The sequence below is a fragment of the Aeromonas sp. sif2416 genome, assembly GCF_019218665.1.
In the GTDB taxonomy this organism is placed as follows: Bacteria; Pseudomonadota; Gammaproteobacteria; order Enterobacterales; family Aeromonadaceae; genus Aeromonas; species Aeromonas encheleia.
This window is the reverse complement of record NZ_JAHUXC010000003.1, coordinates 230,687-458,623: the sequence shown is the minus strand read 5'-3', so window position 1 is coordinate 458,623 and position 227,937 is coordinate 230,687. Positions and strand designations below refer to the sequence as shown.

At 60.3% G+C, this 227,937-nt stretch carries 206 protein-coding genes, 1 tRNA gene, 10 pseudogenes and 1 riboswitch (1 of these 218 running past the window's edge); of the genes and pseudogenes, 124 read left to right on the top strand and 93 right to left on the bottom strand.

From position 1 onward, the window contains the following. The first annotated feature begins 254 nt into the window (after window positions 1-254). Window positions 255-1,553: a LapD/MoxY N-terminal periplasmic domain-containing protein gene (locus KW821_RS08390; protein ID WP_218291121.1), complete on the top strand. Its 1,299-nt coding sequence runs from the start codon at window positions 255-257 to the stop codon at window positions 1,551-1,553. Further along, entirely contained in the window at window positions 1,550-2,491 is a 942-nt protein-coding gene (locus KW821_RS08385; protein WP_218291120.1) for a TAXI family TRAP transporter solute-binding subunit, read from the top strand. The genes KW821_RS08390 and KW821_RS08385 overlap by 4 nt, the downstream gene beginning before the upstream one ends. Here KW821_RS08385 and KW821_RS08380 read toward each other — a convergent pair. After that, window positions 2,486-3,157, bottom strand: coding sequence for a transglutaminase-like cysteine peptidase (locus tag KW821_RS08380; protein WP_218291119.1), 672 nt, complete (start codon window positions 3,155-3,157; stop codon window positions 2,486-2,488). The two genes, KW821_RS08385 and KW821_RS08380, sit on opposite strands and share 6 nt — an antisense overlap. Window positions 3,158-3,231: 74 nt before the next feature. Then, on the bottom strand, window positions 3,232-4,146 hold the full coding sequence (znuA, locus tag KW821_RS08375) for a zinc ABC transporter substrate-binding protein ZnuA (protein ID WP_218291118.1): 915 nt from the start codon (window positions 4,144-4,146) through the stop codon (window positions 3,232-3,234). A 94-nt stretch (window positions 4,147-4,240) separates the two neighbouring features. On the opposite strand from znuA, the gene znuC reads away from it, so the two are divergent. Beyond that, window positions 4,241-5,005 carry a zinc ABC transporter ATP-binding protein ZnuC gene (znuC, locus tag KW821_RS08370; protein WP_042652035.1) on the top strand — a complete coding sequence of 255 codons (765 nt, stop codon included), beginning with the start codon at window positions 4,241-4,243 and terminating at the stop codon, window positions 5,003-5,005. 20 nt (window positions 5,006-5,025) lie between these two features. Beyond that, window positions 5,026-5,805 (top strand): zinc ABC transporter permease subunit ZnuB, encoded by a 780-nt coding sequence (gene znuB / locus KW821_RS08365; RefSeq protein WP_218291117.1) that lies wholly within the window; start codon window positions 5,026-5,028, stop codon window positions 5,803-5,805. 29 nt (window positions 5,806-5,834) lie between these two features. On the opposite strand, the gene KW821_RS08360 is transcribed toward znuB, so the two are convergent. Further along, window positions 5,835-6,725, bottom strand: a complete 891-nt coding sequence (locus KW821_RS08360; protein WP_218291116.1) for a LysR substrate-binding domain-containing protein — start codon at window positions 6,723-6,725, stop codon at window positions 5,835-5,837. Between the two features lie 91 nt (window positions 6,726-6,816). On the opposite strand from KW821_RS08360, the gene KW821_RS08355 reads away from it, so the two are divergent. Beyond that, a complete protein-coding gene (locus tag KW821_RS08355; RefSeq protein ID WP_042652032.1) occupies window positions 6,817-7,674 on the top strand; it encodes a DMT family transporter in 858 nt (285 codons plus the stop codon). A gap of 17 nt (window positions 7,675-7,691) precedes the next feature. Here the strand turns inward: KW821_RS08355 and KW821_RS08350 are convergent, their stop codons facing one another. After that, window positions 7,692-8,273, bottom strand: coding sequence for a uracil-DNA glycosylase family protein (locus KW821_RS08350; protein ID WP_042652031.1), 582 nt, complete (start codon window positions 8,271-8,273; stop codon window positions 7,692-7,694). Between the two features lie 101 nt (window positions 8,274-8,374). Here KW821_RS08350 and rarD point away from each other — a divergent pair, with 101 nt between their 5' ends. Both rarD and KW821_RS08340 read left to right on the top strand, forming a co-directional pair. Next, on the top strand, window positions 8,375-9,268 hold the full coding sequence (rarD, locus tag KW821_RS08345) for an EamA family transporter RarD (protein ID WP_218291115.1): 894 nt from the start codon (window positions 8,375-8,377) through the stop codon (window positions 9,266-9,268). Next, window positions 9,253-9,621, top strand: a complete 369-nt coding sequence (locus KW821_RS08340; RefSeq protein WP_218291114.1) for a GIY-YIG nuclease family protein — start codon at window positions 9,253-9,255, stop codon at window positions 9,619-9,621. Before rarD ends, KW821_RS08340 begins: the two co-directional genes overlap by 16 nt. A 44-nt stretch (window positions 9,622-9,665) precedes the next feature. Here the strand turns inward: KW821_RS08340 and pspG are convergent, their stop codons facing one another. From pspG to KW821_RS08320, 4 genes are all read right to left on the bottom strand, one after another. Further along, complete coding sequence (pspG, locus tag KW821_RS08335) at window positions 9,666-9,884, bottom strand: envelope stress response protein PspG (protein ID WP_218291113.1); 219 nt, start codon at window positions 9,882-9,884, stop codon at window positions 9,666-9,668. Between the two features lie 48 nt (window positions 9,885-9,932). Next, window positions 9,933-10,139: a PspC domain-containing protein gene (locus KW821_RS08330; protein WP_218291112.1), complete on the bottom strand. Its 207-nt coding sequence runs from the start codon at window positions 10,137-10,139 to the stop codon at window positions 9,933-9,935. Between the two features lie 2 nt (window positions 10,140-10,141). Then, a complete protein-coding gene (pspA, locus tag KW821_RS08325) occupies window positions 10,142-10,804 on the bottom strand; it encodes a phage shock protein PspA (RefSeq protein ID WP_218291111.1) in 663 nt (220 codons plus the stop codon). A gap of 207 nt (window positions 10,805-11,011) precedes the next feature. Next, complete coding sequence (locus tag KW821_RS08320; RefSeq protein ID WP_218291110.1) at window positions 11,012-11,740, bottom strand: 1-acylglycerol-3-phosphate O-acyltransferase; 729 nt, start codon at window positions 11,738-11,740, stop codon at window positions 11,012-11,014. Between the two features lie 175 nt (window positions 11,741-11,915). Between KW821_RS08320 and KW821_RS08315 the strand changes: the two genes are divergently transcribed. From KW821_RS08315 to KW821_RS08300, 4 genes are read left to right on the top strand one after another with little or no spacing between them, the layout of a single operon-like run. Then, complete coding sequence (locus KW821_RS08315) at window positions 11,916-12,293, top strand: hypothetical protein (RefSeq protein ID WP_042652024.1); 378 nt, start codon at window positions 11,916-11,918, stop codon at window positions 12,291-12,293. Window positions 12,294-12,345: 52 nt separating this feature from the next. Further along, window positions 12,346-14,409 carry a protein-disulfide reductase DsbD gene (locus tag KW821_RS08310; RefSeq protein ID WP_218291109.1) on the top strand — a complete coding sequence of 688 codons (2,064 nt, stop codon included), beginning with the start codon at window positions 12,346-12,348 and terminating at the stop codon, window positions 14,407-14,409. Next, entirely contained in the window at window positions 14,406-15,149 is a 744-nt protein-coding gene (locus KW821_RS08305; RefSeq protein ID WP_218291108.1) for a DsbA family protein, read from the top strand. Before KW821_RS08310 ends, KW821_RS08305 begins: the two co-directional genes overlap by 4 nt. 3 nt (window positions 15,150-15,152) lie before the next feature. Beyond that, a complete protein-coding gene (locus KW821_RS08300) occupies window positions 15,153-15,674 on the top strand; it encodes a protein disulfide oxidoreductase (RefSeq protein ID WP_218291107.1) in 522 nt (173 codons plus the stop codon). 79 nt (window positions 15,675-15,753) lie between these two features. Here the strand turns inward: KW821_RS08300 and KW821_RS08295 are convergent, their stop codons facing one another. Then, a complete protein-coding gene (locus tag KW821_RS08295; protein ID WP_218291106.1) occupies window positions 15,754-16,167 on the bottom strand; it encodes an EF-hand domain-containing protein in 414 nt (137 codons plus the stop codon). Between the two features lie 320 nt (window positions 16,168-16,487). Here KW821_RS08295 and KW821_RS08290 point away from each other — a divergent pair, with 320 nt between their 5' ends. The 9 genes from KW821_RS08290 (at window position 16,488) to KW821_RS08250 (ending at window position 22,577) form a co-directional block, all read left to right on the top strand. Beyond that, entirely contained in the window at window positions 16,488-16,772 is a 285-nt protein-coding gene (locus KW821_RS08290; RefSeq protein ID WP_042652019.1) for a J domain-containing protein, read from the top strand. Window positions 16,773-16,795: 23 nt separating this feature from the next. After that, complete coding sequence (locus KW821_RS08285) at window positions 16,796-17,326, top strand: hypothetical protein (protein ID WP_042652018.1); 531 nt, start codon at window positions 16,796-16,798, stop codon at window positions 17,324-17,326. Window positions 17,327-17,339: 13 nt separating this feature from the next. Next, window positions 17,340-18,101: a hypothetical protein gene (locus KW821_RS08280; RefSeq protein WP_042652017.1), complete on the top strand. Its 762-nt coding sequence runs from the start codon at window positions 17,340-17,342 to the stop codon at window positions 18,099-18,101. Between the two features lie 10 nt (window positions 18,102-18,111). Continuing rightward, window positions 18,112-19,017, top strand: a complete 906-nt coding sequence (locus KW821_RS08275; RefSeq protein ID WP_218291105.1) for a hypothetical protein — start codon at window positions 18,112-18,114, stop codon at window positions 19,015-19,017. Window positions 19,018-19,564: 547 nt separating this feature from the next. Then, window positions 19,565-19,780 carry a glycine zipper 2TM domain-containing protein gene (locus KW821_RS08270; RefSeq protein ID WP_218291104.1) on the top strand — a complete coding sequence of 72 codons (216 nt, stop codon included), beginning with the start codon at window positions 19,565-19,567 and terminating at the stop codon, window positions 19,778-19,780. Between the two features lie 174 nt (window positions 19,781-19,954). Further along, window positions 19,955-20,335: a VOC family protein gene (locus tag KW821_RS08265; RefSeq protein WP_218291103.1), complete on the top strand. Its 381-nt coding sequence runs from the start codon at window positions 19,955-19,957 to the stop codon at window positions 20,333-20,335. Between the two features lie 231 nt (window positions 20,336-20,566). Beyond that, on the top strand, window positions 20,567-20,818 hold the full coding sequence (locus KW821_RS08260) for a hypothetical protein (protein ID WP_042652013.1): 252 nt from the start codon (window positions 20,567-20,569) through the stop codon (window positions 20,816-20,818). 80 nt (window positions 20,819-20,898) lie between these two features. After that, the gene (locus KW821_RS08255) at window positions 20,899-21,273 is read left to right on the top strand and encodes a hypothetical protein (RefSeq protein WP_218291102.1); all 375 of its coding nucleotides are present in this window, start codon (window positions 20,899-20,901) and stop codon (window positions 21,271-21,273) included. Window positions 21,274-21,779: 506 nt separating this feature from the next. Beyond that, on the top strand, window positions 21,780-22,577 hold the full coding sequence (locus KW821_RS08250) for a CPBP family intramembrane glutamic endopeptidase (RefSeq protein ID WP_218291101.1): 798 nt from the start codon (window positions 21,780-21,782) through the stop codon (window positions 22,575-22,577). Window positions 22,578-22,703: 126 nt separating this feature from the next. Here the strand turns inward: KW821_RS08250 and KW821_RS08245 are convergent, their stop codons facing one another. Then, window positions 22,704-22,916: a hypothetical protein gene (locus tag KW821_RS08245; protein WP_218291100.1), complete on the bottom strand. Its 213-nt coding sequence runs from the start codon at window positions 22,914-22,916 to the stop codon at window positions 22,704-22,706. Between the two features lie 282 nt (window positions 22,917-23,198). On the opposite strand from KW821_RS08245, the gene KW821_RS08240 reads away from it, so the two are divergent. Continuing rightward, window positions 23,199-24,578 (top strand): hypothetical protein, encoded by a 1,380-nt coding sequence (locus tag KW821_RS08240; RefSeq protein ID WP_218291099.1) that lies wholly within the window; start codon window positions 23,199-23,201, stop codon window positions 24,576-24,578. 56 nt (window positions 24,579-24,634) lie between these two features. Here KW821_RS08240 and parC read toward each other — a convergent pair whose 3' ends face one another. The 10 genes from parC to nudF form a co-directional block, all read right to left on the bottom strand. Next, a complete protein-coding gene (parC, locus tag KW821_RS08235; RefSeq protein WP_218291098.1) occupies window positions 24,635-26,929 on the bottom strand; it encodes a DNA topoisomerase IV subunit A in 2,295 nt (764 codons plus the stop codon). An 84-nt stretch (window positions 26,930-27,013) separates the two neighbouring features. Further along, window positions 27,014-28,909 (bottom strand): DNA topoisomerase IV subunit B, encoded by a 1,896-nt coding sequence (gene parE / locus KW821_RS08230; RefSeq protein WP_218291097.1) that lies wholly within the window; start codon window positions 28,907-28,909, stop codon window positions 27,014-27,016. A gap of 116 nt (window positions 28,910-29,025) precedes the next feature. After that, the gene (locus KW821_RS08225) at window positions 29,026-31,041 is read right to left on the bottom strand and encodes an FUSC family protein (protein ID WP_218291096.1); all 2,016 of its coding nucleotides are present in this window, start codon (window positions 31,039-31,041) and stop codon (window positions 29,026-29,028) included. Window position 31,042: 1 nt separating this feature from the next. Next, a complete protein-coding gene (locus KW821_RS08220; RefSeq protein WP_218291095.1) occupies window positions 31,043-31,909 on the bottom strand; it encodes an HlyD family secretion protein in 867 nt (288 codons plus the stop codon). After that, complete coding sequence (locus KW821_RS08215) at window positions 31,902-32,123, bottom strand: DUF1656 domain-containing protein (RefSeq protein WP_218291094.1); 222 nt, start codon at window positions 32,121-32,123, stop codon at window positions 31,902-31,904. The genes KW821_RS08220 and KW821_RS08215 overlap by 8 nt, the downstream gene beginning before the upstream one ends. Window positions 32,124-32,253: 130 nt before the next feature. Beyond that, entirely contained in the window at window positions 32,254-32,877 is a 624-nt protein-coding gene (locus KW821_RS08210; protein WP_218291093.1) for an NUDIX hydrolase, read from the bottom strand. Between the two features lie 2 nt (window positions 32,878-32,879). Then, entirely contained in the window at window positions 32,880-33,467 is a 588-nt protein-coding gene (locus KW821_RS08205) for a YqiA/YcfP family alpha/beta fold hydrolase (protein WP_218291092.1), read from the bottom strand. 13 nt (window positions 33,468-33,480) lie between these two features. Continuing rightward, the gene (gene cpdA, locus KW821_RS08200; protein WP_218291091.1) at window positions 33,481-34,299 is read right to left on the bottom strand and encodes a 3',5'-cyclic-AMP phosphodiesterase; all 819 of its coding nucleotides are present in this window, start codon (window positions 34,297-34,299) and stop codon (window positions 33,481-33,483) included. 26 nt (window positions 34,300-34,325) lie between these two features. Further along, window positions 34,326-34,724: a DUF1249 domain-containing protein gene (locus tag KW821_RS08195; protein ID WP_256351942.1), complete on the bottom strand. Its 399-nt coding sequence runs from the start codon at window positions 34,722-34,724 to the stop codon at window positions 34,326-34,328. A 46-nt stretch (window positions 34,725-34,770) separates the two neighbouring features. Continuing rightward, window positions 34,771-35,412 (bottom strand): ADP-ribose diphosphatase, encoded by a 642-nt coding sequence (gene nudF / locus KW821_RS08190; RefSeq protein WP_218291089.1) that lies wholly within the window; start codon window positions 35,410-35,412, stop codon window positions 34,771-34,773. Window positions 35,413-35,721: 309 nt separating this feature from the next. On the opposite strand from nudF, the gene tolC reads away from it, so the two are divergent. Next, window positions 35,722-37,047, top strand: a complete 1,326-nt coding sequence (gene tolC / locus KW821_RS08185; RefSeq protein ID WP_042652000.1) for an outer membrane channel protein TolC — start codon at window positions 35,722-35,724, stop codon at window positions 37,045-37,047. A 106-nt stretch (window positions 37,048-37,153) separates the two neighbouring features. Here tolC and hldE read toward each other — a convergent pair whose 3' ends face one another. Then, window positions 37,154-38,581, bottom strand: coding sequence for a bifunctional D-glycero-beta-D-manno-heptose-7-phosphate kinase/D-glycero-beta-D-manno-heptose 1-phosphate adenylyltransferase HldE (gene hldE / locus KW821_RS08180; RefSeq protein ID WP_042651999.1), 1,428 nt, complete (start codon window positions 38,579-38,581; stop codon window positions 37,154-37,156). Between the two features lie 280 nt (window positions 38,582-38,861). Between hldE and lpxL the strand changes: the two genes are divergently transcribed. After that, complete coding sequence (gene lpxL / locus KW821_RS08175; RefSeq protein ID WP_218291088.1) at window positions 38,862-39,785, top strand: LpxL/LpxP family Kdo(2)-lipid IV(A) lauroyl/palmitoleoyl acyltransferase; 924 nt, start codon at window positions 38,862-38,864, stop codon at window positions 39,783-39,785. A gap of 75 nt (window positions 39,786-39,860) precedes the next feature. Here lpxL and KW821_RS08170 read toward each other — a convergent pair whose 3' ends face one another. The 3 genes from KW821_RS08170 to KW821_RS08160 all read right to left on the bottom strand — a co-directional run bounded on the left by KW821_RS08170 (window position 39,861) and on the right by KW821_RS08160 (window position 43,658). Next, window positions 39,861-41,840 (bottom strand): bifunctional 2',3'-cyclic-nucleotide 2'-phosphodiesterase/3'-nucleotidase, encoded by a 1,980-nt coding sequence (locus KW821_RS08170; protein WP_218291231.1) that lies wholly within the window; start codon window positions 41,838-41,840, stop codon window positions 39,861-39,863. 127 nt (window positions 41,841-41,967) lie between these two features. Continuing rightward, window positions 41,968-42,588, bottom strand: a complete 621-nt coding sequence (lysE, locus tag KW821_RS08165) for an L-lysine exporter (protein WP_218291087.1) — start codon at window positions 42,586-42,588, stop codon at window positions 41,968-41,970. Between the two features lie 287 nt (window positions 42,589-42,875). Then, on the bottom strand, window positions 42,876-43,658 hold the full coding sequence (locus tag KW821_RS08160) for a LuxR family transcriptional regulator (protein WP_042651995.1): 783 nt from the start codon (window positions 43,656-43,658) through the stop codon (window positions 42,876-42,878). Between the two features lie 63 nt (window positions 43,659-43,721). Between KW821_RS08160 and KW821_RS08155 the strand changes: the two genes are divergently transcribed. The 8 genes from KW821_RS08155 (at window position 43,722) to KW821_RS08120 (ending at window position 54,298) form a co-directional block, all read left to right on the top strand. Beyond that, entirely contained in the window at window positions 43,722-44,348 is a 627-nt protein-coding gene (locus tag KW821_RS08155) for an acyl-homoserine-lactone synthase (protein WP_218291086.1), read from the top strand. Window positions 44,349-44,616: 268 nt separating this feature from the next. Continuing rightward, window positions 44,617-45,516 (top strand): LysR family transcriptional regulator ArgP, encoded by a 900-nt coding sequence (locus KW821_RS08150; RefSeq protein WP_218291085.1) that lies wholly within the window; start codon window positions 44,617-44,619, stop codon window positions 45,514-45,516. An 86-nt stretch (window positions 45,517-45,602) separates the two neighbouring features. Next, window positions 45,603-47,630 carry an exoribonuclease II gene (locus tag KW821_RS08145; RefSeq protein ID WP_218291084.1) on the top strand — a complete coding sequence of 676 codons (2,028 nt, stop codon included), beginning with the start codon at window positions 45,603-45,605 and terminating at the stop codon, window positions 47,628-47,630. 656 nt (window positions 47,631-48,286) lie between these two features. Then, entirely contained in the window at window positions 48,287-50,215 is a 1,929-nt protein-coding gene (locus KW821_RS08140) for a PTS mannitol transporter subunit IICBA (RefSeq protein WP_218291083.1), read from the top strand. A gap of 34 nt (window positions 50,216-50,249) precedes the next feature. Then, window positions 50,250-51,392, top strand: coding sequence for a mannitol-1-phosphate 5-dehydrogenase (locus KW821_RS08135; protein ID WP_218291082.1), 1,143 nt, complete (start codon window positions 50,250-50,252; stop codon window positions 51,390-51,392). 102 nt (window positions 51,393-51,494) lie between these two features. Continuing rightward, complete coding sequence (locus tag KW821_RS08130) at window positions 51,495-52,016, top strand: MltR family transcriptional regulator (RefSeq protein WP_218291081.1); 522 nt, start codon at window positions 51,495-51,497, stop codon at window positions 52,014-52,016. Window positions 52,017-52,143: 127 nt separating this feature from the next. Next, window positions 52,144-53,931, top strand: a complete 1,788-nt coding sequence (locus tag KW821_RS08125; protein ID WP_218291080.1) for a sodium:proton antiporter — start codon at window positions 52,144-52,146, stop codon at window positions 53,929-53,931. A 118-nt stretch (window positions 53,932-54,049) separates the two neighbouring features. Beyond that, window positions 54,050-54,298, top strand: a complete 249-nt coding sequence (locus tag KW821_RS08120; RefSeq protein ID WP_042651987.1) for a hypothetical protein — start codon at window positions 54,050-54,052, stop codon at window positions 54,296-54,298. 42 nt (window positions 54,299-54,340) lie between these two features. Here KW821_RS08120 and KW821_RS08115 read toward each other — a convergent pair whose 3' ends face one another. Next, window positions 54,341-54,859 (bottom strand): mechanosensitive ion channel domain-containing protein, encoded by a 519-nt coding sequence (locus KW821_RS08115; RefSeq protein ID WP_042651986.1) that lies wholly within the window; start codon window positions 54,857-54,859, stop codon window positions 54,341-54,343. A 9-nt stretch (window positions 54,860-54,868) separates the two neighbouring features. Further along, complete coding sequence (gene zntB, locus KW821_RS08110; RefSeq protein ID WP_218291230.1) at window positions 54,869-55,834, bottom strand: zinc transporter ZntB; 966 nt, start codon at window positions 55,832-55,834, stop codon at window positions 54,869-54,871. 132 nt (window positions 55,835-55,966) lie between these two features. Between zntB and KW821_RS08105 the strand changes: the two genes are divergently transcribed. Beyond that, window positions 55,967-56,419, top strand: a complete 453-nt coding sequence (locus tag KW821_RS08105) for a YaiI/YqxD family protein (RefSeq protein WP_218291079.1) — start codon at window positions 55,967-55,969, stop codon at window positions 56,417-56,419. A gap of 594 nt (window positions 56,420-57,013) precedes the next feature. Continuing rightward, window positions 57,014-61,354 (top strand): Ig-like domain-containing protein, encoded by a 4,341-nt coding sequence (locus KW821_RS08100; RefSeq protein ID WP_218291078.1) that lies wholly within the window; start codon window positions 57,014-57,016, stop codon window positions 61,352-61,354. 158 nt (window positions 61,355-61,512) lie between these two features. Here KW821_RS08100 and KW821_RS08095 read toward each other — a convergent pair whose 3' ends face one another. Both KW821_RS08095 and KW821_RS08090 read right to left on the bottom strand, forming a co-directional pair. Beyond that, entirely contained in the window at window positions 61,513-62,103 is a 591-nt protein-coding gene (locus KW821_RS08095; protein WP_218291077.1) for a YSC84-related protein, read from the bottom strand. 128 nt (window positions 62,104-62,231) lie between these two features. Then, on the bottom strand, window positions 62,232-63,437 hold the full coding sequence (locus KW821_RS08090) for a NupC/NupG family nucleoside CNT transporter (RefSeq protein WP_218291076.1): 1,206 nt from the start codon (window positions 63,435-63,437) through the stop codon (window positions 62,232-62,234). A 537-nt stretch (window positions 63,438-63,974) separates the two neighbouring features. Here KW821_RS08090 and dbpA point away from each other — a divergent pair. The 4 genes and pseudogenes from dbpA (at window position 63,975) to KW821_RS08070 (ending at window position 67,811) form a co-directional block, all read left to right on the top strand. Beyond that, window positions 63,975-65,354 carry an ATP-dependent RNA helicase DbpA gene (dbpA, locus tag KW821_RS08085; protein WP_218291075.1) on the top strand — a complete coding sequence of 460 codons (1,380 nt, stop codon included), beginning with the start codon at window positions 63,975-63,977 and terminating at the stop codon, window positions 65,352-65,354. 83 nt (window positions 65,355-65,437) lie between these two features. Further along, window positions 65,438-65,728: a YkgJ family cysteine cluster protein gene (locus KW821_RS08080; RefSeq protein ID WP_218291074.1), complete on the top strand. Its 291-nt coding sequence runs from the start codon at window positions 65,438-65,440 to the stop codon at window positions 65,726-65,728. Window positions 65,729-65,760: 32 nt separating this feature from the next. Further along, window positions 65,761-65,868: pseudogene (locus KW821_RS08075) on the top strand (YkgJ family cysteine cluster protein); the annotation flags it as partial. A gap of 458 nt (window positions 65,869-66,326) precedes the next feature. After that, window positions 66,327-67,811 (top strand): PepSY domain-containing protein, encoded by a 1,485-nt coding sequence (locus tag KW821_RS08070; protein WP_218291073.1) that lies wholly within the window; start codon window positions 66,327-66,329, stop codon window positions 67,809-67,811. A gap of 73 nt (window positions 67,812-67,884) precedes the next feature. On the opposite strand, the gene KW821_RS08065 is transcribed toward KW821_RS08070, so the two are convergent. The 5 genes from KW821_RS08065 to KW821_RS08045 all read right to left on the bottom strand — a co-directional run bounded on the left by KW821_RS08065 (window position 67,885) and on the right by KW821_RS08045 (window position 72,852). Next, window positions 67,885-68,103 carry a DUF6500 family protein gene (locus KW821_RS08065; RefSeq protein WP_218291072.1) on the bottom strand — a complete coding sequence of 73 codons (219 nt, stop codon included), beginning with the start codon at window positions 68,101-68,103 and terminating at the stop codon, window positions 67,885-67,887. Next, window positions 68,096-69,130 carry a GTP-binding protein gene (locus tag KW821_RS08060; protein ID WP_218291071.1) on the bottom strand — a complete coding sequence of 345 codons (1,035 nt, stop codon included), beginning with the start codon at window positions 69,128-69,130 and terminating at the stop codon, window positions 68,096-68,098. The genes KW821_RS08065 and KW821_RS08060 overlap by 8 nt, the downstream gene beginning before the upstream one ends. A 158-nt stretch (window positions 69,131-69,288) precedes the next feature. Beyond that, window positions 69,289-69,486 carry a YbdD/YjiX family protein gene (locus tag KW821_RS08055; protein ID WP_042651977.1) on the bottom strand — a complete coding sequence of 66 codons (198 nt, stop codon included), beginning with the start codon at window positions 69,484-69,486 and terminating at the stop codon, window positions 69,289-69,291. Between the two features lie 57 nt (window positions 69,487-69,543). Further along, window positions 69,544-71,676, bottom strand: coding sequence for a pyruvate/proton symporter CstA (cstA, locus tag KW821_RS08050; protein WP_218291070.1), 2,133 nt, complete (start codon window positions 71,674-71,676; stop codon window positions 69,544-69,546). A gap of 270 nt (window positions 71,677-71,946) precedes the next feature. Then, entirely contained in the window at window positions 71,947-72,852 is a 906-nt protein-coding gene (locus KW821_RS08045) for a 1,4-dihydroxy-2-naphthoate polyprenyltransferase (RefSeq protein ID WP_042651975.1), read from the bottom strand. A 210-nt stretch (window positions 72,853-73,062) separates the two neighbouring features. On the opposite strand from KW821_RS08045, the gene KW821_RS08040 reads away from it, so the two are divergent. From KW821_RS08040 to KW821_RS08010, 7 genes are all read left to right on the top strand, one after another. After that, window positions 73,063-74,403, top strand: coding sequence for an isochorismate synthase MenF (locus KW821_RS08040; protein ID WP_218291069.1), 1,341 nt, complete (start codon window positions 73,063-73,065; stop codon window positions 74,401-74,403). Window positions 74,404-74,450: 47 nt separating this feature from the next. After that, window positions 74,451-76,163 (top strand): 2-succinyl-5-enolpyruvyl-6-hydroxy-3-cyclohexene-1-carboxylic-acid synthase, encoded by a 1,713-nt coding sequence (gene menD, locus KW821_RS08035; protein ID WP_218291229.1) that lies wholly within the window; start codon window positions 74,451-74,453, stop codon window positions 76,161-76,163. A gap of 195 nt (window positions 76,164-76,358) precedes the next feature. Beyond that, window positions 76,359-77,108, top strand: coding sequence for a 2-succinyl-6-hydroxy-2,4-cyclohexadiene-1-carboxylate synthase (gene menH / locus KW821_RS08030; protein ID WP_370302226.1), 750 nt, complete (start codon window positions 76,359-76,361; stop codon window positions 77,106-77,108). 67 nt (window positions 77,109-77,175) lie between these two features. Next, entirely contained in the window at window positions 77,176-78,036 is an 861-nt protein-coding gene (gene menB / locus KW821_RS08025; RefSeq protein WP_218291067.1) for a 1,4-dihydroxy-2-naphthoyl-CoA synthase, read from the top strand. Next, a complete protein-coding gene (gene menC / locus KW821_RS08020) occupies window positions 78,036-78,965 on the top strand; it encodes an o-succinylbenzoate synthase (RefSeq protein ID WP_218291066.1) in 930 nt (309 codons plus the stop codon). The genes menB and menC overlap by 1 nt, the downstream gene beginning before the upstream one ends. A 10-nt stretch (window positions 78,966-78,975) precedes the next feature. After that, window positions 78,976-80,385: an AMP-binding protein gene (locus tag KW821_RS08015; RefSeq protein WP_218291065.1), complete on the top strand. Its 1,410-nt coding sequence runs from the start codon at window positions 78,976-78,978 to the stop codon at window positions 80,383-80,385. A gap of 240 nt (window positions 80,386-80,625) precedes the next feature. Next, window positions 80,626-81,663, top strand: coding sequence for an ElyC/SanA/YdcF family protein (locus tag KW821_RS08010; RefSeq protein ID WP_218291064.1), 1,038 nt, complete (start codon window positions 80,626-80,628; stop codon window positions 81,661-81,663). Between the two features lie 68 nt (window positions 81,664-81,731). Here the strand turns inward: KW821_RS08010 and KW821_RS08005 are convergent, their stop codons facing one another. Both KW821_RS08005 and KW821_RS08000 read right to left on the bottom strand, forming a co-directional pair. Continuing rightward, window positions 81,732-82,346, bottom strand: coding sequence for a superoxide dismutase (locus tag KW821_RS08005; protein ID WP_218291063.1), 615 nt, complete (start codon window positions 82,344-82,346; stop codon window positions 81,732-81,734). Window positions 82,347-82,368: 22 nt separating this feature from the next. Continuing rightward, the gene (locus KW821_RS08000) at window positions 82,369-82,794 is read right to left on the bottom strand and encodes a DUF2753 domain-containing protein (protein WP_218291228.1); all 426 of its coding nucleotides are present in this window, start codon (window positions 82,792-82,794) and stop codon (window positions 82,369-82,371) included. A gap of 278 nt (window positions 82,795-83,072) precedes the next feature. On the opposite strand from KW821_RS08000, the gene KW821_RS07995 reads away from it, so the two are divergent. Together KW821_RS07995 and KW821_RS07990 are read left to right on the top strand one after the other, a co-directional pair. Further along, window positions 83,073-83,984 (top strand): triacylglycerol lipase, encoded by a 912-nt coding sequence (locus tag KW821_RS07995; RefSeq protein WP_218291062.1) that lies wholly within the window; start codon window positions 83,073-83,075, stop codon window positions 83,982-83,984. Then, on the top strand, window positions 83,981-84,733 hold the full coding sequence (locus KW821_RS07990; RefSeq protein WP_218291061.1) for a lipase secretion chaperone: 753 nt from the start codon (window positions 83,981-83,983) through the stop codon (window positions 84,731-84,733). Before KW821_RS07995 ends, KW821_RS07990 begins: the two co-directional genes overlap by 4 nt. A 44-nt stretch (window positions 84,734-84,777) precedes the next feature. On the opposite strand, the gene KW821_RS07985 is transcribed toward KW821_RS07990, so the two are convergent. Genes KW821_RS07985 through sgrR form a run of 3 tightly spaced genes read right to left on the bottom strand, consistent with a single transcriptional unit; the run spans window position 84,778 to window position 87,696 of the window. Then, on the bottom strand, window positions 84,778-85,479 hold the full coding sequence (locus KW821_RS07985; protein WP_218291060.1) for a hypothetical protein: 702 nt from the start codon (window positions 85,477-85,479) through the stop codon (window positions 84,778-84,780). A 31-nt stretch (window positions 85,480-85,510) separates the two neighbouring features. Continuing rightward, window positions 85,511-85,906 carry a thioesterase family protein gene (locus tag KW821_RS07980; protein ID WP_042651963.1) on the bottom strand — a complete coding sequence of 132 codons (396 nt, stop codon included), beginning with the start codon at window positions 85,904-85,906 and terminating at the stop codon, window positions 85,511-85,513. A 50-nt stretch (window positions 85,907-85,956) separates the two neighbouring features. After that, window positions 85,957-87,696, bottom strand: coding sequence for an HTH-type transcriptional regulator SgrR (gene sgrR / locus KW821_RS07975; RefSeq protein WP_218291059.1), 1,740 nt, complete (start codon window positions 87,694-87,696; stop codon window positions 85,957-85,959). 100 nt (window positions 87,697-87,796) lie between these two features. Here sgrR and KW821_RS07970 point away from each other — a divergent pair, with 100 nt between their 5' ends. The 3 genes from KW821_RS07970 (at window position 87,797) to KW821_RS07960 (ending at window position 90,142) form a co-directional block, all read left to right on the top strand. Further along, window positions 87,797-87,973: a hypothetical protein gene (locus KW821_RS07970; protein ID WP_218291058.1), complete on the top strand. Its 177-nt coding sequence runs from the start codon at window positions 87,797-87,799 to the stop codon at window positions 87,971-87,973. Window positions 87,974-88,121: 148 nt separating this feature from the next. Next, entirely contained in the window at window positions 88,122-89,390 is a 1,269-nt protein-coding gene (locus tag KW821_RS07965; RefSeq protein ID WP_218291057.1) for an O-acetylhomoserine aminocarboxypropyltransferase/cysteine synthase family protein, read from the top strand. 125 nt (window positions 89,391-89,515) lie between these two features. Next, the gene (locus tag KW821_RS07960; protein ID WP_218291056.1) at window positions 89,516-90,142 is read left to right on the top strand and encodes a glutathione S-transferase family protein; all 627 of its coding nucleotides are present in this window, start codon (window positions 89,516-89,518) and stop codon (window positions 90,140-90,142) included. Window positions 90,143-90,293: 151 nt separating this feature from the next. On the opposite strand, the gene KW821_RS07955 is transcribed toward KW821_RS07960, so the two are convergent. Then, complete coding sequence (locus tag KW821_RS07955) at window positions 90,294-91,469, bottom strand: iron-containing alcohol dehydrogenase (RefSeq protein WP_218291055.1); 1,176 nt, start codon at window positions 91,467-91,469, stop codon at window positions 90,294-90,296. Between the two features lie 254 nt (window positions 91,470-91,723). Here KW821_RS07955 and KW821_RS07950 point away from each other — a divergent pair, with 254 nt between their 5' ends. Further along, on the top strand, window positions 91,724-92,272 hold the full coding sequence (locus tag KW821_RS07950; RefSeq protein WP_232018893.1) for a hypothetical protein: 549 nt from the start codon (window positions 91,724-91,726) through the stop codon (window positions 92,270-92,272). 147 nt (window positions 92,273-92,419) lie between these two features. On the opposite strand, the gene KW821_RS07945 is transcribed toward KW821_RS07950, so the two are convergent. The 4 genes from KW821_RS07945 to KW821_RS07930 all read right to left on the bottom strand — a co-directional run bounded on the left by KW821_RS07945 (window position 92,420) and on the right by KW821_RS07930 (window position 94,743). Next, window positions 92,420-92,857, bottom strand: a complete 438-nt coding sequence (locus tag KW821_RS07945) for a hypothetical protein (protein WP_218291054.1) — start codon at window positions 92,855-92,857, stop codon at window positions 92,420-92,422. A gap of 352 nt (window positions 92,858-93,209) precedes the next feature. Continuing rightward, window positions 93,210-93,956: an SDR family oxidoreductase gene (locus tag KW821_RS07940; RefSeq protein WP_218291053.1), complete on the bottom strand. Its 747-nt coding sequence runs from the start codon at window positions 93,954-93,956 to the stop codon at window positions 93,210-93,212. Window positions 93,957-93,999: 43 nt separating this feature from the next. Beyond that, complete coding sequence (locus tag KW821_RS07935) at window positions 94,000-94,239, bottom strand: DUF3624 family protein (protein WP_042651956.1); 240 nt, start codon at window positions 94,237-94,239, stop codon at window positions 94,000-94,002. A gap of 30 nt (window positions 94,240-94,269) precedes the next feature. After that, window positions 94,270-94,743: an N-acetyltransferase gene (locus KW821_RS07930; RefSeq protein ID WP_218291052.1), complete on the bottom strand. Its 474-nt coding sequence runs from the start codon at window positions 94,741-94,743 to the stop codon at window positions 94,270-94,272. Between the two features lie 185 nt (window positions 94,744-94,928). Here KW821_RS07930 and KW821_RS07925 point away from each other — a divergent pair, with 185 nt between their 5' ends. After that, window positions 94,929-96,371 (top strand): RimK family protein, encoded by a 1,443-nt coding sequence (locus tag KW821_RS07925; protein WP_042651954.1) that lies wholly within the window; start codon window positions 94,929-94,931, stop codon window positions 96,369-96,371. Window positions 96,372-96,394: 23 nt separating this feature from the next. Next, on the top strand, window positions 96,395-96,931 hold the full coding sequence (locus KW821_RS07920; protein ID WP_218291051.1) for an MgtC/SapB family protein: 537 nt from the start codon (window positions 96,395-96,397) through the stop codon (window positions 96,929-96,931). A gap of 64 nt (window positions 96,932-96,995) precedes the next feature. Here KW821_RS07920 and KW821_RS07915 read toward each other — a convergent pair whose 3' ends face one another. Next, entirely contained in the window at window positions 96,996-98,609 is a 1,614-nt protein-coding gene (locus KW821_RS07915; RefSeq protein WP_218291050.1) for an alpha-amylase family glycosyl hydrolase, read from the bottom strand. 123 nt (window positions 98,610-98,732) lie between these two features. Beyond that, entirely contained in the window at window positions 98,733-98,987 is a 255-nt protein-coding gene (locus KW821_RS07910; RefSeq protein WP_042651951.1) for a DUF2442 domain-containing protein, read from the bottom strand. A 262-nt stretch (window positions 98,988-99,249) separates the two neighbouring features. Between KW821_RS07910 and KW821_RS07905 the strand changes: the two genes are divergently transcribed. Beyond that, window positions 99,250-101,214, top strand: coding sequence for an LTA synthase family protein (locus KW821_RS07905; RefSeq protein WP_218291049.1), 1,965 nt, complete (start codon window positions 99,250-99,252; stop codon window positions 101,212-101,214). A gap of 71 nt (window positions 101,215-101,285) precedes the next feature. Here the strand turns inward: KW821_RS07905 and KW821_RS07900 are convergent, their stop codons facing one another. Further along, on the bottom strand, window positions 101,286-101,756 hold the full coding sequence (locus KW821_RS07900) for an Lrp/AsnC family transcriptional regulator (protein WP_025325515.1): 471 nt from the start codon (window positions 101,754-101,756) through the stop codon (window positions 101,286-101,288). 160 nt (window positions 101,757-101,916) lie between these two features. Here KW821_RS07900 and KW821_RS07895 point away from each other — a divergent pair, with 160 nt between their 5' ends. Continuing rightward, entirely contained in the window at window positions 101,917-102,429 is a 513-nt protein-coding gene (locus KW821_RS07895; protein WP_218291048.1) for a cyclin-dependent kinase inhibitor 3 family protein, read from the top strand. Window positions 102,430-102,438: 9 nt separating this feature from the next. Here the strand turns inward: KW821_RS07895 and metA are convergent, their stop codons facing one another. Both metA and KW821_RS07885 read right to left on the bottom strand, forming a co-directional pair. Further along, entirely contained in the window at window positions 102,439-103,386 is a 948-nt protein-coding gene (metA, locus tag KW821_RS07890) for a homoserine O-succinyltransferase (protein ID WP_042651948.1), read from the bottom strand. Window positions 103,387-103,527: 141 nt separating this feature from the next. Beyond that, window positions 103,528-103,800: a hypothetical protein gene (locus KW821_RS07885; RefSeq protein WP_218291047.1), complete on the bottom strand. Its 273-nt coding sequence runs from the start codon at window positions 103,798-103,800 to the stop codon at window positions 103,528-103,530. A gap of 276 nt (window positions 103,801-104,076) precedes the next feature. Here KW821_RS07885 and KW821_RS07880 point away from each other — a divergent pair, with 276 nt between their 5' ends. Next, window positions 104,077-105,240 carry a molybdopterin-binding protein gene (locus tag KW821_RS07880; protein WP_218291046.1) on the top strand — a complete coding sequence of 388 codons (1,164 nt, stop codon included), beginning with the start codon at window positions 104,077-104,079 and terminating at the stop codon, window positions 105,238-105,240. Between the two features lie 83 nt (window positions 105,241-105,323). Here KW821_RS07880 and KW821_RS07875 read toward each other — a convergent pair whose 3' ends face one another. The 4 genes from KW821_RS07875 to KW821_RS07860 form a co-directional block, all read right to left on the bottom strand. After that, window positions 105,324-105,839: a metal-dependent hydrolase gene (locus KW821_RS07875; protein WP_042651946.1), complete on the bottom strand. Its 516-nt coding sequence runs from the start codon at window positions 105,837-105,839 to the stop codon at window positions 105,324-105,326. Between the two features lie 232 nt (window positions 105,840-106,071). Beyond that, a complete protein-coding gene (locus KW821_RS07870; RefSeq protein ID WP_218291045.1) occupies window positions 106,072-107,166 on the bottom strand; it encodes an ABC transporter permease in 1,095 nt (364 codons plus the stop codon). A gap of 121 nt (window positions 107,167-107,287) precedes the next feature. Continuing rightward, window positions 107,288-108,217 carry an ABC transporter ATP-binding protein gene (locus KW821_RS07865; protein WP_218291044.1) on the bottom strand — a complete coding sequence of 310 codons (930 nt, stop codon included), beginning with the start codon at window positions 108,215-108,217 and terminating at the stop codon, window positions 107,288-107,290. Between the two features lie 41 nt (window positions 108,218-108,258). Further along, window positions 108,259-109,218, bottom strand: a complete 960-nt coding sequence (locus tag KW821_RS07860) for an HlyD family secretion protein (RefSeq protein ID WP_218291043.1) — start codon at window positions 109,216-109,218, stop codon at window positions 108,259-108,261. Window positions 109,219-109,486: 268 nt separating this feature from the next. Between KW821_RS07860 and KW821_RS07855 the strand changes: the two genes are divergently transcribed. From KW821_RS07855 to KW821_RS07845, 3 genes are all read left to right on the top strand, one after another. Next, window positions 109,487-111,154: a DUF342 domain-containing protein gene (locus KW821_RS07855; RefSeq protein WP_371317599.1), complete on the top strand. Its 1,668-nt coding sequence runs from the start codon at window positions 109,487-109,489 to the stop codon at window positions 111,152-111,154. Window positions 111,155-111,276: 122 nt separating this feature from the next. Beyond that, window positions 111,277-112,086: a sugar-phosphatase gene (gene yidA / locus KW821_RS07850; RefSeq protein WP_218291042.1), complete on the top strand. Its 810-nt coding sequence runs from the start codon at window positions 111,277-111,279 to the stop codon at window positions 112,084-112,086. Window positions 112,087-112,453: 367 nt separating this feature from the next. Next, window positions 112,454-113,224, top strand: coding sequence for a gamma-glutamyl-gamma-aminobutyrate hydrolase family protein (locus tag KW821_RS07845; RefSeq protein WP_218291041.1), 771 nt, complete (start codon window positions 112,454-112,456; stop codon window positions 113,222-113,224). On the opposite strand, the gene KW821_RS07840 is transcribed toward KW821_RS07845, so the two are convergent. The 7 genes from KW821_RS07840 to KW821_RS07810 all read right to left on the bottom strand — a co-directional run bounded on the left by KW821_RS07840 (window position 113,221) and on the right by KW821_RS07810 (window position 118,670). Further along, window positions 113,221-113,601, bottom strand: coding sequence for a hypothetical protein (locus KW821_RS07840; RefSeq protein ID WP_218291226.1), 381 nt, complete (start codon window positions 113,599-113,601; stop codon window positions 113,221-113,223). The genes KW821_RS07845 and KW821_RS07840 overlap by 4 nt on opposite strands. A gap of 110 nt (window positions 113,602-113,711) precedes the next feature. Further along, window positions 113,712-114,422, bottom strand: coding sequence for an HAD-IA family hydrolase (locus KW821_RS07835; RefSeq protein WP_218291040.1), 711 nt, complete (start codon window positions 114,420-114,422; stop codon window positions 113,712-113,714). Window positions 114,423-114,547: 125 nt separating this feature from the next. Then, window positions 114,548-115,504, bottom strand: a complete 957-nt coding sequence (gene xerC / locus KW821_RS07830; protein ID WP_371317598.1) for a tyrosine recombinase XerC — start codon at window positions 115,502-115,504, stop codon at window positions 114,548-114,550. After that, complete coding sequence (locus KW821_RS07825; protein WP_042651936.1) at window positions 115,497-116,177, bottom strand: DUF484 family protein; 681 nt, start codon at window positions 116,175-116,177, stop codon at window positions 115,497-115,499. Before KW821_RS07825 ends, xerC begins: the two co-directional genes overlap by 8 nt. 82 nt (window positions 116,178-116,259) lie before the next feature. Next, window positions 116,260-117,090: a diaminopimelate epimerase gene (gene dapF / locus KW821_RS07820; RefSeq protein ID WP_218291039.1), complete on the bottom strand. Its 831-nt coding sequence runs from the start codon at window positions 117,088-117,090 to the stop codon at window positions 116,260-116,262. A gap of 97 nt (window positions 117,091-117,187) precedes the next feature. Further along, window positions 117,188-118,438, bottom strand: a complete 1,251-nt coding sequence (lysA, locus tag KW821_RS07815; RefSeq protein ID WP_218291038.1) for a diaminopimelate decarboxylase — start codon at window positions 118,436-118,438, stop codon at window positions 117,188-117,190. Between the two features lie 19 nt (window positions 118,439-118,457). Further along, window positions 118,458-118,670 carry a lipoprotein gene (locus KW821_RS07810; RefSeq protein WP_218291037.1) on the bottom strand — a complete coding sequence of 71 codons (213 nt, stop codon included), beginning with the start codon at window positions 118,668-118,670 and terminating at the stop codon, window positions 118,458-118,460. Window positions 118,671-118,743: 73 nt separating this feature from the next. Between KW821_RS07810 and cyaY the strand changes: the two genes are divergently transcribed. Both cyaY and KW821_RS07800 read left to right on the top strand, forming a co-directional pair. Continuing rightward, a complete protein-coding gene (gene cyaY, locus KW821_RS07805) occupies window positions 118,744-119,058 on the top strand; it encodes an iron donor protein CyaY (RefSeq protein WP_042651932.1) in 315 nt (104 codons plus the stop codon). A 14-nt stretch (window positions 119,059-119,072) separates the two neighbouring features. Continuing rightward, on the top strand, window positions 119,073-119,726 hold the full coding sequence (locus KW821_RS07800; RefSeq protein WP_218291036.1) for an alpha/beta hydrolase: 654 nt from the start codon (window positions 119,073-119,075) through the stop codon (window positions 119,724-119,726). Between the two features lie 82 nt (window positions 119,727-119,808). Here the strand turns inward: KW821_RS07800 and KW821_RS07795 are convergent, their stop codons facing one another. Further along, window positions 119,809-122,328, bottom strand: a complete 2,520-nt coding sequence (locus tag KW821_RS07795) for a class I adenylate cyclase (protein WP_218291035.1) — start codon at window positions 122,326-122,328, stop codon at window positions 119,809-119,811. Between the two features lie 324 nt (window positions 122,329-122,652). On the opposite strand from KW821_RS07795, the gene hemC reads away from it, so the two are divergent. Genes hemC through KW821_RS07775 form a run of 4 tightly spaced genes read left to right on the top strand, consistent with a single transcriptional unit; the run spans window position 122,653 to window position 126,589 of the window. Continuing rightward, on the top strand, window positions 122,653-123,582 hold the full coding sequence (gene hemC, locus KW821_RS07790) for a hydroxymethylbilane synthase (protein WP_218291034.1): 930 nt from the start codon (window positions 122,653-122,655) through the stop codon (window positions 123,580-123,582). A gap of 40 nt (window positions 123,583-123,622) precedes the next feature. Then, a complete protein-coding gene (locus KW821_RS07785; protein ID WP_218291033.1) occupies window positions 123,623-124,357 on the top strand; it encodes a uroporphyrinogen-III synthase in 735 nt (244 codons plus the stop codon). Beyond that, window positions 124,354-125,415, top strand: coding sequence for a uroporphyrinogen-III C-methyltransferase (locus KW821_RS07780; protein WP_218291032.1), 1,062 nt, complete (start codon window positions 124,354-124,356; stop codon window positions 125,413-125,415). The genes KW821_RS07785 and KW821_RS07780 overlap by 4 nt, the downstream gene beginning before the upstream one ends. A 10-nt stretch (window positions 125,416-125,425) precedes the next feature. After that, complete coding sequence (locus tag KW821_RS07775) at window positions 125,426-126,589, top strand: heme biosynthesis HemY N-terminal domain-containing protein (protein ID WP_218291031.1); 1,164 nt, start codon at window positions 125,426-125,428, stop codon at window positions 126,587-126,589. Between the two features lie 81 nt (window positions 126,590-126,670). On the opposite strand, the gene KW821_RS07770 is transcribed toward KW821_RS07775, so the two are convergent. Next, the gene (locus KW821_RS07770) at window positions 126,671-126,922 is read right to left on the bottom strand and encodes a YkgJ family cysteine cluster protein (RefSeq protein ID WP_218291030.1); all 252 of its coding nucleotides are present in this window, start codon (window positions 126,920-126,922) and stop codon (window positions 126,671-126,673) included. Window positions 126,923-127,090: 168 nt separating this feature from the next. Next, entirely contained in the window at window positions 127,091-128,101 is a 1,011-nt protein-coding gene (glpX, locus tag KW821_RS07765) for a class II fructose-bisphosphatase (RefSeq protein WP_042651924.1), read from the bottom strand. A gap of 217 nt (window positions 128,102-128,318) precedes the next feature. On the opposite strand from glpX, the gene KW821_RS07760 reads away from it, so the two are divergent. Next, window positions 128,319-129,377, top strand: a complete 1,059-nt coding sequence (locus tag KW821_RS07760; RefSeq protein ID WP_218291029.1) for a porin — start codon at window positions 128,319-128,321, stop codon at window positions 129,375-129,377. Window positions 129,378-129,456: 79 nt separating this feature from the next. Here the strand turns inward: KW821_RS07760 and KW821_RS07755 are convergent, their stop codons facing one another. Next, window positions 129,457-130,194 carry a bifunctional 2-polyprenyl-6-hydroxyphenol methylase/3-demethylubiquinol 3-O-methyltransferase UbiG gene (locus tag KW821_RS07755; protein WP_218291028.1) on the bottom strand — a complete coding sequence of 246 codons (738 nt, stop codon included), beginning with the start codon at window positions 130,192-130,194 and terminating at the stop codon, window positions 129,457-129,459. 473 nt (window positions 130,195-130,667) lie between these two features. Beyond that, window positions 130,668-131,147, bottom strand: a complete 480-nt coding sequence (locus KW821_RS07750) for an N-acetyltransferase (protein WP_218291027.1) — start codon at window positions 131,145-131,147, stop codon at window positions 130,668-130,670. 282 nt (window positions 131,148-131,429) lie between these two features. Here KW821_RS07750 and KW821_RS07745 point away from each other — a divergent pair, with 282 nt between their 5' ends. The 4 genes from KW821_RS07745 (at window position 131,430) to KW821_RS07730 (ending at window position 135,943) form a co-directional block, all read left to right on the top strand. Then, on the top strand, window positions 131,430-133,472 hold the full coding sequence (locus tag KW821_RS07745; RefSeq protein WP_218291026.1) for a TonB-dependent siderophore receptor: 2,043 nt from the start codon (window positions 131,430-131,432) through the stop codon (window positions 133,470-133,472). An 18-nt stretch (window positions 133,473-133,490) separates the two neighbouring features. Further along, entirely contained in the window at window positions 133,491-134,159 is a 669-nt protein-coding gene (locus tag KW821_RS07740; protein WP_371317597.1) for a PepSY-associated TM helix domain-containing protein, read from the top strand. Window positions 134,160-134,320: 161 nt separating this feature from the next. Beyond that, on the top strand, window positions 134,321-135,355 hold the full coding sequence (locus tag KW821_RS07735; RefSeq protein WP_218291024.1) for an acyltransferase: 1,035 nt from the start codon (window positions 134,321-134,323) through the stop codon (window positions 135,353-135,355). A gap of 159 nt (window positions 135,356-135,514) precedes the next feature. Continuing rightward, window positions 135,515-135,943, top strand: a complete 429-nt coding sequence (locus tag KW821_RS07730) for an N-acetyltransferase (protein WP_218291224.1) — start codon at window positions 135,515-135,517, stop codon at window positions 135,941-135,943. 30 nt (window positions 135,944-135,973) lie between these two features. On the opposite strand, the gene KW821_RS07725 is transcribed toward KW821_RS07730, so the two are convergent. Continuing rightward, entirely contained in the window at window positions 135,974-136,576 is a 603-nt protein-coding gene (locus KW821_RS07725) for an outer membrane beta-barrel protein (protein ID WP_042652180.1), read from the bottom strand. 247 nt (window positions 136,577-136,823) lie between these two features. On the opposite strand from KW821_RS07725, the gene KW821_RS07720 reads away from it, so the two are divergent. After that, the gene (locus KW821_RS07720; protein ID WP_042651915.1) at window positions 136,824-137,462 is read left to right on the top strand and encodes an exopolysaccharide biosynthesis protein; all 639 of its coding nucleotides are present in this window, start codon (window positions 136,824-136,826) and stop codon (window positions 137,460-137,462) included. A gap of 81 nt (window positions 137,463-137,543) precedes the next feature. Here KW821_RS07720 and KW821_RS07715 read toward each other — a convergent pair whose 3' ends face one another. Then, entirely contained in the window at window positions 137,544-138,434 is an 891-nt protein-coding gene (locus KW821_RS07715; RefSeq protein WP_218291023.1) for a sensor domain-containing diguanylate cyclase, read from the bottom strand. Between the two features lie 294 nt (window positions 138,435-138,728). Here KW821_RS07715 and KW821_RS07710 point away from each other — a divergent pair, with 294 nt between their 5' ends. Further along, on the top strand, window positions 138,729-139,142 hold the full coding sequence (locus KW821_RS07710) for an N-acetyltransferase (RefSeq protein ID WP_042651913.1): 414 nt from the start codon (window positions 138,729-138,731) through the stop codon (window positions 139,140-139,142). A gap of 30 nt (window positions 139,143-139,172) precedes the next feature. Here the strand turns inward: KW821_RS07710 and KW821_RS07705 are convergent, their stop codons facing one another. Continuing rightward, window positions 139,173-139,760, bottom strand: a complete 588-nt coding sequence (locus tag KW821_RS07705) for a penicillin-binding protein activator LpoB (RefSeq protein WP_218291022.1) — start codon at window positions 139,758-139,760, stop codon at window positions 139,173-139,175. Window positions 139,761-139,961: 201 nt separating this feature from the next. Between KW821_RS07705 and KW821_RS07700 the strand changes: the two genes are divergently transcribed. From KW821_RS07700 to KW821_RS07680, 5 genes and pseudogenes are all read left to right on the top strand, one after another. Next, on the top strand, window positions 139,962-140,597 hold the full coding sequence (locus tag KW821_RS07700; protein ID WP_218291021.1) for a Vat family streptogramin A O-acetyltransferase: 636 nt from the start codon (window positions 139,962-139,964) through the stop codon (window positions 140,595-140,597). A gap of 142 nt (window positions 140,598-140,739) precedes the next feature. After that, window positions 140,740-141,177 carry a GNAT family N-acetyltransferase gene (locus KW821_RS07695; protein ID WP_033131506.1) on the top strand — a complete coding sequence of 146 codons (438 nt, stop codon included), beginning with the start codon at window positions 140,740-140,742 and terminating at the stop codon, window positions 141,175-141,177. Window positions 141,178-141,209: 32 nt separating this feature from the next. Then, the gene (locus KW821_RS07690) at window positions 141,210-141,779 is read left to right on the top strand and encodes a GNAT family N-acetyltransferase (protein ID WP_218291020.1); all 570 of its coding nucleotides are present in this window, start codon (window positions 141,210-141,212) and stop codon (window positions 141,777-141,779) included. Between the two features lie 190 nt (window positions 141,780-141,969). Then, window positions 141,970-142,182, top strand: coding sequence for an AAA family ATPase (locus KW821_RS21905; protein WP_218291019.1), 213 nt, complete (start codon window positions 141,970-141,972; stop codon window positions 142,180-142,182). Window positions 142,183-142,212: 30 nt separating this feature from the next. Next, window positions 142,213-144,105 (top strand): annotated as a pseudogene (locus tag KW821_RS07680) (AAA family ATPase); the annotation flags it as partial. Window positions 144,106-144,967: 862 nt separating this feature from the next. Here KW821_RS07680 and thiH read toward each other — a convergent pair. From thiH to KW821_RS07635, 9 genes are all read right to left on the bottom strand, one after another. Next, window positions 144,968-146,182 carry a 2-iminoacetate synthase ThiH gene (thiH, locus tag KW821_RS07675; protein ID WP_218291223.1) on the bottom strand — a complete coding sequence of 405 codons (1,215 nt, stop codon included), beginning with the start codon at window positions 146,180-146,182 and terminating at the stop codon, window positions 144,968-144,970. Window positions 146,183-146,214: 32 nt separating this feature from the next. Continuing rightward, window positions 146,215-146,982 (bottom strand): thiazole synthase, encoded by a 768-nt coding sequence (locus KW821_RS07670; RefSeq protein WP_218291018.1) that lies wholly within the window; start codon window positions 146,980-146,982, stop codon window positions 146,215-146,217. Between the two features lies 1 nt (window position 146,983). Beyond that, window positions 146,984-147,184: a sulfur carrier protein ThiS gene (thiS, locus tag KW821_RS07665; protein WP_218291017.1), complete on the bottom strand. Its 201-nt coding sequence runs from the start codon at window positions 147,182-147,184 to the stop codon at window positions 146,984-146,986. A 2-nt stretch (window positions 147,185-147,186) separates the two neighbouring features. After that, entirely contained in the window at window positions 147,187-147,966 is a 780-nt protein-coding gene (locus KW821_RS07660) for a HesA/MoeB/ThiF family protein (RefSeq protein ID WP_218291016.1), read from the bottom strand. Then, window positions 147,956-149,521 carry a thiamine phosphate synthase gene (gene thiE, locus KW821_RS07655; protein WP_218291015.1) on the bottom strand — a complete coding sequence of 522 codons (1,566 nt, stop codon included), beginning with the start codon at window positions 149,519-149,521 and terminating at the stop codon, window positions 147,956-147,958. Before thiE ends, KW821_RS07660 begins: the two co-directional genes overlap by 11 nt. Continuing rightward, window positions 149,518-151,605 (bottom strand): phosphomethylpyrimidine synthase ThiC, encoded by a 2,088-nt coding sequence (thiC, locus tag KW821_RS07650; protein WP_218291014.1) that lies wholly within the window; start codon window positions 151,603-151,605, stop codon window positions 149,518-149,520. Before thiC ends, thiE begins: the two co-directional genes overlap by 4 nt. Window positions 151,606-151,884: 279 nt before the next feature. Further along, window positions 151,885-151,998: riboswitch (TPP riboswitch) on the bottom strand. 291 nt (window positions 151,999-152,289) lie between these two features. Next, window positions 152,290-153,771 (bottom strand): aerolysin family beta-barrel pore-forming toxin, encoded by a 1,482-nt coding sequence (locus KW821_RS07645; RefSeq protein ID WP_218291013.1) that lies wholly within the window; start codon window positions 153,769-153,771, stop codon window positions 152,290-152,292. 304 nt (window positions 153,772-154,075) lie between these two features. After that, window positions 154,076-154,555, bottom strand: coding sequence for a hypothetical protein (locus KW821_RS07640; RefSeq protein ID WP_218291012.1), 480 nt, complete (start codon window positions 154,553-154,555; stop codon window positions 154,076-154,078). 87 nt (window positions 154,556-154,642) lie between these two features. Next, complete coding sequence (locus KW821_RS07635; protein ID WP_218291011.1) at window positions 154,643-155,059, bottom strand: hypothetical protein; 417 nt, start codon at window positions 155,057-155,059, stop codon at window positions 154,643-154,645. Between the two features lie 90 nt (window positions 155,060-155,149). Here KW821_RS07635 and KW821_RS07630 point away from each other — a divergent pair, with 90 nt between their 5' ends. Both KW821_RS07630 and KW821_RS07625 read left to right on the top strand, forming a co-directional pair. Next, the gene (locus KW821_RS07630) at window positions 155,150-155,818 is read left to right on the top strand and encodes a response regulator transcription factor (RefSeq protein WP_218291010.1); all 669 of its coding nucleotides are present in this window, start codon (window positions 155,150-155,152) and stop codon (window positions 155,816-155,818) included. A gap of 76 nt (window positions 155,819-155,894) precedes the next feature. Beyond that, window positions 155,895-157,145, top strand: coding sequence for a HAMP domain-containing sensor histidine kinase (locus KW821_RS07625; protein WP_218291009.1), 1,251 nt, complete (start codon window positions 155,895-155,897; stop codon window positions 157,143-157,145). 63 nt (window positions 157,146-157,208) lie between these two features. Here KW821_RS07625 and rimK read toward each other — a convergent pair whose 3' ends face one another. The 3 genes from rimK to metH form a co-directional block, all read right to left on the bottom strand. Then, on the bottom strand, window positions 157,209-158,105 hold the full coding sequence (gene rimK / locus KW821_RS07620) for a 30S ribosomal protein S6--L-glutamate ligase (RefSeq protein ID WP_033131517.1): 897 nt from the start codon (window positions 158,103-158,105) through the stop codon (window positions 157,209-157,211). Between the two features lie 114 nt (window positions 158,106-158,219). Further along, window positions 158,220-159,281, bottom strand: a complete 1,062-nt coding sequence (locus KW821_RS07615; RefSeq protein WP_218291008.1) for an oxidoreductase — start codon at window positions 159,279-159,281, stop codon at window positions 158,220-158,222. A 72-nt stretch (window positions 159,282-159,353) separates the two neighbouring features. Beyond that, window positions 159,354-163,037 carry a methionine synthase gene (gene metH, locus KW821_RS07610; RefSeq protein WP_218291007.1) on the bottom strand — a complete coding sequence of 1,228 codons (3,684 nt, stop codon included), beginning with the start codon at window positions 163,035-163,037 and terminating at the stop codon, window positions 159,354-159,356. A 204-nt stretch (window positions 163,038-163,241) separates the two neighbouring features. Between metH and KW821_RS07605 the strand changes: the two genes are divergently transcribed. From KW821_RS07605 to KW821_RS07560, 10 genes and pseudogenes are all read left to right on the top strand, one after another. Then, window positions 163,242-164,519 (top strand): sodium:proton antiporter, encoded by a 1,278-nt coding sequence (locus KW821_RS07605; protein WP_218291006.1) that lies wholly within the window; start codon window positions 163,242-163,244, stop codon window positions 164,517-164,519. Window positions 164,520-165,306: 787 nt separating this feature from the next. After that, window positions 165,307-165,480 carry a hypothetical protein gene (locus KW821_RS07600; protein WP_218291234.1) on the top strand — a complete coding sequence of 58 codons (174 nt, stop codon included), beginning with the start codon at window positions 165,307-165,309 and terminating at the stop codon, window positions 165,478-165,480. 154 nt (window positions 165,481-165,634) lie between these two features. Beyond that, complete coding sequence (locus tag KW821_RS07595) at window positions 165,635-166,870, top strand: site-specific integrase (protein WP_218291005.1); 1,236 nt, start codon at window positions 165,635-165,637, stop codon at window positions 166,868-166,870. 2 nt (window positions 166,871-166,872) lie between these two features. Beyond that, the gene (locus KW821_RS07590) at window positions 166,873-167,907 is read left to right on the top strand and encodes a hypothetical protein (protein ID WP_218291004.1); all 1,035 of its coding nucleotides are present in this window, start codon (window positions 166,873-166,875) and stop codon (window positions 167,905-167,907) included. Between the two features lie 114 nt (window positions 167,908-168,021). Next, window positions 168,022-168,207 (top strand): AlpA family transcriptional regulator, encoded by a 186-nt coding sequence (locus KW821_RS07585; RefSeq protein ID WP_218291003.1) that lies wholly within the window; start codon window positions 168,022-168,024, stop codon window positions 168,205-168,207. Then, on the top strand, window positions 168,207-168,431 hold the full coding sequence (locus KW821_RS21900; RefSeq protein WP_218291002.1) for a helix-turn-helix domain-containing protein: 225 nt from the start codon (window positions 168,207-168,209) through the stop codon (window positions 168,429-168,431). Before KW821_RS07585 ends, KW821_RS21900 begins: the two co-directional genes overlap by 1 nt. 278 nt (window positions 168,432-168,709) lie before the next feature. Then, a complete protein-coding gene (locus tag KW821_RS07575) occupies window positions 168,710-169,180 on the top strand; it encodes an inovirus-type Gp2 protein (RefSeq protein ID WP_256353378.1) in 471 nt (156 codons plus the stop codon). A gap of 3 nt (window positions 169,181-169,183) precedes the next feature. Further along, complete coding sequence (locus KW821_RS07570; protein WP_218291000.1) at window positions 169,184-169,672, top strand: hypothetical protein; 489 nt, start codon at window positions 169,184-169,186, stop codon at window positions 169,670-169,672. Window positions 169,673-169,822: 150 nt separating this feature from the next. Then, window positions 169,823-171,263: pseudogene (gene istA, locus KW821_RS21700) on the top strand (IS21 family transposase); the annotation flags it as partial. Window positions 171,264-171,393: 130 nt separating this feature from the next. Further along, window positions 171,394-171,996, top strand: a pseudogene (locus KW821_RS07560) (ATP-binding protein); the annotation flags it as partial. Window positions 171,997-172,258: 262 nt separating this feature from the next. Here the strand turns inward: KW821_RS07560 and KW821_RS07555 are convergent. From KW821_RS07555 to KW821_RS07545, 3 genes and pseudogenes are all read right to left on the bottom strand, one after another. Further along, window positions 172,259-172,558 (bottom strand): annotated as a pseudogene (locus KW821_RS07555) (transposase); the annotation flags it as partial. 34 nt (window positions 172,559-172,592) lie between these two features. Next, window positions 172,593-173,477, bottom strand: a pseudogene (locus KW821_RS07550) (tetratricopeptide repeat protein); the annotation flags it as partial. A gap of 71 nt (window positions 173,478-173,548) precedes the next feature. Beyond that, window positions 173,549-175,816 carry a DUF2235 domain-containing protein gene (locus tag KW821_RS07545; RefSeq protein WP_218290997.1) on the bottom strand — a complete coding sequence of 756 codons (2,268 nt, stop codon included), beginning with the start codon at window positions 175,814-175,816 and terminating at the stop codon, window positions 173,549-173,551. Between KW821_RS07545 and KW821_RS07540 the strand changes: the two are divergent. The 7 genes and pseudogenes from KW821_RS07540 to KW821_RS07510 form a co-directional block, all read left to right on the top strand. Further along, window positions 175,805-176,125: pseudogene (locus KW821_RS07540) on the top strand (transposase); the annotation flags it as partial. The gene KW821_RS07545 and the pseudogene KW821_RS07540 overlap by 12 nt on opposite strands. A gap of 311 nt (window positions 176,126-176,436) precedes the next feature. Further along, a pseudogene (locus KW821_RS07535) lies at window positions 176,437-176,619 on the top strand (transposase); the annotation flags it as partial. After that, window positions 176,613-176,900 (top strand): annotated as a pseudogene (locus tag KW821_RS07530) (IS30 family transposase); the annotation flags it as partial. The pseudogenes KW821_RS07535 and KW821_RS07530, both read left to right, overlap by 7 nt. An 87-nt stretch (window positions 176,901-176,987) precedes the next feature. Further along, window positions 176,988-177,671, top strand: a complete 684-nt coding sequence (locus KW821_RS07525; RefSeq protein WP_218290996.1) for a response regulator transcription factor — start codon at window positions 176,988-176,990, stop codon at window positions 177,669-177,671. 547 nt (window positions 177,672-178,218) lie between these two features. Continuing rightward, window positions 178,219-179,159, top strand: a pseudogene (locus KW821_RS07520) (IS3 family transposase). Between the two features lie 27 nt (window positions 179,160-179,186). Next, window positions 179,187-183,041 carry an ATP-binding protein gene (locus tag KW821_RS07515; protein WP_218290995.1) on the top strand — a complete coding sequence of 1,285 codons (3,855 nt, stop codon included), beginning with the start codon at window positions 179,187-179,189 and terminating at the stop codon, window positions 183,039-183,041. A gap of 729 nt (window positions 183,042-183,770) precedes the next feature. Further along, window positions 183,771-184,985, top strand: coding sequence for an IS256 family transposase (locus KW821_RS07510; RefSeq protein WP_028689681.1), 1,215 nt, complete (start codon window positions 183,771-183,773; stop codon window positions 184,983-184,985). Window positions 184,986-185,196: 211 nt separating this feature from the next. Here the strand turns inward: KW821_RS07510 and KW821_RS07505 are convergent, their stop codons facing one another. Genes KW821_RS07505 through KW821_RS07495 form a run of 3 tightly spaced genes read right to left on the bottom strand, consistent with a single transcriptional unit; the run spans window position 185,197 to window position 201,215 of the window. Then, complete coding sequence (locus KW821_RS07505) at window positions 185,197-188,040, bottom strand: RHS repeat-associated core domain-containing protein (RefSeq protein WP_218290994.1); 2,844 nt, start codon at window positions 188,038-188,040, stop codon at window positions 185,197-185,199. Continuing rightward, the gene (locus KW821_RS21825) at window positions 188,037-192,452 is read right to left on the bottom strand and encodes a SpvB/TcaC N-terminal domain-containing protein (RefSeq protein ID WP_218290993.1); all 4,416 of its coding nucleotides are present in this window, start codon (window positions 192,450-192,452) and stop codon (window positions 188,037-188,039) included. The genes KW821_RS07505 and KW821_RS21825 overlap by 4 nt, the downstream gene beginning before the upstream one ends. A 21-nt stretch (window positions 192,453-192,473) precedes the next feature. Beyond that, entirely contained in the window at window positions 192,474-201,215 is an 8,742-nt protein-coding gene (locus KW821_RS07495) for a neuraminidase-like domain-containing protein (protein ID WP_218290992.1), read from the bottom strand. A gap of 1,461 nt (window positions 201,216-202,676) precedes the next feature. Here KW821_RS07495 and KW821_RS07490 point away from each other — a divergent pair. After that, window positions 202,677-203,764 (top strand): IS3 family transposase gene (locus tag KW821_RS07490; RefSeq protein WP_218290991.1). Its coding sequence is split into 2 segments (ribosomal slippage): window positions 202,677-202,929 and window positions 202,929-203,764, totalling 1,089 coding nucleotides; the frame shifts between segments, so codons are not numbered across the junction. Between the two features lie 434 nt (window positions 203,765-204,198). Further along, window positions 204,199-204,825: a heme-binding beta-barrel domain-containing protein gene (locus KW821_RS07485; RefSeq protein ID WP_218290990.1), complete on the top strand. Its 627-nt coding sequence runs from the start codon at window positions 204,199-204,201 to the stop codon at window positions 204,823-204,825. 48 nt (window positions 204,826-204,873) lie between these two features. Here the strand turns inward: KW821_RS07485 and KW821_RS07480 are convergent, their stop codons facing one another. Continuing rightward, window positions 204,874-205,332 carry a hypothetical protein gene (locus KW821_RS07480; RefSeq protein ID WP_256353377.1) on the bottom strand — a complete coding sequence of 153 codons (459 nt, stop codon included), beginning with the start codon at window positions 205,330-205,332 and terminating at the stop codon, window positions 204,874-204,876. Between the two features lie 553 nt (window positions 205,333-205,885). Here KW821_RS07480 and katG point away from each other — a divergent pair. Both katG and KW821_RS07470 read left to right on the top strand, forming a co-directional pair. Further along, window positions 205,886-208,072, top strand: a complete 2,187-nt coding sequence (gene katG / locus KW821_RS07475; RefSeq protein WP_218290989.1) for a catalase/peroxidase HPI — start codon at window positions 205,886-205,888, stop codon at window positions 208,070-208,072. A gap of 285 nt (window positions 208,073-208,357) precedes the next feature. Further along, the gene (locus KW821_RS07470; protein WP_218290988.1) at window positions 208,358-209,308 is read left to right on the top strand and encodes a DUF932 domain-containing protein; all 951 of its coding nucleotides are present in this window, start codon (window positions 208,358-208,360) and stop codon (window positions 209,306-209,308) included. A gap of 112 nt (window positions 209,309-209,420) precedes the next feature. On the opposite strand, the gene KW821_RS07465 is transcribed toward KW821_RS07470, so the two are convergent. Further along, entirely contained in the window at window positions 209,421-209,792 is a 372-nt protein-coding gene (locus KW821_RS07465) for a helix-turn-helix domain-containing protein (protein WP_218290987.1), read from the bottom strand. A gap of 124 nt (window positions 209,793-209,916) precedes the next feature. Here KW821_RS07465 and KW821_RS07460 point away from each other — a divergent pair, with 124 nt between their 5' ends. The 12 genes from KW821_RS07460 to KW821_RS07405 all read left to right on the top strand — a co-directional run bounded on the left by KW821_RS07460 (window position 209,917) and on the right by KW821_RS07405 (window position 216,179). Next, window positions 209,917-210,519, top strand: coding sequence for a tetratricopeptide repeat protein (locus KW821_RS07460; protein WP_218290986.1), 603 nt, complete (start codon window positions 209,917-209,919; stop codon window positions 210,517-210,519). 265 nt (window positions 210,520-210,784) lie between these two features. Further along, on the top strand, window positions 210,785-211,279 hold the full coding sequence (locus tag KW821_RS07455) for a hypothetical protein (RefSeq protein ID WP_218290985.1): 495 nt from the start codon (window positions 210,785-210,787) through the stop codon (window positions 211,277-211,279). Between the two features lie 175 nt (window positions 211,280-211,454). Continuing rightward, on the top strand, window positions 211,455-211,955 hold the full coding sequence (locus tag KW821_RS07450; RefSeq protein WP_218290984.1) for a hypothetical protein: 501 nt from the start codon (window positions 211,455-211,457) through the stop codon (window positions 211,953-211,955). Window positions 211,956-211,984: 29 nt separating this feature from the next. Continuing rightward, the gene (locus KW821_RS07445) at window positions 211,985-212,614 is read left to right on the top strand and encodes a hypothetical protein (RefSeq protein WP_218290983.1); all 630 of its coding nucleotides are present in this window, start codon (window positions 211,985-211,987) and stop codon (window positions 212,612-212,614) included. A gap of 7 nt (window positions 212,615-212,621) precedes the next feature. Next, window positions 212,622-212,867: a hypothetical protein gene (locus tag KW821_RS07440; RefSeq protein WP_218290982.1), complete on the top strand. Its 246-nt coding sequence runs from the start codon at window positions 212,622-212,624 to the stop codon at window positions 212,865-212,867. A gap of 307 nt (window positions 212,868-213,174) precedes the next feature. Further along, window positions 213,175-213,648: a lecithin retinol acyltransferase family protein gene (locus KW821_RS07435; RefSeq protein WP_218290981.1), complete on the top strand. Its 474-nt coding sequence runs from the start codon at window positions 213,175-213,177 to the stop codon at window positions 213,646-213,648. After that, window positions 213,641-214,177 carry a hypothetical protein gene (locus KW821_RS07430; protein ID WP_218290980.1) on the top strand — a complete coding sequence of 179 codons (537 nt, stop codon included), beginning with the start codon at window positions 213,641-213,643 and terminating at the stop codon, window positions 214,175-214,177. Before KW821_RS07435 ends, KW821_RS07430 begins: the two co-directional genes overlap by 8 nt. A 146-nt stretch (window positions 214,178-214,323) precedes the next feature. After that, complete coding sequence (locus KW821_RS07425; RefSeq protein WP_218290979.1) at window positions 214,324-214,752, top strand: hypothetical protein; 429 nt, start codon at window positions 214,324-214,326, stop codon at window positions 214,750-214,752. Beyond that, a complete protein-coding gene (locus KW821_RS07420; protein WP_218290978.1) occupies window positions 214,727-215,035 on the top strand; it encodes a hypothetical protein in 309 nt (102 codons plus the stop codon). Before KW821_RS07425 ends, KW821_RS07420 begins: the two co-directional genes overlap by 26 nt. An 81-nt stretch (window positions 215,036-215,116) precedes the next feature. Next, window positions 215,117-215,620: a DNA repair protein RadC gene (radC, locus tag KW821_RS07415; protein WP_218290977.1), complete on the top strand. Its 504-nt coding sequence runs from the start codon at window positions 215,117-215,119 to the stop codon at window positions 215,618-215,620. Next, complete coding sequence (locus tag KW821_RS07410) at window positions 215,617-215,802, top strand: hypothetical protein (protein ID WP_218290976.1); 186 nt, start codon at window positions 215,617-215,619, stop codon at window positions 215,800-215,802. Before radC ends, KW821_RS07410 begins: the two co-directional genes overlap by 4 nt. Window positions 215,803-215,816: 14 nt before the next feature. Next, the gene (locus KW821_RS07405; protein WP_218290975.1) at window positions 215,817-216,179 is read left to right on the top strand and encodes a hypothetical protein; all 363 of its coding nucleotides are present in this window, start codon (window positions 215,817-215,819) and stop codon (window positions 216,177-216,179) included. A 154-nt stretch (window positions 216,180-216,333) separates the two neighbouring features. On the opposite strand, the gene KW821_RS07400 is transcribed toward KW821_RS07405, so the two are convergent. Then, window positions 216,334-216,471, bottom strand: coding sequence for a hypothetical protein (locus KW821_RS07400; RefSeq protein ID WP_218290974.1), 138 nt, complete (start codon window positions 216,469-216,471; stop codon window positions 216,334-216,336). Between the two features lie 17 nt (window positions 216,472-216,488). Between KW821_RS07400 and KW821_RS07395 the strand changes: the two genes are divergently transcribed. The 11 genes from KW821_RS07395 (at window position 216,489) to KW821_RS07345 (ending at window position 222,765) form a co-directional block, all read left to right on the top strand. Beyond that, the gene (locus tag KW821_RS07395; RefSeq protein WP_218290973.1) at window positions 216,489-216,995 is read left to right on the top strand and encodes a hypothetical protein; all 507 of its coding nucleotides are present in this window, start codon (window positions 216,489-216,491) and stop codon (window positions 216,993-216,995) included. Window positions 216,996-217,041: 46 nt separating this feature from the next. Next, window positions 217,042-217,404, top strand: a complete 363-nt coding sequence (locus KW821_RS07390) for a hypothetical protein (protein ID WP_218290972.1) — start codon at window positions 217,042-217,044, stop codon at window positions 217,402-217,404. Between the two features lie 91 nt (window positions 217,405-217,495). After that, window positions 217,496-218,038 (top strand): hypothetical protein, encoded by a 543-nt coding sequence (locus KW821_RS07385; protein WP_218290971.1) that lies wholly within the window; start codon window positions 217,496-217,498, stop codon window positions 218,036-218,038. Between the two features lies 1 nt (window position 218,039). Continuing rightward, window positions 218,040-218,381: a hypothetical protein gene (locus tag KW821_RS07380; RefSeq protein WP_218290970.1), complete on the top strand. Its 342-nt coding sequence runs from the start codon at window positions 218,040-218,042 to the stop codon at window positions 218,379-218,381. Window positions 218,382-218,452: 71 nt separating this feature from the next. Then, entirely contained in the window at window positions 218,453-218,749 is a 297-nt protein-coding gene (locus KW821_RS07375) for a hypothetical protein (protein WP_218290969.1), read from the top strand. Window positions 218,750-218,861: 112 nt separating this feature from the next. After that, window positions 218,862-219,176 (top strand): hypothetical protein, encoded by a 315-nt coding sequence (locus KW821_RS07370; protein ID WP_218290968.1) that lies wholly within the window; start codon window positions 218,862-218,864, stop codon window positions 219,174-219,176. A 2-nt stretch (window positions 219,177-219,178) separates the two neighbouring features. After that, window positions 219,179-219,595: a type IV toxin-antitoxin system YeeU family antitoxin gene (locus tag KW821_RS07365; protein ID WP_218290967.1), complete on the top strand. Its 417-nt coding sequence runs from the start codon at window positions 219,179-219,181 to the stop codon at window positions 219,593-219,595. A gap of 71 nt (window positions 219,596-219,666) precedes the next feature. Then, entirely contained in the window at window positions 219,667-220,131 is a 465-nt protein-coding gene (locus KW821_RS07360; protein ID WP_218290966.1) for a DUF1398 family protein, read from the top strand. A gap of 16 nt (window positions 220,132-220,147) precedes the next feature. After that, on the top strand, window positions 220,148-220,327 hold the full coding sequence (locus KW821_RS07355; RefSeq protein WP_218290965.1) for a hypothetical protein: 180 nt from the start codon (window positions 220,148-220,150) through the stop codon (window positions 220,325-220,327). A gap of 107 nt (window positions 220,328-220,434) precedes the next feature. After that, a complete protein-coding gene (cysK, locus tag KW821_RS07350; RefSeq protein WP_218290964.1) occupies window positions 220,435-221,403 on the top strand; it encodes a cysteine synthase A in 969 nt (322 codons plus the stop codon). Window positions 221,404-221,874: 471 nt separating this feature from the next. Next, window positions 221,875-222,765, top strand: coding sequence for a DMT family transporter (locus KW821_RS07345; protein ID WP_218290963.1), 891 nt, complete (start codon window positions 221,875-221,877; stop codon window positions 222,763-222,765). 270 nt (window positions 222,766-223,035) lie between these two features. Here the strand turns inward: KW821_RS07345 and KW821_RS07340 are convergent, their stop codons facing one another. After that, window positions 223,036-223,956, bottom strand: a complete 921-nt coding sequence (locus KW821_RS07340) for an IS5 family transposase (protein ID WP_218290962.1) — start codon at window positions 223,954-223,956, stop codon at window positions 223,036-223,038. 73 nt (window positions 223,957-224,029) lie between these two features. Between KW821_RS07340 and KW821_RS07335 the strand changes: the two genes are divergently transcribed. Next, window positions 224,030-224,590, top strand: coding sequence for a hypothetical protein (locus KW821_RS07335; RefSeq protein ID WP_218290961.1), 561 nt, complete (start codon window positions 224,030-224,032; stop codon window positions 224,588-224,590). Between the two features lie 300 nt (window positions 224,591-224,890). Here KW821_RS07335 and KW821_RS07330 read toward each other — a convergent pair. Together KW821_RS07330 and KW821_RS07325 are read right to left on the bottom strand one after the other, a co-directional pair. Then, window positions 224,891-224,978: transfer RNA gene (locus KW821_RS07330), tRNA-Ser, on the bottom strand. A gap of 145 nt (window positions 224,979-225,123) precedes the next feature. Beyond that, window positions 225,124-225,579: a YbjN domain-containing protein gene (locus KW821_RS07325; protein ID WP_084228281.1), complete on the bottom strand. Its 456-nt coding sequence runs from the start codon at window positions 225,577-225,579 to the stop codon at window positions 225,124-225,126. A gap of 158 nt (window positions 225,580-225,737) precedes the next feature. On the opposite strand from KW821_RS07325, the gene KW821_RS07320 reads away from it, so the two are divergent. After that, complete coding sequence (locus KW821_RS07320) at window positions 225,738-227,075, top strand: flavohemoglobin expression-modulating QEGLA motif protein (protein WP_042652338.1); 1,338 nt, start codon at window positions 225,738-225,740, stop codon at window positions 227,073-227,075. Between the two features lie 58 nt (window positions 227,076-227,133). On the opposite strand, the gene KW821_RS07315 is transcribed toward KW821_RS07320, so the two are convergent. Together KW821_RS07315 and KW821_RS07310 are read right to left on the bottom strand one after the other, a co-directional pair. Next, on the bottom strand, window positions 227,134-227,715 hold the full coding sequence (locus KW821_RS07315; RefSeq protein ID WP_042652339.1) for a thymidine kinase: 582 nt from the start codon (window positions 227,713-227,715) through the stop codon (window positions 227,134-227,136). Window positions 227,716-227,802: 87 nt separating this feature from the next. Then, window positions 227,803-227,937, bottom strand: the 3' end of a protein-coding gene (locus tag KW821_RS07310; protein ID WP_042652340.1) for a Na+/H+ antiporter NhaC family protein. The gene runs 1,446 nt beyond the window's last position; only the last 135 of its 1,581 coding nucleotides appear in the window; its start codon lies beyond the right edge, outside the window; its stop codon occupies window positions 227,803-227,805.

Here is a 227,937-nt window from a genome sequence, read left to right as displayed (position 1 = left end):
AGATCTAAGGGTGGTAGTAAGGGGTCTGTTTTTATGTTTTTTTCTTATGAAAACCGAATATCTGGGTTTTAGACCTAATTACTCACAAAAAGTTCATAGCAATACGCATGAACCTCACATTTTATGCATAACTTCCTGTCATGGGCAGAAATCATCGCCGCTTTTAGTCATTTTTTTCTATTTTTAAGACCCGGGCCCGGTTGTTATTGCCCTCTAGCAACAAGATGTTGCGAAAAAATTGCCACGGAGTGGGTATGTCATTAGCAAGATTGTTAAATGTAATCATCCTGATCCTGTTCACCCTGGGTGCCATCCTGCTGCTCATGCTGGAGATCACCACGGTACGGCAATCCATCCTCGATCAGATGTCGGCCAACCTGGAGACGGCCATCACCGCCCTCGGCCTGGTGCTGCAAGGCACCCTGCTCAACGATGACAAAGTGCTGGCGGAAACCATCGTCAATGCCATGTTCGACGGGGGCTTCGTCAGCTCGGTCACGCTGCTGGATCCCGATGGCCAGCTGCTGTTCCAGAAAGTCTTCCACACGGCCCAGCAAAATATTCCCAGCTGGCTGCCGGCCGTCGTCCACATGCCGCCGGTCAAGATCGAGCAGGAGCTCACAGATGGCTGGCGCATCCTCGGCACCCTCACCCTTGAGGGCCACGAAGGCTATGCCTACCAGCACCTGTGGAATGCCATCAGCCGCACCGGGCTGGCCTTGCTGTCCGGCCTGGTGGTCCTGATCCTCATCATCCAGTGGGTATGCACCCGCCTGCTGCGCCCCCTCGAACAGGTCAGCCTGCAGCTGATGCAGGTTCGTCAGCGCCGCTTCAGTGGCAACCTGCCCACCCCCTGGCTGCAGGAACTGCAGGAGGTCGTGGTGTCGATCAACCAGCTGGTCTCCGAGCGCAAGCGGGATCTGCTCCAGCAGCGGCTCAAGATCACCCAGCTTGGCAAACAGCACGAGCCCCACATCAGCCAGAAACTGATGGCCCTGACAGAGACAGCAAGCGGCATGTATCTGCAACACTTCATCTCCACCCAGGGGGAGATCAGGCTGTACAGCCGGCTGCTTCCCCAGCGGCCACCGACCGTCGACAGCTCACCGGACGAGATCCGGGCCCTGCTCAACCATTGGCTGGCACAGAAGGCGGAGGGGCTGCAGCTCCCCCTCAGCCTGCTCAATCATCCTGACTGGGCACAGTTTTCTTCGTCCCTGGCCAGCGGCAAGGGCAAGACCCTGGACTGGCGCTGGGATCTCGCCCTCTTCCCGCCCCTTGCCGAGGAGCGCCTGACGGCCCTGCAGGCCCAGGGGGTCGAGATGGCGTTCAGCAATGTGCCCATGAACAACGACAACCTGACCAGACTCGATCCCATCAATCCGGTGTTCATCAGTTGCCAGCTGACCCAGGCCCCGCTCTACTGGAATCTGCTCTCCCAGTGCCTGCATGCGTCCGGCTATACCCTGTTGGCAGAAGCCAGCGAAATCAATGACATCAATACACTACGCAACTGGGGCATAGATGGTTATGCCAGCCAGGAGGCATCATGAGACCCATTCTGCCGTTACTCGCCCTGCTGTGGCTGCCCTCCTTGCAGGCCACCACAATGACCATAGGGACCGGGGGGGAACAGGGCATCTATTACCAGGTCATCAAGGAGTTCTGCCGCCTGGCAGGCAAGAGCGACCCGGATCTGAAATGCAGACTGCAGGCCAGCTCGGGCTCCATCGAGAATCTTCGCCTGTTGCAGGCGGGAGGGCTCCCCTACGCCATAGTGCAGTCAGACTGGCTCTATCAGGCCAGCCACGGCACCGGCCCCTTCAGCAAACTCCCCCAGCCTGAGCTGCGGGCTCTGTTTGCCACCCATGCTGAGCCTTTCACCCTGGTGGTGCGGGCCGATGGCGACATCAGCAAGCTGGACCAGCTCAAGCTGGCCCCCATCGACATGGGGCTGAAACACTCGGGCACGCGCCAGACGGCGCTGGCGCTATTTTCTGCTCTGGGTGCAAAGGAGCAGGATCTGGATCTGAAGAGCGTGGCCAATCTGGCCGAGGCGCTGTGCAGCAAGCAGATCGATGCCTATGGGCTGGTGATGGGGCACCCGAACCGGATCGTGCTGGAGACGGCCAAGCGTTGCGCCATCCACTTCCTGCCCATCGAGGGGCCGGTGCGGGATCAACTGCTGAAGGGGGTGAAGTATTACCAACGCAGCCAGGTGCCTGCCCGCATCTATCCTGGCAACCTGAAGGCCACCCCCACCTTCGCCATCGCCGCCACCCTGGTCACCAATGCCAGCACCACGGATGCCGACGTGTATCGCCTGACCAGGGCCATGCTGAGCCAGCAGACCAGCTTCAACGAGCAGACCTACGGCTACGCCAACCTGTTCCACAAGGCGCGCAACAAGATAGGCCCGGTGCTGAGCATCGAACAGCATCCGGGGGCAGCAAAGTATTTCGAGGAGTTGAAAGCGGCCGGCAAGTTATAGCTGGCGACGGGGGGTACGCAGGTGCTCGCTGGAGAACCGACTCTGCATCGAGGTCCACTGGGTCAGGCGATCGGCGCTCCCCGCCAGGGTGCCCTCACGCCGTGACTTCATGACCCAGATGCTTTTGGCATCGAAGCTGTAGACGGGTTGCAGATCGTTGCGCTGGCTACCGGGCAGGATGCGGCCATTGATGTTGTCCAGCACCAGAGGGTCGGACTTGGTGGTCGAGAAGTAGAGCGTCACCATGTGAAACTGGTTGTACCGGACCGCCTTGACATAGGCCAGCCGCAGCTTCTGCTCGTCAACCCCCAGCTCTATCAGGGTGTAGTACTTGGAGATGCTGTAATCCTCACAGTCCCCACCCCGGGCCCCGATAAACTCCAGCGGGTTGGCCCAGTAATCCTCCTCCCCCCACAGCCTGGGATCGTCACTGAAGGTCAGGTTGTTGAAGTAGTTGTTCACCAGCTCCAGCTTCTGCTGATCCGTCGTGCCGGCCCTGGGGGTAAGCAGTCGAGAAAACGCCTCCGCCCGCTGCAACACCTTGCCGCCATAGACCGCCTGCAGCTTGGTCTTGAGATCCGGGCTGGCGACGTAATTGGACAGTTGGGAGGCCTGCACGGAGGCACATGCCAGTGCCAGTGTGCAGGCGGGGACGAGCCATTTCATAGGAGACGCTCCGTGTCATGCGCTGGAGGTCAGTATAGTCAGGCCTGACTAGGGCATCGACGCGGCAGCCACCTTTAGCGGCACTGGGCGAAGGCGTTGGCCAGCTGCTGCATGAACTGCGGATAACCATCCGGGCCGAGCGGCACCTGCTCACCGACCTCATCCAGCAGCAGCACCTTGGCGCCGGTGTTGCGGGCGACCGATTCGATCACCGCCGGCGAGAATTGCGGCTCGGCATAGATGCAGCTCGCCTGCTTCTCCTCCAGCGCCTTGCGGATCTCCACCAGGGTCTTGGCGCCGGGGCGACGCTCCGGACTCACGGTGAAGTGTCCCTTGGAGCTCATGCCGTAGTGGCGCTCCCAGTAACCATAGGCTTCGTGGAACACGAAATAGCCCTTCTGGTTCACCACCTTCATCTGCCCGGCGATGACCTTGTCCTTGGCGTCGACCTTGGCCTGGAAGGCCAGCAGGTTGGCGCGATAGCGCTCCGCATTGCCCGGATCCCGGGCGCTCAGCGTCTCGCTCATCGCCCTGGCGATCACCAGCGCCTGGGTTGGTCCCAGCCAGATATGGGGATCCACCCCTTCGTGATGGTGGCCCTCGTGCCCGTCATGATCGTGGCCTTCATGCTCCTCATCGGCCGGCTCCTCATGCCCGGCCTGCTTGCTGTAGTCGAACAGCGGCATGCCCTCGACCCGGGTCAGGGTCAGCACATGGGGATGCTTGGCCAGCGGCTTGGCCATGAAGCCTTCCAGCTCGGGGCCGACCCACACCACCAGATCGGCCTCGTTGATGCTGCGAATGTCGGAAGGGCGCAGGGCGAAGTCGTGGGGGGAGGCGCCGGTCGGCAATAGCACCTTGGGCTCACTCACGCCGTCGGTGATGGCAGCGGCAATGAAACCGAGCGGTTTGATGGTGGTCAGTACCTCGAGGGCACGAACAGGCAGACTCACCGCCAGCAGGGCGGTGATCAGGGTAAGAATTCGCATAGAGATCTCGTCAGGAAGTGAGTGTGTGATAATATAACAAACCAACGTTATTGTTATATTATAACTCTCACTGGCTGTAAACCCCGGAGCTGTCATGACCCAACTGGTGGAGCTGAAAGAGGTCTGTCTCGCGTTTGACGGACGTTCCGTGCTCGACAAGGTCTCCTTTACCCTGAATAAAGGCAAAATCACCACCCTGGTCGGCCCCAATGGCGCGGGCAAGAGCACCCTGAGCAAGCTGGTGCTGGGCCTGCTCAACCCGGATTCCGGCAAGATCATCCGGCGCCGCGATCTGCGGGTCGGCTATGTGCCACAGCGCCTCTATCTGGATCCCACCCTGCCGCTGACGGTGCGCCGCTTCCTGCAGCTTGGCAAGAATGGCCGCCTCTCCATCGACGAGGCACTGAATCGGGTCGGCGCCCAGGATCTGCTGGACAACCGGATGCAGAAGCTCTCCGGTGGCGAGATGCAGCGGGTGCTGCTGGCCCGCGCCCTGCTGGTCAAGCCCGAGCTGCTGGTGCTGGACGAGCCGGTGCAGGGGGTGGACATCAGCGGCCAGATCGAGCTCTATGCCCTGATCGGTCAACTGGCGGCCGAGCTCAACTGCGCCGTGCTGATGGTCTCCCACGATCTGCATCTGGTGATGGCCAGCACCCACGAGGTGATCTGCCTCAATCGCCACATCTGCTGCCACGGCGAGCCGGAAAGCGTGGCCCGCCACCCCGAATTCGCCCGCCTGTTCGGGCGCCCGGAGCAGGAGGTGCTGGCGGTCTATACCCACCATCACCACTGTGACGGTGAACATCATCATCACGAGCCGCAGGCCCCGGTCATCCGCCTGCCCTCTCGCAATCGTTAAGCACGGCTAAGGACATTCAAGTGGACAGCTTTCTGTTATATGCCCTCGCGGCAGGTCTCGGCATCGCCCTGCTGGCCGGGCCTCTCGGCAGCTTCGTGGTGTGGCGCAAGATGGCCTACTTCGGCGACACCCTCTCCCACGCCTGCCTGTTCGGCATAGCGCTCGGCATACTGCTGCAGGTGGATCTCACCCTGGCGGTGGTGGTCTGCTGCCTCGCCATGGCCATGCTGCTGGTGGTCATGAGCCGCAACCAGCAGGTGGCCACCGACACCCTGCTCGGCATCCTGGCCCACAGCGCCCTGTCCCTTGGCCTGGTGACGCTGAGCTTCATGGATAACGTGCGGGTGGATCTGATGGCCTACCTGTTCGGCGATCTGCTCTCGGTGCAACCCATGGATCTGCTCTGGATCTACGGCGGCGGCGCCCTGGTGCTGCTCACCCTGTGGCGGCTGTGGGATCCCCTGCTCTCCATGACCATCTCGGAGGAGCTGGCGCGGGTGGAAGGGATCCGGGTCGACGTGCTGCGCTGCGTGCTGATGCTGCTGATCGGGCTGGTGATTGCGGTGGCCATGAAGTTTGTCGGCGCGCTGATCATCACCTCCCTGCTGATCATCCCCGCCGCCACCGCCCGCCGCTTCAGTCAGACCCCGGAGCAGATGGCCGGCTTTGCGGCGCTGATCGGCTGTCTGGCGGTGCTGGGGGGGCTCAGCCTCTCCTGGTTCCAGGACACCCCGGCCGGCCCCTCGGTGGTAGTCTGCGCCACCAGCCTGTTTATCCTGAGCCAGTTCAAGAAGGCCTGATCACCGGCGCGTCGGGGCTGCGCCTTGGCCTATAGCGGCATGCTCTGGCGCGTCTCCATCATCAGCCATTGGCGCAACCGGCTGATGGCGGGCTCATGGGCCCGTGAGCGCTTGCAGGTGAAGTAGAACGCATCCCCCGTCACCAGCTGGTGGACCGGCAAGGCCACCAGCTGGGGATCATCCGGCCGCAGCATATAGTCATTCACGAACGCCACCCCCTGATCCCAGGCCGCCGCCTCCATCGCCAGCAGCACATGGCTGAAGTGGTGCATGCGCGCCTGCTCCGGTATGACCAGACCGCCCGCCTGGGCCCAACGCTGCCAATCCTCCCCCCGCGCCTTGTAGATGGACTGCACCGACAACAGCGGCAACTGCCAGATGGCCTGTGGCCACTCACCCTCGACCTGCTGCAGCAGGCGGCGGCTGCAGACCGGGAACAGCCGCTCCTGATAGATGAGATCGTGACAATAGCCGCGACCGTGTGGGGAGACGGTGATGAAGCAGTCCGCCACCCGATCGGAGAGCTCGGGATCTTCCGCCACCATCTCCAGGCTGAGATCCAGCTCGGGATAGAGCTGACGCAGCCCGGCCAAGCGTGGGATCAGCCACTTCACCGCAAAGGAGCTGTAGACCGCGAGCCGCAGCCGCATCTCGCCGCCCCCGCGCAGCTGTTCGCTGCTCTGGGATATCTGGCCGAGCCCGGCCGCTATGCCCTCGAAATAGATCTCTCCCTGGGTGGTCAGTGACAACAGGCGCCCCTGACGCAGCAGCAACCGCTCCCCCAGGAAATCCTCCAGCAGGCGGATCTGGTGGCTGACCGCACTCTGGCTGACGTTCAGCTCGAGGGCCGCGCGGGAGAAACTGAGCAAGCGGGCGACCGCCTCGAAGTACTGGACGGCGCGCAGGGGGGGCAGCTTCATTATCCAAAATTCTCATAGATGGTGATTTTTTATCATTTTACTGGATAACTAGCCCCAGGCTACCCTCCCCTCATCTAACGTGGGAGGTGGTATGAATGCAGTCGGGATCGGCATCCTTTATCTGGTGCTGGGCAACATGGTGGCGGTCTTTTCCGATGCGCTGGTCAAGGTACTGGATCCGAGCCAGCCGGTGTTCCAGTTCGTGTTCTTTCGCCAACTCTCCGCCGCCCTCTTGCTGGCCCCCTGGCTGCTCTGGTCCTGGCGACGCAACCCGCCGGTGGCGCTCAAGTGGCATCTGTTGCGGGCCCACATCTGGGCGATCGGCGTCTGCCTGATGGTGGTCGCCCTCACCCGCTTGCCGCTCGCCACCGCCAATGCCCTGTTTTATGCGGCGCCGCTGCTGATGGTGCCGCTCGCGGTCTGGCTGGCGGGGGAGGCACTGTCGCGTCAGAAGGTGCTGACGGCCTTGGTGGGCTTCATCGGGGTGCTGATCGTGCTGCGCCCGACCGAGGTGAACTGGGCCGCGCTGGCGGCGCTCGGGGTGGCGCTCTCCATGGCGGTCAACAACCTGCTGATCAAGCGGATCCCGCTCAAGCAGCCCATCGCCCAGACCCTGTTCTTCACCAACGTGCTGAGCATGCCCATCATACTGGCGCTGGCCTGGTGGGAAGGGGGAACCTGGCAGTGGCAGATGTGGTGGCCCGCCTTCGGCTCGTCGGCGCTGATCATGGTCTACGCCGGGCTCTGCGTGGTGGCCTATCGCAAGGCGGAGGCGAGCAAGATCGCCTCGGCGGAGTACACCGGCCTGCTGATGGCGGTGGCCATCGGGGTGTGGCTGTTTGACGAGCAGCCGGGTCTGCCGCTGCTGCTTGGCTGCCTGTGCATCATACTGCCGCTGGTCGCCATGGCCCGCGGCAAGCCAAAACCCCTGGCCGAGCCGGTGGTCTGACGCAGCAGGCTACAGGGTCACCCCAGCAGGGGGGCGACCCTGAGTCGCAGGTGAGGAACCACCTCCTGCTCGAACCAGGGGTTCTTCTTGAGCCAGAAGGTATTGCGCGGTGAGGGATGCGGCAGTGGCAGCCAGGCGGGGCCATAGTCGGCCCAGCTGTGCACAGTCTCGGTGAGCGAGCCCTTGCCCGCCGCACCCAGATAGTAATGCTGGGCGTACTGGCCGATGAGCAGGGTCAGCTCTATATGGGGCAGCAGCATCAACACCTTGTCATGCCAGGTCGGCGCACACTCGGGTCTGGGCGGCAGATCCCCCGACTTGCCCTTGCCGGGATAGCAGAGCCCCATCGGCATGATGGCAATGCGGGACTCGTCGTAGAAGGTGGCCTTGTCCACCCCGAGCCAGTGGCGCAGCCGATCGCCGGAGGGATCATCCCAGGGGATGCCGCTGGCATGGACACGGGTGCCCGGCGCCTGACCGATGATAAGCAGGCGGGCACTCTCGGCGCCACGGATCACCGGCCGCGGCCCCAGTGGCAGATGGGCCTCGCACAGCCGGCAGGCCCGGATCTGTTCAAACAGCATGTCGAGTCGGTTCATGGCCCGATGGTAGCAGACTTTCCCCCTCTATCCTGCTTGTGAAACCGCCGGCAGCTACTTATCATGCGGCCACATTTGTTTAATTTAATAAACGGAAAGCGATGAAGAACTGGATGGGCACCGGCAGTGCGGCCCTCTCCTTCCTGCTGTGGGGCATGCTGCCGCTCTATTACCAGTTCATGCCCGAGGTCAACATGTGGGAGCTGCTCTCCCACCGGGTGCTCTGGTCGGCCGTGCTGCTGGGCGGGCTCTTCCTGCTGCTCGGCTATCGGCTGCCCTGGGCACGGCTGCGCAGCGAGCCGCGCCAGCTCGGCCTCATCCTGCTGGCGGGCCCCGTCATGTCCGTCAGCTGGTGCATGTTCACCTGGTGCCTGACCACCGGCCAGGTACTGGCCACCAGCCTCGCCTTCTTCATGACGCCACTGTTCAACATCGTATTTGCCGTCATTTTCCTGAGGGAACGGCTCAGCCCGCAGAAGCACCTGGCGGTCGCCCTGGCCCTGGCGGGGTTGGCCTACATGCTGTTCTCCTACGGCCAGTTGCCCTGGTTCTCCCTCATCATGGGCGCCAACTTCGCCTTCTACGGCCTGCTCAAGAAGAAGGTGCACTATGATGCCGGCGTCAGCCTCTATCTCGAGTCCCTGGTGCAGCTCCCCGTCGCCCTGCTGATCATCGGCTGGCTGGGCCTGCACGGCACCAGCCAGTTTATGGCCGGGGACTGGGCCGACAGGCTGCTGCTGATGGGCAGCGCCCCCGCCACCCTGCTGCCGGTGGGCCTGTTCTGCTACGCCGTGGCGCGCACCCGCATGAGCACAGTGGGGCTGCTGCAATACATAGAGCCCAGCCTCGCCTTCCTGCTCGCCATCTTCTGGTTCGGCGAGACGGCGGATCCGGTGAAGTCGGTGGGCTTCGCCTTCGTCTGGGCCGGCCTGCTGATCAGCCTGCTGCCCCTGCATCTGCTCAAGCGGAGCCGAGTCGAATGGCACAAACCCTGATCGCCCCCACCACTGTCGATCGGCCGACGGCACGCTGGTTTATCTATCTGGTGCGCACCGGCGCGGGCGCGCTCTACACCGGCATCAGCACGGATCCCGAGCGGCGCCTGCGCCAGCACCAGAGCGGCAAGGGCGCGCGCGCCCTGCGTGGCAAGGGACCGCTGGCACTGGTGTGGCAGCAAGAGCTCGCGGACAAGGGGAGCGCGCTGCGCCTCGAATACCGGCTCAAGCAGCAGAGCAAGGCATTCAAGGAGCGGCTGCTGTTCGAGCCTCAACTGTGGAGCGACTGGCATCAATCCTGGCTGGCAAGCACCGCCGCCGATCCCAAGACGACCAACCACCTGGCGCCATAAAAAAGGCCACTGCGAGCAGTGGCCAGGGTCCGACAGCAGGGAGGCTAACGGTAGGTGTTCGACTGCTTGCGCCTGTTGCTGAGCAACCAGCACACCACCAGCAGTAACAGCAGCCAGGGCGCCAGCTTGATGATGAGGGCAAACATGCCAGCCAGGGCGCCAAACAGCACGAAGACCCCGCTCACCAGCAGCATGGCCAGCACGGTAAATCCGGTCAGCGCCATGGTCACCAGCACCAGCATCAAAACGATAAATTCCAGCATGGGTTGCTCCTCACCAAGGGTGTCTTGCCGACTGGGCTGATCCTGGGATCAATCCAAACAGCGCTTCAATTCACGACGGGGCGGCATGATCAGTACCGCCAGCAGGTAGGCGGCCAGGGCCAGGGGCGGCATCAGGATCAGACTGAGCAACGCCAGGACCCGCACCGTCACCCGCGAGATCCCCAGCCCATTGGCCAGGCCGGCACAGACCCCGGTCAGCTTGCGATGGGCCAGATCCTTGGGCCAGGGGCTCATGCTCACACCCCGACCTGCTGACCCTTCAGCTTCGCCAGCTCACGCTCTATCTCGTCATTGAGCTCCAGCTCGCGGAACTGGGCCTCCAGGGAGGGGTTCTGCCCCAGGGTTGCCGCCTCCAGCTGGGCTTCCAGCTGATCCACCCGACCCTGAAAGCCGTCGAAACGCGCCATCAGCTCATGCATGCGCTGGTTGTCGACCTGGGCACGGGCCCGGATCCGGCTGTGCGCCGTCTGCTCGCGCAGGGTCAGCATCTTCTGCTTCTCCCGCGCCTCGGTCAGCTTGCTCGCCAACCGCTCGCTGTCGGCGGTCAGCTGGGCCAGCACCTCGGCCACCCGGGCCTTGTCCTGCTCCAGTTGCTCGCATTTCTTGAGCTCCGCCAGCTTCTCGGTGAGGGCGGCGCGCGCCAAGTCTTCACGGCCCTTCTGGATGGCGAGCTCGGCCTTGGCCGCCCACTCCTGGATCTGGTGGCGCAGCGCCTGCTGATGGCGCTCCAGTTGCTTCTTCTCGGCGATGACGCGGGCGGCCTGGGTTCTCATCTCGACCTGCACCTGCTCCATCTCCTCGATCATCAGCCGCAGCATCTTCTCCGGCTCCTCACTCTTGTCGAGCAGGCTGTGCAGGTTGGCGTTGATCACGTCGGTCAGGCGGCTAAATACGCTCATGGTCTGGCTCCTCGTTCATGGGATGGGTATCTCTATCCATGACATTACAAGAGCCGTGCCAATATGATTTATTGTTGTTTTACATAGAGATGGAGATTAGCCGTCGAAATCCAAGGACCCTGAGTTGGTAAAAATAGCCAACATGGTGGTGATTTTAACCAACAAAAAAGGGAGCCAGCGGCTCCCTTCCTATCTCGTCGCGCGACCTCAGGCGGCCGGACTATGGCCGAGCCGGCTGTCCAGCTCGACCAGCTTGGCCTCCATCTGGGCCCGGCAGGTATCTGACAGATCGCGGATGCCGGCGGCGCCGTGCTCCTTGCTGCACAGGGGCGGCAGCATCTCCAGCAGGACCTCGCCGTTGTCCCAGCGGTTCAGATCGACCTGACCGAAGTAGCTGGAGCAGACGATGGGCACCACGGGCACCTCGGCCTGCACGGCGGTGTGGAAGGCGCCGGCCTTGAACGGCAGCAGACCGCGGCCCTTGGAGCGGGTCCCCTCCGGGAACATCCAGATGGAGGTGCCGTGATTCTTGATGCGATCCACCACCTGGCCTATGGTGCCGATGGCACGGGAGCGGTTGGATCTGTCGATCAGCACGTTGCCGGAGAGCCAGAAGAGGAGGCCGAAGAACGGCAGCCACAGCAGGCTCTTCTTGCCCACCGCCACCACGCCGGGCATGACGGCACCGGTCACGGTGAAGATGTCGAAGTTGCTCTGATGGTTGCAGACGTACACTGCCGGGCCGACCGCCTTGACCTCGTCCGGGATGATGACCCTGACCTTGAGCCCGATCAGCGGACAGACCGCGTGGTACATGCGGGCGAAGACATAGACGTTGTTGGGGTGGCGCGGACGCACCAGGCAGAGCAACAGACCAAACACAAACCAGAAGACGAGCAGCAGGGTTAGCAGCAGCACACGGGCAATTTTGAGCATCGAACACCTCGGATGTTAACTCGGCTCAGTATACTGGTCCCCCTTTTAGCGAACAAGCGTTCGCCAAACAGAACCGACCTCCCCCTGTCCGCGGATGGGCACACGACCAGACCCCCGACTTGCCCCACCCGCCATTGGCCGCTAGGATGTGCCCATCTTGATGGACGGGGCTAGCATGATGTTGCAACAACGCGCGGCGAAACGACTCCTGCTGCTGGTCTGCCTGCTGGTGCTCAACTGTGCGGCCCAGCCGCTGGCCCGGCTGGCCCTGCTCGATCAGGCCCTCGGCTGCCAGGCGCTGCCCGAACAGAGCAGTCCCGACGATCAGGATAGCGCCCGCGCCGCCAGCCCGCAGCCGAGCAGTTGCCAGCTCAACGGCAAGTGGCTGAGTGCCGCCAGCCTGCTCTGCGTCGAACAGCTGTTCTTCGCGGTCGCCCTGGTCATCGCCCTGCTGGCCCCGCTCTGGCGCTATACGCCCCCCTTGCCTCCTCCCAGGGTCATCTCGCCGCCCGAGCGGCGTCTTCATCTCACCCTCTGTGTCTGGCGGGAATGAGTTCGGCTGTTCGTTGATTAGCCGTCATTCATTTTTTTGCGAGACAAAACCGATGTCAAACCTTCTCAAGGCAACCCTGTTACTGGGCTGCTTGCTGTGGCAATCCATTGGATTGGCCAGCGACACGGGCTGGCTCACCAGCCCCCAGAACGATCACGCCAAGGTGCGGTTGCAGGCCGACCGCAGCGATCCCCAACAGACCCGCATCCTGCTCGAGGTCGAACTCGAGTCAGGCTGGAAGACCTATTGGCACAGCCCGGGTGAAGGGGGCATAGCGCCCCAGATCCTGTGGCACAAGCCCGTCACCGAGCTCCAATGGCGCTGGCCCGTACCCCGGCACTTCGAGGTGGCCGGGCTCAGCACCCAGGGCTATCAGAAAAGCGTCAGCTTTCCCATCAGCCTGCGCTACCCCAAAGAGCAGCCACTCGAAGGGATCCTGCGCCTCTCCACCTGCAGCAACGTCTGTATCCTGACCGACTACCCCTTCCGGCTCGACGCGGACGGTGCCGTGCCTGCCGGCTTCGACTTCGCCTACGCCAAAGGGATGAGCACCCTGCCCCAGCCGCTGCCGGCGGACATCAGGGTCAGCCTTGGTTATCAGCACAACCAGTTGCAACTGCTGGCGGAGCGTGCCGAGGGCTGGCAAAACCCGGCGCTCTTCATCGACGCCCTGGAGGGGGCCGAGTTTGGCAAGCCGGCGCTGGAGGTGCAGGGTACCCGCCTGATAGCCCGCGTGCCGGTCAGCGATGGCTGGCAGGGAGATGCGCCGGACATTCGCGGCAGCCGGCTCGGCCTGCTGCTCACCAGCGACGAACAGGCCTGGCAGACCGAGGCCCCCATAGGTGAGCCGCTCAGCCTGCCCGGCCAGCGCCAATCCCTGCTCTGGCTGCTGGGGGCGGCGCTGCTCGGCGGCCTCATCCTCAACCTGATGCCCTGCGTGCTGCCGGTGCTGGCGCTCAAGCTCGGCTCGGTGCTGCAACAGCAACACCGGCAGCAGACCGAGGTGCGCAAGCAGTTCCTCGCCGCCAGCGCCGGCATCCTCGCCTCCTTCTGGCTGCTGGCGGCCATGAGCAGCCTGCTGCGGGCCACCCAGGGGGCGGTCGGCTGGGGCATCCAGTTCCAGAGCGTCGGCTTCATCGGCTTCATGGTGGTGGTGACGGCGCTGTTCTGCGCCAACCTGCTGGGGCTGTTCGAGATCCGCCTGCCGAGCACCCTCAGCACCCGGCTGGCCACCAGCGGCGGCAATGGTCTCGGGGGTCACTTCCTGCAGGGGAGCTTTGCCACCCTGCTGGCCACCCCCTGCTCGGCGCCTTTCCTCGGCACCGCCGTCGCCTTCGCCCTGGCGGCGCCGCTGGCCGAGCTGTGGCTCATCTTCACCGCGCTCGGCATCGGCATGAGCCTGCCCTGGCTGCTGGTGGCGGCCCTGCCGCGCCTCGCGCTCTGGCTGCCGAAACCGGGCCGCTGGATGAGCCGGCTGCGCCTCCTGCTCGGCCTGCTGATGCTGGGCTCCAGCCTCTGGCTGATCAGCCTGCTCGGCAACCATCTGGGTGGCGTCACCAGCGGCTGGCTGATGGCGGCGCTGTTGCTGGTGCTGCTGGCAGGCATCATCTGGCGCTATGGCATCCGTGGTTTCACCCTGGCACTGTCGCTCAGTGCCCTGGTGGGCGGGGCCTGGCTGCTGGGCGGTGCCTTCACCGCCCAGGGCTCGGGCAGCCTCGACAGGGTGGCCTGGCAGCCCCTGTCGGAGCAGGCCATCAGCCAGGCGCTGGCCGACAACAAACGGGTGTTCGTGGATGTCACCGCCGACTGGTGCGTGACCTGCAAGGCCAATAAATACAATGTGTTGCTGCGCGATGAGGTGCAAGATGCCCTCTCGGCCCCCGATGTGGTGGCCCTGCGCGGTGACTGGAGCAGACCCAACGACGCCATCGCCGCCTTCCTGCGCAAGCGCGACGCGGCCGCCGTCCCCTTCAACCAGATCTACGGCCCAGGCCTGCCAGCGGGAGAGACACTCTCCCCGCTGCTGGACAAGGCCGACCTGCTGACCCTGTTGCGCCGCGCCGCCTCATCCCAAGGCGACGGCCAGTCCCCCCATTTCGAAGGAGAGAAAAAATGAAACCGACCCTGCGCACTCTGACCCTGATTGCCTCCCTGTCCGCCGGCCTGCTGGCCCCGGCCCTGCACGCCGCCCCCTTCACCCCGGAGCAGGAGGCCCGTATCAAAGAGCTGATCCGCGAGACCCTGGTGGCCAATCCGAAGATCCTCGACGAGGCGGCCGAATCCTGGGAGAAGCAGAACACCGCGGCCCAGGAGGCCCAGCTCGGTGACTTCATCAAGGGCAACAAGGACATGCTGTTCAACAGTGCCACCAGCCCGCGGCTCGGTGCCAAGAACCCCAAGCTGACCCTGGTGCTGTTCACCGACTACAACTGCCCCTACTGCAAACAGTTCGATCCGCAGATAGCCAAGCTGCTCAAGGCCTATCCGAACGATCTGGGGCTGGTGATCAAGCTGTTGCCGTTCAAGGGGCAGACCTCCGCCAAGGCGGCCCAGTACAGCCTGACCCTGTGGCAACAGGATCCGGCCCGCTTCCTGCCGCTCCACGACAAACTGATGAGCAAGCAGGGCATGCTGACCGAGGCGGACATCAACAAGGCGCTGGCGGCCACCGGCAATGTGGCGCTCAAACCTGAAGGCAAGGCCACCGAGGAGCTGCGCAATAGCCTGCGCATCGGCACCTTGCTGGGGGTGCAAGGCACACCGGCGACCCTGATCGGCAACCAGCTGGTGCCGGGCGCCCTCCCCTATGAACAGCTCGAACAGTTGGTGAAGGCCGAACTGGTCAAGCTGGGCTAAGGAATGGCGACCATCACCCAACCTCGCTGGAAACGCTGGGGCAAGGAGGCGATCTGGCTGCTGCTGGCGGGCCTGGTCATCTCCAGCCTGCTGGACTACTGGCGCGGCCCGACCCTGCCCGCCGGGGCCATGAGCGCCCCCCTCACCCTGCAGGATGGCAGCACCACCAGCCTCGCCGCCCTGAGCCAGGACAAACCGCTGCTGGTCTACTACTGGGCCAGCTGGTGCGGGGTGTGCCGCTTCACCACCCCGGCGGTGGAGCAGCTGTGGCAGGACGGTGGGCAGGTGCTGACGGTGGCGCTGCGCTCCGGCGGCGACGCCCAGTTGCGACAGGGCATGACCAGGAAGGGGCTGAGCTTCCCCACCCATAACGATGAGCAGGGCAGCCTCGCAGCCCAGTGGAAGATCGGGGTCACCCCGACCTTCCTCATCGTCAAGGATGGCGAGCTGGTGAGCAGCACCACCGGCTGGAGCAGCCGCTGGGGACTGCAGCTGCGGCTGCTGTGGGCCGACTGGTCACGCTAGCGAGTCATTCCCGCCCGCCAAGATGACAAGAGCCCGGTATTTCTACCGGGCTCTTTTTTACCTCGAAGGGGCGCAATCCTTAGGGCATCGACTGCTCGGCCCGCTGCTTCAGGCCGGCCCTGATGTCGGCCCGCTCGGCCTCGCTGATCATGCCGTCAGCGTTCTTGTCCAGGTGGGCGAAGATCTTCTCCTGGCGCTGCATGAACTGCGCCTTGGTCGTCTCCTGCCTGGGTTTCATGTTGGCCATCTTCTCCGGCGGGCTCTTGCCGGCCAGCTTCATCGCCTCATGCATCTTCGCCATGGCGGCCTCCTTCTCGGCAATCGAGAGCACGCCGTCACCATTCTGATCCTGCCGGGCGAAGCGCTGCTCGGCTTTCTCCATAAACTGGGCCTTGCTGATATCCCCCTTGATGAGTGGCTCGCCAGGCGGCTCATCGGCGGCGACGCTGAGACCACTAAAAAGCGCGAGGGAGAGAAGGTAGGGTTTGAACATGGCAATGTATTCCTCTTGCTGGCCCCGGCCTCGCCGAGCCCTGATGAAGATCGAGCAAGGTGCCGGATCAGCCGGACACCCCATCCCCGGTTTGGGCAACGCGACGGCAAAAGAGTTCCCGGCGGCCCTCCCCAGTGTAGCCCCGATGCCAATCGCCAACGGCGCCGGGCGCCATCCGCCTGTTCGTCGCCAGTTCGCTTCCTATTCATGGCGGCGGCGGCCTGTTTCCGGTAAAATGACGGGTTTTTGCCGTGCCTGGTTTTGCGAGCCCCAGGCGCCCACGGTGTGACTCCGACGATGCCAGTGATGCAGGATCTGCCATGAACAACTACTTTCGGGTGCTGGGCGTCAAGTCCAACGCCAACGAAAATGAGATCAAGAAAGCCTATCGACGGCTGTCTAACCAGTACCACCCCGACAAGCTGCTCGGGGCGACGGATGAAGAGCGAGAGCAGGCAGCCATCAAGCTGCACCAGGTGAAACAGGCCTACGAGGTGCTCAACGACCCCAAGGCACGGGCCGCCTTCATCAAGGATTTCAACAACGTCATCGTGACCGATCCCGCTTCTGCCATGCAGGAGATGTGGGACCAGTTCTACCCCTGATGCGCTAAGCAAGAAGAGCCACTATGCAAACAAAATGGGACCAGGCGCGGATCAAGGCGCTGATGCAGGATGCAAGCGAGAACATCGAATCCTATCGGGATCTCGACCAGCCCAAGGCACTGGAGCAGTTCACCGGCAAGATGAAGGCCCTGCTGCTGGCCGACACCAGCATGCTGGAATTCATGCCTGAATATCTGCCGCTCGCCCTCTATGGCCGGGTACAGTTTCCGCCCCAGGCCAAACAGGCCTGGGCAAAGTGGCTCGGCGGCAGCGTCCAGCCCTCCTGGGACGAATTCAAGGTGTCGGTGGCGTTCAACAATGCCGACCTGCCGCTGGTCAAGGCGGTGCGCGCCCTGAGCGAAGAAAAGCTCATCGAGGCCTGCGCCGTGCTCTATCTGCTGGACAACCCGCAGCCACGCGGTGGCCGCCATGCCGATGACGACTATGAGCTGCGCGATGAGGAGGAGGATGACGGAGAAGACGCCGACGCCGACTATCACGGCGGAGAAGGCGAGGAAGACGATCAGGACATGTACGACGAAGTGCGTTTCTAACTTGGGGTAAAGCATGAATAGTCTGATTGAAATTACCGCCATCGAGATCAAAGAGCTGGCCGTGATCGAGCCGAAGCAGGCCAGCGAGAAGTTCGAGCTGATCGCCATGACGATGTCCGACGAGCAGTTGGTCGAAGTCATTGAAAATATTGATATCGTTACCCTAACCCAGATCAACGGCCAGCACGACATGTCCTTCCCGTCGATCATCTCCGAGCTGATGACCCCGGAGCGGATCCGCGACATCGTCTGCCAGCAGCCGCTCTACTGGGAAGAGGCGATCAAGCACAACGCCGATGAGCTGCAACAGCACACCTTCGACTTCCTCAACTACCTGATCCGCACCCAGGACAACGAAGCCAAGCAGGCCGAGATCCTGGAGTGCATCGCCGAGGATCCGGCCGGCCTGTTCTACCTCGCCATCCCCTTCATCGAGTTCTATCGCGGTGAGCGCTTTGACGACGAGGAGGGCTATCAGGACCAGCTGCACGCCGAAGAGGAAGATCTCGAAGAGGCGCTCGCCTACAGCGATCGCCAGCTGAGCGAGGATGCCCACGACTATGCGCTGGACGATCCCCGCAGCCTGCTGATGCTGATACGTACCCTGGCGCCCGGGGTGGAGCAAGCCATCAAGGCGCTGCTGCGCAGCGAGAACAGCAGTTGGGATGGCATCATCAACAAGTTTGCCGCCGAGCTGGTGATGCAGGCCAAAGAGAAGAACCAGGTCGAGGACGAATACAAAGACGTCGACGACATGTTCAGCTTCCTGGATTGAGGCCCGCACCATGCAACTAGTGATCCGCGAGAGCAACCAGGGCCCCTTCCTGACCCAGGTACTGCGCTTTGGCCGCGACAACGAACGGCTGAGCGAGCAGCAACTGGCCGCCATCAAGGGCAAGGCGGTGCTGATGAGCCTGAAGTTCGCCGACAAGTACTACAACAAGTACAAGATGCACCTGCTGGAGCAGGCCGCCCACGACGTGATCGGGGTGGTCAGCCTGGGGCTGCAGGAGCTGTCACAGCAGGATCGCGCCAAGGCGCTGGCCCTGCTGCAGGCGCCGGAAGGCCCGGTCAAGCCGTTCCAGAAGGGCTGGTCCATGCTGATCTCGGTCAGCCCCAAGCAGCCCGGCGGCAAGAGCCTCTACGGCGAGGTGGATGCCCGCCTGCTGGACAAGATCTCCAGCCCGCCGGATGTGGAGGAGTGGCAGGGCTGGCAGGAGTACGAGAAGGCGCTGGTGGAGCACAACAAGACCCGCCTGCTGGGCCTGCTGGAGCAGCACTTCTTCGCCTATGAGAGCGACCACCCCACCATGGAGGACAAGCTGGCCGAGGCGCTGCTCTATCGCATCCTCTGCGGCCAGGGCAGCGGCGCCGCCCAGCTCAGGGTCAAGCAGGATCTCAAGCGCCGCCTGGGGCGGGACCTAGTGCTGCAAGAAGCCTGGTACGACACCGACTATCTGGCCGCCCAGCTCGAGCTGATGCTGGCCGAGCTGCCGGGGGATCTCGTCACCGGTCTGCGCCAGGAGCTGAGCCCCGGCTTCGTGCCCAACCTGCTGCACACCCTGGGCTTCGTGCGCCAGTACCAGCTGCTGCAACAAGCCAATGCCTCGCCGGAGAAGCTCGACAACGTCGAGATGCGCGCCGGTCTCAAGCACCCCTTGCTCGGCTGGCCGCTCTACCACGACTTCTGATGGCAGGCGCTGCCTCCCTTCGTCGTACCCCAACGCCTGGCCTCGCCGGGCGTTGTCATCTCTGACGAGCGCAGGCCGCGGCGCCTTGCCCTCTTCTCCCCTCGCGAGAGCAGGGCCGGGCAAGGGGCAGGCCAGCCATCCGGCCCCATAAATGCAGGAGGTAAAATGAACCGGAACCGTCGGCGCAACGTATATCACTCCAGCAGGGTCGCCAACACCGAGGGTCTGCAGGGCTCAGTTGATGGGGTTATGTGCCGCCGCAAGCGGTCACTGCGGCAAGCGCCGATGAGCGGCAGTGGCAAAAGAAAGGTCACCCTATAGGTGCTAGCGTACAGACGCGCTGGCGGGAGGTGGGGGAAGATGGTCGCCATAACGACCAAACGCCTGGCAGAGCACCCGACCCATATCAGACATCTTGCCCCATCGCTCCATATGCCCGCCGGATCCGCCGTTGAGCAACCATCATCCGGCTTGCGCGTCGGGCTCAGGCTCGGTAACCGCCTGATCGGGACACCCTAACGTATGATCAGTATCAAGAGGTAACCCCATGAAGAAGATCCATCGTTTAGCTAAAGGCGCCGTGACCATGGTCATGCTGTTTGGCCTGGCTGCTTGTTCCGGCATGTCGCAACAGGGCAAGAGCACCGCCATAGGGGCCGGTATAGGAGCCGTCGGTGGCGCCGTGCTGACCGGCGGCAGTGCGGCCGGCACCGTTGGCGGGGCCGTGGTCGGTGGCGTGATTGGCCATGAGATCAAGAAATAGGCACCGCATCGCGGCGAGTGAGCCAGCTCAGTGCTGGCGCCGCCCGCTCCCATCCATGTGATCCAACGCCCGGCCTGACCGGGCGTTGTCCTATCCGTGGCTTGCTGCCCCATAATCTGGCTTGGGATGGGGGAAGACGGGCTTGGGCCCACAGGCTTTTCAGGAGGCGTGCAGATGGCGCAGGATGAGCAAAGACCGCCGGTTGGCGTGGCCCATGTGATGTTGCAGACCGACCGGATGAAGGAGTCCGCCCGCTTCATGCGCCAGCTCGGCATGAGACCCATCTTCGACGGGCCTGAGATCAGCGTCTACGAGATGCGCGGCGGCACCCACCTGCTCCTGATGCGACGGGATCGCGTCCTGGCGGGCGAGGCCCCGTTCGATCTGATGGTCGACGATCTGCACGAGACCCACCGCCGCCTGAGCGCCCTGGGGCTGGCGCCCTCGCCGATCGAGGCGCGCCCCGCCATCGGCCACGAGGTCTTTACCCTGCGCGAGCCAGCCGGCCACCTTCTCAGCGTCTTCTCCAGCCACGCCTCGGGCAAGCCCATATGACACGGCCTGGCACCCCACATCGCCGCTAGCAGAGCATCAGGCCGCACGAGGCGCGATCGGCCGCCATTGCCCTACGCCAATGATGTTCGCACAGGATTGATGACCCCGCGCCGATCAGGCGCCCTACCTCGTTAGCATAATTGGCCTACAACTTGTCAGGGATATAATGACTCCCCCATACCAGTAGCAGGGGAGCAAGGCATGAGCAGAAAACCCGACAGGATCACCGCGATGCAGCAGATCATCGATGCCGTGAAGCAGGAATTCCCGCTCTATCAGCCAGATACCTTCAGATGCGGGCCGGACAATACTTGCATCGGCTGCCCCAAGAAGCTGATGGAGCTGGTGGATACCGACCTCTCCTATTGGCAATATCAGATCGATCGCGGCATTCCGCCCACCTTCGACGAGCTCTATAGTTTTGGCAAGATGTGCAAGAACATCCGCCGGGCGCTGGTGCGCAATGGCCGGATCCCCGCCTGATATTGCCAGCTGTCCACGAACGGTCGATCAGACAGCCCTGCGCCGATACTGATGGCAGGGGAAGAGCCAAGGAGAAGAGCATGACCCAGGAAAGGATCCAGACCCAGTACCGGCTCGCCGGCCCCTTTGCCACCCGGGCCGAGCTGGAACAGGCGATCGCCCGGGCGATAGAGGCCCACAAGCGGGACTTCTTCCCCCTGCTGGAGCGGCTGGTGGATGAGGGAAATCCCGGGGTCAATCTGAGCCAGGAGCACCCACCGCAAGTGCTGGGCATCGAACTCGACGAGGGAAACACCCAGGGCCTGGCCCACCTCAGCTACGAATCCAACTTCTTCGAGGGCTGCCTGATCGTCGACGAATACGAGCGGCACCGGATCGGCGTGCCCTTTAGCCTGGAAGGAGATGTGCTTGTCTTCGACGTTGAGCTGCCCATCGCCTGGAATTTCAATAACTAAGACTCAACCCCCTCTGCCAAAGGGAGAGGGAATAAACCCGCTTTCCACTATCCCAACACCACGTCGAGTCATGCTCCACCGTCGCTGTCTTTGCTCCCTTCTCCCACTCTTTGCATGGAAAGGGGAGAAGGGCCGGGGATGAGGCCATCGCTGCGGGAACAACCGACACAGAGCAAGAAGTTGAATCTTGGGTGGCAACAACCCAGTTGTTACTAAGTCGGCCAGGTTGTATTAAAAAAGTGATAGAAAACATTTCATTACAAATTATAAGGGTGGACATCAATTGAGCATTTAACTCTCTTGGTGATATAAGAATGTTTTCGATGCAGAAAAATAAATGCTTTATAACTAACGGCATGCAGGAAATACACAGGCTGCTAGCTCTCACTTCCTTTGTTACAGCCTTGATTGTTAAAGTTTAAATAAAGGTGTGAGAGTGACTGACTAGCCATGCCATCGGATGTGCAGTCGCGCCCTGACAACCGAATTAAATATCGAGCATCACCATGAGCGAATATAAATCTGTGGCCATAACGACATTGAATGACGGTGATTGCTATGGCTTCGAGCGCAAAAGTGCCGGGGACTTCCCTTTTTATCGCCAAGAGCCTCATGCATTATCCACCCGTGGCTGGGTGTTGATCCTGCTTGGCGTGGCGCTGGGCTTCGCAGCGCTGACGGCCCCCATGGCGTTTTATAAGACCACAGTGGACGGCTTTGTACCCGCCATCCTGTTCCCTCTCATCCCCCTGGTCGTGCTCGCCATGGTGGCGGGTCCAGCATGGCGGGCACTGTTTAGAAGGCCTGGGCTGCGGGATCTCGTCTTGATGCTGGTGATTGCTGGCGCCAATATCCTGGTGTCCGTTATCGTTGCCTTATTGCTGCAGCATGTTTTCCAGATGAATGGCAATCCTGTGAGCAACATGCTGGCAGAAGCCTCCAATACGGCACGCATCCTCTTTTATTTAAAAACGGCCCCTCAGCTCTTCGGCGAGGAGGTGGTCTCCATATTGCCTTTTCTTGCTGTCCTCTGGTTCTGTCACGAAAGACTCAACATGACTCGCAAGCGGGCGCTGCTTGCAGCCTGGCTCTGCACTGCCCTCATCTTCGGGGCCATGCACCTGCCCACTTATGACTGGAATTTTCTGCAATGTTTTCTGGTGATCGGCACGGCCCGCATCGTGCTGTTGAGTGGCTACATCATCACCAAAAATATCTGGGTATCGACCGGCGCACACATCATCAATGATTGGCTGCTGTTTACCATCATGGTGGTCTTTCTGGGTGGCCATGCCGGCATATAAAGCAACAGGCTGGGGCATGATCACAAGAAAGGAGCCTTGCTGGCTCCTTTCGTCATTACCCAGCGCATATAAAAGGCGAGGCCCTTGCCTCGCCTTTGCCCGCTTCAGGTGAGCATCAGGTGAGCATCAGGTGAGATAGTAACGCCACGACCTGATCGGCTCTGCATAGCCGACCCGGATGCAGAAGGGGGCAAGCTCGTGATTGGCCTGCTCCAGGCTGAGGGGCTGGTGAGTATCCTCCCGACACCACTGCACGAACTCGTCGCTGTTGAAGCTGTAGTGATCCCCGTGAAAGACCCCGTGAGCCTCGATAAGCCCGATGGCTTTCTCCGTTTCCATGTTTGGCCTCCTGGCACTGTGCTGCTCCCTTCAAGGTTAGCGAGCAGGAACGATTGGCGGGGTCTGAATGTCCATGCCGGAAGCGCAGTAGCGATAGGTAGAAAAGAGGGGTGGCCAGCAGGGTAGCAACAACAGATTTTCGTGAACGTCTGATTACACCTAGCCAATCAACCCTACAGCTCTTTTTATAAACCCAACCTAGGGATACACTCATTCCAAAATGCCAGTTAGCATATTGACTGTTCTGCCACTGGCTTCATAGAAAAATATAGAGGGTTGAAGATGCATACCAAAATATCAGAGCTAATAATATCCCTTGAGAACTTGTACGACTCAATTGTAGAGAAAAAATTACCCGGTGAAAACTTTACCGCCTCTTTCGGATGGAATTATCCAAGCATATCTATCCACAATATAACCGACACAATAATAAACATAACTGAGAGGCTTAACAAATATACATCCCCTGATATACCAAAGGAATTCGAAGACAGCGTTGATAGTTTGATTGAAGATTTAAATAAGCAAACTGACATTGTTAAGCAATATCTCGTGCATGATGCTGGAAGAATAAACACAATTGTCCCATCAATTTTATTCCTCTTGCAAATAATATCCTGCGATATAGAAACACAGTTATATTCATGGGATCAAATTGATAATAAGAAACTAATCCCCAAGAATCTTAAAAATAGGATTAGAGCTCTCAACTTACAACTTGAGACCTTAGAAGGTGACTGTGAAAACATCAGTGGTAAAGTTAACACCATAAACAGTGCTTATGAAACCGCTGAATCATTGCCAGCCGTAATACAAGATTTGAATGATGCAAGAGATAAGCTAGCTTCAACAATAAAAGAAGCAAGAGATGACATCAATAAATACAGAAATGAAATTTCAGAAATAAAAGACAATATAAGCATAACAAAATCAAAGTCGAATGCCATGCATGATGAGATTAAACACTGGCTCGCGGAAACTGAAAGTCATGCAAAAAATGCATCCAGCCTAGTATCTCAATGTGACGACGCTCTGCAAATAACAACTACTCAAGGACTTGCCGCTGGCTTCGATCAAAAAGCAAAAGAACTTCAAAACTCAATCTGGGTGTGGATTATAGGCCTTTTGGTAGCGCTTGCTTTTGGCATCGGTATCGGGTCTAGTCGAGTTGCTGATTTTACAGAGGCATTAAAGGGTGATTTAACGGCTGGCCAAGCGATATTACATACTATTATTTCTATTTTCTCTATTGGTGGCCCTCTATGGCTTGCTTGGATCTCAACACAGCAAATTAACCATAGATTTAAACTTTCAGAAGATTACTCTTATAAAGCAACTGTTGCAAAGGCATTTACTGGCTTTAGGAAAATATCTGAAGGCTTCAATCAAGAAACCAGTGAGCGACTTTTCAACTCAACATTAGATCGTTTTGATGAGATGCCACTGAGATTGGTATCAGGAAAAGACTACAATAGCCCATGGCATGAATTCATAGATTCGGAAGCTTTTAAAAAAGCTATCGACATGGTTCCATCCCTTGCAAAAGAGGCTGGCCGTTTCGCCGAAAGCACCAAGCTAAACAGAAAAATCCCTACTCCAAAAAACGATGATGGAATAGTTAAGGATAAGGCTGTAGAAAAACCAGCAGCCAATAAAGAATAGCTATTTAATATTTTTAACGTATGTAGGAAAGGGCGCTTTCGCGCCCTTCTTATTTATTACGCTTCCAGATTTTCCCCGGCTGCTGGCTCGGCACCGGCAGCGGGTTCAATCTCGATTCGGTCCACCCGCTGCAAGCCGCGGGGCAGCTTGGCGCCGCGGCGGCCGCGCTCGCCGCGGTAGTAGTCGAGGTCGGATGGCTTGAGGGTCAGCTTGCGCTTGCCGGCGAACAGGGTGACATATTGCCCCTGCGGTATGATGGCGGCCATCACCATAAACTCCTCCCGCGCCTTGACGCGAGCGGAGGGGATGCTGATGAGCTTGTTGCCCTTGCCCTTGCCGAGCACCGGCAGGGTGCTGAGCGGGAACAGCAGCATGCGCCCCTCGTTGGAGATGGCCATGCAGAGATCGGTCTCCGGCGAGCCAATCTTCTGGGGCGCCATCACCAGGCCCCCTTCCGGCACGCTGAGCAGCGCCTTGCCGTTCTTGTTCTTGCCGATGAGATCGTCATAGGTGCAGACGAAGCCATAACCGGCATCGGAACAGATGAGATAGGGTTCCCCCTCGTTGCCCATCACCAGATGACGCACCTCCTCGCCGGCCCCCAGCGCGAAGCGGCCGGTGAGTGGCTCGCCCTGGCTGCGGGCCGATGGCAGAGTGTGGGCCTCCAGCGCATAGGTTCTCCCCAGGGTGGAGAGGAACACCGCCTGCTGGTTGCTGCGGCCACAGGCGTGGGCCAGATAACCATCCCCCGCCTTGTAGGAGAGGCCCTCCACGTCCACGTCGTGGCCCTTGGCGGCGCGCACCCAGCCCGCGCCCGACAGGATGACGGTGACCGGCTCGCTCGGCACCAGCTCCTTCTCGGTCAGTGCCACCGCGGTGGCACGCTCCACCAGCGGGGTGCGGCGATCGTCGCCGTACTTCTCGGCATCCGCCAGCAGCTCCTTCTTGAGCAGGGTGTTGAGGCGGCGCTCTGAACCCAGCAGCAGCTCCAGCTTGTCGCGTTCGATGGCCAGCTCATCCTGCTCGGCGCGCAGCTTGAACTCTTCGAGCTTGGCCAGATGGCGCAGTTTCAGCTCGAGGATCGCCTCGGCCTGGGTCTCGCTGATGTTGAAGCGCTCAATCATCACCTTGCCCGGCTCATCCTCGGTGCGGATGATCTCGATCACCTCGTCGATGTTGAGGTAGGCGACCAGCAAGCCTTCGAGGATGTGCAGGCGGGACAGCACCTTGTCGAGCCGATACTGCAGGCGACGGCGCACCGTCTCGCGGCGGAAGACGATCCACTCGGACAGGATCATCTTGAGGGTCTTCACCTGGGGTCTGTTGTCCAGCCCCAGGATGTTGAGGTTGACCCTATAGTTCTTCTCCAGATCCGTGGTGGCGAACAGGTGGGCCATCAGCCCCTCCATGTCCACCCGGTTGGAGCGGGGGATGATCACCAGTCGGGTCGGGTTCTCATGATCCGACTCGTCCCGCAGATCGCTGACCATGGGCAGCTTCTTGGCCACCATCTGGGCGGCGATCTGCTCCATGATCTTGGCGCCCGAGGCCTGATGAGGCAGCGCCGTGATGACGATGTCGCCATCCTCCTCGCTCCACACCGCCCGCTGCTTGATGGAGCCCTTGCCGGTCTCGTAGATTTTACGGATGTCATCGCGCGGGGTGATGATCTCGGCGCTGGTCGGGTAGTCCGGTCCCTGGATGTGCTGCATCAGCACATCCAGCCCGGCATCGGGGTTGTCCAGCAGCTCGGCACAGGCCAGAGCCACTTCCCGCGCGTTGTGGGGCGGGATGTCGGTCGCCATGCCCACGGCGATGCCGGTGATGCCGTTCAGCAGTATGTGCGGCAGGCGGGCGGGCAGCACCACCGGCTCCTTCATGGTGCCGTCGAAGTTCGGGGTCCACTCCACCGTGCCCTGGCCGAGCTCGGAGAGCAGCAGCTCGGAGAAGCGCGACAGCCGCGCCTCGGTGTAACGCATGGCGGCGAAGGACTTGGGATCGTCCGGTGCCCCCCAGTTGCCCTGACCGTCCACCAGCGGGTAGCGGTAGGAGAAGGGCTGGGCCATCAGCACCATGGCCTCGTAACAGGCGCTGTCGCCGTGGGGGTGGTACTTACCCAGCACGTCACCCACGGTACGGGCGGACTTCTTGTGCTTGGAGAGCGCCGACAGACCCAGCTCGCTCATGGCGTAGATGATGCGCCGCTGCACGGGTTTGAGGCCATCGCCGATGTGGGGCAGGGCCCGGTCCATGATGACGTACATGGAGTAGTTCAAGTAAGCCTGTTCGGTAAAGGTGCGCATTGGCTGGCGCTCTACCCCATCCAGACTGAGCTCGATAGCATCACTCATGTGATAGTTCTCTTTCGGTTCGGGGGCCGCCACAGGGCGACTCCGGCTAAATGCTTGCTGGCCCGTACAGGGCCAGCCGACGGCTTAGATGATGGCGAGGTTGCCCTTCTCTTCCAGCCACTCGCGGCGATCCGGGGCGCGCTTCTTGGCCAGCAGCATGTCCATCAGCTGCAGGGTCTCGTCCCCCTCCTCCAGCTCGCCCATGGTGAGCTGCACCAGACGGCGGGTGTTGGGATCCATGGTGGTTTCCCGCAGCTGTTTCGGGTTCATCTCGCCCAGACCCTTGAATCGGGTCACCATCACCTTGCCCTTCTTCTTCTCGGCCTCGACCCGCTGCAGCACGCCGTTCTTCTCGTCCTCGTCGAGGGCATAGAACACCTCCTTGCCGATGTCGATCCGGTAGAGCGGCGGCATGGCCACATAGACGTGGCCCTTGTTGACCAGGGTGCGGAAGTGCCTCACGAACAGGGCGCACAGCAGGGTGGCGATGTGCAGACCGTCCGAGTCCGCATCCGCCAGTATGCACACCTTGCCGTAGCGCAGGCCGCTGAGATCCTCGGAGTCCGGGTCCAGGCCGATGGCCACCGAGATGTCGTGCACTTCTTGCGAGGCGAGCACCTGGCCGGCCTCCACCTCCCAGGTGTTCAGGATCTTGCCGCGCAGGGGCATGATGGCCTGGAACTCGCGGTCCCGCGCCTGCTTGGCGCTGCCGCCCGCGGAGTCACCCTCCACCAGGAACAGCTCCCCCTGCATGGGGTCGGCGCAGTTGCAGTCGGTGAGCTTGCCGGGCAAGGCCGGACCCTGGGTAATCTTCTTGCGCACCACCGTCTTGGCGGCGCGCAGCCGGCGCTGGGCGCTGCTGATGCAGATCTCGGCGATCTGCTCCGCCAGCTCGGTGTTGCTGTTCAGGTAGAGGCTGAAGGCATCCTTCACCACCCCGGACACGAAGGCCGAGCTCTGGCGGGACGACAGCCGCTCCTTGGTCTGGCCGGCGAACTGGGGATCCTGCATCTTGACCGAGAGGATGTAGGCGCAGCGATCCCAGATGTCTTCCGGGGTCAGCTTGACCCCGCGCGGTAGCAGATTGCGGAACTCGCAGAACTCGCGCATGGCGTCGAGCAAGCCCTGGCGCAGGCCGTTGACGTGGGTGCCGCCCAGCGCCGTGGGGATCAGGTTCACATAGGATTCGGCGAGGCACTCGCCCCCCTCCGGCAGCCAGCACAGCGCCCAGTCCACCGCGGACTGCTCGGTGCTGAAGGCGCCGATGAAGGGCTGCTCCGGCAGGCAGGTGAACTGCTTGACCGCATCGATCAGGTAATCCTTGAGGCCATCTTCGTAGCACCACTCCAGCTTGATGCCGGTGTTCTTGTCGAGGAACTTGATGGTGAGGCCGGGGCAGAGCACGGCCTTGGCCTTGAGCAGGTGCTCCAGCTTGCTGACCGAGAAACGGGGCGAGTCGAAATAGCTCGCCTGGGGCCAGAAGCGCACCCGGGTGCCGGTGTTGCGGCGCCCGCAGGTGCCGCTGATGGTCAGCTCCTGCACCTTGTCGCCGCGCTCGAAGGCGATGTCATAGACCTGACCGTCGCGACGCACCGTCACCTCGACCCGGTCGGAGAGCGCGTTCACCACAGAGATGCCCACCCCGTGCAGACCGCCGGAGAACTGGTAGTTCTTGTTGGAGAACTTGCCACCCGCGTGCAGCTTGCAGAGGATCAGCTCGACCCCCGAGACCCCCTCCTCCGGGTGAATGTCGACCGGCATGCCACGGCCGTCATCGATCACCTCGAGGGACTGGTCTTCAAACAGCGTCACCTCCAGGGTGCGGGCATGGCCCGCCAGCGCCTCGTCGACGCTGTTGTCGATGACCTCCTGGCCGAGGTGATTGGGCCTGGTGGTGTCGGTGTACATGCCGGGGCGGCGACGCACCGGTTCGAGGCCATTGAGGACCTCAATGGCATCCGCATTGTATTGAGTGGACATGGAGGGCCTTGCGAATTGACGTTTGGGGAGGATCTTACTCGTTGGGACGGCGTTGGACAAACCCGGCGGTGGCAAAGGGTGATCCAGGCCGGCCGTGGCGGCCGTACTGGCCGGGATCAGGTGGCATCTGACGCCAGGGGCAGTGCCTGCAACAGCTGGGACAGGGAACAATGGAGCCGCCACACCAGGCCCACCAGCTCCTGGGCCGCCGGCTCCCGGTGCCCTGCCAACCCCCGGCTGATGCGATCCAGCTCGGCCAGGGTCAGGCCGAGGGAGTCATGCTGCACCCCACCCTCGGTGAGGATCCCCCGCAGGCAGCGCACACAGCCGTCCCGCACCAGATAGAGCGCCGGCTCCTTGCCGCGCCACTGCCTGAGTTGCCAGACGATGTGACTGCAGTTGAGCAGCACCACGCCCCAGCGCAGCACCCAGAGCCGGGCGCCCTGATCCCGGCCCTGGCTGAGCTGGCCGACCGCGTGGTAGACCCTGGACTCGAACTCGCTCTCGCTCTGCTGCGGCGTCGGGGCCAGCTGATCCATGAAGTCCCGGCGCAGGCGGCGGATCAGCCGCCGGCTCTTGCGCCGATCCGAGCTGGGCCTCAGGATCTGGAAGGCCAGCCCGGCCACCATCACCCCCAGCACCTTGCCAATGCTGTCGTTGACGAACTCCTGATAGTCGTAGCTCGGCGGGTTGGTGATGGCGAGGAAGGAGCCGAGCAGCACTATGAGCTGGCCCCAGAGCGCCGCCGATGACGGCCGCTGCAACTTGAGCAGCTGCATGGTGATCAGGGCCGGGAACAGCAGGGCGCAGAACAGCCAGAAGTCGTCGATGCGGATCATCAACCCGAACTTGACCCCGAAACAGACCAGGCTCAGCACCAGGATCGCCTGCAGCATGGTGGTCACCCCCTTCACCGGGGTGGCGCCCCCCGAGTAGAGCACGCAGCAGATGGAGAGCAGGGTCAGCGCCGAGGCCCCCGACTCCCACTGGGTGTTGATCCAGAAGGCGCAGCCCAGCAACACGCAGAGGAAGGTGCGGCCGCCGTTGTAGGCCGCCTCGAGGCTGTCGGTGTGCTGGGTGAGCGAGCTGTGGCGCGGCGGCGCCGGCCACTCCTGGCCGTCATAGGGTGCCAGCCGGCTCAGCCAGCGCTGGCACTCCAGATAACTCCAGCAGAAATGGCGCAGCCGCAGCCAGAAGGCACGCCGGCGAAAATCGCCCTCCGCCCCGGCCACGAAGGGCGCCAGCAGGCGGGCGATGCGGAGCTTGTCGCAGTCTGGCTCGGCCAGCGCGCTCAGCAGGGTTCCCAGCAGTGGCTGCAGCGCCTGGGGTTGATCCGGCCAGTGTTGCAGCATGCGGCGCAGCCCCGAGATGAGGCTGATCATCCGCAGTTGGCGGTGCAGCAGGAAGTTGAGCAGCCTGTTGTGGCGCCGCAGCCGGTGGTGGCTCCACACCGCCTGGATGCGCAGCACATTCATGGTGAGGATCTGGCCTATCATCCCCTCGTGGGCGCTGCGCACATCGGCGCCGGCCTCCCCCAGCCACAGCAGCTGGGCATGCTCCAGCAGCCGGGTCTGACTCTTGCACAGCGACGCCAGCAGGGTCTCTCCGTCCGAGGTGCTCGGCAGTATCATCATCAGCAGGCCGCCGCAGAGGATGCCGACGATCACCTCGCTCACCCTGGACTGGGCGATGTCGAAGATGTGCTGGGGATCGTCCACATCGACGCAGGAGAAGGCGATGATGGCCGCGGTGTAACCCGCCAGGGCGAAGGCGTAGGAGACGTTGTTCTGGTAGTGGTTGGAGACGTAGGTGCAGAGCCCGAGCCAGAGCGCGATGAGGAAGCTGAACAGCCAGGGATCGGCGATGCCGAGGCCGTTGATCACCACGGCCGCCATGGCGCCGATGAGGCTACCCAGCACCCGCCCCAGGCTCTTGCTGATGACACCGCCGACGGTGGGGAAGCTCACCACCGCGGCCGAGGTCATGGCCCAGTAGGGGGCATCCAGCTGCAACACGAACGCCAGCCAGAGCGACAGGCACATGGCCAGGCTGTTGCGCAGGGCATAGCGCCACTGACTCTCATTGGCCTGGGCCCAGGGCGTCCGTTGCCAGAGCGATCCTCCGCTTGCCACCCTAGTCGCCTAGGGTGATGGTACAGGTGGTGCCCGCGATCAGCGCCAGCTCGGGCGGCACCTCCAGCAGCCGGATCCGCACCGGCACCCGCTGTGCCAGCCGCACCCAGGGCACGTTCGGCTTGACGTCGAGCAGCAGGCCGTCACTCCCCTCCACGCTCTGATCGTGGATGGCGCGCCCTATGCTCTCCACCTCCCCCTTGAGCGCCTGCTCCCCGCTGTAGAGCACCATCTGCGCCGGTTGACCCGGCCGGATGTGCCTGAGCTTGGTCTCCTCGAAATAGCCCTGCACGTAGAAGGAGTGGATGTCCACCAGGGCCACCAGCGGCACCCCGGCGCTGGCATAGTTGCCGACCCGGGTCTGCAGGTTGGTGATGTAGCCGTCGCTGGAGGCGTGCAGCTCGGTCTTGGCGAGCGACCACCTGGCCTGCTCCAGATCGGCCTGGGCCACCTGATAGGCGGCCCGCATCGCCTGGGCGTTGAGGCTGGACTCGTCGACCGCCTCGGCGGAGATGACGGTGCGGGCCAGGCTCTGCCGGCGATGGGCCTCGTGCTCGGCCTTGTCGAGATCCGACTTGGCCTTGGCCAGGGCCGCATTGGCGTTGTCCAGCGCGATCCGGTAGGGCTCGGGATCCAGGCTGAACAGGGTGTCACCCATCTTGACCAGCTGGTTGTCCTGCACCCAGATCCGGGTGATCTTGCCCGACACCTCAGGCGTGATGCTGACCAGCTCGGCCCGCACCTTGCCATCCCGGGTCCAGGGACCCTGCATGTAGTAGTTCCACAGCCACCAGCCCGCCGCCAGCGCCAGGGCGCACACCAGCAGGGTGGAGAAGTATTTGAGGGTCGCGAGGGGTGATTTAGCCATGTAGCAATATCCATAAGGCGCCACTGACGGCGAGGACGAACAGGGAGAGATCCATCAACAGGGGGTGCCAGACATCTCCGCTGTAGAGCCAGTCGCGCAGCAGATGATGGACCGGCAGCCAGCCCAGCAGGCCGAGCAGCACCGCCTTGAACAGGGGCGGAAAGTAGAGCGAGGCCCCCAGGATCAGATCCGGCAGCGCTGAAGAGGTCGTCACAGGCGTGCTCCCTATTGGCGAGAGGAGGACAGAGGAAATCGGCGATGGCCCGCTCGAGGGCAGGCAGGCCAAGGTTAACACAGCCATTTCGGCGGCTACAGAAGCAGATGACGCCCTACGAGCAAACCTCTCAATCGAACAGGGAATCTTGCCGCCCCTGCCGCACATGGGCATGCAGGGTGGACAGCTGAGACGCCACCACCCGGTGGCGGGAGAGCGGGGGCAGCTGGTCGATGGGGAAATAGGCCGCGCCCTGGGTCTCGTCGGTCTCGCTGAGCAGTTGCCCTCCCGTCACCTCGCACAGGAAGAACGCCTTGTGGGCATGGGGCAGCTGTGGCGGATGGGGGTGCCTGAGCTTGTCGAACAGCGCCAGCAGCCGAACGGCCCGACACTCGAGTCCGGTCTCCTCGACCACTTCCCGCACCACGGCCCCCGCCGGCGAGTCGCCGATGTCGCACCAGCCCCCCGGCAGGGTCCAGCAGCCATCGCTGCGCTCTTGCACCAGCAGCAACCGCTCCTGCTCATCGAGGATCAGCGCCCGCACATCCAGCTTGGGGGTGGGGTAACCGCGGTCGAGGGCGATCCAGTCGGCGATGGCCGCCGGATCCAGCTCGCTCTGGCTGACCATCAGGGCGACCGTGGCCGCTCTCAATGCCTCGAAACGGCCGATATCGAAGGGATCTTGAGAATAGGTGAGCCCGGCCTGGGCCGTGGCCAGCACCTGTTCCAGAAAGGCGGCCAACGGCGGTTGCATGGCTAGAGCCCGAGGAAGCGGACTATCTGGGCCGGGTAGCGCTCGAACCCCATGAAGGCGTGATTGCCACCGCACTCCAGCGACAGGCGGGCGAAGCGATACTCGGCCAGCGTCTTGCGGTAGTCGAGCACCTCGTCTTCCTGCTGTTGCAGGACCCAGAGCCGTCCGGGGGCCGTCACCGCCACCGCCAGCCCCTGCAGCTCATCCATGTGCAACGGCAGCAGCTCATAGCGCTCATCGGTATAGGGATTGGTCTGGGGACCGAGGTAGTCGCAGAGCAGCTCGTGGGGGCGCACCGCCGGGTTGATCAGGGCGGCGCGGCAGCCATACAACTCACTGACTCTGGTCGCCATGAAGCCGCCGAGGGAGCTGCCCACGGCGCCGAGTCGCAGCCTCTGACCATGACGGGCGACGGCCTCCTCTATGGTCTGCTCGATGGCCGCCCAGGCCGCCGCCGGGGTGTTGGGCTGGGCCGGGATCAGCAGCTCGATATCGGGCCTGTGCCGGGCGACCCAGTCCGCCATCTGCTGCGCCTTGGCCGAACCGGGCGATGAATTGAAACCGTGCAGATAGAGCAGGACGGAGGTCATGGTATCGGCCTCCTCAATAACCGGTGGCATGGGGATCGGGCACGAACTGCCCCACCGGCAGGCGCCACACCTGGCTGGCGATCCGGCCATCCGGATGCAGGGTGAGATAGCGCCAGCCCGGGCCCGACTCGTCCAGCGCGAAACCATCGGACAGCGGCTTGAACTGGATGCAGGTGGAGGGGCTGGCGATGAGCCTAACCCCCTGATGTACCTCGTCAAACTCCTGATGCACATGGCCAAACAAGATGGTCTTCTGCTGCGGATGACGGGCCAGCACCGCGAACAGATCGTCGGCATTCTTGAGATTGTGCTGATCCAGCCAGGCGCAGCCGACCGGCACGGCCTGATGGTGCAGGGCGATGAGGGCGTGGCGCTCCGGGTGCTGACGCAGGGCCTGATCCAGCGTCGCCAGCTGGTGATCGCCGAGCACGCCGTGGGGTTTGCCGCGCACCTGGGTATCCAGCAGGATCACCTGCCAGTGCTCGCCCACCAGCTGCTTGGCCTCGCTGATCCCGGCCGCATGCAGGTACTCGGTCATAAGGGGGCCGTCGTCATGGTTGCCGGGCAGCCAGTAGATGGGGCGCGCCAACGGTGCCATCATGGTGGCGAAGCGCAGATAGGATTCCGGGCTGTGATCCTGAGACAGATCGCCGGTGGCCAGGATCAGATCGAACGGATGGGCGTTGTCCTGCACCCGCGCCAGCACGGCGGCCAGGCTCTCGGCGGTACGCACGGCCAGCAGTCGTCCCTCGGCGCTGGCGAAGAGATGGGTGTCGGTAATCTGTAACAGACGCACGCTTCCGTCCGGCGCCTGGGGTAGCTCTGTTTCCAAAATCACGCTTCTTTATATGAGTTCAACTAGAGGATGTTTATCAGGCTGGTGCCATGCTTGAGACAAAATTTTAGCCAGTCGGCCAGGAACAGATTTACCTGCTCTTTTTCATCCCTGTGATGCATTTTTTTATTGGGATAATCATAACGTGGTTGCAACATCGAAATCTGTTGCGCGGCACACACTTCCGCCATCCGCACATCATGATACAAACGAATCTCTATACGAGCCTGCAAGTAGCTCGCCAATTCGGGATTGTGCTGGGCCAGGATCACCTGGCTGGTGAAGCGGCTCTCCCCGCTGACGGTGAGCTGGAACTGCAAGCCGTTGCCGACCTGATAGCGGCGCTCGGCCCCCATACCGCCAGGAGGCAGCAGCTTCATCAGCGCCATGTAGTTCACCTCGCAGGTGCGCTGCAGGGACATCAGGTCCGGCACATAGCGCCGGCTCTGTTGCAGGGTCAGCGCCACCTCAGCGCCCCGCCAGCCAGCGGGCCCGCAGATCCGCGTGATTGAGCGCCAGCCACTGCAAGGCGATGACGGAGGCGGCGTTGTCGATGCGACCCTCTTTCAGCCAGGCATAGGCCTGCTCGCGGCTCACCACGTGCACTCTGATATCCTCACCCTCTTCCGCCAGACCGTGGATCCCCCCGGCCTTGCTGGCATCGACCTCGCCGACAAAGACTTCGATCCGCTCGGTACTGCCACCCGGGCTCACCATATAGCTGATGGCATGTTCGCAGCGCCCCACCTCGAGCCCCGCCTCTTCCACCGCCTCGCGGCGCACCACGACCTCGGCGGTCTCCCCTTCATCTATGATGCCGGCCACCAGCTCCAGCAACCAGGGAGTGGGGCTGGTCTCCATGGCGCCGATCCTGAACTGCTCCACCAGCACTATCTGGTCCAGCACGGGATCATAAGGCAGCAGCGCGGCCGCATGACCGCGCTCGAACAGCTCGCGCACTATGGGCTCATTCCAGCCGCCCTCAAATAACCTGTGCTGCAGACGGTAGACGTTTACTTTGAAGAAACCATTGTATCCAGATGATTTTTCGATGATTTTCACATCGCTACCGGAGTAGTGACTGGTTTGTGGCAAGGCTTGCTGTGACATACGACACTCCTGCCAGCTTGACTTGGCTAGGTTTGACCATAATATTCGGGAACATGAATGAACGTTCATTCACTCGTTCTCGCTGACGATGAGGGATGGATTTTAGCAGCCACAGGCTATTTGGCTAGGCGCGTAGCCGAGAAAAACTCGCCCTGACTCTTGACGTTCCTGTCGCTGGAAAAGAGACAGTTCGCATTAAATTCTGCTTATAGTAGAGTGGTTAAGCTGAAATCAAGCTTGCTCGATGACAATCCCCCCTCTCCATCCAGCGGACAGCTTTGGGTTGATATATAAGGTTAAAACTATCATATGAAAAGAACACTCTTGTCAGTCATGGTGATGCTGGGCGTGAGCACCGCTGCTCATGCCGAAAACCTGCTCCAGATCTACCAACAGGCTCAGATCAAAGATACCCAACTGCTGGAGTCCAAGGCGAGACGGGATCAAGCCTTCGAGAAGATCAACGAATCACGCGCCGCCTTGCTGCCGCAGATCAACCTGGGCGCCGGTCTGAACTATCTGCAGAACAAAGACGATACAATGACCAACAGTAACGCCTCAGGTACTGTGACCCTGGATCAGTCCGTCTATCGCCGCAGCAACTGGGTCAACCTGGACCTGACCGAGAAGAGCGCCACCCAATCCGACGTGGGCTACAACCTCGAGATCCAGAACCTGATGCTGCGTACCGCCCAGGCCTATTTCGACGTGCTCAAGGCGATGGATACCCTGGAATTCGTGCGTGCCAACAAGGTCGCGGTCGAGCGTCAGCTGGAACAGACCCAGCAGCGATTCGAAGTGGGCCTGACCGCCATCACCGACGTGCACGAAGCCGAGGCCGAACGTGACCAGGCGCTGGCAGACGAGATCAATGCCGAGAACACCCTGGACAACAGCTACGAGAGCCTGCGTGAGCTGACCGGCATCGATCACCGCCAGCTGGACGTGCTCAACACCGCCCGCTTCACCCCGCAGAAGACCCCGTTCAACTCCGACAAGTGGCTGGAGCTGGCACTGGACAAGAACCTGGAGCTGCACAGCGCCCGCATCGGCAAGGACATCGCCAAGGAACAGATCGACTTGGCCAAGACGGGTCATGAGCCGACCCTGGATCTCGGTGCCGGCCTCACCGCCGGTTACAACGACTACAAGGACGAGATCCGCAACCCCGAGAGCAGCAGCAACGAGGCCAACGTCGGCCTGAACTTCAAGCTGCCGCTCTACACCGGTGGAGCCACCACCTCCCTGGTCAAGCAGGCGCAGTTCAACTACGTGGCCGCCAGCGAGCAGCTGGAGCGCAGCTTCCGCTCGGTGCAGAGCACGGTCCGTTCCTCTTACAACAACGTGAACGCCAGCATCGGCTCGGTCCGCGCCTACAGCCAGTCCGTCATCTCCGCTGACAGCGCCCTGAAGGCGACCGAGGCCGGTTATGAAGTGGGTACCCGTACCATAGTCGACGTGCTGGACTCTACCCGCAAGCTGTACCAGGCCAAGCAGAAACTGTCCGAGGCCCGTTACAACTACATCCTCAGCATCCTCTCTCTCAAGCAGGCCGCCGGCACGCTGGAGCAGAAGGATCTGGAAGATGTGAACCAGGGGCTGATGCCAGCCGCCCAGGTGACGACCAAGTCCTGAGCCTGACTCCAGGCATGCAAAAGGCGACCCTAGGGTCGCCTTTTTGTTATCCGATGGTGCGCAGCGATAACCGCTGTGAACAACCCGGCCGAGGCCGGGCGCCGACTCAACCGCGCTCGCGGATGGTCTTGATGATGTCGCTGGTTGAGCAGCCATCCTCGAAGTTCAGCACTCGCACCTCGCCGCCGTTGGCGGTGACCTCGGCGTAACCGGCGATCTCTTCGGGCTTGTAGTCGCCACCCTTGACCAGCAGATCTGGCAGGATCTCGGCGATCAGCCGTTGCGGCGTGTCTTCGGCGAACGGCACCACCCAATCCACGGCGCCCAGCGCCGCCAGCACCGTCATGCGGCGCTCGGTCGGGTTGACCGGGCGGCCCGGCCCCTTCAGACGGCGCACCGAGTCATCGGTGTTGACCGCGACGATCAGGCGATCCCCCAGCTTGCCGGCGTTGGCGAGGTAGGAGACGTGACCGGCGTGCAGTATGTCGAAGCAGCCATTGGTCATCACCACCTTCTCGCCCCGCAGGCGGGCGGCCTGGACGGCAATCTTGAGCTGCGCCTCGGACATGACGCCAAAGCCGGTCTCCTGCTCGGTGTAGAGCGCATTGGCAAGCTCCACCGGGCTGACGGTGGAGGTGCCCAGCTTGCCCACTACGATGCCGGCGGCGGTGTTGGCCAGGGCGCAGGCCTCGTCCAGACTCATGCCGGCGGCCAGGGAGGTGGCCAGGGTGGAGATGACGGTATCGCCGGCACCGGTCACGTCATAGACCTCGTGGGCCTGAGCGGGCAGGTGCAGCTCGGGCTGCCCCTCGCGGATCAGGGTCATGCCATTCTCGGAACGGGTCACCAGCAGGGCGTCCAGTTCGAAGCGCTTGACCAGCTCCAGCCCCTTGGCGACCAGCTCGTCCTCGCTCTTCACCTTGCCTACCACGGCCTCGAACTCGGACATGTTGGGGGTCAACAGGGTGGCGCCACGGTACTTCTCGAACTCGGTCCCCTTGGGGTCCACCAGCACCGGGATGCCGGCGGCGCGGGCGCGCTTGATCATGCCCGGCACATCGTTCAGGGCACCCTTGCCGTAGTCGGAGAGGATCATCACATCGGCCCGGGGCAGCGCCTCTTCCACCTTGCTCATCAGCAGGCTGGCGTCGACGTCGTGGAAGGCCTCTTCGAAGTCGAGACGCAGCAGTTGCTGGTTGCGAGACAGCACCCGCAGCTTGGTGATGGTCGGATAGTCGGCCAGTCGAACGAAATCACAGGCGACCTTGACCCCCGCCATCTGGCCGGCCAGGGCATCGGCGGCCTCATCCTGTCCGGTCAGACCCAGCAGGACGGCATGGGCACCGAGCGCGGCCGAGTTCAGGGCCACGTTGGCGGCGCCACCCGGGCGCTCCTCGATGTGTTCGACCTTGACCACGGGCACGGGGGCCTCGGGGGAGATACGGCCGGTGGGGCCATGCCAGTAACGGTCCAACATGACATCGCCAACGACCAGAACGCGGGCTTTCTCAAACTCGGGCAGGGTGATCTTCATCTGTATCGACTCTCAAAACCTGAAAAATTCAGCCCCAGATTTTATCACACTCTTTTCTCCCGAGTGAAAAAAGCGCGGCCCCACCGACAACTGCCCGCCTGTCACTCCGCCTCTCTCCCCTCTGACCAGACGATGGCCATTCGCACCCGCCCCCCCTTTTCGGATAGAATCCTCGGATTGTGAGTCAAGTCAGCCGACCAGGATAGGCGCCTGCATCGAGCGCCGCCCCTGTGCGACTGGGCTCCCCGGATTATTTGCGATTGAGAACAAGAGACTCTTCATGGCCCAAGAACGCGCTCCCCGCCTCGAACCCCATCTGTTCCATCCCCGCTACTGGGGTAGCTGGGCAGGCCTTGGCCTGCTCTGGCTGCTGGTGCTGCTGCCCTGGCGTAGCCAGATGTGGCTGGGGCGCCAGCTCGGCACCCTGGCCCGCAAGCTGCTGAAGTCTCGCGTCAAGATAGCCCGCCGCAATCTGGAGCTGGCCATGCCCGAGCTCAGCCGCGATCAGCGCGAAGCCTTGCTGGTGCAGAACTTCGAGAGCGTGGGCTGCGCCATCTTCGAGGTCGGCATGGCCTGGTTCTGGCCGGATTGGCGGATGCGCCGGCTGATGAAGGTGGAAGGGGAAGAGCACGTCACCCGGGCCGTGGAGCAGGGTCAGGGCATGCTGCTGCTCTCCTGCCACTTCCTGACGCTGGAGCTCAACGCCCGCTGCTTCGGCCTGGTGCGGCCCGGGGTCGGCGTCTATCGCCCCAACACCAATCCGGTGCTGGAGTACGCCCAGTACCACGGTCGCTGCGCCTCCAACAAGTACCTGGTGGATCGCATGGACGTGAAGGGGATGATCAAGGCGCTGCGCAACGGCGATGCGCTCTGGTACGCGCCGGATCACGACTACGGCGCCCATGCCAGCGTGTTCGTGCCCTACTTCGCGGTGGAGCAGGCGGCCACCATCACCGGCACGGCGACCCTGGCCAGGGTCAAGAACACGGTCACCCTGCCCTGCTACAACATTCGCACCGCCACCGGTTATACCCTGCACATAGGGGCGCCGCTGGCCGACTACCCGAGCGGCGACGATCTGGCCGACGCCAGCCGCGCCAACCGGGAGATTGAAACCGCCGTGCGCCGTGCCCCCGAGCAGTACATGTGGCTGCACCGCCGCTTCAAGACCCGCCCCAACCCCAATGACGCGGGTTACTACTGAGACGAGCCTTTCGGCCCCGAATGAAAAAGCCCTCGCATGCGAGGGCTTTTTTACGGGTCTGCGACAGCGCCTGGGTTATTGGCGGATCAGACGATAGATGGCGTAGCCAGGGTGCTTCTCATCGCTCGTTGGCAGGGTGGACTTGTACTCAAGATCCGCGCCGGCCAGCTGCTTGGCCTCCTCGCTCGGCGAGGAGTAGAGCCGCACGTCGACACCGGCGGGCAGCGCCTTCATGTGCCAGTTGTTGTTGGCCGCCGGGCTGAAGCCTGCCGGATTGTCGGCGGACTGGGTCTTCAGGTACTGGGCGATGATCTCCCGCGTTTCGAAGGGATCTTCGTGCACTATATTGGTGCCGTCGATGCCCGGGAAGTGGCCGCCACCGCTGGCGCGGTAGTTGTTGGTCACCACGTAGAACTTCTGGGCCGGATCTATCGGCTGACCGTTGAAGGTCAGGCCGCTGATGCGCTGACCCTCGCTCACCTTGGCGCCTTCCTTGCTGTAGCGGGCCGGCTGGGTGATATCCACCTCGTAGTTCACCCCGTCGATCACATCGAAGTTGTAGGTGGGGAACTTCTCGTTCACCAGCCACTGCACCTCGGTCTTGCTGGCGTCGATCTGGTTGAACTGGCCGGCACTCATCTCCAGCCACTCCTTGACGGTGGCCCCGTTCACCTCGACCACCTGCAGGGTGTTCGGGTAGATGTAGAGATCGGAGACGTTGCGCAGGGAGATATCCCCCTTGGCCACATAGGTGAAATCATTGATGCCGTTGCGACCGCCGCGGAAGGGGGCCGCCACCGACAGGATCGGATAGGGCTGCTTGAGCAGGCCATCCTTTTGCAGCTGCTCGGCGTGCCTGCGCTGGGCATCGCTCACCAGCTGCACCGAGGGATCGTCCTGCACCAGCGCGAAGAAGCTGTGGATGGAGGAGGTGATCTTGCCGAGCGGCTCGTCCAGCCACTGGTTGGTGGCATCGTGATCGGCCTGCACCAGATCCACCACCCGCTGATCCACGGCGCTGTTCTCGCTGGAGTCGATCTTGCGCAGGCTGGCCTGGCTCTGTTTCACCCGCCACTTGCCTTCCACCTGCTCCAGCTTCAGATCGATGATGCCGAGGTGGTTGCCCCAGTAGCCGGGCATCACGGTCGGGATGCCGCTCAGGGTGCCGGCCTGGTTGTCCACCTCCGGCAGATCCGGGAAGTCGCCGGGGAAGTTTTTGTGGGCATGGCCCAGCATCAGGGCATCCACACCCTTCACCTTGGCCAGATGCCAGGCGGAGTTCTCCATCATGGCCTCATAGCTGTTGGCGTTGATGCCGGTGTGGGCGACCACCACCACTATGTCGGCCCCCTTGGCGCGCAGTTCCGGCACATAGTGGTTGGCGGTCTCGACCATGTCGGCCACCACCACCTTGCCTTCCAGGTGGCGCTTGTCCCACTGCAGCACCTGCGGTGGCGTCAGCCCCAGGATGCCGACTCTGACGGTCTGTGACTGGCCCTTGTCATCCGTCACCTGGCGCTCCAGCAGCAGATAGGGGGTGAACTTGTTGCCACTCCAGTCGATCTGTCCCTTCGCATCGCGCTTGAAGGCGCCCGCCTCGAACACGTTGGCGTTCACATAGGGGAACTTGGCACCCGCCAGCACCTTGCCGAGGTACTCCAGCCCGTAGTTGAACTCGTGGTTGCCCAGGTTGCCGGCATCATAGCCGAGCTCGTTCATGGCCTTGAACACCGGGTGGGCCTGCTTGTCGAGGTAACCGGCACCGGACTGCTCGAAGATGTAATCCGCCAGCGGCGTACCCTGGATCAGATCACCGTTGTCGAGCAGCAGGTTGTTGGGGTTTTCGGCGCGGGCCGCACGGATCAACAGGGCGGTGCGGGAGAGGCCAAACTTGCGGTCTTCCTTGTTCTGGTAGTAGTCGAACCCCAGCACATTGGAATGGATATCGGAGGTCTGGATCAGGCGCAGAGAGACGGCTCCCGGCTGCGCCTTGCTATCATTTTCATTGCTGCAGGCGGTCAACAGCACTATGGCTGCAATGGCGCCCAGCTTCATGGTTTTATTCACTGTCTTTTCCCTTTTATTATGAGTAACGCTTTACCAGCGACGGGAATTTAACAGACGAATATGTCAGCGCATGGAACCGAGATTAATTTTTATGAAGCCCGACACAAAAATAGCCTTATGAGGCCAGCAAGGCCCCGCTGGCCAGCTGAACCGCCAACCCCAGCATGATAATACCAACAACAAGATCAATGGCTTGCTGAACCCTGCCCCGGGCAAGCCAGGGGGACAGGGCCGCCGCCCCGAATGCCAGACCGTAGAACCAGACCAGGGATGCCAGCATGGCGCCCGCGGCGAAGGCCGGCCGCAGCTCCTCGGCGAACTGGCTGCCGAAGGAGCCGAGCAGCATCAGGGTATCCAGGTAGACGTGGGGGTTGAGCAGGGTGACGCCCAGCGTCATGGCCAGCACGCTCTTGACCCCCATCAACTGGGGTGAATCCGTCAATGTAGCCCCCTGCCCGCGCCAGGCGCTGCGCAGGGAACGAATGCCGAACCAGCCGAGGAACAGCACGCCGCCCCAGGTCAGCAGCGCCAGGCCAATGGGGCTGTTCGCCAGCAGGTTGGCGCCGCCAAACACCCCTATGCCGATCAGGATGAGATCGCAGAAGCAGCAGAGCGTGGCCGTCAACAGATGGTGGTTGCGGTGGATGCCCCGGCTCAGCACGAAGGCATTCTGGGCACCTATGGGGATGATCATGGCGAGGCCGAGGGTGAAGCCTTGCAGTGTGGTTGCGAGCATGGGTGAAGCGTCCGTATGGGTAACTGGACGGCACTATAAGGGGAGCGAGGGAATCAGAGAAATTCATTAATCTGCTGATACATTCAATTCACTAATAATCTGGGCGCCAACGCCCTTCTCAGCAGGCTGTCAATTGCAGGATCTGACAATTGTGAGCCCGCCGCCCCGCACCGAGAATCAACAGGGTCGACGCATCGGCTGGGGTAAGGGACGAGGATCACGGGTGACTGACCAGCTATGTCGCCCGCCCGGCCCTGGCACGAGGGGTGGGGCGGGAGGCGCTTATCTCACTGCAGGATCTTGGGGTAATTGGTGACCACGACCTGCTCCAGATTGGGGATCAGGATGCCGCTGCTCACCCCTTTGGCGATGGCCTGGTAGCGGTTCATGGAGCCGGTCTTGCGGGTCACCTGATTGAGGTGGTAGTTCACCGTGCGTTCGGTGATCCCCAGGATGCAGGCGATCTCGTTCGACGTCTTCCCTTCGCTGGCCCAGAACAGGCATTCGGTCTCCCGGTCGGTCAGGGCCTCCTGCGGATCGCCTTCCCGCAGGCCCTTGCGCACGATCCGGATCGCGGCCTCGAAGATGTAGTTGGACATCCAGGAGAGGATGGGCGAGGACTCCAGCAGCAGATCGCTCGAGGCCCGCTCGGCGGTGATGAACGACAGTATGCCATTCTCCCCTGCCGCCCCGTGCAACGGGAAGGAGATGCCGTTGCGCAGCCCGAACTCCGCCGCCAGCCCCATCACGTCCATGCTGCCTTCCTGCAGAAAGCGCGCCTTCTCGTCCAACCGGTTCCAGTAGATGGGCAGGGTCTGCCTGCGGGCGAGCTGGATGATGGGGTCGCAGGCCAGCATGTTGTTGACCGTGTAGGCCTGCACCCAGGAGTCGGGGCACTGGTTGAACAGCACCACCTTGGGCCTCTGCATCGACATGGGCAGGATGAGCGCAAACCGATAGTAGTCGTAGCCCATTCCCAGCGTGAAGCGGCCGATCAGTTCCGCCAGCCGGTTGCCATCCGTCACCACCGTGAAATGTTCGAGATACTCAAGCAGTTGGTCGTGTGTCATAGGCTAGCCCCCCTGGCCAAGGCCTTGGATTATAGCGCCTAACCATGAAATGGAGAGACATGAATGCTTGTTTTCAAAGGAAAATTGAAACAACACCCCAGATGGGAGGTCGAAAACGAACTTTATCGCTTTCGCAAGCGCGTCTTCTCCGATCGGCTCGGCTGGGATGTGGAATCCCACCGGGGGCTGGAGCGAGACAGCTTCGACAAGCCGGATACCCACTGGGTACTGATTGAAGACGAGCAGGGTCTGTGCGGCTGCATTCGGCTGCTCAGCTGTGCCCAGGACTACATGTTGCCCAGCATCTTCCCCGCGGCCCTCGCCGGCGAGCTGGCCCCGCGCTGCGCCGATGTCTGGGAGCTGACCCGGCTCGCCATCGATGCCAGTCGGGCGCCGCAACTGGACAACGGGGTGAACGAGCTGACCTGCGTCATCTTCCGCGAGGTCTATGCCTTCGCCAGAGAGCAGGGGATCCGGGAACTGGTGGCCGTGGTCAGCCTGCCGGTCGAGCGCATCTTCCGCCGCCTCGGCCTGCCCATAGAGCGACTCGGCCACCGCCAGGCGGTGGAGCTGGGCGCCGTGCGCGGGGTGGGCATCCGCTTCCAGCTGGACGAGCGCTTCGCCCTGGCCGTCAATCGCCCGCTGCGGGGCCGGTACCAGCCGTCTGAGGAGCTGGTCGGCACCTCCTGAGCGCCACCCACCCGGCTGCCTGAGCGCCATAAAAAAGTCCCGGGCTGACACCCGGGACTAAAACTCTCGCTATGGCCCGTTTCCACCCCATGCAAAAACGGACAAGGTGAGTATCTTATGAATCTCACTTTGTCTCTACTGTCACTTATCACAGTGGCCGCGCCCGCCGCCTCGCACGAAAGAGGTGGATCGAGGGCGGTTCCTCTTGTCGCCGGCTCCCCCCTTCAGTAGCCTGTTTTCTTGATTCTCAGCGGGATAAGGAAGGCTGATGAAAGCCCTGGATTACAAGCTGCTGCTGGCACTGGATGCCGTGATGCAGGAGCAGAACTTCGAGCGGGCCGCCCAGCGCCTGCACATCACCCAGTCCGCCATCTCCCAGCGCATCAAGCAGCTGGAGCAGCAGTTTGCCGAGCCGCTGATCATTCGCAGCCAGCCGCTGCAGGCCACCGCACTCGGTCAGAAGCTGCTGGCCCACTACCGGCAGGTGCGCCAGCTTGAACTCGAGCTGGCCGGGGAGCTCTCCCCCGCCGCGCCACAGGCGCCGATCCGGGTCAGCATCGCCATCAATGCCGACAGCCTGGCCACCTGGCTGCTGCCCGCCCTGGCCCCGCTGCTGGAGCAGCATCCCATCGAGCTGAACCTGCTGGTGGATGACGAGAGCCGCACCCTCGACAAGGTGCGCGAGGGGCAGGCCTTCGGCGCCGTCAGCCTGCAGCCCCAGCCGCTGGCCGGTTGCTGCGTCGACGAGCTCGGCGAGATGCGCTACCTGCTGACCGCCAGCCCCGCCTTCGTCGCCCGCCATTTTCCCAAGGGGCTCACCCCGGAAGCGCTGGCCAAGGCGCCGGCGGTGGCCTTCGATCAGCGCGACGACATGCACGTGAGCTTCATGGCCCGCCACTTCGGGCTTGAGCCCGGCGGCTACCCCTGCCACACGGTGCGCTCGTCGGAGGCCTTCGTCGCCATGGCCGAGCAGGGGCTGGCCTATTGCCTCATCCCCGAGTTGCAGATCCGCCAGCAGCTGGCGGCGGGGAGCCTGCTCGATCTCAGCCCTGGGCATCACCTCATCGAGCGCCTCTACTGGCACCGCTGGGTGCTGGAGCGGGGGCTGCACAAACAGATCTCCCTGCGCCTGATCGAACAGGGTCGCCGGGCACTGCTGCCCCGCTGACGGGGCCATTCACCTTGGCTTTGGGGGGGTAAAAACGTATAGTGCTGGGCGATTCTTCATCAGGTCTCCACTCAGGTTCCTCACTTATGTTCCAAGACAATCCGCTGCTGGCCCAGCTCAAGCAACAAATCCGCGAAAACATCCCCAAGAAAGAGGGTGTGATCCGCGCCTCCGATCGGGGCTTCGGCTTCCTGGAGGTCGATGAGAAGACCAGCTATTTCGTGCCGCCTCCCTACATGAAGAAGGTGATGCACGGTGACCGGGTGAGCGCCCTGATCCGTACCGAGAAAGAGAAGGAAGTGGCCGAGCCGGATGCCCTGCTGGAGCAGGCGGTGACCCGCTTCGTCGGTCGCGTCAAGATGTTCCGCGACCGCCTCAACGTGGTGCCTGACCATCCCCTCATCAAGGACGCCATCAAGGCCCGCGCCAAGAAGGGGCTGGATGAGAAGTCCCTCAAGGAAGGGGACTGGGTGGTTGCGACCCTCAAGCGCCACGCCCTGGTGGATGGCAACTTCTCCGCCGAGATCACCCAGCTCATCGCCGACAAGGACGATCACAACGTGCCCTGGTGGGTGGTGCTGGCACGCCACAACCTGGCCCAGATCGAGCCGGCGGACCTGCCCGAGTGGAAGGTGATCGAAGAGGAAGAGCTGCCGCGCACCGACCTGACCGCCGTCCCCTTCTTCACCATCGACGGTGCCAAGACCAAGGACATGGATGACGCCCTGTCCATTCGCAAGCTGGACAACGGCTGGGAGCTGCTGGTCGCCATCGCCGATCCGACCGCCTATGTGGCCGAAGGCAGCGAGCTGGACCAGGAAGCCGCCAAGCGCGCCTTCACCGTCTACATGCCGGGCCGCAACGTGCCCATGATCCCGCGCACCCTCTCCGACGAGCTCTGCTCCCTGAAAGAGGGCGAGGAGCGCAACACCCTGTGCGCCCGCCTGCTGATCGCCGAAGATGGCCTGCTGCTGGAGGAGACCGAGTTCTTCGCCGCCCGCATCATCTCCCACGCCCGTCTCAACTATGACGAGGTCTCCGACTGGGCCGAGCACGGCAAGGCACTGGACATCGACGCAGGCGTCATGGCCCAGCTGCCGCTGATGAAGGCCATGACAGAGGCGCGCATCAAGTGGCGCACCGAGCACGCCCTGGTGTTCCCGGATCGTCCCGACTACGACTTCGAGCTGGGTGAGAACGGCGCCGTGCTGGCCATTCACGTGGAACCGCGCCGCATCGCCAACCGGATGATCGAGGAGTCGATGATCGCCGCCAACATCTGCGCCGGTCGGGTGCTGGGCAAGAGCGTCGGCTACGGCATCTTCAACGTCCACACCGGCTTCGACGAGGAGTCCCTCGACGGTGCCATCGAGCTGCTCAAGAGCGCCGAGGCCCCGTTCGAGAAGGAAGAGATCGCCAGCCTGACCGGTTTCTGCGCCCTGCGCCGCTGGATCGACAGCCTGGACACCCGCTGGCTGGACGGCAAGATCCGCCGTTTCCAGAGCTATGCGCTGATGTCTGCCGAGCCGGGCGCCCACTACGGCCTGGGGCTGGATGCCTACGCCACCTGGACCTCCCCGATCCGCAAGTACGGCGACATGGTCAACCATCGCCTGCTCAAGGCTGTCATCGCCGGCAAGACCCCGGGTGAGCGCCCGAGCCAGGAGCTGACCGAGCACCTGACGGAGTGCCGCCGCCTGCACCGCAGGGTCGAGCGCGACATCGGCGACTGGCTCTATGTCCGTTACCTCCAGGCTGCCGCCGGCACCGATCAGCTGTTCAACGCCGAGATCATCGACGTGATGCGTGCCGGCCTCAAGCTGCGCCTGCAGGAGAACGGTGCCGTGGTGTTCATGCCCGCCCGCCACATCCTGGACAACAAGGACAGGCTGGAGTGCAACTGGGACAACGGCCGCGTCTATCTGGACAAGACCGAGGTGGTCTATGAGCTAGGCCAGATCATCGAGGTCAGGCTGAGTGAGGCGGTGGAAGAGACCCGCTCCCTCATCGCCAAGCCGGCGGTCGCGCTGGTGCCGGGCCCGGCACCGGAAGCCCCGGTCGCCGAGAGCACCGAGGCACCGACTGAGGCTGAAGCTGCTCCCAAGGCGGAGTAAGTCACAGCCACCCGCTCGATTCAAACAGCCCGCCACTCGGCGGGCTTTTTTACGCCCGGCTCACGACACCGACGGCACCCTATCGGTGAATAGCACCCGCTTGGCGAGCGGGATCTGGGCGTGGCGGACGGCAGGCAGGCAGGCAGGCAGGCAGGCAGGCAGGCAGGCAGGCAGGCAGGCATAGAGATTGTCATGGCCGTGATGCGGGGGTTGAAAACTGAAAGTGGGTTACAAAACCTAATCATTCATTAGTCAACAGAGGCAAACCAGGATCGATCCATCGTCATCTCCCCCGGGATCCACCACCGATGAGTTGCCTCGTTTGAGTACAAATAGCCAACTTGTGACAAGCATCACATTGACATCCTGTTTGCGCAAACAGCAAGGAGTGACGCTCGTCACATTAATGAGGTCGATTCGACGACGATGAACGAGATGTAACCAGAATACAGCCCATGATTGTGATCTTGATCACTGGGAAGGGAGGGGGGAGGTCGGGGTAATTGAGAGGCATATCACAAGATGCCCCGTTTTCAGCCTAATTCGATCGCGAGCTGGTAGATTGAAGTTGCTTAGACGACTGGGATGGGGGTTCGGCAAAACCCGTCATCCCGACTACCACTCTTAATCAAACAGGCTTAAAACGGGGTCCCGACATGTTATCACCGGATACCAAAGTCAAGATACAGAATTTTGGACGCTTCCTGTCCAATATGGTCATGCCCAACATAGGCGCCTTCATCGCCTGGGGCTTCATTACCGCACTCTTCATCCCCACCGGCTGGCTGCCAAGCGAAACCTTGGCCAAGCTGGTCGGCCCCATGATCACCTACCTGCTGCCGCTGCTGATTGGCTATACCGGCGGCAAGCTGATGGGCGGTGAGCGCGGCGGCGTGGTCGGTGCCATCACCACCATGGGCGTCATAGTGGGGACCGACATCCCGATGTTCATGGGTGCCATGATGGTCGGTCCGCTCGGCGGCTGGGCCATCAAGCGCTTCGACAAGGCGATGGAAGGGCGCGTCAAGAGCGGCTTCGAGATGCTGGTCAACAACTTCTCCGCCGGCATCATCGGCATGTTGCTGGCCATCCTCGCCTTCTTCGTGATCGGCCCCTTCGTCAAGGTGCTCTCCGGCGTGCTGGCCGGTGGTGTCGGCTTCCTGGTGGATAACCACATGCTGCCGCTCACCTCGATCTTCGTCGAGCCAGCCAAGATCCTGTTCCTCAACAACGCCATCAACCACGGCATCTTCTCGCCGCTGGGGATCCAGCAGGCCACCGAGCAGGGCCGCTCCATCTTCTTCCTGATCGAAGCGAACCCGGGTCCGGGTCTGGGGGTGCTGCTGGCCTACATGGTGTTCGGCCGTGGCGCTGCCAAGCAGTCCGCCGCCGGTGCCTCCATCATTCACTTCTTTGGGGGTATCCACGAGATCTACTTCCCCTACGTGCTGATGAACCCGCGCCTCATCCTGGCGGTGATCGCCGGTGGCATGACCGGGGTCTTCACCCTGACCCTATTCAACGCGGGTCTGGTCTCCCCCGCCTCACCGGGCTCCATCTTCGCCGTGCTGCTGATGACGCCCAAGGCCTCCCTGATCGGGGTTGCCCTCTCCATCATCAGCTCGACCCTGGTCTCCTTCCTGGTCGCCGCCGTGTTCGTACGTGCCCAACAGCCGGAAGCGGACGAGGCCGACGCCCTGGGTGAAGCCACTCGCAAGATGAAGGCCATGAAGGGTGCCAAACCCGAAACCGCAGCGGCCAAGAAGCCGAGCGGCGAACTGATGGCGGTGCGCAACATAGTGGTCGCCTGCGATGCGGGCATGGGCTCCAGCGCCATGGGGGCCGGCATGCTGCGCAAGCGGGTGCAGGCCGCCGGGCTCGATATCAGCGTGACCAACCGCGCCATCGATCAGCTCGACGATCAGGTGGACTGGGTCATCACCCACCGGGACTTGACCGAGCGGGCCCGTCGCCATGCGCCGCACGCCCACCACATCTCCCTGACCAACTTCCTCGACAACGCCCTCTATCAGGAGCTGGTGCAGAACCTGAGCCTGGCTGGCGCCGCCAACGACGATCTGGCCAACCCAAAACTGCTAGTTGCGGCCAACGACGACCACTACGAACCGCAGGTCGCCGAGGTGTTCAGCCTCAGCCTGCAGGACGTGCATCTGGGGCTCAAGGCCGACAACAAGGAAGCCGCCATCCTGACCGCTGGCAGACTGCTGGCGGAGCGGGGCTATGTGGCACCGGATTACGTCAACGCCATGCTGGAGCGCGAGCAGCTGGTCTCCACCTACCTCGGCGAGTCCATCGCCGTGCCCCACGGCACCATAGCCGCTAAGGAGTTTGTGAAGCGTACCGGCATCGTCATCTGCCAGTATCCGGCCGGGGTCGCCTTTGGCGAAGCCGCCGACGAGGTGGCGCGGCTAGTGATCGGCATCGCCGCCCGCAACGACGAACACATGCAGGTAATAACCCGACTGACCAATGCACTGGATGAACCCGGTCTCATCGACCGGCTGGCCAGCACCCAGAATCCCCAGGAGTTCCTGGATCTGCTGGGTGCCGAACAGGCCGCGTAACTCTTCATCATCTTTGGTTATAGAGGTTAATATCATGAAAACATTGCATTTTGGTGCCGGCAATATCGGACGTGGCTTCATCGGTAAACTGCTGGCTGACGCCAGCCACCAGGTCACCTTCGCCGACGTCAACGAGACCCTGATCGATCAGCTCAACCATCGCCAGGAGTACAGGGTGCACGTGGTGGGGACGGATCAGAAGCTGGACGTGGTGCGCAACGTGGCGGCGGTCAGCTCCGCCGGCCACGAGGTGATCGCCCGTATCATTACCGCCGATCTGGTGACCACGGCGGTGGGCCCCAACATCCTGGACAAGATCGCCAGCACCCTGGCCAAGGGGCTGCAGGCCCGCTTCGATGCCGGCAACCTGAGCCCGCTCAACGTCATCGCCTGCGAGAACATGGTGCGCGGCACCAGCCACCTCAAGCAGGAGGTACTCAAGTACCTGCCGGTCGCGTATCATGTCACGCTCGAATCCTGCGTCGGCTTCGTCGACTCCGCGGTGGATCGCATAGTGCCGCCCGCCGCGGCCAACGACGATCCGCTGGAGGTGACGGTGGAGAGCTTCAGCGAGTGGATCGTCGACCAGACCCAGTTCAAGGGGGAGCGGCCCCAGGTGGCGGGCATGGAGACCACCGACAACCTGATGGCCTTCGTCGAGCGCAAGCTGTTCACCCTCAACACCGGCCACATTGTCACCGCCTACCTTGGCAAGCTGCGCGGCTATCGCACGGTGCGCGAGGCGATCGAGGATCCGCTGATCCGCAGCAAGGTGCGCCGGGCCATGGAGGAGAGCGGTGCCGTGCTGGTGAAGCGTTACGGCTTCGATCCACGGCTGCATGCCGCCTACATCGAGAAGATCCTCGCCCGTTTCGCCAACCCCTATCTGGTGGATGAGATCGACCGGGTAGGTCGTCAGCCGCTGCGCAAGCTGGCGGCCGGGGACAGGTTGGTGAAACCCCTGCTCGGCACCCTGGAGTACGGCCTGCCCAGCGAGCATCTGCAGGAAGGTATAGCGGCGGCGCTGCACTACCACAATGCCGACGATCCCCAGGCGGTGGAGCTGCAGGCCCTGCTGGCCGAACTGGGCCCGGCCGCCACGCTGGCCCGGGTGACCGGCCTCGCGGCAGACAGCGACATCGTTGCCACCATCGTCGCCCGCTACCAGACTCTGTAATGACCTGCAGGTGGCACATCGACCCGCAAGGCCGGTGTGCCCCTTAGTTAAAAACCGGGGGAGAGCCTGGCTCTCTCCCTGTCAGCCGGACCCAAAACACCTATGACCACACACCAGGAAGATGAAGTACTGGAACGACTGAACGAGCAGGATGGCCCCCGTGGCTTCTTCCTCGAGGTCGTGACCATCCTGGAAGAGGCGGTCGACTCCCTGATGCGGCGAGCCTTTCGCCAGGAGGAGTATGCCGTCAAATACGCCATCGAGCCCCTGCTCAACCAGAGCGGCCCCCTCGGCCAGCTGGAGGTGCGCCTCAAGCTCATCTTCGCCCTCGGCCTCATCTCCCTCGAGCGTTATCAGGATCTGGAAGCCTACCTGAAGATCCGCGATTTTCTGGTGCGCGACCCCAAGGATTACCGCTTCAGCGACAAGCCGATCCGCGATCTGCTGGCTCGTCTGCACTGCCTCAACCAGGGCGGCATGATGCCGCAGGATCCGCCCGCCAACGAGGAGGACTGGCCCTTCTACCAGATGCAGCTCAACCGGCTCGATCAGGTGGTGCGCTCAGCGCTGGTGCTGGCGGTGGCCGACTGCGTCGCCGAGCTTCACAAAGAGAGCCCCATCTAGGCGAGCTCACCCAGCAAGGCCCCTCCGGTAAAGCAGGGAGGCGCCGCCCCTCCGCCGCGAGCGGGTGTCAATTTGCCCTCCTTCCCCACTACACTACTCCCAACCCCCTCACCTGCCCGAGGTTGGCATGATCGCACTCTCCCTGGCGGGGATCGCCCTGATCTCCCTGTTGGCGCAATGGCTGGCCTGGTTCCTGCGGGTGCCCGCCATTCTGTTTCTGCTGCTGAGCGGCCTGCTGCTCGGCCCGATGACGGGTCTGCTCGATCCGGATCAGTTGCTGGGGGAGTTGTTGTTCCCGCTGGTGTCCCTGTCGGTGGCCATCATCTTGTTCGAAGGGGCACTGACCCTGCATCTGGCCGAGCTCAAGGGGATCGGCAAGGTGGTGCGCAACCTCTGCTCCATCGGCATGCTGACCAGCTTCGCGATCATAGGCGCCGCCAGCTATTGGCTGCTGGGGCTGGACTGGCGGGTCGCCATGGTGCTCGGCGCCGTGCTGGTGGTAACCGGGCCGACCGTGGTCGCCCCCATGCTCAACGTGATCCGGCCGGTGCGGGAGGTGGACAAGATCCTGCGCTGGGAGGGGATCGTCATCGATCCCATCGGCGCCCTGTTTGCGGTGCTGGTGTTCGAGGCGGTGCGGCTCGGCAGCCAGGAGGATCTGATCGACCATACCCTGCTGGCGCTGGCCAAGACGGTGGGGGTCGGCACCCTGATCGGCGTCGCGGCGGGCTGGCTCACCACCCTGCTGATCCGCAAGGACTGGCTGCCGGTCAGCCTGCACAAGTTCGGGGTACTGGCGCTGGTGCTGGTCAGCTTCACCCTGTCGGACTGGCTCAGCCACGAGTCCGGCCTGTTGGCGGTGACCGTATTCGGCATCTGGCTCGCCAATCAGGAGGGGCTGGATCTGGAGGAGGTGCTGGAGTTCAAGGAGGATCTCGCCGTCATTCTCATCTCCTCCCTGTTCATCCTGCTGGCGGCGCGCCTCGATCTGGCCCAGCTCTGGCAGCTCGGCCCCATGGTGCTGGTGCTGCTGGGGGTGGTGCAATTCGTAGCGCGTCCGCTCTGCATCCTGGTCTCGACCCTGGGCTCGGATCTCCCCTGGCGGGCCCGCGCCCTGCTCAGCTGGATAGCGCCACGGGGCATAGTCGCCGCGGCGGTGAGCGCCTCCTTTGCCATCAGCCTGCACCAGGCAGGCATCCCGGATGCCGACAAGCTGGTGCCCCTGGTGTTTGCCGTCATCATCTCCACCGTGGTGCTGCAGAGTCTGACCTCGGTCCCGCTGGCCCGCCTGCTCGGCATGCGCCAGCCCAGTCCCAATACCTGGCTGCTGATCGGCGCCAACTCGGTGGCGCGCGCCATAGGCAAGGCACTGTCGGAGCAGGGCGTTCCCGTCTATCTGTCCGACCCGGCCTGGGAGCACTGCAAGCTGGCGCGCATGAGCAACCTGCCCTGCTACTTCGGCAACCCGCAGTCGGAACACGCCGAGCGCCATCTGCCCCTCACCAGCATCAGCACTGTGCTGGCCCTCTCCCCCAACCGGCACAACAACGCCCTCGGCGTGCTGCACTTCGCCCACCTCTATGGGGAGGAGAGGGTCCACTCCCTGCGCTCCAGCGAACAGCACGGCAAGGCGAACCGGGAGAGCGCCACCTTCCGCGCCCGCCAGAACCTGTTCGGGCCCGAGATGAACTTCGCCCGTCTGAGCGGTCTGCTGAGCCGGGGCGGCCAGATCAAGGCGACCCGGCTGAGCGACGCCTTTGACTGGGCCCAGTACCAGGAGGCCAATCCGGGTGCCATCCCCTTGTTCGTGCTGGATGCCAAGGCGAAACCCCATGTCGTCACCGGCCCTATCCAGCCGCAAGCAGGCGAACTGCTGATCGCCCTGCAGCCACCCAGGGAGCCGCCGGCGCCCTGAGACTCTCTGCCGACGCCTGAGCGACGATAGGCTCGGCACTCAGCCCTCCGGGTGGCATGCCGCCCTGGCTGGCGGCGACTAGACTTGAGGGTGGTGCCATGAGTCATAGGAGGATGTCATGACGGTCAGCGAATTGCGCACACTGAATCAGCAACGCCGCTTCAAGGAGGCGGAGATCCTGCACGACATCGCCTTTCCGGGCTGGCTCGTGGAGTTTCGTGGCCAGGATGGCCGCCTGTACGAGATGACGGACACCCTGGGTTGCCCGGTGAGATTCGCCTCGGAGGAGGATGCGCGCGAACACATCCATCGGGTGGCGGACTGCCCGATCCAGGTCGAGCATCTCTACCGCTTCTACGAGCGCTGAGAAGTTATTACGATAACAAAAGGCTCCGGGAGGAGCCTTTTGTTATTCCGGCTGCAACGGCTCGGCTTCCTTGCTCTCCAGTCGTCTGACCGGCTTTTGCAGGATCAAGTTGGCCGGGTAGGTCACCAGATCGCCGTTGTCATCCCGCACCCGCAGGTAGAACAGACCGATCTCGGTGATGACGCCGGTGACGGAATCATCCTTGTCGAGGATGCGGATCCTGTCGCCAATCTTGTAGGGGAAGGCGAAGAAGATGGTGATGCTGGCGGTGATGTTGGAGAGGATCGACCACTGCGCCACCATGGCGACGCCGAGCACGGCAAAGAAGGAAGAGGCCAGTACCACCAGCCGGGAGAAGTCGAGCCCCCACACCCCCGCCAGGATCAGCAGGGTGGCGCAGCCGAGCAGGAAGTGGAACACATGCTCCACGTAGAGCACCCGGTTCTCGCTCACCTGCCGGCTCTGGGCCAGCGCCATCAGACTCTTGTGAATGAGACCGCGGATGAGGGTGTGGCCCAGCAACAGCAGCAGGGTCACACCAAAAGATTCCCATGTCGTCATCTGTGCTCCTTACCACCAGCGCCGGTGTTTGAGCCAGACTGCCAGCCCAGTCGCCAGCGTCAGCAGCGAGCCACTGAAGACCCAGAAGGCGGCAGGGCTCTCCGCCCCCGGGATGCCCCCCAGGTTGATGCCAAACAGGCCGGTCAGAAAGGTGGCGGGCAGAAACAAGAGCGCCATCACCGACATCTGATAGGCGCGTCTATTGGTCGCCTCCGTCATCAGGTTGTTGATCTCGTCCGCCAGCACGGCGGTGCGGGCCACGCCGGCATCCAGATCGTCCAGCCAGCGCCGCAACCGGTCGGCGATGTCGAGCAGACGGCGGCGGTCATCCTCGTCCAGCCAGCTGATCTTCTCGTTGGCGAGCCGCGCCACCAGATCCCGCTGGGGAGAGAGGTAGCGGCGGATCATGATGAGTTGCTTGCGGATCAGTGCCAACCGGCCGTTGGCAGGCAGATCCCGCGTCAGCACCTGCTCCTCCAGATCCAGGATCTGATCGTGCAGCTCCTCAACGAACTCCCCCGCCCGATCGGTCAGAGCATCGCAGATCTCCACCAGCCAGTCGGCGGGGGAATCCGCACCGCCACCCAGTTTGAGCTGCTCGAAGACATCTTTTTCCGACAACAGCGGGCGACGGCGACTGCTGAGGATAAGATCCGGCGTGATGTAGATGCGCAGCGCCACCATCTCCTCGGGGCGGTGATCCTGGTTGTGATTGATGCCGCGCAGGATCAACAGCACAGTCTCCCCCATCCGCACCAGCTTGGGCCTGTTGCTCTGGCCGAGCAGGGATTCTCGCACGGCGTCATTGAGCAAGGGCGTCTGCAGCAGCCAGCGGGCCGACTCCGGATTGCCGTAATCCAGGTGCAGCCAGCTGGGTTGCGGCCCCGGGATCTCACTGCCTGGCGCCAGCGGCTGCATGCCCCCCTTGCCATCCAGGGTCAGGCCATAAATCACGTCACTGGGCACCCGATCCATCTGCACGTCCTTCTCGTTCATGTTCGTCGACCCAGCTTACACGAAAGCCGGGGCCGACTCAGCCCCGGGGCAGCCCCCCTGCGTCAGCCGTGCTAAGATGCGGCCCTCGCTTCAGACACAGGAAACCATGCCATGCCCATCTGGGTTGATGCCGATGCCTGCCCCCTCCCGGTCAAGGAGATCCTCTACCGCGCCGCCCACCGTGCCCAGGTTGTCACCACCCTGGTGGCCAATCAGGGGCTGCGGGTACCGCCCTCTCCCTTCATCAAGACCCAGCAGGTGGAGAAGGGGTTCGATGTGGCGGATCACGTGATCGCCCAGCAAGTCATGCCCGGCGATCTGGTCATTACCGGCGATATCCCGCTGGCCTCCTGGGTGATCGATGCCGGCGGCGAGGCACTCAATCCCCGGGGCGAGATCTACACCCGTGAGACCATACAGGCGCGGCTCGGCATGCGTAACTTCATGGAGGAGCTGCGCTCGGCCGGGGTCCAGACCGGCGGCCCAGCCCCCTTCAACGCGGCCGACAAGCAACGCTTCGCCAATGCGCTGGACAAGTGGTTGCTCAGAGGCAAGCTGACATAGCCAGATAAAGAGAGACAGCATTCAAGCCCCATGGGCTGACTGCTGGCGCTGAGCCGCCTGGCCGACATAGCTTCCGGCAAGCCGTAGCATCTCGACTTGCCTTCCAGGCTCACCGCTGTGGGCCGCTCAGGCTCACCGCTGTGGGCCGCTCAGGCTCACACAGTAATGCCCCCTTCCTCGCTGGCACAAGATACGCCTCACTCGGTTCCCTTTTCTTGCTCCCATCGTCACAGATGAGACCGATGCTCGATATAACTTTTTATATCAATTCGGCCTAGTCCTCATAATTTTAATTATATCAATGGTGGTTGAAATACCGAGCCACCTAACCTAGACATATTAACAAACTATAAATTAATAATCTTGTTAGTAGCATTTTGCGCAAACCCATAATATGTCCACAACAACACAATGGAAATAATTAAAATATATCCATGCCGAATAAAAAAAGGGACTTAACGTCATAATTTCAACAAATTACTGCACTTTAGTGCTTAGCGAGAACAGAGAACACCATCTCTGCAAGATTCGTCGCCCCTAAAAACAAGGGGAATCTCGTCTCAGATTAAGCACAGAGAGCAAAGGGGAATATCCATGAGCAAACCAATGAATGTATTTCTCTCACTGTTTCTTACCCTCTTCTTATTCAGTTGTGGTGGTGGAGGGGGAGGAGGAAGTGAGTCCCCCGATCCAGGCGCCAAGACGCTGACCAAGATCGATATCTCTGCCGACACCGCAGGCACCAAGGCCAGGGCCGAAGCCAATCCCAGCACCCCGCTTGGCATCAGCACCCAATATTCGGCTATTGCAACCTATAGCGATAACACCACGGAAGACATCACGGCTCTGGCCACCTGGAGCAGTGCCGACACCAGCATTGCCACCATCGATGAGAAAGGCCTGGCCAAACCACTCAAAATCAGCAAGACCGAGATAACGGCCAGCTATCAGGGGGTCACCAGCAATGCGTCCACGCTGACCATCACCGATGCCATTGCCACCAAGATCAGCGTCATCCCCCCCACTACCAAGGTGGCCAAGGGGTTGTCGCTGCAGTTGCAAGCCATCGCCACCCTATCCGATGACAGCACCAAAGATGTGTCGACCCAAGCAAGCTGGCAGAGCAACAAACCGGCGGTATTGAAAGTCGATGCCAAGGGAAAAATTACTGCCGTCGCCCTCGGTGACGCCATTATCAGTGCCACCCTGCAAGGTGTCACCGGTCAGACCCGCGTCTCGGCGGTGAATCTGACGATCAGCAAGATCCAGATCACCCCGGCCGACCTCCAACTGGCCATCGGCACCAAGACCAAATTGACCGCCATCGCCACCTTGAATGACAATAGTGTGCAGGATGTCTCTTCTCAGGTCGCATGGCTAAGCAGCAATAAGGCCGTTGCGACCGTAGACGGCAATGGATTGGTCGCCGGAATCGCGGCAGGCTCGACCACTCTTTCTGCCAGCCTGCTTGGCGTCACTGGCAGCGCCAGTATCAAAATCACCAATACCAGCCTCAAAACGCTGCAAGTCATTCCTGCGACAAGTTCGATTGCCCTCGGCACCAAAACCCAGCTACAGGCTGTCGCCACTTTCACAGACAACTCCAGCCAGAATGTCTCGAGCCTGGTGCAATGGAGCAGCAGCAATGCCGCTGTCGCGAGCGTCAATAGTCAAGGGGTGGTAACTGGCGCAGGCGTTGGCCAAGTAACTATCAGCGCCACTTTTGGCTCCATCAGCCGCAGTGCAACACTGACCGTCACCAATGCCATTACCACGTCTATCCAGATTACCCCCGCAGCCAAATCACTGCCCAAAGGAACCAAGCAGCAATACCAGGCCATGGCGACCTTCAGCGACAACTCATCGCAGGATCTCACCAGTCAGGTCGACTGGGATAGTTCGGACAGCAACGTAGCCACCATAGACCTGGTCGGTGAAGCGACCGCCTTTAATGAAGGGAATACCGTCATTTCGGCCAAGTTCCAGAGCGTGACCAGCAACACTGCCACGCTGGAGGTGACCGATGCCACCCTCACCGTCGGTGGGCTCACCATCACTGTACCTCCCCTGACGCTGGCAGCAGGCCAGAGTAGCCAGCTTGCAGCCAGTGGAGCCTATGGCGATGGCACGACCAAAGATGTCACCCATGATGTTCACTGGAGCAGCAGTGACCCGGCCATCGCGACCGTCAGCCTGACCGGTCTGGTCACCGCCGTAGCACCCGGTACCGCCACCATCACCGGCACCCTAGATGGCCAGATCGCAACGCTCTCCGTCACCGTCACCAACGCCACCCTCAATGCTGGCGGGCTCACCATCACGGTGCCGCCAGTGACGCTGGCCGTAGGCCTGAGTCGTCAGCTTACCGCAAGCGGTGTCTACAGCGATGGCACGAGCGCAGATGTCACCGCCAATGTCCAATGGAGCAGCAGTGATCCTGCCATCGCAACCGTTAGCCTGACCGGTCTGGTCACCGCGGTAGCACCCGGTACCGCCACCATCACCGGCACCCTGGACGGCCAGAGCGCAACGATCTCAGTCACCGTCACCAACGCCACCCTCAATGTCGGTGGGTTAACCATCACAACACCTCCGGTGACCCTTGCTGCCGGCCAAGGCAGTCAGCTTGCCGCCAGCGGCTCCTACAGCGATGGTACGACTACAGATGTCACTGCCAATGTCCAATGGAGTAGCGACAACCCCGCTGTCGCCACCGTCGATGCATCCGGTCTGGTTACTGGCGTCGCCCCCGGCACCGCCACCATCACCGGCACTCTGGATGGCCAGAGCGCAACGCTCTCTGTCACCGTCACCAACGCCACCCTCAATGTCGGTGGACTCACCATCACGGTGCCGCCACTGACTCTGGCCGTTGGCCTGACGGGTCAGCTTGCCGCCAGCGGAACCTACAGCGATGGCACGAGCGCGGATGTCACCGCCAATGTCCAGTGGAGCAGTGATCCAGCCATCGCAACCGTTAGCCTGACCGGCCTGGTCACCGCTGTCGCCCCCGGCACCGCCACCATCACCGGCATCCTGGATGGCCAGAGTGCAACGCTCTCCGTCACCGTCACCAACGCCACTATCAATGCAGGTGGGCTCACCATCACGGTGCCGCCCATGACGCTGGCAGCAGGTCAGACCGGTCAGCTTGCCGCCAACGGCAGCTACAGCGATGGCAGCAGTGTGGATGTGACCGCCTCCGTCAGCTGGGTCAGCAGTGATCCGGCTGTCGCCACCGTCGATGCATCCGGTCTGGTCACTGGCGTCGCCCCCGGCACCGCCACCATCACTGGTACCCTGGGCGGCCAGAGCGCGACCCTGTCAGTCACTGTCAGCAATGCGGTGCTCAATTCAGGTGGGTTGACCATAGCCACACCGCCTCTGACCCTGGCCGCAGGCCTGACAGGTCAACTGGTTGCCAATGGTAGTTATAGCGATGGCAGCAACGTGAATGTGACCACCTCCGTCAGCTGGACCAGCAGCAACCCTGCCGTTGCGTCCGTTGGCCTCCACACCGGTCTGGTCACTGCTGTCGCGCCGGGAATCGCCACCATCACGGGCACCCTGAATGGAGAAACTGCAACCCTGCTGGTGACTGTCACCAACGCAGCCATCAATCCCGGTGGGCTCACCATCACAGTGCCACCTTTGACCCTGGCTGCCGGCCTGACCGGCCAGCTCGTCGCCAATGGTAGCTACAGCGATGGCAGCAACCTGGATGTCACCGCCAATGTCAGTTGGACCAGCAGCGCCCCTACCGTTGCGACCGTTGGCCTCAACACCGGCCTGGTCACTGCTGTCGTACCGGGAACGGCCACCATTACAGGAACTCTTGGCGGGCAAACTGCGACCCTGCAGGTGACTGTCACCAACGCCATCCTTAACCCATTTGGACTCAGCATCACGGTGCCCCCATTGACCCTGGCCGCCGGTCTGACCGGTCAGCTTGCCGCCAATGGCAGCTACAGTGACGGCAGCAACATCAACGTCACCAACAGTGTCAGCTGGAGCAGCGGCACCCCCGCTGTTGCGACCGTCAGCTCGACCGGCCTGGTCACTGCGGTTACGCCGGGTGTTGCAGTGATCACCGGTACTCTGAACGGGCAAAATGCGACCCTGTTGATCACCGTGACCAGTGCCGCCCTCAATCCGGGTGGGCTCAACATCACGGTACCGCCCTTAACGTTGGCTGCAGGGCTGACGGGTCAACTGACCGCCCAGGGTAGCTACAGCGATGGCAGCACCGTAGATGTCACCGCCAATGTCAGCTGGACCAGCAGTGCCCCAGCCATTGCGAGTGTTGGCCTCAATTCCGGCCTGGTCACTGCGCTGCAACCGGGGACTGCCACCATCACAGGGACTCTGAATGGAGAGAGCGCCACGTTGGGAGTGACAGTGTCCAACGCAGTGGTCGTCAGCGTGGCTATCGCGCCCATTAGCCCGCTGGCGGCGGGCACATCGACACAGCTCAAGGTCACGGCGACGCTGAGCGACACAACCACTCAGGATGTCTCCGCTCAGGCCAATTGGCTGAGCAGCAACCCCGGCGTATTCAGCGTCACGTCGACGGGCCTGGCGACTGGGGTCACCGTCGGCAGTGCGAACGTCAGTGTCAACGTACAGGGTGTCACAGCCTCCCTGCCGGTCACCGTCAGCAATGCGGTGCTGAGCAGCTTGGTAATCAGCTCCACCAGCAGTATTAACTTGCTGAACACGGTAAGGACTATCACCTTCACGGCGATAGGCCACTACTCGGACGGCAGCACACAGAATGTGACCAGCAGTGCGACTTGGCGCATGAATGGCGGTCTGTTGGCCTTGGGGCTGGGCAATACATATGTGTTGGTTATTCCCCTCGGCAGTACCAACTTCCAAGCCGAGCTCAATGGGGTATCCAGCAACATATTGACTTTCCCTGGCCTGATACCTTAACCATCAACCACAACAAAAAAGGGTCCCTAGGGACCCTTTTTTACGCATATCGACCTGCATTCATGCAGAGGCAAATGCCCTGACAGCTCTCATTAACCCCCAAAATAGCCAACCAGCATGGTTCAACGATCTCGCGCATAAGATGAGCTCATGGCAGATCACTGCACCGTCTGTACCTCGGCCGGACCAGGTGCGTTGAGTTCATCATCGGTCCAGTACTTGTAACCCTGCAGGGTCGCCTGCAACACCAGACCGCTTTGGGTCAGCTGATAAACGGTCACCTTCTTGGTCCCCGTGCTGGCGGTTTTATTGAGCAATTCGCTGCCCTTGTCACCGGAGCGTGCCGCCGCATCGGCCTGCGCCCCCGCCTCCCAGCCCACCTCGATGAAGTGCTTCAGCGCCTCCGCATCGTTGAACAGGATCAGCGCCCTGAAGTCCTTGATGCCAAGACCCAGCCCCACCCCGGCATTGGCCATGCTCATGTAGACATCCTGACCGGTCCCGTTGTCCCGCACCACACCAAAGCCGCTGCCTGCGCTGACAAAGACCAGGCTGTTATTGACGCTGGAGAATACCGCATAACCCTTGGCCTGTTGCACCTCATCACGGATGCTCGCCTTCTCCTGATAAAGCTCGCTCAGCACCTGCTCACGCATCTCCTGCACATAGCCCCGCTTCTGCTCCGGTGTGTCCCCCTTGGCGGCGCAGCCAGCCAGCAGCATTGCCATTCCCCATATCAACCATCTCATCCTGTTCTCCCGGTCCTGGTTCATTTTCATTCAATCAGTTCAGAGCAGGATAAAATAGAAAAGTTCCGGGCCAGGAAAAAATAAACCCCTGACTGGGCAGGGGTTTATCAGCATAAATGGGGTGAAGGTTAGATCATCACACCGGCGATCACCGCGGAGAGCAGGCTCACCAGGGTAGAGCCGTACACCAGCTTCAGACCGAAGCGGGAGACCATGTTGCCCTTCTCTTCGTTCAGCGCCTTCACCGCACCGGCGATGATGCCGATGGAGCTGAAGTTGGCGAACGACACCATGAAGATGGAGAGGATGCCGATGGTACGCGGGGACAGATCGGCGGCAATCTTGCCCAGATCCATCATGGCCACGAACTCGTTGGTCACCAGCTTGGTCGCCATGATGGAGCCGGCTTGCAGCGCCTCACCACTGGGGATACCCAGGATCCAGGCGATCGGGTAGAAGATGTAACCCATGACGTACTGGAAGTTGACGCCAAACGCCATCTCGAACAGGTAGTTGACCAGGGCGATCAGGGCGATGAAACCGACCAGCATGGCGGCCACGATAATGGCCACGGAGAAACCGGCCATGATGTACTCGCCCAGCATCTCGAAGAAGTTCTCTTTCTTCGGGGTATGGTGCTCGTCACCCTCGGCGATGGCCTTCAGATCGGTGACCGAGTTGTCCGGCTCGTACGGGTTGATCAGCGACAGCACGATGAAGGTGCTGAACATGTTGAGCACCAGCGCGGCCACCACGTAACGCGGCTCGATCAGCTGCATGTAGGCACCGACGATGGACATGGAGACGGTGGACATGGCCGTCGCCGCCAGGGTGTACATCTGCTTCTCGTTCAGGTGCGGCAAGGTGTTCTTGAGCGCGATGAAGTTCTCGGACTGGCCGACGATCATGGAGCTGATGGCGTTGAAGGATTCCAGCTTGCCCATGCCGTTGATCTTGGCCAGCACGGTGCCGATGCCACGGATGATAATGGGCAGCAGACGGATGTACTGCAAGATACCGATCAGCACCGAGATGAAGACGATGGGCATCAACACCATCAGGAAGAAGGAGAAGGCTCCCTCGTTGACCAGACCACCGAACACGAAGTCGGTACCCTGCTTGGCAAACTCCATCAGCTTGGTGAAGCCGGCGGCGAAGCCACCCACCACGGCCAGGCCCACTTCGGAGTTCAGCATGAACCAAGCCAGCGCCAGTTCCACCACCAACAGCTGGCCGATATAGCGCAGCTTGATCTGTTTCCAGTTGTGGCGGTTAGCCAGCAACGCGAGCACGAGGACCATCACCAGTCCGAGCACAAAGTGAACGTATTCCATACCAGTAGCACCTGAGTGAATTGTAATTTTTGACCGGCGCCATCATAGAGATTTGCATATTTAAAAATCAGATAGCCATCACAATCTGCGGTAAAAATATGCACCCAGGATAATACAAACGTTTTTAAATTAATTAATCATAAAATAAGAGTCCCATCATCGCTTATGATAAAAATATCAAATAAAAAACAATGAGTTATATTTCAACTTCTTCGCATAGCGTTCTATTTCCTCATTATTTCCCCCAGACCCGTCTGGCTGTCAGCCCATTAAAAACCGGCTCGGCATCGTAATATTTAATCAAATCGAGCGGAAAACGTTTATCTCGTTTACGCATAATTAGTCAATAGCCATCGAGGTCGTTACGCCGGGGCGGATCGACTCCCAACCTCCCTATCACGGGATCCCAGCCTGGCCGACGCCTTCGGCTCTGGCGTTCAAAAATCCGCCACAATCCATCCCACGCGGCGGCACTCTCTGGTACAATGCGCGCCCTTGCGCCACGCGCAGCCCGTTTTCCCGATATAGAGTCCTCTTGTGAACAACAGCGAATTTAGCAGCCTCAACCTCTCCCCCGCCCTGCTGGAGAACCTCGCCAGCCTGGGTTATCTGCAGATGACCCCGATCCAGGCTCAGAGCCTGCCCCTGGTGCTCGACGGTAAAGACCTGATCGCCAAGGCAAAAACCGGCAGTGGCAAGACCGCCGCCTTCGCCCTCGGCCTGCTCTCCCGACTCAACGTCAACCGTGTCGACGTGCAGGCCCTGGTGCTCTGCCCGACCCGCGAGCTGGCGGATCAGGTCGCCCAGGAGATCCGTCGTCTGGCCCGCGCCCTGCCGAACGTCAAGCTGGTGACCCTGTGTGGCGGCACCCCGACCGCACCTCAGTCCGCCACCCTGGGCTTCGGTGCCCACATCGCCGTCGGCACCCCTGGCCGCATTCTCAAGCATCTGGAGCAGGGCACTCTGGAGCTCTCCAGCCTGGAGACGCTGGTGCTGGACGAAGCGGATCGCATGCTGGACATGGGCTTTGGCGAAGACATCAATAAGGTCATCAGCTATGCGCCCGAGCGCCGCCAGACCCTGCTGTTCTCCGCCACCTACCCGGAGGGGATCGCCCAGATGAGCCGTGGCGTACAGCGCAATCCGGTCGAGGTGAGCGTGGAGTCCCTGCACGAGGACAGCGCCATCGAGCAGAAGCTGTATGAAGTGCCCGCCGGTCAGCGCCTCGACGCCCTGACCTGGCTGCTGAGCCACCATCAACCGAGCTCCTGCGTGGTGTTCTGCAACACCAAGCGCGCCTGCAACGACGTGGCCGAGCATCTGGCCGCCAAGGGCTTCTCGGCGCTGGCGCTGAACGGCGATCTCGAGCAGCGCGAGCGAGACCAGGTGCTGGTACGCTTCGCCAACGGCAGCGCCACCATACTGGTCGCCACCGACGTGGCCGCCCGTGGGCTGGACATCAAGGAGCTGGGCGCGGTCATCAACTACGAGCTGACCTACGATCCCGAGGTGCACGTGCACCGCATCGGCCGTACCGGTCGTGCCGGCCAGCAGGGCCTGGCCCTGAGCCTCTATCAGCCGAACGAGGCCCAGCGCGTCAACCTGATCGAGGAGTACCAGCAGGCTCCCATCCCGCAAGGGGATCTGGCCGGGATCGGCCGCGAGATCAAACCGATCGCGCCGCAGATGGTGACCCTCTCCATCGATGCGGGCCGCAAGACCAAGGTGCGGGCCGGTGACATCCTCGGCGCCCTGACCGGCGAAGGTGGCATCGCCGGTGCCGACGTCGGCAAGATCCAGATCTCGGAGCAGCACTCCTACGTGGCGGTCAAACGTCAGGTGGCGAGCGCCGCCCTCAAGCGGCTGCAGGAAGGCAAGATCAAGGGCCGCACCTATCGCGCCCGCAAGCTGGGCTAAGTTCCACCCAGCTATCAGGAAACAGGCGCTGTTGACGGCGCCTGTTTCCCCTGCCAACCCAGTCACACACCATGAGATGAGCCATGTCCCAAGCCAACCCGCCCGAAGTCAGCTGCCAGAATTGCGAAGCCTGCTGTTGCCGCCTAGAGGTGATGCTGTTCACCGATACCGGCGTACCGGATCGCTATGTGGACGAGATAGAAGGACAGGTGCCCGTGATGCACCGGCTGGAAGATGGCTGGTGTGCGGCGCTGGATCGCAACACCATGATGTGCCGCATCTATGAGGTGCGCCCCCTCATCTGCCGGGAATTCGAGATGGGTGAGCCCGACTGCGTCGACGAACGGGACAAGTGGTTTATCAACCTTTCCTGACCACCGCACGGCAGCGCTGGATCGCCCTATCTATGATGTGCCGCATCTATGAGGTGCGCCCCCTCATCTGCCGGGAGTTCGAGATGGGTGAGCCCGACTGCATCGACGAACGGGACAAGTGGTTTATCAACCTTTCCTGACCACCGCACGGCAGCGCTGGATCTCCCTATCTATGATGTGCCGCCTCTATGAAGTGCGCCCCTCATCTGCCGGGAGTTCGAGATGGGTGAGCCCGACTGCGTCGACGAGCGGGATAACTGGTTTATCAACCTGAGCTAAGAGCTGGATCGCCCTCTCTATGATGTGCCACACCCATGACGTTCCCTCCCCTCTTTACCGCCGCAGTCATCCCGGTTTTACCCGTCAGAACCAGCATCTCCGTCGGGCGCAGATCCACAATGCTCATCTGCTCCACCGGGTGACTATCGTCTTCTTTCCGGCCTGTTTAGCCTCTGACAGGTCTCCTGCTCGCAGGCACTCTCCGGCAGAAAACGGGCCGACTTTGTTTTATTGCAGTTAACAAAACGTTGCTGCTATCATCCGCGCCACCCAAAGGTTCCACCAGCCGTAACGTTTGCCACCGCCGCAAGGATCAGAGATGAAAAACCACGACGCGAATCATTACCAGCGGATCTGGCGCTGGCACTTCTATGCCGGCCTGTTCGTCGCCCCCTTTCTGATCCTGCTCTCCCTCACCGGCATGGTGTATCTGTTCAAGCCCCAGCTCGACAACCTGCTCTATCCCGAGCTGATGAAGGTGCAGCCCGCCGCCCACGCCCAGAGTGCCGACCCACTGCAGGGCAAGGCCCTAAGCGCGGATGTGCTGTGGACCAAGGCGCGGACCGCCATGCCGGACGCCAGCCTGAGCAAGTACCTGCCCCCTGCGGCCCCGGATCTGAGCGCCCAGTTTGTCGTCAAACGACAGGGTAGCGAGCTGACCCTGTTTATGGATCCCGCCAGTGGCGCCCTGCTCGGCACCATGGACAACCAGTGGAATCTGCAGGCGGTCGCCCGCGCCCTGCATGCGGAACTGCTGCTCGGCACCACCGGGGATCGGCTGATCGAGCTGGCAGCCGGCTGGGGCATAGTGCTGCTCGTCAGCGGCTTCTACCTGTGGTGGCCGCGCAAGGGGCCCGGCGTAGGCGGCATTCTCTGGCCCAGAATGAATCAGCGTGGGCGGCTCTGGTGGCGCGATCTGCACGCCGTGGTCGGCTTCTGGGGCGCCGGCTTCCTGCTGCTGTTGTTGCTGAGCGGCATGACCTGGACCGGCTTCTGGGGCGATCAGTTTGCCAACGTCTGGAATCGCTTCCCGGCCGCCATGTGGAACGAGGTCCCCAAGTCGGCCCCCCTCGCCCGCAGCCTCAACCAGCCCCATGACCAGACGGTGCCCTGGGCGATGGAGAGCACCCCCATGCCGAGCTCGGTCGCGCCCGACCAGATGGCTGCCATGGCGATGCCAGAGACGGCCCCACCCGATGCGCAACCGGCGTCTGAGGGCCACGATCACAGCGCCATGAACCAGGGCGGCGAGCATGACGGCATGGTCATGCCGCAGGATCGCATCGGCCTGCAACAGGTGGTCGAGATCGCCCAGGCGCGGCAGGTGACCCCGGGTTACAGCATCACGCCGCCGACCGGCAAGAGTGGCGTCTACACCATAGCCCTGTTCGCCGACGATCCGCGCAACGACGCCACCCTGCATATCGATCAGTACAGCGGCAAGGTGCTGGCCGACGTGCGCTGGCAGGATTACGGCCCGGTCGCCAAGGTGGTGGAGACAGGCGTCATGCTGCACACCGGCAAGCTCTATGGCTGGCCCCATCAACTCGCCATGCTGATCATCTGCCTGCTGGTACTGCTGAGCGCGGTGAGCGGGCTCTGGATCTGGTGGAGCCGCCGTCCGCAGGGTCGCCTCGCCGCGCCACCCCTGCCAGCCGTGCTGCCGCCCATGCGCGGTGCGCTGGCCGTGCTGGTGCTGCTCGGGATCTGCTTCCCGCTGGTGGGGGCCTCCATGGTCGCCATCTGGCTGCTGGACAGCCTGATCTTCTCCCGCCGCGCGGCCGGACTGGCGCAAGCCAACTAAAGCCACTCGCGGGCTATGGCCACAAACAATCAAGGGCTCCTCATCAGGAGCCCTTGTTGTCTCATCCCCGTCCCTATTTCATCCCCTCCACCAGCGCGATGATCTTCCGGGCCTTCTCGAAGTGATCGAGCCTGTGGGTCTGGATCCACCAGCTGGCGGCCTCCATCAGCAAGGCGGGATCATCGTTCTTGTTGGCAAAAAATGCATAGAAGGAGACGCCGACCGCCTCTCCCTTCTGCGCGATTTTCTGGTGGCAGACCTGGATGATCTGCTCTCTCAGAGATTCACGCATCTGTCGCTTTTCCTCCGGCCTGCGTCCGGGCAAAGCCCTCCCGCAGCGCCTCGACGGGCAGGTAGCGACCAATGATCACCAGCCGCGACCGAGGTGGCTCCTCTCCCCAGGGGGAGCCGTAATCGAAGCCCACCACCCTGTGTACCCCTTGTACTATCAGCCGGCGCGGCTCACCGGTTATGGCCAGCACCCCCTTGTAGCGCAACATGTCGTTGCCATGTTGCTCGACGCACTGCTCCATAAAGGCGCCTATTTTCTTCAAATCCAGCTCCCCCGCCTCGAACAGCTGGGCCGAAATGGCGTCGTGCCAGGAGCGGGGCTGGGCCGAGAGCGGGCGAAACGCCTCGAAACCCTGCCGACCGGCACGCACTATGTTGAGGCCGGGGCTGAGGCTCAGCTCGTCGCTGAGGGCGAAGACATCGAGATCCAGCCAGAGCTCGGCCGGGCACTCCCCCTGCACTATGTCGATGATCTGCGCCTTGGGGTTGATCCCGTGGACTCGCGCGATGGCAGCCTCCCGCGTCGCCCCGTCCACCCGGTCGGTCTTGGTGAGCAGGATGCGATCGGCAAAGCCGAGCTGGGCCGCCGCCACCGGATGTTCGTCCAGCTGGCGGGCGATGTGCTCACAATCGGCGAGGGTGATGACCGCATCCAGGCGCAGCGCATCCCTCAATGCCTCTTCCACGAAGAAGGTCTGGATGATGGGGGCCGGATCGGCGAGCCCCGTGGTCTCGACGATCAGCCGCTCGAACCGCAACTCCCCCGCCGCCCGCCGGGCCAGCAGGCCGGTCAGCGCCGCCCGGAATTCGCCGCGCACGCTGCAGCAGACGCAGCCGTTGCTGAGCTCGATCACCTGCACCGACTCCCCCCGCTGCAACAGGGCGCCGTCTATGTTGGCGGCGCCAAACTCGTTCTCGAGGATGGCCACGGAGGCGTCGGCATGGTGGCGCAGGAAATGGTTGAGCAAGGTGGTCTTGCCGGCGCCGAGAAAACCGGTCAGCAGGGTGACCGCTACAGCCTGGGTCATGATGAAAGTCCTGTGGTGAGGGGATATATCTAGCCAGAGCCGAGAAAACCATTCAAGAAAGGGTGACCACTACCGCTTGCGTCATGATGGGCTCCGGTGATGAATGTATGAGGGGCCGTTGAGCTTTCAGCGCGACCGCGCCGCAACCTCAACGGCTCCTAGCAGCAGCGCCCGCCATTCTTGCCGCCGTAGCGGGCATCCTGGCGTTCGCGAAAGAACTCCTCATGGCTCATGGGCGTCTGCTCCGGGTGAGTCAGCCGCATGTGCTGCACATAGTTGTCGTAGTCGGGCACGCCGACCATCAGCCTGGCGGTCTGTCCCAGATACTTGCCCGCCTTGGCCAGGGTATCGAACATGCTACCTCCTTGATGCGTAGATGAGGGTCCGGCGCCCGCAGGCGCCGGACTCAGGTCTTAGTTATTGGGGCTGGCCGGGGCCAGATCGGCATCGTCATCCGGCTGGGGCCGGGCTGCACCCTGATGCTTCGGCATCGGCTGATAGGGGGTCTCCCTGGCGGTCGGCTGATCGCTCTGCAGCGACTGCAGCGCCGTCTTGAGGGAGAAGCCGGCGAGCACCACCACCACCCCCATAAAGAAGATGGTCAGCCCCGCATCGAGGCGGTTGTTGAACACCAGCTGGGCCAGCTGTGACTCGGTGTACTGGGCCGGGATGGTGCCGCTGTCGATCATCGCCTGGAACTTGTTGGCAATGGCCAGGAAGCCCAGTTTTGGATTGTCGCTGAAGGTCTTCTCCCAGCCGGCGGCCAGGGTGCAGATCAGCAGCCAACTGGTCGGCAGCAGGGCGACCCAGGCATAGGCCTGGCGCTTCATCTTGAACAGCACCACGGCACAGAGCATCAGCGCCATGCCCGCCAGCATCTGGTTGGCGATGCCGAACAGCGGCCACAGGGTGTTGATGCCACCGAGGGGATCCACTACCCCCTGGTGCAGGAAGTAACCCCAGGCCAGCACGCACAGGGCGGTGGCGAGCAGGTTGGCCGGCAGGGAGTCGGTCCGCTTCAGGGACGGCGAGATCACCCCCATCAGATCCTGCAGCATGAAGCGGGCCGCCCGGGTGCCGGCATCCACCGCGGTGAGGATGAACAGCGCCTCGAACAGGATGGCGAAGTGATACCAGAAGGCGACGTTCATCAGGCCGCCGAGGGCACCGTGCAGTATGTAGGCCATGCCGACCGCCAGGGTCGGGGCGCCACCGGCACGGGAGATGATGCTCTGCTCACCCACTTCGCTGGCGATGCGGGTCAGGGTGTCCGGGGTGATCTGGAAGCCCCAGCTGCTCACCACGGCGGCGGCGGAGGTGACCACATCGGCGGTACCCGCCGGGGCCAGCACCGCCAGTGGGCTGTTCATGGCGAAGTAGACGCCCGGATCGATGACGCAGGCGGAGACCAGCGCCATGATGGCGACGAAGGACTCCATCAACATGCCACCGTAGCCGATGAAGCAGGCCTGGTTCTCGTTGGCCAGCATCTTGGGGGTGGTGCCGGAGGCGATCAGCGCGTGGAAGCCGGACACGGCGCCACAGGCGATGGTGATGAACAGGAAGGGGAACATGCTCCCCGCCCACACCGGGCCTGTGCCGTCGATGAACTGGGTCAGGGCCGGCATCTGCAGGGTCGGCCGCATGATCAGGATGCCGATGGCCAGGCCGATGATGGTGCCGATCTTGAGGAAGGTGGAGAGGTAGTCACGGGGCGCCAGCAGCAGCCAGACCGGCAACACCGAGGCGACGAAGCCGTAGCCCACCAGCATCCAGGTCAGTTGCACGCCGTCGAAATCGAAATAGGGTGCCCAGGTCGCGCTCTCGGCCACCCAGCCACCGGAGACGATGGCGAAGATCAGGCACACCAGCCCGATGAGCGACACCTCACCGATGCGGCCAGGGCGCAGATAGCGGGTGTAGATCCCCATGAAGAGCGCCAGCGGTATGGTGAAAGCGACCGTATAGGTGCCCCAGGGGCTGTGGGTGAGCGCCTTGACCACTATCATCGCCAGCACCGCCAGGATGATCACCATGATCATGAAGGTGGCGACCAGGGCGATGACCCCGGCGACCGGACCCATCTCCGACTTGATCAGCTCGCCGAGGGAGCGACCGTCCCGGCGGGTGGAGACGAACAGCACCATGAAGTCCTGCACCGCCCCCGCCAGCACCACCCCGGCCAGCAGCCACAGCATGCCGGGCAGGTAGCCCATCTGGGCCGCCAGCACGGGGCCGACCAGGGGGCCGGCGCCGGCGATGGCGGCGAAGTGGTGGCCGAACAACACCTTCTTGTCGGTCGGCACATAGTCCAGACCGTCGTTGTGGCGCACCGCCGGGGTCATGCGACTGCCATCGACCCCCAGCACCCGTTTGGCGATGAAGAGGCCGTAGTAGCGATAGGCGATCAGATAGACGCACACCGCAGCGACCACTATCCAGAGTGCGTTGATCTGCTCGCCCCGGTTGAGGGCGATATAACCGAGTGAACTGGCGCCAACCAGCGCCATCAGCACCCATCCCAGGTGTTTCCCTAACTTGTCCATAAGTGTGTTCCCGTCATTGGTTTTTACATATACAACCCTGTACGGTTACATCTCTATAGCAATCACCCCGGTGCAACAATCGGGGCTCGTCACAACTCGGCACCCGGTCGCGAGAATTTATCAATATTGCCGGCCGGATCACGGCCATCTGCCCGCTCATCCACGGAACGAGTCTGAATTGATTGAAAAAATCCGCAGGACAGGCCAATAAAAAGGGCCCCGAAGGGCCCTCTCTGGCGTGGAGCTCTGCAGGAGAGCGCCAATCCCTATTCAGGAGAGTGCCAGCCCGATGGAGAGCAGCAGGCTGAACAGGAAGGCGCTGATGGCGGTCTTCTTGAGGGCCCCTGTCAGCACCTCGCCGTCGAAGCTCTCGCGCAGGGTGCGGGCGGCATCGGTGAGCGGCTTCATGGCGGGCAGGAAGATCCAGGCCCAGAGGCTGGTCTGCTGAGTCAGCAGGAAGGCGATGGTGGTCAACAGGGCCGCCCCCAGCAACAGCCAGTGATAGGCGATGGCGCGATTGCGGCCGAGCCGCACCGCCAGGGTGACCTTGCCGCTGGCGGCGTCGGTCTCGATGTCCCGCACGTTGTTGATGTTGAGCACGGCGGTGGCCAGCAGGCCGCAGGCGGTGGCGGGCAGCAGCAGATCCCACTGCAGGGTATGGGTGAACAGGTAGTAGGAGCCGAGCACCCCCAGCAGACCGAAGAACAGGAACACCGAGATATCGCCGAAACCCCGATAGCCGTAAGGAGTCTTGCCCACCGTGTAGGTGATGGCCGCGACGATGGCCGCCCCACCCAACCCCACGAAGGCGAGGATCTGCACCCACTCCTCACCGAAGGCACAGACCAGCAGGGCGAGCCCGCTCACCACAGCCGCCAGCGCGGTCAGCCCCATGGCCACACACATCTGTCGCCGGGTGATGAGACCCGATACCACGGCCCGCTGAGGGCCTATCCGTTCACCGTTGTCGGCACCCGACACCGCATCGCCATAGTCGTTGGCCAGGTTCGAGAGGATCTGCAACAGGATGGCGGTCAGCAGGGAGAGGCCCATGATGGCGCCATCGAAGGCACCCCGGCTGGCCGCCAGGCCGGAGCCCAGCAAGATGGAGGAGCACGCGAGCGGTAACGTTCGCAAACGCGCCGCCAGCAACCAAACAGAGAAGGTATTTGTCATATTGTGATGGCCAAACAATCAGATATTGATCGTGTTAAGGGTTATCGAACCGGATTTCGGTATACTTGGCTCCGTGGGGGCGCTGCTCCCTCGGGCAATTTACATGGAAGAATGGGCGGATAATATATAGGAAATCATCGCCCTTTGGCATCAACCTGCGCCATCCTCCCCCCAGAGCGATTGCGATTATCCGGCTCAGACAAGACATCCATGTTGGCTCAGACCCATATCAAGCAACAACTGGACGCCCTGCGTCACAGTCATGTCAGCGGCTTCGTCCGGCTGCGCGTGGCGGTCGAAGTACAATCCTTCCTCGGCTGGCTGACGGCGCAGACCCTCTATCCCCGCATCTACTGGCAGGCCCGTGGCCCCAAGAGCCCGGAGTATGTCGCCCTCGGCCGCATCCATGAGCTGAGCCGGCCGGAGGACATTCGGCGGGTCTGTGACAACACCGGCACCGACAGCGAAGACAGCCCGCGCTATTACGGCGGCCTGGCGTTCGACCCGACCCAGCCCGGCTGGCCGGGCTTTGGCCCCTGCCGCTTCGTGCTGCCGCGCATCGAGCTGGTGCGCCGCGGCGAGTGTATCAGCCTCTGCCTGAACCTCTGGTTGCCGGCCCCGGAGTGGGCGAGCGAGTTCGACGCCGAGCTGCGGGCCGCCGAGGCCGCCCTCGATGCCCTGCAGCCGGAGGCCCCCCTGCCGCCGTTGCACAGGCAGGCCTGGCAGCGGGAAGATTGCCCCTCCCCCGCCCTCTGGCAAGCGCTGGTAGAACAAGTCACAGCCCCGGCGGCCCAGGCCCACACCCCCAAGGTGGTGCTGTCACGGGAGAGCCGCCTCACGCCGCGGGATGAGTCTGATGACCGGACCGCCCTCTCTCCCTGGTCCCTGCTGGCGCAATGGGCGCAGCACGCCCAGGAGTGCTTCCACTTCGGTTTCCAGTTTTCCCCCGAGCAGAGTTTCATCTCCTGCTCCCCCGAGCGACTCTACCGGCGGGAGGGGCGCCACCTGTTCACCGAGGCGCTGGCGGGCACCATCCGCCGCTCCGGTGACGAGGCGACCGATGCCGCACTGGCGGCCGAGCTGCTGAGCGACAGCAAGAACCGGCTGGAGAACCGGCTGGTCCACGCCGACATCCTCAACCGGCTGGCACCGCTCACCAGTCGCGCCAGCCTGACCGAGCCACGGATCCTCAAGCTGCGGCTGCTGCAACACCTCAAGTGCGACATCGAGGCCGATCTCAACCCCGGCGTGGGCGACTGGCAGCTGCTGGATGCCCTGCACCCGACCCCCGCCGTGGGCGGCGCCCCGCGCGAGTCGGCGCAGGCCTTCATCCGCGCGTTCGAGCCCTATGATCGTGGCTGGTATGCGGGGGCCTGCGGCATGCTGAGCCGGGAGACCTCGGAGTTTTCCGTCGCCATCCGCAGCGCCCTGGTCAGGGAGCAGACCATCACCCTGTTCGCCGGGGCGGGCATAGTGGCGGGCTCGGAACCTGCCGCCGAGTGGGCCGAGCTCGACAACAAGATCGCCAACGTGCTCTCCCTGCTGGGATAGCGTCTTCTCATCGACCCCTAGCGAGCCTTCCCATGTTTGCGAGCCCCGTGTTTACCAGTAGACATGCCACCTTCAACCACGTCTGGTCTTCCCTCCTGCTGGAGGAGCTCTATCGCCTCGGCGTACGGGATCTGGCGCTGGCCTCCGGCTCCCGCTCGGCGCCGCTCACCATGGCCGCCGCCGCCCACCCCGGCTTTCGCCGCCACCTCCACTTCGACGAGCGGGGCCTGGGCTTCATGGCGCTGGGGCTGGCCAAGGGCAGCAACCGGCCGGTGGCGGTGATCATGACCTCGGGCACCGCGGTGGCGAACCTCTGGCCCGCCGTGGCCGAGGCGCAGCTGACCGGGGTGCCGCTCATCATCCTCTCGGCCGACCGGCCACCCGAGCTCATCGACAACGGTGCCAACCAGGCCATCCAGCAGCAGGGGATCTTCGGCCACTACCCCGTCTATCAGCTCAACCTGCCGAGCCCCACCCCCAGCATCCCGGCCGCCTTCGTGCTGAGCTCGGTGGATCAGGCGCTGGCGCAGCAGGCGCGCACCCCGGGACCTGTCCACTTCAACTGCATGTACCCCGAGCCGCTCTATCCCGGTGACGAGTATCAGGAGTTTGCCGACTACCTGGCGCCGCTCGGCGACTGGCTGCACTCAGACAAGCCCTGGAGCCCCTGGCAGCAGGCCGAGCAAGCCTGCCCCCGCCAGCCCGACTGGGCGGCGTTGCAGGGCAAGCGTGGCGTCATCGTCGCGGGCCGCATCCAGGATCCCGCCGAGGCGCTGGCGGTGGCCGGGCTGGCCGAACGACTCGGCTGGCCGCTGCTGGCGGATCTGCAGAGCCAGATCCGCTTCGATAGCCGCAACCTTATCCACATGGATTTGGCCCTCAACGACCACGACTTCACCGCCGAGCTGGCCCGCGCCGAGGTGCTGCTGCAGTTCGGTGCCCGCCTCATCTCCAAGCGACTCGGCCAGTTCATCAAGCAGCACCCCTGGCAGGATTACTGGCTGGTGGACTCGCAACCGGCGCGCCTCGACCCGGATTATCGGCTGCGCCGCCGCCTGGTCTGCGAGCCCAGCGCCTTCACCGCCGCCCATCCAGTCAACGATCAGCAGCCCTGGCACCGTCTGGCGGAGCGCCAGCAGAGCGCGACCCAGCAGATCCGGGCGGCCTGTGATCGCTTCTCCGAGCTCGGGGTCTGCCATCGCCTCGGCAGCCTCATTCAGGGTCAGCTGTTCGTCGGCAACAGCATGCCGGCCCGGCTGATGGACATGCTCGGCGAGACCGGCAAGGGCCCGAGCCGGGTGATGACCAACCGCGGCGCCTCCGGCATCGACGGCCTGATCGCCAGCGCCTATGGCTTCGCACAATCGATCGAGCAGGGTAGCGACGAGCCCACCACCTTGCTGCTCGGCGATCTCAGCGCCCTGCACGATCTCAACAGCCTGGCCCTGCTCGGCAAGTCGAGCCGGCCGCTGGTGGTGATCCTGCTCAACAACGACGGCGGCAGCATCTTCCGCATGCTGCCGGTGCCCACCGGCGATCGGCTGCTGGAGACCTACTACTGCCTACCCCACGGCCTGAGTTTCGCGCACGCCGCCGCCATGTTCGGCCTCGCCTACCACGCGCCGACCACCCTGGCCGAGTTCGAGCAGGCCTACACTACGGCCTTGGAAAAGGGCGTAACCCTGATTGAAATCAAGGTGCCGAGCGCCGAGGTGGCCGAGGATCTCAAGGCACTGGGAGCCGCCATCCGTGGCAGCTAAACCAGAGGCAGCAACAGTACGGATTGAAATCAAGGTGCTGAGTGACACCGAGGTGGCCGAGGATCTCAAGGCACTGGGGGCAGCCATCCGTGGTAGCTAAACCAGAGGCAGCAGCAGTGCGGATTGAAATCAAGGTGCTGAGTGACACCGAGGTGGCCGAGGATCTCAAGGCATTGGGAGCAGCCATCCGTGACCATTGAAGCCAGAGAACCAGTGCCGCTGGTGCTGTTGCACGGCCTGCTCGGCGATGGCCGCGACTGGCAAGCGGTGATTGAGGCCCTGCCGGGGATCCCCTGCCATGCACTGGATCTGCCGGGCCACGGCAGCAACAGCGCGCTGCGGGTGACCGGCTTCGAGCAGGCCCATCAGTGGCTCTGTGGCGAGCTGCAGGCGCGCGGCATAGCGCGCTATCGGCTGGCGGGTTATTCGCTGGGCGGGCGGCTCGCGCTCTATCACGCCAGTCAATCCCCCGCCGGTTTGCAGGCTCTGCTGCTGGAGAACTGCCACCCTGGCCTGCCCGCGGCCGAGCGGGCCGCCCGCATCAAACACGACGATGGCTGGGCCGGCCGCTTCGAGCGCGAGCCCCTGACCGCCGTGCTGGCCGACTGGTATCGGCAGGGGGTGTTCGCCGATCTCGACGCCTCCGCCCGTGCCCGTCAAGCCGCCCGCCGCCTCGGCAACGATGGCCAGGCCGTCGCCGCCATGTTGCGGGCGACGTCGCTCGGCAGGCAGCCGGATCTCGCCCCCTGGCTGGCCGACACCCGGTTGCCGGTGACCTGGCTTTCCGGCAGCCGGGATCAAAAATTCCATCGGCTGGCTTGCCAGCTGGTGAAGCTGGGCTGCAATATCAATCACTTGACGCTGGATGGCGGCCATAATCTGCACGCCGACCAGCCCGACCAGTTTGCCCGCTGCCTGCGCGAGTGGCTCGCAGCCACCCCATGAGCCGGCAGATATAATTTGCCCGATGCCCGCGCCAGCGGGCTCATCACCCACAAGAAAGAGAGTGCACATGATTGAAGCAATGACAGAAGCGGAACTTTATGCCGCCGTAGAGTGGCAGGATTGCTCCGCCGGTTACGAGGACATCCTCTATCACAAGTCCCAAGATGGCATTGCCAAGATCACCATCAACCGTCCCCAGGTGCGCAACGCCTTCCGTCCCCGCACCGTCAAGGAGATGCTGCAGGCGCTGGCCGATGCCCGTTACGACGATCATATCGGCACCATCATCCTCACCGGCTTCGGCGAGAAGGCGTTCTGCGCCGGCGGTGACCAGAAGATCCGCGGCGACTACGGTGGCTATCGCGATGACGAGGGCACTCATCACCTCAACGTGCTCGACTTCCAGCGCGACATCCGCACCTGCCCGAAACCCGTGGTCGCCATGGTGGCCGGTTACGCGGTCGGCGGTGGTCATGTGCTGCACATGATGTGCGATCTGACCATAGCCGCGGACAACGCCCAGTTCGGTCAGACCGGCCCCAAGGTCGGTTCCTTCGACGGCGGCTGGGGTGCCTCCTACATGGCCCGCATCGTCGGCCAGAAGAAGGCCCGCGAGATCTGGTTCCTGTGCCGCATGTACGACGCCCAGCAGGCCCTCGACATGGGACTGGTCAACACCGTAGTGCCGCTGGCCGAGCTGGAGCGCGAGACGGTGCGCTGGTGCCGCGAGATGCTGCAGAACAGCCCGATGGCGCTGCGCTGCCTCAAGGCGGCGCTGAACGCCGACTGCGACGGCCAGGCCGGCTTGCAGGAGCTGGCGGGCAATGCCACCATGCTGTTCTACATGACCGAAGAGGGTCAGGAAGGGCGTAACGCGTTCAACGAGAAACGCCGTCCCGACTTCTCCAAATACAAGCGGAACCCCTGATGACACTCGCCCTCTATCGCTACCATCTGCCCTTTACCCAGCCCCTGACCTTTCACGGCAAGGTGGAGGTGGCGCGAGAGGGCCTGTTGCTGCGCATCGATGACGGCTGGGGGGAGATAGCCCCCCTGCCCGGTTTCTCCAAAGAGACCCTGGCCGAGGCCCAGACCGAGGCACTCGGCTGCCTGACACAACTGGCAAGGGGGCAAGCCATAGCCCCCCTGCTGCCCTCGGTGCAATTTGGCTTCGACTGCGCCCGCCGCCACTGGCCGGCGCAGACGACGCCCCTGCCCGACCCCTATCCGCTCATTCAGGGCTCCCCCCAGGAGCTGCTCAAGAACTGGAAGATCTGGCTGCACGAGACGCCACTCAAGGCCAAGCTGAAGGTGGCCCGCTACCCCATGCGGGACGAGCTGGCGCTGATCCGCCTGCTGCTCGATCGGCGCCCCAACCTGAAGCTGGTGCTGGATGCCAACCAGGGCTGGACCCGCGAGGAGGCCTGGGCCTTCTGCGGTCACCTGGATCCGAACCGGATCGAATATCTGGAAGACCTGTGCGCCAGCTTCGACGACATCGCCTTCGTGGCGGCGCGCACCGGCATGCCGGTGGCGCTGGACGAGCTGCTGACCCGGGGCGAGCCCTGGCAGCCCATACCCCAGCTCAAGGCGCTGGTGCTCAAGCCCATGCTGCTCGGCGCCCTGGCCAACAGCGAGGCGCTGGTGGCCCGCGCCCGTGAGCTGAAACTCAAGGTGATCGTCTCCTCCTGCTTCGAGTCCGGCGTCGGTCTCGGTCAGCTCGCCCGCCTCGCCGGTGAGTGGGCCCCGGATCAGGCCCCTGGCCTGGATACCCGCCGCTGGCTGGCGGGGGATCTGCTGGACAAGCAGGGTCAACCCGATCTGAAGCTGCTCAAGCCCCTGTTCCACCGTGATTGAGGGGGCCCCCATGCCGCCCGCCTCAGGGCCCGACGCCCCAGCCGAAGCCTGCCCGGTGCGCCACTGGGCCAGCCAGGCGCCGGCGCGGATCGCCATCCACGGCGACCATCCCCTCAACTATCGGCAGCTCGACGAGCGGCTCAACGGCCTCTGCCAACAGCTGGAACGGGCGGGGTTAACAGCCGGCGACCGGCTGGCCGCCGTGGTGCGCGGCGCCCTGGCCGATGCCCTGCTGGCCTGGGCCTGCGTGCGCAGCGGCATCGTCTTCTGCCCGCTCAATCCCGCCTTCCCGCCGACCCGGCAGGCCGAGCTGGCGCATCAGCTGGCGGTGGCCGCCTTCTGGTCGGCGGACGAGATGCCGGCCGGGCCCTGGCGCCCACTGCGGCTGGATTTCGGCGCAGAGCTGAGCGCCGATGCCGGCCCCTTGCCGCTGGATCCCGCGCGGCTGTGCAACATGATCCTCACCTCAGGCTCCAGCGGCACCCCCAAGGCCGTGGTACACCGCCTCGCCAACCACCTGGCCTCGGCCCGGGGCTCCGCCGCCCTGATCCCCCTCGATGGCGACTGCGGCTGGCTGCTCTCCCTGCCGCTGTTCCACGTCGGCGGCTACGCCATCCTGTTCCGGGTCTTTCTGGCGGGGGCCAGCCTGGTGCTGGATGATCGCAGCCGGTCCCTCAAGGATCGCCTCGAATGCCAGCCCATCACCCACCTCTCGCTGGTGCCGACCCAGCTCTGGCGCCTGCTGGCGCAGGGCTTCGACCCCGCTCGCACCCGCTTGCGCGAGCTGCTGCTCGGCGGCGCCGCCATCCCGCAGCCGCTGGTGAGCCGCCTCGGCGAGCTTGGCTTCACCCCCAAGTCGAGTTATGGCCTGTCGGAGATGGGCAGCCAGGTCTGCACCGGCCTGCCGGCCGCCCCCGGGGTGGTCGGGCGGCCGCTGCCGGGGCGGGAGCTCTGCATCCGCCAGGGGGAGATCTGCGTGCGCGGCGCCACCCTGTTCGCCGGTTACTTCAAGGCCGGCGTCCTGGAGCGACCGCTGGACGAGGAGGGCTGGTTCCACACCCGCGACAAGGGCCATTTCACCCCGGCCGGGGAGCTGGTGGTGGAGGGGCGGATCGACAACCTGTTTATCTCGGGCGGCGAGAACATCCAGCCCGAGACCATAGAGCAGCGGCTGGTGGATCACGGCGCCGTGACCCAGGCGCTGGTGGTGCCCATCCCCAGTGAGGAGTGGGGCCAGCGCCCCGCCGCCTTCATCGATTGGCACGGCGAGCCGGTGCCCCATGACGAGCTGGCCGCCTGGATCCGTGCCGCCCTGCCCGGCTTTATGGTGCCGGATCTATGGCTGCCCTGGCCGGATCTCGGCGGCAGCCTGAAGCCCTCCCGCAGCAAGCTGGCCTCCAGCCTGCAACAGAGTGTCTAGCGCCTACCAGAGCTGGCTGAGCAACGACCTGCTGCCCTGGTGGGAGAGCAACCGGGACTCTGATGACTGCAAGGCCAACGACTCCTCCCACTGAGGGACGGGCGAACAGACAGGGGCAGCCAGGGCTGCCCCTTCTCTTGGGTCCAGGCTGTGCAAAGATCGCCCGGCCACGACAGTCTCTGCCCGAGTGACGCCATCGGCGGCTATCAGGCCTGACGCCGGACGCCAAGTTGTAATAGAATGGCTCCCTGTTCCCCCTTATTTCAGACCCGAACCGCACCGCGCATGAAGAAGTTTGCCAAGATCCTGCTCGCCGGCCTCTGCCTGCTGCTGGCCTCTGCCATTGCGCTGCTGGGCTACAGCGAGTGGACAGTCTCGGACGCCCGTCACTACACCTATGACGACGTCGATGCCGTGCCCTACAACCGGGTCGCCCTGGTGCTCGGCACCTCCAAGTACCTGATCGGGGGCAGCCCGAACCACTACTTCAAATACCGGATCAAGGCCGCCGCCGAGCTCTACAACAACGGCAAGGTGGACTACATCCTGGTCTCCGGCGACAACGCCACCGTGCAGTACAACGAGCCACGCCAGATGCGGCGGGCCCTGATCCAGGCCGGCATCCCGGCCAGCGCCATCTACAGCGACTACGCGGGCTTCCGCACCCTGGACTCCATAGTGCGCGCCAAGGAGGTGTTCGGTCAGGCCCACTTCACCGTGGTGTCGCAGGCCTTCCACAACGAGCGCGCCATCTTCATCGCCCGCCACTTCGGCATCGAGGCCGTCGGCTTCAACGCCCTGGATCCCAGCGCCTATCAGGGCATCAAGACCCGGGTACGCGAGGTATTCGCCCGGCTGATGGGGCTGCTCGATCTCTATGTGCTGGACAAGGGGCCCAAGTTCCTCGGCGAGCCCATCGTCATCGGTGGCCCCATCCCCTGCCAAGCCCTGAGCACCATAGGCGCCAGCCAGCCCTGCCTGCCGATCCCCCCGGTGACGCCGGTGCAGAAGCCGCTCGACAAGGCAGCCAGCGCGGCGACGGCAACCAGCGCGGCGACTGCAACCAGTGCGGCATCGGCAACCAGCGCGGCGACGGCAACCAGTGCGGCATCGGCAACCAGTGCGGCATCGGCAACCAGTGCGGCATCGGCAACCAGCGCGGCATCGGCAACCAGCGCGGCAACGGCAACCAGCGCGGCGACGGCGACCAGCGCGGCAACGGCAACCAGTGCGGCATCGGCAACCAGTGCGGCAACGGCCACCGGCACAGCCCCCTGAGCAGACAGAAACAAGAGACCCGCCATCAGGCGGGTCTCTTGCTTTATGAGGGCAGAAAAGGAGAAGGCTCAGGCCAGCGCCAACCGGTAGCGACGCGCCACCTCAGGCCAGTCGACCACCTTGTAGAAGGCGGCGATGTAGTCGGGGCGCTTGTTCTGGTACTTGAGGTAGTAGGCGTGTTCCCACACGTCCAGCCCCAGGATGGGCACCTGGCCCTGCATCAGGGGGCTGTCCTGGTTGGCGCTGCTCTCCACCCGCAGCTTGCCCTCCTTGTCCACCACCAGCCAGGCCCAGCCGCTGCCGAAGCGGCTCAGCGCCGCCTGGGTGAAGGCCTGCTTGAAGGCATCCAGCCCCCCCAGATCCCGCACTATCGCCTCGGCCAGCTCGCCACCGGGCTCGCCGCCCCCCTGCGGGCTCATCACCTGCCAGAACAGGCTGTGGTTGGCGTGGCCGCCACCATGGTTGCGCACCGCCCCCTGCACCTTGGCCGGCAGGCTGTCGAAGCTCAGCAGCAGCTCGTCCACCGGCAGGGCCGCGAATGCGGGCGCCCCTTCCAGCGCGAGGTTGAGGTTGGTGATGTAGGTCTGATGGTGACGGCTGTGATGGATCTCCATGGTCAGCGCATCGATATGAGGCTCAAGCGCATCGTAGGCATAGGGGAGGGCAGGCAGGGTATGGCTCATGTTCGTTTCTCTCTTCTTGGGATCAATGCAGTCGGGAGGCTGGCTCGGCCTGACACAGGCATTGGCCGAGGCAGCGTTGAATGCCGTCGTGGCTGCCGTGCCGGCGCACGAAGGCGAGCAGCTCGGTATGGGTGTTGCGGCTGTGACGCAGGGCGGAGGCCCGCAGCGGCGCCGGACAGGCGGGGGACTGGCTGGTGGCCAGCAGGCAGTCGTGGATGTGGCACAGCAGGTCGGCGGCCCGGTCCGGCAGCGTCATGGCCACCAGCAGATCCGCCAGGTTGTGGTGCGCCACCACCAGGGCGGCCACGGCTTCGTCCGCGTCGTGCCAGCCGGCGAACTGCTGACGGGCCAGCCACAGCGCCTGCTGGTAATGGTCGAGCGCCCTGGCATGCTCACCGGCATCGAAATGGCGATTGCCGCAGAGCGTCTGCTGCTTCCAGTGCGCCATGCTGTCGTCCCCGTCGGTGGCACCGACCCATCCCTTCACCCAACTTAGCGTCATGGCTTCAACACTCAAATGATAATAATTATTATTTAACTTATTTGACTGACGAACACAAGCGCCGGTTCGCGTGCCCGCCTCTGCCCATATGGGTAGGGTTTTTCCGCAATACCCGGTTTAGTGATCCCTTCCACAGATAGATTCGAGTGTGGCTACCATGCTCATAGGACTGGCATGAGGCCGGTGGTTGCCAGGGGCAGCCCGTTTTCACAAGGATGATGAAGATGAAGAGATGGCTATTGGTGCTGCTGTGCGCCCTGCCCATGCTGGGCCAGGCGGCAGGTTATACCCAGACCCGTTACCCCATAGTGCTGGTGCACGGGCTGTTTGGCTTCGACAAGTTGCTCGGGGTCGATTACTTCTACGGGATCCCCCAGGCGCTGACCCGGGACGGTGCCCGCGTCTACGTGGCGCAGGTCTCCGCCACCCAGAGCTCGGAGCTGCGCGGCGAACAGCTGCTCAAACAGGTGCAGCAGGTGCTCGCCATCACCGGGGCCGACAAGGTGAACCTCATAGGTCACTCCCACGGCGGCCCCACCATCCGCTATGTCGCCTCGGTCGCTCCCGAGCTGGTCGCTTCCGCCACCAGCGTGGGGGGCGTCAACCATGGCTCCGAGATAGCGGATCTGGTGCGTGCCAAGGTTCAGCCGGGCTCGGTAGCCGAGCAGCTGGCGCTGGCCGCCGCCTCGGCCCTGTCCGGCGTCATCTCCCTGCTCTCCGGTGGCAGCGATCTGCCGCAGGATCCCCTCGCCGCCCTCGATGCCCTGACCAGCGCCGGTGCCGAACGCTTCAACCAGCGCTACCCGGAGGGGCTGCCGAGCCAGCATTGTGGCGAGGGGCCGCTGCGCGCCGCCAACGGTGTCTATTACTTCTCCTGGAGCGGGCGCGGCAACATGACCAACATCCTGGATCCGGTGGATCCGGCGCTGGCGCTGACCGGCACCTTCTTCGGCGAGCCCAACGACGGCCTGGTCGGGGTCTGCAGCAGCCACCTCGGCAAGGTGATAGGCACCGGCTACCGGATGAACCACCTGGACGAGGTGAACCAGTCGTTCGGCATCCACCACCTGTTTGAGACAGATCCGCTCACCCTCTATCGCCAGCACGCCAACCGCCTGCAGAGGCTGGGACTATGAAGCGGGGGGGACTGTTGCTGGCACTGCTCTGCCCGGCCCTGCTGCTGGGGATACTGGCGCTCTGCCCGAGTGTAGAGCCGCCTCTCGAGGCGGCCCCCGAGCGGGGGGCGCTGCGCCACCAGCTGGCCCAGCGCCTGGAGCAGGGCGAGGCGGACGAGCAGGATCCGCTGCTGGCCCGCTATCGGGCCTTCCTGGCGGCGGAGGGCAGCCTGAGGGTGCCGACGGATCCTGGCCTCGCCAGCCTGCAGCTGCTGTTCGACCAACGCGAGCAGTTGCGCCAACAGCGCTTCATCCCGGCCGAGCAGGAGCAGCTGTTCGCCGAGGATCGGCTGATGGAGCAGTGGACCCTGCGCCGCAAGGCGCTGGCGGAGGCGAACGAGGCAGACAGACAGGGACTGGCCACCGAGCTGGAGCTCTGGCTGGCGGAGCAGCCCCAGTGGTTTCGGGAGGCCGAGACCAACGGCCGCCTGCTCGGCGAGCTGCAGAGCCTGGATCGGCTGGCGCCCGCCGAGCGCGACGCCGCGCTGCTGGAGCAGCTGGGGCCGGAGGCGGTGGATCGCCTGCACCAGCTGGCGCAGAACCAGCAAGGATTCGAGCAGCAGTTGACGGGCTATCTGGCCGAGCTAGAGCCCCTGCCCCCCTTCGAGCGGGCCGAGCAGCAGCAGGCGCTCCTGGCGCGCTGGTTTCAGCCTGAGCAGTGGCGACGAGTCGAGGCGCTGACCCGGCTGCGGCTCGGGGAGCAGCCATAAATGACGAGGGGGCCTGCTGGCCCCCTCGTCTATCCTCGATGCCGTTATAGCGGCTTGTTGGCCCCCGGCATGGGCTGCCAGGTGAGGCGGGTCACCTGCGTGCCCTGCACCTCGCACTTGAGGCAGAGATCCTGCCAGCCCTTGTCCTGGCGCAGGGAGACCTCCCCCTCCATGCCACGCTCGCTCAACTTGATCTTCTCCGGCTCGGCGATCACCTTGTCACCCTTGGCCAGCGTCATCAGCTTGCCGTTGCACAGCCACTGGCTCAGCTCCTTGCCCTTCAGCTTGACGGCCCCCTTGGCGGCCTGCTGCTCCGCCGGACTGGCGGCAAACAACTGGCTCAGCTCGGCGGCCCGCTTGGTGAGCCAGGCCTCGCGCTGCTGCATGCTCATCTTGCTGACGAACTCGGCCGGCTGGCCCTTGTCGTCCAGCCACTGGGTGAGGGAACCCTGGTCATCGAAGGCGAACTGGGCGGCCGGCTCCTTCACCCCGAACAGCTTGCCCCCCTTGAAGTAGTAGCGGCTCTCGCCCTCCAGCTTGCCCTGCTCGTTCATGATGGGCACGGCGATGATGACGGGGACGCCGTCGATCCAGGCCTTGATATCCACCCCGTCATGACTGAACAGGCGGGTGTCGAGGGCACTCTGTGCCCCCTTTTCCATCAGGGTAAACTGCTCGGCCAGGGTGGCGGCCAGCGAAGGTAGGGAACAGAGTCCCAGGGTCAGAGCGATCAGGGTATTGCGCATAAATGTCCTGTGATGGGCCCGCGGGCCAGGATTAACTCTCTACCAACCAGGCCCGCAGCCCCTCCCGGTGCGTCTCACTCAGGGGACGGGATTGGCGGGTCCGGTAGTCAAAATGGATCAGGGTCGTCTCGGCGGTGACGGCCAGCTCGCCGCCCTGCCAGGCCTCCTGCCAGGCCGTGAAGGAGCTGGTGCCGATGCGGCGCACTCCGGTCTTGATCGATACCTGCTGACCGTAAAACAGCTCCCGTTTGAACTGCACCGCATAGCCCGCGATGATCAGATGCCAGTCATGCACATCCAGCTCGGGGGAGAAGAGACGGAACAGGGGATCCCTGGCCGACTCGAACCAGACCGCCGGCACCGTATTGTTGATGTGGCCGAGGGCATCGGTTTCTTGAAAACGGGGTTGGATCTGCATTTCCAGCATGGATATCGACTCCTTGTCGTTGGACCGCGCACAGGCTAGCGCGGTCGCCCTCACGACTCAAGCGTCCCTGCATCCGGGTGGGAGCCCGCTCCGGTTTCCTCCTGCTCTCCCCCCTGTACGGGTTTTAGCCAGGCACTGCGAAAATCGAACCAGCCGAGCGCCGTCATGCGCACCCCGTGCACCCCGACCCGGCTCTCCAGCTCCAGCCAGTGATGGAACAGCGGCACGAACCAGCCCTGGCGCTGCACTTGTGCCAGCAGGGCGCGCGGCCCCGGCTCGGCGCCGCCGGCACGCCACTGCGTCAATCCCTGCCACAACCCCGGCTGGCGACCCCATACCCGCTGCAGCAGCGGCGTGCCCAGCAACCAGGCATAGGGGGCGAACGCCTGCTCGTGTTCCAGGTTGAGGGTGCCGAGCCAGAGATCCACGTCCTCATCCTCCCCGCTCACCCAGCGGTCGTAATCCAGGGAGCGCACCTCCAGCCGGATGCCCTGCTCTGCCAGCAAGCTGGCCATGGCGCCGGCGCACTCGTTGAACTCCAGATGCTGGTTGAAGCAGGCCAGCACCAACCGATCCGGCAACAGCACGGGGCTCGGCTGCGGGGCCGGCAGGGCCTCACGCCAGTGCGGCAGCAGGCCGAGGGCGCTGGTCCAGCCCCGTTGCAGCTCGGGGGCGACCCGCGCCATCAGGGCGATGGGGTTGAGCAGGTTGGTCAGCCACTGGCGCAGGGCCGGATCCTGCAAGGGCCGGGATCTGTCGTCCTGCAGCAGGAAGTAGCAGCCGGACTCCAGCTCCGACTCGCCGCGCATGGTGCCGAGCTCGGGGCTGTCGTGGCCGAGTTGCAGGTGGCTCTCCAGCCGCTCCGCCAGCTCCGGCAGCATCCAGATGTCGATCTCGTCGAGCAGGGCGCGCAGGCCGAAGTAGTCGTCGAAGGCGCCCAGGCACAGTTGCAGGGGATCGTTGGCGGTGACCCGGTATGGGCCGGTACCTACCGGCTGCAGGGCGAAGCCCGGCTCCCCCTTGAGCTCCCGCGGCAGTATGGCCGCCACCGGCTCGGCCAGCAGGTGGGGCAGCCAGGGATCCGGGCTGTCCAGGTGCAGATCCAGGGTGCGCGGCCAGGGGCTCTCCAGCCGGAGCAGGTGGGCGAACAACGGCCGCTCCCGCAACGCCAGCAGGCTCTCCATCACATCCTCCACCCCCAGCTCGCGACCGTGGTGGAAGCGCACCGCCGGCCGCAGGTAGAAGCGCCAGTGGCAGGGGCTTAGCCGTTCCCAGTGGTGGGCCAGATCCCCCTCGATTTCCCCATTTTCCTCATTTCGTCGGGTGAGGCCGTTGAAGATCTGCCGACTCAGGTGGATTTCGGAGCGGCGCAGCGGATCCGTGGGCAGCAGCATGGGCAGCGGACGGTAGTAGGGCACCCGCAGGATCTGGCGCCCCTCCCGGGTGGCTTGGCCGAGCTGCTCGATCAGCAGCGGGGTGAGCAGATCCAGCCGATCCTCCGCCAGCCGCACCGCCTGGGCGAGCTGGCCCTGGCTCAGCAGCGCCCGCAGCCGGCGTCGGATCAGGCTCTCCTGGCTGTCGAGCAGCAGCAGCCGGGAGCGGCGTCCCCGCCCCGCCTCGGCCGACCAGCTGAGCCAGCCCTGATCCTGCATGCGCCGCAGCAGCAAACGGGCGTTGCGCGGGGTGCAGCACAGCAGCTCGGCGACCTCGGCGAGACTGATCTCCCGCTCCTCGTTGCCGATCTGCTGGGCGAGTCGTTGAAATTGCTGATGGAGGCGACTGGTGGGCATAAAAGAGGAAATCCTTGATAGAGAAGTCGTCAGTTTTTACTTCCGCATTTTAGCTCGATACTGCTGACGAACACGAGAACCACCGCACAGGAGCACCATCATGAGCCAACAAACCGCCCCCACCCCGATCCGGATCCAGCAAAGCCTGCGCCGCTACTTCCGGCGGATCCTGCCCCGCCCGCTGCCGCTGGTGGAGGATCCCATGACCCAGCTCAACCGCTTGATGCAGTGGGACATGAACCAGATAGACGACAAGGAGTATCGCCGCCGCCTCTGAGGGAAATCCGGCGCGGGCGAGCAAGAGGCCGGCAGCGCCAGCGCAATTGCTTTGCCGGATCTGGCGGTTTACATCGCATCAGGGCCTGTTAGATTGGACATCTATCCATCCGAGACCGCGACGAGCGACATCCAACAAGGAGTGTGTGATGAAAGATGCGACCCTGGCCCTGCACCACGGCTTTTCCCACGATCCCACCACCAAGGCGGTGGCCGTGCCCATCTACCAGACCGTGGCCTACGAGTTCGACAGCGCCCAGCACGGGGCGGATCTGTTCAACCTGGCGGTGCCCGGCAACATCTACACCCGCATCATGAACCCCACCAACGACGTGCTGGAACAACGGATGGCCGCGCTGGAGGGAGGCATAGCCGGGCTGGTGGTCTCGGCGGGTTCCGCCGCCATCACCTACGCCATCCAGGCGCTGACCGCCGCCGGTGACAACATAGTCTCCACCCCCCAGCTCTATGGCGGCACCTATACCCTGTTCGCCCACATGCTGCCGAGCTTCGGGGTCGAGGTGCGCTTCGCCGCGGATGACAGCGCCGAGGCCATCGCCGCCCTCATCGACGACAGAACCAAGGCGGTCTACTGCGAGAGCATCGGCAACCCGGCGGGCAACATCGTCGATCTCGCCGCCTTCGCCAAGGTGGCCCACGCCCGCGGGGTGCCGCTCATCGTCGACAACACGGTCGCCACCCCTGTGCTGTGCAAACCCATCGAGCACGGCGCCGACATAGTGGTGCACAGCCTCACCAAGTACGTGGGCGGCCACGGCAACTCCCTCGGCGGGGTGATCGTCGACTCGGGCAAGTTCCCCTGGGCGGATCACGCCGCGCGCTTCCCCCAGCTCACCCAGCCCGAGCCCTCCTATCATGGGGTGGTCTACACGGAGGCCTTCGGCCCGGCGGCCTTCATCGGCCGGGTGCGCACCGTGCCGCTGCGCAACACAGGCGCGGCGCTGGCCCCCATGAACGCCTTCCTGCTGCTGCAGGGGCTGGAGACCCTGAGCCTGCGCATGGAGCGCCACGTGGACAACGCCCTGCGGGTCGCCCACCACCTCAAGCATCACCCCAAGGTGGCCTGGGTCAGCTACGCCGGCCTGCCGGGCCATCCCCACTATCCGCTGGCGGAGAAGTACATGGGCGGCCGCCCCTCGGCCATCCTCTCGTTCGGCCTGAAGGAGGGCTACGAGGCCGGCATCCGCTTCTACGATGCGCTGAAGATCTTCAAGCGGCTGGTCAACATCGGCGACGCCAAGTCGCTGGCCTGTCACCCGGCCTCCACCACCCATCGCCAGCTGAACGAGAAAGAGCAGGCCAAGGCGGGGGTCAAACCGGAGATGATCCGGCTGTCGGTGGGGATAGAGGCCATAGAGGACATACTGGCGGACCTGGATCAGGCGCTGGCGGCCTGAGTCGACCGAGCCCGGAGGGCGAGCCTGGCGCCCGCCCTCCGTTTTTTTGCCTTTTTGCACGGCGGAGTGAACCGACCGGCTCGCCGGCGCGTATGACTGCCTCCTGCCATCGAATCGAGGTTCTCATGATTGTCCTGCACCACCTGAACAAGTCCCGCTCCCAACGCATCATCTGGCTGCTCGAGGAGCTGGGGCTGCCTTACGAGATCAAGGCCTACCAACGCGATGCCACCACCTTCCTGGCGCCGCCCGAGCTCAGGGCCATCCACCCCCTCGGCAAGTCGCCGGTCATCGAGCTGGAGGGGCGGGTGCTGGCCGAATCCGGTGCCATCACCGAATACCTGATCGCCCGCCACGGCGCCGGGCAGCTGGCCCCGGCCCAGGAGAGCCCCGAGTACGCCGAGTACCTGCAGTGGCTGCACTTTGCCGAGAGCTCCGGCATATTGCCGCTGCTGCTCGACATGTTCGTGCGCAAGGACGGCAGCCCGATGCGCTTCCTGCCGGGCTACGCCAAGGCGGAGTGCGCCAAGGTGCTGGGCTATCTAAATGCGGTCTTGAGCACTCGCCGCTATCTGGTGGGGGATCGCCTCTCCGGCGCCGACATCATGAACTCCTTCCTGGTGGATCTGCTGGCCCAGAGCGGGCAGCTGGCCCAGTTCCCGCACCTGCAGGCCTACTGGCAGCGGCTCAACGACCACCCGGCCCGACAGAAGGCGGCGGCGCTGGAGCGCGAGCTGGATCAGGGCGCCTGAGCCCCGGCCCACACCCCCTCATCACAGGATGCAAAACGCCCCGATCAACGGGGCGTTTTTTTGGCTCGGGCTCGGGCTCGATCCGAGGATCCACAGGTCTGAGGGAGGATCCTGGCCAGCCGGCCCGGATCCTCCTCAGGCCACCGTGGGCTCAGCGGGCGTGGGAGAGGATCCGCGCCACCTTGTCCGGATCTATGTCCTGCTGCTCCCCGAGCGCAGTCAGGCCGAAGCGCTTCAGGTTGGAGCAGATGGCCGGGATGCAGCGCTCGTCCAGGCCATAGTCGGCGAGGCGGGTGCCCACCCCCATCTGCTGGAAGAACTGCTCGGTGCGGATGATCGCCTCCTCGATGCGCAGCGCCTTGTCCTCCCGGCTGGAGTGCCAGACCCGCTCGGCAAACTGGGCCAGCTTATCCTGCTTCTGGGCGGCCTGCGCGCGCAGCAGGGAGGGCAGCACCACCGCCAGGCTCTGGGCATGATCCAGCCCGTGCAGGGCGGTGAGCTGATGGCCGATGGCATGGGTGGCCCAGTCCTGGGGCACGCCGCGGCCGATGAGGCCGTTGAGCGCCAGGCTGGCGGCCCACATCAGGTTGGCCCGCACCTGATAGTCGGTGGGATCGCTCAGCGCCTTGGGGCCGTTATCCACCAGCACCTGCAACAGTCCCTCCGCCAGCCGATCCTGCACCTCGCCCCCCACCGGGAAGGTGAGGTACTGCTCTATGATATGCACGAAGGCATCCACCACCCCGTTGCCGACCTGGCGCACCGGCAGGCTGTAGGTGGTGGTGGGATCCAGCACCGCAAACTGCGGCAACACCAGCGGATTGTAGAAGGAGAGCTTGGCCTCCCCCCGGCTCACCACGGCGGCGGGGTTGCTCTCCGAGCCGGTGGCGGGCAGGGTCAGCACGCAGCCGAGCGGCAGCGCCGCCTTGATCGGTGCCTTGTGCTGCAGTATGTCCCAGGGATCCTCCCCCTCGAAGCAGGCGGCGGCGGCCACGAACTTGGTGCCATCCACCACTGAGCCACCCCCGACCGCCAGCAGGAAATCGATGCGCTCGCGTTTCACCAGCGCCACCGCCTCCATCAGCTGATCGTATCTGGGGTTGGCACCTATGCCGGGAAACTCCAGCCACTCCCGCCCCGCCAGCGCCTCGGTCAGCTGCTCATAGACCCCGTTCTGCTTGATGCTGCCACCGCCATAGAGCACCAGCAGGCGGCTGCCGCTCGGTATCAGCTCGGACAGGCTGGCGATCTGGCCCGCGCCGAAGCAGATGCGGGTGGGGTTGGCATATTGGAAGTTGTACACGGCAGAGCCCTCGGTTGAATGCATGCAGGGGAATTGTGCGCCCGCGCTCCCGCGAGGTCAAAAACGGGAGCTTGTTACCAAAATGGGGTGGCGGTTGTTGCCGGCATAGGTACTCAGCTGTGACTCTGCTATGGTGGTCACCGGGCAGGGCCATAACCCCTCCCATCGTCAATCGTCATGGCGCCACCGCCGTTTCGCCATCGGGCGCCTCTCACGGGGTTCCGTTTTCTAGCCATAGGGTCTCAATCATGAAACTGAAACACGCATGGATCGCTGGTTTGTTTGCACTCGCATCCGCTACACAGGCCGCCGAGGTCATCACCAACGTGGCGATCACCCCAGGCCAGGCACAGCTGGCGGAAGAGGTGACGGCCAAGGCCACGGTGACCGCCATCGACATGGCGACCCGCAAGGTCAGCCTGAAGAATACCGAGGGTGAGAGCTTCGATCTGGTCGCCGGTGACGAGGTGACCAATCTCAAGAACGTCAAGGTGGGTGACGAGGTCGCGCTCAGATACCTGCAACTGCTGGATCTGGAGCTGCTCAAGGGCACCGCCGGGGTGAGAAAACGCGTGGTGGAGACCGAGGGAGGCAAGGCCGCCGCGGGGCAGAAACCGGCCGCCGGCGCTGGCATGCAGGTCACCATCTATGCCGACGTCATCGATCTCGACAAGCAGCAGCAGACCATCAAGGTCAAGGGCGTGGACAAGACCCTCACCCTCAGGGTGAATGATCCGGCGCAGTTCGCCCTGATCGCCAAGGGTGACCAGATCAAGGCCGTCCAGACCACGGCCGTTGGTATCGGGATCGAGCCGCAGACGAAATAAGCGCTCAGCTCCCCTTCACTCATGCACAGGGAGGGCCCAAGCCCTCCCTTCTTCATACAGGGCGATCGGCTTCCATACCCTGATCGCCGCCGGGCAAGCGCTTGCCCCCCGCCACCAAAGATTGCCGTTTGAGCCATGAGCCGCGGCTTATGCGCTCTGCTTCTCACCCGTCGGCTTGCCGCTGAGGCGATCCATGGCCGCCTTGAGCATGGCGTCACGCTGCTCGGTCAACGCCTTGGTCTGCTGCTCCCGCTGATCGCTCGACAGCTGCTGGTTGTCGGCCACCCCCTTGAGCTGGCTCTCGAGATCGTCAAATTTCTTGCGATCGAAGCCGAGCGCCTTGTCCACCAGCTGCTGCATCCCCAGGTTGTTGACGCCCCCCGTCGGGGAGGAACCCTTGCCACTCTTGGCCAGGTGCTCGTAGGTCAGCACCTGCTGTGCCTTGCCGGTCAGCCGCTGACTGGAGAGGCTGACCTGCTGCTCCCAGCCGCCGCCCTGCGGGCTGTCGTCGGCGCCTAGGGTGGCCAGGGCGCGGTTGTGGGATGCACTCTGGGCGAGTTGCTGACCATAAGGTTTGATATCCATGAGGGCTCCAAGCTGTCTGCCGATCCGGCGTGCGGGGAGGGATCCCCGTCATGACCGACAAGGTGAGCAAGTTACAGGCCAACTTGCCCTCCCCACCCGGATAGCAGTATCCCCATCACCGATCTGCGGCCGCAGTCAGCCAGCACCCAGCCGGACAAGTACCTGCCGCTGCTGCGCGGCGTCTGGGGCAAGCAGAGCGATAAACTCGGCAAGGAGGTAGTGGTGCTAGACCAGGCGCAGCGAGCAGAAGCACTCAGAAGAGGGATTCAAGAAGATCATGAGCCTCTGACCGGCTCGTCAAAACAGAAGAGGCACCCTGGGGTGCCTCTTCTCATTTCGTCAAACGGGGCAATCAGCGGCGGCTGATCTGGAGCGGACCGAAGGTCTGGGCCACCGGCATGATCTCGATGCTGTTGATGTTGACGTGGGCGGGCTGCTGGCTGACCCAGAGCACTGTGCTCGCGATGTCTTCCGGCTGGATCGCCTGCACCCCCTGATAGACGGTGGCCGCCTTGGCATCGTCACCGTGGAAGCGCACGTTGGAGAACTCGGTGCCGCCGCACAGGCCCGGCTCCACGTTGGTGACGCGGATGGCGGTGCCCGCCAGATCGGCGCGCAGGTTCAGGCTGAACTGCTTCACGAACGCCTTGGTGGCGCCGTAGACGTTGCCGCCCGGGTAGGGGTAGGTGCCGGCGATGGAGCCGATGTTGACCACATGGCCGCGATTGCGCGCCACCATGCCCGGCAGCAGCAAGCGGGTGAGCAGGGTCAGGCCGCTGATGTTGGTGGCGATCATCTGCTCCCAGTCTTCGAGGTCCGCCTTGTGGGCGGGCTCCAGCCCGAGCGCCAGACCGGCGTTGTTGACCAGCAGATCCACCTCTTGCCAGGCGACCGGCAGGCCGTCGATGGCGGCCTGGGTCCCGGCCTTGTCCTGCACGTCGAACACCAGCGGCAGGAAGTCATCCCCCAGCTCACCGGCCAGGGCGGCCAGCCGCTCGGCACGGCGACCGGTGCCGATCACCCTGTAGCCCGCATTCACCAGCAGGCGGCTGATCGCCTCCCCGAAACCGGACGAGGCGCCCGTTACCATTGCTATCATCTGAACCTCCATTGTTATCTATCTTGTTGAAACAAAATTTAATTTATTCATCCAGACCGCGACCGCCCCGGCGCCAGAGGAAGGCCAGCAGGTGCAGCAGCAGCAGGCCGCTGCCCCCCAGGGCGAACAGCAGGCCGGTGAGGGCATTGACCGAGGCATCGGCGCCGAACCACCACCAGGCCAGCCAACCCGCCAGCCCGATGACCAGGGTCTGGAGGGCGCAGGCCCGGCAGCGCCCGAGCTTGGCCCTGATGGCGGTGGCGAGGCAGTCGTCACAGCTCATGCCGGCGCCTCGATACCGAGGCAGCGCGGCTCATGCCGCCCCCTGCTCACCGGATCCCAGCGGCAGCACCAGCCGGTGCGCGTGCAGGCCGGGCCCGTAGTAATCCGGCAGCCGGAGCCGGGGGCGGAACCCCAGCCCCTGGTAGAGGGTCTGGGCCTCGGGGTTGGCATCGGCGACCTCGAGCCGGATGGCGCCCCAGCCCGCCTGCCGGCCCTCCTGGATCACCTGCTCCAGCATGCGGCGGGCCCAGCCCTGGCGGCGCACCGTCCAGCGGATGGCGAGGGTCTGGATCACCAGCCGATCCCAGCCCCTGTGCTCCAGTACGCTGAGATAGCCCATCAGCTGGGCCTTGTCGTCCAGCAGCAAGAGGGTGCGCCCCTTGGCCTGGGTGAGCAGATAGTGCCAGCGGCTGCGGCCGAAGGCGACCTCGGGGGGAAAACAGTAGCGTTCCAGCTTAACGATGGCGCCCAAATCATCGGTTCGGGCGGCGCGCAGGGTCAACACGGAGAGTCCTTGTTCGGTTATTTATCCTCAGCACCAGAAATGCGACTTGTATCACAAGTTACCAAGGCGGCATATTAGGCACTGTAACCTCTTGTTTCCCCTCGCGCCATTGTCGTGCTTGTCGGTGCATCGAAGCCCACTGGGGATCCTGCCGTCCAGGCAGTCTGATCTGTGGAGCCGAAAATATGAGTACCTATGTCATCGTCGAGGAGCTGGGCGACTGGCCCTGCCATGCCGATTATCTGCTGACCGCCCGCACCTACCTGCAACACGGCCTGCCCACCACCGGTGGCCGCCCCCGCATCATCAACCTCTGTCGCAGCCTGGAGCACCTGAGCGCCGGCTATTACTGCTCCCTGCTGGCCCAGGCCCGCAGCCACCACTGCCTGCCCGGCCTGCAGGCCATCAGCGTGCTGCAACCCCAGCAACCGCCGGCCAAGCTGTGGCGCAAGCTGCAGGGCTGGCTGACCCGGCAGAGCGAGGACAGGATCCGGGTGCGCGCCATCTTCGGCCAGTGCGAGCAGAGCGAGCTGGCGGGGCTGGCCCGCTACTACTACGGCCTGAGCCAGCTGCCGCTGCAGGAGCTGACCCTCAAGCGCGGCCGCCACGGCTGGTCGGTGCGCCAGCAGCAGAGCCTGTCGCCGCTGGCACTGAGCCAGAGCGAGAAGGCGCTGATGCTGCAACACGCCCAGGCGCTGGTCGGTGCCGGGGATGAGGAGCAGGCGGCGCCGCGCTACCAGCTCGCCATCCTGATGGATCCCAACGATGGCCGCGCCAGCAGCGATGCCCTGGCGCTCGAGCGCTTCATCCGGGCCGCCGCCGCCCAGGGGATCCAGGCCGAGCTGCTGCCCCCCTCCGCCATCGAGCGGCTGCCGGAGTTCGATACCCTCTGGCTGCGCGCCGAGACCGCGGTCGGCCACTACACCTTCGAGTTCGCCCGCCGCGCCGAGCAGCTCAAGATGCCAGTGATCGACAGCTCCCGCGCCATCCTCGCCTGCAGCAACAAGCTCTACCTCTACGAACTGATGGTGCGCAGCGGCGTGCCCATGCCGCCGACCATGGTGGTGACCCGCCGCGGCCGCCACCAGGTGGACGAGCTGGTGCAGCGCCTCGGCCTGCCGCTGATGGTGAAGGTCCCCGACGGCGCCCAGGGCCGGGATCTGGCCATGGCCAGCGACGAGACCCAGCTCGCCCGCCTGCTGGACGAGGGGTTGGGCCGCTCCGCCCTGCTGCTGGTGCAGAGCCGGATCCCCGCCGAGTTCGACTGGCGCATCGGCTTTCTCGACGGCTCGCCGCTGTTCGCCTGCCGCCGCTTCCGGCCGGAGCCGGGCAACCGCATCCGCCGCCGCAAGCACCCCCTCGACCTGAGCCGGATCGAGGCGCTGCCGCTGACCGAGGTGCCGGAGCGGGTGCTGCAGACCGCCCGCCGCGCCGTGCATCAGCTCGGCAACGGCCTGTTCGGGGTCGACCTGCGCCAGCAGGGTCGCGACTGCGTGCTGCTGGAAATCATCGACAATCCCTGGATACGTGGCGATATTGAAGACAGAGAGGCCAAAGATCTCTACGAGCGCCTGGCCAGGGCCTTCCGGCAACGGCTGGAGAACCGGGGGCAGAGCGCGGCAGGATAACGAGCAGGGTGGCAGAGGTGGATATGATGACAACGCAGTGGTGGGACATAGCGCCCCTTGGCTGGGATAACATCCTGGCCTGTCTGGTGTGTGGCGGTCTGGTCGGGCTGGAGCGGCAGCTGCACGGCAAGCCGGTCGGCATTCGCACCTCCTCCCTCATCGTGGTCGGCACCTACTGCTTCCTCGCCATCGGCGCCGCCGTCAGCCCGCTGCCCGCGGATCAGGCGCGGGTGCTTGGCCAGCTCATCACCGGCATCGGCTTCCTCGGCGCCGGGGTCATGATGACCCGGGATGGTCAGGTGCTGGGGGTGACCTCGGCGGCCACCATCTGGATGCTGGCCGCCCTCGGCGCCCTCATCGGCATGGGGATGCTGCGCCAGGCGCTGCTGCTCACCGGTGTGACCCTGGGGATCCTGGTAGGGGTCCACTATCTGGAGACCAGCTTCAAGAGCCTGCGCCGCGGCGTGCACAACCGGCTCGAACACTGGCGCAACGGCAGCGAGCACGGCGCCCCGGCCAGCTCCCGTCAGGAGGAGCTGGGCAGCGGCATCGAGAAGTGACGCCCCTGCGCCTGGCAACAAAAAGGGCTCCGCGATGGAGCCCTTTTTTGTGCTTGTCCCGTCACTACTGCAGTTGCAGGAAGCGGCCGCTCAAGGGGGGCAGCGCCACCGTCAGGCTGCTGCCACCGATGGGGAGGCGCTCGCCGCTCTGCAGATCCACCAGGGCGCTGCCGCCGCGCAGCCTGGCCACCGGCAGGCTGTAGCTCTGGGGGGTGCTGGAGACGTTGAGCAGGTAGACAATCTGCTCCGCCGCCGTCTGCTTGATGTCGCCGTAGACGCTGCCCTCGGCCACCAGCTTGACCCGCTCCCCCTGATAGAGGGCGGGATGCGCGGCGCGCAGGGCCAGCAGCTCGGCGAGCCACTGCTTGAGCTCGGCCTGCTCGCCGTCCGGCACGAAGCCGGTGACACCCGGCACCTTGCCGTCGCTGCGGGCCACGTGATCGTCGCACAACCCCTGGGCCGCACAGTCGCCGCTCACCTGCTTGGCAAAGCCCGGCACCTCGTCGCCAAACTCCTCGCCGTAATAGAGGGTGATGGGACCTGAGCGGGCCGCCAGGAAGCTGAAGGCCGCCTTGTGACGCAGCCAGTAGTCCGCCGGATCGAAGTTGCCGCGCTCCAGCAGATCGCCGAAGCGCACCAGATCGTGGTTGCCCAGCATCAGGTTAGGCATGGCGTGATCCGGGTAGTTCTCCACCTTGTTCCAGCTGGCGTCGAGCACGCTGGCCCCCTGCCCGCCCTTGCCGGACTCCTCCACCGCCAGCGCCTGCATCAGGCCGTAGCGCAGCGGGAAGTCGAACGCCGAGGGCAGCGCCGGGTTGTCGCTCGGGCCATAGGCCTGGGTGCGGATCTCGTCCGCCCCCTTCCACACCTCGCCCACCAGGTAGCCGAGGGTGCCCCACTGCTGGCCGGCCGCCTTGCGCGCCGCACTGGCCTGCTCGACCTCGGCGCGAATGGCGCGCCACTCGTCCAGCCCGAGCTGGTAGGCCTGATCGAGGCGCCAGCCGTCGATGCCGTACTGCTCGACCCAGTGACGCGCCACCTCCTCGAAGTAGGCGAGGCTCTCGGGCTTGCCGTAGTCCACCAGCTGGCCGGGATAACCGACGCCGCCGCTCTTGAGGGCCGGCAGGCGTCCCTCGGGGGAGGGCTTGCTCACCCCGACCTTGTTGACGTGACCGAACACCCCGTCGAGGAAGACATAGAGGCCGCGCTGGTGCGCCGCATCCACCAGCTGCTTGAGCTGGGCGTTGCTGCCAAAGTTTGGATCCACGTTGAAGAAGTCGCAGGCGAAGTAGCCGGTGGCATCCAGCCTGTCGTCGCCGCCCTGACCGGCGCAGGAGTCGAACACCGGGGTCAGCCAGATGGCGTTGACGTTGAGGCTCTTGATGTGATCCAGGCTGGCGATGATGCCCTGCAGATCGCCATTGTGCCGGGAGGGGCCGTAGCCAACGCCGTAGTTGGCGGCACCATCGCCATCGACGAATGACTCCACCATCACCTGATAGATCCTCAGGTTGCAGGCGGGCTGATCATCCCCATAGCAGGCGCGGCTGCTGGCCGCAGGAGGGGGATTGACGATCGGCGGCTGGGTCTCGGCGCCGGAGCCGCCCCCGCTGCCGCATGCCGACAATAACAAGGCGGCCCCGAGCAGACCGCCATAACGCAACTTTCCCTGTTTCATTGTCATCTTCCCGCTGTGGTGGCATGGACGCAGATGCGCCGCATCTGGGACCATGATAACGGCAGGAACACATGGGGTATGTGACTGAAAACGTTATCTGGCTCAACGAGTTAGCATGTCAGCTCAGTGCAGGTTGCGCTCGTCGACGGGCTGGATCAGGTGATAGACCTCCTGGGCGGCCAGCACGCAACCCCCCGGCCACTCCAGCTGATGGCGGCGATTGATGAAGACCCGGGCGCAGTGGCGCGCCGAGGGGATACTGGCAAACAGCGGTTGCTCGCGCCAAGGAGTCAAGTCCAGCACCCCAGTGGTGCCGTCCGAGAGCACCACGAACAGGCACCACTCCCGCAGATACTCGACATCGAGAAAGACCGGCATGAATTCGGCTCCGATTGAGAGAGTTCGGCGCCATTATAGAAAAGCCCCCCTCCCCGCTTTGTAGCGGGGATCACACTAATCCCAGTCGTTTATGCTGTCTTTTGACCCGACCGGGATTGCTCATTAAAAAATTAATATTATCAATAACTTGCTTTTCATCACCCCGCCGCAACCTTTCCCCGCCCCCACTGTCATAACCCTGCAATATAAGAAAAAGTGCCCTCGGATGGGCATCAAGAAATTGGCTTTATCAGGAATAACAATGACAAAAATAAGACATTGGCTGGGTCCATTTTGGCCCATCGCCATTTTCTCGGCGATCGCGCTCATCGCCCTCTCCGCCAGCCGGATAGCCCTCGGACTCTGGCAACAGGAGCGCGTCGATGCCGTCGCCGGCTGGTCACAGCTGCTGCTGCAAGGGCTGCGAGTCGACTTTGCCACCCTCTGCTGGCTGTGGGGCGTCCCCGCCGTCTTCACCCTGCTGCTGGCCGGCCCCCATGCCCTGGGCCGCGCCTGGCTGCAGCTTATCCGGGTCTGGCTGACGCTGGGACTCTGGCTGATGCTGTTCCTGGAGATCTCCACCCCCTCCTTCGTCACCGAGTACGGGGTGCGCCCCAATCGCCTCTATATCGAATACCTCATCTACCCGAAGGAGGTGCTCGCCATGCTGTGGGCGGGCCGCAAGGGTGAGCTGCTGCTGGCCCTGGTGTTCAGCCTGCTGACCCTGGGGGGAGGCTGGTGGCTGAGCGGACGCCTGATACGGCACCTTAGCTTCCCGCGCTGGTACCTGCGCCCGGCCTTCGCCCTGCTGATCCTGGCCATCGGCTTCCTCGGCGCCCGCTCCAGCCTGGGCCACAGGGCCCTGAACCCCGCCATGGTGGCCTTTGCCAGCGATCCTCTGATCAACGCCCTGACCGTCAACTCCTCCTACTCCCTGTTCTTCGCCATCAAGCAGATGGGCAACGAGGAGAGCGCCGGCGAATTCTATGGGGAGCTGCCCCGGGAGCGGATCCTGGAGCTGGTGCGCCGGGAGAGCGGTCGCCCCGACCAGGATTACAGCTCCGAGACCCTGCCCAGCCAGACCGCCAACGAGGCCAGCTATGCCGGCAAGCCGAAGAACCTGGTGATCCTGCTGCAGGAGAGCCTCGGCGCCCAGTTCGTCGGCTCCCTCGGCGGCCTGCCGCTCACCCCCAACCTAGATGCGCTGTCACAACAGGGCTGGGCCTTCGAGCAGCTCTATGCCACCGGCACCCGTTCGGTGCGCGGCATCGAGGCCGTGCTCACCGGCTTCACGCCGACTCCGGCCCAGGCCGTGGTCAAGCTCGGCAAGAGCCAGACTAACTTCTTCACCATCGCGGATCTGCTCAAGCAACGGGGCTACAGCACCAGCTTCATCTACGGCGGCGAGAGCCACTTCGACAACATGCGCAGCTTCTTCCTCGGCAATGGCTTCACCACCATCATCGAGCAGAAGGACTTCGAGAATCCGGTATTCGAAGGCTCATGGGGCGCCTCGGACGAGGATCTGATGGCCAAGGCCGACGAGACGTTCCGGGCCCTGAGCAAGCAGGGCAAGCCCTTCTTCAGCCTGGTGTTCAGCTCGAGCAACCACGATCCGTTCGAGTTTCCCGACGATCGCATCGCGCTCTTTGAGCAACCCAAGCAGACCCGCAACAACGCCGCCAAGTACGCGGACCATGCCGTCGGCGAGTTCTTCAAGCAGGCCCGCCAATCGAACTACTGGCAAGACACCCTGTTCCTGGTCATCGCCGATCACGACAGCCGGGTCAGCGGCGCCGATCTGGTGCCCATCCCCCGCTTCCACATTCCCGGGGTCATCGTTGGCGAGGGGATAAAGCCTCGCCAGGACTCGCGGGTCGTGAGCCAGATAGACATGGCGCCGACCCTGCTCTCCCTGATGGGGATAAGCGCCGACTATCCCATGCTGGGCAAGGATCTGACCCGCATGCCGGACGACTGGCCGGGGCGAGCCATCATGCAGTACGACAAGAACTTCGCCCTGATGCGGGGCAAGGACGTGGTGATACTGCAGCCGGAGCGGCCGGCCGAAGGCTATCGGTATGATGCCGCCAGCCAGCGCCTGCAACCGGCGCCCCAGCCCGATGAGCTCAAGGAGGCGGCGCTGGGCCTGGTGCTCTGGGGCAACCTGGCCTATCAGCAGGGGCTCTACCAGACGGCGCCGGACAGCCGCCTGGTGCTCAACTGAGGGTCAGTCACCGCCAGAAAAAAACCGCCAGCAGGCGGTTTTTTTCTTCCCTCTGTGCGCCGCGCGGGCACTCAGGGGTGGGTGAAGCAGGGCAGTGAGCGGCTGAATCTGTGCTCGAACACCAGCGAGGTCTCGAGGTGCACCACCTCCTCCCGCGAGGTGAAGTGATCGAACACGAAGTTGCGCAGGTGCTCGGTGTCCGCGACGCAGAGATGCACCAGGAAATCGTCCTTGCCACCCATGTGAAACAGGCTGATCACCTCGGGCAACGCCAGGATGGCATCGCGGAACGCATCGATGATCTGACGGCTGTGGCGCGCCAGCTGCAGGGAGACCATGGCCTGGATGTGGCCACCCAGCGCCTGATAATCCACCTCGCAGTGGGCTCCCTTGAGCACCCCATCCTGCTGCAGCTTGCGCACCCGCTCCAGGCAGGTGGACGGCGCCACCCCGACCAGGGCCGCCAGGTCCTTGTTGGTCATGCCCGCATCGCGAAACAGATGGGCCAGGATGTCCAAATCCAGTTGATCCAGGTTTCTCATCTTTACTCCTTGCATCGCTCAATTTTTTTAGACTCTGCCCGTAAACCGGGCCGAACACAACGCAGATTGACATCGTGGCGCCGCCCCCTATGCTTTGCCGCACTTCGCCACGACGCAAAAACACTCGTTTGACACCATGTCAGACTCGACAAGGAAATCCATGCATCCCTCCCACCCCTTCTGGAGCCTGGAGGTGCCACGCCTCGATGGCCAGCTCCTGCTGACCCCCTGCCCCGGCACCCAGCAGGTCCCCCCGGAGCAGGTCCTGGACCAGTTGCAACTGGCCGGGGCCCATGGGGTCATCAGCCTGATGACGGAGGCCGAGCTGGCCAGCGTCGGGCTGGAGCGGCTCGGCCCGCAGCTCGACGCCAGGGGCATGAGCTGGTTCCACCTGCCCATCGAGGACGACGAGGCCCCCGATGCCGCCTTCGAGCAAGCCTGGCAGTTGGTGCTGCCCCGGCTGATCGCCCTGCTGCGCGACGGCAAGCAGCTGGCCATCCACTGCAAGGGCGGCAGCGGGCGCACCGGGCTGGTGGCCGCCGCCCTGCTGATGACGCTGGGTCAGTCGCAGCAGGAGGCCATGGCCGCCATCCGGGCCAAGCGGCCCCGCGCCTTCACCCTGGCCTGCCATCGCCACTGGCTCGACGCCCTGGCGCACCGGCTGGCCGGCTGAGCCAGCGCCCTATGCCTTGGGTTGCTGGTAGGTGAACACCTTGCCGATGTCCTCCAGCCGGTAGCTGGTGAGCTGGTAGACGTAGTAGTTGAGCCAGTTGGAGAACAGCAGGTGGCCGTGGCTGCGCCAGCTGGCGCGCGGGGTCTGGCCGGGATCGTTGTCCGGGTAGTAGTTGACCGGGATGACGGGGGTGAGCCCGGCCGCCAGATCCCGCTGATACTCGCCATCCAGGGTCAGGGCATCGTATTCGGGATGGCCGGTGACGAACACCTGGCGGCAATCCTTGGTCGCCGCCAGATAGACCCCCGCCTCCTCTGACTCCGCGAAGATCTGCAGATCGGTGTGGGCGCGGATGAGATCCCCGTCGAAGGCGGCATAGCGGGAGTGCGGCGCGACGAACTCGTCATCGAAACCGCGCAGCAGCGGCTCGTGCTCGTCGAGGCGGTGGTGGCGATAGACCCCGGACAGCTTCTCGCCGTGGGTCTGTTTCTCCATGCCGTACAGCGCCTTGAGCGCCGCCTGCACCGCCCAGCACAGGAACAGGGTCGAGGTCACATGCTGATGAGACCACTCGATGATCTCGACGATGCGCGGCCAGTAGACCACCTCCTCGAACTCCACCAGCCCGAGCGGCGCCCCCGTGATGATCATGCCGTCGTAGTTGTTGCCACGCACCTGCTCGAAGTCGTGATAGAAGTTCTCGAGGTGCGCCTGGGGCGTGTTCTTCGACTCCCGATCGTCGATGCGCAGCAGATCCACATCCACCTGCAACGGCGAGTTGGAGAGCATCCGCATCAGCTGGATCTCGGTCTCTATCTTCTTGGGCATCAGGTTGAGGATGAGCACCCGCAGCGGACGGATGTTCTGGGTGACGGCCCGGGATTCCGTCATCACGAAGATGTTCTCCTGCCCCAGCACTTCGGCGGCGGGCAACTGGTCCGGGATCTTGATCGGCATGCTTACTCCCTGTACTGCATCGGTAAATATGTCTGGACATCTAGAAGCCTATAATAAAGCGCCCAGCCTGTCATCAGTTACCTGTGCATTCGTCCTCCCTCGACGGCACTGACAACAAGGGCGCCTGTTGGCGCCCTTGTATCACTTGTTCTTGGCCTTGTTGTGGCCCTTGCCGGGGTTATTGTCCCCATGCACGCTGCTGTTTTCCTTGTTCTTGCCCTTGCCGTCACAGCCCTCGCTGCTCACCTTGACGTCGCCGACCGCGATGCTCGAGCAGTCATCACTGTGCTTCTCTTTCCACTCGTCGGCTTCATCGCCGTCCACATTGATGCGCACGTCGTTGGAGTTGATCTGCAAGCCGGCCCAGGCGGGGGAGCCCACCAGCAGGGCCAGCAACAAGGCTGCGTGTTTCATGGTCATGACCTTTTTTTGAACAATTGAGCAATTGGTGAGCATTTTACCCCACCTCTGTCATGGAACGTGACTGTTGCCACAGGAAAACATGCCCACGCTTAAGCCAGGGTTCACCCTTGTTACTGGCTGGTTAACAAAGAGGTATCTGATCCTCATTCCGCTCCCGTCACGACGCCTGGATATCGCCAGCGGCAGGGGGATCTGGGTACAATTGCACTCTATCCAGCCTGCCCCATGGCGCCTTCCAGCCAGCCTGTTCAACCCGAGGAAACCAGCATGCGTATCGAGATCATCAGCACGGGAGACGAGATAGTCACGGGCCTGGTGGTGGACACCAATGCCGCCTGGCTCAGCGCCCTGTTGCTGGAGCAGGGCTGGCAGGTGCGCCGCCGTTCCACAGTGGGGGACAACCTCGCGGATCTGAAAGCCGTGCTGCAGGAGAGCGCCGGGCGCGCCGAGGTGGTGCTGGTGTGCGGCGGCCTGGGCCCCACCGCGGACGATCTCACCGCCCAGGCGGCGGCCGAGGCCTTTGGCCAGCCGCTGACCCTGTTCCCCGACTGGCTCGCCACCATCACCGCGCGCTACGCCAGCCGGGGCCGTCCCATGCCGGCGAGCAACGCCAAGCAGGCCTGGCTGCCCCGGGAGTGCGAGATCCTCGACAACCCGGTCGGCACCGCCTGCGGCTTCCTGGTCCATCACCCGGCCGGGCACGGCCAGAGCAGGATCTTCTTCACCCCGGGCGTGCCGTTCGAGTTCAAGCAGATGGTGCGCGAGCAGATCCTGCCGCGGTTGAAGGTACTGGCCGGGGCGCAGGCCGACACCGAGCTGCGCCGCTTCTACAGCTTCGGCATCTCGGAATCGGCGCTCAGCGACAAGCTGGACGCCACCCCCTGGCCGAGCGGCATCGAGCTCGGCTATCGCTCCGCCATGCCGCTCATCGAGCTGAAACTCATCGGTCATGACGCCTCGGTGGCGGACATGGCGGCCGCCGAGGCGCGCCTGCTCGGCGAGACTCGGCCCTGGCTGGTGGGGCGCGGCGACGAGGAGCCGGCCAGCCAGATCCTGGCCCTGCTGGGGGGCAGGCCGCTGACCCTGTTCGAGGGGGAGAGCCGGGGTGCCCTGCTCGCCCTCTGCCATGAGCATCCGCGGCTGGCGGCCCATTTCAGCGGCGAGCTCGCAGCCGAACTCGGCCAGTTGACGGGGGTCGAGCGGGGGCTGAGCCTGACCATAGGCATGGCGGGCCCGGATGGGGTGCCGCTGCTGCTGTGCGCCGACGGGCAACAGACTGGCCAGACCCTCAAGGTCAGCCACCCGGATCCGGAAAGCCGCCGCCGGATCCTCGCCTTCGCCGCCCTCGACATGCTGCGCCGCCACCTGCTGGGGGTGCCGGTGATCGCCGACTACCTCACTCTGCCGAGAACGGCGCAGCGGGCCGACTAAGGCGGATATTCTGGATGCCGGGGTGCGTCAGGGCCCCAGGCCGGCTCCCCTGATACACGAGACAGATTGGCGCCCAAGCCACGCTAGAAGGCGTTGAGCGCCATGCCGCCCTGGGTCCAGAACCCGGCAAGCGCCAGGGTCAGGACGCAGAAGGCCGTCTCCACCCCGCCCCCACACCTGAGCGACAGGTAGGGCAGCCTAAAGCGCTGGCGCATCGGCCAGAACAGCGGGATGCCGGCCGGGGTGAGCCAGTCCCCGAGCAGGTGGCTCAGATAGCCGATGATCAGCGCATCCTTCACCCCCACCGGTAGCAGGCCGGGCGCCTGAAACTGCGCCAGCCCCCAGACAGCCATGCCGACCGCCAGCAGGCTGTGGGTAAAGCCGCGATGGCCGAACAGGCGGGAGAGCGGCCCCGAGATCCAGGGCAGGCGCCGGCCGAGCAGGGAGTTGGGATGATCCAGATCGGGCAGCAGGGCGCTGGCCAGCGCCGCGGGCACTATCTGCCAGAGGCTGGCCTCGGCCAGGGCCGGGGTGAGCGGTAACTTGTGGGCAAGCAGGGCGCAGGTAACGGAAAACAGCAGATGGCCTTGGGCGGTCATGATGGCTCTATGGGGCAAGGGGATAAAGGACGGTACTAGGCCCAACGGCGTTGGGCGGCAGATTAGAGTCCCTCGGGGCGCAATGAGCAAGGTGAATCGCGCCTCTGCCCCGATATTTTCAGCCATTTATCCCGAAATCGATGCCATAGCCGGCACCGGCCGACATGAATGACTCATACAGCACCCAATCAAGCCACCCCATAACCCCAAGCCGGGATCGCCGGAATAAGAGTCAATCCAGGCTCTTCTTGAAGCGGCGGGCGGCCAGGGTCAGCATCAGCAGGGTGAAGCCGAGCAGCCAGAACACATCCGGCAGCAGATCGGACAGCTCGCCCCCCCGCAACACCACCCCCCGGATCAGCCGCATGAAGTGGGTGGCAGGCAGCAGCTCGGCGAGCCACTGGGCTGGCACCGGCATCCCCTCGTAGGGAAACATGAAGCCCGACAGCAGGATGGAGGGCAACAGGATGAACACCGTCATCTGCATCGCCTGCAACTGGGTCTGGGCCAGGGTGGAGATGAGCAGCCCCAGGGTCAGGCTGGCGGCGATAAACAGCAGGGTCGCCAGCAGCACCTGGCTCAGGGCGCCGTTGATGGGCACCGCGAAGATGAAGTGACCCAGGCCGAGGATGATGACCACCTGGATCAGGCCCACCCCTATGTAGGGCAGGATCTTGCCGATCATCAGCTCCATCGAGCTGACCGGGGTGGTGATGAGCAGCTCCAGGTTGCCGCGCTCCCGCTCCCGCACTATGGCCGCCGAGGTGAACATGATCATGGTCATGGTCAGGATCACCCCGAGCAGACCGGGCACTATGTTGACCGCCGAGCGGCGGGACGGGTTGAAGTAGAGCACGGTCTCGAAGGTGGGCGGCAGGGGCACCAGATCCGGCTTGAGATCGGAGAGCGGCATGGTGCGCAGGCCGAGCAGGGCCCCCGCGATCATGGTGTCAGAGCCGTCCACCAGCCACTGGCCCGCACTCTCACCGGCGCTGAGCCGGCGGCTCAAGTCGGGAGGCAGCACCAGCACGGCCCGCACCTCGCCCCGGGTCAGCGCCGCTTCGGCCTCCTGCAGCCCCACGTAGCGCTGCTTGATGCTCACCACCTGGCTGGCCTTCACCGCCTCCACCAACAGCCGACCCGGCACGCTCTGGCTCATGTCCACCAGCCCGGCCGGGATGTGGCGCACGTCCGTGTTGATGGCGTAGCCGAACAGCAGCAGCTGGAGCAGCGGTATCATCACCACCATGCCGAACGTCAGCCGGTCACGTGCCAGCTGCCTCAGCTCCTTCTGGGTAATTGCCCATAACCGCCTCAGACCGTCCATCGGCTTGCCCTCACGGTTCGACGGGGCGGGATCATCACCGCCAGGGTGCCAAGCGTCAGCCGGTCCCGCGCCAACTGCCGCAGCTCCTGCTGGGTAATTGCCCATAACCGCCTCAGACCGTTCATGCCCTTGGCTCCTGACCGGTGCAGCTGACGAACACATCCTCGAGGCTAGGCCTGACCAGCGCCATGGCGGCGCCGGCCAGGGCCGGACAGGCCTGCTGCAGCCAGGGCACGGGATCCGCCAGCTGCTTGTCCACCAGCACCCGCAGCCGCTGGCCGAGCTGGGCGGCGGAGCGCACCGGCTGCAGTTGCAACAGCTGCTGCTTGAGCAGCCGCAGATCCGGGGCCAGCACCTCCACCACCTGGGTGTTCATCCCCTCCATCAGCGCCTGGGGCGAGCCCTGGGCCCGCACCTTGCCCGCCTCCATGATGGCCAGCGCGTGGCAACGCTCCGCCTCGTCCATGTAGTGGGTAGTGACCAATATGGTGGTGCCCGCCTCGCTGAGATCGAACAGCTTCTCCCAGAAGTCGCGCCTGTTCTGCGGATCCACCGCCGAGGTGGGCTCGTCGAGCAGCAGCAGATCCGGGCGGTGGATCACCGCCGCCGCCAGCGCTAGCCGCTGCTTCTGGCCGCCGCTCATGGCCCCGGCCCGGCGCCCGGCCAGCTCGCTCAGCTCGTAGGTCGCCAGCAGCTCGTGCAGCCGGGTGTTGAGAGGCGCACCGCCCATGCCGTGGATCCGGCCCATGAACTCCAGGTTTTCCCAGCCGGTCAGCTCGTCGTAGAGGGAGAACTTCTGGGTCATGTAGCCGATGCGCCGGCGCAGCGCCTCCGCCTGTTTCGGGATGGCGAGGCCCAGCACCTCGATGTCACCGGCGGAGGGGGTGAGCAGGCCGGTCAGCATCCGCAAGGTGGTGGACTTGCCGCAGCCATTGGGGCCGAGAAAGCCCTGGATCTGCCCCTTCGGCACCCTGAGATCCAGCCCGTCCACGGCGAGAAAGTCGCCGAAGCGACGGCTCACGCCTAGTGCCCGGATCGCCAGTTCACTCATGGGAAGACTCCGCTGACGTCGGCACTCGATCGAGCGACGGCTCACTCATGGGAAGGCTCTGCCTGCACCGGCAGGCCGCTGGGCAAGTCCTGTGCCCCGGGCAAGTCTATCTCCGCCAGGTAGACCAGCCGGGCCCTGTCCTGCTCGTTGAGGGCGTAGTAGGGGGTGAAGGCGGGCTCCTTCGAGATCCAGCGCAGCCGGCCGGTGAGGGGCGCAGGCACGCCGTCCACCCGCACCGCGATGGACTCGCCAATCCGGTAGCGGGCCAGCGCGGGCTCGGGCACATAGACCCGGGCGTAGGGCGCCTGATCTGCCTGCAAGGCGGCCAGCACGGCGCCCACCGGGACCCGCTCCCCCAGGTTGTAGGGCAGGCTGTCGAGGCGACCGCTGCGGGTCGCTATGATGGTGAGATCCGCCAACTCCCGCTCGGCCAGCACCACATCCGCCCGGGCCGCCGCCAGCTTGGCGGTGGCCTCGTCGATGTCCTCGGTCCGCACGCCCCGGGTCAACTTGTCGAACTGTTGACGGGCGCCATCCTGCTCGGCCAGGGCGCCGTCGCGCTGGGCGCGGGCCTTGTCCAGCTCGGAGGGACTCAACAACTTCTGCGCCACCATACGATCGATGCGCCTGAAGTTGCGCTCGCTCTCGATCACCGCCGCCTGCGCCTTGTCGAGGCTGGCGTGGGCCGCGGCTATGTCCTCCGGCCGCTCGCCATTGGTCATGCGGGCCAGCGCCGCTGTGGCGCTGGCCTCCTCGGCCCTGGCCCGGGCCAACACCGCCTGCTGGCGGCTGTCATCGAGCCGCACCAGCAGGGTCCCCTCGGCCACCTGGCTGCCCTCGGCCACCGGCAGGGCCCGGACTATCTCGTTGGCGGTGGCGGTCAGCAGCACCCGGTCCCGCTCCAGGGTGCCGAGGGCCGTGCCCTGGGTCGTGGGCTGGCAGGCGCTGAGCAGGCCAAGCAGGCCAAGCAGGGTGGCCGACAGCAGGCAATGACGTCGCATCTGGGCTCCTTTCGCAAGCCATCTTCCCATCCCGAGGTGGCGGCACAGGGGGATGAGGCGCAATTGATACACTCGTCGCCAGCATACCCCTTGTCACCCTGGATTTCCTCCACCCAGCTCACCCATTTGCATTCAGCTCGTTGACCCGGAAAGAGAAATGCCCGAATACTGCGACTCTGAGCCGCCAAGACTGTCGCGGCTTGCGACAAGGATCCCGCCCTGGCCACCAGGGGAACCAGCCGGATCGGGACCAGGGAGAGCTGCCCCAGTGTTGAACAAAGAGTGGTTACTGTTATCGGCCGACATGACGCTGGTCTGCCTGCGCATCGCCCCCGGCCTCGCCCATCCCATCACCGAGGCCCAGGTCCTGTCCCTGCTGCTGGCGTCCAACTGTCGACGCTATCAGCCGCTGAGCGAGGGGATCCGGCAGGCCATCGGCCTGCTCAACGCCCTGCTGGCCAACCCGGACGCCCGCCCCCATCCCCCCGTGCCCATCGCCCAGCGCCACGACGCCTGCGTGCTGGTGGTGATCGAGCAGGACGCCATGAGCGCCACCGCCCAGCTCACCGCGGACTGGGGCGGCAAATGCCTGACCCAGGCCCAGTTGCAGGACGCCGTGGTGGCGAGCGGCATCAAACAGGGGCTGAGCGACAGCCTGCTCGCCGCCGCCATCCTGGCCAGCAAGGAGGCCGCACCCGGCGCCCAGCTCAGGCATGTCATCGCCCTCGGCCGACCGGTCGAGCATGGCCTGGATACCCGGCTGGAGCGCCTGGTCGAGACGCCGGCCGAGCGGATCCTCAAGCCCCAGGAGCTGGATCATGGCAGGGTCGACATGCGCGATCTGGGCGCCCTGATCACCGTCAAGGCGGGTGCCCCGCTGATGCGGCGCCATCCCGCCACCCGGGGCATCGACGGCTTCACCGTGACCGGCCAGACGCTGCCGGCCAGAGCGGGCAAGGAGAGCCACATGACTGTGGGGGAAGGCAGCTGCGTCTCGGCGGAGGATCCCGACCTGCTGCTGGCGAGCCGCAACGGCCTGCCCTGCCATGAGAAGAGCGGCATGCGGGTCGACGAGGTGCTGAGTGTCAAACAGGTGGATGCCCGCCACGGCCATGTCATCTTTGAGGGATCGCTGCTGGTCACCGGCGACGTCATGCCCGGCATGCGGGTCCAGGCCAGCGGCGACGTGGTGATCGGCGGCTTCGTCGAAAATGGCACCGTGGTATCGGGTGGCAGCATCACGGTGCGCAACGGCATCATAGGCCGCAAGCAGGAGGACAACGACGAATACCCCTGCCAGCTCAGCGCCGGCGGCGAGATCCACGCCAGCTATGCCCAGTACGCCAGGCTGGAGGCCGATGGCGACATCCATATCCAGAGCCAGCTCAGCCACTGCTACTGCCGCAGTGGCCAGGATCTCAGGGTCGGCGACAGCGCCATGCGCAAGGGTCACCTGATCGGGGGGATCAGCATCGCCAACCGGCTGGTCATGGCCCCGGTGATCGGGGCCTCGGCGGCGAACCGGACCCGGCTGCAGATCCTCGGCGGCTACTTCAGCCACAAGGAGCAGGAGCAGACCCTGCGCCAGCGCAAGCAGGCCTGTGGGGAGCAATTGCTCAAGCTGCAGGATCTCATCCTCAAGCTGCTGCAGTTGCCGAGGGAGAAGCGCAATCCCGAGACGGTGCAGAAGATCAAGACGCTGCGCATCCGCCAGCTCGACGAGGCCAAGTCGCTGAACGAGCAGTTGGTGGCGACCCAGGCACAGCTGCAACTGCTGATGGCCGGCATGAACATAGTCGCGACCCAGCGCCTGTTTCCCGGGGTCGAGGTGGAGATGGCCCACCATCACAACAGGGTCGACATAGAGCACGGCCCCATCAGCTTCGTCATCCGCGACGAGCAGCTGCAACTGACCCCCTATCAGGGCCACAAGTGAGGGGCACCCCACCACCGGCCCGATCCATGGGACGCATGGCGTGATCCCGGCGGTGAATTTCGCTACACTCGGCCTCCCCTTGGCCCCATCGGGTGGGCCGGCCAGACTCAGGTAGTGAGAAGATGTACAAGCTGATCGCATTGGATATGGATGGCACCCTGTTGAACCCTCAGGGTCAGATCACCCCGCGCACCCACGCCGCCATCGCGGCGGCCCGCGCCAGGGGCGTCACTGTGGTGCTGACCTCGGGACGGCCGCTGGAAGGCATGAGTGCCTATCTGATCGAGCTCGGCCTCACCGGCCCGGATGACTATGTCATCTGCTACAACGGCGCCCTGGTGCAACAGGTCGCGGATCACCGCATCCTGCGCAGCCAGCTGCTGACCGGCGCCGATGCCCGCGCCATCGCCCACCTGGCCGATGAGCTGGGGGTGAACATCCACGGCTTCTCCGTCCGTCAGGGGCTGATCAGCCCCAGGGTCAGCACCTATACCGAGCACGAGTCCCGCCTGGTCGACATGCCGATCAACCTGGTGGACTTCGCCACCCTGCCCCTGGACGAGCAGATCATGAAGGTGATGATGATCGACGAGGAGCCCCTGCTCTCCCGCGCCATCAGCCAGCTGCCCGCCGAGCTCTACCAGCGCTACACAGTGGTGCGCAGCTCCCCCTACTTCCTCGAGTTCATGAACAAGCAGAGCAACAAGGGTACCGGCGTCGCCGCCCTGGCCGAGCACCTTGGCCTCAGCGCCGCTCAGGTGATCGCGGTCGGCGATGCGGGCAATGACCGCCACATGATCGAATACGCCGGACTCGGGGTCGCCATGGGCAACGCCACCGACGAGATCAAGGGGCTGGCGCAGCACGCCACGGCCCGCAACGATGATGAGGGCGTGGCCAAGGTGATCGAGCAGTTCATCCTGAACGCCTGATCCCTAAGGGGCATCCCTGGATGCCCCTTCGTTTTTCCCCTCCCGCCGAATGTTTAATATATCCACCACGCCTTGCCCATACTCCCCCGCCCATTGCCGCTCAGGCCCCTGATACAGGGACTCAAGACGGCTTAGTCATTATCATGATTAACATTTTTGCATCATTTCGTTTGACATATTGAACGGCCTTGGCAGACTGGGATCAGGATCCAGGCTGTCACTGCCCAGGCTGACCGACGATTCTGGCACCGCGGCAAGACCCGGATCCCATGACCATGCCTTGAGGCATGCCCTTGCTGCTCAGCCGCGGCAAGGGCCTTCCCAAGGCGCAGGATGAGACACCAGACAAGGATAGCCAAGGTGACCTATGCCCAACCCCAGTTCCCATACCAAACCCGTCGTGTTGATGACCATGGGGGCCCAGCCCCGTAACGGCCACCCCTACCAGGTGATGACCCACAAATACATCACCCCCCTGGTGGAGATCAGCGGCTGCATTCCCCTGCTGGTGCCGACCTGCTGCGGCACCGACGATCTGGAGCAGTACCTCAACCTGGCCGATGGCGTCTACCTGAGCGGCGCCGGCTCCAACATAGATCCCGCCCTCTACGGCCAGGAGAACCTGACCCCGGAGAAGCCCCAGGACAGAGACAGAGATCTGTTCGACATTCCCCTGGTGCGCGCCGCCATCGATCGCGGGCTGCCGCTGCTCGGCATCTGCCGCGGCATGCAGGAGATCAACGTGGCGCTCGGCGGGGACATTCATCAGAAGGTCTATTGCGAGCCGGGGTATGACGATCATCGGGAAGATGCGGATGATCCGGTGGAGGATCAGTATGGTCACAGCCACCAGGTGAGTCTGGTGGCCGGCAGCTGGTTTGCCGAGCTGATGGGGGAGGAGGCGATCCCGGTCAACTCATTGCACGGCCAGGGGATCAAGACGCTGGCCAAGGGACTGGCCCCGCTGGCCTATGCCGAGGATGGGCTGATCGAGGCCCTTCACGCCCCCGAGCTGCCCCAGTTCACCCTGGCGGTGCAATGGCATCCGGAGTGGAAGGCGACCGAAAACCCCCACTCCATCAAGCTGTTCGAGGCCTTCGGTGCCGCCTGTCGCCGGCACAGGATGCAGGCCGGCTAGTCGCCGAGGCCCTTGCCCTTCAACCTGGGCAGCGCCCCGCGATCGGGGCGCAGGGTACGGCAGAGATCCAGCCCCTTGAGGCCGCGCTGGACGTGATCCGGGGCCTGACCGAGCACCATGCCGTTGCTGCGGTACAGATTGGCGTCGTCCAGCTCGAACAGCTCACCGCCGATCAGAAGTTGTTGCCGCGCATCGACCCGCTTGCCCCGCTTCAGGGGCAGCGTCATGTCGGTCAGCACCTCGCCGCTGGCGCAGCCTTCCCGCCAGCGGGCCTCGTCGGAGAAGGGGGAGATGGCGATCTCGCGCCAGGATCCATCCCTGAACTCCATCCGGTACTTGTCCGTCAGCAGATCGCAGCCCGCCAGCGGCAAGAGCATCGCCAACCAGAAGATGTTCTTCAAACGCAACCCTTGTACTCCCTGGTCGACCCGCACCAGACCGCCATCTCGGCTGCCCGACAGACGCTGAAGCCTCTTCTGCCACGCCGTCACAGCAGCAATTCTGCCAGCTCGCCGAGGGCGCAGAGCTCCACATCCGGCAGCAGTTGCAACTGCCGCCAGGACTGCTGGCGATCGTTGAGCCAGGCGGCCTTGAAGCCGTGCAGCAGTGCCCCCAGCACGTCCGTCTCCGGGTGATCCCCCACGTGCAGGATCCGGTCGGCCGGCAGGCCGAGCGCGGCCTGCGCCTGGGCAAACATGTCCGGCGCCGGTTTCATCCTGGCGCCCACCCCGGCCTTGCAGACCAGGGTGAAATAGTCGCTCAGCCCGGCCTGGGCCAGATCCAGGTTGCCATTGGTGATCACCACCAGCGGGTAGCGGCCGGCGAGGCGCGCCAGCAGGGCGTGGGTGGCCGCGCTCACCTCTATCTTCGAGCGCTCGACGAGGAAGCCGGCAAACACCCGCTCGGCCTCATGACTGGCCATCCCGGCCGCCATGCCCCCCTGCACCATGGCCTCATGGATACAGTGCCGGCGCGCCAGGCTGACATCCTGACGCAGCTCGGGGTGGGCCAGCAGCAGGCTGCGCTTGAGCGCCAGCCAGCGCGGCTTGTCCAGCATGGCGGTGGCCAGGTATTCGCTGCGCAGATGGGCCAGCATCCACTGCTCGGCCCGCACTATGGCGGGGCCGTTGTCATAGAGGGTGTCGTCGAGATCGAACGAGATGGCGGCCACCGGCTGCCAGCGGCGATAAAACTGCATGTGCTCTCCTCTGCTTGATGGCCGGGCCAGCCCGTTATTCACAGTCCCGGGGAGTCAGGATCCCGTTTGGCCCCGGCGGCTCGGACGCTGTCACACAGGTTGACAGCCGTCCGTGGCGACAGGCGTCACTCATCCTCCGGGGTGGCGGGATCCCGTTTGGCCCTGGGGTGGGCATTGTCATACACCTTGGCCAGATGCTGGAAGTCGAGATGGGTGTAGATCTGGGTGGTGGAGAGATCGGCGTGGCCCAGCAGCTCCTGTACCGCCCGCAAATCGCCGGATGACTCCAGCATATGGGTGGCGAAGCTGTGGCGCAGCTTGTGGGGATGGACGTGGGCGTTGAGCGCCTGCTTGTTGCCCCAGCCATCGATCCGCTCCTGCACCGAGCGGGCCGACAGCCGCTGCCTGCGCTTGGAGACGAACAGCGCCTCGGCCTCGTCCCCCGCAAGCAATGGCCGCACCCTGAGCCACTTGTGCAGCCACTCCACCGCCATCCGCCCCATGGGCAGCACCCGCTCCCGCGAGCCCTTGCCGGTCACCTTGAGCTGGCGCTCGTCGAGCTTAATGTCCGCCAGGTTGAGCCCCACCAGCTCGGCGAGGCGCAGACCGGAGGAGTACATCAGCTCCATGATGGCGCGATCCCGCACCGCCAGCGGATCCTGCTCGTCGGTGATGTTGAGCAGCTGGTACATCTCGTCCACATCCAGGTTCTTGGGCAGTGGCCGCCCCTGCTTGGGGGTCACTATGCCCCTTGCCGGGTTGGCCACCAGCCGCCCCTGGCGCACCTGCCAGTCGCAGAAGCTGCGCAGGGCCGAGACCTTGGTGGCGAGGGAACGGGGGGCGAGGCCGGCCTTGTGCATCCGGGTCACCAGGCTGCGCACCTGGCTCGCCTCGAGCCGGGCCCAGTCGTCGAGACCGAGGCGCACCAGCTCGGCGGTCATGGCCTGCAGGTGTGCCTCGTAGTTGCTGCGGGTGTGGGGGCTGAGCTGACGCTCGACCCTCAGGTATTCGATAAAGGCAGTGAGTTCCCCCGCCAATGCGGGAGGCAGGGGCTCGGCGGCGGGTTGCGGCGCCTTAGCCACGAACCAGCTCGGGCAGACGCAGTTGCAGCAGGCGGCCCAGCTGACCCAGCAACAGGGTGTCGTTGTGGGGGGCGAAGTGGCTGGGATCCGAGCTGGCGAAGGCCAGCACGCCGAGATCGCCGAGCCGCATCAGGGCCACCGAGTTGACCAGCACGTCGCTGCCAAACAGCGCCTGTTTCTCGCTCTGGTTGAGCCGGCCGAAGTAGTAATCCGATCCGGGCAGGCGCTGACCCAGCAGTTGCTCGAGCTGCTTGCCCTGTGCCAGGAAGCGCTGCTCCGGGCCGCTCAGCTGGAACTTCTTCGGATTGAGCCAGAGCCGCAGCTCGGTCAGCCGCAGGCGCTGCACGAAGGCCTTGCCCATGGCCACGCTCATCTCGAACAGGGTCTGGCAGCCGTAGAGCTCGCCATAGAGATCCGCATAGACCCGGAAGATCCGTTCATTCTCGCTGGCGACCCCCATCAGCTCGGTGATCTCCTGCTCCAGCTGATCGATGCGCTCGCGCTGTCGATCCAGCTGGCGCTCCACCAGGGAGACGGTGCCCTTGCGCTCATGGGGAATACGGATCCGGTCCAGCATGGCCGCGTGGCGCTGGAAAAACTCGGGATAACGGGCCAGGTACTCCAGCACGCTGGCTTCGTCCACCAGTGTCTCCTGCCGTTTGAGTTCGCTCATAAATTGGTTGGTCCATCATAGAAAAAGGGCACAGGGCCCTGACATTACCGCTTGGCAGGGCGGGGTTGCCCCCGCTCGATGCCTATAACTCTATCTGACCATCGAACACGTGCTCGGCCGGCCCGGTCATGTAGACCGGCTGGCCCGGTCCCTTCCAGGCGATGGTCAGCTTGCCGCCCGGCAGGCTGACGGTGACCCGCTCCCTGAGCTTGCCCTGGCTGATGCCGATCACCACGGCCGCGCAGGCGCCGGTGCCGCAGGCCAGGGTCTCCCCCACCCCGCGCTCGAACACCCGCAACTTGATCTCGGTGGCGTTGACCATCTCCATGAAGCCGACGTTGACCCGCTCGGGGAAACGCTCGTGCCGCTCCATGATGGCGCCCAGGGTCTGCACGGGCGCGTCATCCACCGAGGGCACCTCGATGACGCAGTGCGGGTTGCCCATGGAGACGACCCCGCACATCACCGTATGCTCCTGCGCCCGCAGCAGATAGGTCTTCTCCGCCTTCTGGGCACGGAATGGCACCTTGCCCGGCTCAAACTGGGGCACCCCCATGTTGACCGTGACCTGGTTCTCCCCCTCCAACTGCAGGGTGATGCGGCCACGGGCCGTGCTGACCGCGATGCGATCCCGGTTGATCAGCCCCTTCAGCCGCACGAAGCGGGCGAAACAGCGCGCCCCGTTGCCACACTGCTCCACCTCGCTGCCATCAGCATTGAAGATGCGGTAGTGAAAGTCGAGCTCAGGATCATAGGGCGGCTCCACCAGCAGCAGCTGGTCGAAGCCGATGCCGAAGTGGCGATCCGCCAGCTTCTTGATGACGTCATTGCTGAAGAACACCTTCTGGGTGACGCCGTCCACCACCATGAAGTCGTTGCCCAGGCCATGCATCTTGGAAAAATCTATCAACATCCTGCGTTCCTGTACCGTTAATCACGCTCTCACATGGAGGAACGCTTGGAATCCCGACCGGCAAACATCATCACCGTCTCGCGTGCCTGTGCCTTGCTCAGGGCAGCAGGTGCTCGCCCTGCCAGAGCGATTCCAGCGGCTCGCGCTCCCGGATTAGGAACGCCTGGTCACCGTCCACCAGCACCTCGGCCGCACGGGGACGGGTGTTGTAGTTGGAGGACATGGTGAAGCCATAGGCACCGGCGGAGCGGACCGCCAGCAGGGAGCCCTCGCCTATGGCCAGGGTGCGCTCCTTGCCGAGGAAGTCACCGGTTTCGCACACGGGTCCCACCACATCGTAGACCGCCTTCTCATGGGTCGTGCGGCTATCCACCTCGATGATGTTCATCCAGGCGCCATAGAGGGAGGGGCGCAGCAGATCGTTCATGCCGGCGTCGATCAGCGCGAAGTTGCGGGTCTCCCCCGGCTTGAGGTATTCGACCCGGGTCAGCAGCACGCCGGCGTTGGCGACGATGGCACGGCCCGGTTCGAACAGCAGGGTCAGCTCCCGGCCCGCCAGCTTCTGCTTGAGCGCCTCGGCGTACTCGGTGGGATGGGGTGGCTGCTCGGCGCCGTAGTTGACCCCGAGACCACCGCCCACGTCCAGGTGATGGATCTGGATGCCTTCGGCGGCCAGCTCATCGATCAGCCGCAGCAGCTTGTCGGCCGCCTCCATGAAGGGAGTCAGTTCGGTGAGCTGGGAGCCGATGTGGCAATCCACCCCCTTGATCTCGATGTGGGCCATGGCTGCCGCCTTGCGGTAGATAGCCGGGGCCTGCTCGATGGGGATGCCGAATTTGTTCTGCTTGAGCCCGGTAGAGATGTAGGGATGGGTGCCGGCGTCGATATCCGGGTTGACCCGCACCGAGACCCGCGCGGTCTTGCCCATGCTGCCGGCCACCCGGTTCAGGCGCTCCAGCTCGGCTTCCGACTCCAGGTTGAAGCAGAGGATCTCTTTGTCCAGCGCCAGCCGCATCTCGGCCTCGCTCTTGGCCACGCCGGAGAAGACCACCTTGGCGGGATCGCCCCCCGCCGCCAGCACCCTGGACAGCTCGCCGCCGGAGACGATGTCAAAACCCGAGCCCAGGCGGGCCAGCAGGTTGAGCAGCGCCAGGTTGGAGTTGGCCTTGACCGCGTAGCAGATCAGGTGGGGAATGTCGCCGGCCGCCTGATCGAAGGCGTGCCAGTGACGTTCCAGGGTGGCGCGGGAGTAGACATAGAGCGGGGTGCCATGTTGCTCGGCGAGCCGCTGCAGCGGCAGCTGTTCGGCCTGAAGCTGGCCGTCGGCGTCGTAGTTAAAGTGATCCAAGGGGCGGTTCCTTCCTAGATTATTGCGGCGCGGCCTCGGGGGCAGCTTCTGCGGTCGCCGGCGAGGCGGCTTGCGGTGTACTCTCTGTCTTGGGCTGTGCCGGTGTCTTGGGTTGCTCGGTAGACACGGGTTGCTCGGCTGGCGGCATATAGAGTGGCCCCGTCAGGCCGCAGGCGGCCAACCCGAGCGACAAGGACGCGGCAAACAGGCACTTGGTAAACTGGCTAATCATAATGGTTCGCTGCGAAAAAATTTTTGGCCCTCTATAATCGCACTCACATTGTTAAAAGCAACAGGATAAACCGATGAAGGATCACGAGTATCACGCCCTGACCGACGCCTTTTTCCAGTATGTGGAAGACGTTATCGACGAGGGTTATCCGGATATCGACTGCGAACGCGCCGGCGGGGTCTTGACCCTGAGCTTCGAGAACAAGACCAAGGTCATCATCAACAAGCAGGAGCCCCTGCACCAGATTTGGGTCGCCACCCGCGAGAACGGATTCCACTTCGAGCTGCACGGCGACAACTGGATCGACAACCGCTTCGGCGATGAGCTGAAAGCCCTGCTGACCCGGGCCTGCACCACCCAGGCGGGCGAGCCCGTACAGTTCCCATGATGGACCCGCATCCCATGATCGATCTGCATCCGCAGGGTGCCCGGCATGCTGTGATCTGGCTGCACGGGCTGGGGGATTCGGGGGCCGGGCTCGCGCCCCTGGTCGATGCCCTTGACCTGCCCGCCACCCTGCCGGTCCGCCATCTTCTGCCCGATGCGCCGGAGCGGCCCATCACCATCAACATGGGCTACAAGATGCGCGGCTGGTACGACATCAAGAGCTTCGACAACCCGGCGGATCGCGCCGTGGAGTCCCATGTGCGCGAATCGGCCACCCGCATCCAGGGGTTGCTGAACGACCTGATCGCCGAGGGCTTCGCCCCCGAGCGCATCATCCTGGCCGGCTTCTCCCAGGGGGGGGTCATCGCCTCCTTCACCGCCCTGCGCTCCCCGACGCCACTGGCGGGCCTGCTCTGCATGTCCACCTATCTGGCGGCGCCCGATGTCCTGCTCGGCGAGCTGAGCGAGGCCGCCCGTGCCCTGCCCATCTGCTACATGCACGGCATCTATGACGACGTGGTGGCGCTCTCCATGGGCTGGGACGCGAAAAATCGGCTGGAAGCGGCAGGGCTCAGCCTCGAGTGGCACGAGTACCCCATGCGCCACGAGATCTGCCGCCCTCAGCTCGGCGACATTCGCAGCTGGCTGCTGGCCCGCCTCGACGCCTGAAACCGCTCGACCACGAATAAGACAACGGCCTGCATCTGCAGGCCGTTTGCGTCTCGGCGGAGTGGATTGGGCGAGTGGGTACTCAGCCCACCTCGCGGGCCGGGCCCGGATGGTCCCGCTGCGGGCTCTGGCTGCGGTAGGGGATCACCTCCAGCGCGTCTCCCATCAGCACGATCTCATAGTACTGGGGCAGGTTGAAGTTGCTGAACTGGCCCGCATTGCTGAAGCGCTCGTGACCCGAGGTATAGAAGCGGTTCACCCCCTGCACCAGCTCATCCTTGTTGCCGGCGAAGTGCTGGTAGATCTCCACCCGGTTCGCCTCGTCCAGGATATAGATGTTGGTGCCCGCGTCTCTGGTGTCGAAGAAGAACTGCACCAGCCCCTCGCTGGCATAGGCATCGACGATGCCGGGCAGGTGCTGGCTGTGGGTCTTGTCGAGCCGCAGCGGCAGGTGATCCAGCTTGTTGTGGGAGATGTGGCGGTAGAAGTCGATGGCGTTTTCCAGCTTCTTGACCGAGACCCCGCGCCGTTCGAAGAAGATGCCGTACTTCTCTTTGCCGAGCGCCAGGGTCTTGACCAGTTGCTGCTTGTCGCGGGCGAGCCGCAGTTCGATGCACTCGGCCAGCAGCAGCTGGAAGCGGGAGCGCACCAGGGAGCGGAAGTGCTGGCTGTAGCAGAACACCTCGATCATCTCGGGGGCGGCGGCATCCTGGTGCATCTTGCCGAGTATGGTGGTGAGGGCGTCCACCACCGCCTCCTCTCCCTGGAAGTGCAAGGTGCGGATCTCGCTCCAGGAGTTGCGATAGACCAGATCCACCGAGCCCACCAGGCACTCCTGATTGCGACCGAACGAGAACACATCGGCGGCGTTGGCGTCGAACTCGATCACCTGCCCCACCCAGTGGCTGGTGGGATCCGTCTCCAGGTTGAGGAAGATGGAGAGCTGATGGATCTCGCAGGGGCGGCTCAGGGCCAGGTTGGTGGCGCGCGGGTACTTGACCGGGAAGGTGCCGGACAGATCGCGACAGAACTGGTGCAGGTTGTCGATGTGCAGATCCGAGCCCTGATTGAACAGGTGCACCCGGGACTCGGGCGTCAGCAGGCCGTTGAAGTAGGCCCAGGCCATCAGCTTGCTGATGTAGCCGTTATATTCGAGCGGCGCCCGACCTATGATGTCCGCCGGCTCGAGGGAGTGCTTGTAGAGATACCAACCGGCGCGGTTGAGGCGGCCGTGGGGCACCTGCACCAGGCTGAGATCCGGCTCGCTCAGATCCGGCGCTATCTTGAGGTTGATGCGCTGCACCTTGCCCGGCAGGCTCTCAAACGCGGCATAGAGCTTGCGAGACAGTATGCCGATGTCCTCCGGATTGATGGACTCGCTGATGTTGTTGCGGCGGGCGAACTGGATCAGGTTGCGATAGCTCTGCATCAGGGCTTCCAGCAACTCGGCGTAGGCCACCTTGACGTCCTCGACCTTCCACTCCTGGCGGTGATCCAGATGGTGCAGCCGCTCCGGGCTCCAGCCCCAGTAGGCCACCAGCTGGGCCATCTGCTCGCGGCGCCAGCTCGGGGAGTGCTCCTCCTTCGGATGACTGAGACCGTCACACACCTTGAGATAGAAGCAGCGGCGCACCAGATCCAGGCGCTGCATGTCGCCGATGGACTTGAGGTAGTTGGTCACCTTGTCCAGCATCAGGCAGTAGTTGTCGAGCCGGTAGTGCATGCCCTCGTTGTGCTGGAACCAGTCACGACTGGTCACCGACAGCAAACGGGTATCGGGATACTCGTGGGAGTAAGCCTCCATCAGCACCGACTTGAGCACCGCCTTGTAGGGGGAGTCGATGCCCTTGTAGAGCTGCCACAGGGCAGAGCCGAAGTACTCCTCGGCCGGAATGCGATCGAAACCACCGAGATCGAGCCAGTCATCCTGGCTCAGCTTGCCGTGGGCAAACAGGCCATTCACATACTCGTCGTAGTGATCGTCATACTCGGCGGGCACCAGATACCAGAGCAGGCGCTTGCCGGCGATGTGCATGGCGCTGCGGTAGAACTCGTCGAGCAGCAGCAGGTGCTGGGCGCTGCCACAGCTCTCCCCCTGCATCTGGGCATCGTTGCGCTGACGGAACTTGTCTTCCGGGATCAGGAAGAAGTTGAGATCGACCCCGCGCTGCTCGGCCCACTTGGAGAGTTGCTGGCACTTGAGATCCAGCAGGGCGAGCCGCTCCTGCGACAGCCCCGCCACGTGGCAGACCCAGATATCGAGATCCGAGTGGCAACACTGGCCGATGGACGAGGTGCTGCCCATGGAATAGAGGCCCTGGATCGACTTGTCGTGGGTGCTGAGGCCGCCCTGACAGTTGGCGTTCTGGCACAGATCCTGGATGAAGGCCTGCTGGGCCTCGTTGGCGACAAAACTCCAGATACCATGAGGCACATCCCCCGCCACATAGCCGGGCAAGAGAGGATGATTGAAGTGCAGCATAACCGGCAGCAATTGGAAGACCTGCTGCCCATAGCGACTCATGAGATCCAACGCCCGTTGCGTCTTGAGACGATTGAGTTCGTCGTAGCGCACCACCAGCGTGTCGAGTTTTACCAGCAATGCCCTACCTATGATGGGGGAGACAAATGACGCACCAAAACGGGGAGACGTCAAAAAAGTGTGATCATGTTAACAATGCAAACTGCCGTGGTAAACAAGCCCGCACGGAATCACCGGATTATTTCTGGCGGGCTCCATAACGGTATCAATAGAAAGCAATAAAGGTTAATAATTTCATGCAGTTAACATATCATCCCGACTTAATGAAAATCATTTTCAGCCACCTTTTTTGAGCCTGGCCCCGCTTTTGCCGGCTGCGCCATGAAAGCCCCTGCAAAGGGTGGTAAGATCGTTTTCCTTCTAAAGATGAAACAACTGATTGATATGGCAGCCCGAACCCTGAGAATTGCCACTCGCAAGAGCCCACTGGCCCTGTGGCAGGCCAACTTTGTGAAAGATCGGCTGGAAGCCCTCTATCCCGATCTGCAGGTCGAACTGGTGCCCATGAGCACCCAGGGTGACAAGATCCTGGATACCCCCCTCGCCAAGGTCGGCGGCAAGGGGCTGTTCGTCAAGGAGCTGGAGACTGCCATGCTGGAGGGACGTGCCGACATCGCCGTCCACTCCATGAAAGACGTGCCGGTGGAGTTCCCGGAGGGGCTCGGCCTGCACACCATCTGCGAGCGGGAAGATCCGCGCGATGCCTTCGTCTCCAACCGCTTCAAGCAGCTCGACGCACTGCCGCAGGGCGCCGTGGTCGGCACCTCCAGCCTGCGCCGTCAGTGCCAGCTGCGGTCCTCCCGCCCGGATCTGGTGATCCGTGACCTGCGCGGCAACGTCAACACCCGCCTCGCCAAGCTGGATGCCGGTGAATACGACGCCATCATCCTCGCCGCCGCCGGCCTGATACGGCTGGAGATGGCAGACCGCATCACCGCCTTCATCGAGCCGGAGCAGAGCCTGCCCGCCAACGGTCAGGGTGCGGTCGGCATCGAGTGCCGCCAGGACGATCACGAGCTGCACGCCCTGCTGGCCCCGCTGGAGCATGCCGAGACCCGGATCCGGGTGCTGACCGAGCGCGCCATGAATCGTGCCCTGCAAGGGGGCTGTCAGGTCCCCATCGGTGCCTATGCCCTGGTACAGGGTGATGAAGTCTGGTTGCGCGGCCTGGTGGGCAGCCCGGATGGCCGTCAGGTGATCCGGGACGAGATCCGCGGCCCCCTTGCCGACGGCGAGGCGCTCGGCGACGCCCTGGCCCAGCGCCTGCTGGCCGCCGGTGCCGACGCCATCCTGGCCGAGGTCTACCGCCCATGAGCGCGGGCCGGGTCAGGCCACAACCGTTGAGCGCGGCCTGATGATCCCGCTGGTGGTGCGCCCGGCCAGGCAGGCCGACGAGCTGGTGCAGTTGCTGCGCCGGCGCGGCCACAGCCCGCTCTGTTGCCCGCTGCTGGAGACCCGGCCGGGCGACGAGCTGTCCCGCCTGCCCGCCTTGCTGCCGACGGCGGACATCATCATCGCCGTCAGCGCCCATGCAATTCATTTTGCTCATCATTTTCTGTTGCAAACTGGTCTGACCTGGCCACATATTGAGTACTTTGCGGTCGGTCAGGCCAGCGCCGACGCCTTCGCCGAGGTGGGGGTCAAGGCGCAGAGTCCGCAGGATCCTCGCAGTGAGGGACTGCTGCTGCTGCCGGCCCTGCAAGCGATGACCGGCAAACGGGTGCTGATCCTGCGCGGCAACGGTGGCCGGGATCTCATCGCCCGGGAGCTGGCCTCACGCGGCGCACTGGTGCACTATTGTGCCACCTACGAGCGCCACTACCCCGAGCTCGACGGAAACGAATTGACTCGCCACTGGCAGACGGCCGGGCTCGACAGCCTGCTCATCACCAGTGGTGAACTGCTGCAACGGCTGCTGGAACTGGTGCCAAGCCAGCAGCAGCCCTGGCTTCATGACCGCCTGTTGGTGGTGCCCAGCCCCCGCGTGGCCGAACAGGCCGAGGCGGCTGGTTTTACCCATATCGTGATTGCCCAAGGTGCATCCAACCAGGCCCTGACGGCCGCCCTGGAACTGAGGAAGATGGAATGACTGAACAGCAAGAAGTCCAGCCGAATGCCGCGGCCCCTGCCGCACCGGCGCTCGAGCCCAAGAACGGCAAGCACCGCTCCGGTGCACTCCTCGGCGGCGTCGCCATCCTGCTGGCCCTCGGGCTGGCCGGCGGCCTCTATCTGCACGGGCACCAAAATGCCGTCGCCCAGCAGGCCGAACTGAGCGCGCTCAAGCAGCAGCTGGCCGAGGTCATGGGCAAGCTGGATCAGAGCAACAGCAAGGATGCGCAGCAGCTGGCCGTGCTCGGCAAGAGCCAGCAACAGCTGCAGGAGGCGCTGGACGGGCTGCAGCATAGGGTGCTGGATCTCAACGACAAGCGGCCCAACGACTGGATGCTGGCCGAATCCGAATACCTGGTACGCATGGCGGGCCGCAAGCTGTGGCTCGAGCATGACCTCATCTCCGCCATCACCCTGCTCGGCAACGCCGACGAGCGGATCAAGGCGCTCAACGATCCCAGCCTGATGCCGATCCGCAAGGCGCTGGCGGAAGACATCGCCCAGCTCAAGGGCATGCCGCGGGTCGACCGCGAGGGGCTGACCCTGAAACTGGCCGCCCTCTCGGATCAGATCGAGCTGCTGCCCCTCTCCACCGTCAGCATGCCACAAGCCAAGGCCGAGCCGGATCAGGCGGTCAGCACCAGCCCGGACGAATGGCAGAGCAACCTGAAGAAGAACTGGGTCAAGTTCACCGAGAACTTCATCACCATCCGTCGCCGCGATGGCGCCGTGGAGGCGCTGCTCTCCCCGCAGCAGGAAATCTTCCTGCGCGAGAACCTCAAGACCAAGCTGCTGCAAGCCCAGCTGGCGGTCTACCGCGAGCAGCAGGCGCTGTATGAAGACAGCCTGGACAAGGCCCAGCGCTGGCTGACCCAGTACTTCGACGTCGACAACAGCGCCACCCAATACATGCAGTCCGAGCTCGACAAACTCAAAGGCGAGCAGATCCAGTTCGACTATCCGGATCAGTTCAAGACCCAGGCCATGCTGGAGCAGGTGCTGAACGAGCGCCTGCAACGCATCCTGGCCGGCAACTGAGGAGACGCCCATGATTCGTCTGATCCTAGTGGTGGCCGTGATGGTGGCGGGCCTGATGTTCGGCCCCGAAGCCTCCGGCAACAAGGGCTACGTGCTCATCTCCCTCGGCAACTACACGGTGGAGTCCTCGGTCACCAGTGCCGTGATCCTGGCGGTGCTGTTCTACGGCGCCCTGCTCGTGCTGGAGTGGCTGCTGAGCCGGGTGTTCGGCCTGCGCCGCAAGACGCAAGGCTGGTTTGGTTCCCGTCGCCGCCGCAAGGCCAACCTGCAGACGGTGAATGCGACCCTGGCCATGGCCGAGGGTCACTACAACCAGGCCGAGAAGCTGCTGATCAAGGGGGCCGACAACAGCGACACCCCGCTGCTCAACTACCTGAGTGCCGCCAGGGTGGCCCAGGCCCGGGGCGATGACGTGCGCCGGGATCACTACCTGCAGAAGGCGCAGGAGGAGAACCCCAAGGCCGAGCTGGCACTGACCCTGATCCAGACCCAGCTGCAGATAGAGCAGGGCCAATACGACAGCGCCCTCGGTCGGCTCGAGTCCGTCTACGCCCTCAATCCGCGCCACCCCATGGTGCTGGATCAGCTGCGCCAGGTGTATCTGGCCCGCCAGGACTGGGCGGCCCTGATCGATCTCGCCCCGGCCCTGCGCAAGGTGGGCAAGCTGACCCCCCAGCAGGAAGAAGATCTGCTGCATCAGGCCTGGACCGGTCGGCTCGAGGCCGCCGGCGAGGCGCTCGAGACCCTGCGCCCGGTCTGGCAGGAGCTGCCGCGCAAGCTGCGCCAGGATCCCGTACTGCTGGCCAGCTACGGCGATCGCCTGCGCCAGCTCGGGGCCGACGGCGAGGCGGCCGAACTCTGGCTGGAGGCGCTGCGCAAGCAGCCGGCCCCCGAGCTGTTCGCCCGCCTGCCCAGGCTCAAGCTGGATGACTATCAACCCATGCTGACTCTGCTGCAGAAGCTGCAGGATCAGCCGGGCGCCGAAGCGGCGCTGGCCCAGGTCTATCTGCTGGCCGGCCAGCTGGATGAAGCCCAGCGTCTGCTGGAGCAGGAGGTCAAACGCGCCCCCAGTGCCGCCGTCTGCCACGCCCTCGGCCAGCTGATGGACAAGCGTCGCCTCACCAACAAGGCCAACGAATACTATCGTCAGGCGCTGGCACTGGCCGGGATCTGATCCCCTGCCCCCAGCACCAACGAAAAGAGGCCGCACAGTGCGGCCTCTTTCTTTGCTGACAAACCAGTACCAAACCAGCACTCAGGACGTCAGCCGTTCCAGCTCCCCGATGAGCCAGACGGCCTCTTCCCGGTGCGAGCCGCACACGTCCTGCATGGGCCTGAAACCGCTGCACACCGCCGGGCGCTCGGGCTGGCCGAAGATCTTGCAGCCCAGCCTGGCATCGAGCTGGACACAGGCGACCCCGGCCGGTTTGCCCGTCGGCATGCCGGGGATGGCACTGCTGATGCTGGGGGCGATACAGCAGGCGCCACAACCTTGACGACATTCCATGTGATGCTTTCCTGTGCATGGCGAAGCAGTCTATCAAAGGGCCGGGATTCCCCTTAGCCTTATCCCTTCGCCCCCCTGAAATAGTGGCCGGCCCGCCGAGCGGGCAACAAAAAGCCCGACGGCAGAAGCGGTCGGGCTTTTCAATGACAGAGGCTCAGCGCACCCTCATCACAGGATGATGTCGCGCACCACGCTGTCTTTGCGATCCAGGAAGTGGATCGACTTGATACGGCGGATGGTGCGTGATTTGCCGCGGATCAGCAGGGTCTCGGTGGTCGCCATGACGCCGTTGCTGGTGATGCCTTCCAGCAGATCACCCTTGGTGATGCCGGTCGCCGAGAAGATGACGTTGTCATTCTTGGCGAGATCTTCCAGCTTGAGTACCTTGTTCACGTCGATACCCAGCGCCTCGCAGCGGGCAATCTCCTGCTCGCCCAGGGCACGCACCTCGGGGCTGTCGCCCTTGACCTTGTGACGGGGCACCAGGCGCGCCTGCATGTCACCATCCAGCGCACGGATCACCGCCGCCGAGATGACCCCTTCCGGGGCGCCGCCGATGCCATACAGCATGTCGACTTCGCTGTCTGGCAGACAGGTGAGGATGGACGCGGCCACGTCGCCGTCGGGGATGGCGAACACCCGCACACCCAGTCCCTGCATCTCCTTGATCGCCTTGTCGTGGCGCGGCTTGGCCAGGGTGATCACGGTCAGACGGGAGAGCGGCTTGCCGAGCGCCCTGGCCACGGCCTTGAGGTTCAGCTCGAGGGCCTGATCCAGGTCGATGGCGCCCTTGGCACCCGGACCCACGATCAGCTTCTCCATGTACATGTCGGGCGCCTTGAGGAAGGAACCCTTGTCGCCGACGGCCAGCACGGCCAGGGCATTGGACTGCCCCATGGCAGTCATGCGGGTACCCTCGATCGGATCGACCGCGATATCCACGGCATCCCCCAGACCAGTCCCGACCTTCTCGCCGATGTAGAGCATGGGGGCTTCGTCGATCTCGCCCTCGCCGATCACAATCTCACCATCGATCTGGATCTGATTGAGGATATGGCGCATGGCCGCAACGGCCGCACCATCGGCGATATTCTTGTCACCACGTCCGAGCCACTTGTAGCCAGCCAGTGCAGCCGCTTCCGTCACTCGGGAAAACTCGATTGCCAGTTCACGTCTCATCGCATATCCAACCTTAGGAGCTCGAAAACGGGCGGCATTCTACCACAAGGGCAAACCTTTGCGCGCAAAAGTGGCGGATCGCCACATAAATCCCGGCGTTCACCGGACTGACACCAAACCGCCATCGGTTGTTCATGTTACGGTCACCCCGCTGTCATTTCCCCTGTCTAGCATGGCCCCGTCTTTGAAAACAGAAGCTTACAAACAAGGGATGATGATGAAAAAGCTGACAGTAGTAGCATTGGCACTCACCGCGGCCTTCCAGGCTCAAGCCGTCGAAGTCTATAAGAATGACTCCACCCTGCTCGATCTCTATGGCCGCATCTACGCCGGCCAGTTCTTCGGCGAGAAGAAAGAGCTGGACGCCAATGGCGACATCAAGAACGAATACAGCGACAAGCAGGGCGCCAACCAGTTCGTCCGCCTCGGTGCCAAGGTCGAGAGCGAGATCAACCCCGGTCTCAAGGCGCTGGCCCAGTACGAGCTGCAGATCTACATCAATGACAGCGAGAAGACCGTCAGCGAGAACTCCGACAACCTGCGCACCCGCCTGGCCTTCGCCGGGGTCGGCGCCGACTGGGGCAACGTCACCTTCGGCCGCCAGAAGGGCGCCCCCGGCCTGCTGGCCGACTGGACCGACGTCTCCCTCTCCGACGGCTACGGCAACGAGGCCCTCGGCGCCAAGACCGACACCTTCGCCACCAACCGCGCCGGCTCTGTGCTGAAATACTCCGGCCTGTTCAACGGCTTCCAGGTGGATACCAGCTACAAGTTCGATGGCGGTGACACCGAGGAGACCAGCAGCAAGGACAGCGACGCCGCCTACGGTGCCGCCGTGGCCTACACCTTCCCGTTCAACCTGGCGCTGGGTACCGCCTACAACGTCGGTATCCGTGACAAGAGCGGTGAAGAGGATGCCAAGCTGTGGCTGCTCTCCGCCAAGTACGACAACAAGGCCGTCTACGCCGCCCTGAGCTACGCCGACGGCAGCGACTTCCTGGCGACCGACAAGGATCACACCGGTTGGGAAGCGGCGCTCGGCTACAACTTCGAGAACGGCATCGGCCTGATGGCGCTGTGGAACAAGCAGAAGGTGGAAGAGGCAGGTCGGGACGATTACGACTCCATCGACTACTACACCCTGGGCGCCCAGTACAAGTTCAACAAGAACCTGCGGGTCATCGGCGAGTACCGGATCAACAATCTGGACAGCGATGACAGCGGCAAGCTGAACACCAAGGATGACTTCCAGCTGGCAGCCCGTTACGACTTCTAAGCGATAGCTCAAGACAAACGGCGCGCAGACTCCTGCGCGCCGTTTTTATTTGGCCCATGACTGCCGGACGCCGGTTACCTCAGCCGAGCGGTTTTTGCACCGACACCAGCAGCAGCATGGGGCGCTCGGCCTCCTCCCCCAGGGCCGGGTTGGCGGCGATCTGGGCGGCGCTCGGTCCCCACTCCTCGACATGAGCAATCTGGAAGCCCGCGCCGATCAGGGCATTGAGATAACTGCCCAGGGTGCGGTGATACTTGATCACCCCGTCCGCCAGCCAGTTGCTGATCCGCTTGCCCTCGGCCTGGTAGCCGTTGACGGGCCAGGAGCGACGCCCCTCGCCATCCACCAGCCAGCCCTGCGGCTGCGGGCAGGTAAAGATGGGATGCTCCACCGAGAGCACCAGCCGGCCCCCCGCCACCAGCACGCGATGGATCTCGGCAAATAGCGGCGCCACCTCGGGCAGGTAGTGCAGCGCCAGGGAGCTGTAGATCAGATCGAAGGGTTCGCCAGACAGCTCGAGTCCGTTCAGATCCCCCTGCCGGTAGCAGATGGCCTCATCCCGGGTCAGCTCGGCAGCGCGGGCCAGCATCCTGGCGGAGAGATCGATCCCGAGCACCCCGGCGGCCCCCTGCTCCCGCGCCACCCGGCAGAACCAGCCATAGCCGCAGCCCAGATCCAGCACCCGCTTGCCCGCCAGCGGCGGCAACATGGCCTGCAGCGCCGGCCACTCCGGCGCCCCCGCCAGCCCCTGCCGGGAGCGTGGCAACTGGGCGTAACCCTCGAAAAACCCTTGATCGTCATAGATATTTTGTGACATTTCACACTTCCTCATTCGAATCGTACCAGCCTGCTAGCGGAGCGGATGTCCATGAGCATATCCTCGCCCCCGCCAGCACAGGCCAAAAAAAAGCAGAGCACCCGGGCGGGCCTCTGCTCTGTTGCGAGCCCGCGCCATGGGGCGGGGCCAACAAAAAAGGCCATAGACATTGTCTATGGCCTGCTGTTTCACTCGTGCCAGCCAGGCTCGGGTCCTGACTCAATCAGGATCCGATGCGGCTGGCACGATGAATGGGTGGGAGGCTCAAGCCTCCCCAGGCTCCGGACAATGCCTCATCGTGCGCATCTGTTCGGAGTTCACTCGGGTCACACGTTGATCCGAGGCATAAAGCGTCATCTTGATCACCCAGCCAGGTCGGCCCATTGAAAAAGGATCGAAAAATCAGGCGTTACTCTAAGACTTGCCCGCCCCGATGACAAGCACGGCGGCCGAGGTCGGCCAGCGCCGACACCCTAGAGCGTCTTCTGCCAGAACAGGGCCCGCCCCACTTGCGGGCTGAGCTCGTAACCGGCGAAACCGCTGGCCCGGTAGGCGGCCTGCGCCACCTGGTTGCCCTCCAGCACCTCCAGGGTCAGCTTGCAGCAGCCGAGCTCGCGGGCGAGCCGCTCCACCTCGGCCAGCAGTCGCTTGCCGAGGCCGCGCCCACGATGGTCCGGGTGCACCGCCAGATCGTGCAGATTGAGCAGCGGCCGGCAGGCGAAGGTCGAGAAGCCCTCGAAACAGGTCGCCACCCCGGCCGGTTGGCCATCCACCCAGGCCAGCAGCACATGGGCATTGTCCCTGGCGGCCAGCGCCTGGGCCAGCCCGGCCTGCACCTCGGCAGAGAGCGCACGGCCACCGCCCATCTCGTCCCTGGCATATTCGTTGAGCAGCCAGACCAGGGCCTGGCCATGCTGCCGGTTGCCGAGGTCTGCCCTGATGATCTCTTCCATGTCTCGATTCCCTGTTCCCGCTGGATGCTGCGCCCAAGGCGCCGAACCCCGATGGTAAACCAGCCCTTTGCCGACACCAAGACTCGCCCTCTCCACGGGATAGGCCAGAGCGGGTGCCGTCTGGCTGTGCCGGCGGCGATAGATAGGGATTATTTATATCTTTCCCTTGCCAGGGAAATGAAAATCAATATCATTAGCGCCCTCTCGGCATGAGAGAACATAATAATTACAAATAAATCAATAAGTTCAGGCCGTCAGGCCGATTAGAAGAGTCACACGCAGATGCTTAACCCCACTCCCCCGCGCGCCCTGCTGGGCGTCGCCTTGCTGGCCCTCAGTGCCGGCACCCGCGCCGAAGATGAGACCATGACGGTCGTCGGCAAACGCAGCCAACACGCGGAAGTCGCCACCGCGACCCGCACCGCCACCCCCGCCAAGCTGGTGCCCCAGACCATAGACAGCGTCTCCGCCAGAGAGTTGACCGCCTACGGTCAACCCAGCCTGAGCGAGGCCCTGACCGGCATCCCCGGCGTCAACGCCAGCGGCGACACCCGCTTCGACAGCGTCAACATCCGTGGCTTCAACGCCAGCAACGACTTCTATCTCGACGGTCTGCGCGATGACATGCAGTACACCCGGGATCTCGGCAACATAGAGCGGGTCGAGGTGCTCAAGGGGCCGGCCGCCGTGCTCTACGGCCGTGGCAGCACGGGCGGCATCATCAACAGGGTCAGCAAGACGCCGCAGAGAGGGCAGGCGTCCAGCGTCACCGCCAGGGTCGGCAGCTTCGACAGCCAGCGGCTGGCCGCCGATCTCAACGCCGAGGCCGGTGAGCGGGTGCAACTGCGCCTCAACCTGGCCCAGGAGGACGCCGACAGCTTTCGCGACGGCGTGACCAGCCAGCGCACCCTGTTGGCCCCGGCCCTCAACTGGGAGATCAACGACAGCCTGAACTGGCTGCTGCAGTACGAGCGCAACGGCAGCGATCGCACCCCGGATCGCGGCATTCCCGGGGTCAATGGCCGTCCGGCCGAGGTGCCCATCGAGAGCGTCTACAGCGACACCAGCCGGGACTTCATCGACGATCTGGCCCAGTCCACCCGCTCCCGCCTGACCTGGGATCTCAACGAACAGTGGCAACTGCGCCAGCAGCTTGGCTACACCAGCCTCGACAGCCGGTTCGACAACACCTATGTCACCGGCGTGAAGGGGGATCAGGTGACCCGCGCCCGCTGGCAGCAGGATCTCAAGGCCAACAGCCTGACCAGCAACACCGAGGCCGAGGGCCAGCTGCAGACCGGCCCCGTCGAGCATCGCCTGCTGCTCGGGCTGGAGCAGAACTGGCAGGAGCGCACTCCCAAGCTGTATCAGAACGCCAGCCCTATCCCGCCGGGCAACCTGTACGATCCGGGTTCCCTGCCAAGCTACGATGGCACCATGAAGCTCGCCAGCGACGCCAGCCACAAGGTGCGCGGGGTCGGCCTCTATCTGCAGGATCAGCTCAGCCTGGGTGACTGGCACCTGCTCGGCGGCCTGCGCCGGGACGCATTCACCGTCACCAGCCGCCGTAACGACCTCAACAAGGAGGAGACCCTCTCGGTCACCAGCCTGAGCCCGCGCCTCGGCCTGGTGTGGAACCCCATCGAGGAGCACGCCTTCTACACCTCCTACAGCAAGACCTTCACCCCGGTGGGCGGGGAGCTGATCGGCATCACCCCGGGGGACAAGAACAACAACCTGGATCCCCAGCACTCCCGGCTGTACGAGGGGGGCGTGAAGAGCGACTGGCTGGGCGGCCGGCTGGCCACCACCCTCTCCATCTACCGGCTGGAGATGTACAACAAGCGCAGCAAGGATCCGCTGGATCCTACCAAAGTGATCCTCACCGGCCTGCAGCGCACCGAGGGCATAGAGCTGAGCGCCCGCGCCCAGCTGACCGACGAACTCTACCTGCACGGCGGCGTCGCCCTCCAGGACGCCGAACAGGTCAAGGCGGACGCGGATCTGCAGGGCAAGCGGCCGAGCAACGTCTCCCGCCAGAATGGCCAGCTGTTCGCCGGCTACCAGAACGGCCAGCAGGGCTGGTTTGGCGAGACCGGGGTGACGGCGGTGGGGGATCGCTTCGCCGACAACGCCAACACCACTGTGCTGCCCGGCTACGCCCGCTTCGATGCCAGGGCCGGCTACCGCTGGCAACAGTGGGATGCCCAGCTCAGCGTGGAGAACCTGACCGACCACCAGTACTACCTCAGCGCCACCAGCGCGGCCCAGATCATGCCGGGCAGCCCCCGTGAGCTGCATCTGACCGCCGCCTACCGCTTCTGAATCCCTCCGTCATCACAGATGACCCTGGCCAGCCCGCGCTGGCCAGATTTTTATGACGCGCAAAACATGAAACAGAGAAGACTCCCCCTGCATAACAACAAGTGGGTACGCCGCATCCACGCCTGGGCCGGCTTTGCCACCCTGGCCCTGATGCTGATCTACGGCCTGACCGGCCTCTGGCTGCAACACAGGGCCGTACTGCCCCTGCCCGGGCCCCATACCGACAAGACCAGCGAAGAGCTCGTGCTGACGGCACCGCTGGCGAATCCCGAGGCGCTGACGGCGCTGCTGCGCCTTCGCTATCCAGACGCCGTCGAGGAGGCCAGGGTCGCCCTCACCCCGCCCCAGACCCTGCCCACCCCGAACGGTCCCCTCACCCTGCCGGCGCGCTGGGAGCTGCGGCAGGTGAGCCTGAGCCAGAGCCTGACCGCCGGCTACGTGGAAGGCACCCTGCTGGTGCGCATCGAGCGGCAGCAGGCCAACGCTGCCGCCAGCCTCAACCGGCTGCATCGCGGCATGGGCACGGGTCTGCCCTGGCAACTGCTGGGGGATCTCGCCGCCCTGGCGCTGCTGCTGCTCGCCCTCACCAGCCTGCTGATGTGGAACAAGCTGCACGGCCCGCCCGGGCGCGGCATGGCGCTGCTGGTGAGCGGGGCCCTCGTCACCCTGCTGATCGCCCTGCTCTGACTGCCGGCCTTTGCCGAGTCGGCGCCGGGGTAACGCCCCCGTGGTCTAGGTAACAAAGGGTAACCGGCCAGCGACGGGGTCACAGTTGTCATTCCCTTGGCTGGCGGGGGTCAACCGTGGCTGTTAGGGTGCGGCCAGAATCCCAGACGCCAAGAGGTATCATGCGCATCTCCAGCATCGAGTGCGGGCGGGTCCTGGCCATAGTGGCCGTGATGACCATTCACATCTCCCCCTTCAGCAATCCGTTCGATCCCAGCCTGTGGGGCGATCCCTTCTCTCTCTGGCTGGGGGGCAGCATCAATCAGCTGTGCCGCTTCGCGGTGCCGCTGTTCTTCCTCTGCTCCGGTTACTTCCTGCAACCCAGGCTGGCCGCGGGCGATCCCATGGCGGTGGCGCTGCGCTACTGTCGCCCCCTGCTGGGACTCTGGCTGGGGTGGAGCCTCATCTACCTGCTGGTGCCCTTCAACCCGATCGCCGCCGTGCAGCAGGGCTATCTGGCCAGCATGGCGGGCCAGTGGCAGATGCAGATTGGGGATCCGCTCAATGCCTGGTGGGTGGGCGGCATGATCCACCTCTGGTTCCTGCCCGCCCTGATGCTGGCGGTGCTGATCCTGGCGCTCTGTCAGCGCGTCGGCTTGCCCCAGCTGGCGCTGGTGGCGGGCGTGCTGCTCTATCTGCTGGCGCTGCTCGGCGGCTCCTACGGCAAGCCGCTGCTGGGCGGCGAGTGGCCGCTGCTGACCCGCAACGGGCCCTTCTTCTCGCTGCTGTTCGTGGCGCTCGGCGCCTACCTGAGGGCCAGTCGCTGGCGACCGACGGCCCGCCTGAGTGGCTGGCTGCTGGGGGCGGGGCTCGCGCTCTACGGGCTGGAAGTCTGGGGGCTGTGGTTGGCCGGGGTGGCGCTCAACCGCCATGACTTCCTGCTGGGATCCGTGCCCTGGGCCCTCGGCCTGTTCGGGCTGCTGCTGGCGCGCCCCGACTGGGGCAAGGGCAGCTGGCTGGAGCGCCAGGCCCCCAAGGTGCTCGGGCTCTATTGCCTGCACATGATGCTGGTGGTGTGGCTGATGGTGTTCGGCCCGCAAGGCAAGCTGGTGTGGTGGGAACTGCTCAAGGTGCCGGCGCTGATCGCCCTCTCCCTGCTCGCCTATCGGCTGCTGGCGGCGACACCGGCCAGCCGCTGGCTACTGCGGGCCCGCTGACCTGACCATCGGCAGGTGCGAGGGGGACGCCTTCCTCTGAAAAGGCGACTCGCGGGTCGCCTTTTTGTTATGAGGGCGGTACTTTGGCCACCCACAGGGTGACGACGAGGCGCAGGTTGTTACCATGCCTTTTTGTAATAAATCCAGATGAGACACTCAATGCTGATCCGCCCCTTCACCCCGACCGATATGGACGCCGTCCTCGCCATCTGGCTGGATGCTTCCCTGCAGGCCCACCACTTTATCGATCCTCTGTACTGGCACGCCAACCTGAACGCGATGCGGGAGATCTATCTGCCCGCCGCCGACAACCATGTGCTCTGCCAGGATGGCGCCGTACTGGGTTTTTACTCCCTGTATGCAGAGAACCTGGCCGCCATCTTCGTCGCGCCAGCGCAGCAGGGGCGCGGCCATGGCAAGGCCCTGCTCGCCCATGCCAAACAGCAGCGGCCAACGCTCAGGCTGCAGGTGTACCAGCAGAACCGGGCCAGCGGTGACTTCTATCTCTCTCAGGGCTTCCAGATAGAAGGCGAGCAGCAGGATCCCCACACCGGCTGCGCCGAGTGGGTGATGCGCTGGTCCGCTTGAGGGCTAACTTGTCCGATCCTGGGCTGAGACTCAGAACCTCAGGGTCAAGCCGACATTGGCCTGCCACTGGGTGATCAGCTCCCCCCGCACCCGGAAGGCACAGATCTCGGGGTTGCAGAGGAACTGGCTGTCTTCGTTGACCAGGGAGCCGTAACCGCGCACCTCGGCCCGCAGCGCCAGCCTGTCGGTCAGGCGCGGTTGCACCCCCAGGGCCAGCGACATGGAGGGCGCCACCTCGCTGTCGTAGGCATCGAAGCGCGTCAACCCGATCCCGGCGCCTATATAGGGGGCCATGACGTTGTCGGAGAGGGTCAGGGCTCCGGCGAAGTGCAGGGTATCCACCGTCAGCCGATCCGGCTGATCGGGAGAGATGGGGGTCGACTGGTGGCTGTAGAGCAGCTCTATCATGCCGGGGTCGTTGACCTCCTTGCTGATGAACAGGCCCCAGTTGCCCGAGCTCTCCCCCTGCAGGGAGTCGATGTCGCTCGAGTGCGGCGTGGGCTCGGGCTCATCCATCGCCTCGAAGTCGAGGGAGGAGCTGTAACCGAGGAAAGGCGTCACCTGCCAGCCCAGATCGGCGGCCGGCTCGGCCCCCCAGCTCTGACCCAGCGGCAGCAACAGTCCCATCACCATCATTCCTGCTCTTTTTCTCACGGCCTTCCCCTGATTGGCATTGATCGTGCCAGAAGCATATCAGAGCCCCTCGAGGCCGCGCCTAAATAGGGGCTGTACCAGACAATTTCGACCCACCTGGCGGATCCGGCCCTCACCTGCCCCCCAAGATGTACGCCGGCCAGGCCCATTCATCTGGGATTAACCCTTGCCACGTAAGCTAGCGGCGGCCACAGGGGTGGCCTTCAACAGGACGAGGATCTCAGGAATGGTTGCCGCGCAACTCAACGACCCACAACATCGACTCTCCGACACGCTGCGGGCGACCGCCCACGCCATCGAGGAGAGCCATATCAGCCTGCGGGACATGCTCGCCCTGGTCGGCGAGCAGGGCATGCTGCTGTTCTGCGTGCTGCTCACAGTGCCCTTCCTGTTGCCGGTCTCCATCCCCGGCGTCAGCACCCCGTTCGGCCTGCTGATCCTGTTCATCGGCATCGGCATCACCCTCAACCGGGTGCCCTGGCTGCCCGCCATCCTGATGGAGCGCCGCTTCGCCGCCGAGCAGCTCAAGCCGACCCTGCACAAGGGGGCGGATCTGCTGGCCCGCATCGATCGCTTCATCCGGCCACGCCTGCTGCTGCTGACCGGCAGCACCGCCGTCAACCGCTGCAACGGCCTGCTGATCATGCTGGCCGCCCTGCTGCTGATGCTGCCGCTCGGCGCCATCCCGTTCACCAACGCCATGCCCGCCTGGGCCATACTGCTGCTGGCCATCGGCATGTTGCAGCGCGACGGCCTGTTCGTCGCCGGCGGCTACGCGCTGGTGAGCGCGACCCTGGTCTGGTTCGGCGTACTGGCCATAGGGCTGCTGATGGCGGGCCAGAACGTCTCGACCCTGTTGGGTTAGAGCGCCTTGGTCAAGGCCGCATAAACGAACAAGGGCGACCAGCTGGTCGCCCTTGTGCTTTGAGGCTCAGAGGAGCCAAAGTCAGGAGTCCGGATCATGGGCCACCCGGTTGCGCCCGCTCCGCTTGGCCCGATAGAGCCACTCGTCGGCGCGGGCCAGCACGGCGTTGACCTCCTCTCCCGGCTGGATCAGGGTGCTGCCCAGACTCACGGTGATGGGCACCGGATCCGGCTCCATGGCCGCCACCGCGGCGCGGATCCGCTCCGCCACCTTCGGCAGTATGGCCTCGTCTATCTGCGGCAACAGGATCAGAAACTCCTCGCCACCGCTGCGCACGAACAGATCCTCCACCCGCAGCTGGGCGGCCACGCACTCGCAGAAGCGGCACAGCACCCTGTCCCCGGTCTGATGGCCGAAGTTGTCGTTGATCTGCTTGAAGTGATCGATATCCAGCATGATGAGGCCGGTGCGCCCCTGGCCCTGCAGCTTGTGTCTGTAGTGCTCGAAGAAGAAATGGCGGTTGTAGAGGCCGGTCAGCTGATCCGTCTCGCCGAGCCGCTTGAGCCGCTGCTGCAACTCGTGCTGGCGGGTGATGTTGCGGGTCACCCAGGCCACCGCCCGCTTGCCCTCATAGCGCGAGGGCAGCGGCGCTATCTTGCCCTCGAAGCGCTGCGTCCCCTGCGGCCCGGCGGCGGCATCTATCCCCTCCACCTCGGTGGCGGCCAGCTCATACTCCACCACCTGCACCTGCCCGCTGCTCAAGGCCAGCGCGACCTGCGCCATCACCCACTGCGCCATCGCGGCGGGCAAGACGTCGGCCAACTGCTTGCCCGCCAGCGGATTGCCGTCCTGATAGGAGAGCTGCTCGATGCCACCTATGTATTCGACGTAGTAACCATCCTCGCTCAGGATAAACACGGGATCCGGCAACTGGGTCATGACTTCATAGAGTTGCGTGACCGAGAGCGTCATAGGTACCTCGTCTGCTGCGCCGTCAGAATGGGCATTTCACCTATGCCCTACCTGCGATTATCGTACAGGAAGAGACCTTAATACGGCCTTGTCAGGACCGCCATGACCCGCCAGGCCCCTCTCCCGTCGGGCATCGCGCCCGCTCGGACAACCTGAGCCAAGGGTAGGCATGCTGACCATCCTGGCCGGGCCATCATCCCCATAGTGTGGGATCGGCAGCCGACAGATGCCATCCGGCTTGACCACCGGCAGGCCCCCGGGTTAATGGTAGATGCTCTTCATACGGAGCTTATTATTCAACTGACCGCCCCCCAATCCCCCCAGTTAACCGACTTCGACGCCTTGCGGACGGGGCTGAACCGGTTCAATGAGAGCGTCACCGGCCCCCTGCCCCGGGAGCGGATCGCCAGCTTTGTGAAGGATGAGGAGGGGAGAGTGCGAGGTGGCATCCTCGGCGAGATCAAGTGGGGCTGGCTGCATATCGAGGGGCTCTGGGTGGATGAGCCCATCCGCCAGGATGGCTGGGGCGCCCGCCTGCTGGCCACCCTGGAGCAAGCAGCCCAAGCCCGCGGCATCACCCGCATCCACCTCGAGACCACCAGCTTCCAGGCGCTGCCCTTCTATCGGAAGCAGGGCTATGCCGTCTTCGGTGAGCTGCCCGATATGCCCCCAGGGCATACCAGTTACTTTTTGAAAAAGCAGGGGTGAGGCGAGGATGACCTCACCCCTCGCCAGGGCTCAGCGGCTGGCGGTACGGCTACCGTTCCAGAGCAGCTCGCCGCTTTTCAGATCCATCAGGCTCATGGCGAGCCGGTAACGGCTCCCCTCGGAGACGAGATCCCCGTACAGCATGTAGCCGGCACCGGTCTGGCGACCCAGCCGCACCAGGGAGGCCGGGTTCATGCCCCCCTGCTGATACTCGAGCTGGCCGGTGATGGCCGCGACCTGGCCGGGATCGGCGAAGCGAAAACCGCTGTTGGCCTGGATCCGCTTGCTCATGGCGATGGCCATGGGTTGAGTGTTGAACTCTTCCCCTGTGCCGTTCTGGGGCGGCATCAGCAGCAGCACAGGGCTGCCGCCCTGGGTCAACGCCTGCACCTCGGGGGCCTTGAGGAAGGCATCCGCCATGGCCAGCGCCAAGCCGGTCGGGGCAACGGGTTTGGGGGCGGGCACCGGCTCGGCCGCGTCAGGCTCGGTCACGGCCTTGCCCGGCTGGCTCACCGGCTGGTCCGGCTCGGTGACGGGCGCCGGCGTGCCGCCGTAGGGATTGATGGTACAGCCGCCCAGCAACAGGGCGCTCAGCATGAGCAGGTGACGCGTCTTCATCTTGTTCTCTCCGCCAGAATAACCGTGGTGGCGGAGCCCCTGCCCCGCTATCGGTCCATGCTAGAGAAAAACCCGCCCCGGGTCGATGCGTGAACCGACACGGGACGACAAAGCCTGGCGAACCAGGGCGCACAAAAAGGTGGCAAGGTGCCATCAGGTTCCGTTAGGGTATCCTGAGCCCAGATCCCAGAGGAACGCCCCATGCACGGACCCGACCCCGCCAATCCCCACCCCATGAAGGGCTTCCCCCAGGTGTGCTTTATCAAGAACACCATCAAGGGGCCCAATATCGAAGTGGGCGACTACAGCTACTACGATGACCCGGAAGACTCGGCAGGCTTTGAGCGCAACGTTCTCTACCACTTCCCCTTCATCGGCGACAAGCTGATCATCGGCAAGTTCTGCGCCATCGCCCGCGGGGTCAAGTTCATCATGAACGGCGCCAACCACCAGAGCTCCGGCTTCTCCACCTACCCCTTCTTTATCTTCGGCAACGGCTGGGAGAGCGCCGCCCCCGCACCGGGCAGCCTCCCCTACAAGGGGGATACGGTGATTGGCAACGATGTCTGGATTGGCTATGAAGCGCTGATCATGCCGGGCGTCAAGGTCGGCAACGGCGCCATCATCGCCGCCCGCTCCGTGGTCACAGGCGACGTGCCCGACTACGCCATCGTCGGCGGCAACCCAGCCCGGGTGATCCGCTACCGCTTCGACGACGACACCATAGCGCGTCTCAACGCCCTCGCCTGGTGGGACTGGCCGGTGGAGCAGATCAGCCGGAATTTGAAATTGATTGGCGGTGGGGATATTACGGAGTTGGAGAGGGTGGGTTTATAGCAAACCATCTGGAGGCATCGAGGAGAGCCTCTCCATCCGATCGCAGCACAGCGGTCTGCCCCATGTAGAGAACACATCAATTCCCCAGACCATTGCGTTATATGCGAATTTAATTCAATCAGGCCCCACAGGAGTTATCCAAATGACCGCACCAACACCCGCTTTCACTGTCGTCCACTCAACGCCGCTCGTCGAAACCTATCGCTATCTTCGAACAGCCGCGGGACTTAGCTCGAAGACTATTGAGGCCGCAGAACGTGGCCTGCCCAATACGCTGTTTGCCGTCCAGATATTTTGCGGTCAGACCGCAATCGGCATGGGTCGCATCATCGGAGATGGCGGGACATTTTATCAAGTCGTTGATATTGCAGTCCTGCCTGAATATCAGGGCCAAGGTGTAGGCAAAAAGATCATGGCGGAGATCGCGGACTATATCGCCCGCGAGGTGCCGGAATCAGGCTATGTCAGCTTGCTGGCAGATGGGCAGGCTCAGCGACTCTATCAGCAATTCGGTTTCTCACTCACGGCTCCTGCCAGTGTTGGCATGGGGCTTAAGCGGGTTGCCGTCGAAAAGGCCTAACCATTCATCCAAATGAAAAAGCAGGACAGCCCATGACATTCCAACCACTTGCCAATGCCAATCTCGTTATTCGCCCCTTCGAACCGACTGATGCCGATGAGTTTGTCCGCGCGGCGCACGAATCTATCAAGACGGTCGGGACATGGATGAGCTGGTGCTCCCACTCATTCACTCGGGACAAGGCACTGGCGTGGTTTGCCACCTGTGATCAGGATCGTGAGGCGGGGCGCGCCTATGACATGGGGCTCTTTTGCGCAATCACCGGCCAGCTGCTGGGTGGCGCCGGTATCAACCAACTGGCTTCCCATCATCGCTACGGCAATATCGGCTATTGGGTGCGGCAATCCAAGCAATGCCAAGGCATCGCCCGACAGGCAGTCGCCCTGCTGCGTGACTTTGGCTTTACGCAACTAGGTCTATTTCGGCTGGAGATCGTGATGGGGGTGGGCAACACCGCCAGCGAAGCCGTCGCCATTGCCGCCGGGGCTACCTTTGAATGCCGAGCAAGAAATCGCATCTTCCTCCATGGTCAGCCTATTGATGCGCAGATCTATGCCCTGTTCCCTCAGGCTGAATCTTGTAGCAGGGCTTATCTGAGGTGAGCAAGTAATGGTTAAGGCAACCTCAGCCCCACCTTCGATGCTCCAGTCGAACTGGTAGTTCCTCTGCATCTGCTAAGTCGCAGGCGCCGTCACAATTCAAAACATCTGAACTTCATATGAAGCCCACACTACTGTAAGCTGACAAATATATTTATATGCTTAGTGTTATTAACATTACTTGGATATAAAAATGATCAGAACAATTACACTACAAAATATTACCTCGTATCATCCTACAACACCCACTACGATAGCGCTGAGTAAGCAAAGAACGATCTTCTTTGGGCAGAATGGCAGCGGGAAAAGCACAATAGGCCGTCTAATCAGCGCCAATGCAAAAGGAGAGCAGCTCAGCCAACAATCCAATGTTCAAAGCGATACAAATACAAGGTGTTATGTCTAATTTTATGAATCAGCCTCCCAGCCAGGTGTATTTACAGTTGGAAAGGATGATTCAAATCATCAAGCAGCCATAGAAGAGCTAGAAAAACAGAGGGAACTAAAATCCACTAGATTAAATGAAATTGAAGATCAGGCAGATGAAATAAAGAAAGCTAAAGATGAGATTTTAAAAAGATATCAAGACTCTGTTTTCTCACATAAAAAACATTACCAACATGACGCACTATCATACTGCCTTAAAGGAAGATCTCAAAAATCCTCTTTCTTTAGCGCAGTCGAATTAGGTCATAAAATTAATGATTCCACCCTAGATGAGTTAATAAAAGAAAAAGAAAAAATAAATGCATTTTCGATTGAAGTTCCAATTAAGCCTGATCTTATAAGCATTCATACAACAGATGTTGATATCACCACAATTCTTGAATCTCCTCTCGTAAACACATCAACCTCTAATCTATCGTCACTTATAGAAAAGCTAAATAATCAGCATTGGGTTAGAGATGGACGCAAATATCTGGAACATACTGATGTTTGCCCATTTTGTCAAAAAACACCTGCAGATGAATTTAAAGCACAACTTGAACAAGTTTTTAATAGCCACTATGAAGATGCAATGTTTAGTCTTGAAGAATATAAAGAAAAATATGAAACATATATTCACTCTGTTAAAGAGTACTTAAATAGCGATAAACTAGCCTACATTGAAAATAATTTAGAATATCAGAAATCTCGGTCAATATTCATTGACGCTATTGAGGAAAACAATGAGCTAGTTTCTCATAAAATAAAGTGTCCAATAGAAGTCATAACTCTAATTGACCAAGAGAAATTGACTAAAGAAATGAATACGCTAATTGAAGTAGCTAGACAAGAAATTGATGAGTTCAGTTCACAGTTAGCACAGAAAAAAACCATTGAATCCAACATAGAGAAGCAGTTCTGGGGATTGATAAATGAAGCTCTGAGCAGTGTCGTTTCTGAGTATAAAAAAGAATTAAAAACAAATGATTCTGAAATAGAAAAAAACAATATGATGATTATTGGACTCAAAGATGAACTTGCAACTATAGATAGGGAAATTAGAGATCTTGCAGGAAGTATTGTTGGTATTGATTCCGCTTTGGACGCTATCAACAACAGACTTAAGTCCATAGGCTTAGATAGCCTTGAGTTAGTGAAGCATAATGATGGAACATATTGTATTCATAGAGGAGGCGAAACCGATGGCATATATCACTCTCTTAGTGAAGGTGAAAAAACATTGATTACGCTTGTCTATTTTATTGAGTTAGTTAAAGGTGATATAAATAAGGACGGTTGCACCACCCCCAAAAATGAAAAAACCATTGTCATTGATGATCCTATATCTAGCTTATCATCAAACTATATATATGATGTAGCCACAATGATTCACAAGGATATATTTGAAGAGAATTATGGACAGTCGATTATATTGACTCACAATTTGTTTTTTTATCATGAACTACTAAAGCAGTCTGAGTCAAATAAATTTGAAAAACTATACGACCTTTATCGAGTTAAGAAAGATGAATACAGTAACATTCATTCTTTAGGAAAGGATGAAATAAAGAATGATTATGAATTATATTGGCTTGCTATTAAGAGTTTTAATGAAACGGATGTTTGGTCACCTTTAATCCCAAATGCAATGAGAAACATCTTGGAGCATTATTTTTCATTTGTACATAAAAATGATAAGTTGCATAAAGTAATGTCTGAATTAGAAAAAACAGACCATCAGTTCAAAGTTTTATATAGATATTTAAATCGTTCTTCTCACTCTGATGCGATCAATATATCTGACTTCAGCATTGGTGATTCTCAGCGCTTCATGGATATTTTTAAGAAGATTTTTAAGGAAACAGGAGATGAGGAACACTATCAAAAAATGATTAATACATAGTTATTCAGGAAATAGAGCATTAGATGTTGCCGCCTTGGTTTACCTCAATTACCGATTTGGCAAGGAGCGATAGTGTTGACACACATCCTCCCAGCGACCAAAACGGAAACGTTGATAACGCCGCACTGGAACGCATTTGTTCTTCATGACAGCCTCCTCGTCCTAAAACGACAGTGTTGGACACTGACATCCCCAACAGAGCCTCTGCTAGCTTGCATGTGGCAACAGTAAGGAAGGTGGAAGGCGGCAACGGGTCCAAGGAAACTACATGGTGTGATGTTTGTCAATAAATACATGTAGATGCGTATTTTTTCTCATATGAAATTACCAATTATCGAAATCAAACGCCCCAAAGAAGCCAAAAGTGGGCACGGTTTTGGTTCCCCCTCCAATCCGCCGAGGGGAAGGGGCAAGGTCAGGAGCGCCATCAGGGATGATGGCGCAGCCGCAGCCGGCACAGGGATGTGCCGTCTGCGGCGGTCCGTCCGACCTTGCTCCTGATCCGAGGGAAACCGCGTAGCGGTCGGATTGGCGGGGGTGGCCTTTCTTTTGGTGACTTTTCTTTGGCCACGCAAAGAAAAGTTACTCGCCCAAGCCCGAAGGGCGGGCGAAACCCCTTCGAGGCCAGCGGCCTCGCGTCCTGCGCGGCACAGCCGCGCCATCCAACCTGCTGCAGGCAGCGGAGTTAAGTTGAATACCCCAAGAATGGCGGAACAGCCGATTCACCGACTCGATCGTCTGATTACGCTTCGCTAATCAAACCTACGACGGCACGGCGACGCCGTGTCATCAGACTTGCCGCAGGCAGCGGAGTCCGGCCGCCATGCCGGGTGGCTACCCGGCCATGGGGGCCTGGCCGCCCCTATCGGCCCAAGAAAGATTCCCAGTCCTTGAACACCGGCTGCAATCCGGCCTGCCGCACGGCATTGGCAACCTCGCCGAGGGCGCGATCGTCGTGGATGGCGAACTGCTCCAGCTCCTCCTCATCCCCTTCTGCATAGCCCCCCGGCTGGGTGCGCGACTCCGCCGACATCTGGGTGATGCCGAGGCGCAGGGCACCGTTGCGAAAGGCCGGCGATTCCCGGGTGGAGAGAGACAAGTCCAGAGTCGGCGAGAGCAGGCGCCAGGCACAGATCAGCTGCACCAGCTGGCGGTCCGTCATGGTCACCTCGGGCTGCAGGCCGCCGGTGCAGGGCCGCAGCCGCGGGAACGACAAAGAATAGCGGCTCTGCCAGTGGTGGCGCTCCAGCCAGCTCAGGTGCTCGGCCACGAAATAGCTGTCGGCGCGCCAGTCCGGCGACAGGCCGATCAGGGCGCCGAGGCCAATCTTGTCGATGCCGGCGCAGCCCAGCCTGTCCGGGGTGGCGAGGCGCCACTCGATATCCTGCTTGTTGCCGCGCAGGTGGTGGCGGGCATAGGCCGGGGCGTGATAGGTCTCCTGATAGACCATGACAGCATCGAGGCCCAGGGTCTTGAGCTCGGCATACTCGGCCTGCGACAACGGCTGCACCTCCATCGCCAGGGTGCTGAAGTGGCGGCGGATCTGCGGCAGGTGCTGGCGAAAATAGGCCATGCCGACCTTGGTCTCGTGCTCGCCGGTCACCAGCAGCACGCTGTCGAAACCACGCGCCTTGAGGGCCAGACACTCGCGCTCGATTTCCTCGGCATTCAGGGTCTTGCGCTTGAGGCGGTTGCTCATGGAGAAGCCGCAGTAGGAGCAGTCGTTGGCGCAGAGGTTCGACAGATAGAGCGGCACGTAGAAGCCGACCGTGTTGCCGAAACGCTGGCGGGTGAGGCGCTCCGCCAGCTCCGCCATCTGCGGCAGGAAGGGCTCGGCGGCCGGGGAGATCAGCGCCATGAAGTCATCCAGGCCGCGCCGTGGGTTGGCCAACGCCCTCTCCACGTCCCGCGCCGTCTTGGCGCGGATGCTCATGCCCACATGATCCCAGTCCAGCTCGCGCCAGCGGTCGATAAAGGAGGGAGCGGCTTCCTTCGACTCAAGCGCCCTCACCCCAAGCCCCTCTCCCGGAGGGAGAGGGGGGCGAACACTTGGCTGATCTTGTGGCACAGAACCCATAGCCGAGGCATATATCCCCTCTAAACCCTGGCTCATAGCGCCTCCAGAAAATCGGTAAGCGGGCTGGAGGCTTGGGCCTGGCTACCGCGCGTCCCCAATCCGGCCAGATAGGCGCCGCGACCCGCCTCGCAGGCGAGGGCGAAGGCGCGGCCCATGGCGACCGGATCCCGGCTCACCGCGATGGCGGTGTTGACCAGCACGGCGTCGGCACCGAGTTCGAAGGCCGCCGCCGCGTGGCTGGGGGCCCCTATGCCCGCATCCACCACCACGGGCACCCGGGCCTGCTCGACGATGATCGACAGAAACTCCCGGGTCACCAGCCCCTGATTGGAGCCGATGGGGGCGCCGAGCGGCATGACGGCGGCGCAACCCACCTCTTCGAGCCGCTTGCACAGCACGGGATCGGCGCCGCAATAGGGCAGCACCACGAAGCCTTCTTTCACCAGTTGTTCCGCAGCCTTGAGCGTCTCTATGGGATCGGGCAGCAGGTATTTGGGATCGGGGTGGATCTCCAGCTTGAGCCAATTAGTGCCGAGCGCCTCGCGGGCGAGCCGGGCGGCAAACACCGCCTCGGCGGCGGTCTTGGCGCCCGAGGTGTTGGGCAGCAGCTTGACCCCGAGCCTGAGCAAGGGGCTCAGGATATCGTCATGGCGCTTGCCCGGCTCCAGCCGCTTGATGGCCATGGTGACGAGCTGGGAGCCGCTTGCCTCGATGGCGGCGGCCATCAGCTCCGGACGGGCGAACTTGCCGGTGCCGGTGAAGAGGCGCGATGAAAAACTGTGGTTCGCAATGGTCAGCATCTCAGCCTCCGGCAATGGCGGTAAACAGGTGGATCTCGTCCCCGTCACCGAGTCGGGTGTCGGGCCAGCGGCCGCGGGGCAGCACGGCGCCGTTGAGGGCCACCGCCACCCCCTGGGGGGCAATGTCCTGCATCGCCAGCAGTTCAGTCAGGCTCTGGCCGGTGGGCAGCGTCAGCTCGATATCGTTCAATCGGATCTTCATGGTTAATCCTTCAGGGCCGGGTTGGCGCTGCCGCAGATCGGGCAGGCAGGATCGGCGGGCAGCTGCAGGCACTGCCACTCGTGGCGCAAGGCATCGAAGCGGCGCAGGGTGCCCGCCACCGGGCTGGGCCGCCCGAGTAGCAGCCTGAGTGCCTCTAGGGCCTGCAAGGAGCCCATCACGCCGACCAGGGGGCCTGTGACGCCGCTGCGCTGGCAACTCTCTTTAATCTCGGTGTCCGCCGGGTAGAGGCAGGCGTAGCAGGCGTGCTCCGACGCGCTTCGCACCATCAGCTGGCCCTGCCAGCCGACGGCGGCGGCGGAGATCCAGGGTTTGCCCTGGGCTACGCAGGCGGCGTTGATGGCGTGGCGGGTCGCCAGGTTGTCACAGCAGTCGATCACCAGATCCACCTCGGCCACAAAGGCCGGCAGGCTCTGTTCATCGAGGCGCTGGTTGATGGCGATCAGCTCCACCAGCGGGTTGTGGGCCGCCAGTCGCTCCCGGGCCAGCTCGGCCTTGGAGCGGCGCAGGCCCTCGCCATCGAACAGGATCTGGCGCGGCAGATTGCTGGAATCCAGGATGTCGCCATCGGCGAGCCAGAGGGTGCCGACTCCGGCCCCGGCGAGATAGAGCGCCAGCGGCGAGCCGAGGCCACCGAGACCGACGATCAGTACCGACTTGCCCTTGAGCCGCGCCTGCCCCTCCTCCCCGATCTCGGCGAGCATCAGCTGGCGGCCATAGCGCAGATACTCTTCGTCACTTAGAGATGCCTTGTCAGAGAGCATGGCTGGCCTCCTTTTCCTGGTTCGGCAGGGCCGACAGTGGCTCGTCCCCGGCTCCGACGGCGGCCAGCAGACGGGCGGTGGCCCCCTGCCAGTCATCGCTGGCGGTGATGGCGGAGACCAGGGCTACGCTGCCCACCCCACTCTCCTGCACAGGCCCCACCCGAACCTCGCCGATGCCACCTATGGCGACCGTGGGCCAGTCGCGCATCAGGGCACGGTAGTGGTGCAACCGCACCAGCCCCTGGGGACGGGACGGCATATGCTTGGTGTTGGTGGGGAAGATATGGCCGAGGGCGATGTAAGAAGGTGCCAGTTCACGGGCCCGCATCAGCTCGAAGTAGCCGTGAGTGGAGATGCCGAGGCGCAGGCCGGCTGCCTGGATGGCGGCGAGATCCGCCGTCTCCATGTCCTCCTGGCCCAGGTGCACCCCGTAGGCACCGGCGGTGATGGCTTGCTGCCAGTAATCGTTGATAAAGAGCCGGGCCCCGAAGCGACGGCCGAGCGCCACCGCCTCGACGATGGCGGGCATCACGGCGTCGGCGGGCAAGTCCTTGATACGCAGCTGCAGGGTCTTGACCCCGGCTTTCAGCAGCCGCTCCAGCCACTGCACCGAATCCACCACCGGATAGAGGCCGAGGCGATGCTCGGTCCCGGCGAAGGGACCCTCCGGCAGGCGGGCCTCGCTGGCGGGATAGAGGCCGAAGCGGTGATCCAGCGCAGAGCCCGCCAGCAGGGCGCGGGGGAGGTGAGCGAGATCCCCGGGCCAACCGAGGTGGGCGATAGGGCCTGGGCCGGCCCCCACCCCTTGCGCGGCCGCCAGCCCTTGCTGCAGATAAGCACGCGCCAGGGTGATGGCATCCTCCAGCGGATAATCCAGCGCCACGACGGCGGCGATAGCGCTGGCGTAGCAGCAACCGGTGCCGTGGCCGTGGCGAGTCGCCAGGCGCGGCGCCGCCAACCAGAACTCCCTGTGCTCATCCTGGTAGTAATCGAGGCAGAGCTCGCCACTCCACGCCAGATGCCCCCCCTTGACCAGCACGGCGCGGGCGCCGAGTTCGCGCAGCCGGGCGGCCCCCGCCCGCACCAGGGCGGGGCTGGTCGCCGGGATGCCGGTCAGTGCCTCCAGCTCGGGGCCGTTGGGGGTGATGAGAGACAGCCTTGGCAGCAGGTGCTCGCGCACCGCCGCCAGCATGTTCGGCTCGGCCATGGGGGTGCCGCTGCTGGCGATGGCCACCGGGTCATAGACCACGAAGGGGGCGGCGATCACCTCCAGCCGGCGTGCCAGCACCTCCACGTGCAACCGGGTCGGCAGCAGGCCTATCTTGATGGCGGCCGGCGGCAGATCGACGCCGAGGGCGTCGATCTGGGCGCAGAAGCTCTGCATCAGCACGGGATCCACCATCTTCACCGCCACCGAGTTCTGGGCGGTGATGGCGGAGATGACGGAGCAGCCGTGCACGCCGAGGCTATGCATGCTGTGCAAATCCGCCTGGATGCCGGCGCCGCCCCCCGAGTCGGAACCGGCTATGGTCCAGACGATGGGTTTGGTGCTCATGCTTCTTCCTGCTCCTGCTTGAGGGCCGCCGCCTGATGGTAGAGCTCGCCCCCCTTCTCCTTGAAAGTTTCCGCCATCTTGGCCATACCGCTCTCGATCTCCGCCTCCTTGAAGGTCTCCGTCACCTTGTGGACCATGCCACTCTCCACCTCGGCCTGCACCCGCTGCTGCTGGCCATCCATGCCCACCAGCTTCACCTCTATGGTCTCCAGCCTGGCAGCATCGAGCTTGGCGGCGTAGTCGCGCACATCCTGGGTGATCTTCATGGAGCAGAACTTGGGGCCGCACATGGAGCAGAAGTGCGCCACCTTGCCGGACTCCTGGGGCAGGGTCTCGTCGTGGTAGGCACGGGCTGTCTCGGGATCCAGCGCCAGGTTGAACTGATCCTCCCAGCGGAACTCGAAGCGCGCCTTGGACATGGCATTGTCGCGGATCTGGGCACCGGGGTGACCCTTGGCAAGATCGGCGGCGTGGGCGGCGATCTTGTAGGTGATGAGCCCCTGCTTGACGTCTTCCTTGTTCGGCAGCCCCAGGTGCTCCTTGGGGGTGACGTAGCAGAGCATGGCGCAGCCGTACCAGCCGATCATGGCGGCACCTATGCCGGAGGTGAAGTGATCGTAGCCGGGGGCTATGTCGGTGGTGAGCGGTCCTAGGGTGTAGAAGGGGGCCTCGTGGCAGTGCTCCAGCTGCTCCGTCATGTTGCGCTCAATCATGTGCATGGGCACGTGACCCGGCCCCTCGATCATCACCTGGACGTCGTACTCCCAGGCGATCTTGGTCAGCTCGCCCAGGGTGTGCAGCTCGGCGAACTGGGCCTCGTCGTTGGCGTCATAGACGGAGCCGGGACGCAGGCCGTCCCCCAGGGAGAGCGCCACATCATAGGCGGCGCAGATCTCGCAGATCTCGCGAAAATGCTGGTAGAGGAAATTCTCCTGGTGGTGGGAGAGGCACCATTTGGCCATGATGCTGCCGCCACGGGAGACGATGCCGGTGAGGCGCTTGGCTGTCATGGGCACGTAGCGCAGCAGGACGCCGGCGTGGATGGTGAAGTAGTCCACCCCCTGCTCGGCCTGCTCCAGCAGGGTGTCGCGGAACAGCTCCCAGGTCAGATCCTCGGCGATGCCGTTGGTCTTCTCCAGCGCCTGATAGATGGGCACGGTGCCGATGGGCACAGGGCTGTTGCGCAGGATCCACTCACGGGTCTCGTGGATGTAGCGGCCGGTGGAGAGATCCATGACGGTGTCGGCGCCCCAGCGGGTGGACCAGACCAGCTTCTCGACCTCCTCCTCGATGCTGGAGGTCACCGCCGAGTTGCCGATGTTGGCGTTGATCTTCACCAGGAAGTTGCGGCCGATGATCATCGGCTCGGCTTCCGGGTGGTTGATGTTGCTGGGGATGATGGCACGGCCGGCGGCCACCTCATCGCGCACGAATTCGGGGGTGATGTTGCCCGGCAGGCGGGCGCCGAAGCCCTGACCCGGATGTTGGCGCAGCAGCAGTTCGGAGCGCACCCGCTCGCGGCCCATGTTCTCGCGAATGGCGATGAACTCCATCTCGGGGGTGACGATACCCTGGCGGGCATAGTGCAGCTGGGTCACCCGGCGACCCGGCTTGGCACGCAGCGGCTTGGGCAAGTTATCGAAGCGCAGGTGATCCAGCCCCTCGTCGGCGAGACGCTCCTGGGTGAAGGCGGAGCTCAGGCCATCGAGGGACTCGGTGTCGCCCCGCTCCAGCACCCAGGCTTCCCGCAGGCGCGGCAGGCCGCGGCGCACGTCGATCTCGGCCTGCTCGTCGCCGTAGGCGCCCGAGGTGTCGTAGACCGGCACCGACTCATTGGCCTCGAACTTGGGGTGCTCCTCGCTGCCACCGACGAAGGTGTCGGCCAGGGAGATCTCCCGCAGCCCGACCCGGATGTCGGGGCGCGAGCCCTGGATGAAGATGCGTCTGGAGTTGGGATGGGCCATGCCCTTGAGGTTATCGATAAAGCGCTGGGCGCTGGCACGCTGCTGGCGACGGCTGGCGACGGGCTTGGCGTTTTCTGAAACGGACTGTGCTTCTGGAACGGACTGTACTGGGGTAGACATAGCAAAACTCACATTAACTGGTTGAAGTTATGGGTGTTTGCTTGTCTGGAGTTCGAGGAGAAGTGATGAACCTGTGGGTGAGATGTGCTTCAAGAGGGAGCGAGCCCGGGATCTGTGCTTCCCTGCTCTGCTGTCTGGCTCCCCCCTGTTCGGGCGGGCCGTGCGGCGCCTCTATGGACAGACCGGACGGGACAGACTCCCTCTCGTGCGCCCTGACTCATCGCGGGATTGACCCCTTCGATGAGCGGGAGAGGCTTGTCCCTCTCCCCGCGCGGCAACCCACTGGTTACCCTTGTTTCCCTTCGCAGGTTCTAGCCTGATCAGGTTCCACGGATCCCGAATTAACGGTCTCAGCTTCGCGTCGTTCGACGGTCGGCACTCCGACAAGATGGCGCCAGTATAAATGGGGTTTTACAAAGTACAAGGCATTAACACCGCAGACCAGTGGGGATTGGGCAAGCTGCTGTGGCTCGGAACCCGAGTGCGGATCAGGGGGACGATCGTCAGTCAGCATAGGGCGCCCTCTATGGCGGGCACTGAGGGTCAACCCGCTCACCCTCGCCTAGTCAGCGACCCTTGCGCAGGACAGACGGCATGCCAGCACAAGGCACTAAAAATATGAATGCCAGCAAATAAAAACCGGGACAAAGCCCGGTTTCACATCATGGTTTCACTGCCACAGAGTTACTTGTCGGTAGCGGGTTCCAGCGTGATCTGGACGTTGTCAAAGCCCAGTCCGGAGAGTTCGCTGGCATCGAGCGGGATCTCCAGGCGCAGGCCCGTCGCCGGGCCGTCGACGCTGCGAGCACGACGCGCCTTGCTGTCGCCGCCGATGGGCACGGGCGCACCTATCTCGATGTTGCCGGCGAACTGGCTCTCGGCGTGGAAGTCCCCCGTGATGCTGGCGCGTACCGGGCGCAACACCCTGGCCAGGGCGTTCTTCATGGTGTCGGCACCGTTCTGTTGTATGGTCCAGTTCCAGTCCCACCACTTCACCTCACCCGGGATGTAACGCTTGTCCCACTGGTAACGGATGCTGCTCGCCTTGTCCTTGAACGGGCCTATGGTGAAACTGTGGTTCCAGGTCGGCCGGTTGTCCGGATGGGTGTGCCAGGCGTTGCCGCCCCAGCGCAGGAAACCGTTCAGGGCGAGATCGTAGCTGACGTCCGCCTTGAACTCGTAGGGGTAGGAGATGTTTGCCTTGTAGAGCTCGATCTTCACCGGGATCTTCGAGTGGGCGGGCACGGTCGGGCGCGCCGACTGGGAGAGCGAGGTGGTAGTCGCCCCACCGTTCTGCTGAGCCCAGGACTGGCTCGCGGCGATCTCGATGGAGAGCTCGGTCTCACCCACCAGCGGCCACTTGAACTTGTTCTTGGTGGAGACCTTCTCGCTCAGGCCATAGGTGTTGGTCTTGGACCAGTTGGTGGCCGTGTCATAGCGCAGGGTCACGTCATAGCCGGACTGGGGCGTGTCGCTGTCATTGACGGCCCAGCCCACCACCGTCTTGATCAGGACGCGATCGGACTGGGTCACCTCACCGTGACTGAAGCTCTCGGGATCCAGGGTGTAGGCGAAGTTGCTGACCCGGATGCTGCTCTTCTCGCCGCAGCGATAGCCGTCGCAGCCGCCGCCGTTGTTGCCACGGATCAGCCAGCCTCCGCCGTCCTGAGTCACGTCCATGTCCTCACCCACGTAGGGGCTGTGGTCGCCACCGACCCAGGCATAGCCGAGATAATGGGCAAGGTAGCTGGCCGGCTTGATGAAATTGGCACTGTCATGCACCAGCCGCCATTGCACGTCCACTTCATCCCCATCTGGAATATTCAGCGCAGGCAATACTGGTATTTCACTGGTGACCGGATTGGTCGGATAACACCAGGTATCCGAGGCCGATCCGGGTTTTATTTCACCGTTGTAACCCGATCCCATGATCACCCAGTTATTGGCCAAACCACTTATTTGCCACTGGCCCATCATGCCCACAATATTATTGCGGACACTCTGCGCTTCTTCCCGATTGATCGGACGATAGTTGGCACCACAGACCTCTTTCCCGAGCGAGAAGAGACGCAGTTGGTCAGGATAGACGGGCTCGGCCCCATGGGCCTGGCTCATCAACAGCGTCGAAATGGTCAACGCCAAACCCGTTATTTTTAGTTTATCCATAGCTCCCCCAATATTGTAGGCATAGACATGCAAATGCTATTTATCTTGCTGCATGCCAGGGGGACAATATCAGCCACACAAGCCTACGAATGCGATCGGATCCACACTTTAATTATTCATGAATGGTGTAAACACAATTAACAGGCAGGTTATTAATTAATGATAAAACAAATATCAGAGTCATTGCTTTATTATTAAATTTATAACTTTTGTGGTGTTAAAGTTTTTAATTATTGAATGTAAACGTCAGCGATACTCGGCCAGATTACATATCCGCCAAGTGACTGAGCCATATTCTGGCTATTTATTCGGGATCCTCTTCCGGATTGGGGATCAGCACCTCGGTCAAGCGTCCATCCTCATCGCGGCTCAGCACCAGCCTGAGGCCCGGTTGCAGGTCGGCGGGGCTGCCGTTCACCCAGCGGGTGCCGGCATCAAACACCAGCACTCCCAGCTCCTGCAACAGCAAGGTCTCCCCTGCGGTGGCGAGCAGCCTGTCCTCCGCCCGCAGCCACTGGCTGCTCTGCGCCAGATCCGGCGCCGTGGCGAGCACCCGGATCTGCTGGGCAACGCCGTACCGGCTTAGGATGGCGAGCCGCATGCCGGGCTTGAGATCGTCGGGCTGGCTCACCCCGGTCAGCGCGGCGCTGCCCAGCTCCAGTTCGGCACCCTGAAATTGCAGATGGATGCCGTCGTTGTGCTCCAGCTCCACCAGCCAGAGTTCGGCCTCGGTGGCCAGGGTGCAAAACGGTAACACCCACAGCAGCAATGCGGTTCTGGTCATAGCAAACAGGCCCATGGTCAACCGGCGATGAGGTTTAACTATGGGCCTGGATGGGCACTTTTTCCGGTCGGCGCTGCTGCGGGCGCCTCAATCATCTTCGCGGCAGTGGCTCAGGCGCATGCCATCGAACCGGCACTCCAGCTCCAGCCAGCGCCCTTCGAACGGCGCCAGGCTGTCGTCCGAGGTGACATAGCCCCAGATCCGCCCTTGGGCCACAGGTCCTTCCAGCTCCATCTGGTCTTTTTCTTCCAGCGCCTCCACCTCACGGATCAGCCGCTGCTCCCCCTGCACGACCCCTTCCAGATCGACCCAGCTGCCCCCGAGATCGTCTTCACTCAGCCCATCCTTGAAGCGGGTCTGGCCGTCGATCGCGAAGGGGATGCCGTTGACCATCAGCTGGCCCAGTTGCCAGGTGGTGCGGCCGGTCAGCTTGAACTCGGCCGACTGCACAGTGCCAAATGGCAGCAAGATGAGCAGCAGGAGAGCACAGAGAGGCTTCTTCATCGGGGATCCTCGGGGTTACACTGGCACACAGGATGGCGTATCCGCTGTGAAATAACCGTGAAATATCGGTCGAAACCAGGAGATCAGAACATGAAAATACTGGTGGTGGAAGACAATCCCCAGGTCGCGGAAACCATCATGGATTATCTGGAGCTGGCGGGGCACCGGCTGGACTGTGCCTATCACGGCCAGGCCGCCCTGCAGTTGCTGGCGGAGCAGCGCTTCGACGTCATCATCATGGATGTGATGATGCCGCGCCTCGATGGCCTGCGTACCGTCGAGCAGCTGCGGGCCGACGGCATTGCGACACCCGTGCTGTTTCTCACCGCCCGCGATGGCCTGGACGACAAGCTGGCCGGCTTTCGCGCCGGCGGCGATGACTACCTGGTCAAGCCGTTCGCCATGGAGGAGCTGGAGGTCAGGCTGCAGGCGCTGGCCCTGCGCGGCCCCCGCACCGATCTGGGGGCGCTTCGCTTCGGCGAGCTGGAGGTGGATCCCGCCGCAGGCCGCGCCAGCCGTGCCGGCGTCGAGTTGAAACTCGGCAAGATCCCGTTCCGGATCCTGACCCTGCTCACCCGCCGGGCCCCGGCCCTGGTCAGCCGCCAGGAGGTGCTCGACACCGTCTGGGGGGATGAGGAGCCCGACTCCGATGCCCTGCGCAGTCACATCTATGCCCTGCGCAACGCGCTGGACAAGCCCTTCCCCACCCCCATGCTGGAGACCCTGCACGGTCAGGGTTACCGGCTGGTGACCCCATGAGTCTGCCGAACTGGCCTCACCCCTCGCTGGCTGGCCTGGGTCTGTCAGTGCTGCGGACGGGCGCAAGGTGGGCGCCATGACGCTGCCCAGTCTGCGTCGCCGGCTGATCCTGGCGCTGGGCGGGGCCGGGCTGCTGCTGCTGGTGATCCTCAGCCTGCTGATGGTGGTGGCAGAGGACAAGATGGAGGAGCTGAGCCTGCGCCACTGGCTGGAGGCGGAGGTGACCCGCTACAACGACGACTGGCTGCGGCTCGGCACCGCGGCCCCGGCACCCAGCCCGCGTCAATTCTCCAGCTACTGGACCGAGCACGGTCGCCTGCCCGCCTGGCTCAAGGCCTACCAGAGCCCTGGCTTCTTCGAGCACCAGCTCGGCAAGGAGGACAAGCACTTCCTGGTGCGGCCCCACCCCTCGGGCCAGGGCCTGCTCTATCTGGTGTTCAACGATGACGCCGACGACTATCTGGACCCTTACGAAGACAAGCTGCATCTGGTCACCCGCTTGATCGGCCTGGCCCTGCTGCTGGGCTGCATCGCATTCGGCATCTGGCTGGTGCGCCACATCACCCGGCCGCTCGAGCGGCTGCGTCAGCGGGTCGCCCACCTCACCCCGGATCAGGCGGACTTCGTGCCGGACGCCCCCTGGCAGGAGCTGCGGGAGATCGAGCTGGCGCTGCTGGCAGGCAAGCAGGAGGTGGCTGCGGTGTTCGCCCGCGAGCAGGAGTTCAGCCGCTTCGCCAGTCACGAGCTGCGCACCCCCAACATGGTGATCCAGGGCTCCGCCGCCCTGCTCGGCAAGGTGGCGGACTTGCCCGCCCCCGCCGCCCGGGCGGCCAGCCGCATCCGCGCCGCCAGCGACGAGATGGCACTGCTCACCGAGACCTTCCTGCTGCTGGGGCGCAAGGAGGCGGTCGAACGCCCCCCGCAACGGGTGGCGCCGCTGATCCGGCGGGAGCTGGCTCGGCTCGCCCCCCTGTTGCAACGGGAAAGCCTGGACATCCGACTCAGCCTCGACGAGCAGAGCGAGGTGCAGGCCCCGCTCTCCCTGCTCGCCATCGCCCTCGGCAACCTGCTCAAGAATGCCCTCAGCTACGCCGATGGCCACATCGAGATCACGCTCGCAGGGCAGACCCTCACCATCAGCAATCCCACCGCGGCGGCGCCGGATCAGATCCTCGGCTACGGCTGCGGCCTGACCATCATCCAGCGCATTTGCGAGAAGCTGGGCTGGCGGATCGCCACCCGGCTGGAAGGGGGCCTCTTCAGCGCCAGGCTGGAGATGCTGGCCACCCCATCCCAGCTCCCCAACCCCTCCTCCCCGGGCGGCTAAGGCTAGAAACGACAAGGCGCCCGAAGGCGCCTTGTCAGTTCCAATCATCCCTGGTCACCGTCGTCACTCGGCCGGCTTGTGCTTGCGACTCGCCTTGAGCTCCAGGAAGTCGATGATCTTGCCCGCCACGTCCTTGCCGGAGGCCGCCTCCACCCCCTGCAGGCCCGGCGAGGAGTTCACCTCCAGCACCAGCGGGCCGCGGGCGCTGCGCAGTATGTCCACCCCAGCCACGTCCAGCCCCATGATCTTGGCGGCCTGCACCGCGGTCGCCCGCTCTTCCGGGCTGATCTTGATCGCCTCGGCGGTGCCGCCACGGTGCAGGTTGGAGCGAAACTCCCCCGGCTGGGCCTGACGACGCATGGCCGCGACCACCTTGCCGTTGACCACCAGGCAGCGGATGTCGGCACCGTTCGCCTCGCGGATATACTCCTGCACCAGGATGTTGTTATTGGTCTGGATGAAGGCCTCGATCACGCTCTCGGCGGCCTTCTGGGTCTCGCACAGTACCACCCCTATCCCCTGGGTCCCCTCCAGCAGCTTCACCACCAGCGGCGCCCCGCCCACCATGGTGATGAGATCCGGCACGTCGTGGGTGCTGTGGGCATAGCCGGTGATGGGCAGGCCTATGCCGTGGCGGGAGAGCAGTTGCATGGCGCGCAGCTTGTCGCGGGAGCGGGAGATGGCCACCGAGCTGTTGAGGGCCATGGTGTTCATCATCTCGAACTGACGCAGCACGGCGGTGCCGTAGAAGGTGATGCTGGCGCCGATGCGCGGGATCACGGCGTCATAGCTCTCCAGCTCCCGTCCTTCGTAATGAATGGAGGGGCTGTGGGAGGCGATGTTCATGTAGCAGCGCAGGGTGTCGAGCACCTCGACCTGATGACCACGGGCCCGTGCCACCTCGACCAGGCGGCGGGTGGAGTAGTTGTTGGGCTCGCGGGATAAAATGGCAATATTCATGGAAATGGCAGACCTGATAATCGGACTGGAGAGTATAAGGTGCCATGAACGTCTGGCAACGCCAATCCTTTCCCCTCACCATGTGTCTTTCTGCAAGATCGCCCTAAAACAGATTCAATGAGGGCCGCGCAGCAGCTGTTGCACCTCGAGCAGCAAGCCCACCTCCTGCAGGCGGCGGGCCGTGGTCCCCTGCCATCCATTGGCGGGAAGAGGCGCCAGCAGGGTCTCGGCGATGCAGTCGCGATAGAGCGGCCCCAAGTGCTGCCAGCGATGCACCATGCCCTGGTCGTGATGGTGCAGCCACTCCTGGTTACCGCTGCGAAACAGCTCGATGCGACGGCCATCCTTGAGATGCAGGCAGAGCCCCTTGCGCTCTATGCCGGGGCCGGCGTACTTGTCGAGCCAAAGCGTCAGCGGCACCCCGGCCGCCTCCCCCCGCAGGCAGGCTCGCCCTTCGGCGCTGTGCAGATCCCCCTGCAGGATGGGCTGACCCAGCCGATCGCAGACCTCGGAGGCGGCCAGTTGCAGGCGGTCGTCCCCGCCGAGAGCCACCAGCAGCTCGCGGATCATGGCCAGCACATGGGTACCTATGTCGAGGATGACCCCGTCCGGATGGCGAAACTCCCGCTGATCCGGCTCCCCCGTCGCGAAGTTGAGAGCGAAGGGCCGCCCCTGCGCATCGATCCCGCAGGGTTCCAGCAGAAAGCCTTCCACCGCGCTGACATCATCTATGGTCGCCGGAAGGATCTGGCCCTCGCCAGTCAGCGGCTGCCAGTCGGTCCCCAGCGTGCCGCTCAACAGCCGTTGCACCGCGGCGCGGGCCATCCAGTGATCCAGCGCCAGCACCCGGCTTGCCTGCGCGGGATCGGCCAGCCGCGCCTGCAGGCTGTAGTGCTGGCTCAGGCTGGCCACCACGGGCTTCTCCACCAGGATGATCGGCACTGCACTGGCCAGCGCCAGCTCCAGCACGGGCAGATGCAGCAGGGAGGGGGTGGCGATGACCAGCCGATCGAGCGGCAGCGCCAGCAGCGCCTCCAGGCTCGGCACCGGGATCACCCCGGGCAGGGAGCGCGCCGGATCGAATCCCCACAAGGCGACATCGGGCGCCAGGGTCTGCAACGCCGGCAGATAGGCGGTCTCCACCACGGCCCCCAGGCCGACGAATCCAATCTTCATAACGACCTCAATTCAGGTTTGGTCTCGGCCAATCCTGCTCTGCAGGAGGTGCGCCACCAGGGCGCACCCTGTTCAACTCAGGTTAGGCCCCAGCCAGCGCTCGGCCTCGGCCAGGCTCATGCCCTTGCGCTGGGCGTAGTCTTCGACCTGATCCTGCTGGATCTGCGCCACCGCAAAGTACTTGCTGTCGGGATGGGAGAAGTACCAGCCGGACACCGCCGCCCCCGGCCACATGGCGTAGGATTCGGTCAGCTGCATGCCGATGGCCTGCTCGACGCCCAGCAGCTCCCAGATGCTGCCCTTCTCGGTGTGCTCAGGGCAGGCCGGGTAGCCGGGGGCCGGGCGTATGCCCTGATAGTTCTCGCGAATGAGCTCCTCGTTGCTGAGGGCCTCATCTTGGGCATAACCCCAGTGCCGCTTGCGCACCTGCTCGTGCAGGTACTCGGCGAAGGCTTCCGCCAGGCGGTCGCACACCGCCTGCACCAGAATGGCATTGAAATCATCATGCTGGGCCTTGTAGGCGTTGGCGATGGCCTCCTCGCCGATGCCGCCGGTCACGGCAAAGGCGCCGATCCAGTCCGGCTTGCCGCTCTCTTTCGGCGCCACATAGTCCGCCAGGCAGTAGTTGGGGAAGCCCTGCTTCTCGCTCTGCTGGCGCAGGTGGTGCAACACCTTGCGCACCTCGGTGCGCGATTCGTCGGTATAGACCTCGATGCTGTCACCGACGCCGTTGGCCGGGAACAGGCCTATGATGCCGGCGCAGCGCACGCTGCCATCGCGCTCGAGCTGATCCAGCATGGCGTTGGCATCGGCAAACAGCTTGGTCGCCTCCTCACCGACGACATCGTCCTCCAGGATGCGCGGATACTTGCCCGCCAACTCCCAGCTCAGGAAGAAGGGCGTCCAGTCGATGTAGGGGCGCAGCACCGAGACGGGCACGTCTTCGAAGGTCTGCACGCCAGGCTCGCGGGGGGCTGGCGGCTGATAGCCGACCCAGTCCAACTGCTGGCGGTTGGCGCGGGCATGGGCCAGGCTGACCGGCTTGGATCTCGGTTGCTTGCGGGCGTGCTGCTCCCGGGCTATCTCGTACTCCTTGTCGATGCGGGCCACGAAGGCGGGCTTGAGCTCGGGATTGAGCAGGCTCTGGGCCACCCCGACCGCCCGCGATGCGTTCGACACATAGACCACGGGTTCGGAGTAGTTCTGCTCTATCTTGACCGCGGTGTGCGCCTTGGAGGTGGTGGCGCCACCGATCAGCAGCGGCAGTGTAAACCCCTGACGCTCCATCTCCTTGGCCACGTGCACCATCTCGTCGAGGGAAGGGGTGATAAGGCCGGACAATCCGATCATGTCGGCATTCACTTCCCTGGCGGTTTTGAGGATCTTCTCGCAGGAGACCATGACCCCGAGATCGACGATCTCGTAGTTGTTGCACTGCAACACCACGCCGACGATGTTCTTGCCGATGTCGTGCACGTCCCCCTTCACCGTGGCCATCACTATCTTGCCGTTGCTGGATCCCCCCTCCTTCTCCTGTTCGATATAGGGCTGCAGGTAGGCCACCGCCCGCTTCATGACGCGAGCCGACTTCACCACCTGGGGCAGGAACATCTTGCCCGCACCGAACAGATCGCCGACCACGTTCATGCCGTCCATCAGCGGCCCCTCGATGACGTGCAGCGGCTTCTCGGCCCCTGCCCGCGCCTCCTCGGTGTCCTCTTCGATGAAGTCGGTGATGCCCTTGACCAGGGCATGCTCCAGCCGCTTGCCCACCGGCCAGCAGCGCCACTCCTGATCCCGCGGATCCTCGGCCTGGGCCCCGGCGCCGCGATACTTCTCGGCGATGGCCAGCAGATCCTCGGTGGCGTTGTCGTTGAGGTTGAGCACCACGGCGATGACTTTCTCTTTCAACTCCGCCGGGATGTCTTCGTAGATGGCGAGCTGACCGGCGTTGACTATCCCCATGTCCATGCCGTTCTGGATGGCGTGGTAGAGGAAGACGGCGTGAATGGCCTCGCGCACCGGCTCGTTGCCACGGAAGGAGAAGGAGACGTTGGAGACGCCGCCGGAGATCATGGCGTGAGGCAGGTTGTCCTTGATGTCCTTCACCGCCTCGATGAAGTCCACCGCGTAGTTGTTGTGCTCGTCGATGCCGGTGGCGACGGCGAAGATGTTGGGATCGAAGATGATGTCTTCCGGCGGGAAGCCGACCCTGTCCACCAGGATGCGGTAGGCGCGCTGGCAGATCTCGAACTTGCGGGCGCGGGTATCGGCCTGGCCCACCTCGTCGAACGCCATCACGATGACGGCGGCGCCGTAGCGACGCAGCAGTTTGGCCTGCTGAATGAACTTCTCCTCCCCCTCCTTCATGGAGATGGAGTTGACCACCGGCTTGCCCTGCACGCACTTGAGGCCCGCCTCCAGCACCTCCCACTTGGAGGAGTCGATCATCACCGGCACTCGGGCGATGTCCGGCTCGCCGGCGATCAGGTTGAGGAAACGCACCATGGCCGCCTCGGCGTCCAGCATCCCCTCGTCCATGTTGATGTCGATGATCTGGGCGCCGCTCTCGACCTGCTGCTTGGCCACGTCCAGGGCCTCGTCGTAGAGCCCCTCCTTGATCAGCCGCTTGAACTTGGCCGAGCCGGTGACGTTGGTGCGCTCCCCCACGTTCACGAACATGGAGTCCGCGGTGATGATCAGCGGCTCGAGGCCGGAGAGCCGGCAGGCCACCGGCAGCTCGGGCAGGGCGCGCGGTCGGATGCCCGCCACGGCGTCCGCCATGGCGCGGATGTGGGTCGGGGTGGTGCCGCAGCAGCCCCCCACCAGGTTCAGGAAGCCGCTCTGGGCCCACTCGCGGATGTGCTCCGCCATCTCGCCCGCATCCAGATCGTACTCGCCGAAGGCGTTGGGCAGACCGGCGTTGGGGTGGGCGCTGACATGGCTCTCGCTGATGCGCGACAGCTCCTCCACGTACTGGCGCAGCTCATCCGGGCCGAGCGCACAGTTGAGGCCGAACGACAGCGGTTTGACGTGGCGCAGGGAATGGTAGAAGGCTTCCGTGGTCTGGCCGGAGAGGGTGCGACCCGAGGCATCGGTGATGGTGCCGGAGATCATCACCGGCAGCGCATAACCCAGCTCCTCGAACACCCCTTCCACCGCGAAGGCGGCGGCCTTGGCGTTGAGGGTATCGAAGATGGTCTCGATCAATATGAGGTCGGCGCCGCCCTCGATCAGGGCATGGGTCGATTCCGTGTAGGCGGCCACCAGCTGGTCATAGGTGACGTTGCGCTTGCCCGGATCGTTGACGTCCGGCGAGATGGAGGCGGTGCGGTTGGTGGGGCCCAGCACCCCGGCCACGAAGCGCGGCTTGTGGGGCTCTTTGGCGGTCCAGTCGTCGGCGACGGCGCGAGCGAGACGGGCGGCCTCGCGGTTGATCTCGGCGGAGAAGGCTTCCATCTCGTAATCGGCCATGGCGATACGGGTGGCGTTGAAGGTGTTGGTCTCGAGGATGTCGGCCCCGGCGGCGCAATATTGATCGTGGATCTCGCGGATCACCCCGGGTCGGGTCAGCACCAGCAGATCGTTGTTGCCCTTGATGTCGGTATGCCAATCGGCAAAACGCGCACCGCGATAGTCCGCCTCACCCAGCTTGTAGCCCTGGATCATGGTGCCCATGGCACCGTCGATGATCAGGATCCGCTCCCTGAGACAGGCTTCCAGTTTCTTCTTTATGTCCGACTTTATGCTCGACACCGCTCGATCCTCTTACATCCATGCAACTGCGCGTCGCCCATCCTAGCAGCAAACAAATTAAATGGAAATCTAGCCGTCTATCTGTCCGTAGCGATGATTAAATATAACCATAAATAGGTAATGAGTGCACCCTGAGCCGGGAGTACCCTATGCCCGTCCTTAATTCGGACACGTGCTTGCTGTTTACTAAAGAGAAAAATAACTATGAGCGTCTACTACACACTCTGTTTCTTGGCAGCGCTGGCGATCTTCATCGCCTTTGCCAACCAGTATGTTGTGAAGATCCAGACCACCATCGCCATCACCGCAGGATCCATGCTGATCTCCGCGCTGATGGTGCTGTTTGGTAAGTTGGGTTGGTTCAATCTGGAACCTCTGGCCATCGAGACCATGGAGAGCATCGATTTCCAGAATTTCCTGCTGAAGGGGATCCTGGGCTTCCTGCTGTTCGCCGGCGGCCTCGGCATCAATCTGAAGGCATTGCGTAGCCAGAAGTGGGAGATCACCATTCTCTCCATAGTGGCGACCCTGCTCTCCACCTTCATCATCGGCTATGGCTTCTGGTTCATCGCCAAGCTGCTGGGCTGGGAGCTGCCGCTGGTCTATTGCATGCTGTTCGGTGCCTTGATCTCCCCCACCGACCCCATCGCCGTGCTGGCCATCGTCAAGAAGATGAAGGCGCCACCCCAGATCGCCATCCAGATCGAGGGGGAATCCCTGTTCAACGACGGCGTCGGCCTGGTGATCTTCGCCACCGTGTTTGCCGTGGCCTTTGGCGGGGTCGAGCCGACCTTCAGCAGCGTGGCCGGTCTGTTCCTGCATGAGGCCCTCGGCGGCATCCTGTTCGGCGCCGTGCTGGGCCTCATCGCCCACGTGATGATCAGCGCCACCGACGACGGCTCCCTCGAGCTGCTGCTGACGCTCTGCATCCCGACCGCGGGCTTCGCCTTCGCCAACATGATCGGCGTCTCCGGCGCCCTGGCCATGGTGGTCACCGGCATCATGATCGGCAACTGGACCCGCCAGTCCGGCTTCTCCGAGCAGAGCCGCCACCACCTGGATCACTTCTGGGAGTTGATGGATCAGTTCCTCAACGCCCTGCTGTTCCTGCTGATCGGCCTGGCACTGGTGCTGCTGGATCTCGCCTGGCAAGACTGGATCCTGCTGGTCATCGCGGTGCCGCTCTGCCTGGCCGCCCGCTTCATCAGCGTGTCCCTGCCCTACGTCGCCTTCCGCCGTTTCCGCAGCTACAACACCTTCTCCATCCGTATCCTGACCTGGGGCGGCCTGCGCGGTGGCCTGGCCATGGCCATGGCGCTGGCGCTGCCCTCCGGCGTCATGGTGCTGCCGGAGCAGGGTGTCGATCTGCGGGAGGTGATCCTGGTGATGACCTACTCGGTGGTGATGTTCTCCATCGTGGTACAGGGCATGACCATCACCCCGATGATCACCGCGGCCAAGAAGGCCAGCGGCAGCTACTGATCCACTGCAGTACATCCCATGTATCAACGAAAAGGGCTCCTAACAGGAGCCCTTTTTCATATCAAATGCCCGCGAGGCCAAACGGCAAAGTCATAGCAGGAACATGACCATCACGCCAGTGGATCACCGCGGCCAAGCAGGCCAGCGGTAGCTACTGATCCACGGCGATACATCCCATGTATCAACAAAAAGGGCTCCCACCGGGAGCCCTTTTTCATATCAAATGCCCGCGAGGCCAAGCGGCAAAGTCATGGCAGGAACATGACCATCACGCCAGTGGATCACCGCGGCCAAGCAGGCCAGCGGCAGCTACTGATCCACTGCAGTACATCCCATGTATCAACGAAAAGGGCTCTCACCGGGTGCACTTTTTTCTTGCGCTGGCCAGAACATCAGGGCCTGTGGCTAAATTTCTGCCAAATACAGGTTGCTTTTTATCCATCGCGAGGCGAGAATGCGCCCCGGCTAGTTGATCAGCCCTGTTTATGTTACCCCTGCAATGCTTCACCTTCGGATGAATCCAGCCAGTACCCGCATAACCTCCCTCTGATTTACTCGCCTTGAGAACCGTCAGGCTGTCTGCCTGCGTTGCCCGGCTCTCACGGTGCAGACCCGATCTGCCCACCCAATTTGAACTATGCATCCGCATATTCCTTGATAGTGCAGACGCCCTTGACCGGGCTGGGTATTCCTGCGTGCTTGTTTGCCACATGAGCTGACCGCGCCCATCGACCTACATTTGCCAAAACAAGGAGCAATTACTTAATTTATATAGAGAAGTACCATGATGAAAACCATACAAACACACAAACCCCTGCGTCGTAGCAAACCCATCAACCTGCCCCCGCAAGAGCAGGATGACGATTCCTTCCTGATCCAGTTCAGTACCCGTTTCAGCGGTGGCTTCGCCATCTCCTGTGATGGCACCGCTGGCGAGTTCTCCATCGAAGACATCAACTAACGTTTCGCTACGTCCAACGAAAACCCACCTTGCCTACTAAAACCACATGATATATAAGGTTCATCGAGAAACATTGTCCTATCTTGTGATAGGTTGTGATGTCAATTATGGATGCTTATGTGGGGTTTCTTATGGGGTTTAGTGGGGTTTTGAAATGGCATTAGGGATCACTGCGCTCAGAAAAATGCTTGGCACCAAACACGATGGCACCAAGCCGATTCGGAAAGTGGATCGTGGTGATGGGCTTAACGCTTTTTGGCATCCGACTGGAAAAGTGAGCTTTGTTTTCCGCTATCGCTTCGGTGGAAAGAATCTCGAAGTCACCCTTGGGAAGTTCACGAACAACATTGCGGGGATCGACCTTGAGGAAGCCAGGCGAAAAACGGAGCAGTGCAAAGGATGGCTAGCCGCAGGCCACAATCCGGCGATTATGCTCAAGCTAGCCAAGGAAGAGCGGCTAAGGCCTGTTACGGTAAAAGATGCTATCTGTTACTGGCTAGATACCTACGCGACCCAGAACAGAAAAAATCCCCCAAAAATACGGCTTCTATTCCAAAAATGGGTCTTCCCCAAGATCGGCGACCTGCCACTGGTTGATTGTGAAACCAGACACTGGCTGACTGTATTTGATGAATGTAGCAAACACGCCCCAGTCTCGTCTGGCATGCTCTTCCAGATCTCAAAACAGGCGCTGAAGTATTGCCGTGTTCGGCGCTATGCTGTCTCTGATGCTCTCAGTGACCTGACCATTGCGGATGTAGGTAAAAGAGGTGGAAAACGAGACCGGGTGTTGAGCATGGCTGAAATACACTCACTTATAGACTGGAGCAAACAAACCTCTTCCAATAGCTATTACCGTATGTTGGCCCTCCTACTACTCACTTTCGGCTCCAGAACTCAAGAAGTACGTGAATCGCATATTACGGAATGGGACTTGTCTGCAGGGATATGGACTGTACCGAACGAGCACTCCAAAACGGGCCGCAAGATTGTTCGTGCCATACCAGAACAGATTAAGCCTGTGATAGCCGAACTCATAACCAAAGCGAAGCAGGACAAGACTCACTATCTGCTTGGCCAACAAAAAAAATCGAACACTGTCTCCTCTTATGGCCACAAACTATCTGTACGGCTTGGCCACACACCCCACTGGACATTTCATGATCTGCGGCGTTCCCTTGCCACCCATCTCACTGCAGCAGGCATAGCCCCCCATGTAATCGAGATTATCTCGGGCCATAGCCTTAAAGGTGTAATGAGCCACTACATTCATGATCATCGATTGCCAGAACAAAAAGTTGCCCTGGAACTATGGCAGTCAATTATCTGTAGTTTCCCCACCAGCAGCAATATCATCCGCTTGAATAATGCTGTAGGACAACATCAATAGCCATGAAGAGATACAATTTACCGGACACTGACTACCTCGAAATTACCAAGGCAGCGAGCATCCTAGGCTGTGATGTAGCAGACATAATCCACTGGGCGGCTAATCAGAAGACAACGCTATTTTTGATGCTAAAGGAAGCTGAATGTGCCGTCATCATACGCAACCTGACCCAAGAAAATCCGAATGACTCCTTCGATAAGCAAATGGAATATCAGGACCGGTTGGTCAGCTCAACGCTGAAGATCACCCAGGGAGAATTTGGACTAGCGCAACTCAGCTTCAATGATGTGCGTCCGAAAAAACAGTTTGGTGACGTCCCCATGTTTTACCGCTTCAGCTACGGCGGTGTTACTTTTCCATTGACCATGATGGCCAAGGCGTCCGGACTCTGGGCCCTGGGCCACAGCTTTGCCAAACAGCTGGAGTCTCATGGGGTAGTGGAGTTTCGCTCCTTCTTTGTGGCACACGGTTATCTGCTCACCATCGACAGGCCCATTGACAACTTTCAGGTCTCCATTGTGCCAGTGACCTCTGCTAAGAACCCCGATGTACCAAATTGTCGTGTATTGCCGGAGCACCTGTGGCTGACTAATGAAAGCATGCAGCGATTACTCGGCAGTACAGCCTCACATTCAGCCAACCCTAGCTCTCCCCCTCTAAAAAAGCCCCAACGATATTCACCTAAAAAACATGCCATGCTCTGCTTTCTGGCCGAGTTGCTGATGGAACGGGACGATGCACTGGCAACCATAGCCTTTGAGCGGAATCACCTCACACCCTCGAACTATCAGCAGTTGGTCACCGAGCTCAGTCACGCCCTACAGTGCCCTGCTGAGGAGCTGATCCGGCAACTTCTAAGCCGGTGCGTTCACTACTCGGTAGCCTTTCTCTTTCTTGGTAACAAACAGTTCGAGGAGTGGTCGAACACCGCGATTGCAGAAGCGATACAAACGCTGATGAGCTCAAGAGAGCGGGATCAAATACAGTGCCAATTGGCCAACATCGACAAAAACACTATCCAAAACTGGTTAAATTAAACCCAATCACGGTGAGTTAACCTAACTCACCGTGATTTAACCTTTGCTCACCTCACATATGAAAATAAATCCTGGAAGATGCCCCCCATCAAATCCAATGAGACGAGGTGAGTGATGAGTGCTCAAAAAATCCTTTCTATTACAGCAATTTGTGACCTTGTAGGTCGTAATCGCCGAACCCTTTGGGCATGGGTGCGCGATGGAGTCTTCCCTGAGCCCATCAAGGTTCACGGCAAAACGGTTGGCTGGCCTGAATCGGTTTACCAAAAATGGGTGGCAGAACTGATGGAGGGTAAATAATGACTAGGGCATCATTTAGCTATCGCAGTTTAGCCGCAGCAGATAGCGGAGCTCTTCAACCAATACTCAAACACAAAGACCTGCAGCAAGTACTAGGATGCTCAAGAACGACTATTTATCGCTGGATCGAGTCAAATAAACTCCCCACACCTCTTAGGCATAATAACGGGCGAATCATAGGATGGACCAAGCAGCAAATTGAAGCCTTGTTAGCTGCGCACTAAAAGAAGTAAGAGGAGGCAATCGCCTCCTTCCTTTTGGTACTTGATGTAACAAACTGGAACATTGAAGCCGATTTTTCTGAATCAGAAACAGCCATTAAAAGGCCGTCGTGTCATAAACGACGGCGGTTAGCTACATGCGGCGAACACCAGATTCGCTAGGATATTAATAATATATGCCCAATATTAATGACAATTCATCGTTAACATTCCCCTTCAATTATGAGCACCAAGGCCATGCTTGGGCTGTCATAAATCACTTTCATATCAGACGAGAGATCATGGATGGAATTTTCCAATTACTGGAAAAGTTCTTCAGCAAAACCAGTAAGCTTACTGCCATTCGCATGGAGTTAAATATGAAGCAGGGGACAATAGACAACCAGCCAATTAGCCATTTCTTTAAACAGCTTAAACACAAGTTGATCCGACATTATGGCCCCTGCTACCACGGCTACATCTGGGTCAGAGAGAAAGCTAGGTCCAGAGCCCAGCACTACCACTTGGCTCTACTACTAGATGGGCAAAAGGTTAAACACTCCGATAATATTTATCGTTTAGCCAAAGCAGAATGGACATATGGCTACCTTTCCCTCGCTGAAAATCCTTTTTATCACGTTCATCATGACCGTCTAGACGAGCATCGGCTACTGATATACCGCTTAAGCTATTTGGCCAAAGCAGAAACAAAAGGTGATCGGCCACCAGCCATCAAGGATTACCAGATCAGCCGCAGCATCAGGAGACAGTAAGTCATGAAGAATCGAGTCTATGCACCAAGAATACCAGAGCGCATCAAACAACCAAACGAAATGGTTTTTTTTGAGTACAAGCGATTCTGGCGTCACCATCAAGAGAACTTTGCAAGCCTGGTGCTGCTGCAAGGAATTAGCATAAAGACGTATGCCGAGCTTTACCGTCTCGACCTACGCCTGACATATATAAAATTCCAACCGCTGGGGGCTGCAGCCCTAAGGCGCAGGTTTTGGGAACAACACCGCCAGCAGTATCAGACTGAACATGCCAAGACTGGCATTGCCGTTGAGGTGTATATCCAGGCCTATAAACTGCACCATAAGACGGCGCAGCTTGAGTTGAAACGCCAACCGATGAGTAAAGAGTGGGCCATACACTGCCGTCGTTACGAGTGGCAATACGATAGTAGGGGAATAACCATTGCCCAGTATGCTGTGGAGAACGATTTGAATCCCTCCACTGCCCGGCGCTACATACGAAGAAAGTGATCATTTCCAAGCAATAGCAAGGTCTGAAAGATCATGTAAAAAATTACCAATAGAAAAAAAGTTGATACACTTCAATATGTTGACAGCTACGCGATGATCGCTTTTCAATAAAAATCTCTCCCAATGATCACTAAAACGATCCTTCCCACCGCTGGGATCTCCGTCCGGTCTGGGCGGCGTATCGAGAAAGGACAATGGCAGCAGTCGAACGAGCGACACTGGCGTACGCGTCAGGACCCGCTGGAACAGGTTTGGGAGAGCGATATCCTTTCCCTGCTCGCATCTCGTCCACAGCTCTCACCGGCAACCGTTCTTGAGTATCTACAAGATAAATATCCAGGTCGGTACCCTGATTCCGTGCGACGGACGCTCCAGCGGCGCATCCGTACTTGAAAAGCCTGCTATGGCGAAGAGCAGGAGATCATGTTCCGCCAGGAACACAAACCTGGAATACGAGCGCTGTCTGACTTTACTCAGTTGAAGAACACAGTGATCACTATCAACGACCACACGCTGGAACATAAACTTTTCCATTTCCGGCTTGAATGGAGCCGCTGGAGCTGGATGCGAGTCGTCACTGGTGGAGAGTGCTTTACCGCTCTGGCTGAGGGGCTTCAGGAAGCACTTGGCCAGCTAGGCTGGTGTACCGCAAGAGCACCGTACAGATAGCCTTGCGGCTGCATGGAAAAACCTGAGTGAAGACGACCATCGTGATCAGACCGAGCGCTATGCCCGGTTGTGTGAACACTACGGCATGACGCCGTCACGTAACAAAGTGGTCGGAGCCATGAGAATGGCTCGGTTGAATCAGCCCATGGGCATCTTAAACAGCCGTATCCGGCAGGCCTTGCTGCTTCGTGGCAGTAACGATTTCAACTCTCTAGAAGAGTACCGGCGATTCGTAACGCAACAGGTTTTGCGTCATAATCAGCACAATCAGGATCTGGTCCAGCGAGAGCTGGAATATCTGACACCACTGCCGCGCAACCGCTGTGCTGACTACGAAGAACTCTCCGTCCGGGTAAGCAGCAGTAGCACCATCAACGTGAAATTCGTTGTGTATAGCGTTCCCTCTCGACTGATTGGGCAGATGTTGAAGGTTCGCCTCTGGGATGATCGCCTGAGCTGCTACGTGGGTAGCGATGAGGTGATGAGCAGCCATAGGGTCAGGGCCGCAAAGGGAAAGCGTCGTGCCCGCTGCATCAACTTCCGGCACGTCATCGGCAGTCTGGTGAGAAAGCCTGGGGCCTTCTACCATGCAGCGCTTCGCAATGACATCCTGCCGAATGATGAATGGCGTCAGCTGTGGCAGCGACTGTGTTCACATTTGGCACCTCAGCTAGCCAGCCGGCTGATGGTGAACGCCCTCAAGCTGGAAGCAGAACAGGAGGATATATCTCTGGTTGCGAAGAGAGTGAACGAACTGCTGATGGAGCCCGGGGAGCCGGAACTGCAAAAGCTGCTGAAGTGGCTTGGCGTGAAGGAAATACGTTCCTTGCCTGATGGGAAAGTGGTCCAGCATAGCCTGCAAAGCTATGACCTCCTGCTCCAGAAGGGGGGGGCTTATAATGACCGATATCCATACCCTTGAAAGACTGCTTAGAAAGCTGCGCCTAACGCGTGTGCCGTCAGAATGGCATAGTCAGGAAAAACGAGCCTTAGCCGAAGGTTGGACCCCCTCGCGCTATCTGCTGTCGCTTTGTAGCTAAGAAGCCGCACACCGGGAAACTGAACGGCTGCGGCGATATATAAAAGAGGCGCGTCCGCCGACGGGTAAAACACTGGCCGAATATGACTTCGGCCAGGTTCCGGAGCTGAACGCAATGCAGGTGCGCCAGCTATGTGCAACGACGGACTGGGTGGACAGCGGTGAAAACGTCCTGCTGTTCGGGGCCAGCGGTCTTGGCAAGAGCCACCTTGCCGCAGCGATCGTTGACGGCGTTGTATGCCAGGGGTATCGAGCCCGGTTTTACAGTGCCGGTGAATTGCTACAGGAACTCAGTAAGGCCATTGCTGAGACTTAATGAGGTGCTTCTGAAGCTGGATCGCTACCGGGTGATAGTGATAGACGACCTTGGCTATGTCAAACGGGACAATGCTGAAACGGGGTGCTGTTCGAGCTGATCGCCCATCGATACGAAAGAGGGAGTCTGATTATTACGAGCAACCATCCGTTCAGTGAATGGGGCAGCATCTTCGTGGATGAGACGATGGCGGTGGCAGCAGCCGACAGGCTGATCCACCATGGATACATTTTCGAGGTAATGGGAGAGAGCTACAGGAAGAAAACGTCAAAAGCGGTAACCCAGCTGTCAGTTAAATAATCACCCCTTGACGGCCAGAGTAGTTGACGCGTACCGGCCAAAGTAATTGACGTCTAATACAGATGACAGAAGCGTTCACCCCACGACGTTGCAGCCTGGCTAAAAAGCAGTCTCTCGTGACTGGTAGCTTTATTAGGACGACGACGTGCGGATCCCATCAAGGCCAGGGCTGGAAAACGGCTTACAGACAGGCCGGATACATTGACGCAAACGACTTCTGGAAATCAGTTCAAGCTTGCAGATAAGGAGTAGACCATACATTTTTTAGAATGAGGTTCTCCTCTTCAATACGGCGCAGGCGTTTTTCCAGCTCGCGGATGCGCAGTTGGTCGCGGGTGATGGGCGAGGCAGGGTGAGGTTTACCGGCCCGTTCGGCCCGCAGTTGGCGGACCCAGGCATCGATGCTGGATTTACTGACGGCCATGGCCTCACAGGCGGCTTTAACGGTGTAGTGCTGGTCGAGGACTAGCTGGGCGCATTCGAGCTTGAATTCGGGGGGGAAGGTACGTCTTGTGTGTTGAGTCATCGCATCACCTGTTAATGGATGAGGTGAGGGTATCACCTCTAATCAGGTGGCCAAATTCACTATGCCACTACACCTGCTGCTCTCGGCCTACCTGCTGCAAACTCAACTGGAATTCGGCTTCGTGGGAGCCATGCCTAGCTGCCAGCTCAAGCCAATAACGATCCAAAGCGGGGTCTGTCGATACCAATTCCCCAGCTAGATAAGCCATGCAGAGCCCGAGCTCCGCCTCGGCAGAACCTGCATTTGCTGCTCGTTGATAAGCAGCAAAAGCGTTGGCAGGGGCCGCTTGTTTAGCTTGTCGCAACAAGGCATCGGGCTGCTGCTGCGCGGCAGCCTTATCGTTCCAGCGCTGCGCGAGATCTGGCCGCTTGGCGACCCCTCGGCCTTGCGCATATCGCTCACCCAGCAGGTACTGAGCATCACGGTTACCCAGTTCCGCAGCCCGCTCTAGCCACTTGATTGCGTCCGTATCTGCCCCCGGTTGTTTGCTGTACCACCGGGCCAGGATCAATTGTGCTTCAGCATGATCCCGCTTGGCAGCCTGCCCGAACCAATCGAGGCATTCGCTCACCAACTTGCCTTGATGCTGCTCCTGACACATCAGCCCCAGCCGATAGCTGACATGGGTGCTACCAAGGCGAGCTGAGCGCTGCCACCACTGTGTAGCGAGCGCTGGATTTTTGGGCTCACCGAGCCCAGCCTGATACCAGTCACCGACTTGCCACGCAGCGTTAGCACGGATCTGTAGGTCCGCAGCCAAAGGGCCCGACTGCTGTGCCGCTTGCTGCATCCAGTGCATGGCGTAGGGGTAATCGGGCTGACTCGCTAGACGTTTGGCGAGCTCATACTGAGCTCGACCATCTCCCTGCTTTGCCGCTTGGGATAACTCGGCGTCAGTGCGTGATGCAGTGAAAGAACAGGCTGCCAGCGCCAGCCATAAGGCACGATATATCATAGATATTATCTACTAGTAGGTGAACGGCTATCATTGCACATCATCAATAACCCTGTAAAAGTATAGTTATTTTATTTATTTCTCTTTAAAGAAACTATTCCGCTAGTTTCATCTTTAAATGCTCTGTTAGATTTTCCATCCCAAGTCGATTTAATTATAGCCCCTATTTTTTTATAAAAAATGTCAAGCTCCTCAATTGAGGATATCAGCTCCCAATCACCTTTATAGCAGCCAGCTAAAGGAAATGGCCCCGGCTGTGCAACAGCTTTGACAAACTCATGTTTATTTTCATTAATGAGCATATGAGCAGGGTAATTTGCTTGGGCCCCATGGCGAACAACATTATATTCAACTTTACCAGCAGGTCTAAAAGGATCTATTCGCGCTATAGAGGCATTTATTTTATCACGAATCATCCTGTCTTCTTGCCGAGGTAGTCCCTCTTTTTCTGCTAAGACACTTCTAGGTTTCCCACTCCCAGAATAAGTTATTAGATCATGCATGTCATAATCCCCTGTGAATATTAACCTTTGCCAATTAGCTTCAGATTTTAGTAGCATTAAAGAATCATGCAGATTATCCATATTTAATGGATAGATAGCAGAGTTATATTTCCTTTGTACGTTAGATAAGCTTCTGAAAAGGGCACTGTTTTCTTTAATATCCGTGGTGCATAAATACACACCAATCAACTCACCGCTCTTGCCCCAATGACCAACTGCACCAACAATCTCCTCTTGTTTTACTTTTTTTAAAACTTCGTTAAAACGGTTTGGATATCCATTTTTAATGGAGGATTGTTTGATGGTTTTTTCTAGAATATCATGCCCTTTAGCGGCCGCACCTTTCTCTAACGCCTTGATGGTTGCATCGCCTGCCTCTCTAAAGGTAATTGCAAATTTGTTTTTTTGCGTTAACTCCGAAATCACTGCCATATGCTTTTTACATACAAAATATGCGGCAACATGTTCATTTACTGCTACCTGACTAGCATTTATATTTTTGCTAAAAGGTAGTATTTCAATACCTCTTGATAAAAAAAAGTGATGCGAGCTAATCATCGCCTCGGATTGTCCTTTGATCTTCACCTGTTCGGTTGGTGATGTGGTAAAGGCTGTCGAACTGACAAAGTCATGCATAAAGTAAGAAAAAAATGTTGCCACTTCTTCAGGAAATTCCCTGAGAGGCGGATACAGAAATATTTTTGCCATTTTTAGAGCATTGCTACGTTGAGCATAGGCAACATAACCATTGGGATTAGCCACCGCTCGTTCGACATATTTTGCTTCATCACGCACAAATCCAAGCCATCCCCAGCGTTTTTTCAGCCATGAACGCTCCTCTGCATTGGCTTTTTCAAGCCTGGCTTTGTAGTCAGCATATTGTCTACCAAGCCATTCGACATAGATCTCCAAGTGATGTGCAAAAGCCTTGCTGGATGGTGTAGTATTTCCAGCCATCTGCATATATCTGCGGGTGTAATAGCGGACTGATTTCCCGGCAAGGTTGTCATTCATTTCAAAATATGCAGCAACCAATGGGTCTATTTCTTGGAGAGTTTTGAAATTGGGGAAGGGGACCTCTCCCTTACAAGCGACACTATACATCTCATGGAGGGCTACTCGGCATAGCTCGGCGCTGGGGCGCTGCTCATTGGGCAACAAGCCACCGGTAATGTCCTCACTGATGCCCGGCAGCAGCAGTTCCCGCCACTCGGATTTTAATGTACCCAGCGGCACCACAGGCCGATAGACCCGCCGTTCATGGGCGGCCACCAGATGGAGTGCCTTTTTGACGGCCGGGTGAAGCTGCTTGCTAAAATCGATGACCTTGGGTCCGCCAATCCACTCGAGTGGACCGGCAATCGGGCGCGCTAACAAGCCAGCCAAACTGAATGCATCCGCCATGGTATCGCCAGAATCAAGAGCACTGCGTCGACTACAATCAAACAGCCCGGCAAAGGTGACCTCGATGTTAACTCCCTCATAGGAGTACGCATCACCCTCTTTGCTGCAGACCTCTTCCAGCAGCTCATCGATAAAGCGCCGGGCCAATATCCCCCCGAGATCGGCACCAAACACCGAGACCTGGATCAACTTGATAGGCAGTTGGTTCTTTGATTTAACAGAGGAAAATTGCTTTTTAAAAGCCTTCTTGGCGCCATCTATCCGGGCATCCACGCCGGTCATAAACTGCTCCATCACCACTGGATGGTCACGCAATGAGGGCAGCGCCTCCAATGTCACCTGCTTGCCAATGCTTTTTGCGGTGTCAGTGATAACCGCCTTGGCAGTCTTGATGCTAAAGAGGTCATTCAGGTTGTGTGACAGGGTAGCCATCAGCTGATAACGCACAAAGGAGCAAGAGCTTGCATTCCGCCTCGCAAGAACGCGGGGTTATGGAAAAAGGGATACCCAAGAAATGAAGCGGTGCTGGTGATGCGAAAGGACGGGCTGGCGCACTGGAAGAAGATATCGGGGTATCACCGTCGCTCGTTGGCAGAAACAGCGATGTCCCGGTTCAAACAGTTGATGGTGGGCAAAATCACGCTACGAAAATACAACGGTCAGGTAGGAGAAGTGATGGCGTATGTGAGCGCGATAAACAAACTGAATACCCTGGGGCTGCCTATAAGAAAGCCCCGATAGTAGCGGTCACTGGGTGATTGCTGATTTAGGAAACAGCGCCCTGAGCTTGCGTAATTACAGCAACCAAGGAGGGGTTGGAGAATGGCATTTCAATGGCCGATTTGGACAAAACGCTGAGCAAAACGCCAGCAGTTCAGCAACCATTCAGGCTGAGACATATCAGTTCAAAATCAGTTCAGGCTGATTGGCGCATTGTAGATTTATATAAGTTCTTTTCATCACAACAAGGTTCGGATAATAACTACACCTGAATCGCCCCTACTTTCCTAGACACCTCAAGAGCCTCAAACTGAGGTCATTCAGGAGGTGTTATGAGCAAGCAGCAACGTTACACGGAAGAATTTAAACTGGCCGCCGTCAAGCAGGTGACTGAGCGCCATTACCCAGTGGCAGAGGTCGCCGAGCGACTCGGTGTTTCCAGCCACAGTCTTTACGCCTGGCTCAAACGCTATAGCCAACCCGACGTGCAGCAGCATGAGTCCAAGAAATCGCAAAATCGCTGGAAGCAGATATGTACTTCGCGCACCCCTACTCTTCGCATGAGAGGGGGCTGAATGAGAACACGAACGGGCTTCTGCGGCAGTATATCCCAAAGGGAACAGATCTTAGGAGGGTGTCATAAGAGGAGTTAATGCGCTATCAGCGGGTACTGAACAGTAGGCCCCGAAAGTGCCTGGGATACAGGCATGTTTGCGGAGCGAAGAAAGGCGGCTTAGCGTTGCACTTCGAACTTGAATCCGCCGTATTGCATTTTTTTTTTTTGGTTTTTACTTAATGAGAGTAAGGGACTGGTCTCGATGCGGCAGATATCGAAATTCAATATGCCCAACTGAGTACAGGTGATTATGCGAGAGTATCTTTTATGCACATACTGCTAGTCGAAGATAACCATTTTTACAATCACTACGTTACTACACTGTTGGAGAGTAGCAACTATGTTGTTTATAGTACTGTGTCGGCCTTGAGTGCACTGCAGTATGTCAAGGAATTTCATATTGATATAGCAATCATCGATCTCTGCTTGCCTGGCATGGACGGCCTACAACTCGTTTCTAAGCTAAGAAAGCAGCGCCTTTCCTTTCCCATCATGATGTTGACTGCTTGCAATACTTGGCAAAATAAGGTGGATGGACTAGAGGCCGGTGCCGATGACTACCTAGTTAAGCCATTCCAGAAAGATGAGTTGTTTGCACGTCTTCATGCCCTACTGCGCCGCAGTACATTCATCCGAGCATCTAAACTAACTGCTGGTGACTATGTTCTTGATCTTGCTCGTAAGGAGTTGAGCGCCGGAGGTGGAATGATTGCACTTACTAGTTTCGAATATCTGATCTTGGAATGTCTGATGCGCAATTCCCGTCAAATAGTCTCCAAGCGACAATTATATAGTCAACTCTACAGTGATAAGGATGACGGTGACCTAAATATTGTAGAGGTAATGGTAAGTCGTCTGCGGAAGAAACTCATGTGGCACAGTACAACTTCCCCCATAGCAACTATCCGTTACCAAGGCTACATGTTCACCCTGCCATGTTATCTAACATGACATCAGTGTTGTGTTACTGCCAAAATTGGCTGCTTGGGCGTAGCTTCCTTGTATAGTGGTTTGATCATCCTGGACACCGTTTTAGGAAATGCAGTCGCCACTATACAATGACAAGAACACGTCGTTTATTCGCAGCCCAGCTCAAATTGGAAGCCAAGTACCGCCTGTAGATAATAAAATGTCCTAATTTTTTTGGCCACAATATTGGCCATGTTTTTTGTATAGGAATGGCGAGCCCCGTTCATTCTTAAGCAAGATTTTCGAACTATGATGAGGCCTTTGGTGGGTATTACTGCGCCCGTCTACATATGCTTTTTCTGGCTTTGCATTAGGCGGGTAGTGATAAAACGCACAATACCATTGTAAAACCTACATATTTGCTCGGTTCAATACGTTTGATCTGATGCCCTGAGCGTTCTTTGGTGTGCGGTGCAAGAAGGAAATTGGAACGGCATGTCATGAATACAGGACAATAAAGACCAAGTTGAATTGCCCCAGCTCCCTAGACACTTCCAAGCCTTAAAATGAGGCAACTATTGGAGGTGTTATGATCCGCCCGCGTTATCCAGAAACATTCAATATCGAAGTTGTCAAACAGGTCATCGAGCACGGGCGATCTGTCGTAGATGTTTCCAGCCGCGCACTTTGCCAGCGAGTCAAGGATAAGGTATGCGTTCATACGGGCCCGGTGAGATCAGCACGATGTCGGACACTGAAGTCCACCGAAGTGACTTCTATGCTTGGCTGAAACAGCCGAGGTAAATGAGCTAACGGGAGGACGTACGGTTGATGGGGCCGGTCAAGCAGACCTAGCTGGAGAATGCTCCGATAAGCATCGCGCGAGGGGCCGCGTTCACAAACGGGCTATCCGCGGTGCACTGGCCATTACGATGGTCAAACCCGTCTTGCGGCACCGAATATCTTGGCGCGTCAGTTTAAGGTCGCAGCACCCAATGCCTCGTGGGTGACGGACATTACCTACGTCCGTATTCATGAAGGTGGATTATACCTGTCGGTGGTACTCAATCTGTACTCGCGCCAGATTGTTGGCTGGGAGATGAAGTCACTGATGGCTGCTGTCTTGGCAATCGATACGCTGTTGATGGCAGTTTGGCGCAGGAAGCCAACGCAGAAGGTGCTGGTGCAATCGGATCAGGGGAGTCAATTGACCAGTGACGAATGGCAGCGCTTCCTGAAAGCGCACGACTTGAGCTGTAGCATGAGCCGACGAGGAAACTACCACAACAATACGGTTGCAGAGAGTTCCTTTCAATTGCTCAAGCGGGAACAGATAAAGCGCAGGGTATACCTGACAAGAGATGAAGCACGCAGTGATGTGTTCGACTACATCGAGATGTTTTACAACCCAGTCTGCGCCATGGTTCCAATGGCGGGCTGTCGCCGGTAGAGCTTGAAAAGCGATTTTTTCTCAGCAACGGAGTGCCAAGAAAAGCTGGGGCGATTCAAACCGGCGGTTCAATATTTTAGTTATCCTGACTACAGGAGGAGCTTAACTTGCATCCGACCCTTCAATTTCTGCTGCTTTTATCATTACTGTGTAGCCAAAGCACGCTAGCCCAAGCTCCGTATCCCTATATCATGCGTCTCGACGGCGAGCAGAAGGAATGGCTGCGAGAAAAGGGGGCTCTGGTGGTGAGCATGACAACCAGTAAGTGGGGGCTTTACAGCTACTATATTGATAATAAACAATATAATAGAGTACTGCACGACTATGGTAACACCATCACCAAACGGCTTGGGCTCAGGCCTCGCTATCGGGGCTACCCCACTTTATTCGCTGCCAAGCAAGATCTGAAACATGGTGAGGTAGATGCTTTGGCTGGTTTGGCGGTGGCTCCTCAAAGGCGGGCTTGGATGAATTCTACCCCGCCGCTCATTGAGATCCCACGTGCTGTGTTGCTGGATAAGCCGGGTGATACTCCCACCCAGGCTACCGCACGAGGGTATGGGAGTTACGACATTAACTCCCGCCTTGGTTTCAAGAAGGTCAAAGTGGTGGATACCAGCCCCGAAGCGCTGTTTATGGTCAAACATGGGTTGGCCCATGCCTATCCCACCGATCTTGCCCATTTGGAGAGCTTGATTGTTAATTTTGAGGTTAGATCACAGCAGATAGTCAATATGCCCTGGTTTGGGCCAGCTGAATTGCACCTAGCTACCCGCACCGACCAACTTCATCTGGGCGAACTGCTGACTTTTGCAGCCAACAGCTTTACCCCTAATGATAGAAATTTCCCTACACAATTAGCTCATGTCAATGACAATGACAAGGGGCCTAGTGAAGCCCAAAATGAAGTTCAAAACCTCTTTACTGAGGAGGAATCAACCTGGATAGCAGAGCATTCAGAGGTGCGTTTTGCCCCAGGCCCTTGGATTGGTCTAGACCAAATTGATGAGCATGGTCAATTTGGTGGTCTGGTGGCGGACTTGCTGACGTTAATCGAGCATCACAGTGGATTACGTTTCAAGTTGCAACCCACGAATGGGCAGAATTCCCTAACTATGGTTGAAGAAGGCAAGCTGGATCTGGCTCCTACCGTTATCAACTTGCCTGAGCGGCGCACGCGGCTTCTTTTCACGTCCGATTATTTAGTTATGAAGAGGCTGCTTGTTACTCGTCGTGAGCGGGGCACCTTGGCATCGCTCAAAGAAATAAAAGGTGCCAGAGTCGCTGGGAGTTTTGCCTCGGCTGATGAGCTGCTCATTCGCAGTTGGCAGGCTACGCCCGTTTTTTTCACCTCCTTTAATGAACAACTGCTTGCGCTCGCCGAGGGAAGAGTGGATTACATCCTCATTTTCGAGGAGTTCACTGAGCAGCTTTATAACAAGGAACCTACGGTGGGGTTGCATGTTGCCTACAGTGGTGCCGAGTTAGATGTACCCATGGCGATGGCTGTGCCTCGTGACAAACCCATACTCGCCTCCATCCTCACCAAGACGTTGCAATCCATCCAGCCCGAAGAGTTACAGTTGCTGCAAGACAAACGGTTCACTATTCGGATAGAGACTGGCGTGAGCTCTGAGCAGAGATTACGGCTAATACTCCCTCTCATTGTGTGGATCTTATTTGTGGCTATAGTAGGTTTTCTTTGGCGGCGCTCTCTAAAACGTGAAATGCGCCAACGTCAGCAGGCCGAGACCATGCTATCCCAGCAGTTGCAACTGGTGGAAACGCTACTAGACACAATGCCCAATCTGGTCGTGCTCACCAACGAACACCAAGAAATCGCCTTGACTAACCAGGCTTATCGGAAACTCTTCTTTGGCGGCCAAAAGAGTCACGGTCACTATTACGCTTTGCTCAAAGACATTCTGTCCGAAGAGACTATTCAGCGCATTCAATGGGAAGACATCAACGTGTGGGAGTCCGGGGACGATATCAACTCTCACGGTGCTATTACCCTACCTGATGGTTGTGTGCGAGAACTTATGTATCACAAGCGACTCTTTTGTGAGCAGGACGGCAGTCGGCTCGGCGTGCTGACTGTGCTAACGGATGTCACCGAACTGCGGCATGCTCAGGCTCGTGCAGAGGAAATGCTCAAGGCCAGAGAACGTTTTTTGGCCATCATGAGCCACGAACTGCGCACGCCAATAGCCGGTATGCACGGAATGCTAGAGCTGTTGCAATTAGGAGAGCTCAGTGATGATCAACGTTACCTTGTGAGCAACGTCATCGGCTCGGCAAACAATTTACTCTATTTGGTTAACGATATTCTCGACTATTCCAAGCTGGAGGCTGACAAGTTACATTTGGAAATGAGGCCCGTACGTCTAGCCGAAGTGCTGTGTTCTGTAGTACGATATCATGTTGAGAGTGCTCGCCAGAAGGGATTGCAGGTCAAGTTGGTGTGGGATCCGAGTCTGCCAGATCAGGCGGAACTCGATCCGAATCGACTAGGACAGATTTTTACTAACTTACTGCACAATGCTATTAAATTTACCGAACAAGGGTCCATTACCCTAACTCTGACGAGCCAAGGCAACCTGCTTCTATTGACGGTAGCAGATACTGGCATTGGCATTGCTGCAGTGCAGTTGTTGCAGCTATTTACTCCCTTTGAGCAAGGTGATGGCAGCATCAGCCGGCGCTTTGGCGGGTCCGGTTTAGGCTTATCGATCAGTCGCAATCTGGCTGAACAGATGGGCGGGAGCCTTACCCTCGAAAGTGAGCCAGGTTTGTGGACTCGGGCCACCCTGGTGCTACCGCTGGTGTCCCCCTACACATACTCCCCCCCTTTGGCTGGCAGCCGCTGGCAGGTTTCTGCATCCCAGTATGAGTCGACCGCATTGCTTCAGCGTTTTGGCGCCGAAGTGGTGGCGTGCGATCGAAGTGATCCGCTCGAGCCTGGGTTGCTGCTACTCGATGAGGTCGATATGCAACGCCTCTGCCCCGAGGGATACCTAGGGGCAGAGCGGCCAGATTACATAATGCTATCTGGCTACCGGGTCATCACTCTCTCCGAGCAAGAGCGTTTACGCACTAGTCTGCAACAAGGGCGCTGCTTACGTTTGGGTTCCCAACCTCTTTATCCGGATCTGTTACTGGAAAGCTGCCTCTCCCTAATCTCCCAACCCAATACGCATTCTCTGGAGGTGCTATCGCAGGCTGTAACCCCACTTCGGGGACGGGTATTGGTGGCAGAAGATCATCCAGTCAACCGGGCCTTGCTGCACCGTCAGCTCACTCTGCTCGGGGTGACATTTGAGATGTGTGAAAATGGATGCCTAGCGTTGGAGAGTTGGCAAAAAGGGAGCTTCGATCTGCTGCTAACAGACTGCCACATGCCGGATATGGATGGCTACAAATTGACGGAAATCTTGCGCAGCCAAGGGGTGACTGCCCCCGTCATCGGGGTCACGGCAGACACTTCTGAGATGGCCAATAGTCAGAGTAATGAAGCAGGTATGACCGACATGCTTTACAAACCCTACACTTTGGAAGAGTTAGGACGGGTATTAGGGATATATCTGGTGCCCCCCTCTGAAATAAATTGGACGTCATCGGGAGGAGGTCCTGCGCGCGAACGTTGGGTTACTCTGTTTGGCAGTGAGGCCACAGCTCGAACCATGGCAGTTGAGTATTTACGAAGCAATGAGGCTGATTTGGGGCGGCTGTCTGAGGCATATGCAGTGCTGCATTGGGACGTCATGAAAAATGCTGCTCATAGTATCATGGGAGCGGCCAGAATGGTTGGCGAAAGTCGACTGGCCGAGCTTGCTGCTGCGGTAGAGACGCTGAGCATGCAAAAGCAAACAAACCAACTAGCTGATCTAATCTGGCAATTGCAAGATAAGGTGAACGAAGTCAGTACCGAGATCGGAGTATGGCTATACGGGCAAGTTTGATTCTGAGAGCCATTAGCAACGGTGACATGATGCGATGGTTTGACAGTATAACTTATGCAAACCAAGCACCCGTACAGCACCCGTACAGCATTGCGCGTACCACAATAGGATTGTGTGCAGCATGATGGCGTTATCCTAACCGTGCTGACTGTTGCTTCTAATATGATTCTGGTTTCAAGTCTGCGATAAGTGCAAGTGCAAAGTACTTTTACCTTTCTTTTTTAATGTTTTCAGCGCCCAGGTTCATGGGCGCTCTTTTAACAGTTAATCGTTTTTTTGGATTGAATCATAATTGCGTATTAGATACTTGGAATCCATTCCTTATTTGTTGATTTAGTTCTGATGTCAGTGATATTTTTTGGCAAGCTTTTTCAGCAGTGGTAGGAAGATGCGGCTATAATCAGCCAAAAATAACAAATTTTCTCAAAGAGCAAAAATAAACAATTCTCTTGGTTATTTTATCCCTGTTGAACTTCAGTTCTAAACTGTATCCGTGGCAGGGTAATCCTACCATATTCAGGGGCATTCAAAAGTAGAGGTCATGCGGCCCGCGCCAAGTGCTGGTTTTGGAGATTGTAAATAATTCTGTGTAACTTGCGCATTCCGGCGAAGTTGAACAGCCCATTCCGGCCAACGTGAACACCCTGATCCTTAGAGCCTGTAAATCCAATTGTGTAACCGCCCACGAATAAGTAACTTTTTCAAAAGGATACCTTCGTGGGTAAGCAAATGGACCAAGACAAACTCAAAGCACTGGCTGCTGAGCTGGCCAAAGACATCAAGTCTGAAAAAGATCTCGGCACCCTCACCCAACAGCTGATCAAGCTCACCGTCGAAACCGCGCTCAATGCCGAAATGGACGAGCATCTGGGCTACGAGAAACACGCCCCACAAGGCCGCGGGACCGGCAACAATCGCAATGGCTATTCCACCAAACGCCTAAAAGGGCAGCACGGAGAAGTCACCATCCAGGCTCCTCGTGACCGTAACTCGTCCTTCGAGCCTCAGTTTGTCCGCAAGGGCCAGTCCCGCCTGACCCAGATGGACGACCAGATCCTCGCCCTCTACGCAAAGGGCTTGAGCACGCGGGATATCGTTGACGCATTCAAAGAGATGTATGACGCCGACATCTCGGCGGGGCTGGTATCGAAGGTGACCGAACGTGTCATCGAGCAGGTCCACGAATGGCAAAACCGGCCGCTGGATCCGCTCTATCCCATCGTTTATCTGGACTGCATTGTGCTGAAGATCCGCGCGAACCAGAGGGTGATCAACAAGTCGCTCTATCTGGCACTGGGCATCAATATGGAGGGTCACAAGGAGCTGCTGGGCCTGTGGCTGGCCGAGACCGAAGGGGCAAAGTTCTGGCTATCGGTCCTGACCGAGCTGAAGAATCGCGGCTTGGAAGACATCCTGATTGCGTGTGTGGACGGTCTCAAGGGCTTCCCTGATGCGATTGCTGTGGAGTATCCCCAGACCAAGGTGCAACTGTGTATCGTCCACATGGTGCGCAACTCGCTGCGCTATGTCTCCTGGAAGGACTACAAGGCGGTGACGGCGGATCTGAAGCAGATCTACCAGTCTGCGACGGAACGTGAGGCTCAGCAGGCGCTGGCGGCCTTCGGCGAGCGCTGGGATAGCCAGTACCCGCAGATAACGCGCTCCTGGCAGGGCAACTGGGATAATCTGATCACACTGTTCGAGTATCCCCCCGCCATCCGGAAGGTGATCTACACCACCAATGCTATCGAGTCGCTGAACAGCGTGCTGCGCAAGGCGACCAAGCAAAGGAAGCTCTTCCCGACCGATGACTCGGCGCTAAAAGTGGCGTACCTTGCGATACAGCAGGCCTCCAAGAAATGGACTATGCCGATCCAGAATTGGAAGCTTGCCCTAAATCGCTTTATTATCGAATTCGGTGATCGCCTGAACGGTCACCTGTAATGGAGTGGGCAGTTACACAGAATTATTTACAGGCTCGTGCTCGTCCACCCTGTGAACTTGGAATACCTCTTTTGCCAAATCGATGCCAATTGTCCTAACGTTCATGATGGCCGCTCCGCTCATAGTGACGATTCATCGTCCACTTTGGCACAGGTGATGCCGGTTTGAGAGGGGGCGACCATTCCATTAACAACGCTTGTCACGGCAGCTATTATCGACGTTGACTAGGTCTGTACGCTTTCCATTGACGCGGATTCGATACCCACGGTGCAGATACCTCCTGACGATTTAGATAGAATTTAACCTTCCCGTTTAAATTATCGCGATTTCGGTATAGATAACGAAGCTCGGAGGCGGTTGATGAGTGGCCACCAGACTTCAAAATAACCCTTGTAACATCTAATCCATCAAGTAAAAAATGAATTTGTCTATCATCGGTTGACTCAAGCAACATTGATAGGGCAGCTTTAGAACCCCTTGAAATTAACTTGCTGGCATATCTATTGATTTCCGGCGTGGATGATATCGGCCCAGTGGGCCTATCTGACTCGTGTGGTGCAAAAAAATGCTGGCCAAAATCTAATGCTGTAGAACTAAATGAGTAACGCTCATGCTTACTCAGGTAATCAGTGTACTCTCTAGATAAAGATATATTCTTAGACTGAGAGCAGCATCCCTGCTGGCGCTTTATCATTTTATCATGGATGTTCATCTCTATTCTTTGCATGATTTCTTTCATACCATAAACCAGTTCTTGAGCATCATTAATTCTTTCCCTTGGGACTCTGTTTTCTTGCAGCCCAACTGCCCATTCTTTATATGTCTCCAGAGTTTTTCTCCCTAAAGTTCTGGCATGCCCTACCATATCCCAAGCATCTTCAGTCCTTAAAATGACTGCAAGATAATCAGCTCGTTTAAACCACCTCGCCCAAAAGCTCGTATGTTCGGAAATGGCTGCTGACAATCCGAACAGAAGATCTCCTCGATTTGAATCAAACTGTTCATGAAGCTGTGGCATCAATCCATTTTTATCTTCCCAACGCACCGGGTTATTTCTCACCATCCGATACACGTTCAACCCATCCACTTGCCCCGCCGGGTCCGGGTTTAGCCACCGGCCCAACCAGGGGGCGTAATAACGGTAACCGTAGTAGTACAATCCCGTCCCGTCTCGCTCCTGGCCCGAATACCGCACCACCTTGTATGCCACCTCAGTGGCACTCCGCGCCGCCAGTACCGCCGTGCCACCAAATGGGTAGTACTCCTCCTGGCTGATAACCTGGCCGCTGCTGTCCAACTCCAGCTGCAGCGACCCTATCTGGTCTCCCAGCCCGTAACGCACTTGGTCATTAGCAATGCCCGTCGGTTTGCCCACGGCCCAATGCAACACCCGCACCTGGGCCCGCCCGCCCTGGGCTGGCGTGGCAACGTGTAACTCCTCGCTCGGGGCTTGAGGTTGCCCCGCCAGCTCCACATAACGGCTGCGCAACTCCAGCCCCGGCAGGTAAATCACCTCATCAATGTCCCAACGCTGGCTGGTAGCGTCCAGTAACCGCCTCATTTGCTTGCGCACCCGCAGGCCTTGGCGGTATTGGTAGACCTCACGGTCGTTATCCTGCTCTGTGCCGCGGTCAACCAGCACCACCCGCTGCAGCTGGTTACGCTCATTCCAACCTAGCGGGGTACCTGGCTGCATTCGCAGCACGTTGCCATTGGCATCAAAGTAATCGTCAATCTGCTCCGGCGTTATCGGCGAGTTGCTATCTTGCGCCAACGCCCGATTCGAGCGTGAGCCGACCACTATCTCGTTGCTGTAACTGAGCGCCCCTGTGTGCTGGATACGCAGCAGGTTGCCCCCGTCATCATATGCATAGCTGCGCGTGTAGTTAACCAGGTTGCTGGTGTCTGGCATCGCCTCCGGTAACGCTGGCCCTTGAATACCGGCATTGGCGTTCTCCCGCCCGCTGGCACTCATCAGTTGGTACAGCGCATCGTACTGGAAGTCATTGCGTGCTTTGACCGCCTGGTTGGCAAAGTAGCGGGTGGTCACTACAGCATTCTCTTGCCAGATGACGTTGCCCACTGGGTCGTAGCCATACGAGAGGTCTTGCAGTACGCTCAGGTCAGCCCGCCGAGTCTCAATACGTACTAGCCGCTGGGTCTGGGGTTCGTAGCTGTAACTCGTCACCACGTCGTTGCCGGCCGTCTCCTGCAACTTCTGACCTGCAGCACTCCAGCTCTGTTGCTTGAGCAGGATTTGTTCACTGCCACCCGAGAGTGTCAGGAATGACTGGCTGAGCAAGCCAGCCACATCGTAGCTCCAGCGCTGCAGATTGCCGCGCGCATCGGTTTGCGCTAACGCCCCACCCAGTGCATCGTATTCATGCGTGGTGGTGTAAACCTGCGGTGCCAATTCATCCTGCCAAGCTGACTCGTTCTCACCTTGCCAATCACTCAGCGCCTCTGCGCTCGGCAGCAGTTGGCACTGCTCACGCAGTGCCGCCCCCTGTAGCGAATAACTCGGTGCTGCCTGCAGCCCCGCATCGTGGTAATGGCGCACCAACTGACCGCGGGCGTTATAACTGGACGGGTCAGGCATACTGCCATCGGTATCCCCATAGATACACCGCTCTGCGACTCGCTCAACCTCTTCACCTACCTGCAAATAGGCAGCACGCGGCCGCCCCAGCTGGTCAAACTCGGTGCGTGAACGAGTGCCCCGCCCATCCTCTGCCCACACGATTCGGCCAGCGGCGTCGTACAATGCGACACTCCAGCCTGCATCGACGCTGTCGCTACGCAGTGCTTGCCCGGCCAGTGATGGCCGGGTGTGAAGGTTGGGTGAGACGGTGTCATCGTTTTGCCACAAGTCAAACAGGCGGGCATCCCACTGTTGGCTGTGGCGGCCGTCATCGCTGGTCAGTTGTCGTTCAATCAATACCTCCGCCAACTGGCGAATGTCACGGCGGTTATAGTTGAGGGTGCGCACTACTTGGTTACGGTTGTCACGAACGCTTAGGGTGGGAGTGCCGGTATATATGGTTGTCCTAATCATGCTGCCCCCTGTATCACTAGTTCATGGGTGTCATTCTCATCTTCGCTGACGTCAAACCACGGGTAATAGGTACTGCGCCGCAGATAGCCGAGGGCCGTGACGGTGTCACTTACGCGGCCCAGTGCGTCGTAATGATTGGTGTCGCTATAGCCTTGTGTACGCAGTGAACTGTCAATCACGTAGTGCCAGCTATCGAGGAAATAGGGCTGATAGGCACGGACAACCTGTCCCTTGTTGTCGTATTCGACGCGGCCCGACACAACCCAGCGTGGGTCTGCGTCCACTTCCTCTGCGCTCACCTCGCCATTCGCATCCAGATGCCATGCCTTGCCCGCAGCCACGCGCCCACACTGTTGCAAGGCGCGGCCAAAACCGTCGCCGTAGCTCAGCTGAATGCGGACTTGCTGCGCCGTGTCTTCCGGATAACGGTCAGCCAGTAACACGACGGCATGCACCGGGTTACCGCCAGCAGTCCTCAGCACCGGCGCAAGCGTGTTCGGAATGCCCGGCTGCGCGTGGGGGTTGGCAGCCCAGCGTCGCCCAGCCAGGCGCACATGACCACTCGCCGTGATGAAGCGAGCCTCACGCAGTGCTATCCACTGCGCGGGCGTGACTTGAGCGGGAGAAAGTGCACCCATCCAGCTGAACCACTCGGGCACATTGATGCTCGCAATGTTCTGCCGATAGCCAGGGGTGGTGGCCTGGGTAATCGCCTGCTCGACCGTCAGCGTCGGGGAAACGGGGTAGTCAACCACAGAGTCGAAGCCAACGGCATTCCCACCCGCTTCGGTACCGTAAAGGCTGCCGCCCAGCGGCAACCCCAGCGCCGATAACTGCACCTCCTGTACATTGCCGTTGATATCGGTCGTATGTATCGGCAACAGGAACCGGTAGTCGTAGCTGTTGCTGACCGTGCTGCCATAGACGTCGTACTGGCTCACGGGGGCGAGCCAATACCCATCATAGGTGGTCATAATCGCGCCGGTGAGCCTCGTTGCTTGCTGCGTCAGGGGGCGATAAAAACCACTCGCGTCAGCGTAGGTCGTAAACCCGCTCTCCACAGCCCACACCGAATTTTCCGGCACCGGTGGCGTGGCAACCGGCAACAACATCGCTGTTTGCACATAGCCGAGCACCGTCCAACCGTATTCCGGTGGAATGGTGATGCCCTCATAAGCCTGTAGCGCTACGTCATCCAGCACGGCGCTACGCTGATGGTCGACCAACGCCAGCAAGTCGGGCGGGGATGTGACATAAACCACCTCAGCCTGACCACCGAAGTAGCGCGTCTGCGCATCACCCAGCAGACCATTGCTGGCCGTCAGTGTCTCGAAGCTGATAGGCTCGGCAGGCAACGCATCGTACACCAATGCGTTGGCTCGGTTTTGATGGGGCAGCCCCAATCGCCATGCCTGTGGGGCCTCAAGGTTAATCACCGCCGCTCGCGATTCAGACAGGCGCAATTTTTGTTGCTGCTCGTCATAACTGCTATCCCAAGCATCGGGCGGCAGGTTGGGCGGATAGGGCGCTAGCACTTGCGGGGCGCGACGCGGATAAGCCACTGCAACGCTCCATAGCGGATGACCATACCGGTCTAGCCGAAGCGTGACGCTCTGCGAAACCATGGGGTCATGAATAGGCAAGCGCTCGTAAGTTGTATTGACTTGCTCCAGCGTAAATGCCATCACCACCGGAAGGGCGCCTGGCTGCAGTAGGCGCAACTGAGTTCGGCTGGCCATGCAGCTATAGGGCAACAACTCCGCACTGCTCGCGTCCAGTCCATAGGTCTCGCTGCGCAATACGGCGCCTTTCATGGCACGAAATAGCCACCAACGCGTTTCACTGTCAGCATCAGTAAATACCACATCCTCACCGCGTTCAAAGAGGGTTAGGCGTGTTGGATTTAGGGCCACGGCCTGCGGGTCCCCCGCGTAGGGCTCGCCGTACAACTCGAGCTCATCCTGCTCACGTCCGCAGTGGTACCAAGTCTTGTTCAGTAACGGCATGGCCAGCGACACATTGGTGCCAACCGCCACCGCAGTGCTATCGGTATCCTCGGCTTCCAGGTAACCGAAACCACGGAATTCGCGCTCCCTGCCATCGTACACACCTTGCCGATAACGACAGCGTTGACTTAGCGTATTACCGGTGACTTCATCAAGGGTAATCGTCTGCACCAGTAGCTGTATAGCGAAGGGCAGTGCCGATACGCGGGTGGGGCTCTCCTGCTTTTCGTCGAGCCATTCCTGCGCCGAGCTGCGGTAGTGCAACTGATAGCTTGCCCCCATGTTGTTGTTAATTTCATTGAGCAGATACGGCTTGGCAGCATTGAATGGATAGCGCCAATGTGACGGGGCCATATAGGGCACACTCAGCACCAACTCAGCCATGCCATTGCCCTGCACGTCGGCCAGCGAAATCTGACACAGCTGGTCGTAGGTCACGCCTGGTGGCAGTAATAGTGTGCGCGCAGGCTCGAACCCATTGCCACTGCGGTTCATGAAAATAGTCACATGGTCGTGCCGTGCATAAATCAGGTCCGTTGCACCACTGCCATCGACGTCAGCCAGGAACAAGTGCGCCGGATTGAATGCCAATGCACTATCAAGCTCCTCTGGTAACGGCAGATTGATAGGGGCTCCAAATCGGCCATGCCCCAGGTTTGGCCAGCAGGTCACACTGCTATGGCGCACCCGCAGTAAATGGGCCTGCCCAGAGCCAAGCGCATCGGCAAACGCCACCAACTCCCTGGCGTTTCGTCCCGGCACCGGCAAGGTAATGCTGTCAACTTGCCCCACCTCAATACCCGCCGCGAAACCGTCGCGCTCGTTGGCGTAAAAGCGCACGCTCTTGGGGCCAATTAGCGCAAGGTCCGCCATGCCACTGCCAACCAGTTGAGCAAACTGGGCTGCCGGATGGAAAAATTCGGTCGGCACAGCATTGAATGGCATGAAGCCGCTCCAACCTTTGTCGGGCCGCACAGTGAAGAACCCCGCCATGCCCGGTTGTGCCACCAACCAGTCCAACTGGCCGTTGCCATCGATATCGAGCAGCTTGCCACGTACACTTTGCGTGGATGGGATACCCAAGAGCGGGCGCCACTCATCGTACTCCACCGCGTCACCGCCGCCTGCGCCACGCTGCGGCGCCCTGTACAGCCAGGCATCATCGGTACGATGCAACACCCCAGCCACCCCTTCACCGAACAGGTCAACCAGCTGATACAGTTGCCCGTCATCCAACCCCGGCAGAGGAGGCATGGGTTGCCAATTGACGGGCTCAAAGCTCTCCGCTGCGGTGCTATAAACCAGTTCAAGCGGCGGACGTTGCTGCAGCACGCCATCTGGCTCGTACGCCAGTTGCTGCGCAGCCGAGAGCATGCTCAGTGTCGTTTGTTGTTGGTATTCAAGTAACAACCGGGCTACCAGCGTCTGAGGCGCCCCCAACTCCAGGGGGAAGTGGTGATACATTAATACTTGCCGACATAACCGGTGGGTTCGCAGTTCGAAGCCAAACGCATAGGTTGAGAATGGGTCACTGCGTCCAAGCCAGCTTTCCGATGCCACATAGGGCGGCACTTGCTCCGGTTCGAGCGTGCGTTCGCCATAATCAAACACGACGCTAAATAGCCACTGCGGCGATGGAGTGTCGCTATCCCACAGATAGAGGTCAGCATTCGGCGCCGCATTGCCGTACAGCGCCTCGACCAAATAGCGCATCGCCGTCCTGTCACGGCCACTCTCGTTGCCACTCAGGTCCAAGCCGCTGTCATTTTCCGCCGCATAGCGATAATAAACATGCTCGCCCGTCGGTGTGACCGACTCTTCCAGTAGCCAAACAGCGGTGTGCGTTGGCATGGCTGGCTCAGCCATTCGGCCCAAGGCGGTTTTACCCAGCATATGCAACACACCACCGCGATCGTGAACTAACCAAAAATCGCTGCCATCCTCCCCCAGCCAATACTCGACCCGAGCACTACTTGACTCGATGCGCGGTAAATAGCGGGTCACGGTGTAACTTTGTCCCAGCGGTTTAGTGCCATAAACGCTGCCCACCCAAGGATTGGGGTCCCCGGCCGTCGACAGCGCAGACACAAGAACCTCGCCGTCAGGGCCTAAAAACTCATCTTGCGCCGTATACCGCGGAACACCTTGATTGGTACGCCGGCTCACCGTCATTGTGCCGCATGACCAGCCCATGCCAAACGCCCCGTTGCCCGCACCGCTGCTGTATGACAGGCCCAGCGCAGGCGCAAAGCCCCGCCCTGCTGATATCGGCAACGGCAAGCTCATCGAGGCCAGGCCGCTCGGACCTGGCGCCCCCAATGCTTCCCCCATACCCTGCATCGCCCCCCCGCCCTTAGGCAGGGAGGGAGCCTGTACACTCACGTATGATTCACGTTGTTGTTCCATAACTTCCTCCCCTATCTCAGATTACGAACGGATGGTGTAACGAATGTGCAGGATGATGTCGCTCAGACTCCGCAACATGGGCTCTTGCTTCGCTGTGGCGTTCGGGAACGTCAGCGTTAGCAGACCGGGGTCATCGATGGCAATACCTTCGAAAGGCAGGAATTTGCCATCGTTGAAGTCCAGCTGGAATTGGCCGCTGTCATTTAGGCCGTGAGAGACCGCCAGCGTATTACAGCCCAGCGGCATGCTTGTGCTGCCGCCATAGGTCAGCGTCGCTTGAATATCCTGATAGGGACCAATTAAGGCTGGCAGCGAGACGCTGAGCTGCTTGATGCGCCGCACCTCACCCAGTTGCATGTCGCTTGGATAATCGTTGCGAATACCCAGCTCGCTTAAGGTGATGCGGACAGACAATCTGCCGTTGGGCAGGCTGGTGTCACTGACCACGCTAATGCCGCTGGTGTCGGTCCCCGCACTGCCGGGCGTTGTCAGCAGCTTGTCGATCTCCTCATCCAGAACAAACGGGTCGAGCGACATATTTTCATAGAAATCAGATAGCGAGACGGTGCGCGTCACCTCTAGTGCCCGCTCATCCCACTTGAGGTAGGCATCTTCCATCTGGGCCAGATTCAGCAACAACGTCTCGCCAGTCAGCAGGCCAGCATAGCTGCTCTGCCAGGCACCCGGTTTGACGAAGCTTATCGAGGCATCGGCTGTGACATGACGCAGTGACTGCTCAGCCAGCAGGCAGCGAACCACGGTCAAATCATAGAGCTGGAAGTAGAGTGCCGACAAACGGCCATTCATCCAGCTGTACAATGCCTGATTGCTGAACTTGCTCTGCAAGAACGCCAGCTGCGCTTGGATATGCTGTTGTTGGCTCTCCAGATAGTGCTTCTGCATCACCGAGGCTTCTCGGCGCAAGGCATTGCCTTGCAGCTGTGCATCGAATTGAGCAACGTCTGCATCAGCGTTATTACGCTGTATTTCCCACTCCTGGCGGCGGCGGCGGTATATTTCGGACTGTGCAATCTTGCCCGCGGACGTTTGCATCGCGGACGATGCCAATTGGGAACCAATTGCCGCGGCATTGAGCAGGGCACCATAACGGGCGCCACCCACGGCAAGACCGTAGATATTGGGCACCATCTCCAGCGCAGCTGCCCCCATGTGCAACCCTGTCGCCGCTGTCGTCACCACCGAAGAGGCCATGTAAAGGGCCATGGCCGCCGTTTCGCCACTGTTGACGTTTTCCTCGTACAACCGGGTGAAACTGTCCAGGCGTTGCTGTGCTCCACGCCGCGCCTGCGTCAGCGACGCATGCTCGGCATCCAGCTCGGCAATGGTGCGATTTTGCATGTCAATACTGAGCAGCATCAGCTCCTTGGCCTGCCCTTGCAGCAGGGCGTTCAGCGCCTCAGCATCTTGGCGCTCCCGGACTGACAGCAACGTCGCCCCGAATTGACTCAGCTGACTGACCATGGCCTTGGCATTTTCCAGCATCTGCGGGAAGCGCCATAGGGGAAGGTAAGCCGCCGGCAAGGCTGGGGTGCCGAGCGCTGATGCCACTGCGGCATTGTGCAGCGCGGCGGGGTCTGCTGGCATGGCGTATACCGGCAACGCCAGCGGCTGGCCGTCAATAGACAGGTTGTGCCGCAGATTGAACAACCGCTGTTCAAACGTCTGCCAGTAGGTCAGTAATGCCTCGTTGGCCTGTGGCAGGAACAGGGATGTGAGCGAATTGGCGGTGTGTTGTTCGGGAGCCGCGCCTTGGCGCAACGCGGCCAGCCCCTGGTGCAAGGCCTGCTGCACCGTGTCGTCGGCCGCCTCACCGAGACTGGGTTCGGACCAGAGGCCGCCCATCGGGACGTAAGGCTGGTCACCGAGTAAGTGCAGCGCCTGCGCATACCACATCTTGGCTTCGTTCAAGCTATCGCGCTCAAGTTGACGATAGGCTTGGTCACCCCGCGCCAGCAACAAATCCAAGGTGCGCATATAGGTACATAGCTTGTAGTGCATCGGGTCTTGCTGCGCCACAGCATCCGGGTCGGTCGAGTCTAGCGGCACGCTGTTCCAGCTGGTGTCTTCCAACAACGGCCGTACATTCCAGTAGTCCTTTTGCAACACACCATCGACCAGATAGCCGGAAGGTTTCCAGACAAACTCCAGCCAGCGCTGCGCCTCATCGAATTGCTGCTCCAGCAGCAGTCGCTGCGCAATCAGCATCGGGGTGTAGTAGAACAACTCCCAGAAGTAGAGTGCATTCGCGCCAGTGAAATCCATCGGCTCCACATAAGTTGGCATGACCACCACATCGGGGTCGCGCGCCCCGTTCCATGTGGGCTCCTTGGTAAACGAGAGGAGCTGTAGGGTCGCGGTGTCTAGCACCAAATAGCCCGTCTTGATGCGTCCGTTTGCGCAGACCATATAGAAATTCAGTCCGCTATTTACCGCGACCGGGAAATTGCCTGGGTCCCCTTGCGCCTCTTGCGACACGGGCACAAACAGCGACAGTGTTTGCGGCGCCTCATTCAGCGTGACATCGGCAAACGCGAAGTACTTTTCCTCCCCCGGCGCGCTGGCGTCAAACAACTCAAGGCGCACGCCGCGTTCACTGCCATGTAGGGTACTGTCATAGGGAGGGAGCGTAACACTGACATAGCCGCCATGGCCGAGTTGCGGCTCAGGCAGACTTTGGGTGGACAGGGCCAGAATGCTGTCGAGTCCTTTTGCCGCCAGCGCCACCAACTGGTGGGCAAAGGTGGTATTGAGGCGGGTGCGATAGGGCCCCCACTGCAGATACTGGGCATGGTCGGTGGTGTCAAGCAGGGCCAGTGCTTGCCCTGGCTGAGTTGCCGCGGGGAAACGGTAGGCCGGAATGTGGAACGTCTCGCTGCCAGCCAGAGCTCCCTCGATAAAGAAGGCCTCAAAGACCACCTCAATGCTACCCTTGTTCTCGGCATCAAAATTAATGAGCGTGCCGTCAAAGGTTATCGGGTTAAAAACAAACTCCATGCCACCCCAGCTCTGTGCAGGGGGAGATGAGACATAGCCGGTCCCATACTGCTCTTGTGGGTCGCCATTGGTTTTAAAGGTGATGCGGACTGTTGCGGGGGTGATGGCCAGGTCCGTCCGAGCGTCGTTAGAACCAAAACGATATATATTACGCACCTCGAAGGCGGGACATTCACAGTAATGCGATAAAAGTGGCAAACCTGTGTCTACAAGTATGAAATTGTAATGAGCAGAATAGCCAGGATCCGCCATGAAAACATAATCATCCAGCTTTCCATTAGCGCCCTCCACAAAGGTCCAAAACTCCGTTGGATTTGAGGGGGACGACACCGATTGTTGTCTTAAAGAGATATGAGCGGCATCGACGGAGCTCCACCGTACAAGCCCTGACATCACAGACAGGTCTGCTTCTGAAGACTCATATTCCGGAAAGTGATAATCGAACCCCGTCGTAGGGGTGGTCATCAGGGTTTCAAATTGTTCTGCTGAATAACGGTCCCTTGTTGAAGGGTTTTCCACCGGACTTAACGCATATTTCATACGCACGACAGGTGCGATGGTGATGTCGCGTTGAACGTCAGAGCCAGACCAGCTGATGTTGCCAATGTATCCATTAGACAATGTGGAAAGAGACCGACCATTAAGAATAGCGGCGCCATAACCCGACGAGGTGGACATGTCAATTGATTCGGGTAGCGTAAAGGCGTACCCATCAGCATAGTCAACAAAGCGGTTATTAATGCGCCGCAACGTGTCGGTATCCATCTGAAAGTAGGCACTACCGAGATACCGCAGGGCTTCATCCGCATCCAATTCAATTTCAGCTAAATCCACCCCAACCGAAAAGCCCGCCACTGGCGCAGTAAGCGGATCGGTTTGACGCTTGTACAGCATCACCACAATGGCCTGTTTTGTCGGGTCCTCTGCGCAATAGAGACCGGGGACCTCCTCGTCAATAAGCCCTATATCTGCCAGATAACCGTCCGCAGGATAACTCTGCGGTGTCGACCAGGAGCCATCATAGTGTTGTTGCACCAGTTTCAGCACATGGGCATAACTGCGCACTACGCTGCCACTGCTGTCTTCGGCCTGCTCTATACGCTCCAGCCACACCAGACTGAGCCGCCCGTTGCGCACGACCGGGCGGATAACCTGCTGATGGGGGTTTACGCCTCCGTCAATGCGGCGCCAATCGCTCCAAGCATTGGCCGGGAAGGTACCACTCTGCGCCAGGTTGTGGTTGAGGCTGCGCCAGTAGTAGTCCTGGGCATTGCCACGGCGGTGGCCTACCAGATAGGTCAGTCCTTGCAAATTGTCAGTGTGGTCATGGTAGCCACTCAGCACCTTCAGGTCCGCCACCTGCTCAAAATTGGCCAGATAATTATCAAAGGCCCCCTCGGTCGCCTCATCGGTCAGTTGTGACTGATTGATGGACTGCAGCAACGCATCCATGATAACCGTCTGGCCTGTGCGCACGGTCGGGTCGATGTAGTTTTCCGGGTAGTAGACTAACTGCGATACGCCAGCCCAGGTGCTGTAGCGCTTGTTGTAGCGGCTCCAGTCGGTAAAGAACTGCCGCGACAACACCGTGCTGTCGACATCGGTCTCAGCACCGTCAAGCGCCCGATTGATATAAAGCTGCACACTGGCAATGGCTTCGGCGATGCGAGTGGTCATCACCGCGCTGCCGACCTGATTGTCGAGCAACAGATAGCGATAGAGGTCGTCGCGACTGGTCAACCCCAGCGTCGGATTGGCGATTTCACGCAAATAATACGCGGTCAGTGCCGCACTCAGCGCTTCATCCATCCCCCCCTCAAAGGTGGAGGCTTTTTGTAGAGCGACACCTGCCGTCAAGTTGGTGGCAACCATGTCCCAGTCGCCATAGGCGAGTGCTGGCGGTGCGGTATTCAAATAATCCAGTGCCAGAAAATCTGACAAGGCTTGCGGCGCCACCCCCAGGCCATCAGACAAATGAACCCACTGCAGCACGCTCTCAATCTCTGGCCATGACAATAACAGACCGGCCGAGGTGATTTGTTCGTGCGCAAACGCTTGTTCGGCGGCTTGCGCTAACGAATGTGGGTCCAGCCCCATTGCTTGCGCTACCATCGCGGGGGTCAATGTGCCTGCGTTCAGCGCGCTCAGCGCAGTGGCCGCATCGCCCCCCAACTGGTGTGCCCAGGTCATATAGGCACCCAGTTGCAGCAGCGTGCTGGCATCGTGTGGTGCGACGGTTATGCCAGTGGGCAGGGTGACCAACTTGGCTGGCTCCGTCGCTAAGACACGCAGTGAGCTGTCATCGAGTCCGGTAGATTGGAGCACTAGCGCCAGTTGTGCCAGCGCATGGCTGAACTGGACTGCCTCAGGCGGCGGTGTTCCCCCCGCTTTGATTGCCGTCCAAAACGCATCGACGCTCAGACCGGCCGGCTGCAGTTGGTCAGTCCAGGTGAGCAGCGAGACTGCAGCAGGCAATGAGCTCAGGCGTAGCAGGGCCGCCACATGGGGGGCCATGGCATCAATCAGGGCAGCATCGGTCAACGTGGTGTCGTGCAAGCTACCGATGAGGGTATCGATAAGGTTCTGGATTTCCGGTGTCAGCGTGGTGGCGTACTCGGTCGTTGTCATCACGAACAGCTGATAAGCATCCCACTTAAGTGTCGTCAGGCTACGCACCGCACCGTGAAGACGCAGTGTCAGGCGACGCAAGTCGGCATCCTGGATGCCACGGAGCTGGGTCCCGTCCTCACCTAGCGCCTTGAGCATCCAGGCCAAGCCTTCGATACTCAGGCCGTGTACGTCGGCCAGCAAACTCGCCAAATACAAATCAGATAAGTGTTCAATGTCGTTGGGGATAAGGCCATCGCTGTCGCTGTAATCCACGATTTTGAGCAGACGATAGAGTGATACGTCATCGGCCCGAAAGGCGCGCGCCAGTACCGCCTTGCGAGGGTTATCGCTGGCATTACCGGGATTCAGGTCAATGCTAGTGCCATCGGCAGTGAATTCGAAGCCGTTGAGTGGCGGTGCATTGAACAGGCGGTCGAACTGACTCTGTTCGTGACCGAAGGTGCGCTCGGAAATGGGTGCATTGCACAATGTCAAGGCTTTTTCAGGGGTGATGCCGTAGCGCTCTATATAGAGCTGCATCTCGGCCACGCGGCGCAGTGCCAAGGCGTCAATATTGCTCCCACCTTGGTCAATAGATGTGATGCCATGGAATCGCTGCTGGTAAACGTTTACCAGCTGTTGAGTAGAATCCACCGGATTGCCGCAATAGGTCGCTATCCAGCCGCCATCCGCCAGCCCAAACAGGTAGACAATGGTGGGGCTACCTTCATTTAGTTCCACCTTGCTGTGCGTAACTTGAGACTCCCCTCCCACGGGTACACCATCAGCATCAAAGTATTGCTGAAGGATGCCGGACATATACTTCCATGCGACCACCCAACCACCGTCAATTAATGCGCTGACACTATGCCCATCGTCAACTACAGCCGGTGTCGTATTGACTACTATTTCGACCCCAACAGGGGCGCCGGCATGATCATAGCGTCGTTGGTATATATCGTTGCCATCAGCCCATACGATGACCCACCCACCATCATTCAGCGTCGAGATCGATGGGAAAGCGCTCACCAGGATATTATTCACCGCTATATTTTCACCCATGGCGTTGCCAGCCATGTCATAACGTTGAAAACGTACAAATTCCTGATTGTGGTCCCCCCAAGTGACTATCCACCCACCATCTACTAGAGATGTAATACTTTGTCCCATGCTTCCTAAATATTGCTCCTGCGGGGCACTCTCACTGACCCGCTGTGGCCCGCCGATAGCCACGCCATTGAGATCGAATCGCTGCTGATAGATGTTTTCAGCCACCTCCCATGCAACCACCCAACCCCCATCGATTAACCCAGAAATCGAGATGTTCTCTACCCAATGAACGTTAGGTGTGACCTGTACGCTTACGCCGACGGGCAAGCCTGCTGCATCATAGCGTTGCTGAAATGCCTTGAGTGCGCCCCCGGTTATATCTGTCCAACATACAACCCACCCACCGCTAGCCAGAGCTGCCCCAAAAGGAGTGAAAGGCGGAGTGTCAACGTTGTTTTCTGAAATGAGTACATCACTACTGAGCGGCTCGCCCTGTGCGGAGTAGTACCTTTGGTAGAGGTTCCTTGCACCTCCATTTTGGAATAACCAAAAGGTGACCCAGCCCCCATCGGGAAGAGCAATTCCGCTAGTAGATATACTGGAATCCGAATAGCTAGTCACTGAATCTATTGGGTATGACGCTGGGTTGGATTGAGGGCTACTCACTGCGCGCTCAAGTTCAATGGGGGCAAGAGTTGTCGCCTGATACAGCCGCACCCACTTATTCATTTGCAGCAGAAAATACTCTGGGGACACATCGGAAAATACGAAGTTAGCTGAGGCTTCGACTAGAATTACTTGGGGATCCGAGAAGATAAATTCAACATTTGCAACGTCACTTTCCGACATGGCGATACGAATGCGGTACTCCTCTTCAGCCAATGGCGCGGCGCTTGCATCAGAAAAAATAACCTGCCCATTCAATTTGATATCGAGTTGCACGGTATCGGCGGGCACCTGCGAAAAATTGTACAGTAAATCATAACTGCTACCTGAGATTGGCAACAGCTTCACATAGGTGAAAGTTTCTGGACTATCTAGGTAGGTGCGCGTTATTTGCTGAATGTTGATGTCGCCATCATTTTCGACAGCTGCGTAGGTAAGGATATCATTCTGATAATCTTGGTCGTTATATGATGTGGCGAATGCGTCGATAAAATATTGCAACGATTCATAGTCTACCGCGTAATAATCGCTCAGGGCCTGCATGTTCATCAGTGACTGCGTCGTCATTGCGCCAAAGTTCAGAGAATACAGTTCGACAGCATTCTCTGGGGTGATGGCTTCAGTCAGGATGGCGTATAGCTCCGGCGAAAAACCTGAGTTCATCCCCAATAGTGAAGCACTCGACATGAGGCTCATCACATCGGGTGCAGTCTCTACCGGCCAATTGACACCGTCTTTGGCAAGTACGGCCTGGCGCACGCGCTCAAATGCAGCGTGATAGGGGGTCATACCACTATGACGCCAGGTCGACAAATGCGTTAGCACTCCCAGTTCGTCAGTGGCCAGGTCGGTTTTCGCACCATCCATGAGCAATTCGTTAGATAAATCCAGCACGGATAGCGATTGCTCGAGATTCTGTTGGTTCAGCGTCAATGCCTGCAGGTCTGGTCGGCGTTGCTCCAGGTGATAAATAGATGAGGGGGGGCGCAACGCAGACGCTTCACGGTATAGCTCCGTCAGATAGGCCGCGGGTGAAAACATGGAGGCTACCGAACCCGGCGCAACAAAATCACTGCTACGGCCACCGAACATGCTGTCGTAATCGCGCAGTGCAGCTTTAGGTGTGGATATACCCAACCGAACTGCATTTTGCAGCAAGGGGTTGCGTCGAGTCAGCAGGCGCGCCTCATAGAGGTGATTTTCCAATGCCTGCTGCTGTACCGCACTGTGTAGCAGACGAGTTTCCTTGTAGCTCAGGACGCTGTTGACCCGCCGGCGTATTTCAGTGAACGACTGACCGGCCAGTTCGAACAATGAAGTAATGCCGAGTTGGTTAACTCGATTGAAAATGCCAGGTAATGCTTGCTGTGAGTTCATATGTTTCATCTCAAAGAGTTTTAACATTAAGAGTGTTGCTAACAAACAGCACCCCTTCTTTTTTAGTGAAAATCACCTTTGCAGTACTAATTAACAAAAAACAAAGAATCACTCTCTCGAATGGGGAAATTAAAAAAGAAAACACTAAATCCTAATATTGCCATTATGTAACTCCACAATATCTACGCCAGGCTAAGCTTTATCATAAAAAGCTAATGCCAAACAAATGAATTTAAAATGAACAAAAAAACAGACAGGAGTGGCGCACGCTAACGAAGTGCGTTATTTGATGTCGAACTAATCAAAGAGTTAAGGGGAGGCGCAATATTAAGTCATGAAATGCGATGACGGGGCTCAAAAAAACCATATTTAAATTTACCGTCACTCATTGTTCAAACATAAAACCTGAATCTTGACTGAACCCATTAATTAAATATTACAAGTTGTGGAACTTTAAATTGATGGAGGTGCCGCATGGACTTTTTATGACGTCGATGTGGTTTGAATGGAACTAACTGAGGCGGTGGTGAAGTGATGGCGTATGTGAGCGCGATAAACAAACTAATGGAATGGTCGCCCTCCCCAAAACGGCATCTAACGTGCCTGTCACTCGGTTTTGAGGGGCCGGCAAGCGAAGCGCGGCAGCACCGATAATGTGCTGGCGTTACTGGATGCCCTAGAGGATGGGAAGGCCGAGGAGGCCAGCACCCGGCTTGACAGGCTGCGCGATGGCATCGTTCTATAAACATGGCCACTACCTCTCGCTGAAACGCGACAAGAGACGATGAGTAATGTCGAGTTTTTCGAGTTACAGGATGAGGCCTGCTATAAATTCACGCCCACATGAGACCAAATAGCAACCTTCATGTGATGGAAATAGCCGAAGCTCGTGAGAGTCTTGGCATCAACTGATGGTCAATTTACCAAAACTTCAATTTAACAACACTAAATCAACATAACAACCCAGACACACCCGCCTGAATAACACCATTCACCACAAAAAAAGAACTCATTCAGATCCAATTAATGTTTTTCCGAAAATTAATTAGCCACAATACAGTCTCAATAGTTTTTTGAAGTTGCTATGTAATTTTATGCGTATTTTTAATATGTAAAAATTACATATTCAACTATACATCGCATCTAAATGGAGTGTCCGAGCCTTCGCATGACAATTTTATGACTATCAACGAAACGCTGAGTGTTATCTGTTACTCTATGAGCACAGAAGAGCTGAGTTCTATAATAGACAGAGTAGTGTCATGGGATGTCAAGTTCAGCAATGAGCTTGAAGTCATTTCAAAGATATCACTAATACTTCATCACTTTAGATTAAAAACAAAAGCAAAAAAATATTCGCACATCAGGTTTGATAATAGAGTCGGTAATCTTTATTCATTCCTATCTAGAAAACATGACATTCCAGCAGTCGGATGGTAATCCCCCCGAAAAACCGGGGTGCTCATAAGTAGAATTTTCCCGTACCTTAAATGCAGGAGGTTCTACATGAAAACATCACGCTTTAGCGATACCCAGATCATCGCCATTCTCAAACAGGCCGAGGCCGGTTCCCCCGTCCCGGAGCTCTGTCGCGAGCATGGCATCAGCACGACCACCTTCTACAAGTGGCGCTCCAAATTTGGCGGGATGGATGCCTCCCTCATGGCTCGCCTCAAGGAGTTGGAGGACGAAAACCGCCGACTCAAGAAGATGTATGCCGAGGAACGCCTCAAGGCCGAGATCATCACCGAGGCCATGGCAAAAAAGTGGTGACGCCATCTGCCCGCCGGGAGATGGCGACCAAGGCCGTGGCCCGCCACGCCATATCCATTCGCCTGGCTTGCATAGCGTTCAAGGTCAGCGAGAGCTGCTATCGCTACCAGCCCGTGCTGGCCGATGAAAACCAGGATATTGCCGACTGGCTGTTGCGTATCACGGCCAGCCAGCGCAACTGGGGCTTCGGGCTCTGCTTTCTCTACTTGCGTAACGTCAAAGGGTTTGGCTGGAATCACAAACGGGTGTACCGGATTTATCGGGAACTTGAACTTAATCTGCGGATAAGACCAAAGAAGCGGCTGGTGCGTGCCAAACCAGAGCCGCTGGCGGTGCCCGACCAGCCCAACTGCTGCTGGTCGATGGACTTCATGCATGACCAGCTCAGCGATGGGCGTTCGGTGCGCCTATTTAATGTGAGCGACGACTTCAACCGTGAAGCACTATGCATCGAGGTGGATTTCTCTTTACCTTCGTCACGAGTCAAACGGGCACTGGAGCAGGTGATCGGGTGGCGAGGGAAACCCACCACCATTCGCTGCGATAACGGCCCGGAGTACATCAGTGAAGAGCTTCAGAGCTGGGCAAAGCGGCAAGGGATTGCACTGAGTTATATCCAGCCCGGCAATCCGCAGCAGAATGCCTACATCGAGCGGTTTAACCGAACGGTCCGCTACGACTGGCTGAGCCATTACCTATTTGAATCACTCCATGAGCTACAGGCGTTTGCAACGAACTGGCAGTGGGTTTATAACCATGAGCGGCCAAATATGGCGCTGGATGGCTACACGCCAAAGCAGCATCTGGCAAAGGCCGCATGATCTCTACTTTTGACTGCCCCTAAAAATGGGGGGATTACCGTGGCTTCGAGCTGGACAGTGTAATTATCGCCTAGTAATAGCCTAAATTTACAGGACAGCCTAAAATTCATGCATTAATTAAAGTAAACGTCTGCATTATTTTTATCACAGCAGTAAATCTCGCATAGACCAAAAACAATACTTTCACATACATAAATCACGTAAGGCAGAGCCGAAAACAAAAAATTGATCTAAATTTGCCAGTCATTTTTAGCACAGGAAAAATATTGAGCCAAATCAAAAAATGGTTTTTATAAGTGTGCAAAACATATCACACCTCACAAAAACAGATATTAATAAACAGTCATCATTGACCATAAACCTCATCATTTTTAAAGTTAGTCTGTTTTTAAGTAACGGTAAAAACAAATTACTAATTTTGACTGAGGTGTTTAATGAGTAAATATGTAATACCTGCCATTTTACTTGCTAGTTCGAGTCTGGTGTATGCTGAGTCAGAAACCATGATCAACAGCTTGGATTTTGGACCGCTGGCTCAACTGGCAGGAACATGGAAAAGTACGGATACAGGTGGTATTGATGTTGCACCAGGGCAAGAGGGAAGTAAGGCCGGCAAGGGAGGACCAGCTGTCGAGCCATTCTATGAAACGATTACCTTCGAACCTGCTGCAGATGCAAAAAATGCCAGCGACCAGTATTTGGTCGCAATGTATTACAAGCAGGAAGTATTTAGAAAGAGCGACAACGGAAAATTCCATGACCAGCGCGGTTACCTGATTTATGATAAAAACAATCAAGTGATCTACAACTCATACTGTATCCCACGTGCAGTTTGTGTGGTTACCGAAGGTAAAGCGGGTAACAAAATAGATTTTAAAACAGGTAAACGTGGTATCGCCGAGAGTAGCTATATGTCAGCAAATGACACAACAACTGACTTTATTATGACACTAGACTTCTCTGAAGAAAATAAGCTCAAGTATAACCAGACAACCAGCCTGCAGGTTTATGGCAAGCCATTTTCGCACTCTGATAGTGGATCATTAACCAAAATAAAATGATGTGGAAAACCAAGGTGCTATCACCTTGGTTTTTATAACGAATGGATCTCATATCAATTCATAACTGAGATCCAACTCATCACTATCACTAGACCAGTTATTTTTCAGAATATTTGCATACCATAGCGTCAAGACTACATCCATCTGATTATTATGCTTCAATGAAGCAGTTGCATCGCAAGCAGCGATCACCTCTTGCCACAAATCGTCAGGGTTAATGGGTGTTGATTTATCTTTATAGGAAAGGATTTCAAGTGCAGTTATAACATATTTTTTGGTCTTTATCGCAGCCGAATAGTGGATTGGCATAATACAACGTATGCTCCCCAAACTGCAGAGAGTCAAGAATGTAACCTTAGGGTTGTTCTTATACTGCTTTGCACCCAAGAGCGTCCCGAATGCTTCGAGTATTGCCATATCCCACGCAGTTATATGATCATAGTTTTTCTGCACCATCAAGTGCACGGCTCGAAGCGCTGCGCCGCCATATTTACCATAGATAATCATTATTCACCTCCAATTCTCACTATAATAAAGCACTTATGTGGTGAGAGGGCGCACTAATTATCTATTGCCACCATCGAGAAAATCTATTGATACCCCCCCAAAAAAAACCGTAACTAGATCTTGACATAGATCAACAATATTTAACTTATTTCAATTGCTTGATTTGACACTACCCCATAGAAAGTTAATTAAATACCCACGATAAAGGCCGAACCATGCACTTAATAGTTTTCAATCATGGCTTATAAATACAGAGGCAAGGCGCAAGGCCTGATCCCCCTACAAGTCAACTATCATCCGTGTTTCAACGCTTCAGTCACCAGCTCGGCGAGCGAGAGAGCCGCATCTTTGACGGGAATTTCTGTGAGCTAACTCAATCTCTAGGAAGAAATAAAAGGCGACATGCTGTATAAAAATAGGTTTTCAATCGCCATTGCCGATTGATCTCAACGTTTTAACCTTATGTTCAATACCCTATTAAAGAGTTAAATTGATTTCAGAAGCGAAGTGAACAGTTTCACCGTCACCATGTTAATTAAGAGGACATAGTTAAATGGACAAACACGCTAGTGGGGCTGGTCAATGCCCTTTTGCACACGGAGCCACTACTTCCGCCAGCCAGGATCATCAAGTTTGGTGGCCCAATGCCCTCAACCTCGACATCCTGCACCAACATGACAACAAGACAAATCCGATGGATGAGTCTTTCAATTATGCCGAAGCCTTTAACAGCCTCGACTTCGATGCCCTCAAGGCAGACCTCCGCGCCTTGATGACCGATAGCCAGCCTTGGTGGCCGGCCGACTGGGGCCATTACGGTGGGTTGATGATCCGCATGGCTTGGCACTCAGCAGGCAGTTACCGTGCTACCGATGGACGCGGCGGAGCCAACACCGGTAACCAACGCTTCGCTCCCCTTAACAGCTGGCCTGACAACGGCAACTTGGACAAGGCTCGTCGCCTGCTATGGCCTATCAAACAGAAATACGGCAACAAGATTTCCTGGGCAGACCTGATGATCCTGGCTGGTAACGTAGCCTATGAGTCCATGGGGCTCAAGACCTTCGGCTTTGCCGGCGGTCGTGAGGACATCTGGCATCCGGAGAAGGATGTCTACTGGGGTTCTGAGAAAGAGTGGCTGGCACCGAGCGGCAGTGACGGTAGCCGTTACAGCGGTAAGCGGGATCTGGAAAACCCACTGGCAGCAGTGATGATGGGCCTCATCTATGTCAATCCGGAAGGGGTGGATGGAAATCCGGATCCGCTCAAGACGGCACAAGACATGCGAGTCACCTTTGCCCGCATGGGAATGAACGACGAAGAAACCGTCGCCCTGACAGCCGGTGGTCACACTGTCGGTAAAGCCCATGGTAATGGCAGCGCCGCCCGTTTGGGGCCAGCCCCCGAGGGAGCTGACGTGCATGAGCAGGGGCTGGGCTGGATGAACCATGAAGCCCGAGGTATCGGCCGAGACACTGTTACCAGCGGTATTGAGGGGGCTTGGACCAGCAACCCGACCCGTTGGGACAACGGCTACTTCAAGATGCTGCTGGGCCACGACTGGTGGCTCAAGAAGAGCCCGGCAGGCGCCTGGCAATGGGAACCTGTCTCCATCAAGGAAGATGATCGCCCGGTGGATGTGGAAGACCCCTCCCTTCGCTGCAATCCCATCATGACCGATGCAGACATGGCCCTGCGCTTTGATCCTGCCTATCGGGGAATCTCCGCGCGATTTGCTGCCGATCAGGAACTATTCTCCGACGTATTTGCCCGCGCCTGGTTCAAACTGACCCATAGAGACATAGGACCACGCAGTCGTTACCTCGGTCCTGAAGTGCCGAACGAAGTGCTGGTGTGGCAGGATCCGGTAGCAGCCGTGGATTATCAACTCTCTGACGAGGAGATCCACGAGCTTAAAGGCAAGCTGTTGGCCAGTGGCGTAGCCCCCGCTGAGTTGATCATCACCGCATGGGACAGTGCCCGCACCTTCCGCGGTTCAGACTTCCGCGGTGGTGCCAACGGTGCCCGTATCCGTCTCGCACCGATGAATGAATGGGAAGGCAATGAGCCGGCCCGTCTCGAGAAGGTGCTCAATGCCCTGCTCGCCCTGCAGACCACCTTGGCCAAGCCGGTAAGCCTCGCTGACCTGATTGTTCTGGGCGGTAGCGCGGCTGTGGAGCAGGCAGCCAAACTAGCCGGTGTTGAGATCAACGTACCCTTTGCGCCAGGCCGTGGAGATGCGAGCGCTGAACAAACTGATACCGAGTCGCTTGCTTTCCTCGAACCGCTACACGATGGCTTCCGCAACTGGCAGAAGGGGCACTACAAGGTGCAGCCGGAGGAAATGTTGCTCGATCGTGCACAGTTGCTGGGACTGACCGCCCGCGAGATGACAGTGCTGGTAGGCGGCATGCGAGTACTTGGCGCCAACCATGGTGGCTCGGCGCACGGTGTCTTCACCGACCGAGTAGGAGTTCTCAGCAACGACTTCTTCGTCAACCTGACCGACATGTCTAATAGCTGGAAGCCGACTGGCCGCAACAGCTACCAGATCGTTGATCGCCAGAGCGGCGCGGTAAAGTGGACCGCCACCCGGGTTGATCTGGTGTTTGGTTCCAACTCAGTATTACGTGCCTACGCCGAAGTCTATGCCCAGCAAGATGGCAAGGAGAAGTTCGTTCGTGACTTCGTCAATGTCTGGGTCAAGGTCATGAACAACGACCGTTTTGACCTGAAATAATCTAGATCTGGCCTCCTGACAAAACGCCAACCGTATCGTTGGCGTTCTTTTTTGCAAAAAGTAGGTCGGGTGAATCGCCCCCACTTAGCCACTACTCACAGAAAGTCTGTGATCCCCTCCTGACTTGTAGCTCATCTATCTCAACATACTGAAACCATATCGAGCACAACTCCCACACGGTATGAGCTAGACGTTGCCAAGACTGCAGTTTAAAAATATTACAGCCATATATCACCTCCATGAATCTGCAGGACTTTCCCTGTATCCACGTCACTTGGAGAACATATGGCTCACCTTATCGATACCATGGCTTACACCGGCCAAACCCCCTGGCATGGCCTAGGCAATCTGTTACCCCCGCAGCAATCCCTCGATACCTGGCTCCAGGCCGCCGGCATGGACTGGACCATTGAACAGAGCGAGGTGATGTTTAACGTCGCCTCCGATACCCCGCACCTGCGCCCGTTTGCTGGCAGCAAGGTCTTGTATCGCTCCGATACCCTGGACCCCCTGTCTGTGGTGTCCCAGCGCTATAACGTGGTGCAACCCCACGAAGTGCTGCATTTCTATCAGGATTTAGTAGACGCCGGTGGCTTCGAGCTGGAAACCGCCGGGTCACTCAAAGGCGGCCGCAAATTGTGGGCCTTGGCCAAAACCGGTCAGGACATGCGTCTCAAGGGCGGGGATGTGGTCAAATCCTATCTGCTGCTCGCCACCAGTTGCGACGGCACCCTCTGTACCACGGCGCAATTCACCTCCCTTCGAGTGGTGTGCAATAACACCCTGCAGATGGCTCTGCGTGGCAGTACAGGGGCTATCAAGGTACCCCACTCGACGCAATTTGATGCAGCAGCAGTAAAGGCGTCGCTGGGGGTGGGGCTCTCTCATTGGGATGAGTTCAAAACCCAGACTCAGGCGCTGGCGGCACGTCCCGTCGCTCCCGAGGAGGCATTACTTTTCTTCAGTGACCTGCTGGCACAACCACGGGATGAGGAGAGCATCATCCTGACCCGTCCAGTACAGCGGTTGAACGAACTCTATCAGGGTGCTGGGATGGGCTCAGAGCTCTCCAGTGCCCGCCATACCGCCTGGGGACTGGTCAATGCGGTGACTGAGTATGTGGACCATCATCGCCGGGCACGCAGTCAGGACTACCGTCTCGATTCTGCCTGGTTCGGTCAGGGGGCCCACCTCAAAGCCCAGGCCCTCAACCAGGCACTCACCCTGCTGCAGTGATGCCCTCTCTGGGTGTGGCTTCGTGCAAACGCCATGCCGTATGCCGTGCATGCCGCCGGGCAGAGACAAGAGAGGGAGGCTGACGGCCTCCCTCTCTTGTTGTTATCGTCATTTAATAAACATCTAAAAATTGCACCAAGGCTTGCTGCTTTTCCAACGTGAGTGACGACCACTGCTGGTCTAACCGCTTCTTCAGGCCCTTCTCTGGTCCATAGGGCAGTGACTGAGTAGGCTGAACAATGGCTGTCAGCTTGGTAGGACAATCGAGCAAGAACCACTCGACCGGGGTATCGAGCAGACCCGCCACATCTACAAGCAACGTGGCACTGATCCGGTTCAATCCCCTTTCATAACGTGACAGCTGTTGTTGAGAGAAACCTAATGCTTCTGCTAGCTGCGCGGCAGAGATCCCAAGCTCTTTACGCCTCTGCTGGATCCGTTTTCCCAGTAGCGTATCGACATCTGTTGAAGTGAGCTTACTCATTGTTGCATATCAACACCAATCACAAAGGTTGTGATAGATAGCCTACCGTGCAAAAAAGTTGATAAAAGAATCTTGTGGTTGTAAATTGAAGGCAATAACACTTATGGGGTTAATGGAGAGTAACATGGGGCTTTTCGGTGATTTGAGGGGGCTAGCGAAGCTTGTTGGCATCGGTGAAGTCGCCAAGCTTGTTGGCGAGGCGGCAGTAGAGACAATGACTGGAAAACCAATTGTAAATGAAAGAAAAGAGCTTACACCCCATGATCAAGCATATGCCGAAAAACAGTACCAATTGGCCTTGGCCACAAAAGAAAGAAAAAATTTTATGGCGCTCTTGCTTGAAGCTGCTCAACTAGGCCATATGGAGGCTCAATACCAACTAGGTGTTCAGCATCAATTTCACGCTAACGAAAACAGCCATCCTTTGATTTCTGCAAATTGGTATCGTAGAGCGGCAGAGCAAGGACATGCAATGGCACAATATGCACTAGCAGAACTGTATCATAATGGCGAAGGCGTAAGTCATGACAATAAGCAAGCCGTAAAATGGTACTTGCAAGCTGCGCAGAAGGGGCATGTAGAAGCCCAGTCCTCACTCGCCCACATGTACGCAAAAGGATTTGGCATCCATAAAGATCTCGCTCAGGCCACGTTCTGGTATAAAAAAGCTGCTGAGCAAGGAGATAGTTATGCTTTGGATAGCCTTTCCCGTTTGAAACAGAAATAAATATGTATATCTCCCTATTTATTTCTTGTTGAATCATAACTGATTTACTCTGACTGAGTGTGATTTTGGTGGTATTTCAAGAAAGTTATTGGTGTAATTCATTGGGTGCCACTACCGCCACTTATCTATAAGAGGTGGCGGCGATTTGTATCAAAAATACTGGCCAAGACATGACACCATGCTGCCTGAGTAATGAGGTATTTTGCATCTCTATATACAGGGGTCATGACTTCACTCAATAAAATAGAATTTAGGTGTTTTAATTATGTCAAAATATTTTCTTACTATCGCCTCTTTATTTTTGGTATCTTGTAATGTTGCGGCGAATAAAATATTCGATGACTGTATATCGATGAGAAAACCTCAATATCATGAAATGATGAATGAAGGGAAGCCTCGGGCCGAAACAAAAGCCTTCTTTCAAAAAATACAAAAAGAGTGTAGCAAAGAAGCCAGTGCGAAAAACAATCTAAAACATAAGTCAGTATACGAACAATGTATGAAGGACCAAAAATCTTACTATCGCAAGTTGCAAGCAAGCGGAAGGCTCGAAGCGACGAATAAAAATATAGCCGCAGAATGGAAGACCTATTGCAAACTTGAGGCGGATACTAAAACCTACCCCAATATATATCAGCTTCGGTTACATGGTGCAATTGACCCTAAAGTGTCAAACACCAAAGGTGGGCTGGTGTCTGATGTCAATCAAGCAAAAACGTGTTGGGTTAAAAACCCACCTCCTAGCTGCAACCAGAAATAAGCACTGCAAGAGATAATGATGAATGTTTTATTGGTATTGCTCTGTAGCGTATTTCTTGTTGGGCCAGTGCTCTTTAGCATGCTGAGTGAGCCTGTTGGGTGGATACTGCTAGTAATATTTGTCTTGGCTTTTTTCAACAAAATATAAACATATTAACTTCAAGGTGATTTTGGAAATGTTTAAAAAACTATCTGTTATAATTTGTGCCATTGTCCTTGGTTATTATTTCTGGGGGGATGAGAAATTCCCTGCGGAGGGAACCAACCATGTGATGACTGTCGACCTGTACAAAGGAACTGACCTCGCTGATTGTGCTTATGATGGCCATGATTGCAGCACTGTGAGCTCAATACTTCCAAGTGGTATTCAAAAAGGCATCGCTGGCGACAACAAAGCATATCTCGAAGCAATGAGTGGTTATCGCGATTCATTTATTTTCGAAGAACGTAGTTGTGAGGTGTTACAGCGCAAAGAAATTGAGTTCGATGCTAAAGACAGCTTTGTTACTGGAACATATTTAATGGCTCTAAAATGTACGCCTATAGAAGAAACCTCTGAGTCTAGTACAGTAATGGATAATGTTACAGAACACGTTGGCACTAAACAAGATAAGACCGAACGTACAAATAATACAAATTCGACAGCAGAACAAACTAAGGAATCATTTTGGAATTAACTCAGCCGATTTAAAAAAGGTAAAACAAAATGCATCCTATTCTTGCCACTTTCGTTTATATTGCTGTTTTTTTAATGACAGCCCCCACGCCTAAACACTTTGTACGTAAACCAACAGCAGAAGCCGTGGATGCTAAGCTATTTGCAGGCTATGTGACTGAAGCCCCTGAAATTGAAGCCATGAAGAACTATAGCTTTGCGTACTTAGGAGTAAATAAAACCTTTGGTGAATTTGCGTCTGGATGGGAGGCTTGCCCTAAAGGGGTGAAGTATTATTATAACGCTAGCCTTAGAGTAGGAAGAATACAATGCGATATAACTAGCCTTCAGATTGAATTTGACGAAGAAAAATTTAGCCTTAATGGAATTCATGAAGATGAACGTGAAAAATATGCCAGCCTTCATTCAATAAATTATGTATTTATATTTAATGTAAGCCCGCAGGGTGTAATTTCTCTTCCAGGAAGTGTGATTGAACTGACATGGCAAGATGGCACCCATCGTCAGATATTTCCGGTGCAGAAAGATAATTACGACGCTGACCTATTGAAAAACATGTTGCATGCCAAAGTCGGGGTTGATTTTGGCGAGGAAGGCAGATATTACCATATGCTGAGAGACGCATATCACGGCGCATCGATTAGTTTAAAACAAGGATAAGGCCACCATGACTACGCCATTAATTATTGTCGGATTGATTGCTTCATTGTTTTTATTTAGAAGAAATTGTAACGCTGTGACAACAGCTATTAAATTGATAGTCACGTTAGTGGCTTTCTCACCAATGCTTGCTGCTGTAAATGGTGCAAAATTGATTGTGAGCAACGTAACCCATTCAGTCATAGGGTGGGCAATGATCCCTCTGAGTATTTATATTCTTCTCTACATTATCTGTCCAAAAACGGACCATTAACTCCAAGCACTATCCACTGGGGATTTTTATGCATATCATTGCGTCCATCCTTGGCATCCTCTTTTGGGGGTTCGTCTTAGTTAAAATATTTAAGTCTGATAATGCTATTTGTCAGTTCATTCAGCGGTTAATTATCGGGGGCATCTGCTTCGCCATTTTCACCATCGGTCCAACGTTATATTGGCGCCTAATTGATGGGTAGTCAGTGACATTACCTCCTCATCCGTTATTACGGCACTCTGATTTCAGAGTGCCGTATTTATTTCTATCTGACACTCGTGGTGTCGGCATTAAAGGAAAAATCTCTATGTTGTTATCTCCGGATTTATACCCCGGTGACCATCTGGTAAGCCCGCGTCTGGGGTTTCGTCATCACGGTCTTTATCTTGGTCAGGGACTCGTGATGCATTATGCAGGAGGCGCGAGTGCCAGCTCGTCCGAAACTAGCGAGTTTGCGGGTATTGAGTGCGTGCCGCTGGCGGAGTTTGCTCAAGGCCGTCGCATCAGGGTCATCACGCACCCGCGTCCCCACTTTTCTTCTGATGAAGCGATGCTCCGAGCCTATCGGCGCCAAGGAGAGCAGTGCTATCACCCGGCGTTCAATAACTGCGAGCACTTTGTGCAATGGTGTATTGAGGGGGTCAGTCACAGCCCGCAAGTATCATGGTGGCTATTGGCCGCCGTCCGTGCCACTGGCGGCAATCCCTGGCTCGGTGGAGCCATCCTGTTAGGTAGTCTCCTTGGCCATTGGTGGATGAGCCCGGAGGACATCGATGAATAATCACGTTGATACCACCATACACATGCCTGCCTTACTGACCCTGTCTGCCAATACCGAGGCGCTGTTTCAAACCTGGATGACGCAAGCGCTTGTCAGCCTCGCTATATCGCCGGAGGTACTCATGCAAGGGCAGACGGCATTGGTGACCCTGGCGGGACATGGGCATTGCGAGAGCGAGACGCAGGCGCCTGCAGCAGTCCTCGCCAACCTCCCCAACACAACCTGTACTCTAACTTGGCAATGCGGTCGTTGGATCGTCAGTAGCTTCTCCAGCCTGACGCTGATTGAAGAGCATCATCCTCCCTGTACTGAGCACGTATTCTGGTTCGGCCAGCATGCGGAGAGTTACCGGGTGCAATGGGCCGCGATGCGCCACGAAGAGGCCGTGATGGCACTGCAAGAATGGGAGCTACAGCTGCATGCCTCACCACACCTCGCCATACAGGTTTCCCTTCAGATGGACCATCAAGAGCATGATATCACGCTGTACCCATGTGCTGAACCTGATGGGAACGTCGAGATGACGTGATGCATGTGTGAGCCACTCACGACTCCGCATTCAGACCCATACACTTTTCCTCACATCAGGCCTTGGCGTAACTCCCCCCCGTTGGGCGTCACCTTATCAGGTGGCGCCTTTTTTATTTTTCGATATCCGATATCAGAGGAAACACCATGTCCAATGAACTCCCCCTCTCGCCCAGCTTGCGCCACTGGTTGAGCCAGGTTGCCGGCAGCGCGGCACTGGCGCCCTCCCACCCTGGGGAGCGCTGGTTTCTCCATCTCACCCCCAACACCCCACACGCCAAGACCACCACGATGCAGGTTCGCAAGTTGGATACCCATTGGCAGTTGCTCAGCATCAGCAATGCCGGGGATTGGCCCAACATGCACGACCCCATCGATGAACACTGCTTTGACAGTGAGAGGCACCGCTTTTGGGTCTGCCAAGGGGGACCGGTGACTGCGCAAGCGCAATCCCGTGTACTGACCCGCGTTCTGACAGACCTGCAGCGAACCTGTACCCATCACGGCTTTACCGTGGAGAGTGACCCCTTACATCAAGAGGAGCCCCAAGATGCCCAAGCAACCAATAACCGTTGAGCTCGAGGCCATCAACCGGGAGGGTGAATTACAAACGGTGCAGGACAGTGGGGTCGCTGTTCACGGCTACAGCGTCTACGTGCGAGCTGTGGACTTCAGCGGGCCTGCACTGGCCACCTGGGTCTTTGATAGTGACACCGTGGAACCGGCCTATGAACTGGCCGAGCGTTTGAGCTTGGCGTTGGCTATCCCGCTGACGGTGCGAGTGCCCACTGACCTGCTGCCAGGCAGAAAGCAAATGCTCCCAACTAACACCCCCTCTTGCATCACTGAACTAACCTGACAGTGAACCAACAACAACTCTGCATTTGACCCTGGCACGCCTCGCGCTGCCGGGGTTTTTCTTTTTCAGGAGTATCCCAACATGCGTTACCACAAGCTCAGGGCCGGGGAGATACCCGGCACCTATGTCGTCACCGGTCCCGTCACCGAGCGAGACCTCTTGCTGATGGCCAATCAGATTGCCCGCAAGCGCCTGGCCAAAGGCACCGCCATCACCTCGACCGCCGACGCCGCCCAGCGGCTACAAACCCTGCTACAGGACCGAGAGCATGAAGTGTTTGCCGCACTATTTCTCGACAACCAACATCGACTGCTGGCCTTTGAGGAACTGTTTCACGGCACCCTCGATAGCGCCAGCGTCTACCCCAGGGAAGTCGTCAAGCGCGGGCTATCCCATAACTGCGGCGCCATCATCATGGTCCACAATCATCCCAGCGGTAACCCTGAGCCCAGTCCGTCAGACCGAGCCTTGACCCAGGCCTTGAAAGCCGCACTGGCCCTGGTGGATATCCGCCTGCTCGACCACCTGGTGGTCGGGGCCGAGGGGCATGTGTCATTGGCTGAACGTGGGGAGCTGTTCGCATGATGCCAGGCAAATCACACCTTACCCCCCTCGACATCCTCATCGAGCTGCGCGGTTGGCTTGCAGACAACTTCCAGCAGCAAGCTGAGCCCGCTATCGTCGCTCACCTGCCTAACGGCTATCCGCTCACCCAGGCCGACTGTGTCGAGGCCATTGATGCACTGCTGCATCGGTTGCGCCATTAGAAGAGACCAGTGCTATGCGATTACCCAACCCCTTCACCCTGAAGGAAACCCTCGACAAGCTGCGCAAGGGCTTGGCCGCCCCCCATCACGATTCGGCCCTGGCATTACTGGAGCAGGCCCTCGCCAAGGCCCGTGACGACAAGGCTTATGCCGACCTGCTTGAAGCGACCTTGCTACGTGGCTCCACCATCGAGGTACGCGAATGCCTCAGTGTCTTTGGTGACTACTTCGAGCGCTCCAGAGACGCGCCGCCCTATTACCCGCACCATGACGCCGTCAATGGCATTGATTCCATGCTCTACACCATCCTGTTCGAGGCCATTCCTCCCGGCACGTGTCAGGAGACGATAGCGGTCGCCAATAACGACCCAGACTGAATACCTCATCACCATGACCGGCCCAAGTGCACGGCGAGTCTGTCTGCGCCTCAATCAGGATCATCGTCCTGCGCATTCACCCGGATCATCTGCCGTTGCTGGCATGAACCGGCGATCACGGTTTCCCCTCACCACGACGACCCCTTAATAACATTTATGCCGATCGCCCCATCGCATCGCCTGTCGAGCACGCTTCCAACCGATAACCCGGATCATTTGAACCAACACCATGATCCGGATATTCCGCTAAACCAACCCACAGGGCCACCTCACCGAAGGTGGCCTTTTTCATTTCAAGGAGTCATCCCCATGTCCGCCTTTATGATTGACCGCGAGGATTACCTCACCTTTGCCGTGCAGTTGCACCGCTTCTGCCATGCCCCCATACCACCCCATTACACCTGTGAGCTGCTGCGCTCCCTCTGGTGGATACCGCCCGCGGACACGACGAGCACCTGGGCGTGGCGGGTCGACCGGTTGGTGCGACTGATGATGCTCGCCAACCGGCGGGCAGTCTGGCATCGCTATCAGTTGGGGCGTCAGCAGGACCACAAGGAACCACACCAGCGCCGTTCGACCAAGCTGAGCCCGCTCAAACCTGACCATCGGTACCACCAAACGCCACTCACCGATGCCGAACTGGTGACCTTGTACAAATTCACCTGCAGTGCCCTGTACCAATCCAGCGAATGGAGCGGTAGCCCTGAGCAGGCCCCTCGGCTGGTGAAGGTGATACAGCAACTGCAAAACGCCCTGGCGCAAGACGTACTGACTCAGCTGTCACTCTGGGAACTGGCACCTTGGGGTGAGATGTGATGTCCCAGCCCTTCGCCCAGTTCCCTTGTTCTTCTGGAGTAATACCATGATCGAATTCAACGATAGCTTTAGCCAGGCCGCCGTGGCCGAAGCCATGTGTGCTCATCCGGCCCTCGCCAAGCTCATCAGCCAGCAGTTGATGCTGCCCGGCTTTGCCTATGCCCATGATGTGGAGGGACGGCGTATCGGCGGCCCCTTGGTTGCACCTAGCCCAGTCCTGCACAAGACGACGCTCTTTGTCAGTCCCCGTGATATGCGCGAGCACCTACCACAAGAGATTAACTTCGCCCGCTTTCGCTGTGCCTGTGACGTTGCTGGCCAGCCTATTGGCGAGTGGCAGCGGGTGATTGTCGGTGCCTACGTCAACCACGGCAGCAATGAGGTCCCAGATTGGAGCAGCCATACCTGACCGGCTCGATTGTCCCTGAGCCCCCGGCACTACCATCACCTGATGCAGCCCCTCACCCCCGAGGGGCTGTTTGCATTTCAAGGAACCAACCATGCACGACCTACGTGATTACAACACCCTGACACCTATGCAAATTACCGCTGCCATCAGTCAGCTCAACCACAACACCGCACCGAAGATAATGACCCACCTGGCATTGCGGGCGACCCAATCTCATCCACTCGGGAATAGCCGCAGCAGAGCGAGGGCGTTCAAGTTGCTGCACCGGGTCAAGAAGGCCCACAAGGCAGGGCGTATCCCACTTGAGCTCACAGTTACAGGCTGCTGCATAGACCGAGGCAGCCATCAGGCGGACCGCTACTACTACGACCGGACCTTGCTGGCCCAGGGCTGGCAGCAGTACGACACCGAGCAGGACGACTGGTATTTCGGCATCTGGATTAACCCGGAGAAGCGCGAAACCTTCACCTATGCAGAGGGGGATACCCACCATGTGATGGCCCCAAACATCGAGGCGTTTCGTGCTGAATTGGCGCGGCTCTACCAGTACCACCCCCAGGCCCCGGCCTTTATCAGCATCGACCCGGAAGCTGGCGTTGTGACCCACCATTTTGAAGCAACGCCGGAGGTGTGACATGGCTAGGAACATCGCCATCAAGGTGCCTGGAAAACGTCCGGAAACCGGCGAGCTCACCACCTTCGAGCTCAAGGGCCAGCGTATCGATATCGACATCGGCGGGCAGGCGGTGCCCTTCCTTATCCACGGAAGGGGTATCGGCACGGCGCTCACCCACATCCCGAGCGGCTATCGCATCGCCCTGCTCGGTGGCTGGCTCACCGCGCACTATCCAGACCCCAAGCTAAAACCGAGTCGCACAACCTGCGCCCAGATGGCCATAGACCGCCTGGTGGCCGAATACGGCTCCCTGCACCTGCTGGACCGGCTCAATTGCAAGTCGGTTATCAATCAGCTGTAACGCACAGCCCGTGCACTCACGCTCGCCAATGCCCAAAGGGCGGAACAACCCAGACGACGAGAAACCTCATTATGACCAATATCTTACCTGCAACAACGGGTCCACTGGCGGGTCACCCCACCATGCAGATGCTGGATGTCGCCATGAGCTCCATCATCGGCGACTACGATGACGCGGACCTTGTACCGGAATGGCAATGGGTCAAGCGTATGGCCTCCCATGAACATGTCGGCGTGAAGGATGACTCCGCCTATGAGTACACCCTGAACCTGGCCATGGAGTTCGATTCCATCCCGCCAGCACTGCAACCCCTACTTACCGCCGCCCAGCAGGCCGGAATGAATTACATCCTGTTTTACAACGACTAGTCACAGCAACCCGGCAGCGGTCAACAGCTGCGACCGTCCCACCACTCATCCACAAGCAGCATAAGGGCCAGCCCTCTCAGGCTAGCCCATCGCATCGTCGGAGTAATTTATCATGACCCGTCTTATCACCGGACTCGAGGTGCATCGCTATGCCCCTGAGCTCAACAGACTGCACCTGCGCAACCGGCAGACAATACCAACCCCTGGCATCACCACCATCAAGGAGGCCAAAGTCCGTCTCTTTAGCCGCTGGCAGCCAGGCCATCAGGTGACCATCACCATCAGCCACCCCGTGTACGTCAATCTCTCCCGACTCTATCGAGGGCGGTTGACAAGCCTAGCAGAGCTCCCGGCACACCTGACCAGACTGCGTCAGCGCCACAACGTGCCCGGCACAACCATCCACACCCACCTGAGGTATCGCTAATCATGACCACGACCCACACTGCATTTCCTGCCACTCCGGCTGAACACGGTTCAAAGCACCAAGAACCTGCACAACGCGCCATCATCAGCTGGGGGCTGCCACGTGATATCTCGCCCCACTTTGGCGCTCGTCTGATACAGAGCCGCTACCGGCTAGATTTTCTATCCGACCGGGCCAGTCTTATCGGTGAGTGGAGCGAGACGCAGATAGACAAGCTCGACCAGGCTTTCCCGGAGATCATCAAGACACTGGAAACCAAGCTGCTGACCGGCGAACTGGATGCCCAACGTCAGCACTGCATCACTATCCAGCACGGCGGTTTCACCTGCGAAGCCGATACCCTAGGCAGCTATGGGTATGTCTACGTAGCGATTTACCGTGCAACAGGGGCAGATACCATGCCCAGCGCCATGGCGTAACCTCAAAAAAACGGATGTGGTAGAATTTTTGCGTCAATGAATCTGTGATAACACCAAACAAGGAGCCATCAATGAGCAATGCTATTGATGTATTACAGAAAGCAATGAGAAAAGCGATGGAAAATCGCCCCCAAGTAGGCGGCTTCCCTTATCTTGCCCAATACCTGAAAGAAGAAGGGGTCATACGTAATGTATGGCATTTGCCTTCGTGCCAAAGTCTCTACATCACCAGACTGGGTTCTGTCATGGTGCAAGACACGCCCTTGGTAGCAGGCACTGTCGACGTACCTGCTTTTGATAAGGCTGCGCTGATTGCTGCGCTACGAATAGACCAAGCAGGGCAGTCTTCATTCCCTTATTTCCTGAACGCAGCCTGGCTTGCTGGCGTTATCCGATATGACGTTGATTTTGATGCAAACCTGGTTATTTACTATGGAGCCTTAGGGGAAACCTATCGCGAATCCTACCCTGTAGTGACACTGCCAATTGGAAAGGAAAAGCTGAAATTCAGACGCGTTGCTCAAACCACTATTTGACCAGGTCGAGCGAGCGGTGGCCAAACGGTTTATGCTGGTGAGTCAGCGATATTGGCGCGACAGCCTGGAACTGGCCCGCGCTTGCCAGCGACTGATGGCCCCGAACGGGCTGACCCAGCTGACCGACACCGCCGCGCAGTGGATGGCCGATGGCAGGCGTGTTGAACAAGCCCACGACGGTGCGGGGCAGACTTGATGGGCGTTTTAATTCATTTTTTTCGTTTTATTATTTGAAGTCAGTTCTCATTCAGAAACCATAGGGTAATCTTGTTTCATTGCCTTAACAAACACAGGGATAGCACCATGAGCAAAATTTTTGAGGACAACAGCCAGACCATAGGCAACACCCCACTGGTTCGTCTCAATCGTGTTACCAAGGGCCGCGTGCTGGCCAAGATCGAGAGCCGCAACCCGAGCTTCAGCGTCAAGTGCCGGATCGGCTCCAACCTCATCTGGGATGCCGAGAAACGCGGCGTGCTGACCAAGGGCAAGGAGATCATCGAGCCCACCAGCGGTAACACGGGCATTGCTCTGGCATTCGTGGCCGCGGCCCGTGGCTATCCCATCACCCTGACCATGCCGGCCACCATGAGCCTGGAGCGCCGCAAGCTGCTCAAGGCGCTGGGCGCCAACCTAGTGCTGACCGAAGGTCCGCTCGGCATGAAGGGCGCCATCGCCAAGGCCAACGAGATCCTCGAATCCGAGCCGGGCAAGTATGTGTTGCTGCAACAGTTCGAAAACCCCGCCAACCCCGAGATCCACGAGCAGACCACAGGCCCCGAGATCTGGGACGCCACCGACGGTGACGTCGATGTGTTCGTGGCCGGTGTCGGTACCGGCGGCACCATCACAGGTGTCTCCCGCTTCTTCAAGCAGACCAAGGGCAAGGCTATCATCTCAGTCGCGGTCGAACCCTCCGAGTCCCCCGTCATCAGCCAGAAGCTGGCCGGTGAAGAGATCAAGCCAGGTCCGCACAAGATCCAGGGCATAGGTGCCGGTTTCATACCGGGCAACTTGGATCTGAGCCTGTTGGATCGCGTCGAGCAGGTGAGCAGCGAGGAATCCATCGAGATGGCTCGCCGCCTAATGGAAGAAGAAGGCATTCTGGCGGGGATAAGCTCAGGCGCCGCCGTGGTGGCGGCAGCTCGTCTGGCCGAGCTGCCGGAGTTCGAGGGCAAGACCATAGTGGTCGTGCTGCCAAGCGCCGCCGAGCGTTACCTCTCCAGCGCCCTGTTCGCCGGGGTGTTCAGCGAGCAGGAATTGCAGCAATAATTGATCGCCCTACATCAAAACAGCAACACACTCCTGTGCCATGAACTCCGAGTCGGAACACAAAAAACAACCTCGATTGAGACAGCTCTTTTTGTATTGGCCCAAGCGCGTTGGCAAAATTTATCTGCCAACGCGTTTGAAGACGATAGCTGTAATAGGTGGGGGCTGTTCGATACCAGTCAGCTGTTGGACTAGTGTTTTTAGCATGCTGTAAGAAGGGCATGACATTAATACCGAAGGATGTCTATCTCAAACAACCTAAAAACATGGAATTGAGGCCCGGTGATGGCTGGGTCTGTGTATTCTCACCTTATTAAATTAATTGAGGCATCTCGTATTAAGATTTTGTCTGGCGTTCATTCAATTAAATGGAGCGATGAAAATTATTTTCATAATAATTGCATTTCATAAATGCAAAAAAAATATCCCCAGTCAGTTCATTATGATTCTTTTAAAATGTAAGGTAGCAGCATGAACAAAGTATTAGTGCCTCTGTTGTTTACGTTAGTTTCCTTGACGTGGGGGACGACTTGGTTAGCAATGAAAGTCGCTGTTGAAACCATCCCGCCTATATTCGCCACGGGGATGCGTTTTTTGTTTTCAGCACCTATATTAGTCGGCATTGCATGGATAACAAAAACGCCATTATTATTTCCTGCGGGACAGCGCTTTTTTCAATCAATTATTTGCTTATTTTATTTTGCCATTCCATTTACGTTGATGATTTATGGTGAAATATATGTTAGTTCAAGTTTGGCGGCAATCATTTTCTCTACTATGCCAGCCGCTGTTTTGATTTCGTCCGTCTTTATTTTAAATGAAAAAACTAGCCAAACTCAGATAGTGGGGTTAATTATAGCAACACTTTCATTGGTAAATATACTGATTAGTGAATCGGGAACGGCTATAGAGGGGCATGGTTGGGGTTTCTTTGCTCTTATTTCTGCAGTCAGCATTCATGCCATCATATATGTACAATGCAAAAAAAGATGTTGCCATGTGTCTGTGATTACATTCAATGCACTTCCTTGTTTTATCGCGGGCTTGCTACTTGTTAGCTGTGGGTTGTTTTTTGAGGCACCACACATTACCATATTTTCATCACATTCAATATGGTCGACGTTTTATCTCGGTGCATTTGCAGGCGTATTTGGTATTTTGTGTTATTTTTCGCTCCAACAAAAAGTCAGCTCTTTCCAAGCGTCGCTGGTGTTTCTTATTTTCCCCCTTATTGCTATCGTATTAGAAAGTCATGTATATGATTATGATTTATCATCATCATCAAAAATATTAATGATACCTTTGGTTGCGGGGATTTTCTTCACCCTTACCCCCAAAAAAGATTCGACAACAGTAAAGTGAATCGCCCTGGGCCCCGCGAGGGCTGGGGTGATTCACTTTTCGAGGGGATTCACCCTATTTGGACAAATCACTTGATGGTTCAATTACTAGCAAGCATTGGTGATGAATAATCAATGTACAGTCCAGCCAAGGCTGCATCTGTTTATCAATATAAGGATGCTAAAATGATTTATATCACTCCCGGTCAGACTGGTGCACTGGTTAGCTTCAAGTCGGCGTTGTTGCCTAAATCAGCCATCAGGCCGCAACTTCCCCAGCCCCAGGTGATCGCTACACTTGGGGCTCTCTAACAGGCAGACCAAGGGTATTCAGTTTGTTCATCGCACACACGTAGGCCATGATTTCTCCCACTTGTCTGTTGTAGTTACGCAGACTGATTTTTCCCGTCATCAATTGTTTGAACCTATACATCGCCGTCTCGGCCAATGAGCGCCAGTGATATCCAGACTGCTTCTTCCTGTGAGCCAGTCCCTCCTTGCGCATAACCTGTACAGCTTCATTACGTAGATGCCCTTCTTCCCATAAACCGGCATTCTGGCGCGGTGGAATACAGGCGGTCGCGCCCTTGCGCTTTATCCGCTCATGGCAATCCTTGGTGTCATACGCGCCATCTGCATAGACAGTACCAAGTGCTCGGCGTAGCGGATTAAACAGGGTTGGCAACACCTCGGCATCATGAACATTTTCCAGCGAGACCTCTGCTGCCACGATATCGTGGGTCGCCGGGTCCACTGCCAGATGCAGCTTGCGCCAGACCCGGCGCTTGTCATGGCCATCATGCTTCCTGACCTTCCATTCACCCTCGCCAAATACTTTCAGACCGGTAGAGTCGATAACCAAATCGGTGACCTTGCCCTTGGGTGGCTGGCGGTATGCCACCTTCACGGTACTGGCGCGCTTGCTGACACAACTGTAGTCGGGGGCATACAGCGGCACATTCATCAGCTCAAACAGCGAGTCGAGAAAACCCTGTGTCGCCCGCAGGGAGAGGTTGAAAATGCCCTTGAGCATGAGAAAGGTACAGATGGTCTGGTCGGTGTAGAGGGGGCTTCGTCCCCGTCGGCCATGATGTTCTTGATGGAACCAGTTGCGAACGGCCGCCTCATCGACCCAGAACGTCAGTGAACCGCGTTTTACCAGAGACTTGTTGTACTGCGACCAGTTGGATATGGCGTGAAGTGATTTGCCCATGATGCTGATTTGAAGAGGGATTTGGTGATCAGATCACCGTTTCCACCATAAGTTCAGTTCAGGTAGCCCAGATTTGGACAACAACGCCCTTCAACAGATTCAACGCGAGAAAGATGCAGCTGGTAAAGCCAAAGATAAGATCAATAAGCTACGTACGACCCTAGAGAAAGCTGAGCAAAAATACGCAGACCAAACAATCTCGGAGATTGAGCTCATTTTCCATATCTATAGTGGACGGCTTATCCAGAACTATCAGCGCGGCCTCGGGCTGTTCATCGAGAGTCGGGACGGCAAACAACTGCGTTTTCTTACGGCAGAAAAGTCCGATCATGACGCAATTATGTCCATGAGCACGGGCCAAGTATCAGCGCTCAGCCTTGCTTTTTTCCTGTCACTCAACAAAGTCTATGCAGATGTCCCGCTTATCCTCATCGATGACCCATCACAATCTCTGGACGAGGTAAATATCGCTTCGCTGACCGATCTACTTCGCTGTGAGCTCAAGCATTGTCAGCTCATAGTGTCCTCACACGAGGAAGATATCTCGGCCTATATGCGATACCGCTTTAACCGAGCAGGGTTGACAACGAGTTCCCTAAACATGCAACACTTGGCAAAATCTGCCATGTCGTAGCAATAGGTAGTCTAAGTGGTGGATCACCTCGCTTCCGTAGCTGGAAGCAGCGCTGCTTGCACTGACACGCCAAGCGAAAGAGATAACGCCGATCACGTCACAAGGTAATGGGCGCTATCTCCATGTTGATTAATGGAGCGCAGAAACCATCGGCAACAACTCGTTATGCTTCAATCAGATTGTCCGATGAGATACAAAATGGTTCCGTACCAACCAAAGCGCAATGGCATACTGAAAGGCATATCAAAAAATGCAGACAAAGAAAAACCCCAAGTGATTCAATCACTTGGGGTTATAATTTGGCGGTGAGGGAGGGATTCGAACCCTCGATACGTTGCCGTATACACACTTTCCAGGCGTGCTCCTTCAGCCACTCGGACACCTCACCAAATTTTGGTCTGTTGTTTAAGGTGCTCAGCCAACACCGGTTCGTTGCGCCATTGCGCCGGAACGGGGCGTAATTTAGGGGAAAGCCCCGCCTGCGTCAACGGCTTTTTGGCTGCCACGAACCGTTCGCACATTTAACGAACAGATCAATGCACCGATTCAGGGGCGACCTGGATTTCCGGCAGGTTCAGGAAGCCCAGCCGCTCACATTCGGCCACCACTTCGTGGGTCGCCGCCGTGGTGCTCTCGACGAACAGCAAGAACTGCTCCACGCTCAGCCCCGCCTTGGTGAAGACGGTATGGCCCACGATGAGGCGCGGCAGGTTGTCGTCGATGATGTCGAGGAACACCTTGAGCGAGGGATATTGCATGTTGAGGCGACCCAGCTCGGCCATCACTGGCAGCAGCGACGAGGGGCGGACCTCCAGTTCGGATGAGAACAGCAGCCCTTCCTCTTCGACAAAGATCCGGCTCTCCTGGATACCCTCGACGGACTGCAGGGACACCATGTGGATACCATGACACTGATCACACACATAGTGCTCGATCCGGGCCTGTTGCAACCACCGCATTATCATTTCAGAGCTGGGGATATTCATCATTTTCACGAACACAATAAGGATCAAGGGGCGCAGTCTAAACCAATTTTCCGACAACCAAAAGTACACAGGCCGGATAAGCCGGCGTCTCGCTTCTTTTTGGCAAGCGCTATGCATATACTCAGCCATTCTCGCCTCACACTCGCCCCACAGGGGGCCCGATGACCATCCAAGAAAAATATCGCCTGCATCTGAAGTCCCTCTCGGATGAATTGCTTGCCCTGCAAAAGCCCATCCGCATCCTGGATTCCATCAAGTGGCCCCGCCACCTGCAGACCGAGTTTCTGGCCAAGGGCGGACGAGAGTTGCCGGCCATCGACGCCAACTTCTATCAGGCCCTCCCCCTCGGCTTCGATCCGCGCAACAAGTATCTGGAGCTCAAGGAGCTGAGGGACAGGATCCGCCGACGACTCGGCCCTCAGGACGATCTGGGCCGGATCCTGCAAGAGACGGTCGATCAGTACATGGTGGTGATCGAGATGCTGCGCCAGCGCGGGCAGCCGGACTTCCAGCGTTACAGCCAGCTGCTGTACGGCTCGGCCAGCGACCACCTGCGCGGGGATCGCAAGACCCTCAAGGAGCTGGGTGCCAGGCTGTGCGACATCTTCTCGCTGCCCGGCGCCCGCCACCTGGTACGCCCCTACCCCAAGGAGTTTGAGGGGGAAGCGGCGGTAGCCAAGCTACAGGGCAAGCTGTCGAACTACTTCAGCGACGGCACAGTGCAGGTCAAGCTGAGCGATGGCATCGTCTCGGACGCCGCCGCCGGGGGGGATTATATCAAGCTGAGCTCCCACGCCCGTTTCTCCGAGCTGGACCTGCAGGTGCTGGAGGTGCACGAGGGCTGGGTGCATGTCGGCACCACCCTCAACGGTCGCCAGCAATCCTATGCCACCTGGCTCGGAGCGGGTTCGCCGCGCATCACCGCCTGCCAGGAGGGATTGGCGGTGCTCATCGAGACGCTCACCTTCAGCTCCTTCCCGGACAGGGCCAAACGTATCTCGGATCGGGTGATGGCCATCGACATGGCGGAGCGTGGCGCCGACTTCATCGAGGTGTTCCGCCATTTCGTCGAAAAGGGGGCCAGCGAGCACGATGCCTACAAGATCACCCAGCGGGTGTTTCGCGGCGGCATGGTCGAGGGGGGCGCCTGCTTCACCAAGGATCTCTCCTACGTGAAGGGCTATGTGGAGACGGTCAACTTCATCCGCAGCGCCGTGCTGGAGGGGGTGCCCGAGATCCTGCCCATGCTGTTCGTGGGCAAGGTGACCCTGGACGACATCCCGGTGCTCTACCAACACTACCTGGAGGGGCTGATCGATGCGCCCCGCTACCTGCCCCCCATGTTCCGCGATCTCACCGGCCTCTATGTCTGGTTCGGCTTCGCCTCCGGCATGTCGCTGGTGGACATAGGCCGGGTGCAGCAGCATTTTCGTCAGCTGTTCCACCGCCTGCCGGTGGCCGATCCCATCATAGCGCCGGTGGACATCGAGATAGACTGAGCCACCCGCGGATGCAAGAAGGGCGCCCTGTCGGCGCCCTTTTGCTTTGCATGCTCGGTTACTTGAAGGCCTGGCCATCCAGGTAGTGCTTGCGGCAGAGCGACACATAGCGATCGTTGCCGCCGATCTCCACCTGCTCGCCGTCACGCATCACCTGCCCCGCCTCGTTGACTCTGGAGTTCATGTGCGCCTTGTTGCCGCACCAGCAGATGCTTTTCAGCTCCTCGAACTTGTCGGCCAGGCAGAGCAGATGGTAGGAGCCGGGGAACAGCTCCCCCCGAAAATCGGTCTTGAGGCCATAGGCGATGACCGGGATCTTGAGCTCATCGACGATGCGGGCGAGCTGGTACACCTGCTCGCGGGTCAGGAACTGCGCCTCGTCGACGATGAACACATCGATCTTCTTCTCGCCGTGACGAGCCTTGACCATCTCGAGCAGATCGCAGCTGTCACTGAACACCTCCACCTTCAGCTCCAGCCCCACTCTGGCGCTGATCACCCCGGCCCCGAAGCGATCGTCGATGACGGGCGTCATGGCCAGCGGAACCATGCCGCGCTCCAGGTAGTTGAAGTGGGCCTGGATGAGCTGGGTGGACTTGCCTGAGTTCATGGTGGCAAATTTGTAGTGCAGTGAAGCCATGGTGCTGTTCCGAAACTGAATTTATGGGGCGCATGCTAACCAAAGCCCCCGCCAAAACCAAGGGGCCCGTGGGCCCCTTGTTCTATTTTATGCGATAGCCAGGTCTCGCTGGATCCGGGCCTTGCGCAGATGGTAGCCGGAGAAGATCACGAACCAGAGCGCGCTGACCGTGAAGCCCGCCAGCACCGAGTGCATCAGCCCCATGACCAGATAACCGAGCGC

What these genes read in the sequence shown, in the direction of transcription:
- KW821_RS07885 (WP_218291047.1), bottom strand. Translation starts at nt 103,800, where the DNA reads ATGAAACACGCAGCCTTGTTGCTGGCCCTGCTGGTGGGCTCCCCCGCC.
- KW821_RS08060 (WP_218291071.1), bottom strand. Translation starts at nt 69,130, where the DNA reads ATGACCCAGGCTGTAGCGGTCACCCTGCTGACCGGTTTTCTCGGCGCC.
- KW821_RS07690 (WP_218291020.1), top strand. Translation starts at nt 141,210, where the DNA reads ATGACATTCCAACCACTTGCCAATGCCAATCTCGTTATTCGCCCCTTC.
- znuA (WP_218291118.1), bottom strand. Translation starts at nt 4,146, where the DNA reads ATGCGAATTCTTACCCTGATCACCGCCCTGCTGGCGGTGAGTCTGCCT.
- KW821_RS08195 (WP_256351942.1), bottom strand. Translation starts at nt 34,724, where the DNA reads ATGTCCCTGCAGCGCACCTGCGAGGTGAACTACATGGCGCTGATGAAG.
- KW821_RS07320 (WP_042652338.1), top strand. Translation starts at nt 225,738, where the DNA reads ATGACCATCCAAGAAAAATATCGCCTGCATCTGAAGTCCCTCTCGGAT.
- KW821_RS08380 (WP_218291119.1), bottom strand. Translation starts at nt 3,157, where the DNA reads ATGAAATGGCTCGTCCCCGCCTGCACACTGGCACTGGCATGTGCCTCC.
- KW821_RS07630 (WP_218291010.1), top strand. Translation starts at nt 155,150, where the DNA reads ATGAAAATACTGGTGGTGGAAGACAATCCCCAGGTCGCGGAAACCATC.
- KW821_RS08295 (WP_218291106.1), bottom strand. Translation starts at nt 16,167, where the DNA reads ATGTTCAAACCCTACCTTCTCTCCCTCGCGCTTTTTAGTGGTCTCAGC.
- KW821_RS07735 (WP_218291024.1), top strand. Translation starts at nt 134,321, where the DNA reads ATGCGCATCTCCAGCATCGAGTGCGGGCGGGTCCTGGCCATAGTGGCC.
- rarD (WP_218291115.1), top strand. Translation starts at nt 8,375, where the DNA reads ATGAAGAACTGGATGGGCACCGGCAGTGCGGCCCTCTCCTTCCTGCTG.
- KW821_RS21825 (WP_218290993.1), bottom strand. Translation starts at nt 192,452, where the DNA reads ATGGAACAACAACGTGAATCATACGTGAGTGTACAGGCTCCCTCCCTG.
- KW821_RS08320 (WP_218291110.1), bottom strand. Translation starts at nt 11,740, where the DNA reads ATGCTCAAAATTGCCCGTGTGCTGCTGCTAACCCTGCTGCTCGTCTTC.
- KW821_RS08340 (WP_218291114.1), top strand. Translation starts at nt 9,253, where the DNA reads ATGGCACAAACCCTGATCGCCCCCACCACTGTCGATCGGCCGACGGCA.
- tolC (WP_042652000.1), top strand. Translation starts at nt 35,722, where the DNA reads ATGAAAAGAACACTCTTGTCAGTCATGGTGATGCTGGGCGTGAGCACC.
- pspG (WP_218291113.1), bottom strand. Translation starts at nt 9,884, where the DNA reads ATGCTGGAATTTATCGTTTTGATGCTGGTGCTGGTGACCATGGCGCTG.
- KW821_RS08000 (WP_218291228.1), bottom strand. Translation starts at nt 82,794, where the DNA reads ATGGCGCACTGGAAGCAGCAGACGCTCTGCGGCAATCGCCATTTCGAT.
- KW821_RS07455 (WP_218290985.1), top strand. Translation starts at nt 210,785, where the DNA reads ATGTCAAAATATTTTCTTACTATCGCCTCTTTATTTTTGGTATCTTGT.
- KW821_RS08005 (WP_218291063.1), bottom strand. Translation starts at nt 82,346, where the DNA reads ATGAGCCATACCCTGCCTGCCCTCCCCTATGCCTACGATGCGCTTGAG.
- KW821_RS07835 (WP_218291040.1), bottom strand. Translation starts at nt 114,422, where the DNA reads ATGCAGTTTTATCGCCGCTGGCAGCCGGTGGCCGCCATCTCGTTCGAT.
- KW821_RS07450 (WP_218290984.1), top strand. Translation starts at nt 211,455, where the DNA reads ATGTTTAAAAAACTATCTGTTATAATTTGTGCCATTGTCCTTGGTTAT.
- KW821_RS08150 (WP_218291085.1), top strand. Translation starts at nt 44,617, where the DNA reads ATGAAAGCCCTGGATTACAAGCTGCTGCTGGCACTGGATGCCGTGATG.
- KW821_RS08015 (WP_218291065.1), top strand. Translation starts at nt 78,976, where the DNA reads ATGCCGCCCGCCTCAGGGCCCGACGCCCCAGCCGAAGCCTGCCCGGTG.
- KW821_RS07625 (WP_218291009.1), top strand. Translation starts at nt 155,895, where the DNA reads ATGACGCTGCCCAGTCTGCGTCGCCGGCTGATCCTGGCGCTGGGCGGG.
- sgrR (WP_218291059.1), bottom strand. Translation starts at nt 87,696, where the DNA reads ATGCCCACCAGTCGCCTCCATCAGCAATTTCAACGACTCGCCCAGCAG.
- KW821_RS07945 (WP_218291054.1), bottom strand. Translation starts at nt 92,857, where the DNA reads ATGGATATCAAACCTTATGGTCAGCAACTCGCCCAGAGTGCATCCCAC.
- hemC (WP_218291034.1), top strand. Translation starts at nt 122,653, where the DNA reads ATGGCAGCCCGAACCCTGAGAATTGCCACTCGCAAGAGCCCACTGGCC.
- KW821_RS08115 (WP_042651986.1), bottom strand. Translation starts at nt 54,859, where the DNA reads ATGACGACATGGGAATCTTTTGGTGTGACCCTGCTGCTGTTGCTGGGC.
- KW821_RS07595 (WP_218291005.1), top strand. Translation starts at nt 165,635, where the DNA reads ATGGCATTAGGGATCACTGCGCTCAGAAAAATGCTTGGCACCAAACAC.
- metA (WP_042651948.1), bottom strand. Translation starts at nt 103,386, where the DNA reads ATGCCGATCAAGATCCCGGACCAGTTGCCCGCCGCCGAAGTGCTGGGG.
- KW821_RS08315 (WP_042652024.1), top strand. Translation starts at nt 11,916, where the DNA reads ATGATGTTGCAACAACGCGCGGCGAAACGACTCCTGCTGCTGGTCTGC.
- KW821_RS07695 (WP_033131506.1), top strand. Translation starts at nt 140,740, where the DNA reads ATGACCGCACCAACACCCGCTTTCACTGTCGTCCACTCAACGCCGCTC.
- lpxL (WP_218291088.1), top strand. Translation starts at nt 38,862, where the DNA reads ATGGCCCAAGAACGCGCTCCCCGCCTCGAACCCCATCTGTTCCATCCC.
- KW821_RS08065 (WP_218291072.1), bottom strand. Translation starts at nt 68,103, where the DNA reads ATGCGTGAATCTCTGAGAGAGCAGATCATCCAGGTCTGCCACCAGAAA.
- KW821_RS07340 (WP_218290962.1), bottom strand. Translation starts at nt 223,956, where the DNA reads ATGGGCAAATCACTTCACGCCATATCCAACTGGTCGCAGTACAACAAG.
- KW821_RS07730 (WP_218291224.1), top strand. Translation starts at nt 135,515, where the DNA reads ATGCTGATCCGCCCCTTCACCCCGACCGATATGGACGCCGTCCTCGCC.
- KW821_RS08210 (WP_218291093.1), bottom strand. Translation starts at nt 32,877, where the DNA reads ATGCAACCGCCGTTGGCCGCCTTTCTGGAACAGGTGCTGGCCACGGCC.
- KW821_RS07935 (WP_042651956.1), bottom strand. Translation starts at nt 94,239, where the DNA reads ATGAGCTGTGACGACTGCCTCGCCACCGCCATCAGGGCCAAGCTCGGG.
- KW821_RS21905 (WP_218291019.1), top strand. Translation starts at nt 141,970, where the DNA reads ATGATCAGAACAATTACACTACAAAATATTACCTCGTATCATCCTACA.
- KW821_RS07445 (WP_218290983.1), top strand. Translation starts at nt 211,985, where the DNA reads ATGCATCCTATTCTTGCCACTTTCGTTTATATTGCTGTTTTTTTAATG.
- lysE (WP_218291087.1), bottom strand. Translation starts at nt 42,588, where the DNA reads ATGCTCGCAACCACACTGCAAGGCTTCACCCTCGGCCTCGCCATGATC.
- KW821_RS07840 (WP_218291226.1), bottom strand. Translation starts at nt 113,601, where the DNA reads ATGCTCTTGCCGCTGGCGGGCTGCGATCTGCTGACGGACAAGTACCGG.
- KW821_RS08310 (WP_218291109.1), top strand. Translation starts at nt 12,346, where the DNA reads ATGTCAAACCTTCTCAAGGCAACCCTGTTACTGGGCTGCTTGCTGTGG.
- KW821_RS07705 (WP_218291022.1), bottom strand. Translation starts at nt 139,760, where the DNA reads ATGAAGACGCGTCACCTGCTCATGCTGAGCGCCCTGTTGCTGGGCGGC.
- KW821_RS08290 (WP_042652019.1), top strand. Translation starts at nt 16,488, where the DNA reads ATGAACAACTACTTTCGGGTGCTGGGCGTCAAGTCCAACGCCAACGAA.
- KW821_RS07760 (WP_218291029.1), top strand. Translation starts at nt 128,319, where the DNA reads ATGAAAAAGCTGACAGTAGTAGCATTGGCACTCACCGCGGCCTTCCAG.
- thiH (WP_218291223.1), bottom strand. Translation starts at nt 146,182, where the DNA reads ATGGGTTCTGTGCCACAAGATCAGCCAAGTGTTCGCCCCCCTCTCCCT.
- KW821_RS07485 (WP_218290990.1), top strand. Translation starts at nt 204,199, where the DNA reads ATGAGTAAATATGTAATACCTGCCATTTTACTTGCTAGTTCGAGTCTG.
- KW821_RS07825 (WP_042651936.1), bottom strand. Translation starts at nt 116,177, where the DNA reads ATGAGCGAACTCAAACGGCAGGAGACACTGGTGGACGAAGCCAGCGTG.
- KW821_RS07980 (WP_042651963.1), bottom strand. Translation starts at nt 85,906, where the DNA reads ATGCTGGAAATGCAGATCCAACCCCGTTTTCAAGAAACCGATGCCCTC.
- KW821_RS08205 (WP_218291092.1), bottom strand. Translation starts at nt 33,467, where the DNA reads ATGACCTCCGTCCTGCTCTATCTGCACGGTTTCAATTCATCGCCCGGT.
- KW821_RS07985 (WP_218291060.1), bottom strand. Translation starts at nt 85,479, where the DNA reads ATGCGCAATACCCTGATCGCTCTGACCCTGGGACTCTGTTCCCTACCT.
- KW821_RS08130 (WP_218291081.1), top strand. Translation starts at nt 51,495, where the DNA reads ATGACCACACACCAGGAAGATGAAGTACTGGAACGACTGAACGAGCAG.
- katG (WP_218290989.1), top strand. Translation starts at nt 205,886, where the DNA reads ATGGACAAACACGCTAGTGGGGCTGGTCAATGCCCTTTTGCACACGGA.
- KW821_RS08240 (WP_218291099.1), top strand. Translation starts at nt 23,199, where the DNA reads ATGCATACCAAAATATCAGAGCTAATAATATCCCTTGAGAACTTGTAC.
- KW821_RS07525 (WP_218290996.1), top strand. Translation starts at nt 176,988, where the DNA reads ATGCACATACTGCTAGTCGAAGATAACCATTTTTACAATCACTACGTT.
- KW821_RS07880 (WP_218291046.1), top strand. Translation starts at nt 104,077, where the DNA reads ATGCGTATCGAGATCATCAGCACGGGAGACGAGATAGTCACGGGCCTG.
- KW821_RS07325 (WP_084228281.1), bottom strand. Translation starts at nt 225,579, where the DNA reads ATGATGAATATCCCCAGCTCTGAAATGATAATGCGGTGGTTGCAACAG.
- KW821_RS08390 (WP_218291121.1), top strand. Translation starts at nt 255, where the DNA reads ATGTCATTAGCAAGATTGTTAAATGTAATCATCCTGATCCTGTTCACC.
- cyaY (WP_042651932.1), top strand. Translation starts at nt 118,744, where the DNA reads ATGAAGGATCACGAGTATCACGCCCTGACCGACGCCTTTTTCCAGTAT.
- KW821_RS07750 (WP_218291027.1), bottom strand. Translation starts at nt 131,147, where the DNA reads ATGGAAGAGATCATCAGGGCAGACCTCGGCAACCGGCAGCATGGCCAG.
- KW821_RS07755 (WP_218291028.1), bottom strand. Translation starts at nt 130,194, where the DNA reads ATGTCACAAAATATCTATGACGATCAAGGGTTTTTCGAGGGTTACGCC.
- KW821_RS08100 (WP_218291078.1), top strand. Translation starts at nt 57,014, where the DNA reads ATGAGCAAACCAATGAATGTATTTCTCTCACTGTTTCTTACCCTCTTC.
- KW821_RS08355 (WP_042652032.1), top strand. Translation starts at nt 6,817, where the DNA reads ATGAATGCAGTCGGGATCGGCATCCTTTATCTGGTGCTGGGCAACATG.
- KW821_RS07910 (WP_042651951.1), bottom strand. Translation starts at nt 98,987, where the DNA reads ATGCCGGTCTTTCTCGATGTCGAGTATCTGCGGGAGTGGTGCCTGTTC.
- KW821_RS07400 (WP_218290974.1), bottom strand. Translation starts at nt 216,471, where the DNA reads ATGAAAAAGGCCACCTTCGGTGAGGTGGCCCTGTGGGTTGGTTTAGCG.
- KW821_RS07390 (WP_218290972.1), top strand. Translation starts at nt 217,042, where the DNA reads ATGATCGAATTCAACGATAGCTTTAGCCAGGCCGCCGTGGCCGAAGCC.
- KW821_RS07345 (WP_218290963.1), top strand. Translation starts at nt 221,875, where the DNA reads ATGAACAAAGTATTAGTGCCTCTGTTGTTTACGTTAGTTTCCTTGACG.
- cstA (WP_218291070.1), bottom strand. Translation starts at nt 71,676, where the DNA reads ATGGACAAGTTAGGGAAACACCTGGGATGGGTGCTGATGGCGCTGGTT.
- KW821_RS07470 (WP_218290988.1), top strand. Translation starts at nt 208,358, where the DNA reads ATGGCTCACCTTATCGATACCATGGCTTACACCGGCCAAACCCCCTGG.
- KW821_RS07510 (WP_028689681.1), top strand. Translation starts at nt 183,771, where the DNA reads ATGGACCAAGACAAACTCAAAGCACTGGCTGCTGAGCTGGCCAAAGAC.
- KW821_RS08330 (WP_218291112.1), bottom strand. Translation starts at nt 10,139, where the DNA reads ATGAGCCCCTGGCCCAAGGATCTGGCCCATCGCAAGCTGACCGGGGTC.
- KW821_RS07955 (WP_218291055.1), bottom strand. Translation starts at nt 91,469, where the DNA reads ATGCATTCAACCGAGGGCTCTGCCGTGTACAACTTCCAATATGCCAAC.
- KW821_RS08090 (WP_218291076.1), bottom strand. Translation starts at nt 63,437, where the DNA reads ATGGAATACGTTCACTTTGTGCTCGGACTGGTGATGGTCCTCGTGCTC.
- KW821_RS08170 (WP_218291231.1), bottom strand. Translation starts at nt 41,840, where the DNA reads ATGAAGCTGGGCGCCATTGCAGCCATAGTGCTGTTGACCGCCTGCAGC.
- KW821_RS08140 (WP_218291083.1), top strand. Translation starts at nt 48,287, where the DNA reads ATGTTATCACCGGATACCAAAGTCAAGATACAGAATTTTGGACGCTTC.
- KW821_RS07375 (WP_218290969.1), top strand. Translation starts at nt 218,453, where the DNA reads ATGACCAATATCTTACCTGCAACAACGGGTCCACTGGCGGGTCACCCC.
- thiS (WP_218291017.1), bottom strand. Translation starts at nt 147,184, where the DNA reads ATGAAGATCCGATTGAACGATATCGAGCTGACGCTGCCCACCGGCCAG.
- KW821_RS07700 (WP_218291021.1), top strand. Translation starts at nt 139,962, where the DNA reads ATGCACGGACCCGACCCCGCCAATCCCCACCCCATGAAGGGCTTCCCC.
- KW821_RS07385 (WP_218290971.1), top strand. Translation starts at nt 217,496, where the DNA reads ATGCACGACCTACGTGATTACAACACCCTGACACCTATGCAAATTACC.
- KW821_RS07920 (WP_218291051.1), top strand. Translation starts at nt 96,395, where the DNA reads ATGATGACAACGCAGTGGTGGGACATAGCGCCCCTTGGCTGGGATAAC.
- KW821_RS07430 (WP_218290980.1), top strand. Translation starts at nt 213,641, where the DNA reads ATGAATAATCACGTTGATACCACCATACACATGCCTGCCTTACTGACC.
- znuC (WP_042652035.1), top strand. Translation starts at nt 4,241, where the DNA reads ATGACCCAACTGGTGGAGCTGAAAGAGGTCTGTCTCGCGTTTGACGGA.
- KW821_RS07645 (WP_218291013.1), bottom strand. Translation starts at nt 153,771, where the DNA reads ATGGATAAACTAAAAATAACGGGTTTGGCGTTGACCATTTCGACGCTG.
- KW821_RS07970 (WP_218291058.1), top strand. Translation starts at nt 87,797, where the DNA reads ATGAGCCAACAAACCGCCCCCACCCCGATCCGGATCCAGCAAAGCCTG.
- KW821_RS08120 (WP_042651987.1), top strand. Translation starts at nt 54,050, where the DNA reads ATGACGGTCAGCGAATTGCGCACACTGAATCAGCAACGCCGCTTCAAG.
- pspA (WP_218291111.1), bottom strand. Translation starts at nt 10,804, where the DNA reads ATGAGCGTATTTAGCCGCCTGACCGACGTGATCAACGCCAACCTGCAC.
- KW821_RS08125 (WP_218291080.1), top strand. Translation starts at nt 52,144, where the DNA reads ATGATCGCACTCTCCCTGGCGGGGATCGCCCTGATCTCCCTGTTGGCG.
- menC (WP_218291066.1), top strand. Translation starts at nt 78,036, where the DNA reads ATGACACTCGCCCTCTATCGCTACCATCTGCCCTTTACCCAGCCCCTG.
- KW821_RS08040 (WP_218291069.1), top strand. Translation starts at nt 73,063, where the DNA reads ATGTTGGCTCAGACCCATATCAAGCAACAACTGGACGCCCTGCGTCAC.
- KW821_RS08260 (WP_042652013.1), top strand. Translation starts at nt 20,567, where the DNA reads ATGCAGCAGATCATCGATGCCGTGAAGCAGGAATTCCCGCTCTATCAG.
- KW821_RS07505 (WP_218290994.1), bottom strand. Translation starts at nt 188,040, where the DNA reads ATGATTAGGACAACCATATATACCGGCACTCCCACCCTAAGCGTTCGT.
- KW821_RS08385 (WP_218291120.1), top strand. Translation starts at nt 1,550, where the DNA reads ATGAGACCCATTCTGCCGTTACTCGCCCTGCTGTGGCTGCCCTCCTTG.
- KW821_RS07640 (WP_218291012.1), bottom strand. Translation starts at nt 154,555, where the DNA reads ATGACCAGAACCGCATTGCTGCTGTGGGTGTTACCGTTTTGCACCCTG.
- KW821_RS08255 (WP_218291102.1), top strand. Translation starts at nt 20,899, where the DNA reads ATGACCCAGGAAAGGATCCAGACCCAGTACCGGCTCGCCGGCCCCTTT.
- KW821_RS08105 (WP_218291079.1), top strand. Translation starts at nt 55,967, where the DNA reads ATGCCCATCTGGGTTGATGCCGATGCCTGCCCCCTCCCGGTCAAGGAG.
- parE (WP_218291097.1), bottom strand. Translation starts at nt 28,909, where the DNA reads ATGTCCACTCAATACAATGCGGATGCCATTGAGGTCCTCAATGGCCTC.
- rimK (WP_033131517.1), bottom strand. Translation starts at nt 158,105, where the DNA reads ATGAATATTGCCATTTTATCCCGCGAGCCCAACAACTACTCCACCCGC.
- KW821_RS08360 (WP_218291116.1), bottom strand. Translation starts at nt 6,725, where the DNA reads ATGAAGCTGCCCCCCCTGCGCGCCGTCCAGTACTTCGAGGCGGTCGCC.
- KW821_RS08285 (WP_042652018.1), top strand. Translation starts at nt 16,796, where the DNA reads ATGCAAACAAAATGGGACCAGGCGCGGATCAAGGCGCTGATGCAGGAT.
- thiE (WP_218291015.1), bottom strand. Translation starts at nt 149,521, where the DNA reads ATGAGCACCAAACCCATCGTCTGGACCATAGCCGGTTCCGACTCGGGG.
- KW821_RS07810 (WP_218291037.1), bottom strand. Translation starts at nt 118,670, where the DNA reads ATGATTAGCCAGTTTACCAAGTGCCTGTTTGCCGCGTCCTTGTCGCTC.
- KW821_RS08280 (WP_042652017.1), top strand. Translation starts at nt 17,340, where the DNA reads ATGAATAGTCTGATTGAAATTACCGCCATCGAGATCAAAGAGCTGGCC.
- KW821_RS08010 (WP_218291064.1), top strand. Translation starts at nt 80,626, where the DNA reads ATGGCTCCCTGTTCCCCCTTATTTCAGACCCGAACCGCACCGCGCATG.
- KW821_RS07775 (WP_218291031.1), top strand. Translation starts at nt 125,426, where the DNA reads ATGATTCGTCTGATCCTAGTGGTGGCCGTGATGGTGGCGGGCCTGATG.
- KW821_RS21900 (WP_218291002.1), top strand. Translation starts at nt 168,207, where the DNA reads ATGACTAGGGCATCATTTAGCTATCGCAGTTTAGCCGCAGCAGATAGC.
- KW821_RS08250 (WP_218291101.1), top strand. Translation starts at nt 21,780, where the DNA reads ATGAGCGAATATAAATCTGTGGCCATAACGACATTGAATGACGGTGAT.
- KW821_RS07380 (WP_218290970.1), top strand. Translation starts at nt 218,040, where the DNA reads ATGGCTAGGAACATCGCCATCAAGGTGCCTGGAAAACGTCCGGAAACC.
- KW821_RS08080 (WP_218291074.1), top strand. Translation starts at nt 65,438, where the DNA reads ATGTCCCAAGCCAACCCGCCCGAAGTCAGCTGCCAGAATTGCGAAGCC.
- KW821_RS08095 (WP_218291077.1), bottom strand. Translation starts at nt 62,103, where the DNA reads ATGAGATGGTTGATATGGGGAATGGCAATGCTGCTGGCTGGCTGCGCC.
- KW821_RS07575 (WP_256353378.1), top strand. Translation starts at nt 168,710, where the DNA reads ATGGATGGAATTTTCCAATTACTGGAAAAGTTCTTCAGCAAAACCAGT.
- KW821_RS07365 (WP_218290967.1), top strand. Translation starts at nt 219,179, where the DNA reads ATGACCACGACCCACACTGCATTTCCTGCCACTCCGGCTGAACACGGT.
- KW821_RS08265 (WP_218291103.1), top strand. Translation starts at nt 19,955, where the DNA reads ATGGCGCAGGATGAGCAAAGACCGCCGGTTGGCGTGGCCCATGTGATG.
- KW821_RS07870 (WP_218291045.1), bottom strand. Translation starts at nt 107,166, where the DNA reads ATGGACGGTCTGAGGCGGTTATGGGCAATTACCCAGAAGGAGCTGAGG.
- KW821_RS07435 (WP_218290981.1), top strand. Translation starts at nt 213,175, where the DNA reads ATGTTGTTATCTCCGGATTTATACCCCGGTGACCATCTGGTAAGCCCG.
- KW821_RS08350 (WP_042652031.1), bottom strand. Translation starts at nt 8,273, where the DNA reads ATGAACCGACTCGACATGCTGTTTGAACAGATCCGGGCCTGCCGGCTG.
- KW821_RS07965 (WP_218291057.1), top strand. Translation starts at nt 88,122, where the DNA reads ATGAAAGATGCGACCCTGGCCCTGCACCACGGCTTTTCCCACGATCCC.
- KW821_RS07440 (WP_218290982.1), top strand. Translation starts at nt 212,622, where the DNA reads ATGACTACGCCATTAATTATTGTCGGATTGATTGCTTCATTGTTTTTA.
- nudF (WP_218291089.1), bottom strand. Translation starts at nt 35,412, where the DNA reads ATGTCACAGCAAGCCTTGCCACAAACCAGTCACTACTCCGGTAGCGAT.
- KW821_RS07905 (WP_218291049.1), top strand. Translation starts at nt 99,250, where the DNA reads ATGACAAAAATAAGACATTGGCTGGGTCCATTTTGGCCCATCGCCATT.
- KW821_RS07860 (WP_218291043.1), bottom strand. Translation starts at nt 109,218, where the DNA reads ATGCGACGTCATTGCCTGCTGTCGGCCACCCTGCTTGGCCTGCTTGGC.
- KW821_RS07960 (WP_218291056.1), top strand. Translation starts at nt 89,516, where the DNA reads ATGATTGTCCTGCACCACCTGAACAAGTCCCGCTCCCAACGCATCATC.
- KW821_RS07315 (WP_042652339.1), bottom strand. Translation starts at nt 227,715, where the DNA reads ATGGCTTCACTGCACTACAAATTTGCCACCATGAACTCAGGCAAGTCC.
- KW821_RS07895 (WP_218291048.1), top strand. Translation starts at nt 101,917, where the DNA reads ATGCATCCCTCCCACCCCTTCTGGAGCCTGGAGGTGCCACGCCTCGAT.
- KW821_RS08055 (WP_042651977.1), bottom strand. Translation starts at nt 69,486, where the DNA reads ATGTTCGATACCCTGGCCAAGGCGGGCAAGTATCTGGGACAGACCGCC.
- KW821_RS08305 (WP_218291108.1), top strand. Translation starts at nt 14,406, where the DNA reads ATGAAACCGACCCTGCGCACTCTGACCCTGATTGCCTCCCTGTCCGCC.
- yidA (WP_218291042.1), top strand. Translation starts at nt 111,277, where the DNA reads ATGTACAAGCTGATCGCATTGGATATGGATGGCACCCTGTTGAACCCT.
- radC (WP_218290977.1), top strand. Translation starts at nt 215,117, where the DNA reads ATGCGTTACCACAAGCTCAGGGCCGGGGAGATACCCGGCACCTATGTC.
- KW821_RS08270 (WP_218291104.1), top strand. Translation starts at nt 19,565, where the DNA reads ATGAAGAAGATCCATCGTTTAGCTAAAGGCGCCGTGACCATGGTCATG.
- KW821_RS07990 (WP_218291061.1), top strand. Translation starts at nt 83,981, where the DNA reads ATGAAGCGGGGGGGACTGTTGCTGGCACTGCTCTGCCCGGCCCTGCTG.
- KW821_RS07395 (WP_218290973.1), top strand. Translation starts at nt 216,489, where the DNA reads ATGTCCGCCTTTATGATTGACCGCGAGGATTACCTCACCTTTGCCGTG.
- KW821_RS07615 (WP_218291008.1), bottom strand. Translation starts at nt 159,281, where the DNA reads ATGAAGATTGGATTCGTCGGCCTGGGGGCCGTGGTGGAGACCGCCTAT.
- KW821_RS07660 (WP_218291016.1), bottom strand. Translation starts at nt 147,966, where the DNA reads ATGCTCTCTGACAAGGCATCTCTAAGTGACGAAGAGTATCTGCGCTAT.
- KW821_RS08160 (WP_042651995.1), bottom strand. Translation starts at nt 43,658, where the DNA reads ATGACACACGACCAACTGCTTGAGTATCTCGAACATTTCACGGTGGTG.
- KW821_RS08220 (WP_218291095.1), bottom strand. Translation starts at nt 31,909, where the DNA reads ATGGCTAAATCACCCCTCGCGACCCTCAAATACTTCTCCACCCTGCTG.
- menB (WP_218291067.1), top strand. Translation starts at nt 77,176, where the DNA reads ATGATTGAAGCAATGACAGAAGCGGAACTTTATGCCGCCGTAGAGTGG.
- hldE (WP_042651999.1), bottom strand. Translation starts at nt 38,581, where the DNA reads ATGAAGATCACCCTGCCCGAGTTTGAGAAAGCCCGCGTTCTGGTCGTT.
- KW821_RS07915 (WP_218291050.1), bottom strand. Translation starts at nt 98,609, where the DNA reads ATGAAACAGGGAAAGTTGCGTTATGGCGGTCTGCTCGGGGCCGCCTTG.
- dapF (WP_218291039.1), bottom strand. Translation starts at nt 117,090, where the DNA reads ATGTTGATAGATTTTTCCAAGATGCATGGCCTGGGCAACGACTTCATG.
- KW821_RS07635 (WP_218291011.1), bottom strand. Translation starts at nt 155,059, where the DNA reads ATGAAGAAGCCTCTCTGTGCTCTCCTGCTGCTCATCTTGCTGCCATTT.
- KW821_RS07465 (WP_218290987.1), bottom strand. Translation starts at nt 209,792, where the DNA reads ATGAGTAAGCTCACTTCAACAGATGTCGATACGCTACTGGGAAAACGG.
- KW821_RS07605 (WP_218291006.1), top strand. Translation starts at nt 163,242, where the DNA reads ATGAGCGTCTACTACACACTCTGTTTCTTGGCAGCGCTGGCGATCTTC.
- KW821_RS07900 (WP_025325515.1), bottom strand. Translation starts at nt 101,756, where the DNA reads ATGAGAAACCTGGATCAACTGGATTTGGACATCCTGGCCCATCTGTTT.
- KW821_RS07940 (WP_218291053.1), bottom strand. Translation starts at nt 93,956, where the DNA reads ATGATAGCAATGGTAACGGGCGCCTCGTCCGGTTTCGGGGAGGCGATC.
- KW821_RS07460 (WP_218290986.1), top strand. Translation starts at nt 209,917, where the DNA reads ATGGGGCTTTTCGGTGATTTGAGGGGGCTAGCGAAGCTTGTTGGCATC.
- KW821_RS07780 (WP_218291032.1), top strand. Translation starts at nt 124,354, where the DNA reads ATGACTGAACAGCAAGAAGTCCAGCCGAATGCCGCGGCCCCTGCCGCA.
- thiC (WP_218291014.1), bottom strand. Translation starts at nt 151,605, where the DNA reads ATGTCTACCCCAGTACAGTCCGTTCCAGAAGCACAGTCCGTTTCAGAA.
- KW821_RS07725 (WP_042652180.1), bottom strand. Translation starts at nt 136,576, where the DNA reads ATGGTGATGGGACTGTTGCTGCCGCTGGGTCAGAGCTGGGGGGCCGAG.
- KW821_RS07925 (WP_042651954.1), top strand. Translation starts at nt 94,929, where the DNA reads ATGAGTACCTATGTCATCGTCGAGGAGCTGGGCGACTGGCCCTGCCAT.
- KW821_RS08145 (WP_218291084.1), top strand. Translation starts at nt 45,603, where the DNA reads ATGTTCCAAGACAATCCGCTGCTGGCCCAGCTCAAGCAACAAATCCGC.
- KW821_RS07865 (WP_218291044.1), bottom strand. Translation starts at nt 108,217, where the DNA reads ATGAGTGAACTGGCGATCCGGGCACTAGGCGTGAGCCGTCGCTTCGGC.
- KW821_RS08070 (WP_218291073.1), top strand. Translation starts at nt 66,327, where the DNA reads ATGAAAAACCACGACGCGAATCATTACCAGCGGATCTGGCGCTGGCAC.
- KW821_RS07590 (WP_218291004.1), top strand. Translation starts at nt 166,873, where the DNA reads ATGAAGAGATACAATTTACCGGACACTGACTACCTCGAAATTACCAAG.
- KW821_RS07405 (WP_218290975.1), top strand. Translation starts at nt 215,817, where the DNA reads ATGCGATTACCCAACCCCTTCACCCTGAAGGAAACCCTCGACAAGCTG.
- KW821_RS08155 (WP_218291086.1), top strand. Translation starts at nt 43,722, where the DNA reads ATGCTTGTTTTCAAAGGAAAATTGAAACAACACCCCAGATGGGAGGTC.
- KW821_RS07875 (WP_042651946.1), bottom strand. Translation starts at nt 105,839, where the DNA reads ATGACCGCCCAAGGCCATCTGCTGTTTTCCGTTACCTGCGCCCTGCTT.
- KW821_RS07745 (WP_218291026.1), top strand. Translation starts at nt 131,430, where the DNA reads ATGCTTAACCCCACTCCCCCGCGCGCCCTGCTGGGCGTCGCCTTGCTG.
- KW821_RS07370 (WP_218290968.1), top strand. Translation starts at nt 218,862, where the DNA reads ATGACCCGTCTTATCACCGGACTCGAGGTGCATCGCTATGCCCCTGAG.
- KW821_RS07570 (WP_218291000.1), top strand. Translation starts at nt 169,184, where the DNA reads ATGAAGAATCGAGTCTATGCACCAAGAATACCAGAGCGCATCAAACAA.
- KW821_RS07995 (WP_218291062.1), top strand. Translation starts at nt 83,073, where the DNA reads ATGAAGAGATGGCTATTGGTGCTGCTGTGCGCCCTGCCCATGCTGGGC.
- zntB (WP_218291230.1), bottom strand. Translation starts at nt 55,834, where the DNA reads ATGGATCGGGTGCCCAGTGACGTGATTTATGGCCTGACCCTGGATGGC.
- KW821_RS07785 (WP_218291033.1), top strand. Translation starts at nt 123,623, where the DNA reads ATGATCCCGCTGGTGGTGCGCCCGGCCAGGCAGGCCGACGAGCTGGTG.
- KW821_RS07545 (WP_218290997.1), bottom strand. Translation starts at nt 175,816, where the DNA reads ATGGCTACCCTGTCACACAACCTGAATGACCTCTTTAGCATCAAGACT.
- KW821_RS08275 (WP_218291105.1), top strand. Translation starts at nt 18,112, where the DNA reads ATGCAACTAGTGATCCGCGAGAGCAACCAGGGCCCCTTCCTGACCCAG.
- KW821_RS08135 (WP_218291082.1), top strand. Translation starts at nt 50,250, where the DNA reads ATGAAAACATTGCATTTTGGTGCCGGCAATATCGGACGTGGCTTCATC.
- KW821_RS07410 (WP_218290976.1), top strand. Translation starts at nt 215,617, where the DNA reads ATGATGCCAGGCAAATCACACCTTACCCCCCTCGACATCCTCATCGAG.
- KW821_RS08045 (WP_042651975.1), bottom strand. Translation starts at nt 72,852, where the DNA reads ATGACAAATACCTTCTCTGTTTGGTTGCTGGCGGCGCGTTTGCGAACG.
- KW821_RS07740 (WP_371317597.1), top strand. Translation starts at nt 133,491, where the DNA reads ATGACCCTGGCCAGCCCGCGCTGGCCAGATTTTTATGACGCGCAAAAC.
- KW821_RS07585 (WP_218291003.1), top strand. Translation starts at nt 168,022, where the DNA reads ATGAGTGCTCAAAAAATCCTTTCTATTACAGCAATTTGTGACCTTGTA.
- KW821_RS07845 (WP_218291041.1), top strand. Translation starts at nt 112,454, where the DNA reads ATGCCCAACCCCAGTTCCCATACCAAACCCGTCGTGTTGATGACCATG.
- KW821_RS07800 (WP_218291036.1), top strand. Translation starts at nt 119,073, where the DNA reads ATGATCGATCTGCATCCGCAGGGTGCCCGGCATGCTGTGATCTGGCTG.
- KW821_RS07360 (WP_218290966.1), top strand. Translation starts at nt 219,667, where the DNA reads ATGAGCAATGCTATTGATGTATTACAGAAAGCAATGAGAAAAGCGATG.
- KW821_RS07480 (WP_256353377.1), bottom strand. Translation starts at nt 205,332, where the DNA reads ATGATTATCTATGGTAAATATGGCGGCGCAGCGCTTCGAGCCGTGCAC.
- KW821_RS07600 (WP_218291234.1), top strand. Translation starts at nt 165,307, where the DNA reads ATGAAAACCATACAAACACACAAACCCCTGCGTCGTAGCAAACCCATC.
- cysK (WP_218290964.1), top strand. Translation starts at nt 220,435, where the DNA reads ATGAGCAAAATTTTTGAGGACAACAGCCAGACCATAGGCAACACCCCA.
- KW821_RS07770 (WP_218291030.1), bottom strand. Translation starts at nt 126,922, where the DNA reads ATGGAATGTCGTCAAGGTTGTGGCGCCTGCTGTATCGCCCCCAGCATC.
- KW821_RS07425 (WP_218290979.1), top strand. Translation starts at nt 214,324, where the DNA reads ATGTCCAATGAACTCCCCCTCTCGCCCAGCTTGCGCCACTGGTTGAGC.
- glpX (WP_042651924.1), bottom strand. Translation starts at nt 128,101, where the DNA reads ATGAGACGTGAACTGGCAATCGAGTTTTCCCGAGTGACGGAAGCGGCT.
- KW821_RS08300 (WP_218291107.1), top strand. Translation starts at nt 15,153, where the DNA reads ATGGCGACCATCACCCAACCTCGCTGGAAACGCTGGGGCAAGGAGGCG.
- KW821_RS07670 (WP_218291018.1), bottom strand. Translation starts at nt 146,982, where the DNA reads ATGCTGACCATTGCGAACCACAGTTTTTCATCGCGCCTCTTCACCGGC.
- parC (WP_218291098.1), bottom strand. Translation starts at nt 26,929, where the DNA reads ATGAGTGATGCTATCGAGCTCAGTCTGGATGGGGTAGAGCGCCAGCCA.
- KW821_RS07720 (WP_042651915.1), top strand. Translation starts at nt 136,824, where the DNA reads ATGGTTGCCGCGCAACTCAACGACCCACAACATCGACTCTCCGACACG.
- KW821_RS08245 (WP_218291100.1), bottom strand. Translation starts at nt 22,916, where the DNA reads ATGGAAACGGAGAAAGCCATCGGGCTTATCGAGGCTCACGGGGTCTTT.
- KW821_RS07420 (WP_218290978.1), top strand. Translation starts at nt 214,727, where the DNA reads ATGCCCAAGCAACCAATAACCGTTGAGCTCGAGGCCATCAACCGGGAG.
- KW821_RS07715 (WP_218291023.1), bottom strand. Translation starts at nt 138,434, where the DNA reads ATGACGCTCTCGGTCACGCAACTCTATGAAGTCATGACCCAGTTGCCG.